Consider the following 223,609-nt stretch of genomic DNA (forward strand, 5'->3'; position numbering starts at 1 on the left):
GCCCGCGGCCGGCTGGACGCTGTACGCCCCGCTCACGCTGCAGATGGGCCCCTCGATGGACGCCGGCATCTTCGCGATGCACATCATGGGCGCCTCGTCGATCATGGGTTCGATCAACATCATCGTCACCATCCTGAACATGCGCGCCCCCGGCATGACGCTGATGAAGATGCCGATGTTCTGCTGGACCTGGCTCATCACCGCCTACCTGCTGATTGCCGTGATGCCCGTGCTTGCCGGCGCCATCACGATGACGCTGACCGACCGCCACTTCGGCACCAGCTTCTTCAACCCCGCCGGCGGCGGCGACCCGGTGATGTACCAGCACATCTTCTGGTTCTTCGGCCACCCCGAGGTCTACATCATGATCTTGCCGGCCTTCGGCATCATCAGCCAGGTGGTCCCGGCCTTCGCCCGCAAGAAGCTCTTCGGCTACGCCTCGATGGTGTACGCCACCTCGTCGATCGCCATCCTGTCGTTCATCGTGTGGGCCCACCACATGTTCACGACCGGCATGCCGCTCACGGGCCAGCTGTTCTTCATGTACGCGACGATGCTGATCGCCGTGCCCACGGCCGTGAAGATCTTCAACTGGATCGCGACGATGTGGCAGGGCTCGATGACCTTCGAGACGCCCATGCTGTTCGCGGTCGGCTTCATCTTCGTGTTCACGATGGGCGGCTTCACCGGCCTGATCCTCGCGGTCGCACCGATCGACACGCAGCTGCAGGACACCTATTACGTGGTGGCCCACTTCCACTACGTGCTGGTGGCCGGCTCGCTGTTCGCCATGTTCTCGGGCTTCTACTACTGGGCGCCCAAGTGGACCGGCGTGATGTACAACGAAACGCGCGGCAAGGTCCACTTCTGGTGGTCGCTGATCTCGTTCAACGTCACCTTCTTCCCGATGCACTTCCTGGGTCTGGCCGGCATGCCGCGTCGCTATGCCGACTACCCCATGCAGTTCGCCGACTTCAACGCCATCGCCTCGGTGGGTGCGTTCTTCTTCGGCTTCGCGCAGGTCTACTTCTTCCTGTTCATCGTGCTGCCTTCGATGCGCGGCAAGGGTGAAGCTGCAGCCCAGAAGCCCTGGGAAGCGGCCGAAGGCCTCGAGTGGGAAGTGCCGTCGCCGGCCCCGTTCCACACCTTCGAGAACCCGCCCAAGCTCGACGTGACCGCCACCAAGGTGATCGGCTGATCACCCGCGCACGCCGCACAAGCACCACGACCGCACGACGATGACGACGCCCGAACAAAGAAAGAACAACCGACGCATGGGGCTCACGCTGGCCTCCATCGCGGTGATCTTCTTCATCGGCTTCATCGTCCGCATGGTCTGGTTCAGCGGTCGCTGACCGCGCCGCATCGCCCCCCGAACGGAAGCAACAGCATGAGCCTCGGTCAACGCATCCGCCGCGCCAATGTCCGCATGGTCGGCAAGCTGGCCGTCGTGACCTGCGGCATGTTCGCCTTCGGCTATGCGCTGGTGCCGATGTATCGGGCCATCTGCGAGATGACCGGCATCAACATCCTCGCGCTCTCCGAGCTCCAGGTGCCGGGCGGCGCCAGTGGCGCCAAGAACGTGCGCGTGCCCGACAACACGCAGGTCGACATGACCCGCACGATCAAGGTCGAGTTCGACTCCAACGTGCGCGGCGGCCTCTGGGACTTCAAGCCGGCCGAGCGCTTCATCGAAGTGCACCCGGGCCAGCTGAACACGGTGATGTACGAGTTCCAGAACACGCAGAACCGCCGCATGGCCGCGCAGGCCATCCCCAGCTACGCACCGCAGCAGGCGGCGGCGCACTTCAACAAGCTCGAGTGCTTCTGCTTCAACCAGTACACGCTCGATGCGGGCGAGAAGAAGCAGTGGCCGGTCGCTTTCGTGATCGATCCGAAGATCTCGAAGGACGTCAAGACCATCACGCTGTCGTACACCTTCTTCGAGGTGGGCGGCAAGACGCCTCCGGCCCCGGTGGCCGCCGTTTCGCATGCTGTCGCCGATGAGCCGCGCTCGTGACCTCGCCGTTGCCGCCCGAAGCCCCGCGCCGCAAGCCCACGCTGTGGGACACCATGAAGGCGGTGGGCTGGTCGTTCTTCGGGGTGCGTCGCAACAGCGCCTACAAGGAAGACCTGGGCAAGCTCAATCCGCTGCACGTCATCGTGGTGGCGTTTGCCGCGGTGATCGTCTTCGTGGTCGGGCTGGTGCTGCTGGTGCGGCATGTGGTCGCGGCCGCCTGAGCGCTGCCTGCTGAGCCGAAGACAAGAAAACCACGATCTCCAGAATCATTGAATCGAGAGAAGAAAGAAAGCCAGGAGCTGATATGAGTTCAACCACCCACGGCACCACGCCCTACTACTTCGTGCCCGGACCCTCGGCCTACCCGGTCGTGTCCGCGATCGGCTTGTTCTTCGTGATCCTCGGCGCGGGGCAATGGATCAACAGCCACCAGTGGGGCGCTTGGTCGCTGCTGCTGGGCATGGTGATCTGGCTCGGCACGCTCTTCGTGTGGTTCCGCGCCGCCGTCGGCGAGAGCGAGAGCGGCCAGTACGGCCACAAGATCGACCTCTCGTACCGCTGGAGCATGAGCTGGTTCATCTTCTCGGAAGTGATGTTCTTCGGCGCCTTCTTCACGGCGCTGTGGTGGGCCCGCACCCACGCGCTGCCGACGCTCGGCAGCCTGGACAACGCGATCCTCTGGCCCGACTTCAAGGCCGTGTGGCCCAGCGTCGCGGCCGGTGTCACCGGTTCGCCGGCTGGCATCATCGAGCCCTTCCAGACCGTCGGCCCGTTCTGGCTGCCGACCATCAACACCGCGCTGCTGCTGAGCTCGGGCGTGACGCTGACCATCGCCCACCACGCGCTGCGCGCCGACCACCGCGCCCAGTGCATCCGCTTCATGTGGCTCACCGTGCTGCTGGGCGTGATCTTCCTGGGCGTGCAGGGCTACGAGTACTTCCACCTGTACACCGAACTGAACCTCAAGCTCAGCTCGGGCACCTACGGTTCGACCTTCTTCATGCTGACCGGCTTCCACGGCCTGCACGTGTTCATCGGCATGCTGATGCTGCTGTTCATCACGCTGCGCCTGCAGAAGGGCCACTTCACCGCCGAGCGTCACTTCGGCTTCGAAGGCGCCGCCTGGTACTGGCACTTCGTGGACGTGGTCTGGCTGGGCCTGTACGTGCTGGTCTATTGGCTTTGAGCGAAGAACCTCACGGCATTCCAGAAAAAAGGCGCCGTAAGGCGCCTTTTTCATGGTTCTCGTGGAACGAGCACCATCTGCTACTTCCCGAGCGGGAGCCCGGTGGGCTGGATGTAGCCGAGTTTCCAGGCCAGCAGCATGCACAGGAACAAAAAGACCGACAGGCCGATCCGAAAGGTGAGGGCGCGGGCCATGCCGCCGCGCTTGTTCTGCCCGTCGCGACCGTCCTTCAGCATGAAGTAGAGCGCGAAGGCGAGGCTCGCGAAGATGCCCAGAAAGATCAGGGCGACGAAATATTTCATGACCCGCATTATCGGCCGCACGCCCCGTCCGCTCCAGTGACCCCCGAGCCTCCTGAGTCCCTTTCCGCCTCTGCCACGCCGCGCCGCCGCGCGGGCCGGGGCCGTTTCCTGGTCGTGACGCTGGCGGCCGTGCTGGCGCTGGCCGCCACCGTGTCGCTGGGCCGCTGGCAGCTGTCGCGCGCCGCGCAGAAAGAAGCGCTGCAAGCCCGCATCGATGCGCAAAAGCAGAAAGCCCCGCTGTCCCAGGCCGAGTTCCTGGCGCTGGGCGAAGCAGCCGGTGAAATGCACCGGCCGGTGCGCCTGCGCGGCCTGTGGCTCACGGCGCAGACGGTCTACCTGGACAACCGCCAGATGCACGGCACGCCGGGCTTCTACGTGCTGACGCCGTTCGCGCTCGAAGGCAGCGAGCAGGCCGTGATGGTCCAGCGCGGATGGGTGCAGCGCAATTTCGTCGACCGCACGCAGCTCGGCGTGGTCGAGACGCCGCCCGGCATCGTCGAGCTCACGGCGCTGATCGAGCCGCCGCCGAGCCATCTGTTCGAACTCGGCGCGAAGACTGCGGCCGCACCGGCGCCCGCGGCATCGGCCGCCGCACCGGCCCCTTCGGCTGCCGGCGCCAGCGCTCCGGCACCGGGCATTCAGGGGTCTTCCCCCATCCGGCAAAATCTCGACCTGGAGGCATTCCGCGCCGAGACCCAACTGCCGCTGCGCACCGACGTGTCGCTGCAGCAGAGCGGGCCGGCGTCCGAGGGCCTGCAGCGCGACTGGCCGGCCCCGGCGTTGGGCCTCGAGAGGCACTACGGTTACGCATTCCAGTGGTTCGGCCTGTCGGCCCTCGTTGTCATCCTCTATGTCTGGTTCCAATTCATCTCCCCCTTCCGGCGCGCGCGGCGCCGCGCACGCGATGGCCGCAGCCTCTGACGAGCCGCTGGGCCTGACCGTGCACTCGATGCCGTCGCCGGGCCAGGCGCTGGACGAGGCCGAGAACCGTCGCACCGTCCACGGGCGCTGGAAGATGATCGCCGTGCTGCTGATGTGCGCGGCGCCCGTGATCGCCTCGTACTTCACCTACTACGTGATCCGGCCCGAGGGCCGCAGCGTGTACGGCGAGCTGATCGACCCGCAGCGCGAGATGCCCCGTCTCACGGCAACCGACCGCAGCGGCGCGCCGGTCGAGCTGGCCACGCTCAAGGGCCAGTGGCTGCTGGTGGCGGTGGCCGACGCCGCCTGCGACGCGCTGTGCGAGCAGCAGCTGTACCTGCAGCGCCAGCTGCGCGAGAGCCTGGGCCGCGAAAAAGACCGCCTGGACCGCGTCTGGCTCGTGAGCGATGCGGCGCCCGTGCCCGAGCGCCTGACCAACGGCCTGCACGGCGCGACCGTGCTGCGCGTGCCGGCCGACCAACTCGCCCGCTGGCTCGCGCCCGTGCAAGGGCACGCGCTGTCCGAGCACCTCTACGTGGTCGATCCGATGGGCAACTGGATGATGCGTTTCCCGGCCCGCATGGACGCCGCCGGCGCGAGCCGCGCCAAGCGCGACATCGACCGCCTGCTGCGCGCCTCGTCGTCGTGGGACGAAGCGGGCCGCTGAGCCCGCGCGAACCACCACCGCCTCATGGACACGAGCTCCCTCTACGACCTCACGCCGATCGCCTGGATGATGGGCGCCGGCGTGCTGCTCGCGCTCGGACCGCTGGTCTGGGTGTGGCGCCGCAACGCCGGCTCCGGCCCCGCGCGGCGGCTGCATGCGCTGACCGTGCTCACGCTGTTCCTCACCTTCGACCTCACGCTGTTCGGCGCCTTCACGCGGCTCACCGATTCGGGCCTGGGCTGCCCCGATTGGCCTGGCTGCTACGGCAACGCCAGCCCGGCCGGCGCGCGCCACGAGATCGCCATGGCGCAGGCGGCCCAGCCGACCGGCCCGGTGACGCACAGCAAGGCCTGGATCGAGATGGTCCACCGCTACCTCGCGACCGGCGTCGGGGTGCTGATCCTCACGCTGGCCGGCGCCACCTGGATCGTGCGCCGCCGCCAGCGGCGCCAGCCCGCGCCGCCGGTCGACAGCGCGCACCACCACGTCGTGCTCAGCGCCTGGTGGCCCGCGGCCACGCTGGTCTGGGTCTGCCTGCAAGGCGCTTTCGGCGCCATGACCGTCACCTGGAAGCTGTTCCCCGCCATCGTCACGATGCACCTGATGGGCGCCATCGTGCTGCTCGCGCTGCTGTGCATCCAGGCCGTGCGCTACCGCCAGGTGGCGGCGCAGCGCCTGCCCACGGCCGTGTCGCCGGCCCTGCGCAACGGGCTGATCGCCACGGCGGTGCTGCTGGTGCTGCAGATCGCGCTCGGCGGCTGGGTCAGCACCAACTACGCGGTGCTGGCCTGCACGCAGTTCCCGACCTGCCAGGACAGCTGGTGGCCGCCCATGAACTTCGCGCAGGGCTTCGAGATCTGGCGCCACCTCGGCGTGACCGGCGACGGCCAGCCGCTCGACTTTTCCGCCCTCACCGCCATCCACTACGCGCACCGCCTCATGGCGTATGCCGTGTTCGTGGCGCTGGGCCTGCTGGCCTGGCGCCTGCGTCGCCTCGAGGCACTGCGCGCGCAGGCGCACTGGCTGGCCGGCCTGGCGCTGCTGCAGCTGGCCACGGGCCTGGGCAACGTGCTGCTCGGCTGGCCGCTGGCCGCCGCCGTGCTCCACACCGGTGGCGCCGCGGCGCTGGCCGTGGTCCTGACCTGGGCGCTGTGCGAGAGCCGGCGCGAAAGCGCCGCCGCTGCGCCGATTCCGCGCGCCGTCGACAATGCGCGCGGCACCCCCCAACCGAAGAAAGCCACCGCGTGAGCACCCCGATTCCTGTTCAGCACGCCAGCACCGCCAACGTGCTGCGCCAGTTCTACGCGCTCACCAAGCCGCGCGTGGTGCAGCTGATCGTGTTCTGCGCCCTCATCGGCATGGTGCTGGCCGTGCCCGGCCTGCCGTCGTGGGCCGACGTGCAGCGCGGCGTGCTGGCTTGCATCGGCATCTGGCTGGTGGCTGGCGCCGCCGCCGCATTCAACTGCCTGGTCGAGAAGGGCATCGACGCCAAGATGAAGCGCACCGCCTGGCGCCCCACGGCGCGCGGGCAGCTCAGCGACATGCAGGCGCTGGTGTTCTCGGCGCTGTTGTGCGCAGCCGGCTCGGCGCTGCTGTGGTTCACGGTCAATCCGCTCACCATGTGGCTCACCTTCGCCACCTTCGTCGGCTACGCGGTGATCTACACCGTCATCCTGAAGCCGCTGACGCCGCAGAACATCGTGATCGGCGGCGCCTCGGGCGCCATGCCGCCGGTGCTGGGCTGGGCCGCCATGACGGGCGATGTCGGCCCCGAGGCGCTGATCCTGTTCCTGATCATCTTCCTGTGGACCCCGCCGCACTTCTGGGCGCTGGCGCTGTACCGCGTCGAGGACTACCGCAAGGCCGGCCTGCCGATGCTGCCCGTGACGCACGGCAACGAGTTCACGCGGCTGCAGGTGCTGCTGTACACCTTCATCCTGTTCGCCGCCTGCCTGATGCCCTTCATCTACGGCATGAGCGGCTGGCTCTATCTCGTGGTCGCCATCGGCGTGAGCATCGGCTTCACCGGCTATGCCTTCGCGCTGTGGCGCAACTACTCCGACACGCTGGCGCGCAAGACCTTCCGGTTTTCGCTCATCCACCTGAGCGTGCTGTTCGCGGCGCTGCTCGTCGACCATTACCTCCGCTGACCGGACCTGACCTGCCCATGAACAAGCGCAATGCCCTGAAATCGATCGCCGCCACGGCCGGCTGGGTGGCCGCCTCGGCCACGCTGGGCCTGGGCCTTTCGGCCTGCAGCGAGCAGCAACCGAAGCAGAGCTTCCAGGCGGTCGACATCACCGGCGCAGACTACGCCAAAGACTTCTCGCTCACCGACGCTGACGGCAAGGTGCGCACGCTGGCCGACTTCAAGGGCAAGGCGGTCGTGCTGTTCTTCGGCTACGTGCAGTGCCCCGACGTCTGCCCGACCACCATGACCGAGATGGCGCAGGTCAAGCAGCAGCTCGGCGCCGACGGCAGCAAGCTGCAGGTGCTGTTCGTCACCGTCGATCCGGCGCGCGACACGCCCGAGGTGCTCAAGGCCTACATGGGCGCCTTCGACCCGAGCTTCGTGGCGCTCATCCCCACGGCCGAGCAGTTGGCCGCCGTCGCGAAGGACTTCAAGGTCTACTACAAGAAGGTCGACGGCAAGACGCCGACCAGCTACGCCATGGACCACTCGGCCGCCAGCTACATCTACGACCCGCAGGGCCGCCTGCGGCTCTACGCGCGCTACGGCGCGGGCGTGCCCGCGATGGTGTCGGACCTGAAGACGCTGCTCGCGTCCTGAGCCGGGCGCCCCGGGCATGGACGCCGCATCGGTCGCGCACCTGAAGTCGCGCAAGGGCGCGTTCCGCATCGCGCTGATTCCGCCCGAGGTGCTGGGCGCGCTGAACGGCGGGCTGCTCGAGACCGTCAACCTCAACGAATTCCTCGCGCTCGAACTGCCGCTGCTCGCACGCAGCGTGGCGGGTCATGTCGGCCTCGACGCGGCGCACGAACGGCTGGACGACACGCTCGCCATGCTGGCCGCCTTCAAGCCCATGCAGCGCCACAGCCACATCGCGCGGGCGCTGTACGACATGACGGCCGAACACGCCGAACGCGATGCCGTGGCGCACCGGCTGGCCACGCACGCGAGCGACGTGGCGCGCTGCTGGGCGGTGCAGTGGATCACGCTGTCGGGCCTGCCGCTGGCGGCTCAGCTCGACGCCGTGCGCCGCTTTGCCGCCGACCCGCATTTCGGCGTGCGCGAGTTCGCCTGGATGGCGGTGCGCGACAGCGTCATCAACTCGCTCGACGAGGCGCTGGCGCTGCTGCAGCCCTGGGTGGCCGATGCCGATCCGAATGTGCGCCGCTTCGCCAGCGAACTCACGCGCCCGCGCGGCGTGTGGTGCGCGCAGATCGAGACGCTGAAGGCCGAGCCCTGGCTGGCGCTGCCGCTGCTGGAGCCGCTGCGCGCCGACGCGCATCGCTACGTGCAGAACTCGGTCGCCAACTGGCTCAACGATGCCAGCAAGACGCAGCCCGAGTGGGTCGAGACGCTGTGCACGCGCTGGGTGGCCGAATCACCGGTCGCCGAGACCCGCTACATCGCGAAGCGGGCGCTGCGCACGCTGACCAAGTCGACGCCCTGAAGCGCCCCCGAACGAAAAAAAGCCCGGCACTGCCGGGCTTTTTCGTGGAGGAGGGCGGTCGTGACGCTTACGCGTACTCGGCCAGCGCCTTCTTCATCTTCTTCATCGCCGCCACTTCGATCTGGCGGATGCGCTCGGCGCTCACGCCGTACACCGCGGCCAGGTCGTGCAGCGTCATGCCGCCCGAACCGTCGTCGTTCACCTTGAGCCAGCGCTCTTCGACGATGCGGCGGCTGCGGTCGTCCAGCGCCTCCAGGGCGGTGGCAATGCCGTCGCTCGACAGGCGGTCGCGCTGCTGCGATTCGAGCAAAGCGGTCGGTTCCTGCGTGGCGTCGGCCAGGTAGGCGATGGGGCCGAAGCCTTCATCGCCGTCATCGGACGGACCCGGATCGAGCAGCACGTCGCCACCCGACAGGCGGGTTTCCATCTCGAGCACTTCCTCGGGCTTCACGTTCAGGCGCGTGGCCATCTGCGAGACCTCGTCGGGGCTCAGCGTCTCGCGGTGCGTGCCGTTGTCGGCCGCGGCCGAGTCGGCCTTGAAACCCTGCTTCATCGAACGCAGATTGAAGAACAGCTTGCGCTGGGCCTTGGTCGTCGCGACCTTGACCATGCGCCAGTTCTTCAGGATGTACTCGTGGATCTCGGCCTTGATCCAGTGCATGGCGTAGCTCACCAGCCGCACGCCCTGGTCGGGGTCGAAACGCTTCACGGCCTTCATGAGGCCGACGTTGCCTTCCTGGATCAGGTCGCCGTGCGGCAGCCCGTAGCCCAGGTACTGGCGGGAAATGGACACGACCAGGCGCAGGTGCGACAGGATCAGCGCACCGGCAGCTTCGAGGTCGTTCTGGTCGCGCAACTTGCGTGCGAAGCCCTGCTCTTCTTCGAGCGTGAGCAGCGGCAGGCGGTTGGCGGCCGAAATGTAGGCATCCAGGTTGCCCAGCGGGGGGACCATCGACCAGGGGTTGGCGACGGCCAGCTGGTTGGCAGAGACTCCAGACAGCGTTGTCATCAGGGGAAACTCCTTTGTGGCGGTCATATTAGCACTCGGTTAGAGGGAGTGCTAAGCCAAGGGTTCCCTTGGGTTTCTATCGTTGCGATAGCTTTTGCCGCGATTTGTTGGATATTTGTATGCCGTTTGGCGTTTTTCAAGTCCTGGCCGCCTGCCCCAGCAACCAGTCCTGGAGCGCCAGGATGCGCGGGTCCCGGGTGCTGCCTTCCGGGTAGACCAGGTGGTAGGCGTAGCCCGCCGCCATGGGCACGCCGATGTCGAACAGCCGCACCAGCCGGCCCTGAGCGAGGTCGGCGCCGATCATGTCTAGGTCGGCCAGGCCGACCATGCCGCTCTCGGTGACGGCGCGCACCACGTCGCTCGAATCGGCGAAGCCGATGCAGCGGCTGTCGTCGAAGCCCTCGATGCCTGCGGCAGCCATCCACATCGGCCAGTTCGGCCAGACCATGCCGTCTGTCTTCCAGTCGACGTAGCACAGCGTGTGCTGGAGCAGGTCGCGCGGCGTTGCCAGCGGGGGCCCGCTGGCGAGCAGCCTGGGGCTGCAGACCGGCACGATGACGGTGTCGAACAGCCGCTGAGAGCGCGTGCCAGGGTCTTGCCCGTTGCCGAAGCGGATCGCCACGTCGATGTCGTCGGCGTCGAAATCCCGCAGCGCATCGGAAATATCGAAACCCAGTTCCAGCCCCGGGTTGGCGGCGCGGAACTGCGGCAGCCGGGGCAGCAGCCAGTTGGTCGCGAAACGGGCGCTGGTCGACAGTCGCAGCGTCGCCGCCCCGCGCGCCATGCGCCGGGCGCGGCCGGCGGCGCGGCGCAGGGTGTCGAGTGCGTCGGCGGTGGCCTCGAACCACACGGCGCCGGCCGACGTGAGGCGGATGCTGCGGCTGGTGCGCGTGAACAGCACCACGCCGAGCTGCTCCTCGATCTCCTTGATCTGGTGGCTCACGGCCGCCGGCGTCAGCCCGACTTCTTCGGCGGCCCGCGTGAAGTTCAGGTGCCGCCCGGCGGCCTCGAAGGTGCGCAGGGCGCGGGTGCCGGGGAGCAGTCGGGGGTGCATCGATCTTCAAATAGTTCTTGATGATTTTCCAAAAACTATTCGTTTTTCTAGGGGAAGTCAACGCGGGATAGTTCAGGAACTTGATGATCCATCCCCTCTAGGAGCAACGAAACCATGTCCGCCAGCGTCCCTTCCTCTTCCACTTTCGTCGTGCAACGCAACGGCCAACACGCAACTGCCGAGGCCCTGGCGCCGCTCGCCTTCGCCGGCCACGCCCACTTCACGGCCATGCAGGTGCGCGGCGGCCGGGTGCGCGGACTCGACCTCCATCTGGCGCGGCTGCGCTTCGCCTCGCAGACCCTGTTCGGCCAGGCGCTGCTCGACGACACGGTGCGCGCCCACCTGCGGGCGGCGCTCGCGGCCGGCCCAGCCGACCTGTCGTTGACCGCCACCGTCTACTCCCCGGCCGGCGAGTTCACCGCGGCCGACGCGGTGCCCGAGGTACTGATCCGCACCGGCCCGTCTTCCAACGGCCCCGCCGGCCCGCTGACCCTGGCCGCGATCGAGCACGAGCGCTTCCTGCCGGCCGTGAAGCACGTCGGCGAAGGCGCCAAGACGCAGTTGCTGCGCCAGGCCGCTGCGCAGGGCTTCGACGACGCGGCCTTTCTCGACCGGCAGGGCCGGCTCGGCGAAGCGTCGATCTGGAACCTGGCGTTCTGGGACGGCGAGGCGGTGGTGTGGCCCGAGGCCGACATCCTGGCCGGCACCACGATGGGCATCGTGCGCCGGCAGCTCGAGCGCCTCGGTGTCCCGCAGCGCAGCCAGGTGCTGCGGATGGCCGAACTGCCCGCGCTGGCCGGCGCCGTGGTCATGAACTCGTGGACGCCGGGCGTGGCGGTGCACCGCATCGGCGACGTGGTGTTGCCGCCAGCACCGGTTTTCCTGGAACTGCTGCACCGGGCCTATGAGTCCGAGGCGCTCGTGTCGCCCTGAAGGAAGCCTCTCGCGCGCGGAAGCTGCGCGCCAGATCACCCGCCGGCTACCAGCGAATGCCGAGCTTGACGAACAGCTTCGACAGCACGAACAGCGGACCGACCCAGAGGTACTGGATGTCCTCGAAGAACGATGGCTTCTTGCCTTCCATCTTGTGGCCGACGAACTGGAAGATCCACGCCACCACGAAGATCGCCGCCGACACCGGCGCCACCGCGGTGCCCATCGCATGCACCGCCACCAGCGCCAGCACCGTGAGCGCCAGCATCGTGACGAGGAAGGCCGGCGAGCGCAGCAGGGCGTAGTACACGAGGCTGGCCGCCACGAAGGCGTAGGCCACCCACGGATGGATCGCGAACAGCAGCCCGACGATGCTCAGCATGATCGCGGGAATGGCCACGAAGTGGATCAGCTCGTTGGTCGGATGGCGGTGGCTCTCCTCGTAGTGGGCGAGCAGGCGGTCGACCTTGCGCTCGCTGGTGGCGAGCGGGGCGGCGGCAGTGTGGGTCATGGCAGGTCTCCGGGGCGCCGTGCGTTGCGGCAAGACGTCCATGGTGCCCACGGCGCCGCGCCGTGGCAAGTGGCGCCAGCCCGGGTCAGGGCGCCATGACTTAGGGCACTGTCGCGCGGGGCTTGCGCCGCTAAGATCAAATCCGTGGCCTCTTTCGACTCCCCCTCCGCACCCCTGCCGCCCACCACCGACACCGGTGTGCCCGCCGGCGTGTCCGGCGCGATCCTGGTGGTGGACGACCACGACCTGCTGCGCCTGGGCGTGAGTGCGCTGGTGCAGGCCCAGGCCGCCACCTCGGGCGCGCGCATCGCGGTGTTCGAGGCCGGCAACATCGCCGACGCGCTCGCGCTCTACGCGGCGCATGAGGTCGCCATCGGCCTCGTGCTGCTCGACCTCGCGCTGCCCGACACGCACGGGCTCAGTGGCCTGGCCGAGTTCCGCCTGCGTTTTCCGGCGGCGCGCGTCGTGGTGCTCTCGGGCACCGCCAACAGCACGCTGGCGCAGGGCGCGCTCGCACTCGGTGCCAGCGCCTTCCTGCCCAAGTCCGCCGACCTGAAGGAGATGGTGGGCTTCATCCGCGCCTGCGGCCTGTTCGAGGCCGACGGCACGCCGCAGCAGCCGCTGCCGCCCGCGTCGCTGCCCAAGTCGCTGTCGGGGTACGCGGAGTTCGCGCACGCCAGCGCCTGGCAGGAGCTCACGCCGCGCCAGATGCAGGTGCTGCAGTGGGTGCTCGAAGGCAAGGCGAACAAGGAGATCGCGCAACTGGCCAACCTGAGCGAGGGCACGGTGAAGAACCATGTCTCGACCATCCTGCTGCTGTTCGGCATGCGCTCGCGCGCCCAGCTGATCAGCATGCTGCGTTGAGCGGCGCCACGCTGGCGGGCCGCGGCGACGCCGCTGCCGGCCAGCTGCTCGGCCAGCGCGTGCTGCGCGAGCACGTCGGCTCGGTCTACGACACCTACGGCATCTCCACGCTGACCCACCTGGGCTTCGTGATCGTGTTCGGCTGCATCATCTACTCGCAGCTCAGCGATGCGCGCCTGCTGTTCTGGATGGCGGCGCTGGTGGCGGTCGACATCTACGTCTTCTTCACGCCGCGCTGGACGCCCGACAAGCCGGCCTCCGAGAGCCCGTACTGGGCGCGCAAGATCTCGCGCATGGTCACGCTGGTCAGCATGATCACGGCGGTGGTGCCCTGGTTCATCGTGCCGCACGAGAACCTGCCCATGACCTCGCTGCTGATGGCCGTGATCGTCGGCAGCTGCGCGCGCGCCGCGCAGTCGCTGTGGCCGCTCAAGCCCGCGCTGTTCGGCTACACGCTGCCCATGTCGCTGGGCATGATCATCGCGCTGGCCTGGCAGGGCGACGGCCTGCACCTGTTCCTGGCCGCGGCCGGCTCGGCCTACCTGATGCTCACGCTGCACGCCGGCGTGCGCCAGCACCGGCTGCTGACCGACTCGCTCATGCTGCGTTTCGAGAACGAGGCGCTGGCCGCGCGCCTGGGCGAGCAGATCGCCGCCACCGAGCGCGCCAGCGAAGAAAAGACCCGCTTCCTCGGCGCCGCCAGCCACGACCTGCGCCAGCCGCTGCACGCCATCGCGCTGTTCGGCGCCGCGCTCGAGAACGAACTGCGCGGCCGCCCCGAGAGCCGCAACGCCGAACGCCTGATGCGCGCCGTGAACGCGCTGGGCGCCTCGCTCGACACCATGCTCGACGTGTCGCGGCTCGACGCGGGCGTCATCACGCCGTCGCCGCAGTCGGTCGAACTCGATGCGCTGTTCCTGCCGCTCAATCACACCTTCTCGGCGCAGGCTGAGCAGAAGGAGCTGCAGCTGCGCGTGCGCGCCAGCGGCCTGTGGGTGCGCAGCGATCCGCAGCTGCTGCACCGCATGCTGTCCAACCTGATGGACAACGCCCTCAAGTACACCGTGCAGGGCGGCGTGACCGTGACGGCGCGCGACCGTGGCGACACCGTGTGGATCGAGGTGCGCGACACCGGCATCGGCATTGCGCCCGAGCAGTCGCACCGCATCTTCGAAGAGTTCTACCAAATCGATAACCCGGGCCGCGACCGCGCGCGCGGGCTGGGCATCGGCCTGTCGATCGTGCGCCGCCTGTCGCGCCTGCTGGGCCATCCGGTGCAGATGCATTCGCGCCCGGGCCGCGGCACGCACTTCCGTGTCGTGCTGCCGACCGTGCCGCCGCAGGTCAGTGCGCTCGTGGGACCGTTTCCGGCGGGCAGCGCCGAACTGTCCGTGCGCCGCCGCGCCGCCACGCTGCCGGGTCGCGTGCTGCTGATGGACGACGAACTCGAAATCCGCGAGGCCATGACCGGCCTGCTGCGCTCGCACGCGATCGACGCACACGCCGTCGCCGACGAGGCCGCCGCGGCCGATGCGCTGCACCAGGCCCGCGCCGAGGGCCGGCCCTTCGGCCTGCTGATGTGCGACTACCGCCTGGCCGACGGCGTCGACGGCCTGGATGCCGGCCTGCGCCTGAGCCGGCATGCCGGTGCCGAACTGCCGCTGCTGCTCATCACCGGCGAGACCTCGCCCGACCGCCTGCAGCGCGTGCGCGAGTCGGGTGTGCCGGTGCTGTTCAAGCCGGTGGCGCCCGATGCGCTGCTGCAGGCCATGGCGGGGCTCGCAGCGGCGCCGTAGCGTCCCGTATACAGCCTGCGGTCGAAAGTGAATACGTTGTAGTTCATTGCGTGCCGATCGATTCGGATAGGCACACATGCAATGACTTTTGGCACTGCCGGGAACATCGGCCCCGTCGTAATTTCGGGTTTCCACGGCGTCGACGGACAGCGGTCCGCGTCGCCACCGAACAAGAATCGACAAGGGAGTGACCATGAATTTCAAACCTGCTGCAGTGGCCGCCGCGACGGCCGCACTGCTGGCCCTGACGGCGTGCGGAGGTGGGGGCAGCGGCGGCGGTGGTGGTGGCTTCGTGTTGCCGCCGCCGGCCCCGCCGCCCGCACCGGCACCAGCCCCGGCGCCTGCACCCACACCAGCGCCGGCCCCCGCACCCGCGCCGAATCCGGGCGCGACCACTTTCCTGTACGAGGGCCTGTCGGCCGCGACCACCGCGTCGGCCTTCTTCGACAGCCTCGCTGCGCAGGGCGCGCGCGGGTTCCGTTTCCTGAGCGGTTTTTCTTTCATGGCCAGCCCGACCACTGTCGATCAGGTTGATGGTTTCGTGAAGACCATCGATGCGACCTACAGCTACGAGAAGAAGCCGCAGGCCACCTCCAACGCGGACCTACTGAACCAGCTGAACGAAGCTGGTGCGCGGGGCTTCCAATGGGCGGGCGAGTGGATCGTCGGTGGCGAGACCTTCTACTTCTACCGCAAGAGCAGCGCCGACACTGCCACCTACAGCTACCGTGTCGAGCTTGCACCTAAGAGCAAGGCGGACTACCTGACACAGGCGAACACTCAGGGTGCGAGCGGTTTCTTCAACCGGACAGCCGAGTTCGGAACCGGAGATCCGGCGGGCATGGTCACCGTCTATGAGAAAAGCTCGGTCGGCAACGCCACCTTCGCTTATGAAATGGGCGATCCCATCAACGACCACGCTGACTACCTTGCGCAGTTCAACGAGCGCGGCGCCCGTGGCTTCCGCTTTCGGGCGGAGCTGATCTTTGCGGGGGGCAACGGTGTGCTCTACGCCAAGGACCTGTCGCAGTCGACGACCTTCAACTTCTATTCGCTTGCACCAGCCACCAACACCACAGCCCTCATCCAGCAGGCGAACGCCGAAGGGGCCAAGAAGGCAGCGCTGCTCGGCCACCTTGCGCTGAGCACCGGCGAGCAGAAGGCCTACTACTTCACACCGACCGACTGCAACGCCAGCCCGGTGTGCGGTCCGACGTCATTGTTCGGTTTCTGATTCCCGAAGAGGCACACACGCAGGGGGAAATAACAAAGGGAGAAAAAAGAAAGACAGGGAGCTGACGGTCCCCGGCGCGAGTCGGGGACCGTTTTTTTTGACCGAAGCGAACGGCGGCGAAAGCGCCGGTCAGCCCAGCAGCGCCTGCGCGAACTCGCGGGCGTTGAAGGTCTCGAGGTCCTCGAGCTTTTCGCCCACGCCGATGAAGTACACCGGAATCGGCCGCTCGCGCGCGATGGCGCACAGCACGCCGCCCTTGGCGGTGCCGTCGAGCTTGGTGACGATGAGGCCCGTGAGGCCCAGCGTCTCGTCGAAGGCCCTGACTTGCGCCAGCGCGTTCTGGCCGGTGTTGCCGTCGATCACCAGCAGCACTTCGTGCGGCGCGGTGGCGTCGGCCTTGGTGACGACGCGCTTGATCTTCTTGAGCTCGTCCATGAGGTGCAGCTGCGTCGGCAGGCGGCCCGCCGTGTCGACCAGCACCACGTCCTTGCCGCGCGCCTTGCCGGCGTTCACCGCGTCGAAGCTCACGGCCGAAGGGTCGCCGCCTTCGTTGCTGACGATCTCGACGGTGTTGCGGTCGGCCCAGACCAGGAGCTGCTCGCGCGCTGCCGCCCGGAAGGTGTCGGCCGCGGCCAGCAGCACCGAGGCGCCTTCGGTGGCCAGGTGCTTGGTGAGCTTGCCGATGGAGGTGGTCTTGCCCGCGCCGTTGACGCCGGCCACCATGATCACGGTGGGCGTGTACTCGCCGATGACCAGCGGCTTCTCCAGCGGCTTGAGCAGGTCGGTGACGGCGTCGGCCAGCAGGCGCTTGACCTGCGAGGCGTCGGTGGCCATCTGGCGCTTGACGCGCACCTTCAGGTCGTCGAGCAGGAACTCGGTGGCCTTGACGCCGGTGTCGGCCATGAGCAGCGCCGATTCGAGTTCTTCATACAGCGCGTCGTCGATCTGCGCATTGACGAACACGGCCTGGATGCCGGTGCCGGTCTTGCGCAGGCCGGTCTTGAGCTTGTCGAACCAGCTCTTGCGCTCGGTGGCGATGGGGGCCGGTTCGACGACGACGGCGACCGGCGCGGGAGGCGGTGCGGGCACGGGCGCCGGAGGGGGCGGCGGTGGCGCAATGACGGGAGCGGGTGCAGGAACGGGGGCGGGCGCTGGCGCAGGGATCGGCGCTGGTGCAGCGACCGGAGCTGGCGCGGGCACCTGCGCCACCACGGGCGCGGCCGGTGCCGGCTCGGGGGCCGGCGCAGGGGCAGGTGCGGGTGCAGGTGCGGGTGCAGGTGCGGGTGCGGGTGCAGGTGGGGGAACAGGCGCTTCTGCTGCCGGCTTCGACCCGAACCAGCTCGACGGCGAGAACACCGAGCGTGCCGGTGCGGGTTCCGCGGCCGGAGGCGGCGCGGGTTCGGCGGTCGGCGGCGGGGCCGGTGTCACCGGGGCATCGGCAGGTGGTTTTTTCTTGAAGAAACTGAACATCGGGAGCTTTTTACAATCCGACCCATTCTATGAAACACCTCTCGCCACGCCGCGCTGCGTCTGGTGCGGTGCTGGCCCTGGCGCTTTCGGCGCTGTGGACCGTGCCCGCGCAGGCCCAGTCCACCCCCGCTCCCGCCGCGTCGACCCCTGCCGCCGCGGCCCCGGGTCCCCAGCAATTCACCCTCGCCAACGGCATGACCGTGATCGTGCAGACCGACCGGCGCTCGCCGACGGCGGTGCAGATGGTCTGGGTGCGGGTCGGCTCCATGGACGAGGTCGACGGCACCACGGGCGTGGCGCACGTGCTGGAGCACATGCTGTTCAAGGGCACGAAGAGCGTGCCGGCCGGCGAGTTCTCGCGCCGCGTGGCGGCGCTGGGCGGCCAGGAAAACGCCTTCACCATGCGCGACGCCACGGGCTACTACCAGCAGATCCCGGTCGGCAGCCTCGAGCAGGTGATGAAGCTCGAATCGGACCGCTTCGCCAACAACCAGTGGCCCGACGACGAGTTCAAGCGCGAGATCGAGGTGGTCAAGGAAGAGCGCCGCCTGCGCACCGACGACCAGCCGCGCGCCCTGCTCGGCGAGCAGCAGAGCGCGGCCGTCTTCACCGCGTCGCCGTACCGCCGCCCGGTGGTGGGCTGGATGAGCGACCTCGAATCGATGACGCCCGCCGACGCGCGCGCCTTCTTCCAGCGCTGGTACGTGCCGGCCAACGCCGTGCTCGTGGTGGCCGGCGACGTCGACGTGGCGCGCGTGCGCGCGCTGGCAGAGAAGTACTACGGCAGCATCCCCGCACGCGCCGTGCCGGAGCGCAAGCCGCGCACCGAGCCCACGCAGCGCGGCATCCGCCGCCTCGAATTCAAGGCCCCGGCCGAGCAGGCGTACGTGTCGCTCGCCTTCCGCGTGCCGCAGCTCACCAACATCGACGACGCCAACAGCGACGCCTGGGCGCTGGTGGTGCTCTCGGCCGTGCTCGACGGCTACGCCGGCGCGCGGCTCGACCGCGCCCTCACGCAGGGCCCCGGCCGCGTGGCCGATTCGGCCGGCGCGTACGCGGGCTTCATCGGCCGCGGTCCGCAGCTGTTCATGCTCGACGGCGTGCCGGCCGCCGGCAAGACCGCCGAGACCGTCGAGGCCGCGCTGCGCGCCCAGGTGGCGCGCGTGGCGAAAGAGGGCGTCGGCGAAGCCGAGCTGGCCCGCGTCAAGACGCAGTGGGTGGCGAGCGAGACCTACAAGCGCGATTCGGTGATGGCGCAGGCGCGCGAACTCGGCAGCAACTGGATCCAGGGCCTGCCGCTGGACGCCAGCGAGCGCATCGTCGCCAGGCTGCAGGCCGTGACGGCGGCGCAGGTGCAGGCCGTGGCCGCCAAGTATTTCGGCGACGACCAGCTCACGGTCGCCACGCTGCGGCCCCTGCCGCCCGAACCCAAGCGCGGCCGCGGCTTCGCAGCCCCCGTGGGCGAGATGCGCTGAAAGGCACCGGATTCCCCTCATGAAGAACCTCCACAAGATTGCAAGCACCGCCCTCCTGGCGGGCATCACCGCGCTGTTCGGCATGGGCAGCGCGCAGGCCGCGCTGCCCATCCAGCACTGGACGCTGGCCAACGGCGCCAAGGTGTACCTGGTGTCGACCAACGCATTGCCGATCGTCGACGTGCAGATCGACTTCGACGCCGGCAGCCGGCGTGACCCGGCCGCGCAGGCCGGGCTGGCCAGCACCAGCGCGGCGATGGTCGAGAAGGGCGTGCGTGCCGGGCGCAACGGCGAGCCCGCGCTCGACCAGAATGCGCTGGGCGAGGCCTGGGCCGACCTGGGCGCCAGCTTCGACGTGAGCGCCGGCACCGACCGCACCAGCTACACGCTGCGCACGCTGTCCGACCCGGCGCTGCTGACCAAGGCCGTGGCCCTGGCCGCGCGCGAGATCGGCGAGCCCGCGTTCCCCGACGACATCTGGCCGCGCGAGCGCGAGCGCATCAACGCCGCCATCAAGGAAGCGAACACCAAGCCCGCCACCGTCGTCGGCCGCGCCTTCGCGCAGGCCGTGTACGGCACGCACCCCTACGGCCAGGAAGTGACCGAAGCCACGCTGGCGCGCATCGACACCGCCGCCATGCGCCAGCGCTACGAGCAGCTGATCCTGCCGTGCCGCGCCAAGCTCAGCATCGTGGGCGCGGTCACGCGCGCCGAGGCCGAGGCGCTCGCGACCACGCTGCTGTCGCGCCTGCCCAGCCCCGCCGCCTGCGCGCCACTGCCGGCCATCGCGCCGGTGGTGGCGCTCACGGCGCCGAAGGACGAGCGCATTGCGTTCGACTCGGCGCAGGCCCATGTCTTCATCGGCCAGCCCGGCTATCCGCGCCAGGACCCGGACCACTTCGCGCTCACGCTCGGCAACTACGTGCTCGGCGGCGGCGGCTTTGTCTCGCGGCTGACCGAAGAGGTGCGCGAGAAGCGCGGCCTGGCCTACAGCGTCTACAGCGGCTTTGCGCCGGGGCTCGACGCGGGCGCCTTCCGCATCGGCTTCCAGACCCGGCCCGACCAGGCCGAGGCGGCGACGAAGGTCTCGCGCGACGTGCTCGCGAAGTTCGTGGCCGAAGGCCCGACCGAGAAGGAACTGAAGGCCGCCAAGGACAACCTGATCGGCGGTTTCCCGCTGCTCCTGGACAGCAACCGCAAGCTGATCGGCAACGTCGCCAACATCGCCTGGTACGGCCTGCCGCTGGACTACCTCGACACCTGGACCGCGCGCATGAACGCGGTCACGGCCGCCGACATCCAGGCCGCGTTCGCCCGCAAGCTGCAGCCGCAGCGCATGGTGACGGTGGTGGTGGGCGGCAAGCAGGCTGCCGCAGCGCAGTAAGAAAAGCTCAGGCCAGCGCGTGCGGCCCGCTGCGCGCGGCCTCGCGCACCGCGGCGCCGAGCTGCGCCAGCAGGCGCGGCGCCGCGCGGGCGTGCTGCCAGTACAGCGGCACCGGCAGCGTCGCGCCGGGCACCAGTTCGACCAGCGTGCCGTCGCGCAGCGCATCGGCCACCATGCTGGTCGGGTGCATGCCCCAGCCGATGCCGCGGCAGGCCGCCTCGACGAAGGCGGCGGGCGAGGGCACCCAGTGGCGCGGCGTCTCCACGTTGCGGTGGCAGATGCGGCGCACCCAGCGCGCCTGCAGCCGGTCCTTGCGGTCGAACACCAGGTTCGGCGCGGCGGCCAGCGTGCGCGCGCCCACGCCCTTGGCGAAATACCGTTCCACGAAACCGGGGCTCGCGGCGGCCACGTAGTGCACCGTGCCCAGCGCCTCGCTGTTGCAGCCCGTGACCGGCTGGGCCAGCGCGGTCACGGCCGCCAGCACGGCGCCGCTGCGCAGCCGTTCGGCCGTGTGGTCCTGGTCGTCGGCCGTGAGGTCGAGCAGGGCGTCGGGCGCCTGCGCGGCGAAGGCGGCGGCGCCCGCCATGAACCAGGTCGCGAGGCTGTCGGCGTTGACCGCCACCCGCACCGTGACCCGCTCGTGCGCCTCGCCGCTGCCCATGCCCAGCGCTGGCAGGGCCTCGCGCAGTTCGTGCTCCAGCATGCCCACGCGCTCGACGTGCCGGCACAGCTGCAGGCCGGCCTCGGTCGCCACGCAGGGCTGGCCGCGCACCAGCAGCGCGCCGCCGGTGCGCTCCTCGAGCAGCTTCACGCGCTGCGACACCGCCGAGGGCGTGACGTGCAGCGCGCGGGCAGCGCGCTCGAAACTGCCTTCGCGCACCACGGCGGCAAGGGCGTGCAGGGCGGCGTAGTCGAGCATGGTTGTGAATGAAGTAAAACTGAATAGGTGTTAGAAAGTTTAGTTTGATTGAATCGGCTGCGGACGGCAAGCTCGGACCATGACCGCCGTTCACGCCTCCACCGCTTTCCTCAACGGGCTCTTCATGAGCCTGGTGCTCATCGTCGCCATCGGCGCCCAGAACGCGTACGTGCTGCGCCAGGGCTTGCGCCGCGAGCACGTGAGCGCGGTGGTGCTGTTCTGCGCCGTCTGCGACGCGGTGCTGGTCGCCGCCGGCGTGGCCGGCATGGCGCAGGCGCTGAAGGGGCGGCCGATGCTGGCGACGCTGCTCGCGGGCTTCGGCGCGGCCTTTCTCTGCGGCTACGGCCTGCGCGCGCTGTGGCGCTCGCGCCAGCCGGGCGCGCTGCAGACGGTGGCGCAGGGCGCCTCGCGCTCGCGCGCTGCGGTGGTCGCGCAGGCCGCCGGCTTCACGCTGCTGAACCCGCACGTCTACCTGGACACCGTGCTGCTCGTGGGCACGGCCGGGGCGCAGTACCCGGGCATGCTCAAGGCCTGGTTCGTGGTCGGGTCGACGCTGGCCAGCGTGCTGTGGTTCACCGCGCTGGGCTTCGGCGCGCGGCTGCTGGCGCCGGTGTTCGCACGCCCGCGCGCCTGGCAGATGCTCGATGCGCTCATCGGCGGCACGATGCTCGTGCTGGCCGCGCTGCTGGCGCGTCGCGCGTTCATGGGCTACTGAGTGAAGGGGGGCCAGCCGCGGCGTTAAGCTCGCCGCATGCCCCAGAAGCCCCCGAAGAAGAACGCCGCCGCGCCCGTCGCGCGCGCCCCCGCCGCCAAGCGCCCGTCGCGGCCCAGCGAGGTCCGCATCATCGGCGGCGAGTGGAAGCGCACCCGCCTGGCCGTGGCCGACAAGCCCGGCCTGCGCCCCACGCCCGATCGCGTGCGCGAAACGCTGTTCAACTGGCTCGCGAGCCTGGCCGGCGTGGGCGGCGGTGCCTTGCCGGGCTGGCACTGCATCGACGCCTTCGCGGGCACCGGCGCGCTCGGCCTCGAAGCCGCCTCGCGCGGCGCGGCCAACGTCCTGCTGTGCGAGCAGGACGCCGCGCTGGTCGCCCAGCTGCAGGCCGCCAAGGCCAAGCTCTCGGCCGAGGCCGTGCGCGTGGAGCGCGGCAACGGCGTCACCGCGCTCGAGCGCACGGCGGCGGGCAGCCTGCAGGCGGTGTTTCTCGATCCGCCCTTCGACAACCTCGCGCTGTACGAGCCGGCCCTGCGCGCCGCCGCGCGCGCGCTGCATGCCGACGGCGCGATCTACCTGGAGGCGCCGCGCCGCTGGGCCGCCGAGGAGCTCGCCGCGCTGGGCCTGGCCGAATTCCGCTACCTGAAGGCCGGCGCCGTGCATGCCCATCTGCTGCGCCGCGCCGTGTCCGTGCCTGCATAATCCGCCGGACAAGCCGCACCGGCAGCATGAGGAAGAAGCAACCATGGCCAGCAACGTGATCGCGGTTTATCCCGGCACTTTCGACCCCATCACCCTCGGTCACGAGGACGTGGTGCGGCGTGCAACCCAACTCTTCTCCAAGGTGATCGTCGCCGTCGCGGCGGGCCACCACAAGAAGGCGCTGTTCACGCTCTCCGAGCGCATGGACATGGCCCGCGAGGCCGTGAAGCCCTACAGCGACCAGGTCACGGTCGAGAGCTTCTCGGGCCTGCTGCGCGACTTCGTCGTCGCGCGCGGCGGCAAGGCCATGGTGCGCGGCCTGCGCGCCGTGACCGACTTCGACTACGAGTTCCAGCTCGCCGGCATGAACCGCTCGCTGATGCCCGACGTCGAGACCGTGTTCCTGACCCCGAGCGACAAGTACCAGTTCATCTCCAGCACCTTCGTGCGCGAGATCGCCATGCTCGGCGGCGAGGTCAACAAGTTCGTCTCGCCGAACGTCGAGCAGCAGCTCACGGCCAAGGTTCGCAGCCTCGGCCGTGAATAGGCACTCCCCCAGTCTTCGCGCACTTCGTGTCGCTTCGCCAACCCCCTCGCCGGGGGCAACACCAGCGGCCCGGCAAAGCCGGTTCCGCGGTGTTCCGCGAAGAGACTTGCGGCTCGCCGCAGCGAGTGTCGTGAGGTGAACAACACCCCCTTGCCCCGCCTGCATCCGCTGGGCGATGCGGCGCTGGTGTGCGACCTGCCCGCGCCCGCCACGCTGGCGCAGCAGCAGCGCATCTGGGCGCTGGCCGCCGAGGTGCTGGCCTGGCCCGGCGTCGGCGAAGCGCTGCCGGGCATGAACAACCTCACGCTGACCTTCGACCCGACCGCCGTGGCGTTCGAGGAACTCGCGGCGCGCGTGCTCGAGGCCTGGCCGGGGCTCGCGGCCCATGCCGCCGAGGGGCGGCGCATCGAGATTCCCGTGGCCTACGGCGGCGAGCACGGTCCCGACCTGGCCGACGTGGCGGCCCACACCGGGCTGTCGGCGGCCGAGGTGGTGCGACGTCACAGCGGCGGCGACTACGTGGTCTACCTGCTCGGCTTCCTGCCGGGCTTCGCCTTCATGGGCGGGCTGGCGCCCGAACTCGCGACACCGCGCCGCGCCGAACCGCGCACCGCCGTGCCCGCGCGCTCGGTCGGCATCGGCGGCGAGCAGACCGGCATCTATCCGCTGGTGTCGCCGGGCGGCTGGCAGCTCATCGGGCGCACGCCGCTCGAGCTGTTCGACCCGTCGGCCGAGTCGCCCACCTTGCTGCGTCCGGGCGACCGCGTGCGCTTCGTCGTCGAAAGCCTGCAGACATGATCCTCGTGCGCAAACCCGGCGTGCATGCCTCGGTGCAGGACCTCGGGCGGCCCGGCCTGCGCCAGCTCGGCATCTGCCCGGGCGGCGCGCTCGACATGCTCGCGCTCACGCTGGCGAACCGGCTGGCCGGCAATGCCGACGCGGCGGCCGGCATCGAATTCACCATGGGCGGCTGCGAGCTTCAGTTCGAAGTCGACACCCGCATCGCGCTCACCGGCGACGACTTCGGCGCCACGCTCGACGGCGTGCCGCTGTGGCCCTGCTGGAGCGTGCCGGTGCGCGCCGGCCAGACCTTGCGCCTGGCCGGCGCCAACGCGCCCGGCACGGCGAAGGCCGGCCTGCGCAGCTGGCTCGCGGTGGCCGGCGGCATCGACGTGGCGCCCGTGCTGGGCTCGCGCAGCACGGACCTCAAGGCCGGCTTCGGCGGCCACGAGGGCCGCGCGCTGCGCAAGGGCGACCGGCTCGCGCTGGGGGCTTCGCGTCTCGGTGCCGACCAGAACGCGCGCCGTCCCTTCGGCCTGCGCGCGCCCGACTGGGGCACGGCCGAGCCCGACGGCGCCTTCGCGCTGCGCGTGCTGCCCGGCCCCGAGTTCGACCTGTTCACGCCCGACGCGCAGGCGCTGCTGTGGAGCGAGCGCTGGCGCATCACGCCGCAGAGTAACCGCATGGGCAGCCGCCTCGCCGGCGCGGAGCTGCAGCGCAAGGCGGGCGGCGACATGCTGTCGTCGGGCGTGATCCCCGGCACGATCCAGGTACCGCCTTCGGGCCAGCCGATCATCCTCATGGGTGACGCGCAGACCACCGGTGGCTACCCGCGCATCGGCGTGGTGATCCGCGCCGACCTCTGGAAGCTCGCGCAGGCGCCGCTCGGCGGCCGGCTGCGGCTGGTGCGCACCGACCTGTCGCACGCGCTCGCGGCCTGGGCTGCGCAGCAGCGCTACCTGGCGCAGGTGGCGCAGGGGCTCGCCGCTGCGGGCTGGCCCGGCGCGGCCTAGACTGTTGGGGAGCGCAGGTCGTTTTCGCACCTGCCCCACGAGACGGAGAACATCCCATGCAGATCGACCTCAACGCCGACCTCGGCGAAGGCGCCGGCAGCGACGAAGCGCTGCTCGGCCTCGTGAGTTCCGCCAACATCGCCTGCGGCTGGCACGCGGGCGACGCCAGGACCATGCAGCAGTGCGTGCGCTGGGCCATGGCGCACGGCGTGGCGATCGGCGCGCACCCGAGCTTTCCCGACCGCGAGAACTTCGGCCGCAGCACCATGCACCTGCCGCCCGAGGAGATCGTGGCGAACGTGCTCTACCAGGTCGGCGCACTGGCCGCGATCGTCAAGGCCGAGGGCGGCCGGCTCGCGCACGTGAAGCCGCACGGCCAGCTCTACAACCAGGCGGTGAAAGAGCCCGAGCTGGCCGAGGCGCTGTGCGAGGCGGTGCGCCGCTTCGATCCCTCGCTCAAGTTCTTCGGCCTGGCCGGCAGCAACATGATCGACGCGGCCCGCCGCGCCGGCCTGCAGCCTGTGGAAGAAGTGTTCGCCGACCGCGGCTACATGCCCGACGGCAGTCTCGTGCCGCGCAGCCAGCCCGGCGCGCTCATCGAGAGCGAAGAGCAGTCACTCGCGCAGACGCTGTCGCTGGTGCGCGACCACCGCGTGGTCGCCATCGACGGCAGCACCGTGCCCGTCAACGCCCAGAGCGTGTGCCTGCACGGCGACGGCGCACACGCGCTGGCTTTCGCGCGGCGCATCCGCGAACGGCTGCAGCAGGAAGGCATCGACGTTCGCGCGATGGCCTGAACAGGATGCCGGCGAAGCGCGCTTCTCCCAACGTCCTACTGACGGGCTTCGAGCCCTTCGAGCAGGAGCTGCTCAACCCGTCGTGGGAAGCGGTGCGCTCGCTCGACGGCTGGCAGTGCGGCCGCGCCACCGTGCATGCGCGCCTCGTGCCCTGCGTCTTCGGCGAAGCGCTCGCCGCGCTCGATCGCGCGATGGACGAGCTCCAGCCGACGCTGGTGATCTGCATCGGCCAGGCCGGTGGCCGCGCCGAGTTCACGCCGGAGCGCATCGCGATCAACGTCGACGACGCCCGCGTGCCCGACAACCTCGGCCGCCAGCCGATCGACGTGCCGGTGGTGCCCGGCGCGCCGGCGGCCTACTTCTCGAGCCTGCCCGTGAAGGCCATCGTGCGCGAACTGCGCGCGGGCGGCGTGCCGGCCTCGGTGTCGAACAGCGCGGGCACCTTCGTGTGCAACCACCTCTTCTACGGGCTGATGCACCGCATCGCGACGCACGCGGCGGCGAAGGGCGCGCGCGGGGGCTTCATCCACATTCCCTACCTGCCCGCGCAGGCGGCGCGCTTTCCGGGCGCGCCGAGCATGGCGCTGGAGACGCTGGTCGATGCGCTGCGCATCACCGTGAAGACCGCGCTCGCCGTGAAGCAGGACGTCGCGGAAACCGGCGGCCAGTTGCACTGACCGGGGCTCTCAAGCGCTGGGGAAGTGCTTGCCCAGCCAGGCGTTGAGCGCCGTGTTGACGAACGCAGGTTTTTCCATCGTCAGCATGTGGCCGCACTGCGGCACCCACACCACCTCGGCGCGTGGCAGCAGCGCCGCCATCTCGCGCGTGCATTCGGGTGGTGCGAGGCGGTCGTCGTCGCCGCACATCAGCAGCACCGGCGCGCGCAGCAGGGCCAGGTGCGTGCGCGCGTCGGGGCGGCGCATCACGGCGTGGTTCTGGCGGATGAGCTGGGCCGCGCCGGCACCGAGCACGATGTCCAGGTAGCGCTGCACCAGCGCCGGGTTGGCGGCCTGCGCGGGATGGAAGGCGAAGGCGACGTTGGGCTCGATGATCTCGCGCACCTCGCCGCGCTCGAACCATTCGATGGCGCCTTCGCGCAGCGCGAACATGTCGGGCGTCTCGGGCCGCGCGCTGGTGCCCAGCAGCATCAACCCGGCGATGCGCTCGGGCGCCTGGCGCGCCGCTTCCATCGCGACCATGCCGCCCATCGAGGCACCGCACAGCACCAGCGGGCCGTCGTGCTCGCGCAGCACGGCGCTGGCCATGCCCTCGATGGTGTCGTGGCGCGTCTGGACGTCGCTCACGCGGGCGCCGAAGGCGGCGGGAAGTGCGGGCAACTGGGCCTCCCAGAGGCGTTCGTCGCAGGCAAGGCCGGGCAGCAGGACAAGATGGGGCATGCGCCGATTTTGCGCGATCGGACGCGCCCGGCGCACGGCCCGTACGCGGTGGCGACCGTGCAACAGCGGGTTGGCACGAAGCCGCCGTGTCATGCACTCGGGGGACAATGCATGCAATGTCCACCACCATCCCCGACTCCGCCCCCACCGACCTCATCCTGATCCGCCACGGCGAAACCGCCTGGAACCGCGAGCTGCGCTTCCAGGGCCATGCGGACGTCCCGCTCAACGACATCGGCCACGAGCAGGCGCGCCGCCTCGGCCTGCGGCTCGCGGGCGAGACGGCACGGCACCTCATCAGCAGCGACCTCATGCGCGCCCAGCAGACCGCGGCACCCGCGGCGCAGCAGCTCGCGCTGCAGGTGGTCACCTCGGTGGCGCTGCGCGAGCAGCACTTCGGCGTGGTCGAGGGCATGCGGGCCGACGAGATCCAGAGCCAGCATCCGCGCGCCTGGGAAGAGTGGCTGGAGTTCCGCGAAGACCACGCCATGCCGCAGGGCGAGAGCGCGCGCGAGTTCCATGCACGCGTGATCGGCGCGCTCGGCGCTGTCGCCGCTGCACATCGTGGCCAGCGCCTGATCGTCGTCACGCACGGCGGCGTGCTCGACATGGTTTGGCGCACCGCCCGCGGCCTGAGCCTCAGCGGCCCGCGCCAGAGCGAGATCCCGAACGCGGGCTTCAACCGCATCCGCATCGCCGACCCGGCCGCGCCGGACGCCATCGAGATCGTCGAGTGGGCCGACACGCGCCACCTCGCCGACCTGCCGCCGCAGCCGACCTACGACCAGCGGCGGCACCTGAAGAAAGACTGATTCAGGCCGGGCAGCTGCCCGGCTTCGGCGTGCGCAGCAGCGGCACGCCGGCGCCCACGCCCGTGGGCTGGCCGCCGTCCACCGCGAGGCGGCCGTTCACCAGCACCGTGACCACGCCTTCGGACAGCAGCGTCGGCTGCGTGTAGGTGGCCTTGGCCGCGAAGCGCTTCGGATCGAACACCACCACGTCGGCGTGGTAGCCGGGGCGCAGGTGGCCGCGCTGCACGAGGCCCAGCGTGTCGGCCGTGTACGCGCTGCTGCTGCGGATGAACTGCGCCAGCGAGATCGCGCGCTCCTTCACCACGTACTGGTCGTACTTGCGCGCGAAGGTGCCGTAGGCGCGCGGATGGCCCAGCGACGAGTCGGACGAGGTCATGACCCACGGCCGCTTCATGAAGGCGCGCACGTCATCGTCGCTCATGTTGAACGAGGCGATCATCAGGTCGCCGTCGCGCAGCACGGCGATGGCGGCGTCGACCGGGTCGGCGTTGGAGGCCTTGGCCACGTCGGCCAGCGTCTTGCCCACGTACTTCGTGCTGCCGGCCGAGAACAGGATGGCCTCGGGCCCGCCGCGCAGGCGCAGGTTCTCGCGCATGTCCTTGCGCAGGCGCTCCTGCTGCGCCGCGTCGTCGAAGCGCTGCAGCGTCGCCGCGCGGCCGCCTTCGTTGGCCCAGGGCGGCAGCAGCGCGGCCGAGAAGCGCGTGCTCGACGCGGTCCAGGGGTAGTGGTCGGCCGTGATGTCCAGGCCCGCGGCGCGCTCCTTCTCGATGCGCCGGATGATGTCGCCGCTCTGGCCCTGCACCGCCACGCCCAGCGCCTTGATGTGCGCCACGTGCACCGGCAGCTTGGCCTCGTGGCCGATGCGGATCACCTCGTCGATCGAGCCCTTGAGGCCGACGTTGTACATGGCCTCGTCGCGGATGTGGCTGTCGTACAGGCCGCCGTGCGCGGCTGCCACCTTGGCCAATTCGATGACCTCCTCGGTCTTCGAGAAATTCTGCGGCGGGTAGAACAGGCCCGTCGACAGCCCGAGCGCGCCGTCGCACATCGCGCGGCTCAGGTGCTGCTTCATGGTGTCCATCTGCGCGGGCGTGGGGGCGCGGTTGGCCTCGCCGAGCTGGCTGATGCGCAGCGGCCCGAAGCCCGCGTACATCGCGACGTTGGTGCCGACCGGCACGGCGCGCAGTTTCTGCGTCTGCGCGGCGATGTCGTAGCCGCCGAAGCCGTCATTGCCGATCACTGCCGTGGTCACGCCCTGGGTGAGGAAGGGAATGTTCAGGCGCTTGCGTGCATCGCTCGAGAGCAGGTCGGCGTCGGCGTGCGTGTGGGCGTCGATGAAGCCGGGCGCCACCACGAGGCCGGTGGCGTCGATGGTGCGCCGTGCGCTGAACTGCGCCGGCATGGCGCGGCCCGCGAACACGATGCGGTCGCCCGCGATGCCGACGTCGCCGACCACCGGCGTGTCGCTGTCGCCCGTGTAGATGGTGCCGCCGCGCAGCAGCAGGTCGAGCTCGACAGTGGCTTCAGCGGCGGTGGTGTGGAAGGGCGAGGCGAGGGCCGCGAGAACGGCCAGCGTGACGAGGGAGCGCTGCATGGGCGAACGGGAAGAGAGCGGGAGGAGCGGCCAGTTTAGGAGTCGCTCCCGCGCAGCCGTTAATTCCTTTTGCGGCACGCCCCATGACCGGAAGGCATGGGTGGTGCCGTGAGCCGCTCAGCGCGCCGTGATCTGCCCGAGTCCCAGCCGCGCGTAGACCGCGTCGGTCTGCCGCCGCAGCCGCAGCGATTCGGGCTGGCCGTTGAGCTGCTGCTGCAGCAGGCCTTGCGCGCCCGCGAGCGCGGGCTCGGTGCCGGTGCGCACCAGCGCGTCGAGGTACAGCTGCTCGAACAGGTCGCGCTGCGCGTGGCTGCCGCCGATCTCGATCATGCGCGGCAGCGCGACGCCCAGGCCTTCGACCGCGCCCGCCACGTCGCCGCGCGCATGGGCCACGAGGCCGCGCGCGGCCGGCACGCACACGCGTTGCCACGCGGCGCGCGTGGACGTCGGTGCGACGGGCGCGAAGGCCTCGATGTTGTGCAGCAGCACTTCGGCTTCGGGCCGGCCGGCGCGCGCCAGGCCGTAGAGGTACTGCAGGTCGAGAAAGGGCAGCACATGGTCGGCCTGGCGCTGCCGCAGGTGGTCGGCCACGTCGTCCCAGCGCGCGCCGACGTCGATGCCCGCCAGCTCGAGCCGCGCGAGCAGCGACACGGCGCCGATCTGGTCCTGCGAGTAGTCCTTCACCACGCCCCAGGCGTGCTCGTCGTACACCGCGAGCGCCTCGGCGTCGCGGCCCAGGTCGATGAGGAACAGCGCCACGTGCCACCAGTTGTGCGTGACCATGAAGGAGTTGAGCCCGGTCCAGGTGTCGCTCACGCCCTGCATGAACGCCAGCCCCTCGGCCAGCCGGCCTTCGGTCAGCATCACGTGCGCCAGCGCATGGTGCGCCCAGGGCTCCTTGCGGCACAGGCCGATGGCGCGGCGCGCGCTGGCCTCGGCCTCGCGCAGCAGGTGGCACTGCTCGTAGCCGAAGGCCGCCATGCCGTGCACGTAGGGCACCTCGGCCGCGGCCGGCAGCGCCACGAGCGCCAGCCGCAGCATGCCGGGGCAGTCGCCGGTGTTGAAGCAGTGGTACTGGCCCAGCTTCACCGACACCAGGTCGCGCGGATGCTCGCGCGCCTGCTCGGCATGCAGCGCGATGGCGCGCGCGATGTCGCCGTCGGCCCAGGCCTGGACGGCGGCGATGTACCGCTGCTCGCGCGGCGTGGCGCGCGCCGCACCGGCGCGCGCCTTGTCGAGGAAGGGCTGCGCATTCGCTGCGGCCTCGCGCGATTCGGCGAACAGGTGCAGCGTCGCGCAATAGGCTTGCACGATCGGGCTGGCATCGCGTTCGGCCAGCGCCAGCAGGTTCACGGCGCGCGCCTCGGTCGAGAGAAAGCCCATGACGAAGTCGTCGACCAGCGCGAGGCTGGCGGCGTCGTCGAGCGTGAGCGGATTGCCGAGGCTGTCGGCGGCGTGCGGGGTTCCGTGGGAGGGCATGGCGGCATGGTGCCACGCCCCCGGCGTCTTTCAAGTCTTCTCAGACACCCGCTTGCTGGTGCCGGTACTCCTGCGTCTGGCCGCCGTAGCCGTAGGCCGCGGCGCGCGCGTCGATCACGTGGACGTACGAGACTTCGTGCAGGTCGGGCCGCAGCCGGGCCATGGCCGCGTGCACCTCGCGCAGGTAGCGCGCCTTCTCGGCCTTGGTGTTGGTCTCGTCGGTCACGCTGATGTCCAGATGGAAGGCCGACTTGCCGAGCTCGGCCAGCGACTTGCCGCCGATGAACCAGCTGTCGGCGGCGATGTACTGCACCGTGACGGCGATGACCGGCAGCGCCTTGCCCAGCACGCTCTGCGTGAGCTCGGCGACCGTGTCGACGGTCTTGCGGGTGAGGGCGGCGTCAGGCTGGCCGGAGAGGTGGACGACGATGTGGGGCATGGTGGACTCCTTTTGCGTTGAAGAACGGGTTGTCGATGGGGTGATTGTGGGATTTCGCTCGTCATCGGAAAAGCGGGAAGATATGATGGAATCCATCGGATCAGAGAATGGATAGGCAGGCACCATGCAAGGCTTCGACCTCGAACAGTTGCGCACCCTGGTGGCGGTGGCCGACGCCGGCAGCCTCACGGCCGCGGCGCCGCGCGTGTACCTGTCGCAGTCGTCGGTGAGCGAGCAGATCCGCAAGCTCGAGGAGCGCGCCGGCCAGTCGCTGCTGACCCGCAGCAAGGCCGGCGTGGCGCCCACCGAGGCGGGCCTGCGGTTGCTGGGGCATGCGCGTCGCATCCTCGCGCTGAGCGACGAGGCCTTTCGCGACCTGCGCGGCGAAACCCTGCAGGGCGAGTTGCGGCTGGCCGTGACCGACTACTTCCGCCCCGGCGACCTCACCCGCCTGCTGGGCCGGCTCGGCGAGCGCTATCCGCAGGTGCGGCTGCACGTGACCATCCTGAAGAGCGACGCGCTGCGCACCGCCTACGCGCACGGCGATTTCGACGTGGGCCTGGCCATGAACATCGCGGGAGCCAATGCAGTCGCGGCCGGCAGTGGCGCCGTGCTGCGGCGCGAATCGCTGGCGTGGCTTGGCGCGACCGGCCTGCGCGTGGTGCGCGGCGAGCCGGTGCGATTGCTGGCGCTGCCCGACACCTGCTCACTGCACCAGTTCACCGTGTCCCTGCTGCGCCGCCGCCGCGTGCCCTATGTGCTGGCGCATGTCGCGTCGGGGGTGGCGGGCCTGCAGTCGGCCCTGGCCGCAGGCCTGGGCGTGGCCTGCCTCAACGAATCGGCGATCGGGGAAGGCATCGCGCGGCTCGCGCCGCCCCATGGGTTGCCGGCGCTGCCGCGCGTGGCGTTCCAGTGGCTGCCCGCGCGGCGGGGCGAGACCGCGTTCGTGACGCGGGCGCGGGAGATGCTGTCGTTGCAGCTGGCCTGAAGGCCGTGCTCAGAGCTGCGGCCAGGGCCGCTGCACTTCCCGGATCTGCTCGAACGCACGCGCCACGCGCAGCACGCCGAGGTCGTCGAAGCGCTGTCCCGCGATCTGCAGCCCGATCGGCAGGCCGCCGGCCGAGTACCCGCAGTTCACCGACGCCGCCGGTTGCTCCGACATGTTGAACGGCACGGTGAAGCCGATGTGCTCCAGCGGCCGCAGCGGGTCGTTGGTGGGCGAGGGCGCCTCGGCCGCCGCCGGCATGTTGGGCGACACCGGCGAGATCACGTAGTCGAAGCGGGCGCAGGCGTTCACCGTGGTGACGCGCGTGGCGTGGAACTGGCTGAAGCTGCGGAACACGTGCTCGCCGCTGAACTCGGCGGCGCTCTCGGCCCATTCGCGGATGTAGGGCAGCACCTTGGCGCGCTGGTCGGGGCGCAGGGCCTTCAGGTCCACGAGCGAGCGCATGCGCCACAGGTGGTCCATGCCGTCGAGCAGGGCCTGCGACATGAAGGGTTGCATGGGCTCGACCGTGGCGCCGGCCTTTTCGAACAGGCGCGCGGCCTGCTCGACCGCGGCCTGGATCTCGGGTTCGACCGCGAGGCCGCAGCCGGCGTCCAGCAGCAGCCCGATGCGCAGGCCGCGCAGGTGGTCGGGCGCGACATCGAACGCGGCCCAGTCGATGTCCTGCGCGGGCAGGCTCATGCTGTCGCGCGCGTCGGGCCGGGCCAGCGCCTGCATCATGAGCGCGGCGTCGCCGACGGTGCGCGTCATGGGGCCGGCGGCGCGGCCCATGTAGGGCGGATCGATCGGGATGCGTCCCAGACTGGGCTTGAGCGTGAAGATGCCGCACCAACTGGCGGGCAGCCGCAGCGAGCCGCCGATGTCGGTGCCCAGGTGCAGCGGGCCATAGCCTGCCGCCGCGGCGGCACCGGCGCCAGCGCTGGAACCGCCCGGCGTGCGGCTCAGGTCCCAGGGGTTGCGCGCCAGCGTGTGAAAGCTCGACAGCCCCGACGACAACATGCCGTAGTCGGGCATGGTGGTCTTGCTGACGATGACGGCGCCGGCCTCCTTCAGGCGCGCGGCCGGCGGCGCGTCGGCGGCGGCGGGCATGAGGTCGACCGCGGCGGTGCCCGCGGGCAGCGGGTCGCCGCGCGTGGCGATGTTTTCCTTGATCGTGGTCGGCACGCCGTCGAGCGGGCCGCGTGCATCGCCGCGCTGCCAGCGCTGCTCCGAGGCGCGCGCCTGCTCCAGCGCGGCCTCCGGCCGGAACAGCCACGTGGCCTGCAGCCGGGGCTCGCAGTGCTCGATGCGCGCGATGACGGCGCGCGTCACCTCGACCGGCGACAGGCGCTTCTCGCGGTAGGCCGCAGAGAGCTCCTGCGCCGACAGGTCGCTCAACGATGGCAGGGAAGCGTCAGGCACTGCGGGGCTCATCCCCACGACAGGGCCGACAGGTCGTTCACGAAGATCGGGTTCTCTTTCCAGAGGCCCTTGACGTTCTTCTTGGCCACGGTCGGGAACTGCGGCTGGTAGAGGAAGCCGTTGGCCGCGTCGGTGGCCAGCAGCTTCTGCGCCTCGCCCAGCAGCTTGTTGCGCTCGGCCGCGTTGCCGGTGGACTTGATCTTGTCGAACAGCGTGTCGAAGGCCTTCGACTGGTAGCCCCAGTAGTAGTCGGGCTTGGCGTAGTTGCCCAGGTCGAAAGGCTCGACGTGCGAAATGATCGACAGGTCGTAGTCCTTGTTGCCGTAGGTGCCGCTGAGCCACTGCGCCCACTCGACGTTCTGGATCTTCACGTTGATGCCGATCTTGGCGAGCTGGGCCACGATGACTTCGCCGCCCTGGCGCGCGTACGGCGGCGGGGGCAGGGTCATGCGCAGTTCGAGCGGGGTCTTCACGCCGGCTTCGGCGAGCAGCTTCTTGGCCTTCTCGATGTCGAAGGGGTTGATGCCCGTGGTGTCGATGTAGCCCGCGGCGCCCGGCACGTAATGGCTGCCGATCGGCACGCCCAGGCCGTCGGCCGCGCCCTCGATGAAGGCCTTGCGATCGATGGCCGCGAGGATCGCGCGGCGCACGCGCACGTCGTCGAGCGGCTTCTTCTTGTTGTTGATCGAGAGGATGGTCTTGGCGCGCGAACCGGCCAGGATGGTCTGGAACTGCGGGTTGTTGCGGAACTGCGGCACGGCGCGCGTGCCGATGCGCGTGAACACGTCCACGTCGCCCGAGAGCACGGCGGCGGCCTGCGCGGCGGTGTCCGAGATGAAGCGGAAGGTGACCTTGTTGATCTTGGCGACAGCGGGGGCGCGGAAGCCCTCCCACTTGCTCAGCGTGATCGACGAGCCCTTGGCCCAGTTGTCCAGCTTGTAGGGACCGGTGCCGATCGGCTTGGTGGCGTTGCCCTCGGCGCTCTTGGGCTCGACGATGGCGGCCGTGGCCTGGCCCAGCACGAAGGGCAGGTCGGGGTCGATCTCCTTGTTGATGACCACCACCGTGTGCTCGTCGACCACCTGCGTGGCGAGGTTGGCGAAGGTGCGCTTGTCCTTGTTGGTGCTCTTCTCGCCGCCGGCGCGGTCGAACGCGAACTTGACGGTGGACGCGTTGAAGGGCTCGCCGTTCTGGAACTTGACGCCCTTGCGCAGCTTGAAGGTGTAGGTCTTCAGGTCGGGCGAGATTTCCCAGCTCTCGGCCAGGAGCGGCGTGACGCTGCCGTCGACGTTGATCTTGGTCAGCGTTTCCAGGATGTTGTACTGCACGACCTCGGCGATGGCGGCGGCGGCGCCGGTGGTCGGGTCCAGGCCCGGCGGCTCCAGGGCCATGCCGATCACGATGGCGTCCTTGCGGCCCTGCGCCATGCCGGCCAGCGGGGTGGCCAGGGCGACGGTGGCGCCGGCGGTGGTAAGGAGCGTGCGACGGTTCAACATACGGGGTGATCTCCGGAAAACGGTCAGTGTCGAATGACTGCTTCGGCGCGCACCGTGCCCCAGGGGGAAGCGCAGCGCCACGAAAGAAAGACACACAGCACGAAAGATGCCACGTGCAGCGGATCATTCTCTCGCAGCAGGCCCTCCGGTGCGCGCCGGCGCGGGCGGTTTTTCCTCGGGACGTTCCCGGATGGGCGAGCGATCTTGCGCGAAGCCAAGCGCTTGCGCCACCAGATGCTCATGACCGATCTGTCCGAGGCCGCGCCCCGGTGACTTCAGGCGGCGCGCAGCGTGCCGCCGGGCGGTGTGTGCAGCACCGCCGACAGCAGGGTGCGGGTGTACGGATGCTGCGCGTGATGGAACAGCTCGGCCGGCGGCCCCTGCTCCACGATCTGCCCCTTGAACACCACGCACACCTCGTCGCACAGGTGGTTGACCACGGCGAGGTCGTGGCTGATGAGCAGGTAGCTGATGCCGAACTGCTGCTGCAGGTCCTGCATGAGGTTGAGCACCTGGGCCTGCACCGAGACGTCGAGTGCGCTCACGGGCTCGTCGGCCACGATGAGCTTGGGGCGCGTGATGAGCGCGCGTGCGATCGCGATGCGCTGGCGCTGGCCGCCGGAGAACTCGTGCGGGTACTTGTCGAGGTCGGTGGTGCGCAGGCCCACGGCGGCAAGCGCTTCGGCGGCGCGCTCGCGCTGCTCGGTGCGGCGCGTTTCGGCCAGCGCTTCGAGCGGCTCGGCGACGATGCGCGCGACGGTCTGGCGCGGGTCGAGCGAGCCGTACGGGTCTTGGAACACCATCTGGAAGTCGCGCCGCGCGGTGCGCAGCTCGGCCTTCGACAGCGTGTGCAGGTTGCGGCCTTCGAGCGCGACGCTGCCCGAGGTCGGCGTGTCCAATGCCATCACAAGGCGCGCGATAGTCGACTTGCCCGAGCCCGATTCGCCGACGATGCCCACGCTCTTGCCGGCCTGCACCTCGAAGCTCACGCCGTTGAGCGCCTTCACGGTGGGCGGCGGGCCGAAGAGCTTTTCGCGCGGCAGGGCGTAGTGCCGCACGAGGTCGGTCACCTGCAGCAACGGGGTCGATGGATTCATGGCGCAACAGCCTGCGCGGCTGCAATTTCTTCAAGACGCATGCAGCGCACCGCGTGGTCCGGTGGCATCACCGTGGCGGACGGCCGCGTGGTGTGGCAGGCGTCGACCGTGTACGCGCAGCGGCCCGCGAACGGGCAGCCCGGTGGCAGGTCGACCAGCTCGGGCACGCTGCCGCGGATGGTCGCCAGGCGCAGGCCGCGCGGCGCGCCGACGGCGGGGCGCGCGGCGAACAGGCCTTGCGTGTAGGGGTGGGCGCGCTTGGCGAACACGGCGTCGGTGGGGCCGCTCTCGACCACGCTGCCGCCGTACATCACGAGCATCTTCGAGACCGTCTGCGAGATCACGCCGAGGTCGTGCGAGATCAGGATGAGCGCCATGCCGCGCTCGGCCACGAGGCCCTGGATGAGCTCGAGGATCTGCTTCTGGATCGTCACGTCGAGCGCGGTGGTGGGCTCGTCGGCAATCAGCAGGTCGGGGCCGCAGGCCAGCGCCATCGCGATACCGATGCGCTGGCGCTGCCCGCCCGAGAACTGGTGCGGATACGCATCGAGGCGCGAGGCCGCGTCGGGAATGCCGACGCGGTCGAGCAGCGCGAGCACTTCCTTGCGCGCCTCGGCCTTCGACAGCCAGCGGTGCAGCCGTAGCGGTTCGCCGACCTGGCGCGCGATGGTGTGCACCGGGTTCAGCGCCGTCATCGGCTCCTGGAAGATCATGCCGATGCGGTTGCCGCGGATCTGGCACATGTCCTTTTCGTCGCGCCCGACCAGCTCGGTGCCGTCGAAGCGGATGCTGCCCGTGACCTTCGCGGTCGCGGGCAGCAGGCCCATGAGCGACATGACGGTGATCGACTTGCCGCAGCCCGACTCGCCGACGATGCCCAGCGTTTCGCCGCGCTCCAGCGAGAAGGAAATGCCGCGCACGGCTTCGGCCGGGCCGCGTTGCGTCTGCAGGCCGATGTGGAGGTCGTTGACTTCGAGAAGCGCCATGGCGTGCTTGTTTACCTCGCGCGCGCCAGGCGCGGATCGAGCAGGTCGCGCAGGCCGTCGCCCATCAGGTTCAGGCCGAGCACCGCCAGGGCGATGGCCATGCCGGGGAACACCGCGAGCAGCGGCTGCTGGAACATGAGGGTCTGGGCTTCGCTGAGCATGCGGCCCCATGAAGGCTGTGGCGGTTGCGTGCCGAGGCCGAGGTACGACAGCGCAGCTTCGGCCAGGATCGCGATGGCGAAGCGGATGGTGATCTGCACGATCAGCACGGCCGAGATGTTGGGCAGCACGTGCTGCATGGTGATCGCGAAGCTGCCCTTGCCGCAGGCGCGTGCGGCGGCGACGTACTCGCGCGACCAGATCGCGTTGGCTGAAGCGCGCGTAATGCGCGCAAACGTCGGGATGTTGTAGATGCCGATCGCGATGATGGCGTTGACGATGCCGGCGCCGAACACGGCCGTCATCATGATGGCCGACAGGATGGCGGGGAAGGCCAGCGTGAAGTCCGACAGGCGCATCACCGCCTCTTCGACCCAGCCGCGTCGGGCCGCGGCGAGCAGTCCCAGCGCCGTGCCGACCACGAGGCCGATGCCCACGGCGATCACGCCGACGAGGATGGAGGCGCGTGCGCCCACCAGCAGCAACGAGGCCACGTCGCGCCCGAAGGCATCGGTGCCGAGCCAGTGCGTCGCCGAAGGGCCCTGCATCTTGTTCGCCATGTCCATCGCGTAGGGCGACCAGGGCGTCCAGACCAAAGAGAGCACAGCAGCGATGAGCAGCAGCAGGCTCAGCACGCCGCCGATCGCGAAGCTGCGGTGGTGCAGGGCGCGGCGCCAGAAGCCCGGCACCTTGAGCGCGACGGCGCTGGGAACGGTGGTCATGCTCATACGTCGCTCGCCTTGATGCGCGGGTCGATCACGGCATAGAGCACGTCGACCACGAAGTTCACGATGACGACCATGGCCGCGAGCAGCATCACGCAATTGCGCACCACGATCAGGTCGCGGTTGCTGATGGCCTGGAAGATCAGCCGGCCCAGCCCGGGCAGGTAGAACACGTTCTCCACCACGATGGTGCCGGCCAGCAGTTCGGAGAACTGCATGCCCATGACGGTGATCACCGGAATCATCGCGTTGCGCAGCACGTGGGTCCACAGCACCATGCGCTGCGACACGCCCTTGGCACGTGCGGTGCGCACGAAGTCTTCGCGCATCACCTCGAGCACGGCCGAGCGCGTGATGCGCGCGAGGATCGCGGCCTGCACCACGGCCAGCGAGAGCGCCGGCAGCAGCAGCGATTTCAATCCCGCGAAGATGCCTTCACCCCAGCCCTCGAAGCCGCCCGCGGAAAACCACTGCAGCTGCACCGAGAACACGAGGATCAGCAGGATCGCGAACCAGAAGTTGGGAATGGCGATGCCGACCTGGGCCATGCCCATGAGGCCGACGTCGCCGAGCTTGTTGTGGCGCGCCGCAGCCGTCACGCCCACGAGCAACGCGATGACGACGGTGAGGGCCATCGCCATCACGGCCAAGGGCACGGTGAGAGCCAAACGTTCGAGGATCAGGTCGATGACCGGCGAGCTGTAGGCGTAGCTGTCGCCGAGGTTGCCGGTGAGCAGGCCGCCGATCCAGTGCCAGTAGCGGGTCCACGCAGGCTGGTCCAGGCCGAGCTTGGTGGCCAGGGCAGCGACGGCGTCGGGCGAGGCGTCGGGGCCCATGAGCATCTGCGCGGCATTGCCGGGCAGGATCTCGAGGACGAGGAAAACGATGACCGAGGCGCCGATCAGGGTGCCGATCAGCGTGGCGATGCGCTTGAATAGAAACAGACTCATGGGGCGGGCCGCAGCATAACTGACTGGTGCAACAACCGTGCCTTGGCTGTGAACTTTGTCGCTCCTCGCCGGACCTCCCTGACGCCGGCGGGGGCTCCGCAGGGTCTGCTGGGAGGCCTTCGCCCGGTCCGCCGATAATCGGGGGATGGCCCTCATGATCACCGACGAATGCATCAACTGCGATGTCTGCGAGCCCGAGTGCCCGAACGATGCGATCTACATGGGCGCCGAGTTCTACGAGATCGACCCGCACAAGTGCACCGAGTGCGTCGGCCACTTCGACGAGCCGCAGTGCGTGCAGATCTGCCCGGTGGCCTGCATCCCGGTGAACCCGGACCATGTGGAGACCCGCGAGACGCTGATGCAGAAGTACGTGCGCCTCACGGCGGACAAGGCGGCGGCGCCGTCTTCGGATGCCGCTTCGCCGTCGTCGTCAGCCGGCGCCCTCTGAGCCGGGTTTCTTCTTCTTTTTCTTCTTGCCTGTGTCCTTCGGCGCCTCGTCGCCGGTCGAAGGACTGTTGAAGCGCGCGCTCGTCGGGCGGGGCTCGGCCGTGTGCTTGCGCTGGCGGGCCTGGGCGGCCTGTTCTGCGGGCGTGAGCGGTTGCTCGCTCGTGGCGAAGCGCCCGGCATCGAAGGTCGTGGGACTGCGCCGGCCGAGCGCCTCCCGCTCCTGCGACTCTCGGTGGCGTGCCAGCCGACCCGCGCTGCGTTCGTTGCGGCGCGTGGCGTCCTCCGACGCCTTGCGGTCCGCATCGTTGCGCCGGTCGTCCACCTTCACGGTTCGCCCGCCTTCGCACGGCTGGTCAGAGTAGGTGTTGCCACATCGCCAGGTCTGGGCTGAGGCGCCCATGCAGGCGGCGGACAGTGCTATTGAAAATATAGCAATTGCCGCTGTGCCTGCTGTCTTCTTGTTCTTCGTCGTCGTTCTTCTTTTTCTCATTTTTTGTTTGCTCTCCCTCCCTGCACTCCCGTGGCCGGCTAGGTGGCGGCAGGCGTCGTGCCTCCGTCGCCGGGCTCCCGCCTCGGCGGCTTGGGCCGCGGCGGTTTGCTCGTGTGAATCATCAGCGTGGCTTTTTCCATCTCGCCGGCCACCAGCGCGGGGGCGGCATGCAAGGTGCGCACGATGGCGTCTTCGATCGCTTCACGTTGTTCCTTGAGCGGCTTCTTGAGCACCCAGTTGACGACCTCCGACTTCACGCCGGGATGGCCGATGCCCAGGCGCAGGCGCCAGTAGTCGCCGGTGCCGAGCTGGGCGTGGATGTCGCGCAGGCCGTTGTGGCCCGCATGGCTGCCGCCGAACTTGAGCTTGGCCTGGCCGGGCACCACGTCGAGCTCGTCGTGCACCACGAGGATTTCCTCGGGCGCGATCTTGAAGAAGCGCGCCAGCGCGGCCACCGACTTGCCCGACAGGTTCATGAAGGTCTGCGGCTCCAGCAGCCAGATGCTCTGGCCGCCGATGTTCGCGCGTGCCGCAAGGCCGTGGTAGCCGCGCTCGGGCACGAGGTTGAGTTTCCAGTCGCGCGCGAGGGCGTCGATCCACCAGAAGCCGGCGTTGTGGCGCGTGGCTTCGTACTCAGGGCCCGGGTTTCCGAGGCCGACAAACAGCTTGATCATGGCGGGAATTATCTCGCCGCCCCCCAAAGCAAAAGGCCCGCACGGGGCGGGCCTTCTGTTCGCGGACGGAAAGAAAGAGGATTACTTCTTCTTGGCCGTCTTGGCGGCGGGCTTGCCAGCGGCAGCAGCAGCGCCTTCGGCAGCAGCGCCTTCGGCGGCCGGTGCGGGCTCTTCCGAGACCAGCGGCGGCACGGCCGACACGATGACCGGGTTGGTCTTGCCGTGGCTCACGAACTTCACGCCCTTGGGCAGCTTGATGTCGTTGACGTGCAGCGTGGCGTTCTTCTTCAGGCCCGAGAGGTCGATCTCGATGAATTCAGGCAGATCGCTGGGCAGGCAGTTGATTTCCAGCTCGGTCATCACGTGGTTCACGAGGTTGTGATCCAGCTTGACGGCGTCGGACTCTTCTTCACCCTTGAAGTGAAGCGGCACCTTCATGTTCATGCGGGTCTTGGCATCGACGCGTTGGAAGTCGATGTGTTGCACCAGCTGGCGGAACGGGTGGTATTGCACGTCGCGCAGCAGCACCTTGGTGACGGCGCCGGCGAGGTCCATTTCGAGGATCGACGAGTGGAAGGCTTCCTTCTTCAGGGCGTGCCACAGCGCGTTGTGATCGATTTCGATCAGTTGCGGCTGGGTGTCACCACCGTAGACGATGCCCGGGGTCTTGCCCGTGATGCGGAGACGGCGGCTCGCACCCGTGCCCTGCTTTGCGCGCTCATAAGCGACGAATTTCATAACTAGCTCCTGTGAGAGTCCACCGCGACCAGTGCGACTCCGGTTCAAAAAGGCCTCCGAAGGAGGCCTGCTTTTTCGCTCTCAGCTCAGAACAGGTTGTCCTGGTCCGAGAACAAACTCATCACCGACTCGCCCTTGGCAATGCGCTGGATCGTTTCGGCGATCAGCGGTGCCACGGAGAGCTGGCGGATCTTTCCGCACGCGACGGCCGCGTCGGAAAGAGGGATGGTGTTGGTGACGACCACTTCGTCCAGGGCCGTGCCCTTGGAGAGGCGCTCGATGGCCGGGCCCGAGAAGATCGGGTGCGTGCAGTAGGCATACACGCTCTTGGCGCCGCGCTCCTTCAGCACTTCGGCCGCTTTGACCAGCGTGCCGGCCGTGTCGATCATGTCGTCCATGATCACGCAGTTGCGGCCGTCGATTTCGCCGATCACGTTCATGACTTCGCTGACGTTGGCCTTCGGGCGGCGCTTGTCGATGATGGCGAGGTCGCAGTTCAGTTGCTTGGCCAGCGCACGGGCGCGCACCACGCCGCCGACGTCGGGCGAGACCACGATCAGGTCTTCGTAGTTCTTCTGGCGCAGGTCGCCCAGCAGCACGGGCGAGGCGTAGATGTTGTCGACCGGAATGTCGAAGAAGCCCTGGATCTGGTCGGCGTGCAGGTCCATGGTGAGCACGCGCTCGACGCCCACGGTTTCCAGCAGGTTGGCGACCACCTTGGCCGAGATCGGCACGCGGCTCGAGCGCGGGCGGCGGTCCTGGCGGGCGTAGCCGAAGTAGGGAATCACGGCGCTGATCCGCTCGGCCGAAGCGCGCTTGAGCGCGTCGACCATGATCAGCAGTTCCATCAGGTTTTCGTTGGTCGGCGCGCAGGTCGACTGCACCACGAACACGTCGCGGGCACGGACGTTCTGGTTGATCTCGACGGTGACTTCGCCGTCGGAGAAGCGACCGACGCGTGCCGCGCCCAGCGAGGTGCCGAGGTTGTGCGCGATTTCTGCAGCAAGGCCGGGATTGGCGTTGCCGGTGAAAACCAAGAAGTCAGGGTGATTGGCCTGCATGAGCGCGTCCGGGCAGTGCAAATGGGCTTGCGGGAAAGCCGCCAAAGGTTTCGAGTCGTGGCGGCCTGTGTGGGCCGCCGATTATTGCAGCCGGTGGACTGCAAAAGAAGCACTGCGGCCATCAGGCCGCAGTTTGAGAGATTTGGCAGGGGAGAAAGGATTCGAACCTTTGCATGCTGGAATCAAAATCCAGTGCCTTAACCAGCTTGGCGACTCCCCTACACAGGTTGATGGTTTGCACCACCCACCGATATATGTCGCATCGAACCGCAGAGCGTTCCGATTATCTCTTCAGGCTGCCCATCCCCAGAGTGGATGAACTGCCAGATTGTCGCATTGTCGAACCTGCCATCCCCGGGGGGCTTCGAGCAGTTCCGCTTCCTGCGGCAATTGCGGCATCTTCGCGAACACCGAACTTCCGGAGCCGGTCATCCGGGCCTTCAATCCTTGCAGTCCGAGCCATTCGATGGCGTCGGTGACTGCGGGGCAAAGCCGTTGGGCAACCGGCTGCAGGTCGTTGTGACCGAAGTCGTAAACCCCGTTGCCGAGGTTTGTGGCTTCTAGCTGTTCGCTATCTGCAGCAAAGCCTGAGATTATAGCAACAGGAGTTGCCCGTTCCAAATCATCCGCAGAAAAAATTAATCGGGTATCGAGTCCCTCGGGTGGTTTGGCCACCACGAAGCGTGCCGGCGGCAAGTTCACGGGGGTGATTTCCTCGCCGATGCCTTCGACCCAGGCGTTGCGTCCGCCGAGGAAGAAAGGCACGTCCGCGCCCAGCTTCAACCCGATCTGCGCCAGGCGCGACAGCGGCAGGTTCAGGTTCCAGAGGCGGTTGAGCGCGAGCAGGCAGGTGGCCGCGTCCGACGATCCGCCGCCCATGCCCGCCTGCGCCGGCACGTGCTTGGCGATGCCGATGTGCGCGCCCTGGCCGGGCGCGGCATGCGCCTGCAGCGCACGGGCGGCGCGCAGCACGAGATCGTCGGCCGGCAGCGGCGTGGTGAGGTCTTCGCGGCTCAGTTGGCCATCGTTGCGCAGCTCGACGTGGAGCGTGTCGCACCAGTCGATCAGCATGAAGACCGACTGCAGCAGGTGGTAGCCGTCGTCGCGCCGCCCGGTGATGTGCAGGAACAGATTCAGCTTGGCCGGCGCGGGAAGGTCGTAGATCGCCTTCATGAGCGTTCGAACACGATGCGCAGGTCTGCCCGGGGCGCCGGGGATTCGCGGGTGGCCTGCAGGCGGCCGTTCGACAGCTGGCCCAGGTCGGCGCGCCAGCCGGGCACGGGGTCGGCGCGGCCGTCGAGCCAGCCGAACAGGGCGCCCACCGGAATGGCGGCGCCGGTGGCGGCTTCGATCAGCGCGTCGACGGAGTCGTAGCGGCGGGTCTCGCTGCCGTTCTTCAGCAGGGCTTCACCCGGCGCCCAGTGCAGTTGCGCCAGCGTGCTGCCGATGGGCGTGGTCAGTGTCAGGTCGCCGGTTTCGGCCGAGCCGCGCAGCTCGAACAGGGCGGCAAAGGTCTGGACCGGTTCGCTGTCGATGCGCAGCGACATGCGCCCGCTCCAGCTGGCCGATCGCCCGGGCGCAGCGGCCGGGCCGCCCGAGAGTTGGGCGCAGCCCGAGAGCCACAGCAGCAGTGCGCCGCCGCCCGTGCCAAGCGCCGCGCGGCGGGTGAAGGACCCATCGCCCCGCGCGGGAGCCGTGTGCGTGATCGATGCCATTCAGGGTTTGACGCGCAGGCGCTTGAGGGTTTCCTGCAGCGTCTCGTTCTCGGCGTCGGTCAGCAGCGATTCTTTCCAGATCGCGACCGCGCGGTCCTTCTGGCCGACCGACCACAGGACTTCGCCGAAATGCGCGCCGATCTCGGGGTCGGGCCGAGTCTTGTAGGCCGCCTCGAGGATGCGGATCGCCTCCGCCGTGTTGCCGAGCCGGAACTCGACCCAGCCCAGGCTGTCGGCAATGAACGGGTCTTCGGGCGCGAGCTGCACTGCCTTCTGGATGAGCGTGCGGGCCTCGTCGAGCCGGATCTTGCGATCGGCAAAGGAGTAGCCCAGCGCGTTGTACGCGTTCTGGCTCTCGGGCTTGAGCGTCATGAGGCGGCGCAGCAGCCGCTCCATGTCGTCCAGGCGATTGAGCTTCTCGGCCATCATGGCCTGGTCGTAGACGAGGTCGCCGTCGTCCGGCGCGGCGGCCGAGGCCTGGGCCAGCAGGTCGTAGGCGGCCTGGTATTGCTTGGCTTCGCGCAGCAGCTGGGTTTCGGCCAGCAGCTTCTGCTTGCGTTCCTCCGCCGTGCGCTCGGGCAGCGCGCGCAGCAGTTCGCGGGCCTGGGGCAGCTTGCCCTGCTTCGCGAGCAGGCTGGCGCGGCGGCCCTGGATGGCGCTCTGGTTGTCCGCGCTGTCGATGCGTGTGATCCAGCGGTCGGCCGCCTGGAAATCCTTGCGCCGCTCGGCCAGCTGCGAGAGCACGAGATACGCCTGCGTCAGCCCGCGCTTGCGGTCGGCGACGTCGCCGGCGTCCTGGCTCTGGCCCGGCGCCGTCATCAGGTCGACGTAGCGCTTGAGCGAGGTTTCGGCCGCCGCTTCCTGGCGGGCCTGCATCTGCAGGCTGCCGAGCAGCAGCCAGGGCTCCGCCAGCTCGGGGCGCGCGGCGGTCAGGGTCTGCAGCTGCGTGCTGGCGTCGCTGAAGCGGCGGTTCTCGACCAGCGTGCGTGCGTACGCGATGCGCAGGTCAGGCGAGGCCTTGGGGTTGTTCGCGAGGTAGCGCGTGACGATCGGCTCGGCCAGCGGCTGGCCCGGGTCGATGAGCTCGAGCGCCAGCGCCGAGGGCGCCTCGGACGACGGGTCGATGGCCTGCCCCTTGCGCGCGGCGTCCAGCGCCCCCGAGGGGTCGCCGGCGTTCAGTCGCAGCCGGCCCACGGTGGCCCAGGCCAGTCCGCCGGTCGTGGGGCTCTTGAGTTCGTCGACCAGCGCCTGTTCGACCACCGAGGCGGCCAGCTTCTTGTCGGCGGCGCGGCCGTAGGTGCGCGCGATCACCGCCATCAGCAGGGGGCGTTCGATCTGCGAGGTGGCGGCCACTTCGGCGCGCAGCGGTTCGACGGTTTCGCTGATGCGGTTCAGCGCGATCAGGATCTGCAGCTCGATGCGCCGGGCATCGCGCGAATTGGGCAAGGCTTCCTGCCAGGCGCGCGCCGCGGAAATGGCGGCGTCGCCGGAACGCGACTGCAGTGCGATTTCGACCGCGCGCTGGAACAGCTTGCCGTCGCGCAGGCGCCGGGCGGCGTCGAGCACCAGCGAATAGCCGGAGCCGGGGTCGCCGGAGCGGGCGGTGATCTCGCCCATGAGGATTTCGTAGAACAGGTCGGCCGTCAGCGCCGACGGCTGCGCGGCTTCGGCGGCCGGCTTGGCGGCAGCAGGGGTCGTCCGGGGGCGCACCGGCGGCTTCGGCGGTGCCGTGCGCTCGACGGCGGGAGGCGGGTTGCCGGCGGCGGTGGGTTCAAGAGACTGTGCGTGCGTTGTGTAGGCAAGCAGCACGAGAGACGCGGCCGCCGCAAGGCGGTGACGGCGGGGCGATGGGTTCATCTGACCATAATAATCCAGCCATTTGAACGAGCGCCGCATGGGGCTTCGTCGCTGCCGGAGTTTTACTTTTCATGCCTGAACTACCCGAAGTCGAAGTCACCCGGCGCGGCTTTGCCGACCGCATCGCCGGCGCGCGCATCGAGTCCGTGCGCATCGGCAAGCCGCTGCGCTGGGCGCTGATGGTGGTGCCGCAGGCGCTGGTCGGGCGCCGCGTGCGCGAGGTGCGCCGCCGCGGCAAGTACCTGCTGATCGACCTGGACCGCGGGCTGCTGTTGCTGCACCTGGGCATGTCGGGCAGCCTGCGTTTCGACATCCACCTGCCGGAGCCCGGCGTGCACGACCACTTCGACCTCGTCACCGAGCTTGGCACCCTGCGGCTGAACGACCCGCGCCGCTTCGGCGCCGTGGTCTACGTGGACGACGAAGAGGCGCCCTGGGCCCTCAAGCTGCTCGGCGGACTGGGCATGGAGCCGCTGGGCGATGCCTTCGACCTCGACGCCTTCCATGCCGGGCTGAAGAAACGCCGCACGGCCATCAAGCAGGTGCTGCTCGCGGGCGACGTGGTGGTGGGCGTGGGCAACATCTACGCGTCGGAGGCGCTGTTCATGGCCGGCATCCGGCCGACCCTGTCGGCGGCGCGCATCAGCCGGCCGCGCGCGGCGAAGCTGCATGCGGCGGTGCGCGACATCCTGGCGCGGGCGGTGGAGAAGGGCGGCAGCACATTGCGCGACTTCTCGAACGTGGATGGGCAGAGCGGCTATTTCCAGCTCGAAGCGACCGTCTACGGCCGCGCGGGCGAGCCGTGCCGGGTGTGCGGCACGCCGATCCGGCTGTTGAAACAGGGGCAGCGCTCTACTTATTACTGCCCCCATTGCCAGAAATCCTAGGGAAGGCACGCCCCGTGGCGGCTGCTTCGGGGCAAACTCCTGCCGGTACCCCGTTCGCCATGTGGCGATGTTATATTTGTAAATTCTTACTTACATCTTCCCCTTGAGCCGCTCTTTCAACCAACAGCTCGATCAGCACGGCGCCTGGCGGAGCAACTTCGCCCGCCGCCTTCAGTGGCTGTCCCGTTGGCTGACCGACAACGAGCTGCTCGACCAGGCCGTGGCCGAACGGCTGCGCGCCCTCGAAGACCAGATCCGCACCAGCAAGGTCATGGTGGCCTTCGTGGCCGAGTTCTCGCGCGGCAAGTCGGAGCTGATCAACGCGATCTTCTTTGCCGGCTACGGCCGGCGGATCATGCCGGCCAGCGCCGGGCGCACCACGATGTGCCCGACCGAGCTGGGCTACGACGCCGCCCTGGCGCCCAAGCTGCGCCTGCTGCCCATCGAAACCCGCCTGGAGCCGCACTCGCTCGCCCACTGGCGCGAGCGGCCCACGCGCTGGACCGAGCTGCCCATCGAGGTGGGCGACGCCGAGCAACTGGCCCGCGCCATGGGCAAGGTGGCCGAAGTCCGCTGGGTGAGCAAGGACGAGGCCCGCGCGCTCGGTTTCTGGAACCCCGAGACGCCCGACGACAACCCCGTGCAGGACGCCGAAGGCCGCGTCGAAATTCCGCGCTGGCGCCATGCGGTGCTGAACATGCCGCACCCGCTGCTCGAGCAGGGGCTGGTGATCCTCGACACGCCCGGCCTGAACGCGATCGGTGCCGAGCCCGAACTCACCGTGAGCCTGATCCCGCAGGCGCATGCCGTGGTCTTCATCCTGGGCGCCGAAACCGGCGTGACCCGCTCCGACCTGTCGATCTGGCGCGAGCACCTGATCACCGGCGACGACAGCCACGACACGCGCTTCGTGGTGCTCAACAAGATCGACACGCTGTGGGACACGCTGAGCACCCCGGCGCAGATCGCGCAACAGATCGAACGCCAGCGCGAAGGCGCGGCCCGGCTGCTCGAGGTGCCGCTGGCGCAGGTGCTGCCGGTGTCGGCGCAGAAGGGGCTGCAGGCCAAGATCGGTCACGACGCGGCCCTGCTCGACGCCAGCCGGCTGCCGGCGCTCGAGGCGCTGCTCGGCGAAGGCGTGCTCGGCAAGCGAGAGACCATGCTGCGGCTCGCGGTCGACGCCGGCATGACCGCGCTGCGCACCGAGGCCGAGCGCCTACTGAAGGTGCGCCAGCGCGACCTGTCGGAGCAGGCGCTCGAGCTGCAGGGCCTGCGCGGCAAGAACGTGTCGGTGATCCGCCACATGCGTGCGCGCATCGACCAGGAACACGCTGAATTCGAGGGCAGCAACACCCGCATCCTGGCGCTGCGCTCGGTACAGGGCAAGCTGCTGCGCGAGGTGTACGCGGTGCTCGGGCGCACGGCGCTCAAGGCCGACATGGTCAAGCTGGCCGCGGCGCTCAAGCGCCCCGGCGTCAAGTTCAACGTGCGCAAGGTGTACGGCGAAACCTTCGATGCGCTGCGCAACAACCTGCGCGAAGTGCAGGCGACCACGGCCGAGATCCAGTCGATGCTGCACGCCACATTCCGCCAGCTCAACGCCGAGCAGGGCTTCACGCTGCAGGCGCCGGCCGAACCCGACCTGAGCGGCTTCGAGCAGGAGCTGGGCCAGATCGAGCGCAGCCACATCCACTACCTGGGCGTGGGCAACCTGATCAAGCTCGCGCAGGCCGACTTCTGCGACAAGCTGGTGCGTGCGCTGGCCAGCCGGCTGCGGCTCGTCAACGAAGCCGCCATGACCGAGGTCGAGCGCTGGAGCAAGGGCGCGAGCGCGCAGATCGATGCGCAACTCAAGGAACGCCGCCGCAATTTCAGCAAGCGCATCGAGGCGATCGAACGCATCCAGAACGCCGCGGGCAGCCTCGACGACCGGCTGGCCGAGATCGCCGCACAAGAAAGCCACCTGGCCGCGCTGCAGGAGCGGCTGCACGAGTTCACCTCGCTGATCGCGCAGCACGGCAGCCAGCCGGCTGCCGCGGCCGCCGCCATCGCGGGCGAGCAACTGCGTGCGGCCTGAGCGCAACGCCGCGCGGGCGGCCGTCTCCCCACCTCCGCCGCTGCCTCCCGATTTCGCCGCACAGATCGTGCGCTGGCAGCGCAGCCACGGACGCAGTGAACTGCCGTGGCAGAACACGCGCGATCCGTACCGCGTCTGGCTCTCGGAGGTGATGCTCCAGCAGACGCAGGTCACGACCGTGCTGGGCTACTTCGCACGCTTTCTCGAACGTTTTCCCGACGTGGCGGCGCTGGCCGCCGGCACCGAGGACGAGGTGTTCGGCCTGTGGAGCGGCCTGGGCTACTACAGCCGCGCGCGCAACATGCACCGCTGCGCGCAGGAGGTGGTTGCGCGCTTCGGCGGCGCCTTTCCGCACACCGCCGCCGAACTCGTGACCCTGCCCGGCATCGGTCGTTCGACGGCGGCCGCCATTGCGGCCTTCTGTTTCGGCGAGCGCGTGGCCATCCTCGACGGCAACGTGAAGCGCGTGCTGACGCGCGTGCTCGGCTTCGACGGCGACATGTCGTCGTCGGCGCAGGAGCGCGCGCTGTGGGACCTCGCCACGCAGCTGCTGCCGCCGGACGGCCAGCGCGAGGCGGTGGCGCACTACACGCAGGGCCTGATGGACCTGGGCGCCACGGTCTGCCTGCCGCGCAAGCCCAGCTGCATGATCTGCCCGGTGAACGCGAGCTGCGTGGGCCTGCGCCAGGGCGCGCCCGAGCGCTACCCGGTGAAGACGCGCAAGCTCAAGCGCAGCGCCCAGTCGCTGTGGGTGCTGCTGGCGCGCGACGCGCAAGGGCGCGTGTGGCTGGAGAAGCGGCCGGCCAAGGGCATCTGGGCGGGGCTGCATTGCCTGCCCGTGTTCGACAGCCATGAGGCGCTGCTCGCGGCTTTGCCATCGGGTGCCGCGCACGAGGTGCAAGACCTGCCGCCCTTCGTGCACGTGCTGACCCACAAGGACCTGCACCTGCACCCCGTGCTGCTCCAGGGCGTCCAGCCGCAAGGCGAGGGCGCGCGCTGGGTCGAGACGCAGGAGTGGAGCCGGCTGGGGCTGCCTGCCCCGATGCGCAAGCTGCTGGAAACCGCCGAGGCCTGAACGGCCCCCGGCGGTAGGCCGGCTTCGCCGCCGTCAGGCGTCGAGTTCGCGGTGGCGCTTGAGCGCGCCCCAGCGCGCACCGAAGGCGCGTGCCAGTTGCTCGACCAGGAACACCGACCGGTGCTGCCCGCCCGTGCAGCCGATGGCCACCGTCACGTAGCTGCGGTGGTCGCGCGCCAGCGCGTCGAGCCAGTGCGTCAGGAACTGCTCGATGTCGTCGAACATGCGCGCCACGTCGTCGTGCTCGCGCAGCCATTCGATCACCGGCTCGTCGCGCCCTGTCAGCGCGCGCAGCGCTGGCACGTAGTGCGGATTGGGCAGCATGCGCACGTCGAACACGTAGTCGGCATCGAGCGGCACGCCGCGCTTGAAGGCGAACGATTCGAACACCAGCGTCAGCGCGTTCTGCGGCGCCGAGATCAGCCCCTTGATGTAGCTCTGCAGCTGCGCGGGGCGGATGAGGCTGGTGTCGATCACGTCGGCGCCATCGCGCAGGTCGGCCAGCAGCTCGCGTTCGAGTTCGATGGCCTGCACCAGCACGCGGTGCTGCTCGGGCACGTCGGTGCGGCTTTCCTGGCGCGAGAGCGGGTGGCGCCGGCGTGTTTCCGAGTAGCGGCGCAACAGCGCATCGGTGGTCGCGTCGAGGAACAGCGAGCGCAGCGAGACGCCATCGGCGCGCAGTGCTTCGAGCTGCTGCGGCACGATCGGCAGCGACACGCCGCTGCGCACGTCCATCGCAATTGCCACGCGCGTGGCCTGCTGCTCGTGCTGCAGCGCGATGAAGGCCGTGAGCAGCTCAGGCGGCAGGTTGTCGACGCAGTAGTAGCCGGCGTCTTCCAGCGCGTGCAGCGCCACCGACTTGCCGGAGCCCGACATGCCGGTGATGAGGACGAGGTCGAGGTTCATGTTCATGGGGCGGTCGCCGGCGTCTTGTGGCCCAGCATTTCGCGCGCATGGGCCAGCGAGGTGGCCGACACCTTTTCGCCGCCCAGCATGCGGGCGATTTCGCGGGCGCGGTCGTCGGCGGCGAGGCGCGACACGCCGCTTTCGGTGCGCGGGCCGTCCGTGCCGGCCGCCGTCGTCTGGCGCTTGGCGACCACGAGGTGGTGGTCGGCGCAGGCCGCCACTTGGGGCAGGTGGGTCACGGCGAGCACTTGGCGGTCCCGGCCGAGCTGTTTCATGAGGCGGCCCACGGTCTCGGCGACGGCGCCGCCCACGCCTGCATCGACCTCGTCGAAGATCAGCGTCTGCGCGGCGCCCAGTTCGCTGGTCGTCACGGCGATGGCCAGCGCGATGCGCGAGAGCTCACCGCCCGAGGCCACCTTGCCGATGGCGCGCGGCGTGCTGCCGGCGTGGCCGGCCACCAGGAACGAAATTTCTTCGAGGCCGGCGCGACCGGGCTGTGCCAGCGGCTGCAGTTCGACGTCGAAGCGCCCGCCCTGCATGCCCAGGCCCTGCATCGCCTGCGTGACGGCCTGGGCCAGGCGCGGCGCGGCCTGCTTGCGGATTTTGCCGAGGGCCTTGGCTTCCTTCATGTAGGCCTGCTGGGTGTTCTGCTCGGCGCGTTCCAGGCCTTCGAGGTCGCTTTGCGCGTCGAGCGCCTGCAGCTCCGCCTGCCAGCCGGCCAGCAGCGCGGGCAGCTCGGCGGGCGTGCGCTTGTAGCGGCGCGCGAGCGACATCCACAGGCCCATGCGCTCGTCGAGTTCGGCGAGGGTCTTGGGATCGGTGTCGGTGTCGCGCAGGTAGCCGTGCAGCGAGTGGGCCGCGTCCGAGGCCTGCGCCACGCAGGACGCCAGCACCTCGCCCAGCGTGCGGAATTCGGGCTCGATGTGTTCGCAGTTCTGCAGCAGCGTCGCGGCGCGCGTGAGGGCGGCGAGGGCGCCGTTGTCGTCGTCTTCGAGCGCCTGGCTCGCGCCCTGGGCGGCGTCGATGAGCGCCTGCGCGTTCGAGATGCGCGAGTGGTGGGCCGAGAGTTCGTCCCACTCGTCGGCGCCTGGCGCCAGCTTGGCGACTTCGGAAATCTGCCATTGCAGCCGCTCACGCTCGCGTTGCAGCGAGTCTTGCGCCGAGCGTGCGTGCTCGAGCGCCGAGAGCGCCTGGCGCCAGCTCTGCCAGGCGGCGTCGAGCGCGTCGGTGCGCGCGCCGGCGTAGGCGTCGAGCAGGCCGCGCACGGCCTCGGGGCGGGTCAGGCTCTGCCAGGCGTGCTGGCCGTGGATGTCGAGCAGGCGGTCGCCGAGTTCGCGCAGTTGCGTGGCGGTGGCGGGGCTGCCGTTGATCCAGCCGCGGCTGCGTCCCTGCAGGTCGACCGTGCGGCGCAGCAGCAGGCCATCGCCCGCCTCGAAGCCGCCTTCGTCGAGCCAGCCGGCCAGGGCCGGGTCGGCGTCGAACTCGGCGCTCACGTCGAGCCGCTCGGCGCCTTCGCGCACGGCGCCAGCGTCGGCGCGGTTGCCCAGCGCCAGCTGCAGCGCGTCGATCAGGATGGACTTGCCGGCGCCGGTTTCCCCGGTCAGCACCGTGAAGCCGGCGGACAGGTCGAGTTCAAGGGACCGCACGATCACGAAGTCGCGCAGTGCGATGCGTCGCAAAGCCATCTCAGTTCGTCCTCAAGCTGGGGGCGTGGTCCTTCATTCAGGAGCCCCCTTCGTTCCAATGGAGTTTCTTGCGCAGCGTGTCGAAATAGCTCCAGCCGCGCGGGTGCAGGAAGCGCACCCGGAAGTCGGAGCGGCGCACCACCACGCGGTCGCCGATGGCGAGCGAGGCGAGCGACTGCATGTCGAAATTGGCGCTGGCGTCACGCCCGCTCACCAGCTCGATCACGATCTCGTCGGCGTCGGGCAGCAGCACGGGGCGGTTCGACAGCGTGTGCGGCGCGATCGGCACCATCACCCAGCCCGGCACCGCCGGATGCAGCAGCGGCCCGCCGGCCGACAGCGCGTAGGCCGTCGAGCCCGTGGGCGACGCGATGATCAGCCCGTCGGCGCGCTGGTTGGCCACGAAATGGCGGCCCACCGACACGCGCATCTCGACCATGCCCGAGGTGGCGCCGCGGTTGACCACCACGTCGTTCATCGCGAGCGCGTCGAACACCACGGACTCGTCGCGGAGCACCTGCGCGTGCATCAGGCTGCGGTGGTCTTCTTCGTATTCGCCGGCCAGCATCGGGATCAGCGTGGCCTGGTAGTTGTCCAGCGGGATGTCGGTGATGAAGCCCAGCCGGCCGCGGTTGATGCCGATGAGCGGGATGCCGTAGCACGCGAGCTGCCGGCCGATGCCGAGCATGGTGCCGTCACCGCCGACCACGAGGCCGAGGTCGCAGCGCTGGCCGATTTCCTCGACCGACAGCGCCTGGTAGCGCGGGTGCGGCGGGGCGTCGGTGTCCTCGCAGGACGAACGCTCCACGAACACCGTGCATCCCTGCGATTCGAGGAAGGCGCCAATGCCCTCCATCACGCCGTCGCGCGCATCGGCTTGCGCCCGGGCGCCGGAAGCCTGGTATTTGCCGATCAGGGCGACGTGACGAAAGCGTGAGGTCATAGCTCACAAATTACAACACTAAAATCTTGCAATGCTGGACGACCGTGCCAAGTTGCTGTTGAAGACGCTGGTCGAGCGTTACATCGCCGATGGGCAACCCGTCGGATCGCGCACGCTCTCGCGTTCGGCAGGGCTGGATCTCTCCCCCGCGACCATCCGCAACGTCATGTCCGACCTCGAGGCGCTGGGGCTCATTGCCAGCCCCCACACCTCGGCCGGACGCGTGCCGACCACGCGCGGCTACCGGCTCTTCGTCGACACCATGCTGACCGCGCAGCGCGAGCAGATGAGCACGCCTAGCCTGGCGGCCGACCAGCCGCAGAAGGTGATCGCCAACGCCGCGCACCTGCTGTCGAACCTGTCGCAGTTCGTGGGCGTCGTGATGGCGCCGCGGCGCGTCTCGGTGTTCAAGCAGATCGAATTCTTGCGCCTGTCGGAGCGGCGGCTGCTGGTGATCATCGTGTCGCCCGACGGCGACGTGCAGAACCGCGTGATCTTCCCGGAATCCGACTATTCGCAGTCGCAACTGGTGGAAGCCTCGAACTACATCAACGCGCACTTCGCGGGCCTGACGATCGAGCAGGTGCGCGACCGCCTGCAGTCCGAGGTCGAGAAGCTGCGCGGAGAAATCGCGGCGCTGATGCAGGCCGCGGTGCAGGTCAGCTCCGAAGTGCTCACCGATGCGCAGGCCGATGACGTCGTGATCTCCGGCGAGCGCAACCTGCTGTCGGTGACCGATTTCTCCAGCGACATGGGGCAGCTGCGGCGAGCCTTCGATCTTTTCGAGGAGAAGGCGCAGCTGATGCGGCTGCTCGACGTGTCGAGCAAGGCCGAGGGCGTGCGCATCTTCATCGGCGGCGAAAGCCAGGTCGTGCCCTTCGAAGAGCTGTCCATCGTCAGCGCCAACTACGAGGTCGATGGCCAGGTGGTCGGCACGCTGGGCGTGATCGGCCCGACCCGCATGCCGTACGACCGCATGATCCAGATCGTCGACATCACGTCGCGGCTGGTGAGCAACGCGCTGAGCCACCGCAAGTAAGCGGCCGCGCGCGGCGCATAGAATCGGGCCCGCGTGGGCCGTTAGCTCAGTTGGTTAGAGCAGCGGACTCATAATCCGTTGGTCGAGTGTTCAAGCCACTCACGGCCTACCACCACACATTCCCCCCCTCTGTAGACACCCCGACGAAGGCCGCATTGCGCGGCCTTTTTCCTTGCGGTTGCGAGGGCGCGAGCGAGGTCTGCGGCCGCCGCCGATTTCACCTACGGCAAACACAGGATTCCTTCAGGTTGCAATGCAACATCGAAGGCAGAATGCACCATTTGAGTGCAAATGTAACGAGCCGGGTGATCCCTGCGCGCGCCGCACTGCGATTCCCGATGGCCATGACCCCGCTTTTCAAGCTCCTGCTTCCGATGTCCCTGCTCGCGCTCGCTGCATGCGGCGCCAAGCAGGCTTCCACCACCGATGACGCGCCGCCCGAAGTCGGCGTGGTGGCGCTGCACGCCAGCGACGTGGCTGTGCACACCGAGCTCGCGGGCCGCACGGCCGCCTACCGCGTCTCCGAGGTGCGGCCGCAGGTCAACGGCATTGTGCGCAAGCGGCTGTTCGAAGAGGGCGGCATGGTCCGCGCGGGCCAGGTGCTGTACGAGATCGAGCCTGGCCCGTTCGAGGCCGCGCACGAGCAGGCGCAGGCCACGCTGGCCACGTCGCAGGCCACCATCGCCAGCCTGCGCGGCAAGGCCGATCGCTTCGGCGAACTGGTCAAGGCCAATGCCGTGAGCAGGCAGGAACACGAAGAGGCGCAGGCGGCGCTGGTGCAGGCGCAAGCCGGCGTGAAGGCCGCGCAGGCGGCCGTGAAGGCGGCGCGCATCAACCTCGACTTCACGCGCATCACCGCGCCCATCGCGGGACGCATCGGCCGCTCCGCCGTGACCGAAGGCGCGCTCGTGGCGCCGGGCCAGGCGATGGCGCTGGCCACGATCCAGCGGCTCGATCCGATCTACGTCGACGTCGTGCAGTCGAGCCTGGCGTTGACGAAGCTCAAGCGCCGCTTCATCTCGGGCGACATGGCGCCGGCCAGCACCCAGGTCCGCCTGCGCATGGAAGACGGCCTGCCTTACCCGCATGCCGGCACGCTGAAGTTCTCCGAAGTGGCCGTCGACGAGGCCACCGGCTCGGTCACGTTGCGCGCGGAATTCCCGAACCCGCAAGGGCTGCTGCTGCCGGGCATGTACGTGCGCGCGCAGGTCGAGTCTGGCGTGGAGCGCCAGGCCATCCTGGCGCCGCAGCGCGGCGTGGCCCGCAACGAGAAGGGCGAGCCGACCGCGCTGGTGGTGACGACCGACAACAAGGTCGAGCTGCGCGCGCTCGAAGTGCGCAGCACCGAGGGCGAGCACTGGGTCGTGACCCGGGGCCTGCGCGAGGGCGACCGCCTGGTGGTCGATGGCCTGCAGCGCGCACGCCCGGGCGAAAAAGTGAAGCCGGTGCCGGTGTCCACGGCGGGTGCATCGTCCGCCGCCGCGCCTTCCCCGGCCGATTGACGAAAAACCGCAACCTCCCGTGATCGCTCATTTCTTCATCCAGCGGCCCGTCTTCGCCTGGGTCATTGCCATCCTCATCATGCTGGCCGGCGGCGTGGCCATTCGCACGCTGCCGGTGTCGCAGTACCCGGACATCGCGCCGCCGACCGTGGTCGTGTCGGCCAACTACCCCGGCGCCTCGGCGCAGGCGGTGGAAAACAGCGTCACGCAGGTGCTCGAGCAGCAGCTCAAGGGCATCGACGGCCTGATGTACTTCAAGTCGACCAGCAGCGCCGCCGGCTGGGCCGAGATCAACGTCACCTTCCGCCAGGGCATCGACCCCGACACCGCGCAGGTGCAGGTGCAGAACAAGGTCAGCCAGGCCACCAGCCGGCTGCCGCAGGCGGTGCAGCAGCAGGGCGTGACGGTCGCCAAATCGCAGAACAACTTCCTGCTGATCGTGGCGCTCTACGACGAGACCGGCCAGCGCACCGACACCGACATCGCCGACTGGATGGCCAGCAACCTGCGCGACCCGATCAGCCGCGTCGACGGCGTGGGTTCGGTGCAGGCCTTCGGCGCGGCGTACGCCATGCGCATCTGGCTCGACCCGCACCGGCTGGCCAGCTACCAGCTGATGCCGTCCGACGTCACGGCCGCCATCACCGCGCAGAACACGCAGGTGTCGGTGGGCGAGATCGGCGCGCGGCCGTCGGCGCCGACGCAGCACCTGAACGCCACTGTCACCGCGATGTCGCGGCTGCAGACGTCCGACCAGTTCAAGGCCATCGTGCTCAAGACGCAGGCCGACGGCGCCGTGGTGCGGTTGGGCGACGTGGCGCGGGTGGAAATCGGCAGCGAGTCGTATGCCGAAACCACGCGCCTGAACGGCCACCCGGCCGCAGGCTCGGCCGTGATGCTGGCCCCCGGCGCCAACGCGCTCACCACCGCCCGCGCGGTGAAGGCGCGCATCGCCGAACTCGAACGCTCGCTGCCTGCCGGCTTGCGCGTGGCCTACGCGGAAGACACCACGCGCTTCGTCAAGATCTCGATCCAGTCGGTCATCCGCACGCTGCTGGAGGCCATCGCGCTGGTGGTGGTCGTGATGTTCCTCTTCCTGCAGAACTGGCGCGCCACGGTGATCCCCGCGATCACCGTGCCAGTGGTGCTGCTGGGCACCTTCGGCGTGCTGGCGGCCTTCGGCTATTCGATCAATGTGCTCACGCTGTTCGGCATGGTGCTGGCCATCGGCCTGCTGGTGGACGACGCGATCGTGGTGGTGGAGAACGTCGAGCGCGTCATGCACGAAGAGGGGCTCGATGCGAAGGCCGCCACGATCAAATCGATGAAGGAGATCACCGGCGCGCTGGTCGGCATCGCGGTGGTGGTGTCGGCGGTGTTCCTGCCCATGGCCTTCTTCGGCGGCTCGGTGGGCGTGATCTACCGGCAGTTCTCGGTGACCATCATCGCGTCGATGGTGCTGTCGGTGGTGGTGGCCATCGTGCTCATCCCGGCGCTGTGCGCGCGCTTCCTGAAGGCCGGCGTGCCGCCGCGCACGCGCGGCTTCCTGGGCGCCTTCAACCGCCGCTTCGACGCCGCGCAGGGTCGCTACGTGGGCGTGCTGGGCCGCATCCTGCGCAAGCCGCTGCGCTTCACGGCGGTGTATGTCGCCATCGTGGCCGGCATGGGCCTGCTGTACCTGAGCCTGCCCGGCGGCTTCCTGCCGGAAGAGGACCAGGGCAGCGTGATGGTGATCGCGACGCTGCCGGCCGGCGCCACCTCGGGCCGCACCGACGAAGTGAACCGCGCCATCGAAAAGCACTTTCTCGAGACCGAGAAGGACACGACCGACACCATCTTCACGCTCACCGGCTGGAGCTACAGCGGCTCCGGGCAGAACATGGGCATGGCGTTTGTCTCGCTGAAGGATTGGTCCGAACGCGCCAGTGCGGACAAGCGTGCGCACGCCATCGTCGAGCGTGTCGGCAAGGCGCTGGCCAAGCAGCAGCGCGACGCCGAGGTCTTCGGCATGGTGCCGCCGCCCATCGAAGGGCTGGGCGAATCGAACGGCTTCGAGTTCTGGTTGCAGGACACCTCGGGCATGGGCGCCGAGCGGCTGTTGCAGGCGCGCGAGAAGCTGGTGCGCGAGGCCAACAAGGACAAGCGCCTGCAGTCGGTGCGTGCCAACAGCGTGGCCGGCACGCCGCAGCTGCAGGTCGACATCGACCAGCTGAAGGCCTCGGCGCTGCGGCTGTCGCTGGACGACGTGAACACCACGCTGGGCATTGCCTGGGGCGGCAGCTACGTCAACGACTTCATCGACCGCGGCCGCGTGAAGCGCGTGTACGTGCAGGCCGATGCGCCGTATCGCTCGGCACCGGACGACATCGGCCAGTGGTTCGTGCGCGGCAGCACGGGCGCGATGACGCCGTTCTCGGCCTTTGCCACCACGCGCTGGTCGCAGGGCGCCTCGCAGCTGGAGCGCTACAACGGCCTGCCCGCGGTGCAGATCCAGGGCGCGGCCGCGCAAGGCACCAGCTCGGGCACGGCCATGGCGGCCATCGAGACCCTCGCGAAGAAGCAGAGCGGCACGGGCCAGGCCTGGAGCGGCCTGTCGTACCAGGAGCGGCTGTCGGGCGGGCAGGCGCCGCTGCTGTTCGCGCTGTCGATCCTCGTGGTCTTCCTGTGCCTGGCGGCGCTGTACGAGAGCTGGTCGGTGCCGGTGTCGGTGATGCTGGTGATTCCGCTGGGCGTGCTCGGCGCGGTGATCGCGGCGGCGCTGCGCGGGTTGTCGAACGACATCTACTTCCAGGTCGGCCTGCTCGCGACCATCGGCCTGTCGGCCAAGAACGCGATCCTGATCATCGAGTTCGCGGAGGCCGCGCTGCGCCGTGGCGTGCCGCTGCTCGAGGCGGTGGCCGAAGGCGCGCGCCTGCGGCTGCGGCCGATCCTGATGACCTCGCTGGCCTTCCTGGCGGGCGTGGTCCCGCTGGCGGTGGCCACCGGCGCGGGCTCGGGCAGCCAGGTCGCGATCGGCACCGGTGTGTTCGGCGGCGTGCTCGCGGCAACGGCACTGGGCATCTTCTTCGTGCCGCTGTTCTACCTGCTGGTGAAGCGCGTGGCCGCACGGCTGTTGGGGCGCAAGGCACAGGAGGGCGGCGAACAGGTGGCCTGAGGCCATCGCATCGCAAGGCCGTGAAGCTTTTTTGAAGGCCTCGCCGGAACAGCGCTTTCGGCGGGGTAGAATTCAAGGCTGCGCGGCTGTAGCTCAGTTGGATAGAGTACTTGGCTACGAACCAAGGGGTCGTGGGTTCAATTCCTGCCAGCCGCACCATCTCTCGAATAGCCTGGAAGAGTTTCTCTTCCAGGCTATTTTCGTTTAGGGCCCTCGCACAGAGGGTTTCGCTGCCCGCACTCGCTGCGCGGCAGGCGCCCACAAAAAAAGCCGCCCGAGGGCGGCTTTTTGACGTCGATACGGACAACTGCCAGGCCGGGCCTGTGCAGCGTCGCACCATGCGTCTTACTTCTTCTTGGCGACGGCCTTCTTGGCGGGAGCCTTGGCGACGACTGCCTTCGTGACAGCAGCCTTCTTGGGAGCGGCGGCCTTCTTGGCAGCAGGTGCAGCAGCGGCCTTTTCAGCCTTGCGCTTGGCGGCCTTGGGGTCGATGGCGGCCTTGAAGGCAGCGCCGGCGACGAACTTCGGCACCTTGGTGGCGGCGATCTTGATCTTGGTGCCGGCCTGGGGGTTGAAGCCCGAGCGTGCAGCGCGTGCGACTTGCTTGAAAGTACCGAAGCCGACCAGCTGGACCGAATCGCCCTTCTTCACGGCAGCGACGACGCTGCTGGTGATCGTTTCGAGGACGCGTGCGGCCTCGGCCTTGCTCAGGTTGTGGGTGGTGGCGATCTTCTCGACCAGTTCGATGCGGTTCATTCAGTATTCCTTGGATGGTATGGCGCCGTGTTGCCTACGGCGGCCCAGGCTTATTCCGGGCGGGGCGGAGTGTACCGGGTCGGAAGGGCCTCTTTGGAACGGCATGGGTCGGATGCGTTGCAACAAGCCCCATTGCGGGTGGCCGTCGTCCGTATTTTCAGCTTTCGATCACAAAGGTTGGGGCGGGCGAAAAAACACGCTATAATCGAAAGCTGTGCGGCTGTAGCTCAGTTGGATAGAGTACTTGGCTACGAACCAAGGGGTCGTGGGTTCAATTCCTGCCAGCCGCACCACTCTTCAAGGGTTAGCTCGTTTTTCGAGCTAACCCTTTTTCTTTGGCCGGTCATTGCACCGTGCCCGCATCAGGGACGCGGCGGTCGTGCGTCCTTCCAGAGGCCGGCCCGCTTGGCCTTCGCTTCTTCCTCCGCAAATTCGTACTGCCCGCGCTCCTGGGGCGACAGGCGCTGCGCCTGCGCGGGCTGCCAGCGTGCCAATCCGACGGTCAGCAGTGCCAAGCCTGCGTCGAGCGTCCTCGGGCCATTGGGGGCTGAATCCGGCGTCACCGTCACGCGGCAGACGCGTTCGCGAGCGTGGGATGTGGGATCGTCGCAGTCGACGTCTGCCGGTTTCAGGCGAACCATGTCGTGCATCTTCTGCTGAGCTTGCTCTGCGAAGGGCTGCCCGGACTTTGGCGCCTCGATGCCCTGCAGGCGCACGCGGCGCCACGCACTGGCGCTGGCTGCGTCGCCGCAGCGGGCGGTGAGGGTGTCGCCGCTGTGGATGCTCACGACGAAGCAGGTCTGCGTCCTGGCGTGGGTGTCGAAAGGAAGAAAGCCCAGTACGGCAGCAAGGGCCGTGAGAGCGTACAAATGAAGCCCCGCCGAGGCATGGCGACGGCAGGGGAAATGTCCGGTGGCGATCACGGGGGCTCCTGTCTCCTGGGCATGGCGGTTGCGGCAAACTCACCGGCTTGTAGGGCGCGGCAAGGGCGCCCAGTATTTCCGATTTGAAGGGCTCTGCATTGAACAAGGCATTCACCAAGGAGTCGGACGCCGATGCGGACGACGACGATGACGGCGCAGGTGGCGTCGCGCCCCCGCTGCCGGCCGGCAGCAAGAACTACATCACGCCCGAGGGCTACGCGCGGCTGCGCGACGAACTGCTGCAGCTGATGGACGAGGAGCGCCCCAAGGTCGTCGAGGCCGTGCACTGGGCCGCGAAGAACGGCGACCGTTCCGAGAACGGCGACTACCTCTACGGCAAGAAGCGCCTGCGCGAGATCGACCGGCGCATCCGTTTCCTCGGCAAGCGGCTCGAGATCGCGGAGATCACCGACCCGTCGGTGCACCATGGCCGCGACCAGGTCTTCTTTGGCGCCACCGTCCGCTATGTCGACGAGACCGGCGAGGAGCGCAGCGTCACCATCCTCGGCATCGACGAGGCCGAGAGCGCCAAGTCGGAGGTCAGCTGGATTTCCCCGATCGCGCGTGCGCTGCTCAAGGCGCGCGAAGGCGACGTGGTGAAGCTCGTGACGCCTGGCGGGGCGCACGAGGTGGAGATCCTGTCGGTGAGCTACCCGGCGCCGCGCACGCCGGCGAACTGACGAAGAAGGTCAGGGCGCCGGAATCGTCCGCGCCGCGGTCAGCACCGACGCGGTCCGGCGCGCGGCGCGCAGCACGGCGTCGAGGTGCGTGCGGTCGCGCACCGCGATCACGAAGCGCAGGTCGGTCGAGTCCTGCGGGGTCTCGTCGGCCATTTCCACGTGCGTGATGTCGGCCTCGGCATCGGCCAGGGTGGCCGCCACGCGGGCCAGCACGCCCTTGTCGTTGCGCACGGTGATGACCACGCCGGTCTCGAAGGCACGCGTGGGCTCATCGGCCCATTCGACCGCGAAGAAGCGCTCGCTGTCCTTGTTGCGCAGGCGCTGGCCCACGCCGCAATCGTCGGTGTGCACCACCAGCCCTTCGCCGTGCCCGAGGTAGCCGACGATCTGGTCACCGGGAATGGGCCGGCAGCACTGGGCGAAGCGCACGGAAGAGTTCTCGCTGCCATCGAGCGTGACGGCGCCTTGAGACACGGCCTCGTGTGAGGTGAAGCGCTCGCGGCTCAGGAGGAGGGCGTCGGGGCGCTCGCCGATCTCGGCCAGCAGCGCCATGAGCCGCTTGGCGACGATGCTCGCGATGCGCTTGCCCAGGCCGATGTCGGTCAGCAGTTCGGCGCGGGTGCGGTTGCCGGTGAAGCGCAGCAGCTTCTCCCACAGCGCCTGGTGTTCGTCGTCTTCCTCGGGCAGCTTGCCCAGGCCTTCGGCGCGCAGCGCCTGCGCCAGCAGCTTCTCGCCCAGACCCTCGGACTCGGCATGCGCCAGCGTCTTCAGGTAGTGGCGGATCTTGGAGCGTGCCCGGCCGGTGCGCACGAAGCCCAGCCACGCGGGGTTGGGCGTGGACACCGGCGCGGTGATCACTTCGACCACGTCGCCGTTCTTCAGCTCGGTGCGCAGCGGCACCTGGTCGCCGTTGATGCGCGCGGCCGAGGTGTGGTCGCCGATGTTGCTGTGGATGGCGTACGCGAAGTCGACCACCGTGGCGCCACGCGGCAGCGCCATGATCTGGCTCTTGGGCGTGAAGACGTAGACAGCGTCGGGGAACAGGTCGACCTTGACGTGGTCCCAGAACTCGGCGGCGTCGCGTGTCTCGTCCTGGATGTCGAGCAGCGACTGCAGCCACTTGGTGCCCAGCCGGTCGTTGCTCGCGGCATTCGGCTCGGCAGCCTTGTAGAGCCAGTGCGCGGCGACGCCCGATTCGGCCACGACGTGCATGGCCTCGGTGCGCAGCTGGAACTCCACGCTCACGCCGGCAGGGCCCACCAGCGTGGTGTGCAGCGACTGGTAGCCGTTGAGCTTGGCGATCGCGATGTGGTCCTTGAACTTGCCCGGCAGCGGCTTGTACATCTGGTGCAGGATGCCCAGGCCGGTGTAGCAGGCGATCACGTTCGGCACGATGAGCCGGAAGCCGTAGATGTCGGTGACCTGCGCGAAGCTCAGGTGTTTTTCTTCCATCTTGCGGTAGATGGAATAGAGCGTTTTCTCGCGGCCCGCGATGCGCAGCGTCATGCCGGCGGCGGAGAAGGCCGTCTCGACTTCTTTCTGCACCTTCTGGATCAGGTCGCGTCGTCGTCCGCGGGCCTTGGCGACAGCCTTGGCCAGCGTGGCGTAGCGCCAGGGCTTGAGGTGGCGGAACGACAGGTCCTGCAGTTCGCGGTAGGTCTGGTTCAGGCCCAGCCGGTGCGCGATGGGGGCGTAGATCTCGAGCGTTTCACGCGAGATGCGGGCCCACTTTTCGCGCGGCGCATCGGCCAGCGTGCGCATGTTGTGCGTGCGGTCGGCCAGCTTGACCAGGATGACGCGCACATCGCGCGCCATGGCCAGCAGCATCTTGCGAAAGGACTCGGCCTGGTTCTCTTCGCGCGTGTTGAACTGCAGCTTGTCGAGCTTGGTGAGCCCGTCGACCAGCTCGGCAACCGGGGCGCCGAAGCGCTCGATGAGTTCCGGCTTGGTGACCCCGCAGTCCTCGATGGCATCGTGCAGCAGCGCGGCCATGAGCGCCTGGGCGTCGAGCTTCCATTCGGCGCACTGCGCCGCCACGGCGATGGGGTGGGTGATGTACGGCTCGCCGCTGTTGCGCAGCTGCCCGAGGTGGGCTTCGTCGGCGAAGCGGTAGGCCCGGCGCACCAGCTCGGTGTCTTCGGGGCTCAGGTAGTCGAGGCGGGCCGTCAGCGCGGCAAAACTCGCGGCGGCCGCGTTCAGCGCCGCCGGACTCGGTTTCGGCGTGGGGGACGGAGGTTTGGCGACCGCGCTCATGGCTACCACTTTAGCGTGACCGCTCTGTGGACGCGTCCAGACGTAAAAAAAGCACCGCAATGCGGTGCCTTTTCGTTGCGGGGCTGCGTCAGATCAGCCTGGCACTTTCTTGAGCATCTCGATGCCGATCTTGCCTTCGGCGATTTCGCGCAGGGCCGTGACGGCGGGCTTGTTCTTGCTCTCGATCTTGGGCGCGTGGCCTTGGCTCAGCATGCGCGCACGGTACGTGGCGGCGAGAACGAGCTGGAAACGGTTCGGGATCTGAACGAGACAATCTTCGACGGTGATGCGGGCCATGATGAATTCTTTCGGTCGGTGAGCGGGGATTTCAAGGGATGTTCAGTGCGGCGAACGTATCGGCACGGGCTCTGCGCTGTGCGGAATACCGCAGCCGCTGCGCGTGGACGATCGCCTTGAGATCGAAAAGCGCGCGCTCAAATAACTCGTTGATTATAACGAAATCGAATTTTCCGGCCTGGGCCATCTCTTCGGCCGCGTTCTTCAGGCGCAGTTCGATCACCGCCGCGCTGTCTTCGCCGCGCCGCTCCAGCCGGGAGCGCAGCTCTTCCCAGCTGGGCGGGAGGATGAAGATCATGACCGCGTTGGCAAAGGTCTTGCGGATCTGCAGCGCGCCCTGGAAGTCGATTTCGAGGATCACGTCGGTGCCCAGGGCCACCCGCTCCTCGACCGCCTTCTTCGACGTGCCGTAGCGGTGGCCGTGCACATGGGCCCACTCGACGAAGCCGTCGGCCGCGATGAGGGCGTCGAACTCGCTCGGGGAGGCGAAAAAGTACTCCCGGCCGTGCTTTTCCTGCCCGCGCGGGGGGCGTGTGGTGTGGGAGACCGAGGGCTGAACGGCCGAGTCGAGCTCCATGAGCGCCTTGACCAGGCTCGATTTGCCAGCGCCGCTGGGCGCAGCGACCACGAAGATATTGCCGGGGTAGTCCATGGGGAGGCTCGTCGTCATTCGATGTTCTGCACCTGCTCGCGCATCTGCTCGATGAGGACCTTCATGTCCACGCCGATGCGCGTGAGTTCCAAGGCCGCCGACTTGGAGCCCAGGGTGTTGGCTTCGCGGTGCAGTTCCTGGATCAGGAAATCCAGCCGCTTGCCGATGTCGCCGCCCTTCTTGAGCAGCCGCTCGATCTCGTCGAGGTGCGAATTCAGCCGCGTGAGCTCTTCCGCCACGTCGATGCGGATCGCGAAGGCGGTCGCTTCGGTCAGGGCGCGGTCCTGGGCGGCTTCGGGCAGCGTGCCGCCCGTGCCGGCGGTCAGGCCCATGGCCTCCTGCCAGCGCTCCAGGAAGCGGTTGCGTTGCTGTTCGACCAGCTGTGGCACCAGCGGGCCGGCCTGCTGCACCAGGGTGCGCAGCTGGGCGAGATGGGCCTCGAGCATCTTGGCCAGCCGGGCGCCTTCGCGCTGGCGGGCGGACATCAGCGCCTCCAGCGCCTTGCCTGCCACGTCGAGCAGGTCGGGGCCCCAGTCGCCGCGCGTGGCGCCGTCGCCGCCGGCCAGCCGCAGCACGTCGGCCACGCTGAGCTCGCGGGCGCCGGGCAGCCAGGCACGGATGCCGTCCTGCACGCCGTTCAGCCGCTGAAGCAGCTTGACGGAGGGCTCGACCACGCCCGCCTGGGAGGTGTTCTCGATGGCCGCGCGCACCTCGACCTTGCCGCGCTTGAGCTTGGCCGTGAGCAGCTCGCGCAGCGCGGTCTCATGCTGGCGCAACTCCTCGGGGAGCTTGAAGGTGAGGTCGAGAAAGCGGCTGTTGACCGAGCGGATTTCGACCCCGAGCCGGCCCGCGGCGGAGGGCCGTGCATCGGCTTCGGAGTGGCTGCCTGCGGGGCCGTTCTGGCCGCTGGCATAGCCGGTCATGCTGTAAACTGGCATTGCGCCTCACTGTGGTTTTGCTTGCAAGCACCGAGGCGTCGGTACAGCGTTCGCTTGCCGCACCATCGCCTTCGGGCGAAACTCCCGGATTATGTCAAAGGTCAAGCCTACGCCCCTGTTGCCCGATACGGTCATTGGCGGATATCGCGTTGTTCGCCGGCTTTCCGCGGGCGGTTTCGGCGTGGTCTACCTCGCGATCGACCCGAACGGCCAGCAGGTCGCCGTCAAGGAATACCTGCCTTCGTCGCTCGCCACCCGGGGGCCCGGCGAGCTGGCGCCGCAGGTGCCGCCCGAGAAGCTGTCGCTGTACCGCCTGGGGCTCAAGAGCTTCTTCGAAGAAGGCCGCTCGCTCGCGCAGATCTCGCATGCGTCGGTGGTCAGCGTGCTCAATTTCTTCCGCGAAAACGAGACCGTCTACATGGTCATGAACTACCTGGAGGGCGCGACCCTGCAGGATTTCGTGGTCACGGCGCGCGATCTGAAGCGGCAGAAGGTGTTCCGCGAATCGACCATCCGTTCGCTGTTCGACGAAATCCTGCGCGGCCTGCGCATCGTCCACCAGTACAAGATGCTGCACCTGGACATCAAGCCCGCCAACATCTTCGTCACCGACGACGACCGCGCCGTGCTGATCGATTTTGGCGCCGCCCGCGAAGTGCTCAGCAAGGAGGGCATCTTCATCCGCCCCATGTACACCCCCGGCTTCGCCGCCCCCGAGATGTACCGGCGCGACTCGTCGATGGGCCCCTGGACCGACATCTATGCCATCGGCGCCTGCATCTACGCCTGCATGCAGGGCTATCCGCCCAACGACGCACCCCGGCGCATCGAGAAAGACCGCCTGAGCCTGTCGCTCTCGCGCTTGCGCGGCGTGTACTCCGACAACCTCATCGAGGTGGTCGAGTGGTGCATGTCGCTCGATCCGCTCTCGCGTCCGCAGTCGGTGTTTGCGCTGCAAAAGGAACTCAGCCGCGAAGGCGAGCGCCGCTACACCAAGCTCACGGTCGGCGAAAAGGTGCGCCTGTCGATCGACAACATCCGCTCCTTCGACAAGAAGAGCCTGCCGCGCGCCGCCGCGCCCACCACCCGACCGGCCTGAGCGACATGAAGTTCTCCGTGTTCCAGGTCAGCCGCAAGGGCGGCCGTCTCAAGAACGAAGACCGCATGGGCTACTGCTACACGCGGGAGTCGGGCCTGTTCGTGCTCGCCGACGGCATGGGCGGCCATCCTGAAGGCGAAGTGGCGGCCCAGCTGGCGCTGCAGACCATCGCCGCGCTCTACCAGCGCGAGGCCCGCCCCACCGTGAAGGACGTGAAGGCCTTCCTGGCCGAATCGGCCATGTCGGCGCACCAGCAGATCATGCGGTACGCCAGCCACAAGGCGATGCTCGACACGCCCCGCACCACCGTCGTCGCGGCCGTGCTGCAGAACGCCACCGCCACCTGGCTGCATTGCGGCGACTCGCGTCTGTACGTCGTGCGCGACGGCCGCCTGCTGACCCGCACGCGCGATCACTCGCATGCCGAGCGCCCCAAGCCCCACGGCGCCACCGACGCGCCCGTCAACCGCAACCTGCTGCTGACCTGCCTGGGCTCGCCCACCACGCCGCTGTTCGACGTGTCGGCGCCGCTGCCGCTGCAGCGCGGCGACCGCCTCATGCTGTGCTCCGACGGCGTCTGGGGCGTGCTCGACGACGCCGTGATCGTGCACACCCTGTCGTCCGGCAAGCCCGTGTCCGACGCCGCGCCCGACCTCGCCGAAATGGCGCTGCGCAAGGGCGGTGCCCACAGCGACAACGTGACGCTGATCGCGCTCGAATGGGAAATGCCCGAGACGCCCGGCGACGACCGCGGCGTGTCCACCGAAACCATCGACGACGGCGTGTTCGCCTCGACCATCCAGGCCGGCATGCCGTCCGACAGCGAGATCGACGACCTCGACGAAGACGCCATCGAGCGCTCCATCGCCGAGATCAACGAAGCCATCCGCCGCTCAGCCGCCCGCAAGACCTGATCTCCTGATCGGGTCTCGCGGTTTTTCTTTTTCTTTTTCGGTTTCCTCCAGACACATGACTGCTTTCACACGAAGCGGCGGCCGCGCCGCCGACCAGCTGCGCCCCGTGCGCATCACCCGCGGTTTCACCATCCACGCCGAGGGCTCCGTGCTCATCGAGTTCGGCCAGACCCGCGTGCTGTGCACCGCCTCGGTCGAAGAAAAAGTGCCGCCGCACAAGAAGGGCAGTGGCGAAGGTTGGGTGACGGCCGAATACGGCATGCTGCCGCGCGCCACCCACACCCGCAGCAGCCGCGAGGCCGCCAAGGGCAAGCAGACCGGCCGCACGCAGGAAATCCAGCGCCTCATCGGCCGCTCGATGCGCGCCGTGTTCGACCTCGCCGCCCTGGGCGAACGCACCATCCACCTCGACTGCGACGTGCTGCAGGCCGACGGCGGCACGCGCACCGCGGCCATCACCGGCGCCTTCGTGGCCGCACAGGACGCCGTCGACAAGCTGCTGGCCTCCGGCGCGCTCAAGACCTCGCCCATCAAGGGCCAGGTGGCCGCCATCTCGGTGGGCATCGTCGACGGCACGCCGCTGCTCGACCTCGAATACACCGAAGACTCGGCCTGCGACACCGACATGAACGTCGTCATGACCGGCGCCGGCCACTTCGTCGAAGTGCAGGGCACGGCCGAAGGCGTGGCCTTCACGCGCGAAGAAATGAACCTCCTGCTCGGCCTGGCCGAGAAGGGCATCGGCGAACTCGTGAGCCTGCAGCAGCAGGCCCTGCTTTCGAACTGAACGAACGACGACCCCAACCCACAGCCACTGGCGCCCATTCGCTGGGCATCACAGCCATCTTTGATTTTCCATGAAACTGGTTCTGGCTTCCAACAACGCGGGCAAGCTCGCCGAACTCCAGCAGCTGTTTGCCGAGCTGTCCGTCACCCTGGTGCCGCAGTCGGCACTGGGCGTGGGCGAGGCTGAAGAACCCTTCCGCACCTTCGTCGAGAACGCGCTCACCAAGGCGCGCCACGCCAGCGCCGCCACCGGCCTGCCGGCCATTGCCGACGACGCGGGCCTGTGCGTCGATGCCTTCGGCGGCCTGCCGGGCGTCGACACCGCCTATTACGCCACGCAGTTCGGCTACGCCAAGGGCGACGCGAACAACGTGAAGGCGCTGCTCGAACAGCTCGATGGCGTGGTCAACCGCCGCGCCGCGCTCGTCAGCACGCTGGTCGCGCTGCGTAGCCACGACGACCCCGAGCCGCTCATTGCCGTCGGCCGCGTGGTCGGCGAGATCGCGCCCGCGCCCATCGGCGACAACGGCTTCGGCTTCGACCCCGTCATGTACCTGCCGACTTTCGGCAAGACCTTCGCCCAGCTACCGCCCGACGTGAAGAACGCCAACAGCCACCGCGGCCGCGCCGCGCAGGCCATGCTCGCCCTGATGCGCGAGCGCTGGTTCTGACCCATGGCCACCGTCTTCCCGATCCAGCCCGCCCAAGCCGGCGGCGCCCCCCAGGCCAATGACGTGCTGCACTGGATGCGCCCCGGCCCGCTGCAACTCGCCGCGCTGCCGCCGCTGTCGCTGTACATCCACCTGCCGTGGTGCCTGCGCAAGTGCCCGTACTGCGACTTCAACTCGCACGAGTGGCGCGCCACGAGCGAGGCCGACATCGACGGCCTCCCCGAAGCCGCCTACATCGACGCGCTGATCGCCGACCTCGACGCCGCGTTGCCGTTGATCTGGAGCCGCACCGTCCACACCATCTTCATCGGCGGCGGCACGCCCAGCCTGTTCTCGCCGCAAGCCATCGACCGGTTGCTGGGCGACGTGCGCGCGCGCCTGAAGCTCGCGCCCGAGTGCGAGATCACGCTCGAGGCCAACCCCGGCACCTTCGAGCGCAACCGCTTCCGCGCCTACCGCGCGGCCGGCGTCACGCGCCTGTCGGTGGGCGTGCAGAGCTTCAACGACGAACACCTGACGGCGCTGGGCCGCGTGCACGATCGTGCCCAGGCCATCGCCGCGGTGGAAGAGGCCGCGAGCGCCTTCGATACCTTCAATTTGGACCTGATGTACGCCCTGCCGGGCCAGACCATGGAAGGCCTCGACGCCGACCTGACCCAGGCTTTGGCGCTTGCGCCGCCGCACATTTCGATCTACCACCTCACCATCGAGCCCAACACCTGGTTCGCCAAGTTCCCGCCCACGCTGCCCGAGGACGACATCGCCTACGCGATGCTCGACCGCATCACCGAGCGCACGGGCGCGAACGGCATGTCGCGCTACGAGGTTTCGGCCTATGCGCGCGACGGGCACCAGTGCGCGCACAACCTCAACTACTGGCAGTTCGGCGACTACCTCGGCATCGGCGCCGGCGCGCACAGCAAGCTGAGCTTCGCGCACCGCATCGTGCGGCAGGTGCGTTATCGCGAACCGCGCCTGTACATGGAGAACGCGCGCGCCGGCATGGCCGTGTCGCAGAGCGACGAAGTGGCGCTGGCCGACCTGCCGTTCGAGTTCATGCTCAACGCGCTGCGGCTGAAGCAGGGCTTCACGCTGCCCCAGTTCAGCGAACGCACGGGCCTGGCGATGACGTCGATCCAGCGCGGCCTGGAAGAGGCCGAGCGCAAGGGGCTCGTCGCGCGCGACCTGTTCCGCGTGTGGCCCACCGAGCGAGGGCTCGACTTCCTGAGCGACCTGCAGACGCTGTTCCTGCCCGATGACGAGTAAGGCCGCGCTGTCGGCTTAAAATCGACGGTTCCGGAGAGTTGGGTGAGTGGTTTAAACCAGCAGTCTTGAAAACTGCCGACGTGAAAGCGTCCGTGAGTTCGAATCTCACACTCTCCGCATTTTGAGCGTTCCGTAACGGTCCGCTTAGTCCCAAAAATCCCCGTCTTCCCTCTGAGAAGCCCGAAAAATAGTTCCGGGAGGTTTTGCTTCGTCTCGCACAATCTTCTTGTTTTTAGCGGCAAGGATGGTGAAAAGGCTGATATGCCAAAAAAAGCGGCAGAACTCGGCGCCCTTCAGGTCAGCCGACTGAGCGAGCTAGGCGCGCATGCTGTCGGCGGCGTCGCCGGCCTCAAACTGAAGATCAACGACGCCGGGGCTCGGTCATGGGTGCTGCGCGTAACCGTGGCCGGCAAGATCCGTGACATGAGGCTCGGAGGCTTTCCCGATGTGACCCTCACGCGGGCACGGGAGCGGGCCAGGGCTGTGCGCGAAAAGATCTAGCAGGGGAAGACCCTATCCAGGCCCGACAGACGGCCCGTAGCGCCGTCGCGGCAGCCACAGCCAAGGCTCGGACCTTCGAGTAGTGCGCCGACGCCTACCTTAAGGCCAAATCCAGCGATTGGCAGAACGCCAAGGATCGCGCCCAATGGAGCAGCACGCTCGACCTGTACGCCAAGCCGACGATCGGCAAGATGCTGGTGCAGGACATGCAGCTCTTGCAGGCCCTACCCCGCGTCGACGACTCGGAACTCGTTTTTCCGGGCTGCAAGCCACTCCGGCCACTCAGCGATATGTCTCTGAGTGCTTGCATGTGTCTCATGGGCTACAAGGACCCGAAGGGCAAGGGCTGCGTACCCCACGGCTGCCGCAGCACGTTCCGGGACTGGGCATTGGAGAAGACCACTTTCTCCGGCGACATGGCCGAGATGGCGCTCGCGCACACCATCGATTCAGCTGTGGAGGCCGCCTATCGTCGGGGCGACATGCTGGCCAAGCGCCTGAAGATGATGCAGTCGTGGGCTGATTTCTGCGATGCTGTCTCGCCAACTAAATGAGAGGAGAGGTTGATGGACGACGAGAGAAGCGGAGAGCCGAGTAAAGACTGGCTAGTCTTGATGATGATTGCGGTCATCGCCGCATGGGCGCTAAGTGCAGTGCTGATATGGCCATTTTTTTCCACTGGTGCGGATCGCGGAACCTTTGGGGATATGTTCGGCGCAGTGAACGCGCTGTTTAGCGGATTCGCATTTGTAGGGCTCATTTACACGATCCTGCTTCAAAAACGCGAACTGTCATTGCAGCGAAAAGAACTGGAACTCACTCGCGGTGAGATGTCCGGTCAGCGAGCACAAATGGAGTCGCAGGCCTCAACGCTCAAATTGCAGCAGTTCGAAAGCACGTTCTTTCAACTGCTGCGCGTTCATGGAGACATCGTTAATGCGATCGATCTCCAAGGAGCGAAAGGCGTGACTAGGGGGCGCGACTGCTTCAAAACATTCTGCCGGCGGCTTGAGGGCGAGATACTCAATTTGCGAGCTGGAGCTAGCACAGAGGCTGAGCACATCCGCGTGTCGTATAAGGCGTTCTATGCGAATCATGAAAGTGAAATTGGGCACTATTTTCGCCACCTCTATCACATCATTAAGTTCGTCGACTTAAGTGCTGTTGATGACAAGCGACGCTACACGTCATTTGTCCGCGCCCAGCTTTCCTCTTATGAGCTTCAGTTGTTGTTCTACAACTGCGTGAGCGAATACGGCAACCTGTATTTCAAGCCATTAGTTGAAAAATATGGGCTGCTAAAACATCTTTCTGAAAACGCTGTAAAGCCTCACAGGCGAAACTACTACCGGCCTGAGGCATTCCAATCGGCAGAGCTTAAAGTCTCCTAGCCCACTTGCCCATGTGCGCCAGCCAAATCCCGAGCAACGCGAGCGCGCCGAGCAAGATCCACCCACTGACGGTTTCAGGAATCATCATCCTCAACCACAGGGGAAGTCCCGCCAGGAAGTCTGGCGGAGTGATGCCAGCGCGAGCCGAAATGCGCTCGACTCTCGCTCCGAGCCGCTCAAGACGTAGGCCTAAGACTGCGAGCACACCTGCCAGGGAGAACAATGCTCGGCCTATCCAATTGAATAGGGCAGGGTAGGACAGCAGCAGACCAAAGAACCATTCGCGCATCACGTCTCCCACATTGATGTTCAAGCATCGGTGCAAGTGCTTCGAGGCGCCAGCTAAGTGTGCCGGTTCGATTCCGGCCCCGGCAACCTCAGACTGTGCGCAGTGCGGGCTTGGCGTCGGCCACGTAGTTGATGACCACGGGGCGGTATTTCAGGAGTAGTGCGGCGTGCTCTTCAGCGAGGTAGCGAATCAGCGCTTCCATACTGTCGATCATGTACACGTAGTCCCAGCTTTGGTATGGCAGAACGGATGTGCTGGCGTAGTGCCACCCCCACTGAGTGCCTGGTGCTCGCCAGCACGAGTACGCCCACTCTTGAAGCGCCTCGATGCTCATGTAGTGGGGCCACTTGTCCGACTTGTGTTTTCTGCTGCTTTCAAACCGCGAGAAAAGTGAGCCGGAAATTAGAACGGCCGCCACCTTGTCGGGCTCATCTTTGACGGCCCAGAGATGAGCCAGCGTATCGGTCTCTCCTCGCCGCATACCCGACTCCGGATGCACCGGCCCAACTGTTCCTGGCCAGCGCTCGAAGTGCTGGTGGATGTTGGCGCGCAACATATCAAAGTCTTTGTTCGGCCACCACGAAAGGGCGGGCTTCCGTTCGCCAGCGGGGTCATAGACCGAGACCTCGCGGAAGATTTGGGTGACGTCAACCTCAAAGTCATTGAGCCGATCGCGCCAGTCGCGCAATACGCGTTCCCAGTTCCAGCCGTGCGAGAACTCGCCAGCTTCTCTGAGCAGTTGCTCCCGCAACGATTCGGGTTTTGAGGTTCGCATGATCACTTGCCTGAAGGATCCTGGGATCCTAGCTGAGCCCTTTTCCGTGCCCGCCGCGACCCCGGCGTGACAGGCAGGTATTCGCTGCGGGGATCGTTCCACGCGAAACGTCACCCTCGACGCGAGGTGCTTGGCGGCAGCAGAAGATCAGACTTGCGCAGCAGTTCGGAGGGCGTGTATTCGGCCATGCCCCTTATTTTCGTTGCCGCGCTGAGATGAACGAAGGGGCTCGTGATCGGGGTAGATCATTTGCCCCTCACGCAACCTACCTCCCCGACCCATACCGCCGCACCAAAATGCGCGTCCCTGCCGCAGCCTCAAACTGCTGCCAAGCCAGCACCGCATTCCCCACTTCATTCATCGCCAGGTCCGGCGAAGTCGCAATCTCGTCCGTGCCCTCCTGGGCCACAGGCGTCCCCCAGCCATCCGCCAGCGTGTGCCGGGCCGCATAGAGATCGCTGGTCCCCACCCCATTGCCCTGCGCCCACGCCACCAACGCATTGGTCGCGTCGTCCACGCCCAATGCAGGCAAGCTCGCCAACGCCTGCGAAGCCGCCGCCCGCACCACACGGTCCGCGCCGAACGCCGCGCCCGGTGCCGCCGTCGCTGCCATGAGCGCGTTGTCCAGCCGCCCCCAGCTCACGACCGCCGCACCCGCCGCATTCATGCGCAGCACGGGCGTGCTCAACAACGCCTGCGTGGCGACGAACGGTGCGCCCACCCGTGCGGTGCCGCTCTGCCACGCGCCCGCCGAGAAGCGCTTGAACCACACGGCGCTCTCCCACTGGTTGCTGCCGCCGGGCAGGTCGGCCTGGCCCCAGGCGAGCAGGGCGTTGCCGGCGGCGTCGATGGCCAGGTCGTGGGCACCGATCGAGTGGCCGGTGCCGGTGTCGGGCACGAGTTCGGTGGCCGTGGTCCAGGTGCCGCTTGCGTTGGCGCGGTTGGTCCAGAGCGAGGCGCTGCTGCCGTCGGAGCGTTTCCATACGGCGACCGATTCGCCAGACCCCGCGACCACCACAGCCGGGTCGCCGTCGACGCTGCCCACGACCTCGTTGGTCTCGATGAGCGCGGCGGTGCCCCAGCCGCCGGCCGGGGTGTAGCGGTTGGCGTAGATGCTGAAGCGCGTGGCCGGGCCGATCTGCGACCACACGGCGACGGCGTTGCCATTCGCGTCGATGCCCACGCTGGCGTTGCCGACGATGCCGGTGCCGGTCTCCAGCAGTGCGGGGCTGCCCCAGCCGCTCGCGGGGTCGACGGGCAGCGCCCACAGGTCGTAGCCGGTCACGGAGCTCAGCTGGGTCCACAGCACGACGGCACGGCCGCTGGGCTTGTCGATGGCGACGCGGATGTCGCGCACGCCGCCGGCGTTGGCCTCGAGGCGCTGCGGTGCGGTCCAGCCGCTGCCTGGCAGGTAGCGGCTGCCCCACAGCCGATCCACCTGGGGGTTGCCTTCGATCTGGCGCCACACGACCAGCGCGCGCCCCTGCGCGTCGATCGCGGTCTTCGGCAGGCTGGCGCCGCCGGCCGACAGCGCCGACGCATCGCCCCAGCCGATCACCGGCGGTGCGGCCACGAAGGTGGCCGTCACGCCGAGCGCGGCGTCCATCCGCACGGTGCAGGTGCCGGCGTTGCCGCTGCAGGCGCCGCCCCAATTGCCGAGCACCTGCCCCGCCGCTGGCGTGGCCGCGAGGACGACCTCGGTGCCCGCGCTGAAATCGGCACTGCAGCGGTCGGTGCAGTCGATGCCCGCGGGCTGCGATCCGACGTGGCCGTTGCCGGTGATGCCGACCTCCAGGCGATGCGTCACTGCCGCCGGCGGGGGCGCGGGCGGGAAGATGCCCAGGGGCGGCAACGCGCCGCCGCCCGATCCGCCGCCACCGCCGCCACAGGCCGCCAGCAGGGCCAGCGCGCCTGCGCACACCATCCACCGTCCGTAGTTGCTCGTCTTCGTCATGTCCGTGTTCCTCCTCGTCCGCTGGCGCCGGGGCCCGGCGCCTTCTGTGCTTGCTTGTTCGTTCAAGAGGGGCGGATCGTAGGGACGGCTGCGCGTGCGGCCCATAGCACCTTCGGGCACCTGCCCGAAGGTGCTATGGGCTGGCGCAAGGTGTCCCGATAGGCTCGCTGCATGACCTCTTCACGAACGCGCCTGTGCTCGCCCTTGCTTCTCATCGCTGCCGCTCTGGCAGGCGGATGCGCTTCGCATGCCGTGACCGACGACGCCATCGTCACGAACACCTCGCGGGCGCTGGGCCTCCCGCCGCAGGCGTTCACCATCTCGAACCGGGCCGACAGCGGCGTGCAGACGACCTTCCAGGCGCGCACCGACGGCGGGCGGGTCTACAGCTGCTACGTGGAGGGTTCGGTGTCGGTCGTGGGCCGGGTGGTCAGCGACGCCATCTGCCAGGAGATGCGCCAGAGCGATGCCCCCGCGTCCGCACGCCGCTCCGCCACGCGGCCGACGACCAGCCCCGCACCGGCCTGCAACGCGCTGCTGCGCGCGGCCGGCCGTTGCAACTGAGGCTTCGCGAAGGCCGGCGCGGCACCGATGCGCCGGTGTAGACAACAATGGCGCCCTACGAGGAGAGGGCGCGGGCCGGGCCCGCACCTGAGGATCACGGCACCATGAAACTCCTGCTTGTCGACGATCACCCGCTGTTCGGTGTCGGCTTTGCGCACGCGCTGACGCACGCTCGCCCCGACTTCGAAGTGCAGACCGCGCTCTCGCTGGCCGAGGGCGTAGCGCGGGCCTCGCAATGTGCGCCCGACATCGTGCTGATCGACTACCGCCTGGGCGGTGAAGACGGCCTCGAAGGCCTGCGTCTCTTCGGTGCCCGGCATCCGCTTGTGTCGCGCCTGATGATCTCGGGCGACGAAGAGCCGGCACTCGCCGCACGCGCACGCGCCGCGGGTGCGGCCGGCTTCATCGGCAAGTCGCGTTCGGTGGCGCACATCGCAGCGGCGCTGGACGAGGTGGCCGCGGGTGGCGAGTCTTTCGACGTGCTGGTCTCGCGCACCGGCCTGCCGGTCGCGAGCCTCACGCCGCGCCAGCTCGAAGTGCTGCTGCTGGTGGCGCAAGGTCGTCAGAACAAGCAGATCGCCGCCGAGCTGGCGATCGCGGAGCGCACGGTCAAGCTCCACATCACGGCGCTGCTCGACACGATGGACGCGCGCAACCGCACCCACCTGCTGGTCCAGGCGCGGCGCGCGGGGCTGCTGCTGGAGCCGCGATGAAGCCTTCGGTGCCTGCCGCTCTCGCACCTCCGCTGAAAGCGCCGCGCGTTGCCGGTGTGCGTGGCCTCATCGCCGTGTGCCTGCGCTTCTCGGACCTCCAGCTCCAGCAGGTCGAGCAGATGATCCGCACCACGCCGTGGGCGTGGATGCTGGCCGCGCTCGGCGGGTACCTGTGCTACCGCGAATACGCGACGGGCGCGGACGGCGCGCGGGTGCAGGCGTGGTTCACCGTCTACTGCGTTCTCGTGGCCGTGCGGGGCGGCATCTGGGTGGCATGGGCGCTGCGGCCGGGCCTTCGGTCGAACCTCGCGGCGATGGCGTTGCCCCTCATGGCCAGCAGCCAGAGCCTGGCCCTGTCGTGGGGCGTCTTGTGCGTCCTGCTGCAGAACGACGGACCGGCGCAGGCCGAGGCCATCCTTCACATCACGATGGTCACCGTCTCGCTCGGCGGCGCGATCCGGCTCTCGACGATGGAGCGGTCGGCCATCGTCTATGTGGGCCTCATCCTCGGCCCGCTGGTGCTGCGCGACATCTGGTTCGGCGGCAGCTACCACCTGGCCATGGCAATGATCGTGACGCTCATCGGCGTCTACACGCTGCTGAGTTCCCGTGAGCTCTCGCGCGCGCTGCACGAGATCCAGGCGCAGCGTCGGCGCAATGCCGAACTGGTGACCGCGCTGAGCGCCGAAAACGAGCGCAGCCGCTCGGCCCGCCAGACCGCCGAAGAAGCCGTCGCCGCGCGCATGCGTTTCTTCGCCTCGGCCAACCACGACCTGCGCCAGCCGCTCAACGCGATGGCGCTGCTGGCGCAGACCCTGCACACGGTCAGCACGCAGCCGCAGGTGCAGGCGCTCTCCGAGCAGCTGGTGGCCTGCGCCGACGGCATGACCGACGTGGTGGACGACCTGCTCGACATCACGCGCGCCGATGCCGGATCGATCAGCCCGCAATGGTCGCTCTTCGCCATCGACGAGTTGCTGCGCGACTGCTGCCGGCCGCACCAGGCCGTGGCCGCGGCCAAGGGGCTGACGTTCGAGCTGGCCATCGACCCCGCCACCGTCCGCAGCGACCGCGCCTTGCTCACGCGCGTCGTCACCAACCTGCTGGCGAACGCCATCCGCTACACGCACAAGGGCACGGTGCGGATCGGCGGCCGGGTCGAGAACGGCCGGCTGCGGCTGGCCATCGAAGACACGGGCATCGGCATCGCGCCCGAGCACCTGCCGCACGTCTTCGACGAGTTCTATCAAATCGATAACCCGGCGCGCGACCGCCGCCTGGGCTACGGCCTGGGCCTTGCGACGGTCAAGCGATTGAGCGAGCTGCTCGACCTGCGCGTGACCGTGCGCTCGCAGCCGGGGCTGGGCAGCGTGTTCGACGTGCAGGTGCCGTTGGCCGATGCGGCCGAGAGCGGCCGGACGGAGGACGTCGAGCGGCTCGCCGCGTCATCGACGGCCGCATTGGCCGCGCGCGTGCTCGTGCTCGATGACGACCAGAGTTCGTTGCTGGCGCTGCAAGGGCTGCTGGCTTCCTGGGGCGCGGAGGTCCGCGCCGCGAGCGACATGGCGAGCGCACTGGCGTGCCTGCAGGCGGGCTTCCGGCCCGATGCGCTGGTGGTGGACCTGCGGCTCGGCCTGCAGGCGAGTGGCCTCCAGGCCATCGCGGACCTGCGCCTTGCGTTGAACGAAGCCGACCTGCCTGCGTTGATCGTGACCGGCGACGTCGGCGGCGATTCGCTGGCGGCGGCACGCGAGGCCGGCCTGCCGGTGCTCGTCAAGCCGGTGCGGCCTTCGCAGCTTCGCGCCTTCCTGGGCCATGCGCAGGCCTGGAGACGGACTGGCGTCTCGAGCGAGTAGCTGCAAGCCCCGGGCGATTCACTTCGCGCGGGGTCTCATCCTCCCCATCCATTGCCCAGCCCGGTCAAGGCACGGCATGTGCGATGGCGCGGGAAAACACCGAGAGCGCGTTCGTTGACTGGCCCACCCGCAATCCCTAAAGTTCATCCATCTGATCAATTGAGCAGTTGAAGATCAAATGTTCGCAAAATACACGACATGGACCCCGAACTGAGTCTTTCCATCCGCGCCGCATGGCTGGCCTATGTGGGCGGCCACACGCAGGAGCAGATCGCCGAGCGGCTCGGCGTGTCGCGCGTCAAGGTGCAGCGGCTGATCGCCTCGGCCATGCAGAGCGGGCTGATCAAGTTCTTCGTGGAAGGCGTGCCTGCCGAGTGCATGGCACTCGAAGACAAGCTGGTGGAAGCCTTCGGCCTGAAGCGCTGCGTGGTCGTCCCGACCACCCAGGCCGACCTGGACGATGCGACCGATGCGATCCCCGCGCTGGCAGTGGCAGCCGCACGCCAGCTGACCCGTGTGCTCGACGCCGGCGAGGTGCGCACCATCGGTGTGGGCCACGGTCGCACGCTGGCTGCGATGGTCGAGCGGATGCCCGCGGCGAATCGCAAGGACACGCGCTTCATTTCGCTCCTGGGCAGCCTGACGCGCCGCTCCGCCGCCAACCCGTTCGACCTGATTGCCAAGCTGGCCGAGCGCACGGGCGGCGAGTGCTACTTCATGCCGGTGCCGTTCCTGGCCGACAGCCGGGCCGACGCTCAGGTGCTGCGCGCCCAGCGTGGCGTGCAGCACGTGCTTGAGCTCGTGCGCGAGTGCCAGCTCTGCGTCGTCGGTGTCGGTGACCTGGGCCCGGACACCCATCTGCTGCGCACCCAGTCGGTCACGGCCAAGGAGCTGGCGGCGCTGCGCAAGGCGGGGGCGGTGGGCGAGCTCGCCGGCTGTTTCGTGGCGTCGAACGGCGAACCGGTGAAGTGCGAGATGAACGAACGCGCGGTCGGTGCGTCGCTGGACGACCTGCGCGGGCGCGACGTGCTCGCGGTGGCCGGTGGCACGTACAAGGCCGAGGCGATCTGCGCGGTGCTCAACACCGGCCTGATCACCGAGCTGATCGTCGACGAGGCGACCGCGCAGCTGTGCCTGCGCCATCAGGCCGGTCAGCGCGGCTGACCGAGCCGCCATCTTCCGGCCGTCGGAGTCGGTGCCCCTAGAGCGCCAACGTCGACCGGAACACACAGGTTCAAGAGGATCAACAGGGAGGAGGTTCGCATGGGCGCCCAGCTCGAAATTTCCGCGCGCAGACCGTTCCGTCTGCGGACGTCGGCCTGCGTGTGGACCGCGGTGCTCCTGCTGCTGTTCGTGGCGATGGCGCTGGACACCAAGGCGGTCCGTATCGGCTCCTCCGAGGACGCACGGGTCGACGCGTTCTCGGCCGAGGCCTACGGCAAGAAGGCATTCGCACCCATTCGGGCCCTGATCGAAAAGGCGGCCGTCGACGCCCCGGTGCTGGCGCAGGCCCTCGCGGCGGACAAGGCGGCCGCGGGCGAGACCTACGGCAAGCCCGGGAGCGTCGGGCCGATCTTCCCGGTCCGGTTCACCGGGACGGTCGGCGAGGGCCGTGCGGGCATCTTCACTGTGGCGGTCGACGGCCTGCCGCAAGGGTTGCAGCTTCGCGTGCAAACCGGGCCGGCCCTCAACGGCACCGAGGTGCGGGACGCCACGGGCACCGTGGCCTTCGGCCAGTTCACCAACCAGATCGACTACCAGGACGCGGGCTCGGCACTGAACAACGAGGTCAAGGCGCAGGTGCTCGGCACGCTCGACCGCGACACGCTCACCGGCAGGAAGGTCGACGTCGTCGGTGTGTTCCAGCTCATCAATCCGTCGAGCTGGCTCGTCACGCCCGTGCGGCTGGGCGTGCAATGAGCGCCGCTGGCATCGCCCGTCATCCCGACAGCGCGATCGTGCTGTCGGCACAAAGCATCGCCAAGTCGTACGGCAGCGTGCAGGCGCTCAAGGGCGTGAACTTCGACATCCACCGCGGACAGGTCACGACGCTGTTCGGTGAAAACGGCGCCGGCAAGTCCACGCTGATGAAGATCCTCTCGGGCGTGGTCACGCCCACGTCGGGCGACATCGTGCTCGACGGCGTGCCGGTGGTCCTGGCGTCGGCCGCCGACGCACGCGAACGCGGCATCTCGATCATCCACCAGGAGCTGAGCCTGGCACCGAACCTCTCGGTGCGCGATAACGTCTTCATGGGCCGCGAGCTGCGCAGCGCCACCGGCGTCGACTTTGCCGAAGAGGCGCGGCGCACGCGGGCGCTGATGGCAGAGCTCGAGGAAGCGATCGATCCGTTGACCTTGGTCGAAGACCTGCGCCTCGGGCAGCAGCAGATCGTCGAGATCGCGCGTGCGCTGTCGGTCAACAGCCGCATCCTGATCATGGACGAGCCCACGTCGGCGCTCTCGGCGACGGAGGTGGAGGCACTGTTCAAGGTGATCCGCGACCTCACGGCGCGAGGGGTGTCCATCGTCTACATCTCGCACCACCTGGAGGAGGCGCTGCAGATCACCGACCATGCGGTGGTGCTGCGCGACGGTGCCATGACCGCCAAGGCGCCGCGCGCCGAGATCGATCTCGAATGGATCGTGCGCCACATGGTCGGCGAGAACTTCGATCTGGGCAGCCCGCCCGGCGGCTACGACTTCGGCCCGGTCGCGCTGGCCATCGAGGACGCCGTCCTCACCGAAAGCTCCGGCGCCGACGTCGTCGACCATGTGTCGCTCGACGTGCGGTCGGGCGAAATCGTCTGCATCTACGGGTTGATGGGCGCGGGGCGCACCGAGTTGCTGGAGGCCGTGGCCGGCCGTTGCGCACTCGACGGCGGGCGCGTGCTGCTCGAAGGGCAGGACGTGTCGAAGCTGAGCATCGCGCAGCGCATCGCCAAGGGCCTGGCGCTGGTGCCCGAAGACCGCCAGCGCGACGGCCTCGTGCAGACGATGAGCGTCGGCCAGAACCTCTCGCTGGCCAGCATCGGCGCCTTCGTTCGCGGGTGCTTCACATCGCCGGCCCGGGAACGTGCATGCGTCGACGAGTCGATCCGGCGCGTCACCGTCAAGACCAGCGGTGGCCAGGCGGCCATCGGATCGCTGTCGGGCGGGAACCAGCAGAAGGTGGTCATCGGGAAGATGCTGGCCACTCACCCGAAGGTCTTGCTGCTCGATGAGCCGAGTCGAGGCATCGACGTCGGCGCCAAGGCCGAGGTGTTCCGCCTGCTCGCCGAGCGCGCGCGGCAGGGCCTCGCGGTCGTGTTCTCGACCTCGGAGGTGAGCGAATGCCTGGGTGTCGCGCACCGGATCGTCGTCATGCGACGGGGGCGGATCTCGGCCCAGTTCGGCGCCGACGCCACCAAAGAAATGATCATGGCCGCCTCGGGCGAAGCCATGGTTGCCTGAATGAAGCCCTTCGAGTGGACATCACCATGAGCGAAGCCCCATCCCCAGCCCTGCCTTCCGGTCCTGCCAACGGCGGAGGCGGCGGCATCGACATCGTCCGCCTCCTGCTCGAAGGGCGCGCCTTCTTCGCGCTCATCGCGATCGTGGCCGTGTTCTCGTTGCTGTCGCCCGTGTACTTCTCGACCGGCAACTTCCTCATCATGTCGTCGCACGTCGCCATCTTCGGGCTGCTGGCCATCGGCATGCTGATCGTGATCCTCACCGGTGGCATCGACCTGTCGGTCGGATCGACCCTCGGCCTGTGCGGGGTCGTCGCCGGCTACCTGATGCAGGGCGTGACGATCGACGCGCTCGGCCTGGTGCTCTACCCGCCGGTCTGGGTCGTGGTGGTGCTGACCTGCGCACTGGGTGCCTTCGTCGGGGCCGTCAACGGCGTGCTGATCGCTTTCTTCAAGGTGCCGGCTTTCGTGGCCACGCTGGGCGTGCTGTACGTCGCGCGCGGCGTGGCGCTGCTGATCACCAACGGGCTGACCTTCAACAACCTCGGCGGCCTGCCCGAGTTGGGCAACACGGGCTTCAACTGGCTCGGCTTCGACCAGGTCCTGGGCATGCCGGTCGGCGTGCTGGTGCTTGCCATGGTCGCGGTGGTGGCGGCCGTGCTGCTGAACCGCACGGCCTTCGGGCGCTGGGTGTATGCGAGCGGCGGCAACGCGCGGGCGGCCGAGTTGTCGGGCGTGCCCGTGCGATTCACGACCGTCACCGTCTACGTGCTGTCCGGTGTCTGCGCCGCCATTGCAGGCCTGGTCCTGTCGTCGCAACTGACCTCGGCCGGCCCGACGGCGGGCAGCACTTACGAACTCACCGCGATCGCCGCCGTCGTGGTGGGCGGCGCAGCGCTCACCGGCGGGCGCGGCAACGTGCGCGGCACGCTGCTCGGCGCCTTCGTCATCGGCTTCCTGTCCGATGGGCTCGTGATCATCGGCGTGTCCTCCTACTGGCAGACCGTCTTCACCGGCGCCGTGATCGTGCTCGCGGTGCTGCTGAACGCCATCCGGTACGGCCGTCGGCCCGCGCGTGCCGCGACCCCGGCCGTACCCGCCCAGCCACGGCCCACGGCCTGAAAGATTCCCGTCCGCCGCAGCCGCGGCATCTGTCCAGAAGAAACCACCAAGGAGACGAAGTCATGTTGAACACCACCCGCCGCACGCTGCTTGCTGCACTCTCGCTCACGCCCCTGATGGCCAGCCCGGCATGGGCCCAAGGCAAGGGCAAGGGGCTGATCACGATCATCGTGAACGACCCCGCCAACCCCTACTGGTTCACCGAAGGCGAAGTGGCCAAGGCCACGGCGCAGAAACTGGGCTACACCGCGGTCGTCGCCGCGCACACCGGCGACACCAACACCGAGAGCCGGCTGATCGACACGGCCATCACCAACAAGTCGGTCGCCATCATCCTCGACCCCGCGAACGCGAGCGGCTCGGTGGGCGCGGTGCAGAAGGCGGTGGCCGCGAAGATCCCCGTGATCCTCGTCAATGCCGAGATCAACAAGGAGGGCCTGGCGCAGGCGCAGCTCGTGTCGAACAACGCCCAGGGCGCCGCGCTCGGGGCCCAGCACTGGGCCGAGCTGATGGGCAACAAGGGCAAGTACGTCGAGCTCGTCGGCGCTCCTTCCGACAACAACGCCGCGACCCGGTCGAACGGCTTCAAGACCGTGCTGAGCCAGTACCCGGACCTGGCCAAGGCCGGCTCGGAAGTCGCCAACTGGAACCGGACGCAAGGGCACAACAAGATGCAGTCGCTGATGCAGGCGCACCCCGACATCAAGGGCGTCATCAGCGGCAACGACGAGATGGCCCTCGGCGCGATCGCCGCGCTCAAGAAGGCAGGCAAGTTCAACGGGGTCGTCGTCGGCGGGTTCGACGGTTCGCCGGACTCGGTGGCCTCGGTCAAGGCCGGCGAGCTGGCCTACACGGTGCTCCAGCCCGTCGCGGTGTTCGCCGCCGCTGCCGTGCAGCAGGCCGACTCGTTCATCCGAACCGGCAAGACCGGTGCCAAGACCGAGAAGCAGCTGTTCGACTGCCTGCTGATCACCAAGGGTAATGCCGCCAAGTACTCCTCGCCGTTCGTCCTGGACAAGTAAGCCCGCGGAACGTCACGCCACCCCGGTACCGCAAAGTTCCGGCGGCGCTCGCCACGCGACGCCGCCGGTTGCACGGCCGGTTCGAAGAAATGGAAAGCACATGAAGATCGCCATTGCCGCGGACACCGCGGGCGCGCCCCTTGCCGAGGTTCTTGCCAGGCACTTCACTGGCCGTGAGGGCCTCGAGGTGACCCACATCGGCCTGCCCGAGGAGGACGCCGACTTCTTCTATGCCGACCTCTCCGACCGGGTCTGCCAGGGCATCCTCAGCGGCCTCTACGACCGCGCGATCCTCGTGTGCGGAACCGGCATCGGTGTCTGCCTCTCGGCCAACAAGGTGCCCGGCATCCGCGCGGCGCAGACGCACGACACCTACTCGGCAGAGCGCGCCGCGCTCTCCAACAACGCGCAGGTCATCACCATGGGGGCGCGGGTGATCGGGGCCGAACTGGCCAAGGCGGTGGCGCAGGCCTACCTGTCCTCGCACTTCGACCCCCACGGCACGTCGGCGCGCAACGTCCGCGCCATCGATGCGCTGGACGAGAAGTACCACGCGAAACACCGATGAGCGCAACCCGTTCGTTCGACGGCCGGCACTGACGCGCATGGCACGCGACCTCATCATCGGCGTGGACGCCGGAACCTCGGTCATCAAGGCCGTGGCCTTCGACCTGCAGGGCCGGCAGGTGGCGGTGGCCAGCACGCCGAACCGCGTGCTGCTCGGCCCCGACGGCGCGGCCGAGCAGGACCTCGACGGAACCTGGACCGACACCGCAGCCACGCTGCGCGCGCTGGCCGGGCGCGTTCCCGGCCTCGCCGCGCGCGTGGTGGCCCTGGCGGCCACCGGCCAGGGCGACGGGACCTGGCTCGTCGATGCCGACGGCCGCCCGGTCGGGCCCGCGATGCTGTGGCTCGACGCGCGCGCCGGCCGTCACGTGCAGGCGCTGCGGGAGACGCCGGCCTCGCGGCTCGTCGCCGCGCGCACCGGCAACGCGCTCAACCCGTCGATGCAAAGCGGCCAGCTGCTGTGGCTGCAGGCGCACCAGCCCGAGCGCCTGGCACGGGCCGCATCGGCCATGCATTGCAAGGACTGGCTCTTCTTCAAGGCCACGGGCGTGCGTGCGACCAGCCCCTGCGAAGGCGTCTACACCTTCGGCAACTTCCGAAGCCTGGCCTACGACGACGAGACCCTGGCACTGCTCGGCCTGGAGGCCATCAAGCACCTCCTGCCGTCGATTGTCGACGGCACCCGCAGCCATGCGCCGCTGACCCGCAGCGCCGCCGCCGAAACAGGATTGCCCGAAGGCCTGCCGGTGGTGCTGCCGCTCATGGACGTGCCGCTGTGCGTGCTCGGCGCCGGCGGCATGGCGTTCGATGCGCAGGGCGGGCTGCGGTACGTCGGCTGCTCGGTGCTTGGCAGCACCGGGATGCACGGCTGGGTCACCGACAACACGGCGGCCATCGAACCGAGCGCCGAAGCCGGCTACACCATCGCGATGCCCGCGCCGGGCCTGCGGGTCCGCCTGGTCTCGCACATGGCGGCGACGCTGAACATCGACTGGCTGCTCCGGCTGCTCGGCAGCGCGGCCGAACTGGCCGGCGGCGCGGCGTTGCCGCACGCGCAGATGCTGGAGCGGCTCGATGCGCTGGTGCTGTCCACGGCACCCGCACAGGCGGTCTACCACCCCTACATCGCGCAAAGCGGCGAGCGCGGCCCCTTTGTCGATGCGAGCGCCCGTGCGCAGCTCAGCGGCTTCAGCGCCACGCTGGGCGTGGCCGGCCTGTCGCGGGCGGTCTTCGAAGGCATCGCGATGGCCACGCGCGACTGCTACACCGCGCTCGGCACGCTGCCCGAGGAGATCCGCCTGTCCGGCGGCGCCGCACGCAGCCTGGCGCTGCGACAGATGATCGCGTCGGTCACCGGGCGCCCGGTGCGCGTGTCGAACCGCGAGGAGTGCGGCGCCGCAGGCGCGGCCATCACCGCCGCGCTGTCGATCGACAGCCACGCCAGCATTCACCAGATGCTGCCCCAGTGGGTCGATGCCTACCTCGACGAGGCGGTCACCTTGCCGGACCCGGGCCAGACCGCGCTCTACGACCAGATCTACGGGCAGTACTGCGAGACCGCACAGCGGGCGAGGGCGCCCTGGCAGGCCCTGGCCGACATCCGGCGTGCCCACCTCGATGCCGCCGTGCAGGAGATCCGATGAACGACTTCGTCCCGCCCGCCGTGCTGGCGCGGGCCTTCGAGCCGGCCGACGCGACCTGGCTCCATCCCGCGCAGCGGCGGCGCGACCTGGCCGAAGCCTCGCGCAGCGTGGCCGACGTGCTCGTGATCGGCGCGGGCGTGACCGGCGCGGGCGCCGCGCTCGATGCCGTCGCGCGCGGACTCTCGGTGGTGCTGGTCGAGGCGGGCGACATTGCCACCGGCACCTCGTCGCGTTCGGGCAAGACCTTTCACGGCGGCCTGCGCTACCTCGAGCAGCTCAACTTCAAGTTGGTGGCGCACGCGATCGAAGAGCGCGACCTGATGGTCAAGGTCCTGTGCCCGCACATTGCCCGCCCGGAGTCTTTTCTCTATCCGCTCACCCGCGCCTGGTGGGAGCGGCCCTATGTCGCGGCCGGCGTGCTGCTCTACGACCTCTTCGGCCTGAAGGGCGGCGCTGTCCCGCGCCAGCGCCATTTCGGCCGGGCGGCGCTCAAGCGGCACGTCCCCTCGATCGATGCGCAGCGCGTGGTCGGCGGTGTCCAGTTCCATGACGCGCTGATGGACGACGCGCGCCACACGCTCGCGGTCGTGCGCACGGCGGCCGGTCGCGGCGCCCGGGTCATCACGCGGGCGCCCATGGTCGAGTTCATCAAGGACGGCGAGCGCGTCGCGGGCGTCGTGGTGCAAGACACCCTCACCGGCGAACGCCATCGCCTGGCTGCCCGCGCGGTGATCAGCGCCACCGGCATCTGGGCCGACGACATCCAGCAGCGCGCGGGCGCCAACAGCTTCCGGGTGCAACCCGCGAAGGGCGTGCACATCCTGCTACGGCCGGAAGCGCTGCAGTCCGACACCGGCATCCTCGCCCGCGCCACCGATTCCGTCATCATCGCGCGCCGCTGGTACGGCTACTGGCTCGTCGGCACCACCGACACGCCGTGGCACGGCGACAAGTCGCAGCCGGTCGCCGAAGCGGCCGATGTCGACTACCTGCTCGACAACCTCAACGCCTACCTCGAACGCAAGGTCGGCCGCGCCGACGTGCTCGGCACCTTCGCCGGCCTGCGTCCGCTGCTGAAGTCGGTCGGTGCCACCGATTCGACATCGGCACTGCTGCGCGACCACGCGGTGATCGACGGGCCGCCCGGCCTCACCACCGTCGTCGGCGGCAAGTACACGACCTACCGCCGCATGGCGGCCGACGCGGTCGATGCCGCGGTGCGGCCCCTGGGGGTGGGCACGCCATCGTCCACGGCCTCGCTGCCGCTGGTCGGGGCCGGCGACTGGGCCGCGGTGCGCGACAGCGCCGGCGACCTGGCGCGGCACTTCGGCATGGGCATCGGCGATGCGGGTCGCCTGCTGCAGCGGCACGGCGACCGGGTGCGCGACCTGCGGGCGCTCGCGCGGGCCAGGCCCGCACTGCGCGCGACGCTGCCCGGTGCCCCGCACTACCTGGTCGCCGAACTCGTGCATGCCGTCGTCGCCGAGGGCGCGCACACGCTGACCGACGTGATGACGCGCCGCACCCACCTGTCGATCGAACTCGCCGATGGCGGGCTGGCCCTGGCCCCCTTCGTGGCCGGGTGCATCGCGCCGTACCTGGGCTGGTCGACCGACGACACCCGCCGGCAGCTAGCGGCTTACCGCGAACTCATCGCGGCGGAGCGTGCGGCGCTGGGCCCCGGCGTTGCCGTGCCGCCGGCCGCGTCGCCTGCCGCTGCCCCTGTCCCGCTCGCCGCGGCCCTGTAGAGCCATCCCTTCGCGCACACCCCGCGGGCCGCGTCCGGCCCCGCCCTTACCCAGGAGACCTGCTTTATGTCCATGAACCGTGTCGTCAACCACCCCGATCGCGTCGTCGAGGACATGCTCGGGGGCTGGCTGCTGGCCCACGGCGACAGCGTCGAGGCACTGCCCGCCAACCCGCGTGTCGTCAAGCGCGCCCGGGCGCCCGAGCGCGGCAAGGTCGGTGTCGTGACCGGCGGCGGGTCGGGGCACGAGCCGGCGTTCCTCGGCTACGTGGGAGACGGCATGGTCGATGCCGTGGCCGTCGGAGAGATTTTTTCCTCGCCCACGGCCAAGAGCTTCCTGGACGCGATCCGCATCGCCGACGGCGGCGCGGGCGTGGCCTGCCTCTACGGCAACTACGCCGGCGACAACATGAACGTCGGCATGGCCCGCCAGATGGCCGAGCGCGAGGGCATCGTGGTCAGGACCGTGGTCGCGAACGACGACGTGCCCTCGGCCGCCAAGGGCGACGAGGCACGGCGCCGCGGTGTCGCGGGAGAGATCTTCATGTGGAAGGTCGGTGCCGCCAAGGCCGCGCTCGGCGCCTCCCTCGACGAGGTGATCGCCGCGGCGCAGAAGGCCATCGCGAACACGCGCAGCATCGGCGTGGGCCTGTCCGCCTGCGTGATCCCCGCAGTCGGCAAGGCCAACTTCCACATCGAGCCGGGCACGATGGAAGTCGGCATCGGCCACCACGGCGAACCCGGCATCGACGTGCGGGCGACGGCGAGCGCCGCCGAGATGGCGCAGCTCATGCTCGACGTCGTGCTGCCCGACCTGCCGTTCAGCGCCGGCGACCGGGTCGCGGTGCTGATCTCGGGGCTCGGCGCCACGCCGGTGATGGAGCAGTACATCCTCTACGGAGAGATCGCGCAGCGTCTGCTGGCCCGGGGCATCACGGTGGCGTTCAACCAGGTCGGCAACCTCTTCACCTCGCTCGAGATGATGGGTGTGACGCTGACCCTCATGAAGCTCGACGACGAACTCGAGGCCTGCCTGAAGCACCCCTGCCGCAGCGTCGGGCTGAGCGTGCCCGGCGACGCCGCGCAGGGCCGCACCTACAGCGGGAGCGCCCGCATGAACCCTGCCGTGGCCACGGCGCCCGCGTCTTCGGGCGCCGGCGCGCGCGCACGCACGGTGAGCGGGGCCACGCTGGCCCTCGCGGAAGCGGGCCCCGTCGTGCGCGACCTCATCGACGCCATCGTCGCGAACCGGCAGCACCTGAGCGAGATCGACGGACTGATCGGCGACGGCGACCACGGCATCAACATGGCCAAGGGCTTCACCGGCTGCGGCACGCGCCTGGACGCGCTCGGCCCGCGCGCCGCGTCGCTGCCCGCTGCGCTCGAGCAGCTGTCGCAGGCGCTGATGGACGACATCGGCGGCTCGATGGGGCCGCTCTATGGCCGCTTCTTTCTCGGCTTCGTCGACACCCTCGCGCCGCATGAACAACTCGACGCGGCGCTGTTCGGCGAGGCGCTGGCCGTGGCGGTTGCCAACGTGCAGGCAATGGGCAATGCCCAGGTCGGCGACAAGACGCTGATCGACACGCTCGTGCCGGCGCGCGATGCCTACGCCGCCGCACTAGCCGCCGGCGCAGGCTTCGCTGCCTGCCTGCAGGCCATGAGTGCTGCCGCGCAGCAGGGGCGCGACGCCACCAAGGACCTGCAGGCCCGCATCGGCCGTTCGGCGCGGCTGGGTGCGCGCTCGATCGGCGTGCTCGACGCCGGCGCCACCTCGTGCTGCCTGATCCTGCAGACGCTGGTGGCTTCGCTGCAGCGCCGGCTGGCCCCCTGAATTCGACTGTCACACGCAAGGAAAGCCTTTTTCATGACCACCATTCAAGCCGTCGTCTTCGACATGGACGGCATCCTGATCGATTCGGAAGTGCTCTGGCGCCAGGCCCGCGAGGAGTTCGCCGCAGACCACGGCATGACCTGGAGCGCCGAGGACCAGGAAGCCACCATGGGCTGCAACACCCGCATGTGGTCGCGCCTCATGGTCGAGCGGCTCGACCTGCGCGCCAGGCTCGGCATGGACGAGGCCGCGATCGCCCGCGAGATCAAGGCGCGCCTGCTGGCGAAGTACGAGGTGCACCTGCCCGAGCGCGAAGGCGCCATCGCTGCGGTGCGCCTGGCGGCGACCCGCTACAAGGTCGCGCTGGCCTCCGGCTCACCGAACGAATTGGCGGCGCACGTGATGAAGGTGACGGGCCTCGACAAGGTCTTCCTGGCCACCACGTATGGCGACGACGTCGCGCACGGCAAGCCCGCGCCCGACATCTACCTCGACGTGCTGCAGAAGATCGGCGTGAAGCCCGAGCACGCCGTCGGCGTCGAGGACTCCGGCAACGGCATCCGCTCGCTGCGTGCGGCCGGCATGGGCATCATCGCGGTGCCCGGGCCGGAGTTCCCGCTCGGTCCCGACGTGCTTGCCCTGGCCGACGTGCGCATCGCCGAGCTGACGGCGTTCGACCTCGACCTCGTCGAGCGCGCCGGCGCGGCGCACCGGGCGCGGATGCGCTGACGGGCCGGGCAGCCCGAGGCCCGAAAGAAATCAGCGGCTCTCGACCGCGTGCCCCGCAATCGCATCGATCACCGGCGCCCACGTCACCTTCGGCAGCGCGTGCCCCATGCCCTCGATGGTCACCATCCGCGCGCCGGGCACGTGGCGCGCCACGTCCTTCCCGCATTCGATCGGCACCAGCGGATCGACATCGCCGTGGATCACCAGCGTCGGCGCCTTCAGCGACGCCAGACGCTCCCTGCGGCTGCCTGACGCGATGATGGCCGCGAGCTGGCGCGCGTAGCCGGCGGGGTGCAGGCCGCGTTCGAAACTGCGTTCCGCGCGCGCGGCGTCGAGCGCCTCTTCGTCCGGATGCGAACCGGCGCGCAGCACCTTCATCACCTGCTGCTGACGCGCGATGTAGCCGTCGCGGTCCAGCGGCGTGGGCGTGAGCAGCACCTGCAGCGCCTGCGGTTGAGGCGGCGGCAGGTCGGGCGCGCCGCTGGTGGCCATGATCGACACCAGCGTGCGCACGCGCGCCGGATGGCGCAGCGCGATCTCCTGGCCGATGGCGCCGCCCATCGACGCGCCGACGATGTGGGCGCTGCTGATGCCCAGCGCATCGAGCAGGCCGACCGCATCGTCGGCCATATGGGCCAGCGTGTACGGCACCTGGCTCGCGCTCACCGGCACGCCGGCCAGTGCCTGCCCGAGCAGCTTGGCCACGTCGGGAATACCCGCGGCGCTCAGGCGCGTGGACTGTCCGATGTCGCGGTTGTCGAAACGGATGACGCGGTAGCCGCGACCGGCCAGGCGCTCGCAGAAGGCTTCGTCCCACGCAATCATCTGCGTGCCCAGACCCATGATGAGCAGCAGCGGTGGCGCCGCCGGATCGCCGAAGCAGTCGTAGGCCAGCTCGATGCCGTTGGACGAAGCGAACGAAGGGGAGGAGGGGTCGCGTTGCATGGGGCGTGGCGGTGAAAAGGAAGGGGAGAGAAAGCAAGAGAAGCGAAAGGCAACCGTCGCGCGTTGCGCTTTGTGCCCTGCGGCCGGGACGGTGTTTCGTGGACGATCTTTCCGTGGGGCCCCGCAGCGAGAAAGGTTCGTTCAGACCAACCGGGAGTGACTTCGGGACAATTTGGCGCTATCGGGAAACTCCGAGTCTGCGCGTGCAGAACGCTTCGATATCCTGCGACGACCTTGGAGTGCGAGGCCAGTGGCGGCCCGCCATCGAAGGCATGTGTTCTGAAGGGATTGAATCGTCGTGCATCGTTCGCCACCCGACTTCGCGTCACGCGTCTACGGACCCCAGCGCGTCGCAGCCATCGTCACCACCCTGGTCGAAGAAGGCATCGCACCGGAACAAACCCTGAGCGGAAGTGGCCTGACGGAAGACCAGCTGCGCGCACCGGCGACGCGGATTTCCTACGAGCAGGCGGCCGTGGTCTTCCGCAACGCGGTGCGTCTGGCGCCCGGTCCCAGCATCGCCTTTCGCGCGGGCATCCGCATGCACCTCACGGCCTACGGCATGTACGGCTACGGGCTGCTGAGCAGCCCCACGCATGCCGACCTGATGGACTTCACCATCAAGTACAACCGCGTCATGGGCCCCGTGGCCGGGCCGGTGTCGTACACCTGCAGCGGCGGCACGGCGGTGCTGCCCTACGAGGTGCTGCTGTCGTCCGACCCGCAAGACCCGCTGTACCGCTTCGCGCTCGAGTTCGCCTTCGCGGTGCACCTGCGGTTGGGGCGCGATCTCTTCGGTCCGTCGTTCGGTCTTTCCGCACTGCACGTGCGCTTCGCCGAGCCCGAAGATTTGAGCGCCTACCGCACGCTGTTCTGCTGCCCCGTGGCGTTCGGCCAGCCGCGCGATGAACTGCATGTGGGATCGCCGTGGGTGGGCCATCCCTCGCGGCTGCCCGACTCGGTCACGCATGCGATGGTGAGCGAGATGTGCCAACAGGTGCTGGCCGACCTGCCGCGCTCGGGCGGTGTCTCGTCGGTGGTGCGGCGCACGCTGATCGACCACATGCCGTGGCGCTTTCCGACCATCGAGCCGATGGCTTCGGAGCTGTCGATCCATCCGCGCACCTTGCGCCGACGCCTCGAGACCGAAGGCACGACCTACCGCGGCATCCTGGCCGACGTGCGCCGCGTGCTGGCCATCGAGTACCTGCGCACCACGCGCATGACCACCGAGGAAATCGCCGAGCGGTTGGGCTACAGCGACGCCTCGAACTTCCGCCACGCCTTCGTGCGCTGGACCGGTCGCAGCCCGCAGGACTACCGCGCGGCGAAGGCCTGAGCCACGCCTGCGCGATGCCGCATCGGGCATCGTGAACCACAGCTGATTCGCACGCGCGCGCCTGCGTGCAGCGTTCGCGTGGCCGTCGATCCGCACATCTGTTCGCAGTTGTGAGTCGCGCCTGCGCGGCGTTCGAACACGCGTCCCGAAATCACCGCGAAGTGGTCGCATCGCACCTTTCCTTGTCGACGTCGCCGCGAAAAGATGGCGCCCAGAGCAACGACAACAAAGTGCCCGATCCGAGCCTCGCTGAAGGCCCGGACGAGGCCGACAGGAGACAACAACATGGATGCACCTCGCGCGTGCCGGCATGCCCGGCACGGACTGGACGTACGCGGCGGGTTCACACCATGCATGCGTGCCGCCGCACAGGCCGGGCGCCGCCGTTGCGCGGCGCCGTCAACCCTTTTCCCCGACCTCGATCCTCTCTCGAACGACCGCCCGACCGGGTAGCCGTGTGCATCGCGTCTGCACGTCGGGCTTTTTCTTCGCCTCTCTTTTTTTTCTTTTCCCTTTCCCTCCACTCCCGAGATGACCATGACCGAATCTTCTTCGATGGCCCCGCCGTCCCGCCGCCTGCTGATGCTCGAGTGGCGCGCCGTGGCGGAGCTGTCCGCGTTCTTCACCATGGCCCCGATGCTGCGCATGGCGCCCGCGGGCGACGGGCATCCCGTGCTCGTGCTGCCCGGCCTCTCGGCGAGCGATGCCTCGACGCAGCCGCTGCGCGCCTTCCTGCGCGACCGCGGCTACCGCGCGCACGGATGGAAGCTCGGTCCCAACTTCGGCCCGCGCCCCGGCGTGGAAGACCAGATGCAGGAGCGCCTGGCCGAGCTGCACGAACGCTACCAGCGCAAGGTGAGCATCGTCGGCTGGAGCCTGGGCGGCGTGTTCGCACGCGAGCTGGCGCGGCGCGCGCCTTCGCAGGTGCGCAGCGTCATCACGCTCGGCAGCCCCTTTGCGGGTGAGCCGCGCGCGAGCAACGCGTGGCGGCTGTACGAGATGGTGAGCGAGCGCAAGGTCGAAGACTGGCCCGAGCGCGAACGCATGCGCACGCCGCCGCCCGTGCCGGCCAGCGCCATCTACAGCCGCAGCGACGGCATCGTGGCCTGGCAGGGCTGCCGCGAACGCGAGACCGCGACCTCGGAAAACATCGAGGTCGAGGGCAGCCACTGCGGCCTCGGCCACAACCCGGTGGTGCTCTATGCCATCGCCGACCGGCTCGCGCAGCCCGAGGGCCAGTGGAAGCCGTTCCGCCGAGAAGGCCTGCGCCGCCTGCTGTACCTCGATCCGCACCGCGACGTGCGCAAGGCCGCCTGACGCGTCGCATCACCAACTCACTCACTCACTTCCTGGAGACGCACATGAACAGCAAGCCCTGGCTGGCTTCCTACCCCGAAGGCGTGGCGTGGGACCACGCGATCACGCCCACCTCGGTCCAGCAGATCCTGACCGACGCCGTGGCCGGTTTTCCCGACCGGCCGGCCATCGACTTCATGGGCAAGCGCCTGAACTACCGCGAGCTCGGTGCGCTGGTCGACCGCGCCGCCAAGGGGCTGCAGGCCCTGGGCGTGCGCCCCGGCGTGCACGTGGGCCTGTTCCTGCCCAACACGCCGCACTACCTGGTCGCGCTGTTCGGCGTGCTGCAGGCGGGCGGCACGGTGGTGAACTACTCGCCGCTCGATGCGGCGAAGGTGCTCGAGCACAAGATCGAGGACAGCCAGACCGACTTCCTCATCACGCTCGACCTGGCCGCGCTGTACCCGCAGATGGCCGCCATGCTCGGCAAGACACGGCTGAAGAAGCTCATCGTCGGCAACCTCGCCGAGATGACGGGCGCGCCCGAGCAGGTGGCCGCGCAGATGAAGGCGAAGAACGAGACGGTCGAGATTTCCGGCGACGAGCACCACCTGCGTTTTTCCGACCTGCTCGACAACGACGGCCGCTACACGCCGCACCCCATCGGCGATCCGCGCGAGGCGCTGGCCATCCTGCAGTACACGGGCGGCACCACCGGCCTGCCCAAGGGCGCGATGCTCACGCACGCCAACCTGTCGTCGGCCTGCGAGCAGGTGGTGATCACGCAGTCGGGCACGCCGCCCGTGCTGCAGATGGGCACCGAGCGGCTGCTCGCGGTGCTGCCGCCGTTTCACATCTACGCGCTCACGGTCAACCTGCTGCTGGGCGTGCGCCTGGCGGCCGAGATCGTGCAGCACCTGCGCTTCGACCCCAAGGCCGCGCTGCGCGACATCGCCGAGAAGAAGCTCACCACCTTCTGCGGCGTGCCCACCATGTTCACCGCAGTGATCGGCGACCCCGACACGCCGCAGTACGACCTGCACTCGCTCAAGCTGTGCAACTCGGGCGGCGCGCCGCTGCCGATGGAGGTCGGCGAGCGCTTCCGCGCCATCACCGGCACCTGGCTGGCCGAGGGCTGGGGCATGACCGAAACATCGCCCACCGGCACCTTCTCGCCCGCGCACGGCCAGCGCAAGGCGGGCTCGTGCGGCATTCCGCACCCGGGCGTGGTCATCAAGATGCTCGACCTCGAGGACCCCACGCGCTACGTGCCGCTGGGCGAGAAGGGCGAGATGTGCATCCAGGGCCCCAACGTGATGAAGGGCTACTGGAACAAGCCCGAGGCCACGGCCGACAGCACCACCTTCGACGGCTTCTTCCGCACCGGCGACGTGGGCTACATGGACGAGGACGGCTTCGTCTTCATCGTCGACCGCTGCAAGGACATGCTGCTGTGCAGCGGCTACAACGTCTATCCGCGCGTGCTCGAAGAGGCCATCTACCAGCACCCGGCCGTGCACGAGGTGGCGGTGATCGGCGTGCCCGACGAATACCGCGGCCAGTCGCCCAAGGCCTTCATCACGCTCAAACCCGGCGCCGAGGCCTTCGACATCAAGGCCCTGCAGAGCTTTCTTAAGGAGCGCGTGGGCAAGCACGAGATGGTGCAGGCCCTGGAGATCCGCGCCACGCTGCCCAAGACGGCGGTGGGCAAGCTCTCCAAGAAAGACCTCGTGGACGAAGAGCTGCGCAAGCAGGCCGTCGCGGCGGCCACCGCCTGAGCGCGCATTCCCCAATTCCCACCGATCCCACCGACGAAAGAGGCCACGCCATGGACCACCTGAGCAGCATGGACGCGTCGTTCCTGCACCTTGAAACCCCCGAGACGCCGATGCACGTCGGCAGCCTCATGCTCCTGGACCTGCCCGAGGGCTACCGGGGCGACTACTACGAAGACGTGAAGGGCATGCTGGGCAAGCGGCTGCACCTGGCGTCGGTGCTCACGCGCAAGCTCGCGCAGATGCCCTTCGAGCTGGCCGAGCCGGTGTGGATCGACGACGACGACATCGACCTGGACTACCACGTGCGCAGCCTCACGCTGCGCCGCCCCGGCACCATGGAGCAGCTGCATCACCTCGTGGCGCGCCTGCATTCCAGCCTGCTCGACCGCAGCCGTCCGCTGTGGGAGATGTACGTCATCGAAGGCCTGGAGAACGGCCAGGTGGCCTTCTACACCAAGGCCCACCACAGCGGCGTCGACGGCAAGGCCGGCACCGAGCTGGCCAAGGTGCTCTACGACACCACGGCGCAGATGCGCGAGGTGCCGCCCGCGCGCCGCAAGCGCGGCAGCGGCAGCCACTACCAGCTCGGCGTGGCCGAGCTGCTGCAGGCGGCGGTGTCGAACTCGGCGCGCCAGTACCGCAAGCTCGCCGAGCTGCTGCCGGCGGCCGCGCGCGCCCTCACGGCGGCCGGCAGCGTGCTGGCGAGCCAGCAGACCGGCAAGGGCGAGCGCCGCCTGAGCCTGGGCATGGCGCCCAAGAGCATGTTCAACGACGCCATCACCAACCAGCGCTCGTACAGCACGATGTCGCTGCCCTTCGACGAACTCAAGGCGCTGGGCAAGCGCGTGGGCGGCACCGTCAACACCATCGTGATGGCGATGTGCAGCGAAGCGCTGGCCCGCTTCCTGAAGGAGCGCAACCTGCTGCCGAAAGAAGCGCTGATCGCCGGCGTGCCCGTGAGCCTGCGCGCGGAGGGCGACGACTCGATGAACAACCAGGTGTCGATGGTGCGCGTCGACCTGGCGACCGACATCGGCGACGCGGCCGAGCGCTTCAAGGCGATCCATGCCTCGTCGGAGGCGGCCAAGGCCGTGGTGCGCGAGCTCAAGCCCGTGCTCGGCGTGGACATGCCGATCACCGGCTCGCCATGGCTCATGACCAGCCTGGCGTCGCTCTACGGCCGCTCCAACCTGGCGCGCCGCGTGCCGCCCGCGGCCAACGTGCTGATCTCGAACGTGCCGGGGCCGGGTGCCACGCTCTACGTGGCGGGCGCGCGGATGATGCACTTCTACCCGGTGTCGATCCCGTACCACGGCAGTGCGCTGAACATCACGGTGCAGAGCTACGCGGGCTCGCTCGACTTCGGCCTCACGGCCTGCCGCCGCATCCTGTCGCAGGAAGAGTCGTACGAGCTGATCGGCCACCTGCGCGCGGCGCTGCGGCAGATCGAGCGGCTGCCCAGCGTCGAGGGCGCGGCCAAGCCGGCAGTCGCGAAAGAGGCGCAGGCCGAGGCCGTGCCCGCCAAGGCCCCGCGCCGCGCGAAGGCGCCGGCCGCCGCCAAGCCGCGTGCGGCTGCCACTGCTGCCGCACCCGCCAGCAAGAAGCCCCGCGCGCCGCGCAAGCCGGCCGCTCCTGCCAAGGGCAAGCGCGCCGCCGCCGCGGCCTAGCCTTCCCGCCGATTCCTTCACCGACCGACCCTCAAAGGAAAGCAAGACCATGACCCCCACTTCTGCGCAGGCCCCCGCCCGCGCGCCGTACAACGCGGCGGACGAGGCTTTGTTTTCGAAGGTCAGCTGGCACCTGCTGCCGCTGTTGATCCTCTGCTACATCGTCGCCTTCATCGACCGCATCAACATCGGCTTCGCGCAACTGCAGATGAAGCAGACGCTGGCCTTCAGCAACGAGGCCTATGCGCTGGGCGCGGGCATCTTCTTCATCGGCTACTTCCTCTTCGAGGTGCCCAGCAACCTCATGCTCGAGAAGATCGGCGCGCGCAAGACGCTGCTGCGCATCATGTTCTGCTGGGGGCTCGTGGCCTCGGCCATGATGTTCGTGGAGACCACCACGCAGTTCTACGTGCTGCGCTTCCTGCTGGGCGCGTTCGAGGCGGGCTTCTTCCCGGGGATCATCCTGTACCTCACCTACTGGTACCCCTCGGCGCGGCGCTGCAAGGTGATCTCGATCTTCATGACGGCCACGGCCATCGGCTACCTGCTGGCCGGCCCGCTGTCGGGCTGGATCATGAAGTACATGAACGGCCTGGGCGGCCACCACGGCTGGCAGTGGCTGTTCGTGGTGCAGGGCCTGCCGGCCTCGGTGCTGGGCATCGTCGCGTTCTTCTACCTGAAGGACAAGCCCGAGCAGGCCGGCTGGCTCACGCCTTCGGAGAAGGTCGCGCTGCGCCACCACCTGGACAACGAGCCGCATGCCGTGGAAACCGCCTCGCACGGTTCGTTCTGGGCGCTGCTGCGCGACCCCAAGGTGTTCACGATGGCCTTCGTGTACTTCCTGTTCCTGGGCGCCAACTACACGCTGGTGTTCCTGGTGCCCACGCTCATCAAGAACTGGGGCGTGGGCGACGTGTTCATGGTCGGCCTGCTGTCGGCCATTCCGGCGGTCTTCGGCGCCGTGGGCATGGTGTTCGTGGGCCGCAGCTCCGACAAGCACCTGGAGCGGCGCAAGCATTTCTTCTTCTGCGTGGCGCTGGCCTCGGCGGGCCTGCTGGTGGCCGTCTTCAGCGGCGGCAACCTGGTGTTGGCGCTGGCGGGCCTCGCGGTCATGAGCATCGGCCAGTCGGCCAACACGCCGATCTTCTTCGCGGCCATCAGCGAGTACCTGCCGCGCAAGTCGGCGGCCGGCGGCATCGCGCTGATCAGCAGCCTGGGCAACCTCGGGCCCGCCGTGATGCCGGTGATCACCGCATGGATCACTACCGCCTCGGGCAGCTCGGACAACAGCATGTTCCTTGCGATCGGGCTGTGGCTGTCGTCCGGCGTGGTCCTGCTGCTCGTCATGCGGCCCGCCGCCGCGCGCCGCTCGCAGCTCGCGACGGCCTGATTTTTTCGTTACCTGCTATTTCACTCACCAAGGAGATTCAATTCATGGCAACCAGCAAGACCGCAGCCAACGCCAACCCGCTCTTTCCGACGGCGCTGCCGTCGATGGAAGATTTCAGCAAGCTGATCGAGCAGCTCAAGCTGCCCGGCGTGGACGTCGGCGCGCTCGTGGAGTGGCAGCGCAAGGACATGGAGGCGCTGGCCGAGGCCAACCGGCAGGCCTACGAGGGCATCCAGTCGCTGGCGCAGCGGCGCGGCGAGATCCTGCGCGACACGCTGGCCCAGTGGCAGGACGCACTGAAGGACGCCACCGGCAAGGACGCCATCTCCAAACAGGCCGAGGTCGCGCAGCGCGGCGTGCAGCAGGCGGTCGACAACTTCCGCGAACTGGCGCAGCTGGAAGCGCAGGCGCGCAGCAACAGCTGGAAGGTGGTGCAGGACCGCCTGAACGAGAACATGGCGAATCTGCAGCAGCTGCTGCAGCCGAAGAAATAGGGGCGCTCCCGCGGACGCAATGTCCGCACAACGACTGCTGGTAGCCTTGCCGGATTGTTCAGGCGCGCCTCGCCCCGCGAGGTCGCGCGATCCGGATGAATCAGAAAGGACTCAGCGCGTGGTTGTGACAGGTAGAAGATGGGGCGCGTGCGCCGCGTTGACGGCGGCATTGCTGGTGGGCGCATGCTCCACCACGCCCAGCACGCCGGTGGCGGGCCCCGGCGAGTACGTCGTGCAGACGGGCGACACGCTCTACCGCATCGCGCAGCGGCACGGCCGGACGACGGCCGAGATTGCCCGCTGGAACCAGATCAAGGACCCCGACCAGCTCGAAGCCGGGCAGGTGCTGCGCGTGGTGCCGCCGGGCGGCGCCGCGACGGGCGCTGCCACGCCCCCGCCGCGCAGCAGCGGCAGCGGCGGCAGTGCAGAAAAAGCCAAGCCCGCGCCCGCACCCCGCGAGCGCGACCCCGTGGTGCCGCCCGCCTCGCGGCGCAGCGACTGGGGCTGGCCGACGCAGGGCCCGGTCATCGCCGGCTTCAACGGCAACAGCAACAAGGGCCTGGACATCGGCGGCAGCAGCGGCGAGCCCGTGCACGCGATCGGCGCCGGCTCGGTGGCCGCGACGGAGACGATGCGGGGCTACGGCAGCGTCATCATGGTCGACCACGGCGGCTCCTACATGTCGATCTACACCAACGTGGGCACCATGGGCGTGAAGCAGGGCCAGCGCGTGCAGCGCGGCCAGAAGATCGCCGAGATCGGCCCGGCGGAAGGCGGCCGTGCCAAGCTGCACTTCGAGATCCGCTACCGCGGCAAGGCGGTCGATCCGCGCCTGTACCTGCCGGCGAAGTAAGCGGAACGGGCCCTCAGCCTTGCGGCCGGGTGAGCAGGTCGAGCTCGGCCCGCAGGCGGCGCACCGCCACTTCATGGCGCCGCGTCTGCGGCCCGCGCCCGTGCGTGCCGGCCTTCAGGATGAGCCGCAGCTGCTCGCGCTGCAGCTGTGCCTTCAGGCGCCGGGCGCGCTTGCCGAATTCCTTGCCCATGTCGCGGCGCACGCGGTAGCGCAGCAGCGGCGCGCCCAGGCGCACCCATTCGTCGTCGCGGATCAGTTCGCGCTCGGGCACGAAGTAGGCTGCCAGCGCATGCAGGTAGGTGCCGTTCTCGCGCGCGGCGGCGCGCCAGACGAAGGCTGCGGCGATCACCACCGGGATGCCCTTGACGATCAGCAGCAGCGCGATGCCGACAAAGCCGTCGTCGAAGCGGTCTTCGAGCAGCGGCGAGTTCCAGATGAAATGCATGGCCCACGCCAGCGCGAAGTAGAAGAGGGCGCAGCCGATGCGCGCCGCCATCGAGCGCTGCGGGTTCAGCAGGAACCACGCCACGCCGAACGAGGCGATGGTCGTGTAGGCCGCGTGGCTCCACAGCCCGCTGAGCAGCCCGCGCATCAGCAGGTGGTAGAGCACCGGGTACACCTGGTTCTCGAGCGGGAAGTTCACGGCGCTGTTCACCGTGTAGCTCAGGTTCTCGATCACCTGGAAGCCCAGCCCGGCCATGGCGCCGACGATCAGCACCGACAGATACGTTTCGAACTGGTTGCGCGCGATCAGCACCAGCAGGATCACGCCCGCGAGCTTCAGGAATTCTTCGGTGATCGGCCCCGCGATGGCCGGCCCCCACGCCGCCACGAACTCCGGCGACACCAGCTTGGCGCACAGGCTCTGGATGGCGATGTTGGCCGGCGCCGCGAAGTACACCGCGCCCAGCCCGCCCCACGCAAAGGCCAGCACGTAGGCTTCGGGCGGGTGCTGCTCCAGCAGGTCGAGCGTGCGGAAAAACAGCACGAAGGCCGCCGTGTAGCCGCCCCACACCAGCAGGCCCAGCAGCGCGGTGACGGGCACCACGCGAAAGCCCAGCGAGAACATCGACACCGTGTAGAACAGGCCGTTGAGGATCAGCGCCGCCAGCAGCCAGAAGGCGGCGCGCTGCGGCTGGAAGAACGAGTCGGTGCCGATGGGCCAGTCGGCGTCTTCCTGCGTGGCAACGGCGGCTTCGGTGGTCGTGCTCACAGCGGTGCCTCCAGGTCCATCGAGTCCAGCATCCTGCGGGCGTCGGCCAGCGCTTCGTTGAAGCCGTCGGTGGGGCCGTACACGTCGATCTGCACCAGCGAGCGGCGCGGCGTGTCGACCACCTGCCAGAAACGGCCGGCGAGCTTGGCGCCGTAGTAGGCAAAAGTCTTGCCCTGCAGGCCCCAGCCGGTGACGAAGTCGGACACGTCGCCTTCGACGGTCAGGCCCTGGCCGCGCTCCATGAGCCGCTGCTGGCGCACCATGGGGCCGTCGGGTCCGCCCATCCACAGGCGCGTGGTCACGAGGAACTTGTGGCCGCCCTTGAAGAGCATGAGCGACTGGCCGGCCTTGGAGCGCGACACGTCCATCTGCCAGCCCGGTGCGGGCTCGAAGCGCGCGTGGGCGACCGACACCGTCTCGCCCGCGGGCAGCGGCCGGCTGCCGGGCGTGTGGTTGTTCCAGAAGGTCAGGCCGCCGACGTACGCGGCAATGGCTAGGAGGATCGCGAGCGCGCCCGGCCAGGTGCGGTACGGGATGCGGCGGGACGGTTGAAGCATCCGTGGATCGTGCCACACCGAGGCGACGGCGCGGGGGCGCCGCCGCTGTTGTCAGGCGCTCAGAACGCCATGCGAATGCCAACGTCGTAGCCCAGCGCGCGGTGCGGCTGCATGCCGTTGGTGGTCGCGTAGGCCGGCTGCGGGAAGATCGCCGGCAGGCTCAGCACCAGCGGCGTCACGCCCATCACCGTCGGGTTGTTGCGGCCGTTGGCGATGTGGATGCGCGCCACCGAGGCATACAGCGCCGTGCGCTTGGAGAGGTTGTGCACGTAGCCCAGCGCCAGCTTGTTCACCGACGAATTGCCGTCGGGCAGGCCCAGCCCGTTGACGAAGCGCACGCGCGCATACGAGGCGCGCACCACGCCCGCGCCCAGCGGCACGTTCACGCCGGCCATGAGGCCGTCGTAGCGGTCGCTCAGATGCAGCGCGCTGTTGGCGAAGGGCGTGGCGCTGTGGCGAACGTCACGCACACGCGACCATTCGCCGAACACCTTCACCACGCCGAAGTCGTACGAGGCGCCGAGGTTCAGGCTCTTGATCTTCTCGCTCTGCGCGGCGGCACTGGCCAGCGTGCTCTCGCCGTAGCCCAGCGCCACGTCGGCCGGGCCGCTGGCCCAGCCGATGCGCCCGCCCACGTAGCGCCCGCGCTGCGAAGGGCTGTCGGGCGTGTTGCTGACCTTGGTGTTCTCGTGCAGCGCGTACTGCACCTGGCCGTAGAAGCCGCCCAGGTTCGGCGGCAGGAAGTAGCTGATGGCGTTGCTGGTGCGCAGGTAGCTGTCGGTGCCGGCCGAGAGCCCTCCGCCCAGCAGGCCTCCCGTGGCCAGCGCGCGCGAGGCCGCGATGTTGCTGTTGACCACGGCGATCAGGTTGGTGCCCACGCCGTTGACGCTGAAGGGGTCGAACACCGCGTCGTTCCAGAACGAGGCCGTGTAGTCGCGGCCCAGGCGCACTTCGCCGAAGGGCCCGCTGAGGCTGAGTGTGGAGCGGCGTCCGAAGTTGGTGATGCCGCTGCCCGTGTCGTTGCTCAGCGGCGCCTCCAGCCAGAAGCTCGCGGCCAGCCCGCCGCCCAGGTCCTCGGTGCCGCGAAAGCCGATGCGGCTGGACGCATTGCCCGAGGGCGACAGCACGGTCTGGCTCTGGCGCAGCTCGGCCGGGCGCAGCGGGTTGTACGAACTGCTGGTGGTGCGGTAGTGGCTCACGCCCGCGTCCATCACGCCGAACAGCGTGAGCGAGGACTGGGCGAGGGAAGCGCCGGCAGCGAGGGTCGCGGCCGCGGCGGCGATGAGGGTCTTCTTCTTCATGGTCTTGTCTCCTGGTTGTTGTGTGTGTTGTCGTCTCTGTCGTCGTGGGGGCTGCGTGTCAGGGCGCCCAGCGCAGCAGCGCGAGCACCAGCGCGGCGATGAAGACGGTCTCGCCGACCATCAGCACCACCGGCTTGAGGCCCACGTCGACCAGCTCGCGCAGCTGCGTCTTCATGCCGATGCCGGCCATGGCCGCCACCAGGAACCAGCGCGACAGGTCGCTGCCCGCGGTGGCGAGGGAGGACGGCAGCCAGCCCGTGCTGTTGAGCGCCACCAGCGCGGCGAAGGCCACCGCGAACCACGGCAACAGCGGCGGACGCTGGCCGCCCACGGCCTTGCCGGTGGCGCGCGTGAACATCACGGCGAACAGGATCACCGGCAGCAGCGCCGCCACGCGCATCAGCTTGACCAGCGTGGCCGTGTCGCCCGTGGCCTGCGACATGCCATAGCCCGCGCCCACCACCTGCGCCACGTCGTGGATGGTGGCGCCCAGGAACACGCCGGCCGTGTGCGCGTCCATGCCCAGGGCGCGCGCGATCAGGGGGTAGGCGATCATCGTGAGCGTCGACAGCGCCGACACGCCCACCACCGTGAACAGCGTGGCGCGTTCCTTCAGCGGATGCGGCGGCAGCGCCGCGGCCAGCGCCAGCGCGGCCGAGGCGCCGCAGATCGCGGTGGCGCCGCCACTGAGCAGGCCGAACAGCACGTTGAAGCCCATCAGCCGTGCCACGACCATCGACACGCCGATGGTCAGCACCAGCGACACCGCCACCAGCAGCACCGGGTGCCAGCCCAGCGCCACCACCTGCGCGGCCGTGATGCGCAACCCCAGCAGCGCCACGCCCCAGCGCAGCACGTGGCGCGCGGTGAACTCGATGCCGGGCTTGCACGGGCCCTCGGCCGAAAGAAAGTTCATCGCCATGCCGAGGATGAGCGCGAACAGCATCACGGGCGCACCGTAGTGCTGCGACAGGAAGGTGGACGCGGCGGCGACCACCGCGCAGGCGAGCACGCCGGGAAAGAGCAGGCGGCCGCGCGCCGGCCATGCGGCGACAGACAGAGCGGTCATGAAAACCTCAGGGCACGAGCACGGTGGCGCCGGTGGTCTTGCGGCCTTCGAGGGCGCGGTGCGCCTCGGCGGCGTCGGCCAGTGCGAAGCTCTGCTGGGGCTCGCTCACGATGCGGCCGGCCAGCACGTGGCTGAACAGCTCGTCGGCCATCGACAGCATGTGCGGGCGCGGATGGATGTAGTGAACCATCGCGGGCCGCGTGAGCCAGATCGAACCCTTGGCGGCCAGCACCTGCGAATCGACGACCACGGCGCCCGACGACGTGCCGTTGCTCACCAGCGTGCCGCGCGGCTGCAGGCAATCGAGCGAAGCCTCGAGCGTGTCTTTCCCCACCGAGTCGTACACGACCGGCACGCCCTTGCCCTCGGTGATCTCGCGCACACGCTGGGCGATGTTCTCGCGCGAAGTCACGATGGTGTGCGTGCAGCCGTTGGCTTTTGCGACCGCAGCCTTCTCGTCGGTGCTGACAGTGCCGATCATGGTGACGCCCATCGCGCGCGCCCACTGGCAGGCGATGAGGCCCACGCCGCCGGCGGCTGCGTGATACAGGATCGTCTCGCCACCCTTGAGCGGATAGACCTGGCGGAACAGGTACTGCGCCGTCATGCCCTTCATCATCAATGTGGCGGCCGTGCGATCGGAGATGCCATCGGGCAGCGGAATGAGCACATCAGCGGGCATCACGCGTACTTGCGAGTACGCCCCCTGCGGCCCGATGAGGTAGCCCACACGATCACCCACGCGGATGTCGGTCACGCCCGGCCCCACGGCCTCGACCACGCCCACGGCGTCGGAACCGAGGCCATTGGGCAGTGCGAGCGGATAGCGCCCGGTGCGGAAGTAGATGTCGATGAAGTTGACGGCGATGAGGCTGTGGCGCACGCGCGCCTGGCCCGGGCCGGGTTCACCGACTTCGACGTGTTCGAGTTGGAGCACGTCGGCGCTGCCGGTCTCGTGAAAGCGGATGGCTTGGACCATGGGAATTTCTTTCGGTAGGAAGGGCAGGCGGGCAGAAAGGGCTCAGTCCGCCGAGAGTTCGTCGATGAAGGCCTGCGCGCCCGGCCATTCGCCGTAGCCCGAGGCGGGGTTGAGGTGGCCGACCTCGCCGAGGTCGACCAGGCGGCTGCCCCAGCCCTGCGCCATCTGCACCACGCGATCGAAGGGCGCCAGCGGGTCGTTGCGGCTCGCCGCCACGATGCTCGGGAACGGCAGCGGCCCGCCGGGCACCGGCAGCCAGCCGCCGGCGCGCAGGGCTGCGACGCTGGGGTAGCCCTCGGGCATCGGCCGTTCGAAGTCGGGCGGCGTGGCCAGCAGGGCGCCGCGCACTGGCCGGCGCGTGCGCTGCGCCCAGTGCGCCAGCATCACCACGCCGCCGCTGTGCGCCACGATGACCAGCGGCCCCTCGACCGCCTGCGCCTCGCGCTCGATGGCTGCCACGCGCGCGGCGCAGTCGAGGTCGTCGCGGCCCATGGGCGGCACGGCGCGCACGCGCGGCAGGCGTGCGGCGAGCAGGGTCTGCCAGTGGCTGGCGACGGCGTCGCGCAAGCCCGGAACGATGAGGACGGTGGGAGCAGTCATGTCGGCCCGCGCCCTCACTGGTTGAGTTGGATGTTGTAGGTCTTGACGATCCGCGCGTTGCGCTCGTACTCGTCATGCGTGATCTTCGCGAGCTGCTCGGGGCTCTCGCTGGTCATCGGCACGAAGTTCTGCGCGATGAGCCGCTCCCGCACCTTCGGCGAGGAGGCGGCCTTCGTGAGGACCGCATTGATCCGCTTGACGAGGTCGTCGGGCATCTTGGCCGACACGATGGCGCCGGCCCAGTTCGAGAAGTCGATCTCGTCGAAGCCCTGCTCGGCCATCGTGGGCACATCCGGCAGCTGGGCCAGCCGGGTCTTGGCCCCGACCCCGAAGACCTTCACCTTGCCGGCCTTGATCAGCGGCAGCGAGGTGACGATGCCGTCGAACAGGATGTCGACCTGGCTGCCCATCAGGTTCTGCAGTGCCGGCGGCGAGCCCGGGAACGGCACGTGCTGCAGGTCCAGCCCCGCCTTGCGGGCAAAGATGGCGCCGGCGTAGTGCGAGCTGGTGCCCGCGGAGTACGAGGCGTAGCTGCCCGGGCTGCCCTTGCCGGTCTTCAGGTAGGCGATGAGTCCCTTCAGGTCGTTGGCCGGCACCGACGGCGCACTCACCAGCACCATCGCCGAGCGCGCCACCATGGTCACCGGCTTCACGTCCTTGACCGGGTCGAAGCTGGTCTTCATCACCAGGGGAATCTCGGTCAGGATGTTGCTGACCATGAACATGATGGTCTGCCCGTCGGGCGGCGCGCTGTTGAGCGCCTGCACCCCGATGGCGCCACCGGCGCCCGGCTTGTTGTCGACGATCACCGGTTGCCCGATCTCGGCCGAGATCGCGTCGGACAACACGCGGGCCACGACGTCCATGGTGCCGCCCGCGGGCGCCGGCACCACGATCCGCACCGGCTTGGTGGTCCAGGCATGGGCGAGCAGGGGCGCGGCGGCCAGGGCGGCTGCCCAGGGCTTCAGGCGGCGAAGGATGTTGTGGGTTTTTTTCATCGCGATGTCTCCAGGGGTTCTGGTGCCGGTGGTGCCAGTGGTGGGGGGGCTCAGGCCGCCTTGCGCAGGAAGCCCTGCTGCGCGCCGTTGCGGTTCGGCGCGAAGCCGTTGGCCGCCAGCGATTCCTCGACGGTGTCGTAGAACACGCCGATCTTGGAAATCTCGCGCGCCTGCTTCGCGGTGGCGATGGGGCGGCCGAACTGGCGCGAGATGGCGACCAGCTGCTCGACCTGCGCCACCGTGCCCATCTTGGCGGAGCGCGACTGGTTCCAGAGGTTGTCCTCGATGCCGCAGCGCACGTGCAGGCCCATGGCGATGCCCATCATGTTCACGGGCAGCACGTTGCGCATGGAGCTCTCCACCGTGAGCACGGCGCCGTCGGGCACGGCGCGCACGAAGTTGGCCAGGCTGTAGATGTTGGGCACGTCCATGCCGCCGCCGATGGCCACCCAGTTCATGACCAGCGGGCCCTTGTAGACGCCACGGCGCATCAGCCGCTCGACCGAGTCGAAGCTGTTGATGTTGTAGCACTGGAAGGCGCTCTGGATGCCGGCCTTGGTGAGGCGGCGGATGTGTTCTTCGGCCCAGCCCGGTTGCGCGGGCACGGTCATTTCCTTGTAGGCGCGGTAGACCTCGGGGTCTTCCATCGAGGTGCCCCGGGTGTCGGCGTCGTCCCAGTGCTCGACCACGTTCATCTGCGAGGTGTTGATGGTCACCGTCACCTGGTCGGGCGTGGGCTCCAGCTCGGCCAGCATGTGGCGTGTGTCGTCGCTGAGCCACTTGGCTGCGGCGCCTTCGCTCTCGGGCGCGAAGCTGATCGAGCCGCCCACCTGGATGATCATTTCGGGCACGGCCTTGCGCACGCCGGCGATCAGCTCGTTGAACTTCGACAGCCGCTTGCTGCCCTTGCCGTCGAGCTCGCGCACATGCAGGTGCAGCACCGTGGCGCCGGCGTTGTAGCAGTCGACCGCCTTCTGGATCTGCTGCGCCATCGTGACGGGGATGTCTTCCGGAAAGTCGGCGGGCACCCACGACGGTGCGTAGGGCGCGGCGGTGATGACCAGCGGCTGCTGGTTTTCGGGGAACAGATGGCCGTCGAGAAAGTTCATGGCAGGACCTCGGGAGAAAGGAAGAAGGAAGGGAGAGGGCGCAGGACGTGCCCGCTCAGAAGACCGCGTCGCCGACGATGCCGGCGCGTTCCATCTTTCGATGGCAGGGCGGGTAGTCCATGACCGCGTAGTGCTGGGTCGAACGGTTGTCCCACATGGCCACGTCGCCCGGCTGCCAGCGCCAGCGCACCTGGTACTCGGGGATCTGCACCTGGCTCACGAGGTAGGCCAGCAGCAGGGCGGCGCCGGGCTGGTAGTCCTGCCCGTAGCGCACGTTGGCCGGCGTGTGGAAGTTGGTGAAGTGGGTCGTGAAGCCGTTGACGAACAAAATCTTCTCGCCCGTGTCGGGGTGCGTGCGCACCACCGGGTGCTCGGCGTCGGGAAACTGGGCCTTCAGCGCCAGGCGCTTCTCGATCGGCATCGCGGCACCGAAGGTGGCCTCGATGCTGTGGCGCGCGCGCAGCCCCGCAATCTGTTGCTGGATGTGCGCGGGCAGCTTCTCGAAGGCCAGCGCCATGTTGGCCCACATGGTGTCGCCGCCCACCGGCGGGCATTCGACGCAACGCAGCACGCAGCCGAAGGGCGGCTTCTCGCGCCAGGTGGCGTCGGTGTGCCAGCTGTTCTCGTAGCGGTCGACCGGCGTCTCGGGGTTCTTGTAGATGCGCACCAGGCCCGGGTGCTCGGGGTCGCTGCCGACCACGGGGTGGTCTTCCAGCTCGCCGAAGTGGCGGGCGAAGGCGACGTGCTCGGCGCGCGTGAGCTCCTGCTGGCGGAAGAACAGCACCTTGTGCTGCACCAGCAGTGCGCGGATCTCGGCCGCCAGGCCGGCGTCGCGCGAGGCTTCGGCCAGCGACACGTGGCGCAGCTCGGCGCCGATGGCGCAGGTCACGGGGTGGACCTGGATGCCGCGCGTGTGCACGGCGGGGGCCCCGTTCGAGAGGCCTGGCTGGATCGTGGAACCCATTGTCTTGTCTCCTGTGCCGGTCGAGGAGGGCCGCTGTGCGGCGGTGACCGTGCTGGAAGCAAGAATAGGTCGGGGCCCCTGCGCGCGCCCCCTCCTTGCAGGAGGGGGAGGCGGCCCTGGAGGGGAGGGAGAAACCCTCAGTGCCTGGCGGCGAGCCCTCAGTGCCCCGCGGCGAGCAGCCCCAGGATGCGCGCGCGCTGCACCACCTGCGTGCGCGTGCCGGCGTCGAGCTTGGCGAACAGGTTCTTCACGTGCCACTTGACGGTGGTTTCGCCCACCTGCATGGCGCGCCCGATTTCCTTGTTCGACAGGTTGCGCGCCAGCAGCACCAGCACCTCGCCCTCCTTGGGCGTGAGCACGGTGCCGGGCGATGCGGGTGCCGCAGGCGCGGGCGCAGGCGGCACGGCGGGCGCGAGCGGCGCCACCGCGATCTCGGCCTGCGCGCCCTCGGCCGCGAGCGTGCCGACCCAGGCGCCCAGCTCGGGGTGCGCGTCGGAGAACACGCGCTGCAGCCCGTAGGCGCGCGCCAGGTCCATGGCCTCGCGCAGCAGCGCCTGCGCCGGCTGGCCGCAGCGCTCCAGCGCCAGTGCGCGCAGGCCCAGCAGCTCGATGTGCAGGCCGCCCTGCTTGCGCTGGCGCGCCTGTTCGTCGGCCCGCGCCAGCTTCGCGAGGGCGTCGGGCCAGTCGCGCGCGGCGATGGCTGCGTGGGCGCGCGCCACGTCGCGCAGCGCTTCCACGCTGCGCCGCCACAGCGGGCCCTGCGGCAGCGTGGGGTCGGCCAGCTGCGCGTCGATGCGCTCGCACAGTTCGCGGCAGGTCTGGGCGCGGTGGCGCTGCGCGTGCAGGCGCACCTGCTCGGCCAGGCTGGCGATGCGCAGCCGCGGCAGGCGCCGCGCGGCACCGGCCGCGTCCAGCGCGTCCAGCAGTTCCAGCGCGCGGTGCTCGGCGCCTTCGGCCGCCGCGATGCGCGCCGCCGTGCGGTAGGCCTGCAGCAGCGATTCGGGCAGGCCGCTGTGCTCCAGCACGTCGAGGCGGTCGGCCAGCAGCGTGGCGGCGTCGCCCGGCAGGTCGCGCTCCCAGGCCACCGATGCGAGCAGCGCGGCCAGGTTGCAACTGAAGCGGTGGCGCCGGCCCATCTCGGCCTCGGCGCCGGCCACGGCGGGCCGCAGCAGCTGTTCGGCCAGCAGCACCTGGCCTTCCCACGCATAGCTCAGGCCGATGACCAGTTCGCTCCAGCGCCGGATGTAGTCGACGCCGTGGCCCGGGTGCCCGCGCAGGGCCTGCTGCTGGCGCAGGCGCGCGAGCGCGGGCTCGCCCTCGAGCAGCGCGCGGTAGGCCATGCGGTTGGCGTGCGACTGCAGCAGCAGCGGGTCGGTCAGCGGCACGGCCTCGGTCCAGGGCGCGTGCAGTTCGACGAAGCGGTCGGGGTCGTCCGCGAACACGGCGGCGCCGCCGAGGATCAGCGCGCATTCGCAGCGCAGCGCATCGCTCACATCGGGCTGCGCCAGGATGCGCGCCACGAAGCGGCCGGCTTCTTCGTGCCGCTCGCTCGATGCGAGCGTCCATGCCGCGGCCAGCAGCAGGCGCGGGCGGCGGTCGAGTTCGTCGGCCGGCATCTGCGCCATCCATTCGAGCACCGTGGCCTGCCGGCCGCGCCGCATGAGCGATTCGTACAGACTGCGCTCCGCGAGCTCGTAGGCGGTCTGGTGCTGGCCCGCGCTGAGCGCGTGGTGGGCGGCCTCGTCGAGCAGTTCGTGCGCGGCCAGCCACTGCGCCGCGCGCGCATGCGCCGCCACCTGCTCGGCGGCGTCGAGCGCGGCAAAACGCTGGCGCAGCACGTCGCGCGCCAGCGCATGCATGCGCAGCCACTCGCCCCCTTCGGCGGCGGCGAACACCGGCGTGTCGTTGCTCAGCCGCGCCAGCCGCGCCGCGGCGTCGTCGACGCCGGAGACCGCGCGGCACAGCTCGGGGTGCAGCAGGTCGAGCACGGCGATGCGGGCCAGGAAGTCGCGATCCTGGGGGTCGAGGTTGACCAGCAGCAGCCGCACCAGCTCGCCCTGCAGCTCGCCGGCGGCGGCCGTCATGTCGCCCAGCACCGTGTGCGCGGCGTGCGCGTCGGCCCCGCGCGCGATGATGGTCGTGGCCAGCTGCAGGCCCAGCGGCCAGCCTTCGGTCAGCTCGTGCAGCCGGGCGGCGGTGTTGCGGTCGACGCGCGCGCCGAAGCGCGCCTGCACCAGCTGCAGCGTCTCGTCGAGGCTGAACTTCAGCAGTGCCGGGCCGATCTCCACGCACTGCCCGTAGGCCACGAGGTCCTCGATGTCGAGCCGGCCGTCGGGGCGCGTGGCAATCAGCGTGCGCACGTTGGGCGGCGCGTTGCGCAGCAGGTAGGCCAGCGCCTCGCGCGAGGCGGGCGGCAGGCGGTCGGCCTCGTCGATGACCAGCACCACGTTCAAGGCCGCCTGCGCCAGCTCGGCCAGCAGCGCGGTGACGCTGCCGAGCGTGCCGGGCCGGTCGTCCTGGAACAGGCTGCGCCCGAACGCGGGGCGGCCCATGGCGACGCGCAGCGCCAGCGCCAGGCTCTGCACCAGCCGGCCCGGGTCGTCCTGGTTCTGCGCCGAGACCCAGCCGACCGGCACGCCCAGGCCCAGGTACTCCAGCCGCCACTGCGCCAGCAGCGAGGTCTTGCCGAAGCCCGAGGGCGCCTGCACCACGCACACGGCGTGGTCGCGCAGCGCGTCGGCGCTCGACAGGAGCCGCGCGCGCGAAACGAGGTGACGCGGGACACGGGGCGGCGTCACCTTGAGCAGCAGGTCGCGCGGGGCGCCGCTCGCATCGGGGGGCGGGAAAGTGGCCAAGGCTCGTTCGTGCTCGTGAGAAGAAGAACGGGCCCGATTCTCCACGTCAATCGCGCGAGGCCGAAGCGCGGCGCGGCGCCCCCCGCCGCGCGCGGCTGGCCTTCGCGCTGCGGCCGTACTGCGCATGGAACCAGCGCGACAGTCCGCTGGGCGCGCAGAAGCCGAGCAGGCCCGCGACCTCGGCCAGCGGGCGGTCGCCCTCCAGCACATGGCGCACGGCGAGTTCCTTGCGCACGTCGTTGACGATGGCCGAGAAGCTCTGCCCGTCGTGCGCGAGCCGGCGCTGGATCGTGCGGCATTCCACGCCCACGTGCGCCGACACCTGCGCGATGCTGCAGCGCCCGCTGGGCAGGAGCAGCAGCACCGCGCGCCGCACGTCGCCCGGCAGCGCGTCGCCGGGCGCAGGCGCTGCCGCGTCGAGCAGCTGCCGCGCATAGCGCGCCATGGCCGGGTCGGCCGAGGGGTTGGGCGCGTCCAGGTCGTGGCGCGCGCAGACGATGCCGTGGAAGTCCTGGTCGAAGGCGACGGCCGCGCCCAGCACGCGGTGGTGCGTGCGCAGGTCGCGCGGCGCGGGGTGCGCCAGGCACACGCGCCGGGGCTGCCAGTCGGCGCCGAGAAACTGTCGCAGCAGGCGCAGCATCACGCCCAGCGCGAGTTCGATGCGCTGGCGCGTGGCGCGGTGCGCCTTGCCGGGCTGCACTTCCTCGCGGATGACCACCACCTGGCCGAAGGCCTCGACCATCAGCGACAGCGAGCCGTTGAGCAGCGGCTGGTAGCGCATCAGCACGTCGAGCGAATCGCGCAGCGTCGGCTGTTCGCGCACCAGCAGGCCGACGGCCCCGAGGTTCGACAGCCGCCGCCCCTCGGCCATGCACAGCCCGAAGCTGTCGTTGCCCGAACGCTCGGCCGAGGCCTGCAGCAGCGCGGCGACACGGTCGACCGGGATCATCAGGTCGGGCTCGTCCAGCACGCGAGGGCTCAGGCCGGCGTCCAGGAGCATGCGCGCCGGGTCGAGGCCGCTGGCGCGGGCGACCTCGCGGTAGTGGGTGAGGCTTGCCGCGCGGACCAGGGAGGACATCGCAAGTCCGCACGTGGCAGATCTCAGGGGACGAGCACGGTGGCGCCGGTGGTCTTGCGGCCTTCGAGCGCGCGGTGCGCTTCGGCGGCATCGGCCAGTGCGAAGCTCTGCTGGGGCTCGCTCACGATGCGGCCGGCCAGCACGTGGTCGAAGAGTTCGTCGGCCATCGACAGCATGTGCGGGCGCGGGTGGATGTAGTGAACCATCGCGGGCCGTGTGAGCCAGATCGAGCCCTTCGCCGCCAGCAGCTTGGTGTCGAGGACCACGGCGCCAGAAGACGTGCCATTGCTCACCAGCGTGCCGCGCGGCTGCAGGCAATCGAGCGAGGCTTCCAGCGTGTCCTTGCCCACCGAGTCGTACACGACGGGCACGCCCTTGCCCTCGGTGATCTCGCGCACGCGCTGGGCGATGTTCTCGCGCGAGGTCACGATGGTGTGGGTGCAGCCGTTGGCCTTGGCAACCGCAGCCTTCTCGTCGGTGCTCACGGTGCCGATCATCGTGACGCCCATCGCACGCGCCCACTGGCAGGCGATGAGGCCCACGCCGCCAGCGGCTGCGTGGTACAGGATCGTCTCGCCGCCCTTGAGCGGATAGACCTGCCGGAACAGGTACTGCGCCGTCATGCCCTTCATCATCAATGTGGCAGCGGTGCGGTCCGAGATGCCATCGGGCAGCGGAATGAGCACATCGGCGGGCATCACACGCACCTGCGAGTACGCACCCTGCGGCCCGATGAGGTAGCCCACGCGATCACCCACGCGGATGTCGGTCACGCCCGACCCCACGGCCTCGACCACGCCCACGGCATCGGAACCGAGGCCATTGGGCAGCGCAAGCGGATAGCGTCCCGTACGGAAATAGATGTCGATGAAGTTGACGGCAATGAGGCTGTGGCGCACGCGCGCCTGCCCCGGGCCGGGCTCGCCGACCTCGACGTGTTCGAGCTTGAGCACGTCGGCGCTGCCGGTCTCGTGAAAGCGGATGGCCTGGTTCATGGTGCGTCTCCTGGGGTGTGTGGGGGCTGGATGGAACGGATTCTTGCGGCGCGTGGCGGCGGCGGGAAGCGTGGTCTTGGCGATGTCCCAAATTGGCAAATCGATGCCCCAATAAAGCAAGAAATGCGGGCGGGGTGCGCCGGATACTGGCGGCATCGGCCCACCGAGGCCTGCAAGACAACAACCGGAGACACCCCATGAAACTGCTGCAATTTGCACGCGCCGCCGCTGTGGCGCTGGTCGGATGCTCGATGGCCCTCGGGGCCTGGGCGCTGGGCGACAAGCCCGTCAAGCTCATCGTTCCCGCGCCGCCGGGCGGCACGATGGACATCGTGGCCCGCGTCGTCGGGCAGCAGATGGCGCTGGACATCGGCCGTCCCGTGATCGTCGAGAACCGCCCCGGCGCGGGCGGCTCCATCGGCCTGCAGGCCATGCTGCAGGCGCCGGCCGACGGCAACACCATCGTGATGGCCGCCAGCAACGTGCTGGCCGAGACGCCGCAGGTCGTGAAGATGCCCTTCGATCCGCTGAAGGACGTGGTGCCCATCGGCTCGGTGGCGCGCTCGGGCGTGGTGCTCGTCACGGCCGCGAACTTCCCGGCCAAGGACTTCCAGGGCCTCGTCGCCGAACTGAAGACGCGCAAGGGCAAGGCCAGCTTCGCCAGCTACAGCCCCGGCACGGTGTCGCAGTACGCGGGCCTCATCCTCAGTGACCGCGCCGGGCTCGACCTGCAGCACATCGGCTACCCCGGCTCGCCGCCGGCGCTGCAGGACCTGCTGGGCGGCCAGGTCGACCTGATGTTCGACGGCATGCTCACCTCGATGCCGCTCATCAAGGCCGGCAAGCTGCGCCCCTATGCCTTCACCGGCAAGACCCGCTCGCGCTTCCTGCCCGACTTGCCCACCACCACCGAGCTGGGCTACCCCGACCTGCAGTTCCGCGGCTGGGTCGGCTTCATCGGTTCCGCCAAGCTGCCGGCCGACGTGATGGCCAGGCTGCATGCCGCGATCGAGAAGGCCGGCCAGGCGCCCGCCGTGCAGCAGAAGCTGCTCGACGTGGGTCTGGAGCCCGAGCTCAGCGTCGACACGCCCGCGCTCATCGCCGAGACGAAGGCGCTGTCCGAGCGAAATGCGGCCATCGTCAAGAAGTACCGCATCCAGGCGAACTGAGCGTCGCTCGCCATTCCATCGGAGACCTCTCATGAAGATCAGACCCATCACGCCGTCCATCGGCGCCGAAATCTCGGACGTCCATTTGGGCGAGGCCTCGCGCGACCCCGAGTGCTTCGCGTCGATCCGCGCCGCGCTGCTCAAGCACAAGGTGCTTTTCTTTCGCGGCCAGGACATCGAGCGCGCCGAGCACGTCGCCTTCGCACGCTGCTTCGGCGAACTGGAAGACCACCCCGTGGTCGGCAGCGACCCCGAGCACCCGGGCCTCGTGCGCATCTACCGCAGCGACAACAAGCACAGCTACGAGAACACCTACCACTGCGACGGCCTGTGGCGCCAGAGCCCCGCCATGGGCGCGGTGCTGCGCTGCATCGAATGCCCCGAGGTCGGCGGCGACACCATCTGGGTGAACATGGTGCAGGCGCACGACGAGCTGCCCGACGAGATCAAGCAGAAGATCGGCAAGCTGCGCGCCAAGGCCAGCATCGAGCATTCGTTCGGCGCCGTGATGCCGATGGAAGCGCGCCTCAAGCTGGGCCAGGACCATCCGCCCGTGGAGCACCCCGTGGTGCGCACGCACCCCGAGACCGGCGAGAAGGTGCTCTACGTGGGCAGCTTCACCACGCACTTCGTGAACTACAGCACCCCCGAGAACGTGCGCCACGGCATCGACAAGACACCGGGCGCGGCGCTGCTGCTGAACTACCTGCTCAGTCGCGCCACCATCCCCGAGTACCAGGTGCGCTGGTCGTGGCAGCCGGGCGACGTGGTCGTCTGGGACAACCGCAGCACGCAGCACTACGCGCTGAACGACTACTGGCCCGCGCCACGAAAGATGGAACGCGCCGGCATCGTCGGCGACGTGCCGTACTGAACACCGCCGCCGCATCCGCCCCCCGCCTCGCCACCTGACAGACGCACGCCATGAACTTCCTCGACGGCCACCTCTTTCCCGAAAACCAGCAACCGCTGATCATCACCGCCGCGCCCTATGCACCGGGCTGGCTTCCTTCCGACTTCCCGGGCGAGATCCCGGTCACGATGGAAGAGCAGATCCAGAAGGCGGTCGATTGCTACAACGCCGGTGCCACGGTGCTGCACCTGCATGTGCGCGAGCTCGACGGCAAGGGCAGCAAGCGGCTGTCCAAGTTCAACGAGCTGATCGCCGGCGTGCGTGCGCGCGTGCCCGAAATGATCATCCAGGTGGGCGGCTCGATCAGCTTCGCACCCGAGAGTGAAGGCGCGGCCGCCAAGTGGCTGAGCGACGACACGCGCCACATGCTGGCCGAGCTGGAGCCCACGCCCGACCAGGTGACGGTGACGGTCAACACCTCGCAGATGAACGTCACGGAGCACGCCGAGCTGGCCGACTTCAAGGGCACCTCGCGCGAGATCCCGGCCATCTTCGAGGCCTACAAGGAGATGACGGTGCCGGCGCAGCCGGGCTGGGTCGAGGAGCACATCCGCCGCCTCACGAAGGCGGGCATCCAGAGCGCCTTCCAGTGCTACAACATCAACAGCTTCGAGTCGGTCGAACGGCTCATGCGGCGCGGTGTCTACAAGGGCCCGCTGGTGATGAACTGGGTGGCCATCAGCGGCGGCATGGACGCGCCGAACATCTACAACCTGGCCAACTTCGTGCGCGCCGTGCCCGACGGCGCCGTGCTCACGGTGGAAAGCTCGGTGCGCAACGTGCTGCCCGTGAACATGATGGGCATCGCGATGGGCCTGCACGTGCGCTGCGGCACCGAGGACGTGCTGTGGAACCAGACGCGCACCGCCAAGATCGGCACCGTGGCGCAGATCGAGCAGCTGGTGGCCATCTCGCGCCAGTTCGGCCGCCCCATCGCCACGGCGCAGCAGGCGCGCGAGATCTCGAAGATCGGCGTGTTCTACGAGACGGCCGAAGAATCGCTCGCGGCCAACGGCTTCGCGCCGAACCGCAACGGAGGCAACCAGGGCTTCCTGCGCAAGGCGGCCTGAGAAGAAGGACGATGGCGATGACGAGGCGTTTCACGCATGCCGCCTGGCGCCTGCTGGAGGGCATCGCGCATGCCCTGCGCCACGAAGACCTGGTTCAGAACGCGCGCACCGCACCCTGAGCCACCGCGCCGGCCGTCTGCTTGCTCCACTGCGAGGCGCTGCAGCCGAAGTGGTGGCGGAACCAGTGGCTGAAGCTGCTGGGCCCCGAAAACCCCAGCAGCTCGGCCACCTCGCTCAGCGGCAGGTCGCTGTCGCGCAGGTGGCGCTTCACGAGGTCGGAGCGCACGTCGTCGAGCAGGCGGCTGAAGGTGAGGCCTTCGGCCTCGAGCCGGCGGTGCAGCGTGCGGCGGTCCACGCGCAGGTGCCGCGCCACTTCCTGCGCCGTGCAGCCGCCGCCGGGCATGAGCGCCAGGATGAGTTCGCGGCAGGCTTCGCGCGTGCTCTCGCCACGGTCTTTCAGCGCGGCTTCGAGGTACTCGCGCGCGAAACGTGCCACGCCCTGGTCGCCCGATTCGCGTGGCTTGCGCAGGTCGGCCGCCAGGCACACGAGGCCGTTGAAATCCTGGTTGAACTTGACGTTGCGACCGAAGAAGGCGCGGTGCGCCGCCATGTCCGCCGGCGGGCGGTGCGTGAAGCACACCTGCTGCGGGCGCCACTGCGGATCGATGAGCTCGCCGAGGATGCGGAACATGATGCCCACGGCCAACTCCATCGACTGGCGCATCGGCAGCCCGGGGCTGGGCAGCAGGTCTTCCTGGATGATGACCATGTCGCCCGTGTCCTCCAGGCGAAAGCTCAGCGAGGCGTTCACCAGCTTCAGGTAGCGGCCCAGCGTGTCGAGCGCGTCGCGCGGCGTGGGCTCTTCTTTGAGCACGACGCTGATGGGGCCGAGGGCCGACAGCTTGCGCTGCGCCGCCAGCCGCAGCGCGAAATCTTCGGTGCGCGTGGCGCGCGCGGTGATCTCGAGCAGTTCGCGCACGGCGTCGCCGGGGATCAGCGTCTCGGGGTGCTCGAGCAGCTGTGCCTTCAGCCCCACGGTGCGCATGAAGGCATGCGGGTCGCGGCCGAGCGACTGCACCAGCTCCACGTAGCCGCTGAGGCTCGCGCTGCGCATCAGTCGACCGAGGTGCTTCATGGTGGCTGTGGGAAGGGCCCCGCGTTCACTCGGGGCTGATCTTGAGTTGCAGTTTCTCGATGATGGCCCGATTGTGGGCGGTCGTGGCGTCCAGCGTCTGGCGCAGCTGCACCAGCGTCGCCTCGCGCGGCGGATCGTAATTCTGCGCGAGCAGCGCCTCGCGGAACTTCGGCGCCTGCACGGCCCGGGCCACCTCGGCGCGGATTTTCTCCTGCAGCGCCGGCGGCATGCTGCTGAGCACGAACACGCCCACGCTCGCGTCGGGCATCACGAAGTCGGGCAGGCCCAGCTCGCCGAAGGTGGGCACGTCGGGCAGGAAGCGCGAGCGCTTCGACGACGCCACGGCCAGCGCCTTGATCTTGCCGCTGCGGATCAGCGAAGTGACGTTGCTCACCACCTCGAAGGTCAGCTGCACCTGGTTGCCCATGAGGTCGACCAGCGCCGGCGCCGAGCCCTTGTACGGCACCACGAGGATGTCGTTGCCGCTGCGCGCGCGCAGCATCTCGCCCAGCAGGTTGGAGCGCGTGCCCGTGCTCAGGTTGGCCACGCTGACCGAGCGCGGATGTTGTTTGGCATGCGCCAGCAGGTCGTTCACCGTGTTCGGCGGGAAGCCGGCGTTGGCCACCAGCACATGGAACATGCCCGTCACCTCGCTGACGTAGGTGAAGGTCTTGAGCGGGTCGAAGGGCGTCTTCACCGTGAGCGGAATGTCGGACAGCACGCTCGACGGCCCGACCATCAGCGTGTAGCCGTCGGCGGGCGCGGCCATCAGCGCGCGCTCGGCGATGACGGCGGAGCCGCCCGGCTTGTTGTCCACCAGCACGGTCTGGCCGAGGTTCGTGCGCAGCTGTTCGGCGAGCAGCCGCGCCGCCGCGTCGGAGATGCCGCCCGGCGGCGCGGGAACGATCAGCCGAATGGGCTTGTCGGGCCAGGCCTGAGCCGAGGCCGTGCCGCAGCACAGCGCAGCCAGGAAGAGAAGGGAGGCTCGCAGCAGATGCACACACATGGTTCGTCCTCAGGTGGAAGAGACAAGAAGGGCGTGCGGATTCTGTGGCGCCACCTCTGCTGAATGCTTGGCGCCACGCGTCGGCCACTTACCGGATCGCGACAGCGACACCCGTCTTTGCACGCGCCGTTCCAATGCCCCAAAAAGGCAAAACCGCGCCCCCGATGAGCAAGAAGTTTTCGCAGCTGCGCCAGAAACTTTGGCTGCAAGCGCAACCTTTTTCACCGGAGACAACCCCATGAACTTCCTCGACGGCCACCTGTATCCCGAGAACCAGCAGCCCCTGATCATCACGGCCGCGCCCTATGCGCCGGGCTGGATTCCCGCGGACTTTCCGGAAGACATTCCGGTCACGATGGAAGAGCAGATCCAGAAGGCGGTCGACTGCTACGAGGCCGGCGCCACCGTGCTGCACCTGCATGTGCGCGAGGCCAACGGCAAGGGCAGCAAGCGCCTGTCGATGTTCAACGAGCTGATCGCCGGCGTGCGTGCGCGCGTGCCCGAGATGGTCATCCAGGTGGGCGGCTCGATCAGCTTCGCGCCCGAGGACGACGGCGCCGCCGCCAAGTGGCTCAGCGACGACACGCGCCACATGCTGGCCGAGCTCACGCCCAGGCCCGACCAGGTCACGGTGACCGTCAACACCACGCAGATGAACGTGACCGAGCACGCGGGGCTGGACGACTTCAAGGGCCTGTCGCGCGGCGACCCGCGGCTGTACTCGACCTACAGGGACATGATCGTGCCCTCGAACCCCAGCTGGGTGGAAGAGCACATCCGCCGCCTCACGGCTGCGGGCATCCAGAGCGAGTTCCAGTGCTACAACATCAACAGCTTCGAGACCATCGAACGCATGATCCGCCGCGGCGTCTACAAGGGCCCGCTGGTGATGAACTGGGTGGCGATCAGCGGCGGCATGGACCAGGCGAACATCTACAACCTGGCCAACTTCCTGCGCGCCGCACCCGACGGCGCGGTGGTCACGGTCGAGAGCTCGGTGCTCAACGTGCTGCCCGTGAACATGATCGGCATCGCCCTGGGCCTGCACGTGCGCTGCGGCATCGAGGACGTGCTGTGGAACCAGACCCGCACCGGCAAGATGAGCTCGGTCGAGCAGATCAAACAGCTCGTGCGCATCGCGACCGAGTTCGGCCGCCCCATTGCCACCGCGCAGCAGGCGCGCGAGATCATGCAGATCGGCGTGTTCTACGAGACCACCGAAGAGACGCTGCAGGCCAACGGCTTCGCGCCCAACCGCAATGGGGCGCAGCAGGGCTTCCTGCGCAAGCCGGCCTGATACCACCGCCGTCTCGGGGGCGGTTGACGTACCGACTGGTCAGTCGGTAGACTGGGCCGATCGCGCAGCTCACCGGGCTGCATCGCATCGCACAGAAAGCCCCCGATGAGCGAGAACTTCGCAGCCGAACTCCATCGCCGAGCGACCACCGCCCTGCAGGCCGGGCGCGCCGACGCGCAAGGGGAGGGCGACCGCGTGCCGGTCGGTCAGTACACCGACGAGGCCATCGCACGCGAAGAGCGGCGGCTGCTGCAGCGGCATCCGCAGCCGGTGGCCGCCAGCGCGTCGCTCGCCTCGCCGGGCGCGTGGCTGTCGCTCACGCACACCGGCGTGCCGCTGCTGCTGGTGCGCCAGGAGAGCGGGCAGGTGCAGGCTTTTCTCAACGTGTGTCGCCACCGCGGCGCGCGCGTGGTGCCCGAGGGCAGCGGCAGCGAGGCGCGTGCCTTCGTCTGCCCGTACCACGCGTGGACCTACAAGCCCGATGGCGCCTTGCGCGGCGTGCCCGAATCCTTCGGCTTTCCCTGCCTGAAGCAGGACGAGTCGGGCCTGCGCCGGCTGGCCACGGTCGAGCGCGCGGGCGTGGTCTGGGTCGTGTGCGATCCGTCGCGGGCGGACAGCGACCCCGGCGCGCACCTGGGCGTGCTCATGGACAACCTCGAGTCGCTGGCCGGGCTGCGCACGCCCGTGGCCTATGCGCCGCGCACGTACGAGGTCGAAGCCAACTGGAAGCTGCTGGTCGACGGTTCCTTCGAGGCCTATCACTTCAAGGTGGCGCACCGCGAGACCATCGCCCACATGTTCCTGCACAACCTGCAGGTCATCGACGAGTTCGACCTGAACCGGCGCCTGTACCTGCTCAAGTCGAAGTTCCAGGAACACCGGCCCGAGGTTGCCGGTTTCGACCCGCGCCGCTACGGCAACCTGACCTACTTCTTCTTTCCCAACACGACCATCCTGGTGCAGCCCGACCACGCGCAGCTCAGCATGCTGGAGCCGCTGGGCGCCACGCGCACGCGCGTGCACGAGCTCACGCTGATTCCCGAGGCACCGGCGTCGGAGAAGGCCACGGCGCACTGGGACGCGAACGTGGCGTTGTACCGGCGCACGCTCGCGGAAGACTATGCGCTGGCCGAATCGATCCAGGCCGGGCTGGCGTCGGGCGCGAACGATGCACTCAGCTTCGGCACCTTCGAGTACAGCGCGCCGCGCTTCCATGCGCAACTCGCGCAGCAGGTGGCGGCCATGCCGGCCGCACGCTGACGCGCGAGGGTGTCGCGCGTGCAACAACCAGACCCCAAGACACAAGAAAGAATGGCGCGCGTCGCGTCTGATCGCCGGTCGCGTCTTCGCGGCATGCGCTCTTGCGCGTGACGCCTTCCAGAACCGCCCGATGGCCACCCTTGCCCCTTCCCGTAAAGAAACGATCCTCGCGCGCGCCGAGCAGCACTTTGCCGACCACGGCTTCCAGGGCGCGTCGCTGTCGGCCATCGCGCGCGACTGCGAGGTCGGCAACCCGGGGCTGCTGCACCACTTCCCGAGCAAGGAGGTGCTGTACCGCGCCGTGCTCGAGAAGCAGGCCGAGGACCTGACGGCACGCATCTGCAAGCGCGTCGAGGCGGCCCCCGACCTGCCTGCGCGGCTGCAGGCGTTCGTCGCGCTGCAGGTCGAGTGGATGCACGCGCGGCCCACGGGCTTCAAGCTCGTCACGCGCGAACTGCTCGACAACGCCGAGCGCATCCAGCATGCGCAGACCCGGCCGCTCGAAGGCTTCCTGCAGGCCAGCCTGGGTCTGGTGGCCGCGGCGCAGGCGGCCGGCCTCGTGCGCGACGACCTGTCGGCCGTGGTGGTGCTCACGCTCATCTTCGGCACGCTCAACTACGCCAAGATGGCACGGCCCACCTTTGCCAAGACCTTCGCAGAGCCCGCGCTGAAGAGCGACACGGCCTGGATGAAGGCGATGGCGCGCGATGTGCTGCGCGTCATCTCGCCGCCCTGATTTTTTCTTTCTCTCCCAGCAACCCCGACCAAAGGACGTTCTCTTGAAAACCCGCATCACCGAACTCTTCGGCATCCGCCACCCCATCATCCAGGGCGGCATGCACTACGTCGGCTTCGCCGAGCTGGCCGCGGCCGTCTCCAACGCCGGCGGCCTGGGGATCATCACGGGCCTCACGCAGAAGACGCCCGAGCTGCTGGCCCGCGAGATCGCGCGCTGCCACGAGATGACCGACAAGCCCTTCGGCGTGAACCTCACCTTCCTGCCGACCTTTGCGTCGCCGCCGTACCCCGAGTACATCGCGGCCATCGTCGAAGGCGGCATCAAGGCCGTGGAAACCGCGGGCCGCAGCCCCGAGGCCTACATGCCGGCGCTGAAGGCCGCGGGCATCAAGGTGATCCACAAGTGCACCTCGGTGCGCCACGCGCTCAAGGCCGAGCGCATCGGCTGCGACGCCGTGAGCGTCGACGGCTTCGAGTGCGGCGGCCACCCCGGCGAGGACGACGTGCCCAACATGATCCTGCTGCCGCGCGCGGCCGAAGAACTGAAGATCCCGTTCGTCGCCTCGGGCGGCATGGCCGACGGCCGCAGCCTCGTGGCCGCGCTCGCGCTGGGCGCCGAGGGCATGAACATGGGCACGCGCTTCATCGCCACCAAGGAAGCGCCGGTGCACGCCAACGTGAAGCAGGCCATCGTCAACGCCTCCGAACTCGACACGCGCCTGATCATGCGTTCGCTGCGCAACACCGAGCGCGTGATCAACAACGCGGGCGTGGAGCGCCTCATGGAGATCGAGCGCATCAAGGGCGACGCGCTGAAGATCGACGACATCATGGACCAGGTCGCGGGCATCTACCCGAAGGTGATGACCGAGGGCCACATGGACGCCGGCGCCTGGAGCTGCGGCATGGTGGCCGGGCTGATCCACGACGTGCCCAGCTGCGCGGAGCTCATCGACCGCATCATGGCGCAGGCCGATGAACTCATCGCCAAGCGCCTGGCGGGCATGCTGAAGGGCTGAGCTTTCAGTACGTCACCGTCACCGTGATGGTGCTGCTGTAGGCGCCTGGCGCCACGTACTGAGCGGCCGGAATGCGGCCGTAGACGGTGTGGGGGCGCAGCGTGGTGACGCCACCGAGGGTTGCCAGCGCGCTGTAGCTGTCGCTGACGCTGTTGAGGCCCCAGACGGTGCTGCGCGCGTTGGTGGTGTAGAGGTTGTAGCCCAGCGGCGTGGCACCGACCGGGCCCACCATCTGCCGGCTGGCGATGTTGCCGGCCGAGCCCGCGTCCAGGCTGATCGTGAACGACAGCGTCACCAGGATGCCCAGGCCCGTGACCGTGCCGGCGACGGTGACGGTCGAGGTGTTGTCCTTGGGCGTCGCGGCGGCCGGGTCGTAGTTGCCGAAGGCCAGCGCTGTCGCGCTGACGGTGGCGCTGCAGCTGAACACGCCCACGCCCGAGCACGCAGCCATCGACGTGCCCGGGGCCAGCAGCCCCGCCAGCGCCAGCACGGCGGTCAGCGCGGGGACGACGGCACGGGTTCGCATCGGTAAGGTCCCATCGAAGGCAGTGCGCCGGCGGCGCGGTCGGGTTCGCCCAGCGTGAAGCGGCAATGGCCGCGCTTCCATTGCGCCTCGAAGCGCTCGTTCGGCTGCGGGTCGTCGACCGACACGAGGCCATGAAAGCCCGACAGCAGCGAGGTGCCGCGCGCCGGTCGCATCACGTCGATGCCCGGCGGCAGCGGGCTGCCGTCAGGCAACAGCACGGTGACGTTCGCGATCGCGTCGCGCGCGATGTCGAAGCTGGCCTGCGCCACGCCCTTGTAGCGCGGCACCACGCGCAGCACGTCGCTGCGCACCTGTGCCTCGATCGGCAGGTCGCCGTTGTCGATGCTGATGTGGTTGGGCTCGTAGGCGCGCAGGCCCGAGACGACGGCGCGGCCTTCGCTGTCGGTGGTGGTCCAGGGCTGGTTCTCGCGGTAGACCTTCACGCCGGCGGCGCCGGGCACGGTCACGAGCGCGAAGGCGTCGTCCGACTGGCGGGTGGCAAAGCCCACGCCGCCCGCGAATCCCACGGCGCCGCTGGCGCGCAGGCGCACGGCGGTCTGGCCCTGGGCGCGCGCGGCTTCGGCCGTCAGCATGCCGTAGCGACCGCGCCAATCGACCGCAGCCTCGCTGCGCGCGTTCTCGCCGTCGGCGGCGCGCAGCCGGTAGCCCCAGCCGGTGTCGTTGGGCGGCTGCTGCACCCACTCGGCCACGGCCGAGTGGCCGCCCGGCTTCTGATGCTGCACCGAGAGTGTGGCGTGCTGGCGATCGCCGAGCGTGAAGCTGAGGCTGACGTTCACCGAGGTGATGGAACGCTTGCCGTCCTGGCGCGTGTGGGCCACCGAGGTGCCGAGCCAGGCGTTGCCGCCCAGGCCGATCGACCAGCTGGCGGTGGTCACGCCGATGTGCTCGCCGGTGTTGTAGCGCAGCCGCGTGTGGCTCGCGCCCAGCGTGCCGTAGCGGCCCAGCGAGCGGCCTGCGAAGAGTTGGGTCTGTGCGTCGATGTGCACGGGGCTGTCGTGCCAGGCGATCTGCGTGAAGCCGCGGCTGGCCACCTGGCGGCTCACCGAGAAATTCCATTCGTCGCTGGTGCGCGTGTAGGCGGCGCGCCAGAGGCGGCCGCTGTCGCCGTCCTTGCTGCGGCTCGCGGCGCCGTGCAGCGAGAGTTCGCCGAGCGTGCCCCAGACCCAGGTCACGCCGGCGCCCGCGGTCTGGCTGCGCGCACTGGCTTCGCCGCGCGCCTCGACGGTCACGCCGTCGTTCACGCCGTACCGCCACGTGCCGGCGACGAAGGGCGGGCCGTAGTCGAAGCTGCGCTCGCCGTAGCGCAGGCGCGTCCAGCCGGCTTCGAGCGAGTAGTCGGACAGGCCGGCGCGCAGCAGGTTCGAGCTCACGTAGTAGGGCGTGGTCACGGTGCGCTGCACGCCCAGCGCGTCGGTGACGGCGAAGCGCATCTCGCCCGCGCCGGTGAGCACGGGCACGTCGCTGAGCGCGAAGGGGCCGGCGTCCACACGCCGTTGATAGCGCAGCGTGTCGTTCACATACACCTCCACCGCCGACGGCACGGCCGCACCGCCGCGCAGGGTTGGCATCGGGTAGCTGATGAAGCCGGGCTGCAAGCCGAAGCGGGTGCCGAACTGCACGCCGCCGAAGCGAAAGGGCGTGGACCATGCGGCGGCCTGCGTGATCGTGTCGCCCACCGTGAGGCGCGTGAGCCGCGCGGGGTCGTCGCGGCGGAAGTAGCTGTCGAGCCGCGTCGTGCCGCGTCCGCCGAATGCGGACTGCCCCGCGACGACGCTCGTGCCCACCAGGCCCCAGTCACCCGAGGCCGCCGCATCGAAGTAGCCCGAGGCGCGCGTGCCCTCGCGGTCGTGCTGCAAGGCCAGGTCGTAGTTGAGAAAGGCCCCGAAGGCCGAGGCCGACAGCGGCGGGCGGTCGCCGGCGTGCGCATGCACGGTGCCCAGCGTGAACGCCTCGGCGGGCACGCTCAGGTCCACGCTCTGCGCGCCTTCGTCGAGTTGCAGCTGCGCGCCCGGCAGTGCGCGCAGGTCGTAGTAGTCGGTGCCGTCGCGCTGCAACGCCGCGGTGGCGGGCCGCACCAGGCGCCAGGCCGCGAAGTCGGGCGCCGACGCCAGCAGCTGCGCGCCGCGCCGCAAGAGCGGCCGTGGCGCGGGCTGGCTCAGGCCGTTGATGCGCACGTCGAGGATCGCGGGCTGCACCTCGCCCGCCATGTCAGCGGGTGACGTCTGTGCGCAGGCCACGCGCAGGCCCAGCCAGCCGCAGCAGACCCACAAGCTAGCGTGGCGTGGCGGGCGCACGGGGCACGCGCACGGTGGCGCTGGACGACGCCTCGGGGGCATCGGTGGCGGCCTCGACCTGCAGCCGGGTGTCGGGCGGCAGGGCGGGCAGTTCGATGTCGATGCCGGCCGACTGCCCGGCCAGCGCGTACTGCGACAGGCTCTTGCGCAGCAGCTCGGTGCCGTCCTCGCGGCGCACCACGAGCTGCGTGACCTGGATGTGCTCGCTGCCCTGGTTGTCGAACACCAGGCGCCAGGCGGTGCCTGCCGTGCCGGTGGCGCGCCCCGAAGGCTGCAGCGACCATTGCAGCGCGCGGCGCAGCTGCAGCGGCGGCACGAAGATCGGCACGCCGATGCGCAGCAGCGTCTGCACCTTCGCGCCCTCGGTGCCGTCCGCCGGCAGGGCCTGGTCGCGCGGCAGCTGGCGCAGGAAGATGCGGTAGCTGCGCTCGCCGGCGTCGGCCGGCACCTGCAGCCCGAGGCGCACGATCTGCCGCCCGCCCGGCGGCAGGCGGAAGATGGCCGGATTGACCAGCACGTCGCGCGTGGGTTCGTAGGCATCGCGTCCGTCCTGCTGCGACCACGCCACCACCTCGGCCTGCACGGCGACCTCGGTGTCCTCGGCGTTGCCCATGGTGAGCGAAGCGACCGGGCGCTGCGGCGTGAGCACGATGCGCAGCGGCGCCACGCTGAGGCTGGTGGCCGCGGCGGGGGCGGGGGCAAGGGCGGCCAGCAGCAGGCCGGCCCCCCATGCGACTGGCAGCAGGGCGCGACGCATGCCGTGGCGGCCTGCGGTGAAGGCGGTCAACGGCGCCCTCAATAGGTCAGCGAGACCGTGATCGTGTCCGTGTAGTCGATGGCCGGCGCCGCGGTGTACTGCCCCGTGGGAATCAGGCCGTAGATCGTCTGCGTCTGGGGCGTCCCGTTGCCGACGTAGCCGGTGCCGGCGACGCTGTTGTCCCAGTTGGTCTGGTGCGCGCTGTCCTTGAAGAGGCCGTAGCCCAGCGTGTTGTTGCCGGCGGCCGCCGTGGGGCTGGTCATCAGGCGGTTCGTGATCGTCGCGCCCGAACCGCCGCCCGCGCTCAGGCCGAGCGAGTAGGGCGTGCCGAAGGTGCAGGTCACGTTGAGGCTGGTGGTGCCGGCCAGCGCGGTGGCTGACGCCGGGTCGTACGGCCCGAACGCCAGCGTGGCCGGCGTGGTCATCAGGCAGGCCTTGAGCACCGTGGCCGTGACCTGGAAGGTCGTGGTCGTCGTGACCGCCTGCGCGGGCAGCAATGTCAACAAGGCACCGACGGGCAGCACGGTACGGGCCAGTGTGCGAAGGAGGGAGCGAGGCTGGTGGCGCATCGGACGGGACCTTTCATCGGTGACTGGAAACCCAGGAACGACAGTGAAAACCCACCCACCGTTTCCAGTAGTGGGCGCCCCCTTTCTAACCAATCTCTCCCCGATGGGACATAGGACGCAGCCCTGTCGTCGACAGCTTGCTACAGATTTTTCCGAGGCCGGGAGGGCTCATGAGTGATTTCGGTCTACAGCCCGGGCCGGGCCTAGGTCGGATGTCTTCATGGGGCGCGACCTCTTGTCGGAGGGGGGTGGTGCGTGCGGTGTATAGAACCGTTTACATTTACGCTCTTGGGAGTCGCCATCCAACGCCATTGCAACCTTGCCCGCGAGGTCCATCCAACGTGATCGCCGAAATACATGCTGATGCCGCGCCTGCTGGCCTCGCCTCGGGGTTCACCATGGCGTTCCAGCCCATCGTGGACCTGGGCCGGCACGAGATCTATGCGCACGAGGCGCTGGTGCGCGGCCTGTCGGGCGAAGGCGCCGCCGAGGTGCTGGGGCGCGTCGATCCGGTCGACCGCTTCGCCTTCCACGAAGCCTGCCGCGTCAAGGCCATCGAGATCGCCTCGCGCCTGGGCATGAAGTCGCGCCTGAGCCTCAACGTCATGCCCAACGACGTCGCGGGGCAGGCCGAGTGCTTCCGCACCGCCATGGCCGCCGCCAAGCGCTGCAAGTTCCCCGTGCGCCAGCTGATGTTCGAGATCACCGAAGGCGAGCGCGTGCGCGACCTGCACGGCCTGGCCGACACCTTCCGCGCCTTCAAGCGCCACGGCTTCACCTCGGCCATCGACGATTTCGGCGCGGCCTACGCGGGCTTCGAGCTGCTGGCCGCGTTCCAGCCCGACGTGGTGAAGATCGACCTGAGCCTGATCCGTGGCATCCATGCCGACCCGGTGCGGCTGACCATCGTGCGGGGCTTCGTCGCCACCTGCGACGAGCTGCGCATCCGCGTGATCGCCGAAGGCGTGGAGGCGCCCGAAGAGGTGCGCGCCTTGCGCGAGATCGGCGTGGAACTGTTCCAGGGCTACCTGTTCGCGCGGCCGGCCATCGCCACGCTGCCGGCGGTGGCGTGGGACGCCGCCGCCTGAGCCTGCCCTGACCTGACCTCGGACGTTGTGCGTCAGACGTTGCTGGTCGCGCGCACTTCCTCGAGCGTGGTCCGGCCCGCCAGCACCTTCTCGATGCCGTCCTGACGCAGCGTGCGCATGCCCTCGCGCATCGCGGCGTCCTGCAGTTCCTCGGCGCGCGCGCCGCCCTGCACCAGCCGGCGCAGTTCCCTCGACATCACCATGAGTTCGTGGATGCCCACGCGGCCCCGGAAGCCGGTGTCGTTGCAGTGCTTGCAGCCGGTGCTCGTGTAGGTCTGCAGCTGGCCGTCGCGCCCGTGGCGCTGCACCCACTCGGCGCGCACGGCGTCGCGCGCGGCCGGCGTGTCCTGCGCGCCGAAGGCATGCATGTAATCGGCCAGCAGTTCCTCGACCGCCTCGCGCGTGGCCGGGCGGCTTTGCACGCACTGCGGGCACAGGCAGCGCACCAGCCGCTGCGCCAGCACGGCCAGCAGCGAGTCGGCGAAGTTGAACGGGTCCATGCCCATGTCGAGCAGGCGCGTCACGGTTTCGGGCGCGCTGTTGGTGTGCAGCGTCGACAGCACGAGGTGACCGGTGAGCGAGGCCTCGATGGCGGTCCTGGCGGTCTCGGCGTCGCGGATCTCGCCGACCATGATCACGTCGGGGTCGGCGCGCACGAAGGCGCGCAGCGCCTTGGCAAAGGTCCAGTCGATGCGCGGGTTGACCTGCACCTGGCGCAGGCCAGGCTGGGTGATCTCGATCGGGTCTTCGGCGGTCCAGATCTTGCGCTCGGGCGTGTTGATGCGCATGAGCGCCGAGTGCAGCGTGGTGGTCTTGCCCGAGCCGGTGGGGCCCACGCACAGCACCATGCCGTAGGGCCGGTCGACCGCCTGCGAAAACTGCGCCAGGTTGCGCTCGGACAGGCCCAGCGCATCGAGCGCGATGGGCTTGGCCGAGGCCAGGATGCGCATCACCACGTCTTCCAGGCCGTTGTTGGTCGGGATGGTGGCCACGCGCAGCTCGATGCGGTGCTGCGGCGAGTACTTCGAGAAGTTGATCTTGCCGTCCTGCGGCTTGCGCTTTTCGCTGATGTCCAGGTCGCACATGATCTTCACGCGCGCCACCACCGCGTTGCGGTAGCTGGGCGGCAGCTCCAGGTAGGTGTAGAGCCGGCCGTCGCGGCGAAAGCGGATGCGCGTCTTTTCCTGCCCGGGGTCGCTCTCGATGTGGATGTCGGAGGCGCCCTCGCGGTGCGCTTCGAGGATCATGCTGTTGATCATGCGCACCAGCGAGTTGTCCGACTGCTCCACGGGCGGCTCGCCAGCCGCGGGCGCGGCGGCCGATTCTTCCTTCTCGAGCGTCTTCAGCAGCGTGCTGGTGCCCGTCATGTCGAACTCGAGCGGACGCATCGGGTCGTTCATGTCGATCACCGGGCGCTCGGCCGCCACCTGGCCGACCTTCTCGTAGGCCTTGTGCAACACGCCGTCCAGGTCCAGGCACTGGCCCAGCACGGGAATGATCTTCGTCTGCGCGATGAACTCCACCTCGTCGATCACCGCGTGCCGGTTGACCGGGTCGTCGAGCGCCACCACCAGGCGCCCGCCGTGCAGCATGAGCGGCATCACCTGCAGGCGCCGCGCGGCTTCGTGGCCCACCTTGCGCAGCGCGTCGGCCGCGGCTGGAAACACATGCAGGTTCACCAGCGGGTAGCCCATCTTGCGCACCAGCGCGGTCTGCAGCTGGCCGCGGCTCACGACGCCCATGCGCACCAGCGTCTCGCCCAGCGGCACCGTGGGCTCGCGCTGCTGCTGCTGGAGCGCCGCGTCGAGTTGCGCCTGCGTGATCATGCCCAGCGACATCAGCGCCTGGCCGATGCGCGCGATCGGCATGCGGCTTTGCAGGTCGAGCTCCTGCACGAGCTGTTCGGGCATGACGACTTCGGTGGCTGCCATGGATCGATCTCCTGGTGGTTGTGGGGGTGCGGCGGGTGTGCCGACGCTAACGGTAAAACGCGAAACGGTTGCGGCCCTGCGACTTGGCCGCGTAGAGCGCCGTGTCCGCCCGCGCGAGCAGTTCGCCGGCACCGACGGTGGCATCGACCGTCTCGACGAACACGATGCCGATGCTGGTCGTGACGTCCAGCCGCCGGCCTTCCACGGGGAACGCCGGCGCCGCGATCTGCGAGACGATCTTGTGCGCCACGCCCGCCACCGCGTCCTGCGAGTGCACGTTCTCCAGCACGATCACGAACTCGTCGCCGGCCAGGCGCACCACGGTGTCGGTCTCGCGCACGCTGGCGCGCAGGCGGCGCGCGTACTCGGCCAGCACGCCGTCGCCGGTGGAGTGGCCGAGCGTGTCGTTGATGGCCTTGAAGTGGTCGATGTCCAGGAACATCAGCGCCATGCCGCCTTCGGCGCGGCGCACGCGCGACATCGCCGCGGGCAGCTGCTCGTTGAAGGCCAGGCGGTTCGGCAGGCCGGTCAGCACGTCCATGCGCGCCAGCTCGATGAGCTTGCGCTCGGCCTCCTTCAGCGCCGTGACGTTGAAGGTCATGAGGTAGAAGCCCGCCGTGTGGCCCGCCAGGTCCTTGTCGGGAATCAGGTTCACCTGGAAGTGCGCCTCCCGGTCATCGATCGGCACCTGCACCGGGTACTGCGTCGCCCTGCCGGCGAGCACCGTGGGCAGGTGGGGCGTGTGCTGCACGTACACCGCCTCGCCCACGGCCGAGCGCAGCGTCACGCCGTCCAGCGGCGCGCGCTCGTCCAGGCCCGCCATGCGCCGCGCGCGGCTGTTGCCGTACAGGCAGTTCTCGTCGCGGTCGAAGTAGGCGACCAGCGCGGGGATGTTGTCGGTCACGTCGCGCAGGCGCTTTTCCTGCTGCGTGAGGGCGCGGCGGATGTTCACTTCGTCGGTGATGTCGAAGGTCATCGCGAACACGCCGTGCACCATGCCCTCGGCGTCCTGGTCGGGGATGTAGTGGGCCTTGAAGGTGCGGTCGCCGATGCCCAGCGCCGCGTCGCCGGCCTTCTCGACGATCACCGTCTCGCCCGCCAGCGCGCGCTCCATGTGGGGCCGCACCACCGCAAAATCGGCCGCGCCCCGCACGGCCGGCATCCACTGGCCCACCAGCGGCTGGCCGTGGTGCAGCGTGCGCACCTTGGCATTGACGAAGGTGTAGTACAGCGCGGCGTCGACGTGCGAGACCAGCGCGGGAATGTTGTCGGCGATGGTGCGGATCTGCGCCTCGCTGTGCGCCAGCTCGAGCTCGATGTGCTTGCGCTGCGTGATGTCGAAGGTCATCGCGTAGTAGCCGCAGACCCGCCCCTGCGCGTCGAGCTCGGGGATGAAGTCGGTCTGGAAGAAGTGCTCTTCCTCGTCGCGGTGCGCGGCGCCGCGCCGCTCGAAGGACACGGCCTCGCCGGCCAGCACGCGCCGCAGGTTGTGCTCGAGCGTCGGGTCGTCGTGCAGGCCGCTCATGCTCTGCACGGGCTGGCCCACCAGCTCCTCGGCGCTGTAGCCCAGCTCCTCGCACAGCCGCGCATTCACGAAGGTGTAGCGGCCCTGCGCGTCGGCGTGCGAGATCATGGCCGGCAGGTTGTCGGTGATGTCGCGCAGGAACTTCTCGCTGGCCTGGTGCTGCTGCATGAGCCGGTCGAAGGTGCGCGAGAGGTCGCCGATCTCGTCGTCCGGGTAGGTGCGCGCCACGGCCGCCTGCGCGGGCGCCGCGTGGGCGTCGAGCATGTGGCGGTGCAGCCCGGTGAGCGGGCGCAGCTGCTGGCGCACCACGGCCAGCGCCAGCGCGCCGGCCAGCAGCGCCAGCACGATGGCGCCGATCCACGCGGTGCGCTCGATGGCTTCGATGCGGGCAAAGGCCTCGTGACGCGGGTACATCGAGCCCATGATCCAGTCGGCCTGGCGGATGCGCTTGAAGGCGTACAGGCCGGGCACGCCCGCATGGTTCACGCCTTCGATGGTGCCTTCGAAGCCGCCGATCGCGCGGTCCAGGTCGGGCGCGTCGTCGGCCATGGCCATGTTGGCCTGCTTGAGCACGCGGTCGGCCAGCGGGTGGTCGATCACGATGCCGTCGGCGGTGGTGATGAACACGTAGCCCGTCTGGCCGAAGCGCACGTCGGCCAGCTCGCCCAGGATGTTGCGGTCCTTCAGGTTGATGGAGCCCGAGATCACGAACAGCACCCGGCCGGCCGCATCGAGCACCGGCTCGGTGATGGCGACCTGCGCCAGGCCGTTGAGCCGGTTGCGGTAAGGCTCGGAGATCACGCCCGTGCGCGCGGCGACCGTGTCCTTGAAGTACGCGCGGTCCTTCACGTTCACCTTGCCGATCTGTCGCGCGCCGTTCAGGTTGGCGACCAGCTCGCCATCCGTGTCCAGGAAGGCGACGTTGTCGAACGCCGCCCGCAGGGACTGGTGCTTTTCCAGAAAGGCCTGCAGCGGCGCGGCGTTCGTGATGCCGTGCGAGCCCACGCTCTCGGCGATCGTCTTCAGCAGGATGCGCCGGCTGGCGAACTTCTGCTCTACCGCGCTCGCGATGGCCGACAGCCGCGCGAACTCCTCGTTGGCGATCGAGGCCTGCATGCGGCTCTTGACCAGGTGCAGCGCCACCGTGGCGATGATGAAGGTGGTGGCCAGCACGACGGCCGCAACGCCGACGCTGAGGCGCGTGTTCAGGCTGATGCGGCGTTTCGCGGTCGCGAAGAGTTTCATGGGCGTCGTGCAGGCGGTGCAGCGAAGCGGCGGGGACCACCGGCCGGGCCGGCCATGGGGGCACGGCACACACCCTTCGCGCGTTGCGCAGCTAGTGTGTCAGAAAGTGCGAGAAATGCGCGCCATTGCGGTGCATCTCGCGGGGTTCCCGGGGGCCGGACTGTTGCGCAGGTGCGCGAGAGAAACCAATCGTATTACTCGACGCGCGGCGGCGGCTCCGATCGGGCGGCCGCGGGCGAGCGGGCCGGCGCGATGAGCACCATCGCGCCGTCCTGCCCGCGCCGCACGCGCAGGCGCGTGCCGTCGAGCAGGCGCTCCAGCGCCGCGTCGGCGGCGATCTTTCCCCTGATGCCCCGGGTCGAGAGGTCCTTGACGTCTTCCATCTTGTAGATGAGCTGCACGCCCGACTGCGCGATGTAGGCGTCGAGCGCGGGCCGCAGCTCGCCGCCCTTCACGTCGAACTCCCGCGCGTGGGCGAGGGCCAGCCCCGTCGCCAGCAGGCCGGCGGCGGCCACGAGGGCAAGGCGGGGGCGGGTGAGCAAGAGGGCAAGGAAGGTGGGGGGCTGCCTCCGGATTCGAATCATGTCGGTCTGTTTTCCGCGAATTGGTTTTTCTTCTGCCCCCGGTGAGACGAGTTCGAGCGCACTTTCCGGTAACGGGGCAAGGGGGAAAAGCCCTCGGGCCCGGCCTTCTAGAATTTCCGGGTCCGCCGCCGGGCATGGGAATTCAAGGAAATTTCGCCGGCGGGCCTTCGCGCGTTACCGGAAATCTTCGGGCCGTTCGTCTCACTGTCTGTCGCCAATCCCGGCGACCTGCCGCTTTGTGTGTCGGCCCTTCAATTTCCAGGAGCGCTTCGTGGTTCTCAGTGACTTGGATGCCTGGTTCGTCAGCGAGGTGCTGCCGATGGAAGCCGCGCTCACGCGCTTCCTTCGCCGCAACTGGCGCGACGACGCCGAAGTGCCCGACCTGCGGCAGGACGTCTACGTGCGCATTTACGAGTCCGCCTCCAGATCCATGCCCGACCAGGTCAAGCCTTTCGTTTTTGCCACCGCGCGCAACCTGCTGATCGACCGCGCCCGGCGCGCGCAGATCGTGTCCATCGAGATCATTGCCGACCTCGACGCGCTCGATTTCTCCGCCGACGAGCTCACGCCCGAACGCCATGCCGCCGGCCGCGGCGAGCTGCGGCTGCTGCAGACGGCGCTCGACGCGCTGCCCTCCAAGTGCCGCCGCGTGGTCGAGATGCGCAAGATCGACGGGCTCTCGCAGCGCGAGGTCGCCACGCAGCTGGGCATCACCGAGGACACGGTCGAGCGCCAGGTCTCGCGCGGCGTGCGCGCCCTGGCCGACGCCCTGCTGTCGGGCGGCGTGCAGCTGGACACCAAGGCCTTCGGGCGAGCGCAGAACGAGCGGAGGCTCTCACCATGAGCGAATCGCAGCGCATCGAATCGTTGGCCGCCGACTGGCTGGCCCGCCGCGACAGCGGCGACTGGACCGACACCGACCAGCAGCAGCTGGACGCCTGGATCGCCGCCTCCATCGCCCACCGCGTGGCGTGGCTGCGGCTGTCCAGCGCGTGGGAGCGCGGCGACCGGCTGGGCGCGCTGCGCACGCCGGCGATCCCGATCCCCGCGCCGACGCCTGCACCACAGCCGCAGACGGCGCGTCCGCCTCAACGCCTGTCGCGCTTCTCGCTGCAACGCATCGCCGCCGGCGTGCTCGTGGCCGCCGCGGGCACCGCCTGGCTCGGCTGGCAGTACACGCAGGAAGAACGCGGCCAGCACTACGCCACGGCCGTGGGTGCGCGCCAGTCGGTCGCGCTGTCCGACGGCTCGAAGCTCACGCTGAACACCGCCACGCAGGTGCGCACGGCCGTGAACGACAGCGGGCGCAAGGTGTGGCTGGACGCGGGCGAGGCCTACTTCGACATCGCGCACGACAAGAACCATCCCTTCGTCGTGATCGCCGGCGACCGCCGCATCACCGTGCTGGGCACGCGCTTTCTCGTGCGGCGCCAGGGCGAGCAGGTGAACGTGACGGTGGAGGAAGGGCGCGTACAGATCGCCGCGGCCAAGCCCGATGCCCGAAGCGCCGAGCCCACCGTGCTCACGCGCAACCAGGCGGCGGTCACGCATGCCGACAACGTGCTCGTGATGTCGAAGGCACCCAAGCAGGTCGACGACGAACTCAGCTGGCGCGAAGGCAAGCTCGTGTTCGACCAGACCACGCTGGGCGACGCGGCTGCGCAGTTCAACCGCTACAACCTGCGCAAGCTGGTGATCGCCGACCCGGTCATCGCGCAGGTGCGCATCGGCGGCAGCTTCGATGCGAACAACATGAGCGGCTTCGTGGGGCTTCTGAAGCAGGGCTTCGGCCTTGCCGCGCATGAGAGCGGCAACGAAATCAGAATTTCGAATCCGTAAATTACCGGAATGTGACGGGGCATTCGTCTCAGTGGGTACCCAAACAAATAACCACGCTGGAGACACACACAATGAATCGCACCGCGCCCCGCACCGGCCTGCCGCCCCAGAAGAAGCGAACGTACGGCGCACTGCGCCCGTGGGTCATCGGCGGCGCGTGGGCGCTGGCCAGCGGCATGGCCGCGCACGCGCAGACGCAGACCCCGCCGCAGGGCTTCGACGTGAGCGGCGGCGATCTCAAGACCGCGCTCGACGCCTACATCGCGCAGGGTGGCGTGCAGCTGCTCTACAAGGTCGACGACGTGAAGGGCGTGGCCACGCGCGGCGTGAAGGGCGCGCTCTCGCCGCAGGACGCGCTGGCGCGGCTGCTCGAAGGCACGCCGCTGCAGACGCGCCGCGGTGACGACGGCGCCATCGTGATCTACACGGCCGCCGCAGCCAAGCCGCAGGCCGACGAGGCGCCGCAGTCGCTCGACAGCGTCACCATCACCGCCACGCGCCGCCGCGAGCCGGTGCGCGAGATCCCGATGCAGGTCAACGTGATGAAGGCCCAGGCGCTGGAGCGCGCGGGCGCCAAGAACCTGGCCGACTACGTGGCCGAGCAGCCGGGCGTGAACCTCACCAGCAGCGGCAGCGTCGGCGGCACGCTCACCATGCGCGGGCTGACCACCGGCCCGGTGCAGGGCATCGCGACCGTGGGCGTGTACGTGGACGACGTGGCCACCGGCATGAGCTCGGCCGGCGCGAGCGGCGGTAACACGCCGCTGGACATGGGCATGCTCGACCTGAGCCACATCGAGGTGCTGCGCGGCCCGCAGGGCACGCTGTACGGCGCCGGCGCCATGAGCGGCGTGCTCAAGTACGTGACCAACCAGCCCGACACCATGGAGTTCGCGGGCTCGGTGAAGCTGGGCACCTCGTGGACGCAGGGCGGCGGCCCGGGCTTCACGACCGGCGCGGTGCTCAACGTGCCGCTCAAGGAAGACGTGGCGGCCGTGCGCTTCGCTGCCTTCACCGACCAGTTCGGCGGCAGCTACGACGCCACGGGCCTGGCGCGCGGGCGCAACATCGACCGCGGCCACACCGATGGCGGCCGCGTCTCGCTGCTGCTCACACCCACGCGCGAACTCACGGTGCGCCTCACGGGCACCGTGCAGGACGTGCATCGCAAGGGCCTGGGCTTCGAGGACATGGACCAGCGCACGCTGCGCCCCTGGACGCGGGAGCGCACGCGCCAGCTGTCGGCCAACGAGTCGTACAGCAACCTCACGCAGCTGTTCGGGTTGGACGTGGAATACGACTTCGGCTGGGCCCGCCTGAACTCGATCACCTCCGCGCAGGACGTGAAGATCAACAACACCGTCGACGTCACCGGCCGCTACGGGCCGATGCTGAGCGCGCTGCGCCTGCCGGTGGCCTCGGTGCCGGTGAACAGCGCCGTGGAGCAGCACCGCATCAGCCAGGAGTTCCGCCTGACCTCGCGCTCGGGCACCACCATCGAGTGGCTGGCGGGCCTGTACCTGAACCGTGAGCGCGGCAGCAACAACGGCGTCATGGACGCCAACCTGATCGGGGGCCGCAGCCTCGGCCTGCTGACGTCGACGCAGTCCTCGCGCTACCGCGAAGAGGCGGCCTACGGCGACGTCACCTGGAACGTGACGCCCAGGTTCTCGCTCACCGGCGGCGTGCGCCTGGCGCGCAACAACCAGAAGTACGCCAGCCGCCAGACCGGCCAGCTCGTCGGGTCGGTCGCCGCCAGTGCCGCCGGCACCTCGTCGGAAAGCCCGACCACCTACCTGGCTGCGGCCAAGTACACGCTGTCGGACACGAGCACCATGTACTTCCGCGCGGCCAGCGGCTACCGCCCCGGCGGTCCCAACGTGCTCAAGGCCGACACCGACCGCAACGTGGTGCAGCCGATGTACAACTCCGACTCGCTGTGGAGCTACGAGCTGGGCTACAAGGCCGACCTGCTGGACCGCACGCTGTCGCTGGAGGCGGCGCTGTACGACATCGAGTGGACCGGCGTGCAGCAGCCCACGCGCAGCGGCGCCTTCGTGTTCGTCACCAACGCGGGCGCGGCCCGCATCAAGGGCAGCGAGATCACGCTCAACTGGAAGCCCAGCAAGGAATGGCGCTTCACCGCCAATGCCGCGGCCGTCGATGCGCGCCTGACCGAGGATGCCAAGGGCCTGGGCGCCAAGGCCGGCGCGCGCCTGCCGCACACGCCGCGCTTTGCCGCCACGCTGGGCGTGACGCGCAACTTCAGCCTCGCCGACCACCCGGCCTACGTCGGCATCAGCGCGCGCTACACCGGCAAGCGCGATGCGGGCTACCGCGGCAGCACGGCCATTCCGAGCATCAACATGCCGGCCTACACGCTGGTCGACCTGCAGGCGGGCATCGACTTCAAGCGCTTCAGCGTCTCGGCCTACGTGCGCAACCTGACGAACAAGCGCGGCATCGTGTCGATCGAAACCGGACTCAACGCGAACCCGAACCTGGTGACCGCGGCGCTCGTGCCCGCGCGCACCATCGGCGTGAACGTCAACGTTCCGTTCTGACATGTCGGGCCTCCCACCGTTCGCGGCACCGATGCCGCTGGATGCGGCCGCCCCTGCGGCCCTGGAAACGACCCGCAAGGCGCCCACCAGCGCCTGGTATGCGCTGGCGGTGCTCATCATCGCGACGGTGCTGGGCTCGATCGACAAGGTCATCCTCACGCTGCTGACGGAGCCGATCCGCCAGACGCTGTCGCTCTCCGACACGCAGCTCGGGCTGCTGCAGGGCGCGGGCATCGTGCTGTTCACCGGCATCGCCACCTTGCCTCTGGGCTGGCTCAGCGACCGCTACGACCGGCGCGTGGTGCTCGCGGCCTGCGTGGTGCTGTGGAGCGCCGCCACGGCCATGCGCGGCACGGCCATGGACTACGGCGTGCTGTTCGTCGCCTCCGTCGGCCTGGGCGTGGGCGAGGCGGGCCTCACGCCCATCACCAACAGCATGATCCCCGACCTGTTCCCGCGGGCGCAGCGGGTGCTGGCGAATGCGGTGTTCGCGCTGTCGGCCATCTTCGGCAGTGCGCTGGGCGCGCTGCTGGGCGGCACCATCGTGCACCTCACCGACGACCTGCGGCCCTGGCTGCCGGTCGCGATGCAGCAGCTCGAAGCCTGGCGCCTGACCTTCTTCGTGCTGGCCAGCGCCGGCATTCCGGTGACGCTGCTGGTGCTGTCGATCCGGCGCACGCCGCGCGGCGGCGTACAGGAAGTCAAAGCAACGCCGGGTGCACCGGCCGCCGACGCACCGGGCGCCACGACCCTGCGCCAGCACCTGCGCCTGCACTGGCGCACCTTCGCGGGCCTGGTGGTCGGCGTGGGCCTGACCAGCGTGGGCCTGAGCTCGCTGGGCACCTGGCTGCCGATCCTCACGGCGCGCACCTACGGCGTCACGCCGGTGCAGATGGGGCAGGGCATGGGCCTGGCCTTCCTGTGCGGCACGGTGGCCGGCGGCCTGCTGGGCGTGCTGTCGATGCGCTACGTGCAGCCGCGCATGGGGCCGGCCGCGGCGCTGCGCCTGATCATGCTGGGCAATCTCTCGGCGGCGCTGATGTCGACGCTGCTGCTGTTCACGAGTTCGGCCAACCACAACTTCGCGCTGCTGGGCCTGCTGGTGGTGCCGCTCATCGGCAGCGCGGTGCTGCTGCCCAACGTGCTGCAGGACGCGGCGCCGCCGCACCTGCGCGCCCGCACCATCGCCATGCTCACGCTGGCCAGCCTGCCCTTCGGCGTGGTGGGGCCGCTGGTGGTCGGCATGTTGTCGGACGCCCTCAAGTCGATGCCCAACGGGCTGGCGGTGTCCATCGTCGTGACCACGCTGGTCGGCGGCAGCCTGGGCGCCATGGTGCTGCGCGCCGCCGAAGGCCCGTTCGTTCGCCTGATGCGCGAGGCGAAGCCGAACTGAGCCGGCTTCGTCGAGATTCCGCTCCCCCCTTTCATCGTTCGTTGTTCCTCCATGTCACAACCACACCCTTCAGCCTCTCTTCCCGACACCGCCTCCGCGCTGGCCGCCATCGACGCGCTGGTGGCGCCCCTGAACCGCAGCGACGCGCCTGGCCTGGTGCTGGCCGTCGCGCAGCATGGCCGCCTGCTGTACCGCCGCGCCGTCGGCATGGCCAGCCTGGAGATGGGCGTGGCGCTCACGCCGACCACGCGCATGCGCATCGCCTCCACCAGCAAGCACTTCACCGCCATGGCCGTGCTGCTGCTGGCCGAAGACGGCCTGCTCGACGTGGAAGACCCGGTGCAGAAATACCTGCCCGAGCTGCCGCAACTGAGCGCCAACGGCCCCACGCTGCGCCACCTGCTCACGCACACCAGCGGCTGGCGCGGCCACGACGAGCTGTGGGCCATTGCGCACGGCCTCACGTTCACGCTGCCCGGCCCGGGCCTGCCGGCCATGGCGCGCCAGAGCGAGCTGAACTTCGAGCCCGGCACGCACATGGTCTACAGCAACGGCGGCTACTTCCTGCTGGCGAAGATCGTCGAGCGCGTGAGCGGCCGCAGCTTCAACGACTTCCTGAAGGCGCGCCTGTTCGACCCGCTGGGCATGGCCGACACCTCGTCGGTGGTGACCGACCTGGACGTGGTCCCCGGCATGGCCGGCCTGTACATGCCCGCGCCCGGCGGCGGCTGGCGCCGCGGCCTGTACCCGTGCGAACTCGACGGCGGCGGCTCGCTGGTGTCGACGGCGGACGACATGCTGCGCTGGCTCGCCCACATGCACGGCAGCGAGAAGATCGTGGGCAGCGCGAAGAGCTGGGCGCTGCTGTCGGCGCCCACCACGCTGTCGTCGGGCTCCCAGGTGAACTACGGCTTCGGCCTCGCGCGCCACCCGTACCGCGGCGTCGAGATCGTCCACCACGCGGGCGCCGTGCTCGGCGCGCAGTCGCAGATGATCAGCGTGCCCAGCCACGGGCTGGACATCATCGCCATGGTGAACGGGGCGCCCGTGTCGCCGTCGGCGTTGGCCCTCAAGGTGATCGAGCTGCTGCTGGGCGACGCGCTCGCGCCGCCCGAGGTGCGCCCGCTGGCCAGCGCCTTCCCCGCGCTGCCCGGCCAGCGCTACCACGCCCCCTCCACCGGCGGCCTGCTGGGCTTTGCGGACGTGGCCGGCAAGCTGGCGCTGTCGTGGCAGGCCGGCGAGGCCAGGCCTCTGAACCAGGGCGACGGCAAGCTGTGGCTGGGCCTGCAGGACCTGCCGACGAACGACCTCGTGATCGACACCGCCGACATCGACCCGCAACGCGCACCCGATGCCTTCGTGCTGCACGAAGGCGGCCAGCCGCGCCGCTTCGAGCGCCTGCCCGAGACCGCGCCCGATGCCGCGTCGCTTGCCGACGAACTGTGCGGCGACTACACCAGCCCCGACCTCGACGCCACCGCGCGGATGGTGCTGGTGGACGGCAGGTTGCAGCTCACGGTGCAGGGCCGCCACGGCCAGCACGCGTGCGTGCTGACGCCGCTGTCGGCCGACGTGGCGACGCTCGCCTCGGTCGACCCGGTGCTGTCCCAGCTGGGCAAATCGGTTCTCAACGTGGAGCGCAAGGGCGGCCGGGTCGTGGGACTGCTGTTCGCCACCACGCGCTCGCGAAACATCCACCTTGCCCGCCAGGAGCCCCGCGCATGAAGTTCTTCACCACCCTGTTCGCCACCGAAACCAACACCTTCGTCTCGGCCCCCACCGGCCTGGGCAGCTACGAGGAATACGGCATCTTCCGCGGCGACGCCAGCACGCGCGACGCCACCGGCTACGGCCTGTACGCGGTGGAAGTGCGCCGGCAGCTGGCCGCCGAAGGCCATGAAACCGTCGAGAGCCTGCTGGCCTTCGCGCAGCCGCTGGGGCGCACCGTGCGCAGCGTGTACGAGCGCCTGCGCGACGAGATCCTGGACGACCTGCGCAAGGCCGGCCCGGTCGACGGTGTGATCCTCGTGCTGCACGGCGCGATGGTGGCCGACGGCTACGACGACTGCGAAGGCGACGTGATCTCGCGCGTGCGCGAGATCGTCGGGCCGAACGTGCCCATCGGCGTGTCGCTCGACCTGCACTGCCACTTCACGCAGAAGATGGTGAACACGGCCGACGCGATCATTTGCTACAAGGAATATCCGCACACCGACGCCTTCGAGCGCCTGACCGAGCTGATCCGCATCGTGGTCGACACCGCGCAGGGCCGCGTGAAGCCCGTGACGGCCGTGCACGACTGCCGCATGGTCGGCAAGTGGCACACCACGCGCGAACCGATGGCCGGTTTCGTGCGCCGCATGCAGGACGCCGAGAAGCTGCCGGGCGTGCTCTCGGTGTCGCTGGGCCATGGCTTCCCCTGGGCCGACGTGCCCGAGTCGGGCGCCAAGCTGTGGGTAGTGACCGACAACGACCCCGCGCTGGCCGCGAAGCTCGCCGAAGAACTCGGCCGCGGCTTCTGGGACCTGCGCCACGAGACCGGCGTGCCCTCGCTCTCGATCGAGGAGACGCTGGCCAAAGCCATGGCCGTGCAGGGCGGCCCCGTGGTCATTGCCGACACCGCCGACAACCCCGGCGGCGGCGCCACCAGCGACAGCACCTTCATGCTGCGCGCCGTGGTCGAGCGCGGCATCGGCGACGTGGCCTTCGGCGGCGTGTGGGACCTGGGCGCGGTGCAGCTGTGCCGCGACGCGGGCGTGGGCGCGAGCTTCGAGCTGCGCCTGGGCGGCAAGTGCGGCCCGGCCTCGGGCGACCCGATCGACCTGCACGTGACCGTGATGAACGTGGTGGAGGCGCATTCGCAGGGCGGCCTCTCGGGCGTGCGCACGCCCATGGGCCCGTGCGTGTGGGTGCAGGCGGCCGACGGCGTGGACATCGTGCTCATCAGCAAGCGCAACCAGGTCATCGGCGCCGATCTCTTTACGGGCCTGGGCATCGACCTGGCGGGCAAGAAGCTGGTCATCGTGAAGTCGGCGCAGCACTTCCACGCGGAGTTCGGGCCCCTCGCCAAGTCGGTGCTGTACGTGTCGACGCCGGCCTCGCTGAGCACCGACTTCGCCAACCTGCCGTACCGCGTGCGCGACCTGGACTACTGGCCGCGCGTGGAACAGCCCGGTCGCCCGTACCACATGGCCGCGCCCGGCGAGCTCTACACCATCGACGGCCGCGCGATGCATCTGCAGCGCAGCGGTCCCGTGCCCGCCAGCCCGATGCAGCCCACGCTCGTGATCGAAGCCGGCGGCGGCTGTGCCTCGCCGACCTACGCGCGCCTGCAGCAGGCGCTGGCGGCGAAGCACCCGGTGATCAGCTACGACCGCGCCGGCATGGGTTGGAGCGAAGCCGACGACGCGCCCTTCGACGGCGAGCGCACCGCGCACCGCCTGCACGCGCTGCTCGCAGCCGCCGGCGTGACGGGCCCGATCGTGCTCGTCGGCCATTCGCTCGGCGGCCTGCTGAACCGCATCTACGCGGGCCTGTACCCGCAGCAGGTGGCCGGCGTGGTGATGCTCGACGCCAGCCACCCCGACCAGTTCGCGATGTACGAGCACCCGCCCGAATCGCAGTTCGCGGCCGAGCGCGTCAAGCGCGCGGACTTCCAGGCCGGCGGCCCGCCGCCGCCGGAGCAGGCGCCCATCGAGGCCCTGTTCGCCGACATGCCGCAGGTGCTGCGGCAGATGAAGGCGACCTACACGCCCGAAGCGCTCGACACCATGGTGGCCGAGGTGCGCGGCCTGCCGCACGTCGCGCGCCAGGCGGCCGCGTCGCCCGACTTCGGCTCGCGTCCGCTGGCCGTGCTGTGGGCCAGGCAGCAGCCGCTGCCGGCCGGCGCCGACCCGGCCATTGCCGCGGTGCAGCAGCGCTGGCCCGAGTTCCAGGAAGCGCATGCGACGCTGTCGACGCAACGTCGCCTGGCGTGCATCGAAGGCGCCGCGCACATGACGCTGGTGCTGCTGCCGCCGCTGGTGCAGCGCGTGGCCGAGGAAATCGACGGCGTGATGGCGCAGATCGCCTCCGGAACCGGCCGATGACGCCCCTGGCCGAACTCACCACGCCCGCGCTGCTGCTCGACGTCGGCGTGCTCGAACGCAACTGCGAGGCGATGGCGCAGCGCGCGGCGCGCCACGGCGTGGCGCTGCGTCCGCACCTGAAGACCGCCAAGTCGGCGGAGGTGGCGCGGCGCGCCACGCGCGGGCAGGCCGGTGGGCTCACGGTGTCGACCGTGGCCGAGGCCGCCTACTTCGCGCGCCACGGCTTCACCGACCTGACCTACGCCGTCGGCATCGACGCGAACAAGATCGAGGCGCTGCACGACATCCAGCGCGCGCACGGCGCGCGCGTGACGCTGCTGGCCGATTCGGTCGAGGCCGTGCAGGCGGCCGGCACCCGCGCGCGGGCGTTGGGCGCGAGCTTCCGTGTGCTGCTGGAGATCGACACGGGTGGCGGCCGCGGCGGCGTCGGTCCGCGCGACGACGGCCTGCTGTCGCTCGCGCGCGAGGTGCAGCGCAGCGAATCGCTGGCGCTGGCCGGCGTGCTCACGCATGCGGGCCACAGCTACCACGTGCAGGGCGGCACGGCGATCCGCGCCATCGCCGAGGCCGAGCGCGCCGGCGCCGTGCATGCGGCCGAGCGGCTGCGCGCGGTCGGCATCCCGGTCGAGGTGGTGAGCGTGGGCTCCACGCCCACGGCCGTGTGCGCGCAGACGCTCGAGGGCGTCACCGAGATGCGCCCCGGCGTCTACACCTTCTTCGACCTGGACCAGGCGGCGCGCGGCATCTGCGGCGTGGACGAGATCGCGCTGTCGGTGCTGGCCACGGTGATCGGCCACAACCCGCGCTCGCGCCGCGTGCTGATCGACGCCGGCGCGCTCGCGCTGTCGAAAGACCAGTCGGCGGCCGAGTTCCGCGCCGGCCTGGGCTTCGGGCTGGTGTGCCGGGCCGACGGCACGGTGCCGCTGCCCGGCCTGTGCGTGGCCGAGCTGCACCAGGAGCACGGGCTGATCGCCTGCGAAGGCGATGACGACGCACAGGCCATGTTCCGCGCGCTGCCCCTGGGCGCCCGCGTGCGCGTGCTGCCGCACCACGCCTGCATGACGGCCGCGCCCTACGACCGCTACCACGTGGTGGACGGCGCGGGCAGCGGCGTGCAGGCGGTCTGGGACAAGGCGCACGGCTGGCAGGCCGGCGCCTGAAGCCAATCAATTTTTCTGGAGAAGACAACGATGACGAAGACATTCCTTGCACGGCTGACGGCCGTGGCCGCGCCCTTTGTTCTGGCCCTCGGCCTGGGCAGCGCGCCGCAACTCGCAGGCGCCCAGACGCCGGCCGCACCGCAGGCCGCAGCCAGCGCGGCTGCTGCCGCGCCGGCGCCCGTGGCGGTGCCCGAAAAACCCGCAGCCCCGGTTGCCGCGCCGGCCGCCACGGCCAAGGTCGACAACCCCTACGGCGTGGGCGCGCTCTGGTCGCAGAGCGATGCCGTCGCCAAGGCCGTGCTCGCCATCCTGGCGATCATGTCGATGGGCAGCTGGTACGTGATCGTCACCAAGCTGCTCGAGCAGATGCGCATGGGCCGCCAGGCCCGCGCGGTCGACAACGAGTTCTGGAACGCGGGCACCGTGCAGGCCGGCACCGCGCGGCTGGCCGAGGGCAGCCCGTTCCGCTTCATCGCCGACGCCGGCATGCAGGCCACGCAGAAGCACGACGGCCTGCGCGGCAAGGTCGACTTCGCCGACTTCGTCGACCTGTGCATCCACCGCGCCACCGAGCGCGTGCAGCGGCGCCTGGGCAACGGCATGTCGCTGCTGGCCACCGTGGGCTCGACCGCGCCCTTCGTCGGCCTGTTCGGCACCGTCTGGGGCATCTACCACGCGCTCACCGCCATCGGCGTGGCGGGCCAGGCCTCGATCGACAAGGTGGCCGGCCCGGTGGGCGAGGCGCTCATCATGACCGCCATCGGCCTGGCCGTGGCCGTGCCCGCGGTGCTGGGCTACAACTGGCTCCTGCGCCGCAACATCACCGTGATGGACGACGTGCGCGAGTTCAGTGGCGAGCTGCACTCCGTGATCCTGGCCGGCAGCGCCGCGGCCTGACGCGCGCGCACGCACGCAAGCGGATCGCGCCATGGCGATGAACATCCCGGCCTCCGGGGGAGACGAGGAACAGGCCATCGCGGCCATCAACACCACGCCGCTGGTCGACGTGATGCTGGTGCTGCTGATCATCTTCCTCATCACCATCCCGGTGGTCAATTACTCGGTGCCCGTCGCGGTGCCGAAGGAGCGCAACGAGGTGCGCGAGAGCAAGCCCGAGACCGTCGTGATCTCGGTGGACGCCGCCGGCCGCACCTACTGGTACGACACGCCGGTGCAGGGCACGCCCGCGCTGGTGGCGCGGCTCACCAAGGTGGCGGCCCTGAGCCCGCAGCCCGAGGTGCACATCCGCGGCGACTGGCATTCCGACTACGAGCCGGTGGGCCGGATCATCTACGCCTGCCAGGCGGCCGGGATCGCCAAGGTGGGCTTCATCACCGAGCCGCCCGCGCGCAACTGAGACGAGCAGACAGCGAGACAAGCAAGCCATGCCAAGAAAACAGAAGCAGGGGCGGCGCAGCAGCACGCCTTCCGACGAGCCGATGATGGACATCAACACCACGCCGCTCATCGACGTGATGCTGGTGCTGCTGATCATGCTGATCATCACCATCCCGATCCAGCTGCATTCGGTGAACCTGAACATGCCCACGGGCAACCCGCCGCCCAGCGAACTCAAGCCCGAGGTGCTGCGCATCGACATCGACGCGCTCAGCGTCGTGCAGTGGAACGGCGAACCGCTGGCCGACCGCAGCGAGATGGAACGGCGCTTCGAGCAGGTCGCCGCGCAGGCGGTGCAGCCCGAGGTGCACCTGCGGCCCGACCGCCGCGCGAAGTACGAGGTGGTGGCCGGCGTGATGGCCTCGGCGCAGCGCACGGGCGTGAGCAAGCTGGGCATCGTGGGCGCGGAGCAGTTCATCCCATGAAGCGCTCCCGCAAGGACTTCAACCCGAAATCACGCTTCGGGCCCGTGGGCATCGCCGTGATGGTGCTGTTCCACGTCGGCGTGGGCTACGCGCTCGTGTCGGGGCTCGCGCGCCAGACGGTCGAGCTGATCAAGAAGCCGATGGACGCGACCATCATTAGCGAGATCAAGCCGCCGCCGCCTCCACCCCCGCCGCCCCCGCCGCCGAAGAAGATCGTGCGCCAGGAAACGCCCAAGGCCCCGCCGCCGCCGCGCCCGGCCTACGTGCCGCCGCCGGCCGTGACACCGCCGGCCACGTCGGCGCCCGCGATCACCGCCGTGCAGAACACCGAGCCCGTGCCGCCGCCGCCGGCCGCACCGCCGGCGCCCCCCGCGCCGCCGGCCCCGCCGAAGGCGACCACCACCGACATCGCGGTGGCCTGCCCGCGGCAGGTCAAGCCCGAGATGCCGCGCAAGGCGATGGACGAAGGCATCGGCGGCGTGGTCAAGGCCGAGGTGCGCATCAAGGGCGGCCATGTGCAGGAAGTGCGCTTCCTGTCGGGGCCGCGCGTGTACCACTCGGCCGTGCGCGCCGCGGTGATGCGCTACGAATGCCAGACCACGGGCGATGCCGAGGTGCTGGCGACGCAGGAGTTCGTCTTCCGCATCGAGTAGGGGGAAGGAGCCGATCTGTCTTCTTCAGACAGATCGGCCCATGGCGAGCGCGCGCATCACGGCGGCCGTGCGCGTCTCCACGCCCAGCTTCACGTAGACATGCTCCAGGTGCTTGTGCACGGTGCGGGGGCTGATCGTCAGCAGGGCGGCGATTTCGGCGTCGGTCTTGCCTTGCGAGAGCCAGTGCATGACATCGCCCTCGCGCGGCGTGAGGCCGGCAGGCTGCGCATCCGGCAACGGCATCGGGGCGCGGCAGGCCAGCCGGTACAGGAAGGCCACCGCCATCGCATGCTCCAGCCCCACGCGCCGGCAGTAGTCGGCCTGCTGGGCGGCGCGGCGCAATTCGCGCCGGCCCGGCGCCTTGGCGATGCGGCGGGTGGTGCGCGTGGGATGCGCGTCGGCGCTGCGATGCCGCACGGGCACATGGCCGGACTCCAGTTTGTCCAGCAGGCGAAGTGCGCTCGCCCAATCGTTGCGCGACAGGTGCGTCATGGCATGCCCTTTCACGGTGCATACGCATTGCTGCGTATGGCGCCCGCACGCATCGAGAGACAGGATGCTCGCAGGCCCTTTGCCTCGAATTCAGTATAGGCAGGCAGCGGGCGCGCCAGTCGCTTGTCGACGAAGGGGATACACATGGCCATCGACGAAACACGGCTTAACGCGTTCATGGGTAACTTCGTCCACGACATCGGGGCCGTGATGCATGCGGCCACCATCGTCGTGGGCGACCAGCTCGGCCTGTACAAGGCGCTGGCCGAAGGCCCCGCCACCGCGGAGCAGCTGGCCCGCCGCACCGAGACCGACCCGCGCTACCTGCGCGAATGGCTCTCGGCCCAGGCCGCCAGCGGCTATGTCGAGTACGACCCGAAGGGCGAGCTGTTCTCGCTGACCGAGGAACAGGCCTTCGCGCTGGCCGAGGAAGGCAGCCCGGCCTTCGTGCCCGGCGCGTTCCAGATCGCCGTGGCGCAGTTCAAGATCATTCCCAAGATGGTCCAGGCCATGCGCACGGGCCTGGGCATCGGCTGGCACGAGCACGACGCGGCCCTGTTCCATGGCACCGAGCGCTTCTTCCGGCCCGGCTACGCGGCCAACCTGGTGAGCCAGTGGATTCCGGCGCTCGAAGGCATCGAGCCGCTGCTGAAAAGCGGCGCGCGCGTGGCCGACGTGGGCTGCGGGCACGGCGCCTCGACGCTGCTGATGGCGCAGGCCTATCCCCAATCCAGCTTCGTCGGCTTCGACTACCACGCGCCGTCGATCGAGCGTGCGCGCGAAACCGCGCGCAAGGCCGGCGTCGACGATGAAAAGCGTCTGCGCTTCGAGGTCGCGAGCGCCAAGGATTTCCCCGGCGAAGACTACGACCTGGTCGCCGTCTTCGACTGCCTGCACGACATGGGCGATCCCGTCGGCGCGGCCGCGCACGTGCGGCGCACCCTCAAGCCGCAGGGCACGTGGATGATCGTCGAGCCCTTTGCCAACGACCGGCTGGAAGACAACATCAACCCGGTGGGGCGCGTGTTCTATTCGGCCTCCAGCTTCATCTGCACGCCGGCCTCGCGTTCGCAGGAAGTGGGCCTGTGCCTGGGGGCGCAGGCCGGCGAAGCGCGCCTGCGCGACGTCGTCTCGCAGGGCGGCTTCTCGCACTTCCGCCGCGCCAGCGAGACGCCTTTCAACCTGATCTTCGAAGCACGTCCGTAAGGACAAAGGAGGCGCCATGTCCCGCCAATACATCGACTGCCGCGAGTACCCGAGCACGATGAACTGCAGTGTCGCGCTCTGCGCCGATTCCGAAGGCGAACTGCTCGATGCCGCCGTCCAGCACGCCGTGGCCGTTCACGGCCACACCGACACGCCCGAACTGCGCAAGCAGCTGGCGAGCATGTTCAAGGCCGGCACGCCGCCGGTGGAGCTCGCGAAGACGCCCGCTTGACTGGCTGACTGACGGTCCTGCGCGGCCCCGGCCGCCGCGACGAACCTTGATGCAGATCAAACGCTTGCATCGGCCCGGCATTTAGCCTGCCCCGATGCAAGCTTCCGCCGCGCTCGCGCCGTTTCCGTCCGTTCCGTCGTCTGCGGGGGCCGACGCCCGCGCCGACGCCTGGCAGCTGCTCGACGACCCCGCCGAGTGGGCCGCGTTCGGCCGCCCGCTGGAGGCAGGCACGGGCCGCTGGGAATCGCAGGTGGCGGTCGAAGGCATGCACTGCGCGGGCTGCGCCTTCACCGTCGAGGCCGCGCTGGCGCAGGTGCCCGGCGTGGCCGAGGTGCAGGTGAATGCCGCGAGCCGGCGCGCGCGCGTCGTGTGGTCGGCCACGGCCACGCGGCCTTCGCGCTGGTTCGAGGCCAGCGCGCGCGCGGGCTACCCCTTGCTGCCGGCCGGCAGCCGCAGCGCCCGCGAGACGCGCACGCGCGAGTTGCGCATGGCGCTGTGGCGCTGGCTGGTCGCGGGCTTTTGCATGATGCAGGTGATGATGTACGCCTACCCGGCCTACGTCGCGCGCCCCGGCGACATGACGGCCGATGCGGCGCAGCTGCTGCGCTGGGCCTCGTGGGTGCTCAGCCTGCCCGTGGTGCTGTTCTCGTGCGGGCCCTTCTTTCGCAGCGCCTGGCGCGACCTGCGCATCGGGCGCGTGGGCATGGACCTGCCCGTGACCTTCGGCGTGCTCATCACCTTCGTGGTGAGCACGGCCGCCACCTTCGACCCCACCGGGCCGCTGGGGCACGAGGTCTACTTCGACTCGCTGACGATGTTCGTCTTCTTCCTGCTCACCGGCCGCTGGCTCGAGGCACGGCTGCGCGACCGCACGGCCGGCGCGCTCGAGGCGCTGATGCACCGGCTGCCCGACAGCGTCGAACGCCTCGGGCCCGACGGCGCATGGACGCGCGTGGCGGTGCGCCGGCTCGGCGCGGGCGACGTGGTGCGCGTGCGCCCCGGCGAGGCCTTTCCGGCCGACGGCACGGTGATCGACGGCGACACCACCGCCGACGAGGCGCTGCTCACCGGCGAGTCGCGCCCCGTGCCGCGCCCCTGCGGCGACCGCGTGCTCGCGGGCAGCCACAACCTCTCGGCCGTGGTGCAGGTGCGCATCGCCTCGGTGGGCGAGGGCACGCGCTTCGCGCAGATCGTGCGGCTCATGGAAAACGCCGCGCTCGACAAACCGCGCCTGGCCCGGCTCGCCGACCGCGTGGCGCGGCCCTTTCTCATCGCGGTGCTGGCCTGCGCGATCGGCGCGGGCGCGTTGTGGTGGGCGGTCGATCCCGGCAAGGCGCTGATGGTCGCGGTGGCGGTGCTGATCGTCACCTGCCCGTGCGCGTTGTCGCTGGCCACGCCGGCCGCGATGCTCGCGAGCGCGGGTGCGCTGGCGCGCGGCGGCGTGCTCACCTCGAACCTGCAGGCGCTCGAAGCGCTGGCCGGCGTCGACACCGTGGTGTTCGACAAGACCGGCACGCTCACGGGCGACACGCCGCGCCTGGAGCGCGTGTACTGCCGCCAGGGCCTGCGCCCGGGCGACGCGCTGGAGATCGGCGCGGCGCTCGCCGCGCTGTCGCTGCACCCGGCGGCGCGCGCGCTCGTCAACGCCTGGCAGGCGCAGTTCCGCGCGCCGCCGGCCTGGTCGGCGACGCAGCTGCGCGAGACGGTGGGGCAGGGCGTGGCGGCCTCGCTGCACCGGCGCGATGCCGTGGACGACCACGGCGCGCGCCCCGTGCGATTGGGCTCGGCGGCCTTCTGCGAGGTGCCGCCGCTGCAGGTCGATGCGGCGCAGATCCACCTGAGCGACGACGAAGGCTGGCTCGCCAGCTTCGTGCTCGCCGAGGAGCTGCGTCCCGACGCCACGCAGGCCGTGGCGGCACTGCAGGCGCAGGGCTTGTCGGTGCGCCTGCTGTCGGGCGACCGCGAGAACGCGGCGCGTGCCATCGGCGCGCAGGCCGGCATCGCGGCGGTGCAGGGCGACTGCGCACCCGAAGACAAGCTCGAGGTGCTGTGGCAATTGCAGGCGGCCGGGCGCGAGGTGGCGATGGTCGGCGACGGCCTCAACGACGGCCCGAGCCTGGCGCGCGCCAACGCCTCCTTCGCTTTCGGCCGGGCTGTGCCGCTGTCGCGCGCACGTTCGGACTTCGTGGTGCTGGGTGACGCACTGCAGGCCATTCCCGCCGCCGTGGCGCAGGCGCGCCGCACGCTGCGCGTGGTGCGCCAGAACCTGTTCTGGGCCGCAGCCTACAACGCCGTGTGCGTGCCGCTGGCCGTGGCCGGCTGGCTGCCGCCCTGGCTCGCGGGGCTGGGCATGGCGGCGAGTTCGCTGCTGGTGGTGCTCAACGCGGCGCGCCTGGCTGCGCCGGGCAAGGCGGCGGTGGCCTGAGATGGACGTGCTGTTCCTGCTCGTGCCGCTGTCGGTGGTGCTGGTGCTCGCGATTTTGGGCGGGCTCTGGTGGGCCATCGAGTGCGGCCAGTTCGAGGACATCGAGGTCGAAGGCGACCGCATTCTGAACAACGACTGACACAGCGATTGATGGCTTGATCTGCATCAAGCCTGCCCGGACGGCGCGGGCAGACACTGCCCGCAAATCACATTCACGGGCACCACGATGCAGCAGACCACGCACCCTCCCGCGGCCATCTACGACGACACCGTCGTGCGGCAGTTCGCACTCATGTCGGTGGTCTGGGGGGTGGTCGGCATGCTGGTCGGCGTGATCATCGCGTCGCAGCTGACCTGGCCCGAACTCAACCTCGGCATTCCCTGGCTCAGCTACGGCCGCCTGCGCCCGCTGCACACCAACGCGGTGATCTTCGCCTTCGGCGGCTGCGCGCTCATGGCCACGAGCTTCCATGTGGTGCAGCGCACCTGCCAGGTGCGGCTGTTCGCACCGGCACTGGCCTCGTTCGTGTTCTGGGGCTGGCAGCTGGTGATCGTCGCCGCGGCCATCAGCCTGCCGCTGGGCTACACCAGCGGCAAGGAATACGCCGAGCTCGAATGGCCCATCGACATCCTGATCGCCGTGGTCTGGGTGGCCTACGCCATCGTGTTCTTCGGCACCATCGGCCTGCGCAAGGTGCGCCACATCTACGTGGCCAACTGGTTCTACGGCGCCTTCATCATCGCGGTGGCGCTGCTGCACATCGTCAATAGCGCGGCCATTCCGGCCGGCTGGATGAAGAGCTACTCGGCCTACGCCGGCGTGCAGGACGCGATGGTGCAGTGGTGGTACGGCCACAACGCCGTGGGCTTCTTCCTCACGGCCGGCTTCCTGGGAATGATGTACTACTACATCCCCAAGCAGGCGGGGCGCCCGGTGTACTCGTACCGGCTGTCGATCGTGCACTTCTGGGCGCTGATCTTCACCTACATGTGGGCCGGCCCGCACCACCTGCACTACACCGCGCTGCCCGACTGGACGCAGTCGCTGGGCATGGTGTTCTCTCTGATCCTTCTCGCGCCCAGCTGGGGCGGCATGATCAACGGCGTGATGACGCTCTCGGGCGCCTGGCACAAGCTGCGCACCGACCCGATCCTGCGCTTCTTGATCGTCGCGCTGTCGTTCTACGGCATGTCGACCTTCGAGGGCCCGATGATGTCCATCAAGACCGTCAACGCCCTGAGCCACTACACCGACTGGACCGTCGGCCACGTGCACTCCGGCGCGCTGGGCTGGGTGGGCTTCATCACCATGGGCTCGCTGTACTACCTGATCCCGCGCATGTACGGCCGCCTCGCCATGTACAGCGTGCGCGCCATCGACGTGCACTTCTGGATGGCCACCATCGGCATCGTGCTGTACATCGCCGCGATGTGGATCGCCGGCGTGATGCAGGGCCTCATGTGGCGCGAGATCAATGCCGACGGCACGCTGACCTACACCTTCGTCGAAAGCGTGAAGGCCACTTTCCCCTACTACCTGGTGCGCGTGATCGGCGGCGTGCTTTACCTGGGCGGCATGCTGGTCATGGCCTGGAACGTCTGGATGACCGTGATCACCGGGCGCTCGGTGCGCGCCGAGATCCCGGCCGTTGCCGCCGCCCACGCCTGAAGCCACTGAGGACGCACGATGAACGCACCAGACAACAAGAACTCCGCGCCCGCCGCCACCGGCTTCACGCACGAGAAGGTCGAGACCAACAACCTGCTGATGATCGTGCTGATCCTGCTGGTGGTGGCCATCGGCGGCCTCGTGGAGATCGTGCCGCTGTTCTTCCAGAAGTCGACCACCGAGGCCGTGGAGGGCGTGAAGCCGCTCACGCCGCTGCAGCTCGCGGGCCGCGACGTGTACCTGCGCGAGGGTTGCTACAACTGCCACTCGCAGATGATCCGCCCCTTCCGCTCGGAGACGCTGCGCTACGGCCACTACTCGGTGGCCGGCGAGTTCGTGTACGACCACCCCTTCCAGTGGGGCAGCAAGCGCACCGGCCCCGACCTGCACCGCGTGGGCGGCAAGTACAGCGACGAGTGGCACCGCATCCACCTGAACAACCCGCGCGACCTCGTGCCCGAGTCGAACATGCCGGCCTACCCGTGGCTGGAGAAGGGGCTGGTCGACGCCGGCAGCATCGCCACCCGCATGCGCGCGCTGCGCACGGTGGGCGTGCCCTACACCGACGAAGAGATTGCCAAGGCCGCCGACGAGGTCGCCGGCAAGACCGACATGGACGCCACCGTGGCCTACCTGCAGTCGCTGGGCCTGGCGCTCAAGTAAGAAGAAAGAACAGGCAACGCCCCATGACCGACATCACCACCCTGCGCATCGCCGCCACCATCGCCTGCTTCGTCGTCTTCATCGGCATCGTGGCCTGGGCCTGTTCGCGCCGCAACACGCAGCGCTTCGCCGAAGCGGCCCGGTTGCCGTTCGAGCAGGACTGAAGGGACACACACGATGAGCGACTTCATTAGTAACTTCTGGTCCAGCTACGTGGCCGTGGCCTCGCTGCTGAGCATCCTGGGCTGCGTGCTGCTCTTGTGGCTCACGGCGCGCAAGCGCGTGCCTTCCGACGCCGACAACACCACCGGCCATGTGTGGGACGAAGACCTGCGCGAAGCCAACAACCCGCTGCCGCTGTGGTGGGTGGGCCTGTTCGTGCTGACCATCGTCTTCTCGCTCGGCTACCTGGCCGTGTTCCCGGGCCTGGGCAGCTTCCGCGGCACGAACGACTGGAGCTCGCGCGCCGAGTACCAGCAGGACGTGGCCAAGGCCACGCAGGCGCTGGAACCTGTGTACGCGCGCTACGCGCCCATGCCCATCGAAGAAGCCGCGCGCGACCCGCAGGCCCGCGCCATCGGCGAGCGCCTGTTCATGAACAACTGCGCGCAGTGCCACGGCTCCGACGCGCGCGGCAGCAAGGGCTTTCCCAACCTCACCGACGCCGACTGGCTGCACGGCGGCACGCCCGACAAGATCGTCGAATCGATCACCAAGGGCCGCATCGGCACCATGCCGCCGGCCGCCGCGATGGTCGGCACGCCCGACGACGTGAAGAACGTCGCCAACTATGTACTGAGCCTGTCGGGGGAGCCGCACGACTCGCTGCGCGCGGGCCTGGGCAAGCCCAAGTTCGCCGCCTGCGCGGCCTGCCACGGCATCGGTGGCGTGGGCAACCCGGCGCTGGGCGCCCCGCGCCTGAACGACCGCATCTGGCTGCACGGCTACGGCGAGGCCGCCATCGTGCAGATCATCAACGAGGGCAAGCACAGCGCCATGCCCGCGCAGGAAGGCCGCCTGACCGAGGCGCAGATCAAGCTGCTGGCCTCCTACGTGTGGGGCATGTCCAACCCTGCGACCGGGACGCCATGACGCGAAAGACGGTCATTCCGATCGCGAGCGCGCCGCCCGCCGCCGCACCGGAGGTCGGCCTGTACGAGGCGACGAAGAAGATCTACCCGCGCAGCGTGCAGGGCCTGTTCGCGCGCTGGCGCTGGGCCATGGTCTTTCTCACCCAGCTGGTGTTCTACGGCATGCCCTGGGTGGAGTGGGGCGAGCGGCAGATGGTGCTGTTCGACCTGGCCGCGCGGCGCTTCTACATCTTCGGCTTGGTGCTGTACCCGCAGGACCTGATCTACCTGTCGGGCCTGCTGGTGATCAGCGCGCTCTCCCTCTTTCTCTTCACGGCCGTGGCCGGCCGCCTGTGGTGCGGCTACGCCTGCCCGCAGACCGTCTACACCGAGATGTTCCTGTGGGTGGAGCAGCGCATCGAAGGCAACCGCAGCGCGCGCATCCGGCTCGACGCCGGCGCGTTCTCGCTCGAGAAGCTGGTGAAGAAGGCCTTCAAGCACCTCGTCTGGATCGGCATCGCGCTGTGGACCGGCTTCACCTTCGTGGGCTACTTCACGCCCATCCGCGAGTTGGGCATGGCCTTCCTGCAGACGCAGATGGGCTCGTGGGAGGTGTTCTGGGTGTTCTTCTACGGCTTTGCCACCTACGGCAACGCCGGTTTCATGCGCGAGCAGGTGTGCAAGTACATGTGCCCCTATGCGCGCTTCCAGAGCGCGATGTTCGACCGCGACACGCTCATCGTCAGCTACGACCCGCGGCGCGGCGAGCCGCGCGCACCGCGCCGCAAGAACGTCGACCCGCGCAGCGCCGCCTTGGGCGACTGCATCGACTGCAGCCTGTGCGTGCAGGTGTGCCCCACCGGCATCGACATCCGCCAGGGCCTGCAGTACGAGTGCATCGGCTGCGGCCTGTGCGTGGACGCCTGCGACAGCGTGATGGACAAGATGGGCTACGCGCCGCGCCTCATCCGCTACGACACGCAGAACGGCATGGAGGCCGGCTGGTCGCGCCGCCAGCTGTGGCGCCGCGTGCTGCGCCCGCGCGTGCTGGTCTACACCGCATTGCTCGCGCTGCTGGTGGCGGGCCTGCTCGCCAGCCTGGTCGCGCGCACGCCGCTGAAGGTCGACGTGGTGCGCGACCGCGCCTCGCTGGCGCGCATCGTCGAAGGCGGGCGGCTGGAGAACGTCTACCGGCTGCAGATCATGAATGCGACCGAGCGCACGCAGCACTACCGCGTCGCCGCGCGCGGCATCGACGGGTTGAGCGTGGCCTCGCCCGACGAGGCCATCGAGGTCGAGCCCGCGCAGGCGCGCTGGGTGGCGGTGCGGCTGCAGGTGCCCTACGGCGCCGCGCCGGCCGGTTCGCACACGGTGCACTTCGACATCCGGCAGGCGGATGGCGCGGCGCAGGTTTCCGAAAAAGCGGTCTTCCTGGTGCCGCGCTGAAAGGTCTTCCCATGAACGATGCCCTGCCGATGAACGCCCCCGCGACCTCCGGCCCCTGGTGGCGCTACCCGCTGGTCTGGCTGGTGATCGCGGGGCCCGCGGCCGTGGTGCTGGCGAGCATCGCGACCGTGTGGCTGGCGCTGCGCACCCCCGAGGTGCTGGTGTCGGAGGACTACTACCGCGAAGGCATCGAGATCAACCGCACGCTGGCCGACAAGAAGCGCATGCCGGCGCAGGCCGGGCGCAACCACGCGGCCACGCCCGAGGACGATGTGCCGGTGCCCAAGAGGGCGGCCCCATGAGTGCCATGCGCCGCATCGCCGGCATCCTCTGGCCGTCGTTCCTCGTGGCCTGCGGCATGGAAGTGCTGGTGTTCGCGATGATCGATCCGATCCATTCGTACTGCGGCGCCGATGCGCTGCGCATGTCGCGCCAGGGCATCTACACCGTGTCCTTCTTCGTGTTCTGGCTGATGGCGGCGGCCTCGAGCGCGTGCACCACGCTGCTGGCGCTGCCGTCCGAGAAAGAGACTGCGTCATGAGCCTGCCCCTGGCCTGCGTTCCCGAGACCCCGTCCGTGCTGCCCGTCGAGCTGCTGCGCCGCTTCGACGTGCCCGGCCCGCGCTACACCTCGTACCCCACGGCCGACCGCTTCGTCGAGACCTTCGGCGCCGACGACTACGCGCAGGCGCTGCACCTGCGGCGCGATGCGGACACGGCCGGCGAGCCGCTGTCGTTGTACGTGCACATCCCGTTCTGCGAATCGCTGTGCTACTACTGCGCCTGCAACAAGGTCGTGACGAAGCACCGCGAGCGCGGGCGGCAGTACCTCGACTACCTCGCACGCGAAGTGGCGCTGCAGGTCGCGCAGCTCGGGTCCGGTGCGCCGGTCGGCCAGCTGCACCTGGGCGGCGGCACGCCGACCTTCCTGGACGACGAAGAGCTGGGCGAACTGGTGGCCCTGCTGCGCCGCGCGTTCGCCTTCGTGCCGGGCGGCGAGCAGTCGATCGAGATCGATCCGCGCACCGTCGATGCACAGCGGCTCGCGGCGCTGGCCGCGCTCGGCTTCAACCGCCTGAGCTTCGGCGTGCAGGACTTCGACCCCGCCGTGCAAGAGGCCGTGCACCGCATCCAGCCGGCGGCGCAGGTCTTCGCGCTCATGGACGCGGCGCGCACGCTGGGTTTCAAATCGATCAACGTCGATCTGATCTACGGTCTGCCGCGCCAGAACGATGCTTCGTTCGAGCGCACGCTCGCGCAGATCCGCGAACTGCGGCCCGACCGCATCGCGCTGTATGCCTACGCCCACCTGCCAGAGCGCTTCAAGCCGCAGCGGCGCATCGCGGCCGACGAGCTGCCCGACGCGCCCACGCGCGTGCGCATGCTCGGGCGCGCGATTGCGGCGCTCAGCGAGGCCGGCTACGTCTACATCGGCATGGACCACTTCGCGCTGCCCGACGACCCGCTGGCCGTGGCCAAGCGCGAAGGCCGGCTGCACCGCGACTTCCAGGGCTACAGCACGCAGCCCGACGGCGACCTCGTCGCGCTCGGCGTGTCGGCCATCGGCCGCGTGGGCGCGACCTACAGCCAGAACGCGAAGACGCTGGAGGACTACTACGCGCTGCTCGACCAGGGCCGCCTGCCCGTGGTCAAGGGGCTCGCGCTGTCGGACGACGACGTGCTGCGTCGCGACGTGATCATGGCGCTGATGTGCCGGGGCCGCGTGGACTTCGACGCCGTCGAGGCGGTGCACGGCATCGCCTTTGCGGACTATTTCGCCCCCGAGCGTGCCGCGCTGCTGCCGATGGCCGAACAAGGGCTGGTGCGCCTGTCACCGCGCGCCATCGAGGTCACCGAGGCCGGCTGGTTCCTCGTGCGTGCGGTGGCGATGGTGTTCGACCGCTACTGCGCCGCGACGCGCACGCGCTTCTCGCGCGTGGTCTAGGAAGGCATGAGTTCCCCCGCACTCGCCGGCGCCGCATTGCTGATGGGGCTCGCGGGCGGGCCGCACTGCGTGGCGATGTGCGGCGCGGTGTCGTCCGCGGTGATCCGCATCGTGCCGGCGGGCGGGCCCTCGCAGCCCGTGCATCCCATGGCACCGGTCGCCTTCCATCTCGGCCGCATGGCGAGCTACGCAGCCGCCGGTGCCATCGCCGCCGCGAGCCTGCATGGCCTGGGCGCAGCGAGTGCGCAGGTCGCGGCCTGGCGCCCGCTGTGGGTCATGCTGCATGTGTTCGTGCTCGCCTGGGGCGTGGTGCTCGCCGTCGCGGGCCGCCAGCCGTTGTGGGCGCAGCGCGCCGGGCGTGCGCTCGAAGCGCGCCTGCGGCCGATGGCCGGCGGCTCGCTGCTGGGCGTGCTGGCCACGGGCACGCTGTGGGTCGCGATGCCCTGCGGCCTGCTCTATTCGGCGCTCATGCTGGCCGCGCTGGGCAATGGTCCGCTCCAAGGTGCCTCGACGATGGCGCTGTTCGCGCTGGGCAGCAGCGTGTCGCTGCTCGCCGCGCCGTGGCTGTGGCAGCGCCTGCGCGGGTGGGGCGACAGCGGCACGCGCCAGGCCTGGGGCGCGCGGCTGGCGGGGGTGGTGCTGGCGGCGGTGGCGCTGCAGGCGCTGTGGATGGACCTGAGCCACCGCATCGCCGACTGGTGCGGCTGAGGCGCTGCCGCGCTAACTCGTCAGGCGATGCTCTCGATCAGCAACGCCTGCAGCACGAACCGCCGGTTGTCTGCCGCCGCCGTGCGCTCGCCGAGCAGGCCCGCGAGCGCGGCCGTGGGGTGGCTGTCGGCTGCGGCGCCGTCGTGCACCGGAATGCCCGCGTGCTGGCCGATCTGGCGCACCAGCGCGGCATCGATGCCCTCGCAGGCGACCGCGTCGTAGAGCCGTCCGAGCATGCGCGCCGTGTGCTGCAGCTCCTGCACCGGCGTGTCGGTCGACAGGCTGGAGCGCATGGTCGCGACCTGCGCGCCCAGTTCCTCGGCGGCCTGGCGCAGCAGGGCGAGCGCGGCGCTGTCGCCGGTCTCGCTGAGCAGGCCGAGGTTCTTGCCGCGCAGCAGCCGCGGCGGTGCGGTGCCGTCGAGCGCGGCGCGCTGGAGCAGCCGGGCGCGGCCCAGCAGGCTGGCCTCTCTCTGGGGCGACAGCGCAGCGGTGGAAGGGTGCATGGCAAGGTTCGACATGTGTCTCGCGGAGGCTAGCCACCCACGCCGCGCCGGCCTTGACGCACATCAAGGAGCGCCCCGCTGTTACACGCCGGACACAGAGCATTCACCCGACGTTACGCACCGATGCGGGCCGTTGTCACTGCGGGGCCTCGCGCTTCCTAGCATCGAGACATCGCCTGATCGCAGGCGAAAAAGCTACACAAGACAGAACGCCGAGGAATCCCCATGCTCACGAGTGCCCGCCCCAACCCCATCCTCCCGCTTCGGCCGCTGCCGGCAGCGGTGCACAAGGAAGACGCGGGCCGCCGCACGGCCGAGCGCCTGCGCCTGCTGGCCGAGCAGCTGCAACCGCAGCGCCGCATGGTGCACACGGGCGACGTGATCTACCAGGCCGGCGAACGCTTCGGCAACCTCTACATCCTGAACTCGGGCTTCTTCAAGATCGTGAACCTCTCGGCCGACGGCCGCGAGCAGGTGGTGGGCCTCAAGTTCCGCGGCGACTGGCTGGGCTTCGACGGCATCGCGGGCCAGCGCTACGTGTGCGACGCGGTGGCGATGGACACCGGCGAGGTCTGGGTCGTGCCCTACGAGTCGCTGCTGGCCGCCTGCGCCACGCACCCCGCGCTGCTGCAGATGCTGCACGCCGCGATGAGCCGCGAGATCGCGCACGACCGCGATTCGCTGATGTCGGTGTGCACGCTGCCGGCCGACGCGCGCGTGGCTGACTTCCTGCGCTACTGGGCCGAGTCGCTGGCCGACCGCGGCATGCGCACCGACGAGATCACGCTGCGCATGACGCGCGCCGAGATCGGCAACTACCTGGGCATGACGCTCGAAAGCGTGAGCCGCGCACTCTCGCGGCTGGCGCGCGACAAGGTCATCGGCTTTGCCACCAAGGGCCGGCGCGAGGTGCAGATTCCCGACGTGGGCGCGCTCTCGGCCTTCGTGCAGCGCTGCCTGGCGCCGGCGCCCGCGATGCTTCAGTAAGAAGCGACGTCGTTCACTCGCGCGCAGCCAACAGCGCCCGCGCCATCGCCCGCGCGAGTTCGCTGCGCGAATACGGTTTGCGCAGCAGCTCCCAGCCCGGGGGCGCTTCGCGGTCGGCGTCGAGCAGCTCGGCCGAGAACCCCGACATCAGCAGCACCGCCAGCCGCGGTTGGCGTTGCACCGCCTCGGCGGCCAGCCGCGTGCCGCGCATGCCGGGGCCGAGCGCGATGTCGCTCAGCAGCAGGTCGAAGGGCGTGGCCTCGGCCGCCATGGCGGGCAGGGCTTGCTCCGCATTGGCGGCGGTCGCGACCTCGCAGCCCAGCGTGGTCAGGAAGGTGTGGACCACCTGGCGCACCTCGGCGTCGTCTTCAACGAGCATCACGCGCAGGCCCGGTGCCAGCGTGGCTTCGGCTTCGATCTCCATGGGCTCTTCGTCGGCAGGTGCCGCAGTGCTCGCCGCGTCGGCCTCGACCTGCGGCAGGTAGAGCGTCACGGTGGTGCCGGCGTTGAGCTTGCTGTCGATGGCGATGGCGCCGCGCGACTGCTTCACGAAACCGTACACCGTGCTCAGGCCCAGGCCGGTGCCGCGCCCGGCTTCCTTGGTGGTGAAGAAGGGCTCGAAGAGGTGCTCCATGACCGCGTCGGTCATGCCGGTGCCGCTGTCGGCGATGGAGAGCGCGACGAAGCGGCGGCCGGCGTCGGCGTCGCTCAGTTCCTGGCGCACGGTGGCGGGCAGGGCGTCGCAGGCCTCGGCGCGGAAGTGCAGGCGGCCGCCCTCGGGCATGGCGTCGCGCGCGTTGATGGCGATGTTCAGCAGCGCCGATTCGAGCTGGCCCGGGTCGGCACGCACGGCGGGGCAGGGGTCGTCGGCGTCGATCTCGATCTGGATGCGCTGGTCGAGCGTGCGGCGCAGCATGTCGGTGAGCGAGTGCAGCATCTGCCGCACGTCGACCGCGTCGGGCTGCAGCATCTGGCGCCGCGAGAAGGCCAGCAGCTTGCCCGTGAGTTCGGCGCCGCGCCGGCTGGCGCGCGCGGCGGCGGCCACGAGCTGCTGCGCGTAGCCGTCGGCCGCGAGCTGCGGCAGCTCTTCGAGCACCTGCAGGTTGCCCTGGATGATGGTGAGCAGGTTGTTGAAGTCGTGCGCGATGCCGCCGGTGAGCTGGCCCACGCTCTCCAGGCGCTGCGCGTGGTTCAGCGCTTCTTCGGTCTGCACGCGCTGCAGGCTGGTGGCGAGCAGGCTGGCCACCGATTCGAGAAAGCGGATTTCCTCGTCGCCGAAACGCCGCGCGGCCGTGGCGCGCACCGACAGCATGCCGGTCACGCGGCCCCGGTCGGACAGCGGCACGGCCAGCGCGCTGATCAGCCCGGCCTCGAGGTAGGCGGGCGGCACGGTGAAGCGGCGTTCTTCGCGGTAGTCGGTGACCACGACCGGGCAGCCTTGCGAGAGCACGTAGCCGGGTTGCGTGTCGGGCCGGTTGGCGATGCGCAGGCCCACGCTCTCGTCGGCGACCAGGCCCACGCCGCTGGCCAGGCGGAACTCGCGCTGGCTGCCGTCGAGCAGCCACACCATCGCGACCTCGACCTGCAATGCGGTCGCGACGATCTCGGGCACCTGCGCCAGCACCACCTGCAGGTCGCGCGTGTCGACCGCCAGCCGGCCCAACTGCGCGAGGTGTTCGCTGTAGCGCGCGCGCTGCAGCGCCTGTTTCACGCGCGGGTAGGCGCCGATGTCGCGGATCGCGGCCACCACGAAGGGCAGGCCCTGGTTCTGCAGCGGGCTCAGCGCGATCTCGACCATCACCTCGCTGCCGTCCTTGCGCTTGGCGACCAGCTCCATGTCGGTGCCCATCGGGCGCGGGCGCGGCGCGCGGCCGTAGGCTTCGCGGAACGCCGCGTGGCGCGGGCGGATGCTGTCGGGCACCAGCGCTTCCACGCTCAGGCCCACGAGCTCGTCGGCCGCGTAGCCGAGCATGGCGGCGGCCGAGGGGTTGGCCAGCACGATGCGGCCCGACTGGTCGACCACCAGCAGCGAATCGGGGTAGGCGGCGAACAGCGAGCGGAACACACTGCCTTCCTCGACGCCCGAGGGCAGGCCGGGAATCGAGGGTGCGTTGCCGTCAGCCATGGGTGACCGGCGGCACCAGGATGTAGCCCGCGCCGCGCACCGACTTGATGAGCTGCGGATCGTCGGCGTTGGCCTCGATCTTCTTGCGCAGCCGGCCGACCTGCACGTCGATCGTGCGGTCGAAGGGCGCGGCCTCGCGACCGCGCGTCTGCTCGAGCAGGAAGTCGCGCGAGAGCACGCGGCCCGGGTGCCGCGCGAAGGCGCACAGCAGGTCGAACTCGCCGGTGGTCAGCGCCACGGCCTCGCCTTGCGCGTTGCTGAGGCTGCGCGCGGCGGTGTCCAGGTGCCAGCCGGCGAAGCGCAGGCGCTCGGGCGGCGTGGGCGCGGCGGCCGCTGCCGACGCGTCGGGCGTGAGGCGCCGCAGCACGGCCTTGACGCGCGCCGCCAGCTCGCGCAGGTCGAAGGGCTTGGTCACGTAGTCGTCGGCGCCCACTTCGAGGCCCACCACCTTGTCCACCGGGTCGCCGCGGCCGGTGACGATCACGAGGCCGCAGCGCCAGTTCTCGCGCATGTGGCGGGCGATGGAAAAGCCGTCTTCGCCGGGCAGGCCGAGGTCCAGCAGCACGAGGTCGGCCGGGTCGGCGGCCATGAGCGAGCGCAGCGCCGCGCCGTCGTGGATCTGGGTGACGCGATAGCCGTGGCCCTGGAGGTAGTTGGCCAGCAGCAGCGTGATGTCGACCTCGTCGTCGAGCACCGCGATGTGGGGGGCAGAAGTCATGCGGGGGCTGGGAGAAAAAACGCCGGCGCCACGGGGAAGGGCGCAGGGGGCCGGGAAGCGTAGCACGCAAGGCGCGGCTGTGGCAGCCGCAGCACCCGCCGTTGATCTGGCGCAAGGCGCGCGGGCGGGGCGCTTCCGAGAATCGCGCCCGTTGTCCACAGGGTCCAGAAGGTACGAACGAATGGCATCTTTTCTTTTCTCGGGCGCGCTCGATCTTCCGTGGTGGGGCGTGCTGCTGGCCGCGCTGGCGCTGACGCACGTCACCATCGCCTCGGTCACCATCTTCCTGCACCGCCACCAGGCGCACCGCGCGCTCGACCTGCACCCCATTGCCAGCCACTTCTTCCGCTTCTGGCTCTGGATGACCACGGGCATGGTCACGAAGCAATGGGCCGCGGTGCACCGCAAGCACCACGCCAAGTGCGACACGCCCGACGACCCGCACAGCCCGCAGGTGGTGGGCCTGAAGCGCGTGCTGTGGGGCGGCGTGCTGCTGTACGTGGCCGAGGCGCGCAACCCCGAGACGCTCAGCCGCTACGGCCACGGCACGCCCGACGACTGGCTCGAGCGCCGGCTGTACACGCGCTACCAGACGCTGGGCATCACCTGCATGGGCCTGATCGACATGACGCTGTTCGGCGTGCTGCCGGGCGCGCTGGTGCTGCTCGTGCAGATCGCGTGGATTCCGTTCTGGGCCGCCGGCGTGGTCAACGGCATCGGCCACTTCTGGGGCTACCGCAACTGGCCCGCGTCGGACGCGAGCACGAACATCTTTCCCATCGGCCTTTTGATCGGCGGCGAGGAGCTGCACAACAACCACCACGCGTTCCCGACCTCGGCCAAGCTGTCGAACAAGTGGTTCGAGTTCGACATCGGCTGGGTCTACATCCGCGCGCTGCAGGCGCTGGGGCTGGCGAAGGTGAAGCACCTGGCGCCGAAGCCGCGCCTCACCACGCCGCGCGCCACCGTCGACCTGCTCACGGTGCAGGCGGTGATCCGGCACCACTACGACGTGCTGTCGAACTACTCGCGCTCGCTGAAGCAGGCCTGCACCGAGGAGCTGGCGCGGGTGCATGCGCTTGCGCCGAACAAGGCCCGCGCACTGCGCGCCGCGCGGCCCTGGCTCGGCAAGGAAGAGAAGGCGCTCGACGCCACGCGCCATGCGCAGCTCACGCAAGCGCTGGTGGCTTCGCAGGCACTGGAAACGATGTACGCCATGCGGCGCGAGCTGACGGCGCTGTGGAGCCGCTCGGGCGCCACCGGCGAACAGCTCGTGAAGCGGCTGCAGGACTGGTGCGAGCGCGCCGAAGCCAGCGGCATTGCGCCGCTGGCGGCCTTTGCCGTGCGGCTGCGTTCCTACGCCTGAGGACGGCCTTCGCGGGTGCCGTCAGGGCTGCCCGACCTGCACCGCCACATCGAGCGGCACGGCCCGGCGCAGCGCGCTGCCCACCGGGGAGTGGGCCTCGGCCCAGTGCACGAGGTCGCGCAGTTCCTGCTCCGGCACGCCGTCCGCGGCGATCCGCACCGCGACGTGCATGCGGCTGGGGCCGGCGGGCACGGAGGCCGGCTCGCCGAGCAGGCCGCGGCTGTCCGACTGGCTGCCGACGACCACTTCGAGGGTCGTCAACGCGATGCCGAGCTGCGCGGCCCGCATGGCGATCACGGTTGTTTCGCAACTCGCCAGGGCGGCGCGCATGAACCAGCCGGGCGACGGCGCTTCAGCCTTGCCTCCGATGGCCTTCGGCATGTCGGTCGCGATGGATTCCCCCGTGGGCCCGGTCACGCGAAAGTGCAGGCCCGACACCAGCGTGGCCGTGGCCGGCTTGTCCTGGGTCAGTGCGTCCTGGGGATGCGTCGCGAAGTGGCTCGCGAGGGTGTCCATGGACTGCCGGATGTGCTGGGGTGAGCTCATGGCGCTGCTCCTTGAAACGGGGAACGGGCGGGCGGTTCTTGCGCGAAAGAAGCCGCGAGCGGAGCAGGCCATTCTGGGCGCGGTGCCGGGCCCCGTCAAACCGGCGGCGGGCGGGCGGCCTACTGGTTCGCGACCTGCCCGTCCGGCAGGCTGAAGCGCTCGGACTCCACCTTGGCCGCGGCTTCGGGCGCGCGGATCAGCAGCACCGGCACGGGCGCCACCCGCAGGATGTGTTCCGCGCTGCTGCCCATGGCCCAGCGGCTCAGGCCGCGCCGGCCGTGCGTGCCGAGCACGATCAGGTCGGCCTTCGAATCGACGGCTTCGGTCACCACCTGGTCGTGGACCGCGCCGGCCTTGAAGCCGTCGCGCAGCACGACCTCGGCCTCGACGCCCGCGTCCTGCGCCTGGGCGCGGGCCTTCTCGAGCAGCGTCACGGCGTTGGCGCGCAGCGCCCCGAGCCAGTCGCCCGAATGGCCGACGTAGACGTCCATGCCGAGCGCGAACGAGAGCTCGTCCAGGATGTGGACGATGCGCAGGCGGCCACCGGTGAGCTTTGCCAGGCGGATGGCTTCGGCCAGGCCTTCGGCGGAGGTGGAACTGCCGTCGACGGGAACCAGGATGCGTTGGTACATGGTGTGGAACCTCCAGGGTGCGTTGAAGAAAAAGACAGGAGATGCCGTGCCAGTCTGTGCCTGGCTGCATGCACGGGCCTTGATCTGGAACAAGCCTGGGCCGCCTCGGGCTTGCGACCCTTGGGGCCTTCGAAAGAAGGAGACCCTCATGACCCATGCCGCCGTCCGGATCATTCGCCAGGAGCACGCCGCGCTGGCGGCCATGCTGCGTTCCATCGTGATGCTGCTCGACCAGCACCGCCGCAAGGGCACGATGCCCGACTTCGCGACGCTGCGCGCCATGCTGTTCTACGTGGACGAGTTTCCCGAGAAGCGCCACCACCCGAAAGAGACCGAGCTGCTCTTTCCCCGGCTGCGCGCCTGCACGCCGATCTCGCGCGACCTGATGGACAAGCTCGACAACGACCACGCCTGGGGCGAGCGCAAGATCCGTCACGTCGAGCACGCGCTGCTCGCCTTCGAGATGCTCGGCGAGCCGCGCCGCCTGGCCTTCGAGCAGGCGATGAACGAGTACGTGAGCTTCTACCTGGAGCACATGGCGCACGAGGAACGCGAGATCCTGCCGCTGGCCGAGCGCGTGCTCAGCGCCGACGACTGGCGCGAGCTCGACGCGGCCTTCGGCGAAAACCGCGACCTGTTCTCCAACCACCCCGCGCCCGACGAGGTGTATGCGTCGCTCTTCACGCGCATCGTCAACGCGGTGCCCGCGCCGATCGGGCTGGGGTCGGCGCTGTAACGACGGCCTGCGTCCGGATCGCGTAGGCTCGGCCTGACACCCTTCAGGACGAACGAGACGGCGAGATGGACATCGATCAGATCAGGGGAAGGCTGGACTTCCTTCGCGAGGCCGAGCGCCTCAAGAGCGTGCTGCGCAGCGCGCACACCGCCTCGGGCCGCACCGAGAGCACGGCAGAGCACAGCTGGCGCCTGTGCCTGATGGCCATGGCCTTCGAGGACGAGCTGGCCGACCTGGACCTGCTCAAGGTGCTGAAGATGTGCGTGGTGCACGACCTGGGCGAGGCGATCCACGGCGACATCCCCGCCATCGTGCAGGCCGCGCACCCCGACAAGAGCGCGCAGGAGCGCGAGGACCTGCAGGTGCTCACGCGCACGCTCGACGCACCGCTGCGCGCGGGCATCCTGGCGCTGTGGGACGAGTACGAAAAGGCCGAGACGCCCGAGGCCCGCGCGGTGAAGGCGCTGGACAAGCTCGAGACGCTGCTGCAGCACAACCAGGGCGCGAACCCGCCCGACTTCGACTACGAATTCAACCTCGGCTACGGCCAGAAGCACACCGGCAGCCGGCCGCTGTTTCGCGCCATGCGGGCGCTGGTGGATGCTGACACGCAGAAGAAGGTGGAGGCCGCGCGGCGGGCGCAGGCGGGGCCGGTGGTTCGCCCCGAGCAACCGGGCGACGAGGCCGCGATCCGGCAACTGACGGTGGCGGCCTTTGCCGGCGCGGCGCATGCCGACGGGACCGAGCACCTCATCGTCGACGCCCTGCGTGCCGCCGGCCAGCTCACGCTGTCGCTCGTGGCCGAAGACGGCGGCGAGATCGTCGGCCACGTCGCGGTGTCGCCGGTGGCAGTTTCCGACGGCACGGCCGGCTGGCACGGGCTGGGGCCGATCTCGGTGGCGCCCGCGCGCCAGGGGCAGGGCATCGGCCGGCTGCTCATGGAGGCCGCGCTGGCGGGCCTGCGCGCGGCCGGCGCGCAAGGCTGCGTGCTGCTGGGCGATCCGGCCTTCTACGGCCGCTTCGGCTTCGCGGTGCGGCCCGGCCTGGTGCTGCCGGGCGTGCCGCCGGAATATTTCCAGGCCGTGTCGTTCCACGGCGCATGGCCGGCGGGCGAGGTGCGCTACGACCCGGCGTTCGGCGTGGGAAGCTGAGGCGCGGGCCGTTCATAATCGCCCCCGTCATGCCTGCCCGCCACCTGCCTTCGGACACTGCCCATGCGCCGCGCGTGAAGCGCGCGCAGACCTCGGTGTCCGCGCGTTCCGCGACCCCCGAACCACCCCGCCGCCGCATCCATGACGGTGGTGCGTCCCGCAGCCTTGCGGGCTTCACCGCGATGGAGAGCAGCGCACCGGCCCGCGCGCCGTCTGCGGCGCGACCGCGCAACTGGCGCACGACCCTGCTGGGTGTGGCGCTTGGGTTGGTCATTGCGATGCTGTTGCTCATGAAGTGGCTGCTCGACTACCAGGTCGATGCCGCGCAGGCGCGCCACGCGCAGGAAGCCCAGGCGCGCACGCAGGCCGCGCGCTGCTTCGGCCGCGATGCCGGGCCGTCGTGCCCGCCGGCCGGTCGCACGGTCGTCGAGACCGTCGAGTCCGCCGCGACGAGATAACCCCGCGCACCGCGTGCGCGGTGCCTTATTCGTTCAGTTCAGCGCAGCACCAGCACCGGAATGTGCGAATGCGTCAGCACGTGCAGCGTCTCGCTGCCCAGCAGCAGCCGTGCGAGGCTGCGGCGCCCGTGCGAGGCCATCACGATCAGGTCGCAGTCCTGATTCTTGGCGGCGTGGATGATGGCTTCGGCCACCTGGTTCGACTTCATGACCACCGCGTCGGCGCGGCGCACGCCCTTGGCCAGGGCGGTGTCGCGCACCGCATCGGCCACGCGCTGGGCCGCCTGCTCGACGTGTTTCTGGTTGGCTTCGAAGTCCGTCTGGTTCAGCAGCATCGAGCCTTCGAAATAGCCATAGGGCTGGATGTGCGCGACGTTGACGCTCACCAGCTCGGCGCCGGTGAGCAACGCGAGGTCGATGGCCGCGGCCACCGCCTTGTCCGACAGCGAAGAGCCGTCGGTGGCGACGAGAACACGCTTGTACATGGCAGGCTCCTTGGCCCCCGGCACCGCGGGTGCCCTCACTGCCCAGTCTAGGTCGCGCGGCCCGGTCTTTCAAGGCGCGGCGCAGCGGCCGCGCCGATCGCCGTCAGCTGCTCGTGCTGTGGCGCCGGCCCAGTGCGAACACCGAGTTCGGCGCGTCGACCACGAAGGGCTTGCGCACCGGCGAGCCGACGACGGCCGTGGTGCGGCGGGCGGCCGCGCTGGTGGCGGGCTGCACACCCTTGGCCTTCTGTTCGTCGACCAGGCTCTGCAGCGAGATCGAGCGCAGGAACTCGACGGCGCGCAGGTTCACGGAGGCCCAGAGGTCGTCGATCTCGCAGCGGCCGGGTTCGTCGGCCGAGCCGGCGGCGCGCGGGCGGATCTTGCTGGCGCCCAGGTCTTCGATGGTGAGCACGATGTCGGCCACCGTGATCTCCGCGGCCTTGCGGCTGAGCGAGTAGCCGCCGCCGGGGCCGCGGGTGGATTCGACCAGCCCGTTGCGGCGCAGCTTGGCGAACAGCAGTTCCAGGTACGAGAGCGAGACCTGCTGGCGCAGGCTGATCGAGGCCAGCGTGACGGGGCCCGAGCGGCCGTGCAGGGCGATGTCGATCATCGCGGTGACCGCGAAGCGGCCCTTGGTGGTGAGGCGCATGGTGTTTCCTTCCTTCCTTGCTTGTCGTTCTGTGTGCGCTTACTCGTCGCGGCCGCCGGCGATGCCCAGCAGGGCCAGCAGCGACTGGAACACGTTGTAGAGGCTCAGGTACACGCCCAGCGTGGCCGAGATGTAGTTGGTCTCGAGGCCGTCCTTCACGCGCTTCAGGTCGTGCAGGATGAAGGCCGAGAAGATGCCGATGGCGGCGACCGACAGCGTCATCATCAGCGCGCTCGACTGGATGAAGACGTTGGCGATGCCCACCACCAGCAGGCCGATGGCGCCCACGAAGAGCCACTTGCCCATGGCCGAGATGTCGCGCTTGATGACCGTCGAGAGCATGGCCATGCCCAGGAAGATGCCGCCGGTGCCGGCGAAGGCGGTCATCACCAGGCTGGCGCCGTTGGACAGGCCGAGCACGCTGCCGACCAGGCGCGACAGCATCAGACCCATGAAGAAGGTGAAGGCCAGCAGCACGGGCACGCCGGCGGCGGAGTTCTTGGTCTTCTCGATGGCGTACATGAAACCGAAGGCGCCGCCGAGGAACACCATGATGCCGATGCCCGGCGACATGGCGCGTGTGAGGCCGGTGGCCACGCCGAGCCAGGCGCCCAGCACGGTGGGCACCATCGACAGCGCGAGCAGCCAGTAGGTGTTGCGCAGAACGCGGTTGCGTTCCTGGACCGAGGCCAACGGTGCGCCGAAGCTGGAGGGGTAGGCCGATTGGCTGGAGTTCATCGAAAAATCCTGAAAAAAGAGAGAGGGCCGGACGGGTCGCATGACACGTGCGGCGGGGCCGTCGAACGGCTGAAAAGAAGGGGCAGGGGCGTCGCGCTAAACAGGCGACGGGCCGGATCGGATGAGCGCAAACGCCCGGACTGTTTCAGTCCTCAGGCGTTCGCTCGCCGCCGCGCGGCCTCAGGCGGCGAGGAGGGCGTGGGGCCGGGGTGGCCGCTTGGGCCGGTCGAGCAGCGGCGAGAGCACCGAGGTGGAGCCCAGCCGCGGCGGTTGCGCGGAGAGCACCAGCAGATTGCGTGCGTGGGGACGCGCATCGACCAGTTCGGCGTGCTCGGAGCCCGCTTCGTCCATGGCGGACGGGTCTTCGGACGAGGTCTTGCCGATGTCCTTGTCGCCGCCATCGGCCAGCGAGGCGGCGAGCGTCGCGACGGTCTGGCGTTCGCCGGACGACGACGTCACATGGTGGCCGCCGACCAGCCCGTGCGCGAGCACGGCGAAGCCGTAGCAGGACAGCATGAAAGCGAGGACGGTAGCGGCAAACCAGCGGGACATGTAGGGGTATTTTACCCGCCGCCACGGATCGGCTCCGGCGGGCGCGAATTCATCCGACCACGGCGCACGGGTGTTGCCATCGTCCATCGGGTGGAACGCTGCAGGCAAATTTCGCCGACTACCGGACTTTCGGGCGCGCTTTTACGCTGACGGACATGCATCGGGGCCCCTTTTTTCCCCGGCATTCAACCTCACAAAGGAAGCCTCCCATGTCCAAGCCTTACACCCGTCTCGACAAGAACGATGTCGCCGTGCTGCTGGTCGACCACCAGACCGGCCTGCTCTCGCTGGTGCGCGACATCGACCCCGACAAGTTCAAGAACAACGTGCTGGCCCTGGCCGACATCGCCAGCTACTTCAAGCTGCCCACGGTGCTGACCACCAGCTTCGAGAACGGCCCCAACGGCCCGCTGGTGCCCGAGCTGAAGGCCCAGTTCCTCGACGCGCCCTACATTCCCCGCCCCGGCCAGATCAACGCCTGGGACAACGAGGACTTCGTCAAGGCCGTGAAGGCCACGGGCAAGAAGCAACTGCTGATCGCCGGCGTCGTCACCGAGGTCTGCGTGGCCTTCCCGGCGCTGTCGGCGCTGGCCGAGGGCTTCGACGTGTTCGTGGTCACCGATGCCTCGGGCACCTTCAACGACGTGACGCGCCAGGCCGCGTGGGACCGCATGTCGGCCGCCGGCGCGCAGCTGATGTCGTGGTTCGGCGTGGCCTGCGAGCTGCACCGCGACTGGCGCAACGACATCGAGGGCCTGGGGACGCTGTTCTCCAACCACATCCCCGACTACCGCAACCTGATCACCAGCTACACGCAGCTGACCCAAGGAAAGTGAGCACGCCATGACCATCCCCAACAACGTTGCCAACTTCAACGGCGCCAAGCCCGTCATCGACCCCGACGACGCCGTGATGCTGCTCATCGACCACCAGAGCGGCCTGTTCCAGACCGTGAAGGACATGCCGATGACCGAGCTGCGCTCCAACGTCACCACGCTGGCCAAGGTCGCGACGCTGGCGAAGATCCCGGTCATCACCACCGCCTCGGTGCCGCAGGGTCCGAACGGGCCGCTGATTCCCGAAGTGCACAAGTACGCGCCGCATGCGCAGTACGTGGCGCGCAAGGGCGAGATCAACGCCTGGGACAACCCCGAGTTCGTGGCCGCCGTGAAGGCCACCGGGCGCGGCACGCTGATCATCGCGGGCACCATCACCAGCGTGTGCATGGCCTTCCCGAGCATCGCGGCGGTGCATGAGGGCTACCGCGTGTTTGCGGTGATCGACGCCTCGGGCACCTACTCGAAGATGGCGCAGGAGATCACGCTGGCGCGCGTGGTGCAGGCCGGCGTGGTGCCGATCGACACCGCGGGCGTGTGCTCCGAAGTGCAGAAGACCTGGCACCGCGACGACGCCGCGCAATGGGCCGAGGCCTACAGCGCCGTGTTCCCGCCCTACCAGCTGCTGATCGAGAGCTACATGAAGGCGCAGGAGGTCGTGACGAACAGCGAGCAGCTGGATTCGCAGCGCGCCTGATCATCCCGATGCGACACTGAAGAACGCCGCGCCGCACGCGAAACGTGCGGCGCGGCTTTCCTTCTTCTTTCAACGCACGGCAAGGAGCCCCGCATGGACAGTCCCCGCATCCTGATCATTCCCGGCAGCGCCCGCGACGGCTCGCTCAACCGCCGGCTGGCGGCCGTGGCCGCGGCCACCGCGCGCGCGGCGGGCCTGCAGGTGACGGAGATGGACCTGCGCGCGCTGGCGCTGCCCGTGTACGACGGCGACCTCGAGGCCGCCTCGGGCGTGCCGGCCGGCGCGCACGAACTGCGCAGCGCCATCGCGGCGAGCGACGGCGTGCTGATCGTCACGCCCGAGTACAACGGCTTTCCCACGCCGCTGGTCATCAACGCCTTCAGCTGGCTCTCGCGCATTCCGCCGGGCGACGGCCACGCGGGCGGGCTGGCCGCCACGGCCAACAAGCCGGCCGCACTGCTGTCGGCCTCGCCCGGGCCGCTGGGCGCGCTGCGCTCGATGAACTTCCTGCGCCAGTACCTGCAGATGGCCTTCGCCATGCTGGTGGCGCCGCAGCAGTTCGCGCTCGGGCGCGCGAACGAGGCCTTCGAGGCCGACGGCACGCTGAAGGACGCGCGCGCCGCGCAGTCGGTGCAGAAGGTGGTGGCGGCGCTGGCCGCGCTCGCGACCGCGCTGCCCACGCCACGCTGACCCGCCCAGGGCGGCGTTCGTGCTGTCGCGCGAACGACCGTCCCGATCCGCATCGCGACGTATCTTCGACCGCACATTGGAAGAAGGACGAGACGACATGCAATTCGAATTCACGCCCCGGGTGCTCGCGCTGCGCGCCGAGCTGCTCAAGTTCATGGACGAGCACGTCTATCCGAACGAGAAGCGCCGCGAGGAAGAGCTGGCCGCCAACGCCCGCGCCGGCCGCCCGTATGCCGAGCTGCCGATGATGGCCGGCCTGAAGGCCAAGGCGCGCGAGCGCGGCCTGTGGAACCTGTTCCTGCCCGAGTCGGAGCACGGCCCGGGCCTGAGCAATGTCGAGTACGCGCCGCTGTGCGAGATCATGGGTCGGCGCTACTGGTGCGCCGAGATCTTCAACTGCTCCGCGCCCGACACCGGCAACATGGAAGTGCTGGCGCGCTACGGCACCAAGGCACAGCAGGAACGCTGGCTCACGCCGCTGCTGGCCGGCGAGATCCGCTCGTCGTTCGCCATGACCGAGCCCGAGGTGGCCTCCAGCGACGCCACCAACATCCGCTGCAGCATCCGCCGCGAGGGTGACGAGTACGTCATCAACGGGCGCAAGTGGTACATCACCGGCGCCATGAACGAGCGCTGCGAGATCTTCGTGCTGATGGGCAAGACCGACCCCGACAACGCCGATCGCCACAAGCAGCAGTCGATGGTGCTCGTGCCCAAGAACACGCCCGGCATCACCATCGTGCGCGACATGCAGCTGCTGGGCATGTACGACCCGCCCTTCGGCCACCCCGAGATCGTGTTCGACAACGTGCGCGTGCCGGTCGAGAACATCCTGCTGGGCGAGGGCCGCGGCTTCGAGATCGCGCAGGGCCGCCTCGGCCCGGGCCGCATCCACCACTGCATGCGCGCCATCGGCATGGCCGAGGCCGCGCTGGAGATGATGTGCCAGCGCCTCGTGTCGCGCGTGGCCTTCCACAAGCCACTGTCGGAGCAGGGCGTGTGGCGCGAGCGCATTGCCGAGTCGCGCATGCTCATCGAGCAGTCGCGCTGGATGGTGCTGAATGCGGCCTACCGCATGGACACCGTGGGCAACAAGGTGGCGGCCAAGGAGATCGCCATGATCAAGGTGCTCACGCCCAACAACTGCGTGAAGGTGATCGACTGGGCCATGCAGGCCTTCGGCGCGATGGGCCTGAGCCAGGACACGCTGCTCACGCACTTCTACGCCTACGAGCGCCACCTGCGCGTGGCCGACGGTCCCGACGAGGTGCACCGCAACGCGATCGCGAAGCAGGAGCTGGCGGCGTACCAGTAACGGCAGCGCCGCCGCGAGCGCGTCAGTCGACGCGCTTCGCGCGCTCCAGCATGGCGTGCAGCAAGACGTTGCAGCCGGCCGTCAGATGGTCGGGCTGCGCGTCCTCGATCTCGTTGTGGCTGATGCCGTCCTTGCAGGGCACGAAGATCATGCCGGCCGGTGCGAGCCGCGCGGCATAGATCGCGTCGTGGCCCGCGCCCGACACCACGTCCATGGTCGAGTAGCCGAGCCGTTCGGTCGCGCGGCGCACCGTATCCACGCAATCGGGGTGAAACGGGCAGGGTGGAAAGTACGACACGCGCTCGATCGTCACGCCCAACCCGGTCTCGCGCCCCGTGCGTTCGACGAAGGCGAGGATCTCGCCGTGCATGCGGTCGAGCAGTTCGCCGCTCACGTTGCGCAGGTCGATCGAGAACTTCACCTCGCCCGGAATCACGTTGCGGCTGTTCGGGTGCACCTGCACCATGCCGACCGTGCCGCGCCCGTAGGGCGGGTAGCGCAGCCCGATGGCCACCACCTCCTGCATGATCCGCGTCGCCACCTGCAGCGCATCGCGGCGCAGATGCATCGGCGTGGGGCCCGCATGCGCCTCCATGCCGGTGACGACGCAGTCGTACCAGGAGAGGCCGAGCACCGCCGGCACCACGCCGATGACCTTGTCCGCATCTTCCAGCACCGGCCCCTGCTCGATGTGCGCCTCGAAGTAGGCGCCGATGGGGTGGTCGCCCGGCGTCTGGTCGCCGATGTAGCCGATGCGCTCCAGCTCTTCGCGCACCGTCTTGCCCTCGGTGTCTTTCGCGGCGTAGGCGTGCTCGAGGCTGAAGGCGCCGCAGAAGACGCCCGAGCCCATCATCACCGGCACGAAGCGCGAGCCTTCCTCGTTGGTCCAGAACGCGACCTCGATGGGCGCTTCGGTGCGAATGCCCTGGTCGTTCAGTGTGCGCACCACCTCCAGCGCCGACAGCACGCCGTAGTTGCCGTCGAACTTGCCGCCGGTGGGTTGCGTGTCGATGTGGCTGCCCGACACGATGGGCGGCAGCGCGGGGTTGGTGCCTTCGCGGCGCATGAAGACGTTGCCGATCTTGTCGACGGTGATGCTCAGGCCGGCCTCCTTGCCCCACGACACCACGAGGTCGCGGCCCTGCTTGTCGAGGTCGGTCAGCGCCAGGCGCTTGACGCCGCCCTTGGGGGTGGCGCCGATGCGTGCCAGTTCCATCAGCGAGTTCCACAGGCGCTCGCCGTTGATCGTCAGCACCTGCGTGTCCACTGCTGCATTCATGTATGACTCCTTGGGGGTTCAGCGCGCCACGGCCGTGGGCGCGTGCTGCTGCTTGAAGCGTTCGAGTGCGGTGAACATCGGCGCGAAGGGCGGGCGCTTGAGGTAGCGGCCGGTGCCGGGCTCGGCGCGCAGGTCGCCGTTGCGGTAGACCCAGCGGCCGGCGCTCACCGTGTGCCTGGGCACACCCGTCACTTCGCGGCCTTCGAAGATGTTGAAGTCGCTCTTCGAATGCTGCGTCTTCACCGACAGCGTCTTGGTGGCCTTCGGGTCCCACACCACGATGTCGGCGTCGGCCCCGGGCTGGATCACGCCCTTGCGCGGGTACAGGTTGAACAGCTGCGCCGCGTTGGTCGAGGTGACGCGCACGAACTCCGACGGCGTGAGCCGGCCGGCGTTGACGCCCGCATCCCACAGCACGGCCATGCGCTCTTCGACGCCGCCGCAGCCGTTGGGAATCTTCGTGAAGTCGTCGTGGCCGGCCGCCTTCTGCTCGGCGCAGAAGGTGCAATGGTCGGTGGCCGTGGTGTGCAGGTTGCCGCCCTGCAGACCGCGCCACAGCATGGCCTGGTTCTCGCGCGAGCGGAAGGGCGGGCTCATCACGTGGGCGGCAGCACGCGCAAAGTCGGGGTCGCGGTAGGCGCTCTCGTCGACCACGAGGTGACCGGCCAGCACCTCGCCGTACACGCGCTGGCCGCGCGCGCGGGCGCGGGTGATGGCGTCGAGCGCTTCGCCGCACGACACGTGCACCACGTAGATCGGCACGCCCAGCACGTCCGCGATGGCGATGGCGCGGTTGGCCGCCTCGGCCTCGACCATCGGTGGGCGCGACAGCGGATGGCCCTCGGGTCCGCGAATGCCCTGCGCCAGCAGCTGCTGCTGCAGCATCGCGACCAGCTCGCCGTTCTCCGCATGCACCGTGGGCATGGCGCCGAGTTCCAACGAGCGCTGGAAGCTCTTCACCAGGATCTCGTCGTCGGCCATGATCGCGTTCTTGTAGGCCATGAAGTGCTTGAAGCTGTTCACGCCGTGCTCGTGCACCAGCGTGCCCATGTCCTTGTGCACGCTGTCGTTCCACCAGGTCACGGCCACGTGAAAGCTGTAGTCGCCTGCGGATTTCTCGGCCCAGCCGCGCCACATGCGAAAGGCGTCCATCAGCGACTGCTGCGGATCGGGAATCACGAAGTCGATGATGCTGGTGGTGCCACCGGCCAGGCCGGCCGCCGTGCCGCTGAAGAAGTCGTCGGCCGCCACGGTGCCCATGAAGGGAAGCTGCATGTGGGTGTGCGGGTCGATGCCGCCGGGCATGACGTAGGCGCCGCCGGCGTCGACGACTTCGGCGCCCGCCGGCACCTGCAGGTCGGTGCCGACCTGGAGGATCTTGTCCCCCTGGCAGAGCACGTCGGCACGGTGCTCGGCATCGGCGTTGACCACCGTGCCACCGCGAATGAGAACGGTCATGGCGTGGGTTCCTTTTCTGTTTTGTCTCAGCTGGGGTTTTTGAGGGGCGGGGTCATGCCCTGAAGCTGTGGCGCGCGCGCCTTCATCAGCCCCATGTAGACCACGGCCGACAGCACCACGCCGACGAACCAGGCGTAGGTGTAGATCGTCTTGAAGAACTCGGGCATCGACGGCACGGCCGACGGAAAGGCGGCGTTGAGGAAGCCGGGGATGTTCGGCAGCACGCCGACGATGAAAGCGACGATGGCCGCCATGTTCCAGCCGTTGCCGTAGCTGTAGGCGCCGGTCTCGCGGTAGAGCGCGTCGACGTCCAACTCCTTGCGGCGAATCAGGTAGTAGTCGGCAATCAGGATGCCGGCCACCGGCCCCAGCAGCGCCGAGTAGCCGATGAGCCAGGTGAAGATGTAGCCCTGCGTGGTCTCCAACACCTTCCACGGCATCATCACGATGGCGATGCCGGCCGTGATGTAGCCGCCCGTGCGGTACGAGATCTTCTTCGGGTTGAGGGCAGAGAAGTCGTAGGCCGGGCCCACGAGGTTGGCCGCCAGGTTCACGCTCACGGTGTCGATCAGCAGGATGATGAGCGCGAGCAGCACCGCGGCGCCGGTCATGCGGCTGGCCAGGTCCACCGGGTCCCACAGCGCCTTGCCGTAGATGACCACCGTGGCCGAGGTGACCATCACGGCCATCATCGCGAGCAGGCCCATGGGTGCGGGCAGGCCGATGACCTGGCCCACCACCTGGTCGCGCTGCGAACGCGAGAAGCGCGTGAAGTCGGGGATGTTCAGCGCCAGCGTGGCCCAGAAGCCGACCATGGCCGTGAGCGACGGCCAGAACACCGCCCAGAACATGCCGGCCTTCTTGCCGCCGGCCTCGAACTGCGACGGTTGGTCGAAGATCGGGCCCAGGCCGCCCGCGCGCTGCACGGCCCAGTAGAGCAGGGCGATGCACACGATGATCTTGAGCGGCGCGGTGTAGGTTTCGAGACGGCGGATCGACTCGATGCCGTGCACCACGAAGTACAGCTGGATGGCCCAGAAGATCAGGAAGCACACCAGCTGCGCGCCATTGATGCCGAGCATCGGCAGCTTGTCGCCGCCCAGCGGCTGGCCCATGAGCACGCCGACGAGCGTGTAGATCATCTGGCCGCCGAACCAGGTCTGGATGCCGTACCAGCCGCAGGCCACGACGGCGCGCAGCAGCGCCGGCAGCCGCGCCCCGCGCGTGCCGAACGAGGCGCGCGCCATCACCGCATACGGAATGCCGTACTTCGCGCCCGCGTGGCCGATGAGCAGCATCGGCACCAGCACGATGGCGTTGCCGAGGAACACGGTCAGCACCGCCTGCCCCCACGACATGCCGCCCTCGATCAGGCTGGCCGCCAGCATGTAGGCGGGGATGCACATCACCATGCCCACCCAGAGCGCGGCGAAGTGGTACCAGCGCCACGTTCGCTGCGCCAGCGTGGTGGGCGCCAGGTCCTCGTTCCAGAGGTTTGCGGCGGGTGCGCCGCCGTGCTGTGGGGTCGTCATGTGGGTTTTCTCCTGCACGTGTGTCGTGCTTCTGGCCGTGTGGTCGTTCCCCTCCCGCCGCCGCCCGGTCTGCGCCGGGCTTGGTCATTCACTTACTCACTCACTCGCTTGTTCGATATCCCGTTCAGGCGGGGCTGCCGGTGCGCATCGGGTTGTTGGGATGCGTGGTCCAGTTGGCGTAGTGCCCGACCACCGGGTGGCCGGTGCGCGCGTCCGTCTCGCCGGCCTTCAGCGTGCGCATCGACAGCGCGCCGGGCACCGGGCAGATCGACACGCACAGGTTGCAGCCCACGCACTCTTCTTCCTTCACCTCGAAGAAGCGCATGCCGTCCTTGGTGGCGCTGATGGCCTGGTGCGAGGTGTCTTCGCACACCACGTGACAGCGGCCGCACTGGATGCACAGGTCCTGGTGGATCACGGCCTTGTCGACGTGGTTCAGGTTGAGCTGCTGCCAGTCGGTGATGCTGCCGACCGCACGGCCGCGCAGCTGTTCCAGGTTGGCGTAGCCCTTCTGGTCCATGAAGTTGGAGAGGCCGTCGCACAGGTCCTGCACGATCTTGAAGCCGTAGACCATGGCAGCAGTGCACACCTGCACCGAGCCGCTGCCCAGCGCGATGAACTCGGCCGCATCGCGCCAGGTCGAGACGCCGCCGATGCCCGAGATCGGCAGGCCGGCGGTCTGCGGGTCGCGCGCGATCTCGGCCACCATGTGCAGCGCAATGGGCTTGGCGCCGGGGCCGCAGTAGCCGCCGTGCGAGCCCTTGCCGTCGGTGTGCGGAAACATCGCCATCGCGTCCAGGTCGACGCCCATGATCGAGTTGATGGTGTTGATGAGGCTCACCGCGTCGGCGCCGCCCTTCTTGGCCGCGCGAGCGGCGGGCCGGATGTCGGCCACGTTGGGCGTGAGCTTCACGATCACCGGCAGCTTCGAGTAGTGCTTGCACCACTCGGCCACCATCTGGATGTACTCGGGCACCTGGCCCACGGCTGCGCCCATGCCGCGTTCGCTCATGCCGTGCGGGCAGCCGAAGTTCAGCTCGATGCCGTCGCAGCCGGTGTCTTCCACCATCGGCAGGATGTTCTTCCAGGCCTCTTCGGTGCAGGGCACCATGATCGAGGCCACCAGCGCGCGGTCGGGCCAGTTGCGCTTGACACGCGTCATCTCTTCGAGGTTGGTGCGCAGCGGGCGGTCGGAGATCAGCTCGATGTTGTTGAAGCCCGTCACGCGGCGGTCGGCCGCATACGACACGGCATAGCGCGGCCCGTGCACGTTGACCACGTTCGGGTCTTCGCCCACGGTCTTCCAGACCACGCCGCCCCAGCCGGCCTCGAAGGCGCGGACCACGTTGATCTCCTTGTCGGTCGGTGGCGCCGAGGCCAGCCAGAAAGGGTTGGGGCTGCGGATGCCCACGAAGTCGATGCTCAGGTCTGCCATGTGAATTGCTCCTGTCGCGCCGCGGCGCGCTCGGATGAGAGGTGAGAAAGGAAGAGAGGGCGCTGTCGCGTCAGGCCGCGCGCAGGTGGCGGTCGATGGACAGCGCGGCCTGCTTGCCGTCTTCCACCGCCTCGACCGTGAGGTCGCGCCCGCCGAAGCGCGCGTCGCCGCCGGCCCAGACCTTGGGGAGCGAGCTGCGGCATTCCGCATCGGTGCTGATGCGCCCGCCCTGCAGCTGCACGCCGCTGTCTTCCAGCGCGGTCGCGACAAAGCTCTGGCCGATGGCGCACAGCACCATGTCGGCCTGCAGTGCGAGCGCTTCGCCGGTCTCGACCAGCTTGCCGTCGACCAGCGCGGTGCGTGCGAAGTCGATGCCGCGCAGCACGCCGCCCTTGGCGCGCAGGGCCTTGGGCGCGGCCCAGTGGATGATGCGCACGCCGTTCTCCTTGGCCCAGCTCTGCTCGTCGGCCGAGGCCCCCATGGCGTCCGCGCCGCGCCGGTAGACGATGCTCACGTCTTCCGCGCCGAGCTTGCGCGACTGCACGGCCGCATCCACGGCCGTCATGCCGCCGCCGATCACTACCATGTGGCGGCCGATGGCCACATCGGCCGGCGAGGCCGCCTGGCGCAGCTCGGCGATGAAGTCCACCGCGTCGCGCACGCCGCTCTGCTCGCCCAGGCCCAGCGTGTTCACGCCGGCCAGGCCGAGGCCGAGGAACACCGCGTCGTAGTCGGTGGCGAGCGCGTCCAGGTGCAGCTCGCGGCCCAGCGCCTGGTTGTTGCGCACCTCGATGCCGCCGACCGACAGCAGCCACTCGATCTCGCGTTGCGCGAAGTCGTTCACCGTCTTGTAGCTGGCCAGGCCGTATTCGTTCAGGCCGCCCAGCTTGGGGCGCGCGTCGAACAGCGTCACCTGGTGGCCCAGCACCGCCAGGCGGTGCGCGCAGGCCAGGCCGGCCGGGCCCGCGCCGACGACGGCAATGCGCTGGCCCGTGTCGGCGGCGCGCACGAACAGCGGTGCACCGGGTGCGTCGAAGAAGGCGTCGGTCGCATGGCGCTGCAGCAGGCCGATTTCGACAGGCTTGCTCTCGTTGCTGTTGCGCACGCAGGCCTGCTCGCACAGCACCTCGGTCGGGCACACGCGGGCGCACATGCCGCCCAGCGGGTTCTCTTCGAGGATGGTGCGCGCGGCGCCGCGCAGGTTGCCGTCGGCGATGCGGCGGATGAAGGTCGGGATGTCGATGCCCGTGGGGCAGGCCGTCTGGCAGGGCGCGTCGAAGCAGTAGTAGCAACGCTCGGCTTCGATGTTGGCCTGCACCACGTTCAGCGGCGGGTGGGCGTCGCAGAAGTTCTTGGCGTACTGCGCGGGGTCGAGACGGCCGGCGCGCACATCGGAGGCAATGTGCGCGCTGGGCGCGACGGGGTTCATCGTGCTGCTCATGGGCTTTCAAGCTCCAGGTCGTGGTGGGGTAACCGTGTGCGACATGAGAGATCGAGCCCTCATGAAGTTTGACCAAGTGGTCGAATGTCGCGATGATTCAGCAAACGAGGGGTGCCGCCCATACACAGTTGGCGCGGCGAACGAGAAAGTGTTTGCCGCTGCCGACCATGCTGTTTGGTGCACTCCCCAGCACAGTTGCCCAGGGCAAACCCTGTCCAGACAGGCCGCATGCGTTTCTCAAGGAGACCCGGTGATGCAGAGTTCAAGCAACGCGTCGGCGCTGCGCCAGCCGGCGCCCGCCGGTGCCGGTTGGATGCAGGGCCTGATGGGCGACATGGACGAAGCCGCGCCCGGCCTCGGGCTGGCGCAGCGCCTCGTGGTGGGGGTCGAGTTGCGCGTCATCGACGGGCGCTTGGCGCCCGGCACCAAGATGCCTTCGGTGCGCGCGCTGGCCGGCAAGCTGGGCATCAGCACCTTCACCGTCACCGAGTCGTACAGCGCCTTGCGCGCGCGCTCGGTGCTGGCCTCGCGGCCGGGCAGCGGCTACTACGTGCTGCATCGGCCTTCGCGCTTGGCACCCGACGACGCCGATGCGGTGCCGCGCATGACCGACACCGCCACGGCCCACGACCGCCCGCCACCCCCCGAATACCGGGGCGATGACCTGGTGCGCGAAGCCATGCGCCGCGTGGCGCGCTCGGCCCCCGAATGGGACAGCGGCACGCGCCAGGGTTTCGGCCTGCCGCGCCTGCGCGAACTGATCGCCGCGCGCCATCGCGCCGAGCTGCCCGCGCTGGGCCCGCAGCAGGTCATGACGGCTGCCGGCAGCCTCGGCGCCACGATGTGCCTGCTGCAGGCCTGGACCGAGCCCGGCGACGCGGTGCTGGTCGAGTCGCCCGCACCGCGCCAGCTGCGCAGCCTGATCCGCACGCTGGGCCGTCGCATGCTCGAAGTGCCACGGCGCGGCGGCTGCCTCGACATCGCCGCGCTCGACAGCCATGCCGTGCTGTTGCCTGCGGCAAGCCGCCAGCGCCTGCTGTTCCTGTCGACGGCAGTTTCCAATCCGCTGGGCGTGTGCATGAGCCCGCAGGGCGCGCACCAGGCGCTGCAGGCGGCCGAGCGGCACGACCTGCGCGTGATCGAGCTCGACACCTGGCGCGGGCTCTCGCCGTTGCAGGCGCCCAGCCTTGCCGCGATGGACGGGCTGCAGCGCGTGGCGCAGGTCGGTGGCGTGTCGACCACGCTCTCGGCCAAGTTGCGGCTTGCACATGTGCTGCTGCCGCAGCACTGGGTCGACGATGCGGCCTTGCGCTGTCTGCACACCACGCTCGGGCCGAGCGAGTTCGAAGAGCGTGTGGCCTGCGAGGTGCTGGCCGATGCCGGCTATCCGCGCTTCCTGCAGAAGCTCAACACCGCGCTGAAGATCGCCGGCGAGCGCACGCTGTCGCTGCTGACCGGCGCGGGCCTGCAGGCGCTGTGCGTGCCCGATGGCGGCCCCTTTCTCTGCGCAGGCTGGCCGCCCGGCTGTGAGCCTCGTCCATCGAGCGATGCGGTGCTGCAGGAGGCGCGCAAGCAGGGCTTGCCGCTCGCGGCCGCGACCGATTTCGGCGACATGCCGCAGCCCTTTGCCTGGTATCGCTTCAACGTCGCGCACTGCGGCGACGAGCGACTGGTGCGCTTCCTGGCGCGGATGAAGAACCCATGAGTGCTGCGCCACCCCTGCGAACTGCGGCGCGTCCTCCCGCCGTGAAGCGCCAGGCCCGCCGCCAGAACCTCGAGAGCGCCATCCTCGCGGTGGCGCAGGAACGCTTCGCGCTGCACGGCTACGGCGGCGTGTCGGTCGACGACATCGCGGCCGACGCGGGCATCTCCAAGCAGAGCCTGCTGTACTACTTCCCCTCGAAGAAGGCGCTGTACAGCCGCGTGTTCAACGACGTGCTCGACTCGTGGCTGTCGAACCTCAACAGCCTGGCCGATGCCGACCTCGACCCGCATGCCGCGCTGGAGCGCTACGTCACGCAGAAGCTGCAGTTCTCGTACGACCACCCTTCGGGCTCGCGGCTGTTCGCGCAGGAAATCATTTCGCAGGCGCCGCAATGCGCCGACGACATCGAGGCCAAGCTGGTGCCCGCCTTCCGCGCCGAAGCCGCCGTGCTGAACCGCTGGATGGCGAATGGCGACGTGGCACCGCTGCCGGTGCCGCACCTGCTGTTCACGCTGTGGGCCATGACGCAGACCTACGCCGACTTCGCCTGGCAGATGCGCATGCTGCTGGGCAAGCAGGCGCTGGAGCCGGCCGACTTCGACCTGGCCCGCGAGACCATCCTGCGGATGCTCGAAGGCGCGCTGGGGCTGAGGCGGCCCGCCACCTCGGCGGTGGTGACGAGCGGGCACGCTGCGCTGCCTCCCGTGGAAAAAGCCGGGAAGGAGCGGGCCTAGTCGCGCGTCTCGAGCACCATCGACACCTCGACCACGCCGCCGCGAGGCAACGACGCGACGCCCACGGTGGTGCGAACCGGCAGGGGGGTCTCGGGGAAGATCCGTTGCAGGGCCGCCGAGGCTGCGTCCATCACCTGGGCGTGGTCCTTGAAGTCGCCGCAAGCCTGGAGGTAGCCGTTCAGTGCCACGACGCGAACGACGCGCGAGAGGCTGCCGAGCTCGTCCTGTGCCGCGCGCAGCAGGGCGCCGACAGCCGCCACTGCGGCCCGCTGGCCGCGCGGCACATCGTCGAGGCCTTCGAGCCGGCCTGTGATCACCTGGCCGTTCTCGCGCGCCACCACGCCGCTCGTGTGCAGCAGACTGCCGGCCCTCGCGAATGTGGCGTAAGTACCCGATGGCTTGGCCCGCGCCACTTCAGGTGGGCACAGCTGGTCGAGCAAGAAATCTTCGGGTTGCGCATCGCAGGCCTCGCCGCCGACCCAGCAGCCTTCCTGCGTGTTCGCATCCCATGGCAATCCCACGTGGATCGCGGAGGGCGAACCCATTGCTTCTCCTTGCCGCACGGTCACCGACAGCGCCTCGTGGCCGACCAGCCCCAGGTGGCGCAGGCCCCAGGCCAGCGCGGCGGCGGCGATGCCCGTGGCGGCGTCTTCCGGGTAGCCGGAAGATTTGGGAAATTGCCGTGCGCTGACCGTGTCGGTTTCGTCCCGTGACATGGCATAGGGATACAGCCCGGTGGACCCGAGACGTTCGCACAGCGATTCGACGCGTGCGAAGTCGACGCGCAAGGCGTGCAGCTGCGCGGTGTCGGCCAGGCGAACCAGCGTCTTGACCCGGCTGGTGGCGGCGTTGAGCACCGGCCCCACGATCTGCCCGACCTCGATGCCCAGGCACTGCGCGATGTCTTCGACCAGCCGCTGTTGCGTCACCTCTTCCACCGTGGCGCGCGGCTGGCTGATCTGCACCGTGCCATCGACCCGCCGGCCCGTGACGGTGCCGCTGAGCGTTTCGATCGCGACGGGCGCACCGTCCCATTCGCCGCGCCGGTGCAGCAGCCACAGCGCGCCGACCGTGGCGTGGCCGCACATTTCCATCTCGTGCTTCGGCACGAAGTAGCGCATGCGCAGCCGGTGCGCCGGTGTGGTCGGCTTCAGCACGAAGACGGACTCATGGCCGCTGAGCCGGGTGTGCTCCTGCATCTGTGCGGTGGAGAGCGCGTCGGCATCGAGCCAGACCGGCGCGGGGTTGCCGCCGGCGGCCTTGTCGGGGCCGACGAACACGCGGATGTTCCGGCAACCGGGCGCAGAAAAAATCGCAGCCATCGTCAATCAGCCCTCGCGTTGACCGAGCGCGCGATGCCGCCCCAGAGCTTGATGTCGCCGCGGATCTGTTCCTCGAACACCTCGGGTCGCACGCTCCACGGCGTCACGCCCTTGGCCAGCATGTCGGTGCGCAGGGCCGGGTCTTTCATCGCGGTGTCGAGTGCGGCACGCAGGCGCTGCACCACCGGCTGCGGCGTGGCGGCCGGTGCCATCAGGCCATACCAGAGTTGCGGCTTGAAGTCCTTGATGCCGGCTGCCTCGAAAGTCGGCAGGTCGGCGAAACCCGCCGACGGTTCACTGATGGCCAGCGCCCGCATGCGGCCGCCGCGCACCTGCGCCAGCAGCGCGGGCGGGTTGTCGAACAGTGCCTGGATCTGGCCTGCCATCAGGTCGGCCTGCGCGGGCGCGGCGCCGCGGTAGGGCACGTGTGTCATCTCGATGCCGGTGCGCTGCTTGAAGAGTTCGCCCGCCAGGTGGCTCAGGCTGCCGTTGCCGATGCTGCCGTAGTTGAGCGCCTGCGGGTTGGCCTTGGCGTAGCCGACGAAGTCCTTCACGGTGCGCGCCGCCAGCGCGGGCGTGACCACCAGCACGAAGGGCGTGGTGCCGATGGTGCCGATCGGCACCAGGTCCTTGAGCGGGTCGTACGGGAGCTTGGGGTACACCGCATCGGCCGAGGCGATGGTGGTCGTGGTGCTGGCCACCAGCGTGTAGCCGTCGGGGTTCGCCTTCGCGCCGAAGCCCGTGCCGACGGTGCCGCCCGCGCCCGAGCGGTTGTCGATGATGACCGACACGCCGAGCGCGGCCTGCAGCCGCAGCTGCACCGAACGGAAGATCACGTCCGTTCCGCCGCCTGCGGGGAAGGGTACGATGATGGTGATCGGCTTCACCGGGTAGGCCGGATCGGAGGCCGACCACGAGGCGGTCGGCCCGTACAGGGCACCGGCGACAGCCAGGCCCAGGAGCGCGCGGCGCAGAGGTTGAGTAGTCATGGGGTCTTCTTGCAGGAGTGGTCCTTCCGATTCTGTGGAGCGCGCGCCAACGCGTGCGCCCGATTGCGACATGCGCGGCTTCGAATGCGACAAGGAACGGCCATGCCACTGACTTCCAGCCACCCGCCGCCCCGCCAATCGCTGTTCGTCGAACGGCTGTCTCACCAGGCGACGATGGTCGCCAACACCCGCGACCACTACGCCACCGACGCGCACGTGCACGATTGCGACATGCTGTTCGTGCCCATCGCAGGCCGCTTCAGCGTGGGCGATGCGCAGGGCGAGGCGCAGCGCCTCGGGCCCGGCCACTTCGTCTGGTTCGCCGCGGGCAGCGCGCATTCGACGACCACGCTCACCGCCGGCCAGCGCCATGTCGCGGTCTACGTCGATCCGGCGCTGTGGGCCACGGCCTTGCAGGCGCAGGGCGTCGTGCGGCCCCCGCAAGGCATGCGCGCGGGCAGCACCGCGCTGGGCGCCCTGTCGCAGCGGATGTTCGAATCGACCCGTGCCGGCGACAGCGAGAACTACGTGCTGTGCGGCGCGCTCGTGATGGAGGCCGCGCGCCTGAGCGCCAACCCGTTGTCGGAGGGCGACGCCTCGCCGGCGTTGTGGGTGGCCGAGCTGCTGGCCGAAACGATGCTGCGCGATCTGGCGCAGCCCCTGTCGCTCGACGCCTTTGCCCAGCAGCACCGGCTGTCGCGCCGGCAGGTGGAGCGGATCTTCCGCGCGAAGCACGGCATCTCGCCGCTGGAGTTCTTGCAGCGCCAGCGCATCGAACGGGCCGTGTACCTGTTGCAGACCACGCGGGACTCGGTGCTGTCCATCGCGCTGCAGGTCGGCTGGGAGTCGGCGTCCTATCTTTCCCGGATGCTGGAGAAGACCTGGGCGAAGACGGCGACGCAAATTCGCGCGGCAGCCCCTCGACAAAACTAGCCTGGCCGCTCAGGCCGGCGGCGGCGCTTCCCATGCGAAGCCGACGCCATACACCGACCGAATCCAGTCGTGCGCGGGCGTCACCGCGCCGAGCTTGCGGCGCAGGTTCTTCACGTGGCTGTCGATGGCGCGTTCGGTCACGTCCACAGTGTCGTCGTAGGCCAGCTCCAGCAGCCGGGCGCGCGAGAAGATGCGGCCCGGGTGCCGCGACAGCACCTGCAGCAGCCCGAACTCGCGGCGCGTGAGGTTCAGCGGCGTGCCGTCGAGCGAGGCGCGCCAGTGCACGTCGTCGAGCACGAGGCCGGGCGCATCGTCCGGCGCGCCCTGTGCGGCCACGGCCGGCGCGGTGCGGCGCAGCACGGCGCGCACGCGTGCCACCAGCTCGCGCGGCGAGAAGGGCTTGCACACGTAGTCGTCGGCGCCCAGCTCCAGACCGAGCAGGCGGTCGACCTCCTCGATGCGCGCGGTGAGCATGATGATCGGGTGTGCCGTGTGCTCGCGCGCGCGGCGCAGCACCTCGATGCCATCGAGGCGCGGCAGCATGATGTCGAGCAGCGTGAGGTCGGGCGGTGCGGTGACGATGCGTTCGAGTGCGCTCTGCCCGTCGGCGAAATGTTCGGTGTCGTAGCCGGCGTGGCGCAGGTAGTCCTGCACCACGGAGGCGATGTCGAGTTCGTCCTCGACGATCACGATGCGTGTCATGCGGAAGCTGCCAGCGGCAGGGTGAGGGTCATGCGCAGCCCGCCCAGCGGCGAGGGCGCCGCCTCGATGCTGCCGCCGTGCGCCTCGAGGGTCGCGCGGCAGATCGACAGGCCCAGGCCCGAGCCGCCCAGCGCGCGGCTGCGCGAGGTCTCGCCGCGGAACAGGCGGTCGAAGAGGCGCGGAATCTCTTCTTCGGGCACGCCCGGTGCGCTGTCGTCGAACACCAGCGTGAGGCAATTGCCGGTCCATGCGCCTTCGACGCTCACGCCGATGCGCAGCTGGCCGCCGGCGTCGGTATAGGCCAGCGTGTTCTCCAGCAGGTTCATGAAGACCTGGTGCAGCCGGTGCGCGTCGCCGTCGATCACCGGCTGGGCCGAGGCGGCGATGCGGTCGAGGGCGTCGCGGTCGAGCGCGATGCCGCGCTGCGCGAAGCGGTCGCGCGTGTGGTCGAGCGCCTCCTTCAGCAGCGACAGCGGATACACCGGCGCCTTCAGCAGGTCGCTCTGGGGCTCGCGCATGCTGCTGCGCAGGTCGTCGACCAGCTGGCCGAGGCGGATCACCTGCCGGTGCATGCGCAGCGCGGTGCGTTCGTCGAAGCTGCGCACGCCGTCCTGCAGCGCTTCGATCTCCGCGCGCATGGCGGCCAGCGGCGTGCGCAGTTCGTGCGCCGCATCGGCCAGCCAGGCGCGGCGCGAGGCCTCGGCCGTGTCCAGGCGCTGCGCCATGTCGTTGAAGGTCTTGCCCAGCAGCGCGAGTTCGTCCGAGCCGTGGACTGCGACGCGCGTCGAGAGCCGCCCGCGCGCCACGTCCTGCGCGGCCTGCGTGAGCGCATCGATCGGCTGGAACCAGCGCCGCGCCAGCAGCCACGACAGCACCAGCGCAAAGGCCAGGCCGCACAGCCCGGTGAGCGCGATCACGCCGGACTGCCGCGCGAGAAAGGCGCGGTCGGCCTCGCTCTCCAGGCCCTGCATCGGCGCGAGCGCGAGGTAGCCGACGACGGTGCGCCCGTGGCGGATCGGCCGGCGCGCGGCGTTCTCCGGGTCGATGGTCGCGCCGACCACGAGCGCGCCGTGGGCATCGAGCACGGCGAGGCGGCGAAAGATCGAGTCGGGCGGGCCGGCCAGGCCGGGGAAGAAGCCCGGGGGCGGCATCAGGAAGCGGCGGGGCAGCAGGTCGAGCTGCGGCGGCGGGGGCGAGGCGGTGGGCGAGAGCCCGCTGGACGGTTCTGCCGGCGGCGCGCCGTCGCCCTGTGTGCCGGGCGCACGGCGCTCGTACCAGGGCGGCAGCCGCCGGTCGTCGGGCGTGGCGGCGCCGTCGATCACCATCGCCGACTGGCCCAGCTGCAGGCGGTGCCAGGCGTCGTCGTTGTCGCGCAGTTTCTTCCAGTCGCCGTTGGCGGTGTAGTGCTTCAGCAGGAGCTGCGAGAGCCAGTCCATGCGGCGGATCTCGATCTCGGCCACGTAGGCGCCCAGGCCCCGCTGCAGCGCGACGATCGAGAAGCCCACGAAGCTCAGCAGCAGCACGATCAGCAGGGCGGCCAGGGCCAGGAAGATCTTGCGGGAGAGGGTCAGGCGCGGCATGGGCTCGGCGGCGGGGGCATGGCCGCATTCTGCGGCATGCGTTTCGGGGGCGGGGATGGCATGGGCAAGCCGCCGATCATGGCGCCCGATTGGGGAGGAATCTGGGAGACGCGTCCTTGCGTGCCTCTCCCACATTTCTCCCGATTCGGATCGCACGATGCCCGCCATGACACCGGACACGCACCGCGCCCCTTCCACCTCCGCCTTTCGCGCACTGGCCGTCGCCGCGCTCGCCTGGGGCCCGCCGGGGCACGCGGCGCCGCCGTCCACGCCCCCGGGCGACACCGACATCGACCTGCTGCTGTTCCTGCTGGCGGCGCTGTTCTGGGGCGTCGCGCATGTGTGGACGCTGCTCGTGGTCTGGGCCGAGGCCCGGGCCTCCGGCGTGCAGGCACCGGCCAAGACGGGGGAGGTGGCCCATGGCCGGTGAAGCGATCGGGCGCCGGGGCCTGCTGGCTGCGATGGGCGCGGCCGGGCTGGCCGCGTCCGCCCCCGAGGCCGCCGCAGCGCAGAAGCTCCCGCTGACCGCCCAGACCACCGAGGGCCCGTACTACCTGGACCTCGCGAACTTCCGCACCGATCTGACCGACGGCCGCGAGGGCGTGCCGCTCGATGTGCGCCTGCGGGTGCTCGATGCCGCCGGGCGACCGCTGCGCGGCCTGCGCACCGACCTGTGGCACTGCGACGCGCAGGGCAACTACTCGGGCTTCGGCGGGCAGGGCGACGACCGCACGCGCGGCTTCGAGGGCCAGGCCTTCCTGCGCGGCAGCCAGCGCACCGACCTCGACGGGCAAGCCACGTTCGCCACGCTCTACCCGGGCTGGTATGCGGGGCGCACCACGCACATCCACGTCAAGGTGCACCACCGCGAGCGCGCCGTGCTCACGACGCAGTTCTTTTTGCCCGATGCGCTCAGCGAGTTCCTCTACACGCAGGTCTCCAGCTACCAGCGCGCGCGGCTGCGCGACACGCTCAACAGCGCCGACGGCATCGCGCTGCGGGCCGGCGACACGGTGCTGGGTGCGGTGCGCGAGGAGGGCCGGCGCTACGTCGCGCTGCTCACACTGGTGGTCGACCCCGCCGCGCGCCCGGTGACCGAGCGCCCGCCGCAGCCCCGCACAGGGCCGGCACCAGTGGGCGGCGTGCGGCCGATGCGGCCGCGCACGCCCGAGGGCCTCGCCCGCATCCGCGCGCTGGTGCCGCCGCGCACGGAAGGCTGAGCGGTGTTGCGCATGCCGCTCCCGCCCGCCGCGTCCGCTGCGCCTGCCGATTGGCGGATGACGCCGCGCGCCGCGGCGCGCGCGCTGGCTCACGCCTGCGCGGGCGGCCTGGCCTTGTGCAGCCTGGCGCTGGGCATCGGCGTCGCCGCACGCGGCGCCTGCGCGGAGGTACGGCAGGCCGAGGTGCGCAACTCCCGCCTGGCGACGCTCGCGCCGATCATGCAAAGGGGCAGCGAAGGCCGCACGCCGCGCGACCACGGCGCATGCAAGGCCAGGCCGGCCCTCAGCCCGGCCGCTGCGCGAAGCTGAACCCCACGCCGTAGACCGAACGGATCCAGCCGTGCGAGGGCGACACGGCCGCGAGCTTGCGCCGCAGGTTCTTGATGTGCCCGTCGACCGCGCGCTCGTTCACGTCCAGCGCCTCGGGGAAGGCCGCTTCGAGCAGCCTGGCGCGCGTGAACACACGCCCCGGTTCGCGCGACAGCGCACGCAGCAACAGCAGCTCGCGGCGCGTGAGCGCCAGGGCCCGGCCCTCCAGCCAGGCATGGCCCATCGCGCTGTCGAAGGCCACGGCCGGCGAGGCCATGCCCACGTCCGGGTCGGGCGGCGCGCGCCGGCGCAGCACCGTGTGCACGCGCGCCACCACCTCGCGCGGCGAGAAGGGCTTGCAGACATAGTCGTCGGCGCCCAGGTCGAAGCCGCGCAGCCGGTCGGCCTCGTGCGCGCGCGCCGTCAGCACGATGATCGGGTGGTCGCTGCGCGCGCGCACCTGCGCGATCACCTGCAGCCCGTCGATGCGCGGCAGCACCACGTCGAGCAGCGTGAGCGCGGGCGGCGCATGCAGGATGCGATCGAGCGCGGCGGCGCCATCGCCGAGCTGCTCCACCTCGTGGCCCGCGCGCTGCAGCGGGCCCAGCAGCAGCGACGCGATCTCGCGTCCGTCTTCCACCAGCAGGATGCGGCTCATGGCGCGTGCGGGCCGGTTCAGAAGGACGTGCCGATCTGGAACTGGAAGCGCTGCGTGCGGTCGGCCGCGATGCCATTGGCCGTGTCTTCCTTCTGATAGACGATCGGTACCGCATACGCCAGGCGCAGCGGGCCCAGCGGTGAGATCCAGCTGATGCCCAGGCCGGCTGAGGCGCGCAGGCGGTTCTGCGCCTTCCACTGCGCGTCGGTCATGCTCGCCGTGCGTTCGGCGAACACGTTGCCCGCGTCGAAGAAGGTGTACAGGCGCAGCGACTTGTCGTTGCCCGCGCCGGGGAAGGGCGTGGTCAGCTCCATGTTGAAGATCGCCTTGCGCGTGCCGCCCAGCGAGCCGCCGGTGACCGCGTCGGTCGGGCCCAGCGAGTTCTGCTCGAAGCCGCGGATCGAGCCGAGTCCGCCCGCATAGAAGTTCTTGAAGATCGGGAAGCTGCTGCCGCCCAGCGCCTTCGCATAGCCGAGCTGGCCGTTGAAGGCCAGCGTGTACTGCTTGGACAGCGGCACGTACTGCTGGTACTGGTAGTTGGTCTTCAGGTAGCGCAGTTCGCTGCCCACGCCCAGCTCGAGGTTGGCGCTCTGCAGGCGCCCGCGCGTGGGCACCAGCGCGCTGTCGCGGTCGTCGCGCGACCAGCCGACGGTGGCCGGGATGCCCACCACGTTCCTGCCCGCGCACACCACGCTCGGCGCCGTGCCGGTGCACTGGAAGTAGTCGAGGTAGGCCTGTGGCGTGGCCGTGTAGACATACGAGCCGTTGACCAGCGTGTACGAACCGTTGGTGCCCGGCGTGAACGAGTAACGTTCGACGCCGATGCCCAGGTACACCGTGTCCAGCTCGTTCACCGGCAGCCCGAAGCGCACCGAGCCGCCGTCGCTCGCGAGCTTGTAGTTGCCGTCGGCCTCGTAGTAGGGCCGCGTGGTGGTGTGGAACAGGTTGAAGGTGCGCGAGATGCCGTCCTTCGTGAAGTACGGGTCGGTGGCCGTGAGCGACACCGAGCGGTTGTACGAGCTGGTGTTGACCTGCAACCCCAGGTAGTTGCCCGAGCCGAACACGTTCTCCTGCGTGATGCCGAAGCTCAGCGAGATCTTGTCGGTCGACGAGTAGCCCGCGCCGAGTTGCAGCGAGCCGGTGGGCTTCTCGGCCACGGTGACGTTCAGGTCGACCTGGTCGTTGCTGCCCGGCACTTCGGCGGTCTCGACGTTCACCTCGGTGAAGAAGCCCAGGCGGTCCACACGGTCGCGCGACAGCTTGATCTTCGTGCCGTCGTACCAGGCGCCTTCGTACTGGCGGAACTCGCGCCGGATCACCTCGTCGCGCGTGCGCGCATTGCCACCGATGTTCAGCCGCCGCACATAGGCGCGCCGCCCGGGCTCGGCGTTCAGCACCATCACGACGCGGCGTTGGGCCCGGTCGATCTCGGGCTCGGCTTTCACGCGCGCGAAGGCGTAGCCGAAGGTGCCGAAGTGGTCGGCGAAGGCCTTGGTGGTGGCCGCCACGTCCTCGCCGTTGTAGGGCGCGCCGGGGCGCACGGTGACGAGCGACTTGAACTCGTCCTCGCGCCCCAGGTAGTTGCCCGCCAGCTTCACGCCGGCCACCGCGAACTTCTCGCCCTCGCTGATGTTGACGGTGAGTTCGAGTGTCTGCCGGTCGGGCGAGATCGCGACCTGCGTCGACTCGATGCGGAACTCGAGGTACCCGCGCGTCAGGTAGAACGCGCGCAGCGTTTCCAGGTCGGCGTCGAACTTGGCGCGCGCGTACTGGTTCGACTTCGTGTACCAGGCCAGCCAGCCGCCGCTGTCCTGGTCGAACAGGTCGAGCAGCGTGCGTTCGTCGAAAGCCTGCTGCCCGACCACGCGCACCCGCGTGATGCGCGCCGGCTCGCCCTCGGTCACGCTGAACGTGAGGTTGACGCGGTTGCGCTCCAGCGGCGTGACGGTGGTGACCACCTGTGCGTTGTAGAGGCTGCGGCCGATGTACTGGCGCTTGAGCTCCTGCTCCGCGCGGTCGGCCAGCGCCTTGTCGTAAGGCCGGCCTTCGGCCAGCCCGATGTCGCGCAGCGCCTTCTGCAGCGCCGCCTTGTCGAACTCCTTGGTGCCCGCGAAGTCGACATCGGCCACCGTGGGGCGCTCTTCGACGATGACGACGAGCACCCGGCCGTTCACGTCGATGCGCACGTCCTTGAACAGTCCGAGGTCGAACAGCGCGCGGATCGCCGCGCTGCCGCGGTCGTCGCTGTACATGTCGCCGGCCTTCAGGCCGAGGGTTGCGAACACCGTGCCCGCTTCGACGCGCTGCAGGCCTTCGAGGCGGATGTCCTGCACGGTGAACGGGTCGGCGGCCTGTGCCGGGCAGGCCACCATCGCGAGGCACAGCGCGGCAAGGGCCGCGAGGGACTTGGGAGGAATCATCATCACCGCATGGTCTTCACCAATGTCGGAGGAATGTGGGACGCCCTCCCGCGCGCAGGGCCGGTTGGTGAGCAGTCGTTACTGCAACCCCATCGCGTTCACTGCCGGCCAGGCCACCGCAGGCCGTTCGATGCGTTCGCGGCAGTTCTGCGCATGCGTTTCCAGCGACAGATCGCCCTGGATCTCCAGCAGCCGCTGCACCGTGCGATCGACCGCCTGCGCGTCGAGCAGCGGATACGTGCGCGCCGTGCGTCCGTTGTTGCGCACCAGGCGTGCGATGTACGGCAGGTCCTGCTGCGTGATCACCGCAGCCGGCATCACGCCCTCCAGTTCCACGCCTTCGCACGGCAGCAGCACGAAGTACTGCAGCCGCAGGTCGTCCGGCAGCAGGCTGCGCAACTGCGTCGTCTTGCGCCCGCCCTGCCAGGCCGGGTCTTTCACTTCACGCGCCTGCGTGCAGCCATGCAGCCGCAGGAACCAGCGCGGCGGCGCCTCGTCGGATTTCTTGCGGTAGACGAACGCATTGCGCCACGCCTTGATCTCGAACAGGTAGACACCCGTCTCGCACACGATCACCGCATCGATGCGCGCCGTGGGCACCGCGCAACCGGAGGGCATCGGGATGATGAGGTTGCGAAGAATGCGCAGGTGCGAAAACGCCGGACTGAACGCGGTGGCGAGCTGCTGCACCCCGAGCGACGCGGCGACCGCGCTTTGCTGAAGAACAATGGTCATGTCGAACTCCTTCGGAGCCCCGAGCATTGCCGGGCTTTTAGGAGATTTCTGGTAAGCGCGCCGCCCCCGCCCCCAGGCCGAGCGAAGCAAAGGCCTGTGAGGTTCCCCACCCCTTCTGTATGCGCCGAGGAGCGGAGCGTTTCGCGGATCAGGGCTCGCCCTTGTTTGAGCGAAGCGAGTTTGGGCGAGACCCCGCGAAACGTGAGCACCGCAGGTTGCCCGCAGCGAAGCGGAGGGACGCAGACAGCAGGGTCGCCTTTCTTTGCTTACTTTCTTTGGCGAAGCAAAGAAAGTGAGTCGCCCGCCGGGGCGAGACCCGGCCTCAGCCCCCCAAACGACTAACCCTCGATCTTCCCCAACCGAGACTCCCGAAGCCGGCTAGGCGCCAAAGCCCCCGCAGACTCAAGAATCGGATAAGCAATAGAACAGATATGCGAATTGATCCGCTTCAAATCGCTGATCAGATCGATGTGCAGCGAACTCGTCTCGATGCTCAAAGTAGTCCGATCCGACAACCGATCCAGATGGGTAGTGGCGTAGGCCCGCTCCAGATCCCGAAACCGCGCCTTCTCTTCCAGCAGCTTCTGCGCGTCACGAACATTGCCATTCAAGAACACGCTCATGCTCAACCGCAGATTGGCAACCAGCCGCTGGTGCAACTCGACGATCTCCGCCATCCCCGCTTCCGAGAAGTTGCGCTGCGGCTTGATCTTCTTGTCCTCGATATCAATGATCACCCGCTCGATGATGTCCCCGATCTGCTCCATGTTGATCGTGAAGCTGATGATGTCCGTCCAGCGCCGGCTTTCCTCTTCGCCCAGCGCCTCGCGCGAGATGCGCGTCATGTAGTACTTGATCGCCGAGTACAGCTCGTCCACCGTGTCGTCCAGCTGCCGCAGCTCCTGCGCCAGCCGCAGGTCGTTGTTGCGGATCACATCGAGCGTGCCGATCAGCATCGTCTCCACGATGTCCGCCTGGTGCAGCGCCTCGCGCGCCGCGTTAGAAATAGCGAGAGAAGGCGTCGACAGCGCCGAAGGATCGAGGTGGTGCGGCCGGCTCGTGCCCACCGGCTGCGGCGGCACGGGCAGCATGCGCGTCACCAGCTTGGCGACCCACTGCGTGAGGCCGATGAAGCCGACGCTGATCACGATGTTGAACGCCAGGTGGAACAGCACCACGCCATGCGTCTGGTTCGGCAGCTGGGGCTGCACGTAGCGCACCCACAGCCCCACGAACGGCGTGACCAGCGCCACGCCCAGCGCCTTGAACAGCAGGTTGCCCACCGTCACCTGCCGCACCGACACCGCCGAGCGCGCCGTGGTCAGCACCGCCAGCAGGCCGCTGCCCAGGTTGGCGCCGAGCACCAGGCCCAGCGCCACGTCGAGCGGCACCACGTTCGAGCTCGCCATGGCCGCCACCAGCAGCACCACCGCCAGGCTCGAATAGGCCACGATGGCAAGTGCGGCACCGAGGGTGATCTCCAGCAGCACATCGCTGGTGATGGACGCCAGCAGCGCCCGCACGGCCGGCGACGAGAACAGCGGCTCGGTGGCCGCCACCACCAGCTGCAGCGCCAGCAGCATCAGCCCCAGCCCGATCAGCACCCGCCCTACGCGCCCCGCCACGGTGGCCGAGCGCGTGATGAACAGCACCACCCCCACGAAGATGAACATCGGCGAGAGCCAAGAGAGGTCGGCCGAGAACAGCACCGAGATCAGCGCCGTGCCCACGTCGGCGCCCCGCATCACCGCCAGCGCCGCCGGCAGCGTGACCAGGCCCTGCCCCACGAACGAGGAGGTCATGAGCGAGGTGGCCGTGCTCGACTGCACGAGCGCCGTGACGCCGATGCCCGAGAGCGCGGCCGTGAAGCGGTTGCGCATGCTCTGCACGAGGATCTTGCGCAGGTTGGCGCCGAAGACGCGCAGCACGCCGGTGCGCACGAGGTGCGTGCCCCACACCAGCAGGGCGACGGCCGCAAGCAGATTCAGAAGGTGCTTCATGGAGGGCGGGGTCTGACCTTTCTCTTGTTTTCGTTTTGATTCGTTTCAGCCCCATTTTCCACAAGTAGACGCTTCAGTCGATCAGGGCTCCGTTGTCGTGGAAAGGATAAGGCCCTTCGAAGCTGCCGGAGGCCGCCAGGTGGGTGACGAGCCGGCGCCCGGCTGCGGACCAGGCGTGCACCCGGAACGAGGGCGGCTCCAGCGTCCAGGCCGAGGCGGCGTCGGGTGCCAGGTCGAGGCAGACCTGGTGCGCCTGCGCCGGCGAGGTCGAGGCGATGGTGCCGCCGAAGCGCACGTCGATGGCGCGGTGCAGGTGGCCGCAGATCACGCGCTCGACGTTCGTGTAGCGGCGCAGCAGGGCTTCGAGCGCGTCGGCGCCTTCGAGCAGGCCGATCTCGTCCATGTGGCCGATCAGCGTCTCGAAGGGCGGGTGGTGCATGGCGACCACCACGGGCTCGTGGCGGCAGACGTCGAGCTGGGCTTCGAGCCAGGCCAGGCGCCGCTCGCACAGCGTGCCGTGGCTGGCGCCGGGCACGCAGGTGTCGAGCGTGAGCAGCCGCAGCGCGCCCACGCGCACCGAGTACTGCACGAAGCCGTGCGTGTCGGCGCCCGTGCCCAGGTAGGCGTGGCCGGGGAAGCTGCGGCGCAGCTGGTCGCGGTCGTCGTGGTTGCCGGGCAGCAGGTAGACGGGCATCGTCAGCGGCGCGAGCAGGGCGGCCAGGTGTTCGTACTCGGCGGCGCGGCCGAAGTCGGTCAGGTCGCCGGTGATCACCACCGCATCGGGCGGCTGGCGCAGCGCGAGCACCGACTGCACGGCGCGCGCGAGGTACGGCGCCGTGTCGATGCGGCCATAGGCCAGCCGGCCGGGCTCGCGGATGTGCAGGTCGGTCAGCTGGACCAGGAAGGTGTTGGGGGTCGTCGTCGTGGTCGTGGTCATGCGCGGGTTTCCTGCGAGGTCATCAGGCGGTCGGCCGGGATGCGCAGGCCTACCGCATCGCCCGGTCCGAAGGGGTTGTCGCGCCCCACGTCGGCCACCAGCACGGGCTGGTCCTGCAGGCGCAGGTGCAGCTGCACGCGGTCGCCGAGGAAGGTGCGGCGTTCGACCGTGGCGCGGCCCCAGCCGGGCGCCTCGCCGGGCGGGGGCGCGCCGACCTCGATGTCTTCGGGCCGCACCAGCAGCGTCGCATGCTGCTGCCAGGGCGCGGGGCAGGGCAGCGACGACCCTCCGAGTCGGACAACGCCCTGCGCGATGGCGTCGGGCGCGCGCTCCAGCCGGTTGACCCGGCCCAGGAACTCGGCCACGAAGGGGTGCGCGGGCGCGCGGTACAGGTCTTCGCCGCGCCCGACCTGCACGATGCGCCCGGCGCGCATCACCGCGAGCCGGTCGGCGATGGCCAGCGCTTCCTGCTGGTCGTGCGTGACGTGGATGGCCGTGATGTGCAGGCGGCGCAGCAGCTCGGCCAGTTCGTCGCGCAGCGATTCCTTGAGCTTGGCGTCGAGCGCGGCCAGCGGCTCGTCGAGCAGCAGCACGCGCGGGCGCACGGCCACGGCGCGCGCCAGGGCCACGCGCTGGCGCTGGCCGCCCGAGAGTTCGGCGGGGCGCTTGTTCTCCAGGCCGCCCAGGCGCACGAGGTCGACCAGTTCGCCCACGGCACGTTTCTCTTCCTCGGGCGACACACCGCGGATGCGCAGGCCGTAGCCGATGTTGGCTGCCACCGTCATCTGCGGAAAGAGCGCGTAGCTCTGGAACACCATGCCCACGCCGCGGTGCTCGACCGGGCGCTGCGTGACGTCCTGATCGCCGAAGACGATGCGGCTGCCGTCGTCGGGTGCTTCGAGTCCGGCGATGAGGCGCAGCAGCGTGGTCTTGCCGCAGCCCGAGGGGCCGAGCAGCGCCAGCACTTCGCCGGCCTCGACCTTGAGGTTGGTGGGCTGCAGGCCGCGCGTGCCGTCGGCATACGTTTTCGCGCAGTTCGAGATGTCGACGGGGATGCGTTCAAGTTCCATGGCGTTTCTGCATCAGGTTGGCAAGGTACTGCAGGCCCCACAGCACCGGAAGAATGACGGCGAAAAAGACCAGCGTGTAGGCCGATCCGATCTCGATGCGCATCGAGGCGTAGCTGTCGGCCAGGCCCACGGGCAGCGTGCGCGTGAGCGGCGTGTGCAGCATCCAGGTGAGGTTGAACTCGCCCACCGACAGCGTGAACACCATCAGGCTGCCGGCCACGATGGCGGGGAACACGGCCGGCACGAGGATGCCCATGAAGCGCTGGCGGAAGTTCGCGCCCAGCGAGCGCGCGGCCTCTTCCAGCGCGAGCAGGTCGTCGCGCTGGAAGGCCGAGCTCACGGTGCGCACCATGAAGGGCAGCGTGAAGACGATGTGGCCCACGAGGATGAAGGCGAAGCTCTGGCGGAAGGCCGTGAGCTGGCCGTAGGCGAGGATGAGCGCGAGCGCCGTCGCCAGGCCCGGCACCGCGACGGGCAAGGTCAGCAGCTCCTCGAAGATGCGCGCCGCGCGCGAGCGGCTGCGCGCCAGCGTGTAGGCGCAGGGCACGCCGATCAGCACGGTGCACACGACGCAGGCCACGGCCAGCGCGAGCGACCAGCCGACGGTGCCGCCGTAGTTCTCCCACACCTCGCCGAGCCAGCGCAGCGTGAGGCCACTCTTCAGGCCGGTGCTGTAGTTGTTGACGAGGCCGGCCATCACCGACAGCAGCATCGGCGCGATCATGAAGAGGCTCACGATCACCGTGATGGCGAGCAGGAAAGGGGCGCGGGGTTGCGAAGGGGTCTTCATCATCGGGCGACCGGGTTGGCGCCGAAGCGGCGCGCCACGAAGAGCACCAGCCAGGTCACGACGCCCAGCGAGATCGACAGCGACGCGGCGAGCGCGAAGTTGGCGTAGTTGGTGAACTCGTTGTAGATGGTGATGGGGATCACCTCGAACTTGCTGGCCAGCGTGAAGGCCGTGCCGAAGGCGCCCATCGAGGTGGCGAACAGGATGGCGCCGCAGGCCAGCGTGGTGGGCGCGAGCTCGGGCATCCACACGTCGCGCGCCACGCGCAGCTTCGAGGCGCCGAGCGAACGCGCCGCTTCCTCGAGCTGCGTGTTCATCGATTCGGCCGCCGCGGCGTAGGTGGCGATGGCGCGCGGCAGCGAGAAATACAGGTACGCCAAAAAGAGGCCGAGCAGGCCGTAGGCGAAGGTGATGCGCTCGCCGACCAGCGCGTCGCTCAGGTCGGCCACCACGCCCTGGCGCCCGCCGAGCAGGATCACGAAGAAGCCGATGATCACGCCCGGGAACGACAGCGGCAGCGTGAGCAGCGACAGCAGCATGCGCTTGCCCGGGAAGGCATGGCGCGCGAGGTAGATGCCCACCGCCGCGCCCAGCACCAGCGTGGCCAGCGTCACCGCCACCGACAGCGCGACGGTGTTGGCCATGCTGTGCAGGTAGCGCGCATCGGTCAGCACCGCGAAGTAGGTGGCGGCGCCCTTGTCGGCCGGCAGCGCGAGCAGGCGCACCACCGGCAGCAGCCAGAAGGCCGCGAAGAAGACGGCCGCCGGCGCGACGCAGGCCAGCAGTCGCCAGCGCGGGTTCCAGGCGTTGGAGGAGGTGGTGGTGCTGCGTGTCATCGCGCGCGGCGCCGGGTCAGCGCACTTCCTTCAGGTACTGGTCGGAGAAGCCACGCTGCGCGTCGGCCATGCGGGCGTAGTCGACGGTCTTGGCACGGGCGTAGTCGCTGGCGGGCAGGAACTGCGCCTCGATCTCCTTGGGCATGGCGCTGGCGCGCACCGGGCGCAGGTAAGCCTTGGCCCAGATCGCCTGGCCTTCGTCGGACAGCGTGAAGTCGAGCACCTTCTTGGCGTCGGCCGCGTGCGGCGCCTTGGCCACCAGGCTCATCACGTAGGGCACGGCCAGCGTGCCTTCGCTCGGGATGACGAAGGCGACGTTGGCCTTGTCCTTGTACTTGGCGCGGTAGGCGTTGAAGTCGTAGTCGAGCAGGATCGCGATCTCGCCCGACAGCACGCGCGCGTACGAGGTCTGCTTGGGCACGATGGGCTCGTTCTTCTGCAGCGCCTTGAAGTAGTCGATGGCCGGCTTGAAGTTGTCGAGCGTGCCGCCGCGCGCCTGGTTCACCGCCACGGCGCCCACGTAGCCCACGAAGGCCGAGGCGGGGTCGAGATAACCGATGAGGCCCTTGTATTCGGGCTTGAGCAGGTCGGCCCACGACTTGGGCACCGGCTTGCCCTTGAGCGCGTCGACGTTGACCATGAAGCCGAGCGTGCCCGAGTGGATGGTGAACCAGTTGCCTGCGGGGTCCTTCAGGCCGTCGGGAATGTCTTTCCAGGCGGCCGGCTTGTAGGGCTCGACCACGCCGTCTTTCGCGGCCTGCACCGCGAAGGTCACGCCGAGGTAGGTCACGTCGGCCACCGGGCTGGCCTTTTCGGCGACCAGCTGCGCGAGCGACTGGCCCGAGTTCTTGTTGTCGGCCGGCACGGTGATACCCGTCTTGGCCTTGATGGCCTTGAGCTGGGTGCCCCAGTCGGCCCATTCGGTCGGGCAGTTGTAGCAGATGGCGGTCTGGGCCATGGCGCCGCCGGCGGCGACGAGGGCGGCGGCCAGCACGCCGAGGCGGGCGAGGCGGTGAAAGCGCAGGGACATGGAAAAACTCCTGGGAGGGGTGGTGAGGTCAGGACAGTGCGGCGTCGTTGTCTTCGCGCGCATTCGCGCACGACTCGCCGTCTCGGAAGGCATGGGGCAGCAGCAGGCTCGCGTCGGCCTGCAGCGCGCGGCCGCCGGCGATCGCCTGCGCCAGCAGCTCGACGCTGTGGCGGCCGATGTCGCTGTTGGGCTGTGCGATGGTGGTGAGCGCGGGCGTGAGGTCTTCGCCCAGCGCGATGCCGTCGAAGCCGACCACGCTGAGGTCGTCGGGCACCGCCAGGCCGCTCAAATGCGCGGCGCGGATGCTGCGGATGGCGAGCAGGTCGTTCGAGCAGACCAGCGCCGTGGGGCGGCTGCGCGGGCGCAGCTCGGCGCACAGCGCATCGACGGCGGTCTCGACGAAGGGCACTTCGACCAGCGGCGGCGCGGCAAGGCCTGCTTCGGCCATGCCGCGCTGGTAGCCGCGGTAGCGCTGCTGCGCGCGGTCCGACGCGGCCAGCGTGCCGCTGACCATCGCGATCCGCCGGTGGCCCAGCAGCACGAGGCGCGTGACCGCGTCGGCCACCGCGCCTTCGCTGTCGACCGACACGCAGGGATGGTCGGCGTGCCGGTTGTAGGCCAGCACGTAGGGCACGCCGGCGGCCTGCAGGCGCTGCAGCGCGGCCGAGGTGGACGGGTTCGACACCACGAGGATCAGCCCGTCGACGTTGCCCGCCAGCAGCAGCTGGACGGCGCGTTCTTCCTCGTCGAGCCGGTAGCCCGTGGTGACCGGCAGGATCGCGTAGCCCCCCGCGACGGCCGCGCGCGCAATGCCCTGCAGGCATTCGGCGAAGGTCGGGTTCAGCAGCGTGGGCAGCACCACGCCGAGCGTGCGGCTGCGCTGGGTGCGCAGGGTGCGGGCGCTGGCGTTGGGCAGGTAGTTGAGTTCGCGCGCCACGCGCTCGACCAGTTCGCGCGTGGTCGGCGTCACCTTGTCGGGGAAATTGAAGGCGCGCGAGACCGTGGCCACGGAAACCCCGGCCTGGGCGGCTACTGCGTGGATGCTCATCGTGCGGGGTCTGTGGTGGGGGTCATGTAATCGATTACATTGGACCGGCGCAGTATGACTTCGCGATGACAGGGCAGGGAAGTGGGGAGAACCCCGGGGCCGCCGGCGCAGAAGGCGGCCCAAAGAAAAAGGGGCCCGTGGGCCCCTTTGGTCGAGAACTTGGCTTACTTGCCCCGGCGCACCCGCCGGATCTCGTCGACGATCAGGCAGATCGCCCCGAGCGTGATCGCGCTGTCCGCTGCGTTGAACGCCGGGAAGTACCAGTTGCCCCAGTGGAAGCTCAGGAAGTCGACCACGTAGCCGTGCATCATGCGGTCGACCACGTTGCCGATGGCGCCGCCCAGGATGCAGGCCATGGCGAACGAGAAGAGCTTCTGGCCCGCGTGCGACCGCAGCATCCAGACGATGAAGATCGCCGCTGCCACGCCGATCGCCGTGAAGAACCAGCGCTGCCAGCCCGAGTGGTCGGCCAGGAACGAGAAGGCGGCGCCCGTGTTGTGCGCGCGCACGACGTTGAAGAAGCTCGTCACGTAGGTCGCGTCGCCGAGCTTGTAGTAGCCCAGGATCAGCGTCTTGGTGAACTGGTCGATGATCACGATGATCGTCGCCAGCCCGAGCCAGGGCCAGATGCTGGCCCCGCGCGAGCGCGAGGCCGACGAGGCGGAGCGTGCGGTCGCCATCAGGCCACGCTGCGCGATTCGCCCGCGCCGAACAGGTTGCTCGTGCAGCGGCCGCAGATGGTCGGGTGCGCCGGGTCGTGGCCCACGTCCTCGCGGTAGTGCCAGCAGCGTTCGCACTTTTGCGCGGTGCTCGGCGTGACCACGGTCGACAGCGTGTCGCCCGCCGCCAGTGCCACCGCCGATGCGATGAACACGAACTTCAGGTCGTCGCCCAGCGAACCCAGCAACGCGAGGTCGTCGGCCGGTGCGTTCAGCTGCAGGTTGGCCTGCAGCGACGAGCCGACCTTGCCTTCGGCGCGCACCGCCTCGATGTCCTTGTTGACGCCGTCGCGGATCTCGCGGATGCGGCCCCACTTGGCGAGCAGCGCCTCGTCGGGTGCGGCGAACTGGCTGTAGGTCTGCGTGAAGATCGACTCGCCGGCCTTGCCGGTGCCCACGATCTTCCAGGCCTCTTCGGCCGTGAAGCTCAGGAACGGCGCCATCCAGCGCAGCATGGCTTGCGAGATGTGCCACAGCGCCGTCTGTGCACTGCGGCGCGCGAGTGAGCCCGGGGCCGTCGTGTAGAGGCGGTCCTTCAGGATGTCGAGGTAGAAGCCGCCCAGGTCTTCCGAGCAGTAGATCTGCAGCTTGGCCACCACCGGATGGAACTCGTACACCTGGTAGTGCGCAAGGATCTCGGCCTGGAACTGCGCCGCGCGCGACATCGCGTAGCGGTCGATCTCGAACAGCTGGTCGAGCGGCACCGCGTCTTTCGCGATGTCGAAGTCGCTGGTGTTCGCGAGCAGGAAGCGCAGCGTGTTGCGGATGCGGCGGTAGGCATCGACGACGCGCGCGAGGATCTTGTCGTCGCCCGCGATGTCGCCCGAGTAGTCGCTCGCGGCCACCCACAGGCGGATGATTTCCGAGCCCAGCTTGTTGCTGATTTCCTGCGGGTCGATGCCGTTCTTGAGCGACTTGCTCATCTTGATGCCCTTGGCATCCACCGTGAAGCCGTGCGTGAGCAGGCCCTTGTACGGTGCGCGGTCTTCCAGCATACAGGCGATCAGCAGCGACGAGTGGAACCAGCCGCGGTGCTGGTCGTGGCCTTCGAGGTACAGGTCGGCCTCGGGGCCGGTCTCGTGGTGCACGTTGGGGTGCGTGCCGCGCAGCACGTGCGAGAAGGTCGAGCCCGAGTCGAACCACACCTCGAGGATGTCGGTGCTCTTGGTGTAGCTCGGTGCGTCTTCGGCGCCGAGGATGTCTTCGACCGTGACGCGGCTCCAGGCCTCGATGCCGCCCTTCTCGACGATGTCGGCGGCCTGGTCGAGGATCTCCATGGTGCGCGGGTGCAGCTCGCCCGAATCCTTGTGCAGGAAGAACGGGATCGGCACGCCCCAGCTGCGCTGGCGGCTGATGCACCAGTCGGGCCGGCCGGCGATCATGTCGTGCAGGCGGGCCTTGCCGTTCTCGGGGTAGAAGCTGGTCTGTTCGATCGCGTCGAGCGCGGTCTGGCGCAGCGTCTTGGGCGCCTTGTCCTTCGTGAACACGCCTTCGCCCTCGTCCATGCGAACGAACCACTGCGCGGCCGCGCGGTAGATCACCGGCGTCTTGTGGCGCCAGCAGTGCGGGTAGCTGTGGGTGATGGTCTCGGTGGTCAGCAGGCGGTTGGCGTCGCGCAGCGCGGCGATGATGACCGGCACGGCCTTCCAGATGTTCTGGCCGCCGAACAGCGGGAAGTCGGGCGCGTAGCTGCCGTTGCCCTGCACCGGGTTCAGGATGTCGTCGTACGCCACGCCGTGGGCGATGCAGGAGTTGAAGTCGTCCACGCCGTAGGCAGGCGAGGAGTGCACGAGGCCGGTGCCGTCGGTGGCGGTGGCGTAGTCGGCCAGGTAGATGGGCGACAGGCGCTGGTAGCCCGCATCGACGTCGTACAGCGGGTGCTCGAACTCGAGCCCGCCGAGCGCCTCGCCCTTGACCGTGGCCAGCACTTTGCCGTCGAGTGCGTAGCGCGTCATGCACATCTCGACCAGCGAGTTGGCCAGGATCAGCAGGCCGCGCTCGGTGTCGACCAGCGAGTACTCGAGCTCGGGGTTGAGGTTGATCGCCTGGTTGGCGGGGATCGTCCACGCGGTGGTGGTCCAGATCACGGCGAAGATGTCGCCCAGGATCGTGTGGTCGGTGCCGAAGGCCTTGAGCACCTTCTCGCGCTCGTGCGCCTTGAAGGCCACGTCGATGGTCTGGCTCTTCTTGTCGGCGTATTCGATCTCGAACTCGGCCAGCGAGGAGCCGCAGTCGAAGCACCAGTACACGGGCTTGAGGCCCCGGTACACGAAGCCGCGCTCGATCACGCGCTTGAACGCGCGCAGCTCGCCGGCTTCATTGGCGAAGTCCATCGTCTTGTAGGGATGGTCCCATTCGCCCAGCACGCCCAGGCGCTGGAAGTCGACCATCTGCTGGGCGATCTGCTCCGTGGCGTAGGCGCGACTCTTGGCCTGCATCTCGTCGCGGCTGAGGTTGCGGCCGAACTGCTTTTCGATGGCGTTCTCGATCGGCAGGCCGTGGCAGTCCCAGCCGGGCACGTACAGCGCGTCGAAGCCTTCGAGCTGGCGCGCCTTGGTGATCATGTCCTTGAGGATCTTGTTCACCGCGTGGCCCATGTGGATCTGGCCGTTGGCGTACGGCGGGCCGTCGTGCAGGATGAACTTGGGCGCGCCGTGGCGGGCGTCGCGCAGGCGGTGGTAGCGGCCTTCGTCGTTCCATTCCTTCACCCAGCCCGGCTCGCGCTTGGGCAGGTCGCCGCGCATCGGGAAGGGGGTGTCGGGCAGGTTCAGCGTGGAACGGTAATCTTTGGGGGAAGCAGCGTCAGACATGTTGGGGTGCGGCGAAACAGAGGGGCTTCGACAGGCTCAGCCCGAACTGCATTGAGCGGTCGGTGCGGAAGATATAGCCGTTCGCCCTGAGCTTGTCGAAGGGCGGCAGCACGGGGCGTGCAGGGCTAAATTCGGTCGCGCGTGGTCTGGCGGTGGGTCTCGGCGTGGGTCGATGCGAAGAACGCGCGTGCGTCGCGGCCATCCTTCGCGATGCCCGCAGTGAGGGCTTCGAGGCTGGTGTAGCGCAATTCGTCGTGCAGTTTGTGCAGGAGTTCCACGCGCACGATTTTACCGTAGGCCCCTTCGGCCCCCAGATGCGAGGGCCACTCCAGGCAATGCGTCTCGAGCAGCACGCGCCCCGCGTTGACGTCGTTGGCGTCCAGCGAGGGCCGCACGCCGAGGTTGGCCACGCCGGGCAGCGGCTGGTCGGCCAGGCCGTGCACCAGCACCGCGAAGATGCCGCTGGCGGCCGGTTTCCAGTGCTTGAAGCGCAGGTTGAGGGTGCGAAAACCGTCGTCCTTGCCCGGTGACGACGCGCCCAGCGCCCGGCCCAGCTTGCGGCCGTGGACCACGTGGCCCGAGATGGTGTACGGGCGGCCCAGCAGCGTGTGGGCGTCGGCCATGCGGCCTTCGGCCAGCGCCTCGCGCACGGCCGAGCTGGACACGCGCAGGCCGTGCACCTCGTAGCTGTTCATGCGCGCGACGTCGAAACCCTGCGCTTCGCCGGCGGCATCGAGCATGGCGTAGTCGCCCGCGCGTTTGGCGCCGAAGCGGAAGTCGTCGCCCACCAGCACGTAGCGCGCGCCCAGGCCGTCGATCAGCACGTTCTGGATGAACGCCTCGGGCGACTGGGACGCCAGCCGGCCGTCGAAAGGCAGCACGATGGTCTGGTCGACGCCGCAGGCCGCCAGCTCGGTCAGCTTGTCGCGCAGCGTGCCGATGCGGGCCGGAGCCAGGTCGGGTTTCTTGGTGACGGCGGCGAAGTAGTCGCGCGGGTGCGGCTCGAAGGTCAGCACGCAGCTGGGCAGCCCGCGATGGCGGGCCTCGGTCTGCAACAGCGCCAGCATGGCCTGGTGGCCGCGGTGGACGCCGTCGAAATTGCCGATCGTGAGGGCGCAGGCCGGAGCTACGCCCGGGTGTCGGAAGCCGCGGAAAACCTGCATGGGAGAGTATCTTTTTGATAGCGCCTGATGCCCGTCGTATGGGCAAATCAGGCCGATTTGTCACAAAGCCGGTATATTGTGACGCAGTGGGTGGGTTGGCGTGAGTCGCCAACGCATTCCGAGTCTCTGGTCTCTGCGTGTTTTTCTCGTTTCGAGGAGGCGTGTGTGAAGGTCTTGAAGCTGTCGGCCCAAGGGCTGCCCCAGTCATGGATATCGCTGGAACAGGCGGTGATCCACTACGCGGCGGACGAAGTCCGCTGGGAAGTGGGCGCGCAGGTGGCCGTGTTCCGTGGCGGCCACAACGCGATCACGGGTGAGCAGTCGCAGATCGCGATCAACAGCATCATCGGCACCAAGGGCGTGCCGCGCATCAACCCCTTCGCGCAGCGCCCGGGCCTGACCAACAGCAAGCTGTTCTCGCGCGACCGCAACATCTGCGCCTACTGCGGCGGCCATTTCCACGAAGACGAACTCACGCGCGAGCACATCATTCCGTTCGCGCAGCGCGGCATCGACACCTGGATGAACGTGGTCACGGCCTGCAAGCCCTGCAACCACCGCAAGAGCAGCCGCACGCCCGAGCAGGCGAACATGCCGCTGCTGTACGCGCCCTATGTGCCCAGCCTGTGGGAAGACTTCATCCTGCGCAACCGCCGCATCCTGGCGGACCAGATGGAGTTTTTGATGGCGCACCTGCCGCAGTCGTCCCGGTTGCACGACATCTGACACCCGACACGCAAGAAAAAAGGAGGCCTCGGCCTCCTTTGTCATTTCAGCCCTTCCAGGCCGGCGGCCGTTTCTCGATGAAGGCCTGCACGCCTTCCAGCGCGCTCTCGTCCATCATGTTGCAGGCCATGGTCCGGCTGGCGTCGGCCAGTGCGGCCTCGATGCCGGTCTCGAGCTGGCGATAGAACAGCGTCTTGCCCAGCGCGAGCGCCGTGCGGGGCTTGGCGACGATGCTGGCGACCAGTGCCTCGACGGCGGCATCGAGCCCTTCGGGCGGCGCGACCCGGTTGACCAGGCCTTTCTCGCGCGCTTCCTCGGCGCTGATGAATTCACCCGTCACCAGCATCTCGAAGGCTTCCTTGCGACCCAGGTTGCGCGACAGCGTGACGCCAGGCGTGGCGCAAAAGAGGCCGACGTTGACGCCGCTGACCGCAAAGCGCGCGTCGCTGGCGGCCACCGCGAGGTCGCACACCGCCACCAGCTGGCAGCCTGCCGCGGTCGCGATGCCGTGCACGCGCGCGATCACCGGCACGGGCAGCCGCTGGATCGACAGCATCATCGCGCCGCACCGGTCGAACAGCTGCTGGTAGTAGCCGAGCGAAGGGTCGGCGCGCATCTCCTTCAGGTCGTGGCCCGCGCAGAAGGCCTTGCCCGCCGCGGCGATGACGACGGCGCGCACCGTGTCATCGGCGGCGATGGCGGCGAGCGCCTGCTCGAGCGCGCCGAGCATGCCCTCGGACAACGCGTTGAAGGCGGCGGGGCGGTTCAGCGTGAGCGTGACCACGCCGCGCGCGTCGCGGGCCGTCAGGACGAAGGGGGCCGTGTCGTTCATGACCGTTCAGTACGTCAGCTCGAGCACCGTCGTGTGCCCTTGCGCGGCGGGCCAGCTCTGGCCGGTGAGGCGCTCGCCGTTGAACTCGGCGCTGACCGTGCGCTGCGGCGCGCCGGCCGCGATGCGCAGCCGCGAGCTCGACTGCCCCGCGCCCTGGGCCGGCACGCCGGGCGGCGGGCTCTGGCCGTCGAAGTTCATCGTGTCGCGCTGCGCATCGAAGTAGCCGCGCGGGCGCGTGAAGACGACCACCGCACCCGCGCCGCTCTCGGCCGGCGCCAGGCGCTCGGTCCGCAGGTTGACGACGCCGCTGCTGCGCACGAACGGGCTGCGGTAGATGTGCGTGGTGCCCTGGCCGGGCACGTCGAGCACGAACTCGTAGCGCGCGGTGGGCTGCGCGCTGAACGGGCCCCAGCGACCGTCGGCGCCGACCGTCTGCTGGTGCGCCGCCTCGCCGCGCCGTGCACCCGAGGCCGGGTCGACGGCAAAGACCGTGACGCGCGCGCCGGCCAGCGCCAGGTTGTCCGCGCCGGTCGCGCGGCCGTCGAGCACCACCTTCGATTCCGGCGCCACCGCCGTGCCGGCCGGCGCCTGGCCGGTCAGGAAGCGCCAGGTCGCCGCGAAGGCAGAGGGCGAGAACGAGGTCTCGCGGTGGTCCACGCGCGGCAGCACGAGGTTGGTGGCGCCCTTGAGCGCCGGTCCGTCGAAGCCGATGTTCGTCGGCTGGCCCGGCGCGCCGATCCACAGGCCGTCGGGCTGGGCGTACTTGTCGTTGGTGTCCGAGCGCAGCGTGAGCCACTGCACGCCGGGCGTGACCTCGTCGCCGTTCGGTCCCTTGGGCGCATTGAGCTGCTGCATGAAGGCCGAGAGTCCCGAGAACTCGTTGTTCTCGCGCAGGCCCTTCACCTTCCAGATGCCGTGCGCCGGATTGCCGCCGAGCACCACATGGCTCACCACGGCCGCGCCGCCGCCGTTCTGCACGTAGTTGCGGATGGTGTTGCCGCCGCGCGAATTGCCGATGAGCACCACCTTGGGCGCGCCCGTGGCCTTCAGCACCTTCTCGACCTCGGCGCGCAGGAACGCCGCCGACTCGGCGGTGGAACTGCGCCCCGGCTGGGCCACGGCGTCGTCGTCGCGGGCCAGGGGATTCGGCTGGTCGAGTGCAAACAGCCGCTCGCGCGGCCAGCCGTTCGATTCGAAGCGCCAGATCGTGGTCTGCCACAGCGCGGCCGAGTCGCCGTTGCCGTGCATGAAGACGATGGGCGGACGCTCGGTGGAAGAGGGCGCGGAGGTGGCGCAGCCGGTCAGCAAGGTGACGGCGCTGCTTCCGGCAAGGGCCAAGGCAAGCAGGGTGCGGCGGGAAGGCATGTCTGTCTCTCTCCTGGCAGGGGGCTGGGGCCCCGCAAGTGAAAACGCCCGCCGGCGCAAGGCGGGCGGGCGTTGGATGCTATCGACAAACAGCCGTCAGGCGAAGACGCCGGCCGTGTCCTGCATGCGTGTCGACACTTCACCCAGGTGGTGCAAGGTGTCGCCGAAGGTCAGCTCGAGCTGCGTGAGCTTGCGGAAGTAGTGGCTGCCGATGTATTCGTCGGTCACGCCGATGCCGCCGTGCAGCTGCACCGAGTTCGCGGCCACGTAGCGCATCGACGTGCCCAGCTGGTACTTGGCGCGGGCCAGCGCCTGGCGGCGCTCGTCGGCCGGGGCGTTGAGCTTGAGCGTCGCGTAGTAGCTCATCGAACGTGCCAGCTCCAGCTGCATCTTCATGTCGGCGACGCGGTGGCGCAGCGCCTGGAAGCTGGAGATGACCACGCCGAACTGCTTGCGCTGGTTCATGTAGTCGATGGTGACGTCGAGCGTCTTGTCGAGCACGCCGACCGCTTCGGCGCAGGTGGCGGCAATGCCGACATCGACCGCGTACTCGAGCGCGGCCAGGCCGTCGGCCGTGAGCAGCGTGGCGTCGGCCTTGTCGAACACCACTTCGGCCGCGCGGCCGCCGTCCTGCGTGCCGTAGCCGCGGGCTTCGACGCCGCTGGCGCTGCGCTCGACCAGGAAGAGGGCGATCTTGCCGTCGACCTTGGCGGGCACGATGAAGGCATCGGCCTCGTCGCCCACGGGCACCACGCTCTTGGCGCCGGTCAGCGAGTAGCCGTTGCCCGACTTGACGGCCGTGGCCTCGCACACGTCGAGGCGATAGCGCGCCTTGCGCTCCTGGTAGGCCAGCACCACGAGGGCCTGGCCGCCGGCGATGCGCGGCAGCCAGTTTTCCTTGGTGGCCGCGTCGGCGTAGCCACCGAGCACGGCGCCGGCGATCAGCGTCTGGGCGAAGGGCTCCAGCACGATGCCGCGGCCCAGTTCTTCCATCACGACCATGCCGGCCACCGGGCCCATGCCCAGGCCGCCGTCGTCTTCGCTGATGTACAGGCCGCCCAGGCCGAGCCCGGCCAGTTCGTCCCACGCCTCGCGCGAGAAGCCGCCCTTGGCCTCGATGCCGCGACGGCGCTCGAAGTCATAGCCCTTGTCGACCCACTTGCGAACGGCGTCGCGCAGCTGGTCCTGGTCTTCCGAAAAATTGAAATCCATGTTGGTGTCTCCTCAGCCCAGGACGGTTTGCGCCACGATATTGCGCTGGACTTCGTTCGAGCCGCCGTAGATCGTGGTCTTGCGCATGTTGAAGAAGGTCGATGCCAGCGGTGCCAGCGCCGGGTTGCCGCCGGGGAAGTTGCCTTGCCAGCCGGCTTCCATGGCTTCGCGGATCAGCGGCAGCGAATAGGGGCCGCCGGCCAGCAGCATCAGCTCGGCGTAGCGCTGCTGGATCTCGCTGCCGCGGATCTTGAGCAGGCCGGCCACGTCCAGCGAGTTCTTGCCCGAGGTGGCGGCGGAGAGCACGCGCAGCACCATCATCTCGAGGGCGACGATGTCGACTTCGAGCTTGGCGATCTCGTCGCGGAAGCGCAGGTCGTCGTACACGCCTTCGCTCTTGGCGATGCGCTTGAGGCGCTCAAGTTCGCGCTTGGCGCGGTTCACGTCGGCGATGTTGGTGCGCTCGTGCGAGAGCAGGTGCTTGGCGTAGGTCCAGCCCTTGTTCTCTTCGCCGATCAGGTTTTCGGCAGGCACTTCGACGTTGTCGAAGAACACCTCGTTCACCTCGACGCCGCCGTCGATCAGTTTGATCGGGCGCACGGTGACGCCGGGCGACTTCATGTCCAGCAGCAGGAAGCTGATGCCGGTCTGGGGCTTGCCTTCGTTGCTGGTGCGCACGAGGTTGAACATCCAGTCGCCGTGCTGGCCGAGCGTGGTCCAGGTCTTCTGGCCGTTGACGATGTACTTGTCACCCTTGCGCTCGGCCTTGGTCTTGACCGAGGCCAGGTCGGAACCCGAGCCGGGTTCGCTGTAGCCCTGGCTCCACCAGACTTCGCCGCTGGCGATGCCGGGCAGGAAGCGCTTTTGCTGCTCGGCGTTGCCGAAGGCCATGATCACCGGGGCCACCATGACGGGACCGAAGGGGATGATGCGCGGCGCGCCGGCCAGGGCGGTTTCTTCCTCGAACAGGTGGCGCTGCACGGCGGTCCAGCCGGGGCCGCCGAATTCCTTGGGCCAGCCGTAGCCCAGCCAGCCCTTCTTGCCGAGGATCTTGGCCCAGCCTTGCAGATCGTCGCGCGTCAGTTCGAGCGCGTTGTGCACCTTGTGCGAAATCTCCTGGGGGAGGTTGTCCTTGACCCATGCGCGAACTTCTTCGCGGAACTTCTGTTCTTCGGGTGTGAAGCTCAAATCCATGCGTGCCTCGCTGTGTTGATCGGTCCACCGCAGACGCGGGGTGTCTCCGGAACTGCGAGTTTTAGCACGGTCGTGCTGCGATCCGGTGTCCGCGTCGCGACAAGCACGCCAGCGTGCGGGTTGACGGGAGGCGTCGGCGGGGCACGGATAATCCCGGCCTCCCATGAAGAACATCGTGATCCTGATCTCCGGCGGCGGCTCGAACATGGCGGCCATCGTGCGCGCCGCCGAGCGCGACCGCTGGGCCGAGCGCTTCGGCGCGCGCATTGCCGCCGTCATCAGCAACAAGGCAGAGGCTGGCGGGCTGGCGCTGGCCGCGTCGCACGGCATCGCGACCGCCGTGGTGCCGCACCAGGCCTTCGACAGCCGGGAGGCCTTCGACGCGGCGCTGGCCGAGGCGGTCGACGCCCACGCGCCGGCGCTGGTGGTGCTGGCGGGCTTCATGCGCATCCTGACGCCCGGCTTCGTGGCCCGCTACGCCGGGCGGCTGGTGAACATCCACCCCTCGCTGCTGCCGGCCTTTCCGGGGTTGCACACGCACCAGCGCGCCATCGAGGCGGGCTGCAAGGTGGCCGGGGTGACGGTGCACCAGGTCACGGCCGAACTCGACCACGGGCCGATCCTGGCGCAGGCCGTGGTGCCGGTGCTGCCGGACGACACGGCCGCCACGCTGGCCGCCCGGGTGTTGTCCCAGGAGCACCTGCTGTACCCGCGCGCCATCGCTGGATGGCTGTTGGATACATTGAGTCACAAAGCTTAAAGTTGTTTATATTGTTGGGTTTTCGGGAGCACAGAACTTTGAAAACCCAATCGCTACTGTTGACGTTGGCCACCGCGGCCCTGCTGGCCGCCTGCGCCGCTCCGGCCCCCGCGCCGGCACCGAGTGCCGCTGCGCCTGCGCCCGCCGCGCCGGCCGAGCCCGTCTTCCAGTGCAACGCCGAAGGCGCCCGCTTTGCCGTGGGCCAGCAGGTGACGCCCCAGCTCGAAGCCGCCGCGCGCGCACGTGCCGGCGCCGGCACGGCACGGGTGCTCAAGCCCAACCAGGCGGTCACGATGGAACTCAACCCCGGACGGCTCAACATCAGCGTCGACGCGCGTGGCCGCGTCAAGGACGTTCACTGTGGCTGAGCGTCGATCAGGGTAAACCGGCGCTGCGGGCGGCCGTCGATCTCGATGGTTTCCTCGAACATCGCGGCCGGCCGGACCCACAGGCCGCGGGCACCGTAGAGGGCGCGGTACAGCGTCATCGGCTCCAGCGTCTCGCTGTGGCGGACGGTGCCGATCACGTCGTATTCACCGCCCTTGTAGTGGCGGTAGCGGCCAGGGGGCGTTTCGATCAGGGGAGGGAGGTCTTCGTCGTTCAACGGGGGCTTCTTTCTTCGGTAACAACTGTCGGATGAGTCTTTGACGGGAGTCGGATGGACCGTGCGGATTTTGTTCACCTGGTTCGCCTGAGCGAGCACGCGAGTGCGGACGACAGCGCGCGCTACCGGCGTGGCGTCGCGGCGTTCGCCGCGCTCGGCTACCTCTGGGTGCTGGCCTGCCTCGGGCTGGCGGTGGGCATTGTGGCCTGGGTGGTCGTCTCGGTGGCCGACGGGCGTTTCAACCTCACCCGCGGCTGGCTGCTCGTGTTCGCGCTGGGCCTGTTCTGGGCGACCCTGCGCGCGCTCTGGGTGCATTTCGACGAGCCCGACGGCGAGCCGCTCACGCGCGTCGACGCGCCCGGGCTGTTCGAGGCGCTGGACCGCATCCGCGAGCGCATCAAGGGGCCGCCGGTGCACCGCGTCTACCTCGACGACAACTTCAACGCCAGCATCAGCCAGGTGCCGCGCTTCGGCCTGTTCGGCGGTGCGCTCAACTCGCTGAGCATCGGCCTGCCGCTGCTGATGATGCTGGACCGCCAGCGCCTGCTGTCGGTGCTGGCCCACGAATACGGGCACTTGCGCGGCAACCATGGCCGGCTGAGCGCCTGGATCTACCGCACGCGGCTGTCGTGGCTGCGGCTCGATGCCAGCCTGCAGCGCGACGAGGGCGTGATGGCGTTGGTGTCGCAGGCCTTCTTCCGCTGGTACTTTCCGCGCTTCGCCGCCAAGACCTTCGCGCTGGCCCGCCAGGACGAGTACGAGGCCGACCGCATCTCGGGCCGGCTGCTCGGCACCGCGGTGGCCGCAGCCGCGCTCACCGAAGTGGCCATCAAGGGCAACTGGTACGCCAGCGAGTTCTGGCCCTGGCATTGGGCGCGCGCCGAGCGCGAGCCGCTGCCGCCCGGCCCGTTCGCCGCCCTGCGGCAGCGCGCCCGCACGCCGCCGAGCGAGGAGTTCGCGCGCCAGGCGCTGCGCGAGGCGATGCGGCGCGTGAGCGACCTGGACGACACCCATCCCGTGCTGCGCGACCGGCTGGAAGCGCTGAACCAGAAGGCGGCGCTGCCGGCCTGGTCGCAGCGGCCCGCGCTCGACATGCTGGCCGACAAGCACAAGTGGATCTCGCATTTCGACAACGTCTGGCGCCGCGCCCACGCCGCCGACTGGAAGCAGCACCACGCGCACCGCTCGCGCATCCGTGAGCGCATCGCGGTGCTGGCGGCCCGCGGCGAGCGCAACACGCCCGACGAGATGGTCGAGTGGGCCGACGCCGAGCGCCGGCTCGACCCGGCGGCGCCGGTGCGCGCGCGCTACGAAAGCGCGCTGCGGATCGCGCCGGACCATCCGGGCGCGCTGCGCGGGCTGGCCCAGATGCTGCCCGCGCGCGAGCGCGCCGAGCGCCTGGCGGTGCTCGAACGGCTGCACCAGTCGGGCGTGGCCAGCCGATGGTGGGCGGCCAAGAACGCCGTCGCCTCGCTCGAAGATCCCGAAGCCGGGCCGCACGACGAGCAGGGGCTCAAGCTGTGGCGCGCGCGGCTCAAGGAGGCGGAGGAGGCCGAGGCGCGCGCCTGGGAAGAGATCACCGACACGCCGTTCTTCAGCCAGATTTCGCGCCACGACCTGAACGACCACGAGCTGGGCGAGCTGCGTGCCGACATCGCACGCTGCCTGCCCGTGTCGCGGCTGTGGGTGGTGCGCAAGAACCTGCGCGAGTTCGCCTGGCGGCGGGCGTACATCGTGTTCGTCGAGGTGCCGGGGCTCGACGACGAGGACCGCTGGCACCTGTGCCGCGAACTAGAGCAGACCCTGACCTTGCCGGGCGCGGCGCTCGTGCTCTGGGCGGGGCACTCGCCCACGCTGGAAGACATCGAGCGGCAGGCCTTCGGGACCGTCTGGGTGCGCGGCGCCTGAGGCGTTTCGGCCGCGAGGCCGGCCGGCTGAGACAATCGGGGCTATGCATCCCAAAGCCCTGTTGGAGGCCACCGCCGATCTGGTCGGTCTGGTCCTGAAATTCGATCACCCGGCCGATCAGGTCGTTTCGCGCTTTTTCCGCGACCACCGCGAGTTCGGTCCGCGCGAGCGCGCGACGCTCGCCGAAACCGTCTACACCGTGCTTCGCAAGAAGCTGCTGTTCGATCACCTGTCGCCTTCGGGCAGCGGTTCGAAGGAGCGCCGCATGGCGATCCTGGGCTTTCACGGCCCGCGCGACTTCCTGAAGAGCGCGCTCAACGACACCGAGAAGCGCTGGCTCGACAACTGCGACGCCGTCAAGCCCGACGACCTGCTCGAACGCCATCGCCACAACCTGCCCGAATGGCTGGTCGCGCCGCTCAAGGCGCAGCTGGGCGACGGCTTCTGGCCGATGGTCGAAAGCCTGCAGCAGCCGGCGCCGCTCGACCTGCGCGTCAATGCATTCACCGACAAGCGGGCCGAAGTGAAGGCGGAGCTTGCGAAGGCTGCTATCAAATCGGAAGTGACGCCGTTCTCGCCCTGGGGCTTGCGCATCGACGGCAAGCCCGCGCTGACCAAGCTCGACGCGTTCGTGCGCGGCGCCATCGAGGTGCAGGACGAAGGCTCGCAACTGCTCGCGCTGCTGCTGGACGCCAAGCGCGGCGAGATGGTGGTCGATTTCTGCGCCGGCGCCGGCGGCAAGACCCTGGCCATCGGCGCGACCATGCGCAACACCGGCCGGCTCTACGCCTTCGACACATCGGCCCACCGCCTGGACGCGCTCAAGCCGCGGCTGGCGCGCAGCAAGCTCTCGAACGTGCACCCGGCCGCGATCGCCCACGAGCGCGACGACCGGATCAAGCGCCTGGCCGGCAAGATCGACCGCGTGCTGGTCGACGCGCCCTGTTCGGGGCTTGGCACGCTGCGCCGCAACCCGGACCTCAAATGGCGGCAATCGGCCAAGTCGGTGGCCGAACTGACGGCCAAACAGACCGCCATCCTGCAAAGCGCGGCGCGGCTCGTGAAGTCGGGCGGCCGGCTGGTGTACGCCACCTGCAGCGTGCTGCCGGAGGAAAACGAGGCCATCGCCGAGGCGTTTGCCGCCGCGAACCCCGATTTCGTGCCCATGGATGCCGCGGAATTGCTCCAGGCGCTCAAGATGGAGGGCGCCGAGACCCTTTGCGCGGGCGGGGAGGACGGCCGGCGCTACCTACGTCTGTGGCCGCATCGCCACGCCACCGACGGCTTTTTTGCCGCCGTGTGGAACCGGAAATAGGCGCGGGGCTCCAAACTAGGGTAAATCTGCGGTGTGACAGAAGGACAAAAGGCCTCGTTTTGGCCCTGACATCCTAAAATCGCGGGTTACCTGAAGGCTGCACCTTCGTGTGGCCATGGAGTACCTGACTCAATGATGCTTCCTGACTCCGCCGTTCTGAACGCGGTCATCCAATGGCTCGGACACGGCCTGTGGGACATTGCCTGGTGGCAAGTCGTGCTGTACACGCTCGTCACCACGCACATCACCATCGCAGCGGTCACGATCTTTCTGCACCGCACGCAGACGCACAAGGCGATGGACCTCGGTCCGATCCCCTCGCACTTCTTCCGTTTCTGGCTCTGGCTCGGCACCGGCATGGTGACGAAGGAATGGGTCGCCATCCACCGCAAGCACCACGCGAAGTGCGAAACCGCCGACGACCCGCACAGTCCGCAGGTCAAGGGCATCGACGAAGTCTTCTGGCGCGGCGCCGAGCTGTACCGCAAGGAATCGAAGAACAAGGAAACGATGGAGCGCTACGGTCACGGCACGCCCGATGACTGGATCGAGCGCAACCTGTACACGCGCTACAGCTGGCAAGGCGTGGGCCTGATGCTGGTGATCAACCTGGCGCTGTTCGGCGCGCTCGGCCTGACCGTGTGGGCGGTCCAGATGCTCTGGATCCCGATTACCGCCGCCGGCATCATCAACGGCATCGGCCACTACTGGGGCTATCGCAACTTCGAGGCGTCCGACGCCAGCCGCAACATCATGCCCTGGGGCCTGATCATCGGCGGCGAAGAGCTGCACAACAACCACCACACCTACCCCACCTCGGCCAAGTTCTCGGTCAAGAAGTACGAGTTCGACATTGGCTGGGTCTACATCCAGGTGTTCCAGAAGCTCGGCTGGGCCAAGGTCAAGAAGGTGCCGCCGAAGATGCAGATGGGCGACATCCAGCCCGTGGCCAACGAGAAGACGCTCGAGGCCGTCATTGCCAACCGCTACGAAGTGATGGCCGGCTACGCCCGCGAAATGCGCCGTGCGACCAGCGAGGAAATCGCGGTGCTGAAGGCCAAGGGCGCCGACCTGTCGGTGCTCAAGGCGGCCAAGCGCTGGCTGCATCGCGACGACGACAAGGTGCCCGCCTCGGCGCGCACCCATCTGGTGCAGGCCCGTGCCGCCCACCCGGTGCTCGACAAGATGGTCACGATGCGCGAAGAGCTGCGCCAGCTCTGGCTGAACACCTCGCAATCGCGCGAGCAGCTCGCAGCCGACCTGGCGGCCTGGTGCCACCGTGCGGAAGCCAGCGGCATTGCCGGCCTGCGCGAGTTCTCGACCCGCCTGCGCGCTGCGCGCGCTTGACGAAGCAAAGGGTCGGCGCCTCCCGCGCTGTTGCCCTCGCTCAATGAAGAAGCCGACCTGCGGGTCGGCTTTTTTGTGCCCGCCTTTTTCTGCTTTTGCAAAAACGACAAGCAATAAAAAACCCGCTGGGTGAGCAGCGGGTTTTTTGGGGGAGAACAGGCCGAATTACTTCAGCTTGATTTCCTTGTATTCGACGTGCTTGCGCGCCTTGGGGTCGAACTTCATGATCGACATCTTTTCAGGCATTGTCTTCTTGTTCTTGCTCGTCGTGTAGAAGTGGCCGGTACCCGCGGTGGATTCCAGCTTGATCTTTTCGCGTCCGCCTTTGCTCGTTGCCATGATTCAGCTCCTTAAGCTTGGCCGCGGGCACGCAGGTCTGCGAGCACGGCATCGATACCGTTCTTGTCGATCAGGCGCAGTGCAGCGCTCGAAACGCGCAGGCGAACCCAACGGTTTTCGGTCTCGACCCAGAAACGGCGGTATTGCAGGTTCGGCAGGAACCGGCGCTTGGTTTTGTTGTTGGCGTGGGAAACGTTGTTTCCGACCATCGGGCCTTTGCCCGTTACGTCGCATACGCGTGCCATGTGGACACTCTTTCTTGAACAGCTGGCACCGGCGCAATCGTGGCGATTGCAGGGTGTTTTGCAGCTTGACCTCGCCAGAAACGGGTGGCGGTACCCCGGATTTGCCGCAACCCGACTCCCGGTGGGAGGTAGGCCCTGTTTCGGCAAAGCCTCGGATTATAGCCCTTTCGGGCTCAGCGAGGCCGGGGGCCGCCGCAGATACGGGAAATCCGGCCGCGCTGGGTGGCCGGTGCCCGTGGGGATAGGCCTCAGTGCTCTTCGAGGAAGCGCTGCGCGTCGAGGGCGGCCATGCAACCCGTGCCGGCGCTGGTGATGGCCTGGCGGTAGATGTTGTCCTGCACGTCGCCGGCCGCGAACACGCCGGGCACGCTGGTCATCGTCGCGAAGCCCTTGAGGCCCGAGCGGGTCAGGATGTAGTTGTCCTTCATTTCCAGCTGGCCCTGGAAGATGTCGGTGTTCGGGTGGTGGCCGATCGCGATGAAACAGCCCTTGAGCGTGATCTCTTCGGTCGCGCCGGTCTGCGTGTTCTTGATGCGGATGCCCGTCACGCCCGTGCCGTCACCGAGCACCTCGTCGAGCTGGTTGTGCAGCTTCAGCACGATCTTGCCTTCGGCTACTTTTTCCATGACCTTGTCGATCAGGATCGGCTCGGCGCGGAACTTGTCGCGGCGATGCACGAGTGTGACTTTGTTTGCAATGTTGGAGAGGTACAGCGCTTCCTCGACGGCCGTGTTGCCGCCGCCGATCACGCAGACCTCTTGCTCGCGGTAGAAGAAGCCGTCGCAGGTCGCGCAGGCGGAGACGCCGCGGCCCATGAACTTCTCTTCGGAATCCAGGCCCAGGTACTTGGCCGATGCGCCCGTGGCGATGATCAGCGAGTCGCAGGTGTAGGTGCCGCTGTCGCCCGTGAGCGTGAACGGGCGCTTGCTCAGGTCGACCTTGTTGATGTGGTCGAACACGATCTGCGTCTTGAAGCGTTCGGCGTGTTCGAGAAAGCGCTGCATCAGCTCGGGGCCTTGCACGCCGTGCACGTCGGCCGGCCAGTTGTCGACCTCGGTGGTGGTCATGAGTTGACCGCCTTGCGCGATGCCCGTGATGAGCAAAGGCTGGAGGTTGGCGCGTGCGGCGTAGACGGCGGCGGTGTAGCCGGCCGGGCCGGAGCCCAGAATGAGAACCTTGGCGTGTTGGGGTGCGGACATGAGTAGAAAACCTAGGATGGACGCTGCGGCAGCGTGTACATTTTCAGGGTGGTAGCGATACGTGGGGAGTATCACCGCCCGGTTCAACACCGGGTGCACGGTGTTTTCAATGCGCGCGATTGTAGTAATCCATGGGCTCAGCATCAGGATCACATCGCGCGCTGTTTCAGGGATTGATTAATGTCGATGCTGTCCAACCTTGAATTGCTTCGGCGCGTTCCATTGTTCGCGTCGTTGACGGCCTCGCAGTCCGCAAGCATTGCGGATGCGATCATCAAGAAGCGCTTCAAACGCGCCGAGGTCGTCGTGGAGCAGGGCAAGAAATCCGATGCGCTGTACATCATCCTGACCGGCCGCGCCCGCGTCACGAGCGCCGACAGCCGTGGCCGCGAGGTGATCCTGGCCACGCTGCACCCCGGCGACTACCTCGGCGAGATGAGCCTGATCGACGACGAGCCGCATTCGGCCACCGTGCGCACCGAAATCCAGTGCGACGTGCTCATGCTGGGCCGCGACGCCTTCGCGCGCTGCCTGCCCGAGAACTCCTCGATGGCCTACAACATCATGCGCGGCCTGGTGCAGCGCCTGCGCCACGCCGACCGCAAGATCGAGTCGCTGGCGCTGATGGACGTGTACGGCCGTGTCGCCCGCGCGCTGCTCGAGTTCGCCAGCCAGGACGGCATGGGCAACCTCAAGGTCCGCGACAAGATCTCCCGCCAGGACCTGGCCAAGATGGTCGGCGCGTCGCGCGAAATGGTGAGCCGCGTCATGAAGGACCTGGAAGAGCGCGGTTTCGTGCAGTCCCAGGAAGACGGCTCGGTGATCATCAAGGACCGGCTCCTGACGCTGACCTGAGCCCATAGGCCGGGCGCTTTCGGCGTCCACGGCCTTTTGTTGTAGTGTTCGGGGCGGCCGGCCTGCGTTTTTTCGGGCCGGGCGCCGTGCTTTTCATGACCTATTCGCTCCATACGCTTCAATCGTCCTCCTCTTCTTCCGCTGCCGAAGGGCAACCCGTGCGCCTGCGCGCCCTGCGCTTCGCCCACGAAATCACCTTGATCGCCGGGTTCGCAGCCCTCCTGTTCTGGCTGCTGGCGATGCTGAGCTTCACCCCCTCCGATGCCGCCTGGTCGACCTCGGGCACGGGCGGTGAGATCAAGAACTGGGGCGGCCGCATCGGCGCCTGGCTGGCCGATGGCAGCTACTTCCTTGCCGGCTATTCCGTCTGGTGGTGCCTCGCGGCCGGTTTGCGCGCGTGGCTCTCGTCGCTGGCCGGCTGGCTGCGCGGCGGCGAACCGACGCCGGCGGTCGAGCAACCCCCGCGCGGCCGCTTCAACCGCAGCCGCCTCGCTTTCTGGTTCGGCTTGGTCCTGCTGCTGTGCGCGAGCGCGGTGCTCGAATGGTCGCGCCTGTACCGCCTCGAATCGCACCTGCCGGGTTCGGGCGGCGGCGCCCTGGGCTACCTCGTGGGGCCGGCGAGCGTGCGCTGGCTGGGCTTCACGGGCTCGGCACTGGTCGCCATCGCCGGCGGCGTGATCGGCTCGGCGCTGGTGTTCCGTTTCTCCTGGAGCCTGATCGCCGAGCGCATCGGTGCCCGTGCGTACTCGCTGTTCGAGTCGCGCCGTGAAAAGCGCGAAATGGCCGCCGACATCGCCATGGGCAAGCAGGCCGCGCGCGAACGCGCCGGCGACGAGGAAGAGCTGGCGCCCGCGCCGCGCGCCAAGAAAATGCGCCCCAGCAAGGAGGCAGCGTTCGGCGACGCCGGCCCTCTCGAGCCGAGCTTCGACGACGAAGAGGAAGAAGTCGCGCCCAAGCGCCGCCCCGCATCGCCGCCCGTGCAGATCGAGCCCGCGATGACCGAGGTCCCCCGCAGCGACCGCGTCGTCAAGGAGCGCCAGAAGCCGCTCTTCAAGGAACTGCCCGACAGCAAGCTGCCGCAGGTCGACCTGCTCGACGCCGCGCTGGTGCGCCAGGAAACGGTGTCCTCCGACACGCTCGAGATGACCTCGCGCATGATCGAGAAGAAGCTCAAGGACTTCGGCGTCGAGGTGCGCGTGGTGCTCGCTTCGCCGGGCCCCGTCATCACGCGCTACGAGATCGAGCCCGCCACCGGCGTCAAGGGCTCGCAGATCCTCGGCCTCGCCAAGGACCTGGCGCGTTCGCTCTCGCTGGTGTCGATCCGCGTGGTCGAGACCATCCCGGGCAAGAACTACATGGCGCTCGAACTGCCGAACGCCAAGCGGCAGTCGATCAAGCTCAGTGAAATCCTGGGCTCGCAGGTCTACAACGAGGGCAAGTCGATGCTCACGATGGGCCTGGGCAAGGACATCATCGGCAACCCCGTGGTGGCCGACCTCGCGAAGATGCCGCACGTGCTGGTGGCCGGTACCACCGGTTCGGGCAA

General features: G+C 69.2%; 213 protein-coding genes and 5 tRNA genes (2 of these 218 only partly in view). 121 read left to right on the forward strand and 97 right to left on the reverse strand.

From position 1 onward, the window contains the following. From ctaD to AC1RLW_RS11325, 5 genes are all read left to right on the forward strand, one after another. On the forward strand, positions 1–1,198 hold the 3' portion of the coding sequence (ctaD, locus tag AC1RLW_RS11305) for a cytochrome c oxidase subunit I (protein ID WP_062481356.1). 440 nt of this gene lie to the left of the window's left edge; 1,198 of the gene's 1,638 nt are visible here — the last part of the coding sequence; its start codon lies beyond the left edge, outside the window; it ends in the stop codon at positions 1,196–1,198. Between the two features lie 40 nt (positions 1,199–1,238). Next, a complete protein-coding gene (locus AC1RLW_RS11310) occupies positions 1,239–1,355 on the forward strand; it encodes a cytochrome oxidase small assembly protein (RefSeq protein ID WP_217493469.1) in 117 nt (38 codons plus the stop codon). Positions 1,356–1,390: 35 nt separating this feature from the next. After that, positions 1,391–2,020 carry a cytochrome c oxidase assembly protein gene (locus AC1RLW_RS11315; RefSeq protein WP_056577955.1) on the forward strand — a complete coding sequence of 210 codons (630 nt, stop codon included), beginning with the start codon at positions 1,391–1,393 and terminating at the stop codon, positions 2,018–2,020. Between the two features lie 53 nt (positions 2,021–2,073). Continuing rightward, positions 2,074–2,241: a DUF2970 domain-containing protein gene (locus AC1RLW_RS11320; RefSeq protein WP_082818316.1), complete on the forward strand. Its 168-nt coding sequence runs from the start codon at positions 2,074–2,076 to the stop codon at positions 2,239–2,241. An 83-nt stretch (positions 2,242–2,324) separates the two neighbouring features. Beyond that, entirely contained in the window at positions 2,325–3,206 is an 882-nt protein-coding gene (locus tag AC1RLW_RS11325) for a cytochrome c oxidase subunit 3 (RefSeq protein ID WP_062481365.1), read from the forward strand. Positions 3,207–3,286: 80 nt separating this feature from the next. On the opposite strand, the gene AC1RLW_RS11330 is transcribed toward AC1RLW_RS11325, so the two are convergent. Next, a complete protein-coding gene (locus AC1RLW_RS11330) occupies positions 3,287–3,517 on the reverse strand; it encodes a twin transmembrane helix small protein (protein WP_062481367.1) in 231 nt (76 codons plus the stop codon). A gap of 27 nt (positions 3,518–3,544) precedes the next feature. Here AC1RLW_RS11330 and AC1RLW_RS11335 point away from each other — a divergent pair, with 27 nt between their 5' ends. Genes AC1RLW_RS11335 through AC1RLW_RS11360 form a run of 6 tightly spaced genes read left to right on the forward strand, consistent with a single transcriptional unit; the run spans position 3,545 to position 8,734 of the window. Then, entirely contained in the window at positions 3,545–4,429 is an 885-nt protein-coding gene (locus tag AC1RLW_RS11335; protein ID WP_493193110.1) for an SURF1 family protein, read from the forward strand. Continuing rightward, entirely contained in the window at positions 4,413–5,096 is a 684-nt protein-coding gene (locus AC1RLW_RS11340; protein WP_062481371.1) for a redox-active disulfide-containing membrane protein, read from the forward strand. Before AC1RLW_RS11335 ends, AC1RLW_RS11340 begins: the two co-directional genes overlap by 17 nt. Positions 5,097–5,120: 24 nt before the next feature. Beyond that, positions 5,121–6,344: a COX15/CtaA family protein gene (locus AC1RLW_RS11345; protein WP_307695015.1), complete on the forward strand. Its 1,224-nt coding sequence runs from the start codon at positions 5,121–5,123 to the stop codon at positions 6,342–6,344. Next, complete coding sequence (gene cyoE / locus AC1RLW_RS11350) at positions 6,341–7,246, forward strand: heme o synthase (RefSeq protein WP_159272988.1); 906 nt, start codon at positions 6,341–6,343, stop codon at positions 7,244–7,246. Before AC1RLW_RS11345 ends, cyoE begins: the two co-directional genes overlap by 4 nt. 17 nt (positions 7,247–7,263) lie before the next feature. Then, positions 7,264–7,887 carry an SCO family protein gene (locus AC1RLW_RS11355; protein ID WP_493193111.1) on the forward strand — a complete coding sequence of 208 codons (624 nt, stop codon included), beginning with the start codon at positions 7,264–7,266 and terminating at the stop codon, positions 7,885–7,887. A 16-nt stretch (positions 7,888–7,903) separates the two neighbouring features. After that, positions 7,904–8,734 carry a DNA alkylation repair protein gene (locus AC1RLW_RS11360; protein ID WP_493193112.1) on the forward strand — a complete coding sequence of 277 codons (831 nt, stop codon included), beginning with the start codon at positions 7,904–7,906 and terminating at the stop codon, positions 8,732–8,734. Positions 8,735–8,801: 67 nt separating this feature from the next. Here AC1RLW_RS11360 and rpoH read toward each other — a convergent pair whose 3' ends face one another. Continuing rightward, positions 8,802–9,743, reverse strand: coding sequence for an RNA polymerase sigma factor RpoH (rpoH, locus tag AC1RLW_RS11365; RefSeq protein ID WP_056577975.1), 942 nt, complete (start codon positions 9,741–9,743; stop codon positions 8,802–8,804). A gap of 136 nt (positions 9,744–9,879) precedes the next feature. Then, positions 9,880–10,797 carry a LysR substrate-binding domain-containing protein gene (locus tag AC1RLW_RS11370; RefSeq protein WP_493193113.1) on the reverse strand — a complete coding sequence of 306 codons (918 nt, stop codon included), beginning with the start codon at positions 10,795–10,797 and terminating at the stop codon, positions 9,880–9,882. Positions 10,798–10,911: 114 nt separating this feature from the next. On the opposite strand from AC1RLW_RS11370, the gene AC1RLW_RS11375 reads away from it, so the two are divergent. After that, entirely contained in the window at positions 10,912–11,730 is an 819-nt protein-coding gene (locus AC1RLW_RS11375; protein WP_493193114.1) for an aminotransferase class IV family protein, read from the forward strand. A 46-nt stretch (positions 11,731–11,776) separates the two neighbouring features. Here the strand turns inward: AC1RLW_RS11375 and AC1RLW_RS11380 are convergent, their stop codons facing one another. Further along, the gene (locus AC1RLW_RS11380) at positions 11,777–12,241 is read right to left on the reverse strand and encodes an Mpo1 family 2-hydroxy fatty acid dioxygenase (protein WP_095746687.1); all 465 of its coding nucleotides are present in this window, start codon (positions 12,239–12,241) and stop codon (positions 11,777–11,779) included. Positions 12,242–12,385: 144 nt separating this feature from the next. Here AC1RLW_RS11380 and AC1RLW_RS11385 point away from each other — a divergent pair, with 144 nt between their 5' ends. The 3 genes from AC1RLW_RS11385 to AC1RLW_RS11395 all read left to right on the forward strand — a co-directional run bounded on the left by AC1RLW_RS11385 (position 12,386) and on the right by AC1RLW_RS11395 (position 16,135). After that, positions 12,386–13,105 carry a response regulator transcription factor gene (locus AC1RLW_RS11385; RefSeq protein WP_493193115.1) on the forward strand — a complete coding sequence of 240 codons (720 nt, stop codon included), beginning with the start codon at positions 12,386–12,388 and terminating at the stop codon, positions 13,103–13,105. Next, on the forward strand, positions 13,102–14,901 hold the full coding sequence (locus tag AC1RLW_RS11390; RefSeq protein WP_493193116.1) for a hybrid sensor histidine kinase/response regulator: 1,800 nt from the start codon (positions 13,102–13,104) through the stop codon (positions 14,899–14,901). Before AC1RLW_RS11385 ends, AC1RLW_RS11390 begins: the two co-directional genes overlap by 4 nt. Positions 14,902–15,094: 193 nt before the next feature. Continuing rightward, positions 15,095–16,135 (forward strand): hypothetical protein, encoded by a 1,041-nt coding sequence (locus tag AC1RLW_RS11395; RefSeq protein ID WP_493193117.1) that lies wholly within the window; start codon positions 15,095–15,097, stop codon positions 16,133–16,135. Positions 16,136–16,264: 129 nt separating this feature from the next. Here AC1RLW_RS11395 and ftsY read toward each other — a convergent pair whose 3' ends face one another. Next, the gene (gene ftsY / locus AC1RLW_RS11400; RefSeq protein WP_493193118.1) at positions 16,265–17,605 is read right to left on the reverse strand and encodes a signal recognition particle-docking protein FtsY; all 1,341 of its coding nucleotides are present in this window, start codon (positions 17,603–17,605) and stop codon (positions 16,265–16,267) included. A 29-nt stretch (positions 17,606–17,634) separates the two neighbouring features. On the opposite strand from ftsY, the gene AC1RLW_RS11405 reads away from it, so the two are divergent. Then, complete coding sequence (locus AC1RLW_RS11405; protein WP_159272995.1) at positions 17,635–19,080, forward strand: M16 family metallopeptidase; 1,446 nt, start codon at positions 17,635–17,637, stop codon at positions 19,078–19,080. 19 nt (positions 19,081–19,099) lie between these two features. Beyond that, on the forward strand, positions 19,100–20,464 hold the full coding sequence (locus AC1RLW_RS11410) for a M16 family metallopeptidase (RefSeq protein ID WP_493193119.1): 1,365 nt from the start codon (positions 19,100–19,102) through the stop codon (positions 20,462–20,464). 7 nt (positions 20,465–20,471) lie between these two features. On the opposite strand, the gene AC1RLW_RS11415 is transcribed toward AC1RLW_RS11410, so the two are convergent. Then, a complete protein-coding gene (locus AC1RLW_RS11415; protein ID WP_070061978.1) occupies positions 20,472–21,383 on the reverse strand; it encodes a LysR family transcriptional regulator ArgP in 912 nt (303 codons plus the stop codon). A 79-nt stretch (positions 21,384–21,462) separates the two neighbouring features. Between AC1RLW_RS11415 and AC1RLW_RS11420 the strand changes: the two genes are divergently transcribed. The 7 genes from AC1RLW_RS11420 (at position 21,463) to pcp (ending at position 26,611) form a co-directional block, all read left to right on the forward strand. Next, entirely contained in the window at positions 21,463–22,098 is a 636-nt protein-coding gene (locus tag AC1RLW_RS11420; protein WP_493193120.1) for a LysE/ArgO family amino acid transporter, read from the forward strand. Between the two features lie 36 nt (positions 22,099–22,134). Further along, complete coding sequence (locus tag AC1RLW_RS11425) at positions 22,135–22,797, forward strand: RsmD family RNA methyltransferase (RefSeq protein WP_493193121.1); 663 nt, start codon at positions 22,135–22,137, stop codon at positions 22,795–22,797. A 43-nt stretch (positions 22,798–22,840) separates the two neighbouring features. Beyond that, complete coding sequence (coaD, locus tag AC1RLW_RS11430; RefSeq protein ID WP_062481439.1) at positions 22,841–23,344, forward strand: pantetheine-phosphate adenylyltransferase; 504 nt, start codon at positions 22,841–22,843, stop codon at positions 23,342–23,344. 150 nt (positions 23,345–23,494) lie between these two features. After that, a complete protein-coding gene (gene pxpB / locus AC1RLW_RS11435; RefSeq protein ID WP_493193947.1) occupies positions 23,495–24,142 on the forward strand; it encodes a 5-oxoprolinase subunit PxpB in 648 nt (215 codons plus the stop codon). After that, positions 24,139–25,137, forward strand: coding sequence for a 5-oxoprolinase subunit C family protein (locus tag AC1RLW_RS11440; protein WP_493193122.1), 999 nt, complete (start codon positions 24,139–24,141; stop codon positions 25,135–25,137). Before pxpB ends, AC1RLW_RS11440 begins: the two co-directional genes overlap by 4 nt. Before the next feature lie 56 nt (positions 25,138–25,193). Continuing rightward, positions 25,194–25,934, forward strand: coding sequence for a 5-oxoprolinase subunit PxpA (pxpA, locus tag AC1RLW_RS11445; protein WP_070061982.1), 741 nt, complete (start codon positions 25,194–25,196; stop codon positions 25,932–25,934). Positions 25,935–25,939: 5 nt separating this feature from the next. Beyond that, positions 25,940–26,611, forward strand: coding sequence for a pyroglutamyl-peptidase I (gene pcp, locus AC1RLW_RS11450; protein WP_493193123.1), 672 nt, complete (start codon positions 25,940–25,942; stop codon positions 26,609–26,611). Positions 26,612–26,620: 9 nt separating this feature from the next. Here the strand turns inward: pcp and AC1RLW_RS11455 are convergent, their stop codons facing one another. Then, positions 26,621–27,331 carry an alpha/beta fold hydrolase gene (locus AC1RLW_RS11455; RefSeq protein ID WP_174543705.1) on the reverse strand — a complete coding sequence of 237 codons (711 nt, stop codon included), beginning with the start codon at positions 27,329–27,331 and terminating at the stop codon, positions 26,621–26,623. A 116-nt stretch (positions 27,332–27,447) separates the two neighbouring features. Between AC1RLW_RS11455 and AC1RLW_RS11460 the strand changes: the two genes are divergently transcribed. After that, on the forward strand, positions 27,448–28,143 hold the full coding sequence (locus AC1RLW_RS11460) for a histidine phosphatase family protein (protein ID WP_493193124.1): 696 nt from the start codon (positions 27,448–27,450) through the stop codon (positions 28,141–28,143). A 1-nt stretch (position 28,144) separates the two neighbouring features. Here AC1RLW_RS11460 and AC1RLW_RS11465 read toward each other — a convergent pair whose 3' ends face one another. The 3 genes from AC1RLW_RS11465 to AC1RLW_RS11475 all read right to left on the reverse strand — a co-directional run bounded on the left by AC1RLW_RS11465 (position 28,145) and on the right by AC1RLW_RS11475 (position 31,655). After that, a complete protein-coding gene (locus AC1RLW_RS11465) occupies positions 28,145–29,737 on the reverse strand; it encodes an N-acyl-D-amino-acid deacylase family protein (protein WP_493193125.1) in 1,593 nt (530 codons plus the stop codon). A 117-nt stretch (positions 29,738–29,854) separates the two neighbouring features. Continuing rightward, positions 29,855–31,216: a tetratricopeptide repeat protein gene (locus AC1RLW_RS11470; RefSeq protein ID WP_493193126.1), complete on the reverse strand. Its 1,362-nt coding sequence runs from the start codon at positions 31,214–31,216 to the stop codon at positions 29,855–29,857. 40 nt (positions 31,217–31,256) lie between these two features. Further along, positions 31,257–31,655, reverse strand: coding sequence for a tautomerase family protein (locus AC1RLW_RS11475; RefSeq protein WP_095949164.1), 399 nt, complete (start codon positions 31,653–31,655; stop codon positions 31,257–31,259). A gap of 124 nt (positions 31,656–31,779) precedes the next feature. Here AC1RLW_RS11475 and AC1RLW_RS11480 point away from each other — a divergent pair, with 124 nt between their 5' ends. After that, positions 31,780–32,643 (forward strand): LysR family transcriptional regulator, encoded by an 864-nt coding sequence (locus tag AC1RLW_RS11480; RefSeq protein WP_493193127.1) that lies wholly within the window; start codon positions 31,780–31,782, stop codon positions 32,641–32,643. A 9-nt stretch (positions 32,644–32,652) separates the two neighbouring features. Here AC1RLW_RS11480 and AC1RLW_RS11485 read toward each other — a convergent pair whose 3' ends face one another. The 6 genes from AC1RLW_RS11485 to AC1RLW_RS11510 form a co-directional block, all read right to left on the reverse strand. After that, positions 32,653–34,062 (reverse strand): amidase, encoded by a 1,410-nt coding sequence (locus AC1RLW_RS11485; RefSeq protein ID WP_253252484.1) that lies wholly within the window; start codon positions 34,060–34,062, stop codon positions 32,653–32,655. Between the two features lie 8 nt (positions 34,063–34,070). Further along, complete coding sequence (locus AC1RLW_RS11490; protein WP_159275445.1) at positions 34,071–35,558, reverse strand: ABC transporter substrate-binding protein; 1,488 nt, start codon at positions 35,556–35,558, stop codon at positions 34,071–34,073. Positions 35,559–35,833: 275 nt separating this feature from the next. Beyond that, positions 35,834–36,655, reverse strand: a complete 822-nt coding sequence (locus AC1RLW_RS11495) for an ATP-binding cassette domain-containing protein (RefSeq protein ID WP_493193128.1) — start codon at positions 36,653–36,655, stop codon at positions 35,834–35,836. After that, entirely contained in the window at positions 36,652–37,641 is a 990-nt protein-coding gene (locus tag AC1RLW_RS11500; protein ID WP_493193129.1) for an ABC transporter ATP-binding protein, read from the reverse strand. Before AC1RLW_RS11500 ends, AC1RLW_RS11495 begins: the two co-directional genes overlap by 4 nt. An 11-nt stretch (positions 37,642–37,652) precedes the next feature. Continuing rightward, on the reverse strand, positions 37,653–38,528 hold the full coding sequence (locus AC1RLW_RS11505) for an ABC transporter permease (protein ID WP_493193130.1): 876 nt from the start codon (positions 38,526–38,528) through the stop codon (positions 37,653–37,655). Further along, complete coding sequence (locus tag AC1RLW_RS11510; protein WP_095746670.1) at positions 38,525–39,475, reverse strand: ABC transporter permease; 951 nt, start codon at positions 39,473–39,475, stop codon at positions 38,525–38,527. Before AC1RLW_RS11510 ends, AC1RLW_RS11505 begins: the two co-directional genes overlap by 4 nt. Before the next feature lie 145 nt (positions 39,476–39,620). Here AC1RLW_RS11510 and AC1RLW_RS11515 point away from each other — a divergent pair, with 145 nt between their 5' ends. Then, the gene (locus tag AC1RLW_RS11515) at positions 39,621–39,926 is read left to right on the forward strand and encodes a YfhL family 4Fe-4S dicluster ferredoxin (protein WP_493193131.1); all 306 of its coding nucleotides are present in this window, start codon (positions 39,621–39,623) and stop codon (positions 39,924–39,926) included. On the opposite strand, the gene AC1RLW_RS11520 is transcribed toward AC1RLW_RS11515, so the two are convergent. From AC1RLW_RS11520 to AC1RLW_RS11555, 8 genes are all read right to left on the reverse strand, one after another. Further along, positions 39,909–40,253, reverse strand: a complete 345-nt coding sequence (locus AC1RLW_RS11520; protein WP_493193132.1) for a hypothetical protein — start codon at positions 40,251–40,253, stop codon at positions 39,909–39,911. The genes AC1RLW_RS11515 and AC1RLW_RS11520 overlap by 18 nt on opposite strands. A 200-nt stretch (positions 40,254–40,453) precedes the next feature. Continuing rightward, entirely contained in the window at positions 40,454–41,089 is a 636-nt protein-coding gene (gene pth / locus AC1RLW_RS11525) for an aminoacyl-tRNA hydrolase (RefSeq protein ID WP_056573407.1), read from the reverse strand. An 81-nt stretch (positions 41,090–41,170) separates the two neighbouring features. Then, positions 41,171–41,827 (reverse strand): 50S ribosomal protein L25/general stress protein Ctc, encoded by a 657-nt coding sequence (locus AC1RLW_RS11530; RefSeq protein ID WP_062476274.1) that lies wholly within the window; start codon positions 41,825–41,827, stop codon positions 41,171–41,173. Positions 41,828–41,913: 86 nt separating this feature from the next. Beyond that, positions 41,914–42,888, reverse strand: coding sequence for a ribose-phosphate pyrophosphokinase (locus AC1RLW_RS11535; RefSeq protein WP_062476346.1), 975 nt, complete (start codon positions 42,886–42,888; stop codon positions 41,914–41,916). A 143-nt stretch (positions 42,889–43,031) separates the two neighbouring features. Continuing rightward, positions 43,032–43,108, reverse strand: a tRNA-Gln gene (locus tag AC1RLW_RS11540). A gap of 71 nt (positions 43,109–43,179) precedes the next feature. Beyond that, complete coding sequence (ispE, locus tag AC1RLW_RS11545; RefSeq protein WP_070061996.1) at positions 43,180–44,061, reverse strand: 4-(cytidine 5'-diphospho)-2-C-methyl-D-erythritol kinase; 882 nt, start codon at positions 44,059–44,061, stop codon at positions 43,180–43,182. Continuing rightward, positions 44,058–44,603, reverse strand: coding sequence for a lipoprotein insertase outer membrane protein LolB (locus tag AC1RLW_RS11550; protein ID WP_493193133.1), 546 nt, complete (start codon positions 44,601–44,603; stop codon positions 44,058–44,060). Before AC1RLW_RS11550 ends, ispE begins: the two co-directional genes overlap by 4 nt. Further along, entirely contained in the window at positions 44,604–46,460 is a 1,857-nt protein-coding gene (locus tag AC1RLW_RS11555) for a tetratricopeptide repeat protein (protein ID WP_493193134.1), read from the reverse strand. Positions 46,461–46,531: 71 nt separating this feature from the next. Between AC1RLW_RS11555 and mutM the strand changes: the two genes are divergently transcribed. From mutM to mutY, 3 genes are all read left to right on the forward strand, one after another. Further along, positions 46,532–47,347 carry a bifunctional DNA-formamidopyrimidine glycosylase/DNA-(apurinic or apyrimidinic site) lyase gene (mutM, locus tag AC1RLW_RS11560; RefSeq protein WP_354342281.1) on the forward strand — a complete coding sequence of 272 codons (816 nt, stop codon included), beginning with the start codon at positions 46,532–46,534 and terminating at the stop codon, positions 47,345–47,347. 103 nt (positions 47,348–47,450) lie between these two features. Then, positions 47,451–49,424 carry a dynamin family protein gene (locus AC1RLW_RS11565; RefSeq protein ID WP_493193135.1) on the forward strand — a complete coding sequence of 658 codons (1,974 nt, stop codon included), beginning with the start codon at positions 47,451–47,453 and terminating at the stop codon, positions 49,422–49,424. 40 nt (positions 49,425–49,464) lie between these two features. Then, positions 49,465–50,499, forward strand: a complete 1,035-nt coding sequence (gene mutY / locus AC1RLW_RS11570; RefSeq protein ID WP_493193949.1) for an A/G-specific adenine glycosylase — start codon at positions 49,465–49,467, stop codon at positions 50,497–50,499. A gap of 33 nt (positions 50,500–50,532) precedes the next feature. On the opposite strand, the gene rapZ is transcribed toward mutY, so the two are convergent. The 3 genes from rapZ to AC1RLW_RS11585 are packed head-to-tail and all read right to left on the reverse strand — an operon-like array spanning position 50,533 to position 54,033. Next, on the reverse strand, positions 50,533–51,405 hold the full coding sequence (rapZ, locus tag AC1RLW_RS11575) for an RNase adapter RapZ (RefSeq protein WP_062476353.1): 873 nt from the start codon (positions 51,403–51,405) through the stop codon (positions 50,533–50,535). Positions 51,406–51,407: 2 nt separating this feature from the next. Next, positions 51,408–53,090, reverse strand: a complete 1,683-nt coding sequence (recN, locus tag AC1RLW_RS11580; RefSeq protein WP_139702595.1) for a DNA repair protein RecN — start codon at positions 53,088–53,090, stop codon at positions 51,408–51,410. Positions 53,091–53,127: 37 nt separating this feature from the next. Further along, positions 53,128–54,033: an NAD kinase gene (locus AC1RLW_RS11585; RefSeq protein WP_493193136.1), complete on the reverse strand. Its 906-nt coding sequence runs from the start codon at positions 54,031–54,033 to the stop codon at positions 53,128–53,130. A 31-nt stretch (positions 54,034–54,064) separates the two neighbouring features. Between AC1RLW_RS11585 and hrcA the strand changes: the two genes are divergently transcribed. The 5 genes from hrcA to AC1RLW_RS11610 all read left to right on the forward strand — a co-directional run bounded on the left by hrcA (position 54,065) and on the right by AC1RLW_RS11610 (position 59,887). Then, positions 54,065–55,072 (forward strand): heat-inducible transcriptional repressor HrcA, encoded by a 1,008-nt coding sequence (hrcA, locus tag AC1RLW_RS11590; RefSeq protein ID WP_062476292.1) that lies wholly within the window; start codon positions 54,065–54,067, stop codon positions 55,070–55,072. Positions 55,073–55,107: 35 nt separating this feature from the next. Then, positions 55,108–55,184 (forward strand) — tRNA-Ile (locus tag AC1RLW_RS11595). A 232-nt stretch (positions 55,185–55,416) separates the two neighbouring features. Continuing rightward, complete coding sequence (locus AC1RLW_RS11600) at positions 55,417–56,574, forward strand: efflux RND transporter periplasmic adaptor subunit (RefSeq protein WP_493193137.1); 1,158 nt, start codon at positions 55,417–55,419, stop codon at positions 56,572–56,574. A gap of 19 nt (positions 56,575–56,593) precedes the next feature. Continuing rightward, positions 56,594–59,728, forward strand: a complete 3,135-nt coding sequence (locus AC1RLW_RS11605; protein WP_493193138.1) for an efflux RND transporter permease subunit — start codon at positions 56,594–56,596, stop codon at positions 59,726–59,728. A gap of 82 nt (positions 59,729–59,810) precedes the next feature. Next, a tRNA-Arg gene (locus tag AC1RLW_RS11610) sits at positions 59,811–59,887 on the forward strand. Between the two features lie 186 nt (positions 59,888–60,073). On the opposite strand, the gene AC1RLW_RS11615 is transcribed toward AC1RLW_RS11610, so the two are convergent. Beyond that, entirely contained in the window at positions 60,074–60,484 is a 411-nt protein-coding gene (locus AC1RLW_RS11615) for an HU family DNA-binding protein (RefSeq protein WP_070062003.1), read from the reverse strand. Between the two features lie 216 nt (positions 60,485–60,700). Here AC1RLW_RS11615 and AC1RLW_RS11620 point away from each other — a divergent pair. Then, a tRNA-Arg gene (locus tag AC1RLW_RS11620) sits at positions 60,701–60,777 on the forward strand. A 69-nt stretch (positions 60,778–60,846) separates the two neighbouring features. Here AC1RLW_RS11620 and AC1RLW_RS11625 read toward each other — a convergent pair. After that, the gene (locus tag AC1RLW_RS11625) at positions 60,847–61,407 is read right to left on the reverse strand and encodes a thermonuclease family protein (RefSeq protein WP_493193139.1); all 561 of its coding nucleotides are present in this window, start codon (positions 61,405–61,407) and stop codon (positions 60,847–60,849) included. 98 nt (positions 61,408–61,505) lie between these two features. Here AC1RLW_RS11625 and greB point away from each other — a divergent pair, with 98 nt between their 5' ends. Further along, positions 61,506–62,087, forward strand: a complete 582-nt coding sequence (gene greB / locus AC1RLW_RS11630) for a transcription elongation factor GreB (protein ID WP_492697487.1) — start codon at positions 61,506–61,508, stop codon at positions 62,085–62,087. Positions 62,088–62,096: 9 nt separating this feature from the next. On the opposite strand, the gene AC1RLW_RS11635 is transcribed toward greB, so the two are convergent. The 4 genes from AC1RLW_RS11635 to AC1RLW_RS11650 all read right to left on the reverse strand — a co-directional run bounded on the left by AC1RLW_RS11635 (position 62,097) and on the right by AC1RLW_RS11650 (position 66,227). After that, positions 62,097–64,340: a RelA/SpoT family protein gene (locus tag AC1RLW_RS11635; protein ID WP_095746649.1), complete on the reverse strand. Its 2,244-nt coding sequence runs from the start codon at positions 64,338–64,340 to the stop codon at positions 62,097–62,099. 93 nt (positions 64,341–64,433) lie between these two features. Further along, positions 64,434–64,637 (reverse strand): DNA-directed RNA polymerase subunit omega, encoded by a 204-nt coding sequence (rpoZ, locus tag AC1RLW_RS11640; RefSeq protein ID WP_013543330.1) that lies wholly within the window; start codon positions 64,635–64,637, stop codon positions 64,434–64,436. Between the two features lie 31 nt (positions 64,638–64,668). Continuing rightward, complete coding sequence (gmk, locus tag AC1RLW_RS11645) at positions 64,669–65,289, reverse strand: guanylate kinase (protein ID WP_062476362.1); 621 nt, start codon at positions 65,287–65,289, stop codon at positions 64,669–64,671. Positions 65,290–65,303: 14 nt separating this feature from the next. Beyond that, a complete protein-coding gene (locus AC1RLW_RS11650; RefSeq protein ID WP_056573333.1) occupies positions 65,304–66,227 on the reverse strand; it encodes a YicC/YloC family endoribonuclease in 924 nt (307 codons plus the stop codon). Between the two features lie 91 nt (positions 66,228–66,318). Here AC1RLW_RS11650 and AC1RLW_RS11655 point away from each other — a divergent pair, with 91 nt between their 5' ends. The 9 genes from AC1RLW_RS11655 (at position 66,319) to AC1RLW_RS11695 (ending at position 72,855) form a co-directional block, all read left to right on the forward strand. After that, positions 66,319–67,326 carry a serine/threonine protein kinase gene (locus AC1RLW_RS11655; protein WP_056573330.1) on the forward strand — a complete coding sequence of 336 codons (1,008 nt, stop codon included), beginning with the start codon at positions 66,319–66,321 and terminating at the stop codon, positions 67,324–67,326. A gap of 5 nt (positions 67,327–67,331) precedes the next feature. Next, complete coding sequence (locus tag AC1RLW_RS11660) at positions 67,332–68,240, forward strand: PP2C family protein-serine/threonine phosphatase (protein ID WP_062476311.1); 909 nt, start codon at positions 67,332–67,334, stop codon at positions 68,238–68,240. Between the two features lie 55 nt (positions 68,241–68,295). Then, entirely contained in the window at positions 68,296–69,027 is a 732-nt protein-coding gene (gene rph / locus AC1RLW_RS11665) for a ribonuclease PH (RefSeq protein ID WP_095948810.1), read from the forward strand. 70 nt (positions 69,028–69,097) lie between these two features. Then, positions 69,098–69,697, forward strand: a complete 600-nt coding sequence (locus tag AC1RLW_RS11670) for a non-canonical purine NTP pyrophosphatase (protein WP_062476318.1) — start codon at positions 69,098–69,100, stop codon at positions 69,695–69,697. Positions 69,698–69,700: 3 nt separating this feature from the next. After that, positions 69,701–70,963 carry a radical SAM family heme chaperone HemW gene (hemW, locus tag AC1RLW_RS11675; protein ID WP_493193140.1) on the forward strand — a complete coding sequence of 421 codons (1,263 nt, stop codon included), beginning with the start codon at positions 69,701–69,703 and terminating at the stop codon, positions 70,961–70,963. Between the two features lie 32 nt (positions 70,964–70,995). After that, a tRNA-Ser gene (locus AC1RLW_RS11680) sits at positions 70,996–71,080 on the forward strand. 144 nt (positions 71,081–71,224) lie between these two features. Next, on the forward strand, positions 71,225–71,464 hold the full coding sequence (locus AC1RLW_RS11685; RefSeq protein WP_493193141.1) for an Arm DNA-binding domain-containing protein: 240 nt from the start codon (positions 71,225–71,227) through the stop codon (positions 71,462–71,464). Between the two features lie 191 nt (positions 71,465–71,655). Beyond that, on the forward strand, positions 71,656–72,018 hold the full coding sequence (locus AC1RLW_RS11690) for a tyrosine-type recombinase/integrase (RefSeq protein ID WP_493193142.1): 363 nt from the start codon (positions 71,656–71,658) through the stop codon (positions 72,016–72,018). A 12-nt stretch (positions 72,019–72,030) separates the two neighbouring features. After that, on the forward strand, positions 72,031–72,855 hold the full coding sequence (locus AC1RLW_RS11695; RefSeq protein WP_493193143.1) for a putative phage abortive infection protein: 825 nt from the start codon (positions 72,031–72,033) through the stop codon (positions 72,853–72,855). A 377-nt stretch (positions 72,856–73,232) separates the two neighbouring features. Here the strand turns inward: AC1RLW_RS11695 and AC1RLW_RS11700 are convergent, their stop codons facing one another. Then, positions 73,233–73,925: a hypothetical protein gene (locus AC1RLW_RS11700; protein WP_493193144.1), complete on the reverse strand. Its 693-nt coding sequence runs from the start codon at positions 73,923–73,925 to the stop codon at positions 73,233–73,235. Between the two features lie 259 nt (positions 73,926–74,184). After that, on the reverse strand, positions 74,185–75,873 hold the full coding sequence (locus AC1RLW_RS11705) for an InlB B-repeat-containing protein (RefSeq protein ID WP_493193145.1): 1,689 nt from the start codon (positions 75,871–75,873) through the stop codon (positions 74,185–74,187). A gap of 171 nt (positions 75,874–76,044) precedes the next feature. Between AC1RLW_RS11705 and AC1RLW_RS11710 the strand changes: the two genes are divergently transcribed. From AC1RLW_RS11710 to AC1RLW_RS11770, 13 genes are all read left to right on the forward strand, one after another. Next, positions 76,045–76,437, forward strand: a complete 393-nt coding sequence (locus AC1RLW_RS11710) for a hypothetical protein (RefSeq protein WP_493193146.1) — start codon at positions 76,045–76,047, stop codon at positions 76,435–76,437. 104 nt (positions 76,438–76,541) lie between these two features. Continuing rightward, complete coding sequence (locus tag AC1RLW_RS11715; protein ID WP_447746830.1) at positions 76,542–77,150, forward strand: response regulator transcription factor; 609 nt, start codon at positions 76,542–76,544, stop codon at positions 77,148–77,150. 8 nt (positions 77,151–77,158) lie between these two features. Next, positions 77,159–79,006, forward strand: coding sequence for a sensor histidine kinase (locus AC1RLW_RS11720; RefSeq protein WP_493193147.1), 1,848 nt, complete (start codon positions 77,159–77,161; stop codon positions 79,004–79,006). Between the two features lie 198 nt (positions 79,007–79,204). Further along, on the forward strand, positions 79,205–80,170 hold the full coding sequence (locus tag AC1RLW_RS11725) for a sugar-binding transcriptional regulator (protein WP_492697469.1): 966 nt from the start codon (positions 79,205–79,207) through the stop codon (positions 80,168–80,170). Between the two features lie 99 nt (positions 80,171–80,269). After that, a complete protein-coding gene (locus AC1RLW_RS11730) occupies positions 80,270–80,926 on the forward strand; it encodes a DUF2291 family protein (RefSeq protein WP_493193148.1) in 657 nt (218 codons plus the stop codon). Beyond that, on the forward strand, positions 80,923–82,458 hold the full coding sequence (locus AC1RLW_RS11735) for a sugar ABC transporter ATP-binding protein (protein WP_493193149.1): 1,536 nt from the start codon (positions 80,923–80,925) through the stop codon (positions 82,456–82,458). Before AC1RLW_RS11730 ends, AC1RLW_RS11735 begins: the two co-directional genes overlap by 4 nt. A gap of 26 nt (positions 82,459–82,484) precedes the next feature. Beyond that, positions 82,485–83,579 (forward strand): ABC transporter permease, encoded by a 1,095-nt coding sequence (locus tag AC1RLW_RS11740; RefSeq protein WP_493193150.1) that lies wholly within the window; start codon positions 82,485–82,487, stop codon positions 83,577–83,579. A gap of 62 nt (positions 83,580–83,641) precedes the next feature. Further along, positions 83,642–84,601 carry a D-ribose ABC transporter substrate-binding protein gene (locus AC1RLW_RS11745; protein WP_070062044.1) on the forward strand — a complete coding sequence of 320 codons (960 nt, stop codon included), beginning with the start codon at positions 83,642–83,644 and terminating at the stop codon, positions 84,599–84,601. Between the two features lie 100 nt (positions 84,602–84,701). After that, a complete protein-coding gene (derI, locus tag AC1RLW_RS11750) occupies positions 84,702–85,169 on the forward strand; it encodes a D-erythrulose-4-phosphate isomerase (protein ID WP_492731129.1) in 468 nt (155 codons plus the stop codon). Positions 85,170–85,206: 37 nt separating this feature from the next. Beyond that, positions 85,207–86,811 carry an FGGY family carbohydrate kinase gene (locus AC1RLW_RS11755; RefSeq protein ID WP_493193151.1) on the forward strand — a complete coding sequence of 535 codons (1,605 nt, stop codon included), beginning with the start codon at positions 85,207–85,209 and terminating at the stop codon, positions 86,809–86,811. After that, a complete protein-coding gene (locus tag AC1RLW_RS11760; protein WP_493193152.1) occupies positions 86,808–88,559 on the forward strand; it encodes a glycerol-3-phosphate dehydrogenase/oxidase in 1,752 nt (583 codons plus the stop codon). The genes AC1RLW_RS11755 and AC1RLW_RS11760 overlap by 4 nt, the downstream gene beginning before the upstream one ends. A 66-nt stretch (positions 88,560–88,625) precedes the next feature. After that, a complete protein-coding gene (gene dhaL, locus AC1RLW_RS11765; RefSeq protein ID WP_493193153.1) occupies positions 88,626–90,392 on the forward strand; it encodes a dihydroxyacetone kinase subunit DhaL in 1,767 nt (588 codons plus the stop codon). Between the two features lie 33 nt (positions 90,393–90,425). Then, positions 90,426–91,121, forward strand: coding sequence for an HAD family hydrolase (locus AC1RLW_RS11770; RefSeq protein WP_493193154.1), 696 nt, complete (start codon positions 90,426–90,428; stop codon positions 91,119–91,121). Between the two features lie 30 nt (positions 91,122–91,151). Here AC1RLW_RS11770 and AC1RLW_RS11775 read toward each other — a convergent pair whose 3' ends face one another. After that, positions 91,152–92,066, reverse strand: coding sequence for an alpha/beta fold hydrolase (locus AC1RLW_RS11775; RefSeq protein ID WP_493193155.1), 915 nt, complete (start codon positions 92,064–92,066; stop codon positions 91,152–91,154). A 298-nt stretch (positions 92,067–92,364) separates the two neighbouring features. Between AC1RLW_RS11775 and AC1RLW_RS11780 the strand changes: the two genes are divergently transcribed. The 7 genes from AC1RLW_RS11780 (at position 92,365) to AC1RLW_RS11810 (ending at position 100,883) form a co-directional block, all read left to right on the forward strand. Next, the gene (locus AC1RLW_RS11780; RefSeq protein ID WP_493193156.1) at positions 92,365–93,405 is read left to right on the forward strand and encodes an AraC family transcriptional regulator; all 1,041 of its coding nucleotides are present in this window, start codon (positions 92,365–92,367) and stop codon (positions 93,403–93,405) included. Positions 93,406–93,942: 537 nt separating this feature from the next. After that, positions 93,943–94,722, forward strand: coding sequence for an esterase/lipase family protein (locus AC1RLW_RS11785; protein WP_095948796.1), 780 nt, complete (start codon positions 93,943–93,945; stop codon positions 94,720–94,722). A gap of 44 nt (positions 94,723–94,766) precedes the next feature. Next, a complete protein-coding gene (locus tag AC1RLW_RS11790; protein ID WP_493193157.1) occupies positions 94,767–96,479 on the forward strand; it encodes a long-chain-fatty-acid--CoA ligase in 1,713 nt (570 codons plus the stop codon). A 50-nt stretch (positions 96,480–96,529) separates the two neighbouring features. Beyond that, positions 96,530–98,146, forward strand: a complete 1,617-nt coding sequence (locus AC1RLW_RS11795) for a wax ester/triacylglycerol synthase family O-acyltransferase (RefSeq protein WP_493193158.1) — start codon at positions 96,530–96,532, stop codon at positions 98,144–98,146. A 49-nt stretch (positions 98,147–98,195) separates the two neighbouring features. Then, positions 98,196–99,536, forward strand: a complete 1,341-nt coding sequence (locus AC1RLW_RS11800; protein WP_307587205.1) for an MFS transporter — start codon at positions 98,196–98,198, stop codon at positions 99,534–99,536. 44 nt (positions 99,537–99,580) lie between these two features. After that, on the forward strand, positions 99,581–100,030 hold the full coding sequence (gene phaP, locus AC1RLW_RS11805) for a TIGR01841 family phasin (protein WP_493193159.1): 450 nt from the start codon (positions 99,581–99,583) through the stop codon (positions 100,028–100,030). A 175-nt stretch (positions 100,031–100,205) separates the two neighbouring features. Further along, positions 100,206–100,883, forward strand: a complete 678-nt coding sequence (locus AC1RLW_RS11810; RefSeq protein ID WP_493193160.1) for a peptidoglycan DD-metalloendopeptidase family protein — start codon at positions 100,206–100,208, stop codon at positions 100,881–100,883. A 13-nt stretch (positions 100,884–100,896) separates the two neighbouring features. Here AC1RLW_RS11810 and AC1RLW_RS11815 read toward each other — a convergent pair whose 3' ends face one another. From AC1RLW_RS11815 to AC1RLW_RS11870, 12 genes are all read right to left on the reverse strand, one after another. Beyond that, positions 100,897–102,096: a PrsW family intramembrane metalloprotease gene (locus AC1RLW_RS11815; RefSeq protein WP_493193161.1), complete on the reverse strand. Its 1,200-nt coding sequence runs from the start codon at positions 102,094–102,096 to the stop codon at positions 100,897–100,899. Continuing rightward, positions 102,093–102,653 carry a hypothetical protein gene (locus tag AC1RLW_RS11820; protein WP_062482400.1) on the reverse strand — a complete coding sequence of 187 codons (561 nt, stop codon included), beginning with the start codon at positions 102,651–102,653 and terminating at the stop codon, positions 102,093–102,095. The genes AC1RLW_RS11815 and AC1RLW_RS11820 overlap by 4 nt, the downstream gene beginning before the upstream one ends. Positions 102,654–102,712: 59 nt before the next feature. Beyond that, positions 102,713–103,954, reverse strand: a complete 1,242-nt coding sequence (locus tag AC1RLW_RS11825; RefSeq protein WP_493193162.1) for a porin — start codon at positions 103,952–103,954, stop codon at positions 102,713–102,715. Positions 103,955–104,012: 58 nt separating this feature from the next. After that, on the reverse strand, positions 104,013–105,023 hold the full coding sequence (locus AC1RLW_RS11830; protein ID WP_493193163.1) for a YeiH family protein: 1,011 nt from the start codon (positions 105,021–105,023) through the stop codon (positions 104,013–104,015). A 7-nt stretch (positions 105,024–105,030) separates the two neighbouring features. Further along, a complete protein-coding gene (locus AC1RLW_RS11835; RefSeq protein WP_493193164.1) occupies positions 105,031–106,002 on the reverse strand; it encodes a quinone oxidoreductase family protein in 972 nt (323 codons plus the stop codon). A 42-nt stretch (positions 106,003–106,044) separates the two neighbouring features. Then, positions 106,045–106,602 carry an RBBP9/YdeN family alpha/beta hydrolase gene (locus AC1RLW_RS11840; RefSeq protein WP_493193165.1) on the reverse strand — a complete coding sequence of 186 codons (558 nt, stop codon included), beginning with the start codon at positions 106,600–106,602 and terminating at the stop codon, positions 106,045–106,047. 14 nt (positions 106,603–106,616) lie between these two features. Beyond that, positions 106,617–107,600, reverse strand: a complete 984-nt coding sequence (locus AC1RLW_RS11845) for a tripartite tricarboxylate transporter substrate binding protein (protein ID WP_070062061.1) — start codon at positions 107,598–107,600, stop codon at positions 106,617–106,619. A 50-nt stretch (positions 107,601–107,650) separates the two neighbouring features. Continuing rightward, a complete protein-coding gene (locus tag AC1RLW_RS11850; RefSeq protein ID WP_095948786.1) occupies positions 107,651–108,709 on the reverse strand; it encodes a beta-keto acid cleavage family enzyme in 1,059 nt (352 codons plus the stop codon). Positions 108,710–108,764: 55 nt separating this feature from the next. After that, positions 108,765–109,613 (reverse strand): TauD/TfdA dioxygenase family protein, encoded by an 849-nt coding sequence (locus AC1RLW_RS11855; RefSeq protein WP_159278246.1) that lies wholly within the window; start codon positions 109,611–109,613, stop codon positions 108,765–108,767. A 218-nt stretch (positions 109,614–109,831) separates the two neighbouring features. Beyond that, entirely contained in the window at positions 109,832–112,528 is a 2,697-nt protein-coding gene (locus AC1RLW_RS11860) for a helix-turn-helix transcriptional regulator (protein WP_493193166.1), read from the reverse strand. A gap of 46 nt (positions 112,529–112,574) precedes the next feature. Then, positions 112,575–113,606, reverse strand: coding sequence for an AraC family transcriptional regulator (locus AC1RLW_RS11865; protein ID WP_493193167.1), 1,032 nt, complete (start codon positions 113,604–113,606; stop codon positions 112,575–112,577). Between the two features lie 23 nt (positions 113,607–113,629). Beyond that, positions 113,630–114,601, reverse strand: coding sequence for a quinone oxidoreductase family protein (locus AC1RLW_RS11870; protein ID WP_493193168.1), 972 nt, complete (start codon positions 114,599–114,601; stop codon positions 113,630–113,632). 197 nt (positions 114,602–114,798) lie between these two features. Between AC1RLW_RS11870 and AC1RLW_RS11875 the strand changes: the two genes are divergently transcribed. The 3 genes from AC1RLW_RS11875 to AC1RLW_RS11885 are packed head-to-tail and all read left to right on the forward strand — an operon-like array spanning position 114,799 to position 117,753. Then, positions 114,799–115,770, forward strand: coding sequence for a Bug family tripartite tricarboxylate transporter substrate binding protein (locus tag AC1RLW_RS11875; protein ID WP_493193169.1), 972 nt, complete (start codon positions 114,799–114,801; stop codon positions 115,768–115,770). Positions 115,771–115,801: 31 nt separating this feature from the next. Next, complete coding sequence (locus AC1RLW_RS11880) at positions 115,802–116,644, forward strand: TauD/TfdA dioxygenase family protein (RefSeq protein ID WP_493193170.1); 843 nt, start codon at positions 115,802–115,804, stop codon at positions 116,642–116,644. A 50-nt stretch (positions 116,645–116,694) separates the two neighbouring features. Further along, the gene (locus AC1RLW_RS11885) at positions 116,695–117,753 is read left to right on the forward strand and encodes a beta-keto acid cleavage family enzyme (protein ID WP_070062068.1); all 1,059 of its coding nucleotides are present in this window, start codon (positions 116,695–116,697) and stop codon (positions 117,751–117,753) included. Between the two features lie 94 nt (positions 117,754–117,847). On the opposite strand, the gene AC1RLW_RS11890 is transcribed toward AC1RLW_RS11885, so the two are convergent. Both AC1RLW_RS11890 and AC1RLW_RS11895 read right to left on the reverse strand, forming a co-directional pair. Then, on the reverse strand, positions 117,848–118,888 hold the full coding sequence (locus AC1RLW_RS11890) for an AraC family transcriptional regulator (protein ID WP_062477242.1): 1,041 nt from the start codon (positions 118,886–118,888) through the stop codon (positions 117,848–117,850). Positions 118,889–118,913: 25 nt separating this feature from the next. Next, positions 118,914–119,894: a Bug family tripartite tricarboxylate transporter substrate binding protein gene (locus AC1RLW_RS11895; RefSeq protein WP_493193171.1), complete on the reverse strand. Its 981-nt coding sequence runs from the start codon at positions 119,892–119,894 to the stop codon at positions 118,914–118,916. 238 nt (positions 119,895–120,132) lie between these two features. On the opposite strand from AC1RLW_RS11895, the gene AC1RLW_RS11900 reads away from it, so the two are divergent. The 4 genes from AC1RLW_RS11900 to AC1RLW_RS11915 all read left to right on the forward strand — a co-directional run bounded on the left by AC1RLW_RS11900 (position 120,133) and on the right by AC1RLW_RS11915 (position 124,208). Continuing rightward, positions 120,133–121,191, forward strand: a complete 1,059-nt coding sequence (locus tag AC1RLW_RS11900) for a beta-keto acid cleavage family enzyme (RefSeq protein ID WP_070062069.1) — start codon at positions 120,133–120,135, stop codon at positions 121,189–121,191. A gap of 105 nt (positions 121,192–121,296) precedes the next feature. Then, complete coding sequence (locus AC1RLW_RS11905; RefSeq protein WP_493193172.1) at positions 121,297–122,451, forward strand: aromatic ring-hydroxylating oxygenase subunit alpha; 1,155 nt, start codon at positions 121,297–121,299, stop codon at positions 122,449–122,451. A gap of 130 nt (positions 122,452–122,581) precedes the next feature. After that, a complete protein-coding gene (locus AC1RLW_RS11910; protein ID WP_095948777.1) occupies positions 122,582–123,187 on the forward strand; it encodes a TetR/AcrR family transcriptional regulator in 606 nt (201 codons plus the stop codon). 43 nt (positions 123,188–123,230) lie between these two features. Then, the gene (locus AC1RLW_RS11915) at positions 123,231–124,208 is read left to right on the forward strand and encodes an NAD(P)H-dependent flavin oxidoreductase (RefSeq protein WP_493193173.1); all 978 of its coding nucleotides are present in this window, start codon (positions 123,231–123,233) and stop codon (positions 124,206–124,208) included. Positions 124,209–124,212: 4 nt separating this feature from the next. Here AC1RLW_RS11915 and AC1RLW_RS11920 read toward each other — a convergent pair whose 3' ends face one another. The 4 genes from AC1RLW_RS11920 to AC1RLW_RS11935 are packed head-to-tail and all read right to left on the reverse strand — an operon-like array spanning position 124,213 to position 128,375. Beyond that, positions 124,213–124,734, reverse strand: coding sequence for a Csu type fimbrial protein (locus AC1RLW_RS11920; RefSeq protein ID WP_493193174.1), 522 nt, complete (start codon positions 124,732–124,734; stop codon positions 124,213–124,215). Beyond that, positions 124,704–127,025 (reverse strand): fimbria/pilus outer membrane usher protein, encoded by a 2,322-nt coding sequence (locus tag AC1RLW_RS11925; protein ID WP_493193175.1) that lies wholly within the window; start codon positions 127,023–127,025, stop codon positions 124,704–124,706. The genes AC1RLW_RS11920 and AC1RLW_RS11925 overlap by 31 nt, the downstream gene beginning before the upstream one ends. Before the next feature lies 1 nt (position 127,026). Continuing rightward, on the reverse strand, positions 127,027–127,836 hold the full coding sequence (locus AC1RLW_RS11930) for a fimbrial biogenesis chaperone (protein ID WP_492684748.1): 810 nt from the start codon (positions 127,834–127,836) through the stop codon (positions 127,027–127,029). An 8-nt stretch (positions 127,837–127,844) separates the two neighbouring features. Beyond that, entirely contained in the window at positions 127,845–128,375 is a 531-nt protein-coding gene (locus AC1RLW_RS11935) for a Csu type fimbrial protein (RefSeq protein ID WP_070062075.1), read from the reverse strand. Positions 128,376–128,773: 398 nt separating this feature from the next. Here AC1RLW_RS11935 and AC1RLW_RS11940 point away from each other — a divergent pair, with 398 nt between their 5' ends. Further along, the gene (locus AC1RLW_RS11940; protein WP_062477265.1) at positions 128,774–129,463 is read left to right on the forward strand and encodes an EAL domain-containing protein; all 690 of its coding nucleotides are present in this window, start codon (positions 128,774–128,776) and stop codon (positions 129,461–129,463) included. A 32-nt stretch (positions 129,464–129,495) separates the two neighbouring features. Here AC1RLW_RS11940 and AC1RLW_RS11945 read toward each other — a convergent pair whose 3' ends face one another. The 3 genes from AC1RLW_RS11945 to AC1RLW_RS11955 form a co-directional block, all read right to left on the reverse strand. Further along, a complete protein-coding gene (locus AC1RLW_RS11945; RefSeq protein ID WP_095746605.1) occupies positions 129,496–131,394 on the reverse strand; it encodes a GspE/PulE family protein in 1,899 nt (632 codons plus the stop codon). 46 nt (positions 131,395–131,440) lie between these two features. Further along, positions 131,441–134,164 (reverse strand): sensor domain-containing diguanylate cyclase, encoded by a 2,724-nt coding sequence (locus tag AC1RLW_RS11950; protein WP_095746604.1) that lies wholly within the window; start codon positions 134,162–134,164, stop codon positions 131,441–131,443. 194 nt (positions 134,165–134,358) lie between these two features. Beyond that, a complete protein-coding gene (locus tag AC1RLW_RS11955; RefSeq protein ID WP_493193176.1) occupies positions 134,359–134,706 on the reverse strand; it encodes an STN domain-containing protein in 348 nt (115 codons plus the stop codon). A 313-nt stretch (positions 134,707–135,019) separates the two neighbouring features. On the opposite strand from AC1RLW_RS11955, the gene AC1RLW_RS11960 reads away from it, so the two are divergent. The 11 genes from AC1RLW_RS11960 (at position 135,020) to AC1RLW_RS12010 (ending at position 148,268) form a co-directional block, all read left to right on the forward strand. Next, complete coding sequence (locus tag AC1RLW_RS11960) at positions 135,020–135,592, forward strand: RNA polymerase sigma factor (RefSeq protein WP_223301388.1); 573 nt, start codon at positions 135,020–135,022, stop codon at positions 135,590–135,592. Beyond that, positions 135,589–136,587: a FecR family protein gene (locus tag AC1RLW_RS11965; RefSeq protein WP_447746770.1), complete on the forward strand. Its 999-nt coding sequence runs from the start codon at positions 135,589–135,591 to the stop codon at positions 136,585–136,587. Before AC1RLW_RS11960 ends, AC1RLW_RS11965 begins: the two co-directional genes overlap by 4 nt. Positions 136,588–136,658: 71 nt before the next feature. Continuing rightward, on the forward strand, positions 136,659–139,151 hold the full coding sequence (locus AC1RLW_RS11970) for a TonB-dependent receptor (protein ID WP_493193177.1): 2,493 nt from the start codon (positions 136,659–136,661) through the stop codon (positions 139,149–139,151). 1 nt (position 139,152) lies between these two features. Beyond that, entirely contained in the window at positions 139,153–140,544 is a 1,392-nt protein-coding gene (locus AC1RLW_RS11975; RefSeq protein ID WP_095948768.1) for an MFS transporter, read from the forward strand. A 51-nt stretch (positions 140,545–140,595) separates the two neighbouring features. Beyond that, positions 140,596–142,269 carry a serine hydrolase domain-containing protein gene (locus tag AC1RLW_RS11980; protein ID WP_493193178.1) on the forward strand — a complete coding sequence of 558 codons (1,674 nt, stop codon included), beginning with the start codon at positions 140,596–140,598 and terminating at the stop codon, positions 142,267–142,269. Next, positions 142,266–144,632 carry an alpha/beta fold hydrolase gene (locus AC1RLW_RS11985; protein WP_493193179.1) on the forward strand — a complete coding sequence of 789 codons (2,367 nt, stop codon included), beginning with the start codon at positions 142,266–142,268 and terminating at the stop codon, positions 144,630–144,632. Before AC1RLW_RS11980 ends, AC1RLW_RS11985 begins: the two co-directional genes overlap by 4 nt. Next, the gene (locus AC1RLW_RS11990; protein ID WP_493193180.1) at positions 144,629–145,792 is read left to right on the forward strand and encodes an alanine racemase; all 1,164 of its coding nucleotides are present in this window, start codon (positions 144,629–144,631) and stop codon (positions 145,790–145,792) included. The genes AC1RLW_RS11985 and AC1RLW_RS11990 overlap by 4 nt, the downstream gene beginning before the upstream one ends. Positions 145,793–145,822: 30 nt before the next feature. Then, the gene (locus AC1RLW_RS11995; protein WP_493193181.1) at positions 145,823–146,689 is read left to right on the forward strand and encodes a MotA/TolQ/ExbB proton channel family protein; all 867 of its coding nucleotides are present in this window, start codon (positions 145,823–145,825) and stop codon (positions 146,687–146,689) included. A gap of 31 nt (positions 146,690–146,720) precedes the next feature. Further along, complete coding sequence (locus AC1RLW_RS12000) at positions 146,721–147,149, forward strand: ExbD/TolR family protein (protein WP_493193182.1); 429 nt, start codon at positions 146,721–146,723, stop codon at positions 147,147–147,149. Positions 147,150–147,177: 28 nt separating this feature from the next. Beyond that, the gene (locus tag AC1RLW_RS12005) at positions 147,178–147,615 is read left to right on the forward strand and encodes an ExbD/TolR family protein (RefSeq protein WP_095948762.1); all 438 of its coding nucleotides are present in this window, start codon (positions 147,178–147,180) and stop codon (positions 147,613–147,615) included. Next, positions 147,612–148,268 carry an energy transducer TonB gene (locus tag AC1RLW_RS12010; protein ID WP_070062086.1) on the forward strand — a complete coding sequence of 219 codons (657 nt, stop codon included), beginning with the start codon at positions 147,612–147,614 and terminating at the stop codon, positions 148,266–148,268. The genes AC1RLW_RS12005 and AC1RLW_RS12010 overlap by 4 nt, the downstream gene beginning before the upstream one ends. A gap of 24 nt (positions 148,269–148,292) precedes the next feature. On the opposite strand, the gene AC1RLW_RS12015 is transcribed toward AC1RLW_RS12010, so the two are convergent. Next, on the reverse strand, positions 148,293–148,760 hold the full coding sequence (locus AC1RLW_RS12015; RefSeq protein ID WP_493193183.1) for a helix-turn-helix transcriptional regulator: 468 nt from the start codon (positions 148,758–148,760) through the stop codon (positions 148,293–148,295). 144 nt (positions 148,761–148,904) lie between these two features. Here AC1RLW_RS12015 and AC1RLW_RS12020 point away from each other — a divergent pair, with 144 nt between their 5' ends. The 13 genes from AC1RLW_RS12020 (at position 148,905) to AC1RLW_RS12080 (ending at position 160,123) form a co-directional block, all read left to right on the forward strand. Then, complete coding sequence (locus tag AC1RLW_RS12020) at positions 148,905–149,966, forward strand: class I SAM-dependent methyltransferase (protein ID WP_493193184.1); 1,062 nt, start codon at positions 148,905–148,907, stop codon at positions 149,964–149,966. 16 nt (positions 149,967–149,982) lie between these two features. Continuing rightward, the gene (locus tag AC1RLW_RS12025) at positions 149,983–150,198 is read left to right on the forward strand and encodes a DUF1059 domain-containing protein (protein WP_070062088.1); all 216 of its coding nucleotides are present in this window, start codon (positions 149,983–149,985) and stop codon (positions 150,196–150,198) included. Positions 150,199–150,292: 94 nt separating this feature from the next. Next, positions 150,293–152,623, forward strand: coding sequence for a heavy metal translocating P-type ATPase (locus AC1RLW_RS12030; protein ID WP_493193185.1), 2,331 nt, complete (start codon positions 150,293–150,295; stop codon positions 152,621–152,623). Between the two features lies 1 nt (position 152,624). Continuing rightward, positions 152,625–152,762, forward strand: coding sequence for a cbb3-type cytochrome oxidase assembly protein CcoS (gene ccoS / locus AC1RLW_RS12035; protein ID WP_493193186.1), 138 nt, complete (start codon positions 152,625–152,627; stop codon positions 152,760–152,762). Positions 152,763–152,849: 87 nt separating this feature from the next. Beyond that, entirely contained in the window at positions 152,850–154,292 is a 1,443-nt protein-coding gene (ccoN, locus tag AC1RLW_RS12040) for a cytochrome-c oxidase, cbb3-type subunit I (RefSeq protein WP_095746592.1), read from the forward strand. A gap of 18 nt (positions 154,293–154,310) precedes the next feature. Beyond that, entirely contained in the window at positions 154,311–154,955 is a 645-nt protein-coding gene (gene ccoO / locus AC1RLW_RS12045; protein ID WP_070062091.1) for a cytochrome-c oxidase, cbb3-type subunit II, read from the forward strand. Positions 154,956–154,978: 23 nt separating this feature from the next. Next, positions 154,979–155,119 (forward strand): cbb3-type cytochrome oxidase subunit 3, encoded by a 141-nt coding sequence (locus AC1RLW_RS12050; RefSeq protein ID WP_062481697.1) that lies wholly within the window; start codon positions 154,979–154,981, stop codon positions 155,117–155,119. Between the two features lie 13 nt (positions 155,120–155,132). Then, a complete protein-coding gene (ccoP, locus tag AC1RLW_RS12055) occupies positions 155,133–156,047 on the forward strand; it encodes a cytochrome-c oxidase, cbb3-type subunit III (RefSeq protein ID WP_493193187.1) in 915 nt (304 codons plus the stop codon). Continuing rightward, positions 156,044–157,471 (forward strand): cytochrome c oxidase accessory protein CcoG, encoded by a 1,428-nt coding sequence (gene ccoG, locus AC1RLW_RS12060; RefSeq protein ID WP_493193188.1) that lies wholly within the window; start codon positions 156,044–156,046, stop codon positions 157,469–157,471. Before ccoP ends, ccoG begins: the two co-directional genes overlap by 4 nt. Positions 157,472–157,482: 11 nt before the next feature. Then, complete coding sequence (locus tag AC1RLW_RS12065) at positions 157,483–157,773, forward strand: FixH family protein (RefSeq protein ID WP_159273073.1); 291 nt, start codon at positions 157,483–157,485, stop codon at positions 157,771–157,773. Continuing rightward, the gene (locus tag AC1RLW_RS12070) at positions 157,770–158,012 is read left to right on the forward strand and encodes a hypothetical protein (protein ID WP_062481687.1); all 243 of its coding nucleotides are present in this window, start codon (positions 157,770–157,772) and stop codon (positions 158,010–158,012) included. Before AC1RLW_RS12065 ends, AC1RLW_RS12070 begins: the two co-directional genes overlap by 4 nt. Beyond that, positions 158,009–159,415, forward strand: a complete 1,407-nt coding sequence (gene hemN, locus AC1RLW_RS12075) for an oxygen-independent coproporphyrinogen III oxidase (protein ID WP_493193189.1) — start codon at positions 158,009–158,011, stop codon at positions 159,413–159,415. Before AC1RLW_RS12070 ends, hemN begins: the two co-directional genes overlap by 4 nt. Positions 159,416–159,421: 6 nt before the next feature. After that, entirely contained in the window at positions 159,422–160,123 is a 702-nt protein-coding gene (locus tag AC1RLW_RS12080) for a sulfite exporter TauE/SafE family protein (protein ID WP_493193190.1), read from the forward strand. 20 nt (positions 160,124–160,143) lie between these two features. Here AC1RLW_RS12080 and AC1RLW_RS12085 read toward each other — a convergent pair whose 3' ends face one another. Then, a complete protein-coding gene (locus AC1RLW_RS12085) occupies positions 160,144–160,626 on the reverse strand; it encodes a Rossmann-fold NAD(P)-binding domain-containing protein (RefSeq protein WP_235926376.1) in 483 nt (160 codons plus the stop codon). 225 nt (positions 160,627–160,851) lie between these two features. Between AC1RLW_RS12085 and AC1RLW_RS12090 the strand changes: the two genes are divergently transcribed. After that, a complete protein-coding gene (locus AC1RLW_RS12090) occupies positions 160,852–161,613 on the forward strand; it encodes a Crp/Fnr family transcriptional regulator (protein WP_369629916.1) in 762 nt (253 codons plus the stop codon). A gap of 13 nt (positions 161,614–161,626) precedes the next feature. Here the strand turns inward: AC1RLW_RS12090 and AC1RLW_RS12095 are convergent, their stop codons facing one another. Both AC1RLW_RS12095 and AC1RLW_RS12100 read right to left on the reverse strand, forming a co-directional pair. Beyond that, positions 161,627–163,738 (reverse strand): PAS domain S-box protein, encoded by a 2,112-nt coding sequence (locus AC1RLW_RS12095; RefSeq protein ID WP_493193191.1) that lies wholly within the window; start codon positions 163,736–163,738, stop codon positions 161,627–161,629. Continuing rightward, positions 163,731–164,456, reverse strand: a complete 726-nt coding sequence (locus AC1RLW_RS12100; RefSeq protein WP_492738025.1) for a winged helix-turn-helix domain-containing protein — start codon at positions 164,454–164,456, stop codon at positions 163,731–163,733. The genes AC1RLW_RS12095 and AC1RLW_RS12100 overlap by 8 nt, the downstream gene beginning before the upstream one ends. A gap of 181 nt (positions 164,457–164,637) precedes the next feature. On the opposite strand from AC1RLW_RS12100, the gene AC1RLW_RS12105 reads away from it, so the two are divergent. After that, complete coding sequence (locus AC1RLW_RS12105; protein WP_493193192.1) at positions 164,638–165,822, forward strand: DesA family fatty acid desaturase; 1,185 nt, start codon at positions 164,638–164,640, stop codon at positions 165,820–165,822. Positions 165,823–165,843: 21 nt separating this feature from the next. Here the strand turns inward: AC1RLW_RS12105 and AC1RLW_RS12110 are convergent, their stop codons facing one another. Together AC1RLW_RS12110 and AC1RLW_RS12115 are read right to left on the reverse strand one after the other, a co-directional pair. After that, the gene (locus AC1RLW_RS12110) at positions 165,844–166,368 is read right to left on the reverse strand and encodes an OsmC family protein (RefSeq protein WP_493193193.1); all 525 of its coding nucleotides are present in this window, start codon (positions 166,366–166,368) and stop codon (positions 165,844–165,846) included. A gap of 119 nt (positions 166,369–166,487) precedes the next feature. Next, positions 166,488–167,000 (reverse strand): universal stress protein, encoded by a 513-nt coding sequence (locus tag AC1RLW_RS12115; protein ID WP_390349499.1) that lies wholly within the window; start codon positions 166,998–167,000, stop codon positions 166,488–166,490. A 148-nt stretch (positions 167,001–167,148) separates the two neighbouring features. Here AC1RLW_RS12115 and AC1RLW_RS12120 point away from each other — a divergent pair, with 148 nt between their 5' ends. The 3 genes from AC1RLW_RS12120 (at position 167,149) to AC1RLW_RS12130 (ending at position 169,345) form a co-directional block, all read left to right on the forward strand. Continuing rightward, entirely contained in the window at positions 167,149–167,736 is a 588-nt protein-coding gene (locus tag AC1RLW_RS12120) for a hemerythrin domain-containing protein (RefSeq protein WP_493193194.1), read from the forward strand. 65 nt (positions 167,737–167,801) lie between these two features. Then, positions 167,802–168,887, forward strand: a complete 1,086-nt coding sequence (locus AC1RLW_RS12125; RefSeq protein ID WP_493193195.1) for a bifunctional HD family hydrolase/N-acetyltransferase — start codon at positions 167,802–167,804, stop codon at positions 168,885–168,887. 29 nt (positions 168,888–168,916) lie between these two features. Beyond that, entirely contained in the window at positions 168,917–169,345 is a 429-nt protein-coding gene (locus tag AC1RLW_RS12130; RefSeq protein ID WP_062479965.1) for a hypothetical protein, read from the forward strand. Positions 169,346–169,383: 38 nt separating this feature from the next. Here AC1RLW_RS12130 and AC1RLW_RS12135 read toward each other — a convergent pair whose 3' ends face one another. The 4 genes from AC1RLW_RS12135 to AC1RLW_RS12150 form a co-directional block, all read right to left on the reverse strand. Next, entirely contained in the window at positions 169,384–169,830 is a 447-nt protein-coding gene (locus AC1RLW_RS12135; RefSeq protein ID WP_062479963.1) for a universal stress protein, read from the reverse strand. Positions 169,831–169,933: 103 nt separating this feature from the next. Next, positions 169,934–170,479: an Rrf2 family transcriptional regulator gene (locus tag AC1RLW_RS12140; protein ID WP_062479961.1), complete on the reverse strand. Its 546-nt coding sequence runs from the start codon at positions 170,477–170,479 to the stop codon at positions 169,934–169,936. Between the two features lie 39 nt (positions 170,480–170,518). After that, positions 170,519–171,217, reverse strand: a complete 699-nt coding sequence (locus tag AC1RLW_RS12145; RefSeq protein WP_062479959.1) for a Bax inhibitor-1/YccA family protein — start codon at positions 171,215–171,217, stop codon at positions 170,519–170,521. A gap of 180 nt (positions 171,218–171,397) precedes the next feature. Continuing rightward, positions 171,398–171,733 (reverse strand): hypothetical protein, encoded by a 336-nt coding sequence (locus AC1RLW_RS12150; protein ID WP_062479977.1) that lies wholly within the window; start codon positions 171,731–171,733, stop codon positions 171,398–171,400. Between the two features lie 245 nt (positions 171,734–171,978). Here AC1RLW_RS12150 and ycaC point away from each other — a divergent pair, with 245 nt between their 5' ends. The 4 genes from ycaC (at position 171,979) to AC1RLW_RS12170 (ending at position 175,307) form a co-directional block, all read left to right on the forward strand. After that, positions 171,979–172,605: an isochorismate family cysteine hydrolase YcaC gene (ycaC, locus tag AC1RLW_RS12155; RefSeq protein WP_493193196.1), complete on the forward strand. Its 627-nt coding sequence runs from the start codon at positions 171,979–171,981 to the stop codon at positions 172,603–172,605. Between the two features lie 7 nt (positions 172,606–172,612). Further along, entirely contained in the window at positions 172,613–173,302 is a 690-nt protein-coding gene (locus tag AC1RLW_RS12160; RefSeq protein WP_492681788.1) for an isochorismatase family protein, read from the forward strand. Positions 173,303–173,395: 93 nt separating this feature from the next. Further along, positions 173,396–173,992, forward strand: coding sequence for an NADPH-dependent FMN reductase (locus AC1RLW_RS12165; protein ID WP_493193197.1), 597 nt, complete (start codon positions 173,396–173,398; stop codon positions 173,990–173,992). Positions 173,993–174,089: 97 nt separating this feature from the next. Further along, the gene (locus AC1RLW_RS12170) at positions 174,090–175,307 is read left to right on the forward strand and encodes an acyl-CoA dehydrogenase family protein (RefSeq protein WP_070062107.1); all 1,218 of its coding nucleotides are present in this window, start codon (positions 174,090–174,092) and stop codon (positions 175,305–175,307) included. A 22-nt stretch (positions 175,308–175,329) separates the two neighbouring features. On the opposite strand, the gene AC1RLW_RS12175 is transcribed toward AC1RLW_RS12170, so the two are convergent. The 5 genes from AC1RLW_RS12175 to AC1RLW_RS12195 form a co-directional block, all read right to left on the reverse strand. Then, positions 175,330–176,586 carry a Zn-dependent hydrolase gene (locus AC1RLW_RS12175; protein ID WP_493193198.1) on the reverse strand — a complete coding sequence of 419 codons (1,257 nt, stop codon included), beginning with the start codon at positions 176,584–176,586 and terminating at the stop codon, positions 175,330–175,332. A gap of 18 nt (positions 176,587–176,604) precedes the next feature. After that, the gene (hydA, locus tag AC1RLW_RS12180) at positions 176,605–178,044 is read right to left on the reverse strand and encodes a dihydropyrimidinase (protein ID WP_493193199.1); all 1,440 of its coding nucleotides are present in this window, start codon (positions 178,042–178,044) and stop codon (positions 176,605–176,607) included. Positions 178,045–178,070: 26 nt separating this feature from the next. Beyond that, the gene (locus AC1RLW_RS12185) at positions 178,071–179,576 is read right to left on the reverse strand and encodes an NCS1 family nucleobase:cation symporter-1 (RefSeq protein WP_493193200.1); all 1,506 of its coding nucleotides are present in this window, start codon (positions 179,574–179,576) and stop codon (positions 178,071–178,073) included. Between the two features lie 124 nt (positions 179,577–179,700). After that, complete coding sequence (gene preA, locus AC1RLW_RS12190) at positions 179,701–181,011, reverse strand: NAD-dependent dihydropyrimidine dehydrogenase subunit PreA (RefSeq protein WP_062479945.1); 1,311 nt, start codon at positions 181,009–181,011, stop codon at positions 179,701–179,703. A 70-nt stretch (positions 181,012–181,081) separates the two neighbouring features. Next, positions 181,082–182,452, reverse strand: a complete 1,371-nt coding sequence (locus AC1RLW_RS12195) for an NAD(P)-dependent oxidoreductase (protein ID WP_493193202.1) — start codon at positions 182,450–182,452, stop codon at positions 181,082–181,084. 253 nt (positions 182,453–182,705) lie between these two features. Here AC1RLW_RS12195 and AC1RLW_RS12200 point away from each other — a divergent pair, with 253 nt between their 5' ends. Further along, positions 182,706–184,157, forward strand: a complete 1,452-nt coding sequence (locus AC1RLW_RS12200; RefSeq protein ID WP_493193203.1) for an aminotransferase-like domain-containing protein — start codon at positions 182,706–182,708, stop codon at positions 184,155–184,157. After that, positions 184,154–184,891 carry a TetR family transcriptional regulator C-terminal domain-containing protein gene (locus AC1RLW_RS12205; RefSeq protein ID WP_493193204.1) on the forward strand — a complete coding sequence of 246 codons (738 nt, stop codon included), beginning with the start codon at positions 184,154–184,156 and terminating at the stop codon, positions 184,889–184,891. Before AC1RLW_RS12200 ends, AC1RLW_RS12205 begins: the two co-directional genes overlap by 4 nt. Here the strand turns inward: AC1RLW_RS12205 and AC1RLW_RS12210 are convergent. Then, the gene (locus AC1RLW_RS12210) at positions 184,888–186,213 is read right to left on the reverse strand and encodes a PhzF family phenazine biosynthesis isomerase (protein ID WP_493193205.1); all 1,326 of its coding nucleotides are present in this window, start codon (positions 186,211–186,213) and stop codon (positions 184,888–184,890) included. The two genes, AC1RLW_RS12205 and AC1RLW_RS12210, sit on opposite strands and share 4 nt — an antisense overlap. A gap of 2 nt (positions 186,214–186,215) precedes the next feature. Continuing rightward, on the reverse strand, positions 186,216–187,202 hold the full coding sequence (locus AC1RLW_RS12215) for a Bug family tripartite tricarboxylate transporter substrate binding protein (protein ID WP_493193207.1): 987 nt from the start codon (positions 187,200–187,202) through the stop codon (positions 186,216–186,218). Between the two features lie 102 nt (positions 187,203–187,304). Between AC1RLW_RS12215 and AC1RLW_RS12220 the strand changes: the two genes are divergently transcribed. Then, positions 187,305–188,135 (forward strand): helix-turn-helix domain-containing protein, encoded by an 831-nt coding sequence (locus tag AC1RLW_RS12220; RefSeq protein ID WP_493193208.1) that lies wholly within the window; start codon positions 187,305–187,307, stop codon positions 188,133–188,135. A gap of 9 nt (positions 188,136–188,144) precedes the next feature. Here the strand turns inward: AC1RLW_RS12220 and AC1RLW_RS12225 are convergent, their stop codons facing one another. Then, entirely contained in the window at positions 188,145–188,837 is a 693-nt protein-coding gene (locus tag AC1RLW_RS12225) for a response regulator (protein ID WP_493193210.1), read from the reverse strand. Beyond that, positions 188,834–190,417: an ATP-binding protein gene (locus tag AC1RLW_RS12230; protein ID WP_493193211.1), complete on the reverse strand. Its 1,584-nt coding sequence runs from the start codon at positions 190,415–190,417 to the stop codon at positions 188,834–188,836. Before AC1RLW_RS12230 ends, AC1RLW_RS12225 begins: the two co-directional genes overlap by 4 nt. Before the next feature lie 157 nt (positions 190,418–190,574). Here AC1RLW_RS12230 and AC1RLW_RS12235 point away from each other — a divergent pair, with 157 nt between their 5' ends. Genes AC1RLW_RS12235 through AC1RLW_RS12245 form a run of 3 tightly spaced genes read left to right on the forward strand, consistent with a single transcriptional unit; the run spans position 190,575 to position 191,946 of the window. Then, a complete protein-coding gene (locus tag AC1RLW_RS12235; RefSeq protein ID WP_493193213.1) occupies positions 190,575–190,847 on the forward strand; it encodes a hypothetical protein in 273 nt (90 codons plus the stop codon). Then, positions 190,837–191,637, forward strand: a complete 801-nt coding sequence (locus AC1RLW_RS12240) for a dioxygenase family protein (protein WP_493193214.1) — start codon at positions 190,837–190,839, stop codon at positions 191,635–191,637. Before AC1RLW_RS12235 ends, AC1RLW_RS12240 begins: the two co-directional genes overlap by 11 nt. Positions 191,638–191,640: 3 nt before the next feature. Beyond that, positions 191,641–191,946 (forward strand): hypothetical protein, encoded by a 306-nt coding sequence (locus AC1RLW_RS12245; protein ID WP_493193215.1) that lies wholly within the window; start codon positions 191,641–191,643, stop codon positions 191,944–191,946. On the opposite strand, the gene AC1RLW_RS12250 is transcribed toward AC1RLW_RS12245, so the two are convergent. From AC1RLW_RS12250 to AC1RLW_RS12310, 13 genes are all read right to left on the reverse strand, one after another. After that, the gene (locus tag AC1RLW_RS12250; RefSeq protein ID WP_493193217.1) at positions 191,921–192,604 is read right to left on the reverse strand and encodes a response regulator; all 684 of its coding nucleotides are present in this window, start codon (positions 192,602–192,604) and stop codon (positions 191,921–191,923) included. The genes AC1RLW_RS12245 and AC1RLW_RS12250 overlap by 26 nt on opposite strands. 17 nt (positions 192,605–192,621) lie before the next feature. Then, the gene (bamA, locus tag AC1RLW_RS12255; RefSeq protein ID WP_493193951.1) at positions 192,622–195,024 is read right to left on the reverse strand and encodes an outer membrane protein assembly factor BamA; all 2,403 of its coding nucleotides are present in this window, start codon (positions 195,022–195,024) and stop codon (positions 192,622–192,624) included. A 78-nt stretch (positions 195,025–195,102) separates the two neighbouring features. Beyond that, positions 195,103–195,759 carry a nuclease-related domain-containing protein gene (locus AC1RLW_RS12260; protein ID WP_493193219.1) on the reverse strand — a complete coding sequence of 219 codons (657 nt, stop codon included), beginning with the start codon at positions 195,757–195,759 and terminating at the stop codon, positions 195,103–195,105. Between the two features lie 338 nt (positions 195,760–196,097). Then, a complete protein-coding gene (locus AC1RLW_RS12265) occupies positions 196,098–197,759 on the reverse strand; it encodes a Na/Pi cotransporter family protein (protein WP_062480901.1) in 1,662 nt (553 codons plus the stop codon). 73 nt (positions 197,760–197,832) lie between these two features. Beyond that, positions 197,833–198,696, reverse strand: a complete 864-nt coding sequence (locus AC1RLW_RS12270; RefSeq protein WP_493193221.1) for a phosphodiesterase — start codon at positions 198,694–198,696, stop codon at positions 197,833–197,835. Beyond that, entirely contained in the window at positions 198,693–199,766 is a 1,074-nt protein-coding gene (locus AC1RLW_RS12275; RefSeq protein ID WP_139703304.1) for an ABC transporter ATP-binding protein, read from the reverse strand. The genes AC1RLW_RS12270 and AC1RLW_RS12275 overlap by 4 nt, the downstream gene beginning before the upstream one ends. Further along, positions 199,756–200,556 (reverse strand): ABC transporter permease, encoded by an 801-nt coding sequence (locus AC1RLW_RS12280; RefSeq protein ID WP_159273407.1) that lies wholly within the window; start codon positions 200,554–200,556, stop codon positions 199,756–199,758. Before AC1RLW_RS12280 ends, AC1RLW_RS12275 begins: the two co-directional genes overlap by 11 nt. Beyond that, the gene (locus tag AC1RLW_RS12285) at positions 200,556–201,392 is read right to left on the reverse strand and encodes an ABC transporter permease (protein ID WP_159273102.1); all 837 of its coding nucleotides are present in this window, start codon (positions 201,390–201,392) and stop codon (positions 200,556–200,558) included. Before AC1RLW_RS12285 ends, AC1RLW_RS12280 begins: the two co-directional genes overlap by 1 nt. A gap of 16 nt (positions 201,393–201,408) precedes the next feature. Then, positions 201,409–202,422: an ABC transporter substrate-binding protein gene (locus tag AC1RLW_RS12290; RefSeq protein ID WP_062480910.1), complete on the reverse strand. Its 1,014-nt coding sequence runs from the start codon at positions 202,420–202,422 to the stop codon at positions 201,409–201,411. 28 nt (positions 202,423–202,450) lie between these two features. After that, entirely contained in the window at positions 202,451–203,470 is a 1,020-nt protein-coding gene (locus AC1RLW_RS12295) for a LacI family DNA-binding transcriptional regulator (RefSeq protein ID WP_493193223.1), read from the reverse strand. A gap of 164 nt (positions 203,471–203,634) precedes the next feature. Continuing rightward, the gene (lspA, locus tag AC1RLW_RS12300; RefSeq protein ID WP_062480914.1) at positions 203,635–204,150 is read right to left on the reverse strand and encodes a signal peptidase II; all 516 of its coding nucleotides are present in this window, start codon (positions 204,148–204,150) and stop codon (positions 203,635–203,637) included. Continuing rightward, positions 204,150–206,999, reverse strand: coding sequence for an isoleucine--tRNA ligase (gene ileS / locus AC1RLW_RS12305; protein ID WP_354342480.1), 2,850 nt, complete (start codon positions 206,997–206,999; stop codon positions 204,150–204,152). Before ileS ends, lspA begins: the two co-directional genes overlap by 1 nt. Before the next feature lie 125 nt (positions 207,000–207,124). Continuing rightward, complete coding sequence (locus AC1RLW_RS12310; RefSeq protein WP_095948725.1) at positions 207,125–208,162, reverse strand: bifunctional riboflavin kinase/FAD synthetase; 1,038 nt, start codon at positions 208,160–208,162, stop codon at positions 207,125–207,127. 165 nt (positions 208,163–208,327) lie between these two features. Between AC1RLW_RS12310 and AC1RLW_RS12315 the strand changes: the two genes are divergently transcribed. Beyond that, positions 208,328–208,888, forward strand: coding sequence for an HNH endonuclease (locus AC1RLW_RS12315; protein ID WP_062480919.1), 561 nt, complete (start codon positions 208,328–208,330; stop codon positions 208,886–208,888). Between the two features lie 46 nt (positions 208,889–208,934). Here the strand turns inward: AC1RLW_RS12315 and AC1RLW_RS12320 are convergent, their stop codons facing one another. From AC1RLW_RS12320 to AC1RLW_RS12335, 4 genes are all read right to left on the reverse strand, one after another. Continuing rightward, positions 208,935–209,720 carry an enoyl-CoA hydratase gene (locus AC1RLW_RS12320; protein ID WP_493193226.1) on the reverse strand — a complete coding sequence of 262 codons (786 nt, stop codon included), beginning with the start codon at positions 209,718–209,720 and terminating at the stop codon, positions 208,935–208,937. A gap of 6 nt (positions 209,721–209,726) precedes the next feature. Then, a complete protein-coding gene (locus AC1RLW_RS12325; protein ID WP_493193228.1) occupies positions 209,727–211,085 on the reverse strand; it encodes an alpha/beta fold hydrolase in 1,359 nt (452 codons plus the stop codon). Between the two features lie 96 nt (positions 211,086–211,181). Next, entirely contained in the window at positions 211,182–212,297 is a 1,116-nt protein-coding gene (locus tag AC1RLW_RS12330) for an acyl-CoA dehydrogenase family protein (protein ID WP_493193230.1), read from the reverse strand. Between the two features lie 12 nt (positions 212,298–212,309). Next, positions 212,310–213,491, reverse strand: coding sequence for an acyl-CoA dehydrogenase family protein (locus AC1RLW_RS12335; RefSeq protein ID WP_493193232.1), 1,182 nt, complete (start codon positions 213,489–213,491; stop codon positions 212,310–212,312). A 163-nt stretch (positions 213,492–213,654) separates the two neighbouring features. Between AC1RLW_RS12335 and purN the strand changes: the two genes are divergently transcribed. Together purN and AC1RLW_RS12345 are read left to right on the forward strand one after the other, a co-directional pair. Further along, the gene (gene purN, locus AC1RLW_RS12340; protein ID WP_070062139.1) at positions 213,655–214,251 is read left to right on the forward strand and encodes a phosphoribosylglycinamide formyltransferase; all 597 of its coding nucleotides are present in this window, start codon (positions 213,655–213,657) and stop codon (positions 214,249–214,251) included. 38 nt (positions 214,252–214,289) lie between these two features. Continuing rightward, positions 214,290–214,619 carry an I78 family peptidase inhibitor gene (locus AC1RLW_RS12345; protein WP_493193234.1) on the forward strand — a complete coding sequence of 110 codons (330 nt, stop codon included), beginning with the start codon at positions 214,290–214,292 and terminating at the stop codon, positions 214,617–214,619. Here AC1RLW_RS12345 and AC1RLW_RS12350 read toward each other — a convergent pair. After that, positions 214,607–214,855 carry a DUF1653 domain-containing protein gene (locus tag AC1RLW_RS12350; protein ID WP_095948719.1) on the reverse strand — a complete coding sequence of 83 codons (249 nt, stop codon included), beginning with the start codon at positions 214,853–214,855 and terminating at the stop codon, positions 214,607–214,609. The two genes, AC1RLW_RS12345 and AC1RLW_RS12350, sit on opposite strands and share 13 nt — an antisense overlap. A gap of 54 nt (positions 214,856–214,909) precedes the next feature. On the opposite strand from AC1RLW_RS12350, the gene AC1RLW_RS12355 reads away from it, so the two are divergent. The 3 genes from AC1RLW_RS12355 (at position 214,910) to AC1RLW_RS12365 (ending at position 219,425) form a co-directional block, all read left to right on the forward strand. After that, positions 214,910–216,763 carry a M48 family metalloprotease gene (locus tag AC1RLW_RS12355; RefSeq protein ID WP_493193236.1) on the forward strand — a complete coding sequence of 618 codons (1,854 nt, stop codon included), beginning with the start codon at positions 214,910–214,912 and terminating at the stop codon, positions 216,761–216,763. 43 nt (positions 216,764–216,806) lie between these two features. Next, complete coding sequence (locus AC1RLW_RS12360) at positions 216,807–218,078, forward strand: RsmB/NOP family class I SAM-dependent RNA methyltransferase (protein ID WP_492697334.1); 1,272 nt, start codon at positions 216,807–216,809, stop codon at positions 218,076–218,078. Positions 218,079–218,210: 132 nt separating this feature from the next. Beyond that, the gene (locus AC1RLW_RS12365) at positions 218,211–219,425 is read left to right on the forward strand and encodes a DesA family fatty acid desaturase (RefSeq protein ID WP_493193237.1); all 1,215 of its coding nucleotides are present in this window, start codon (positions 218,211–218,213) and stop codon (positions 219,423–219,425) included. A 165-nt stretch (positions 219,426–219,590) separates the two neighbouring features. Here the strand turns inward: AC1RLW_RS12365 and rpmG are convergent, their stop codons facing one another. The 3 genes from rpmG to trxB form a co-directional block, all read right to left on the reverse strand. Next, positions 219,591–219,764 carry a 50S ribosomal protein L33 gene (gene rpmG, locus AC1RLW_RS12370; protein WP_007830291.1) on the reverse strand — a complete coding sequence of 58 codons (174 nt, stop codon included), beginning with the start codon at positions 219,762–219,764 and terminating at the stop codon, positions 219,591–219,593. Between the two features lie 11 nt (positions 219,765–219,775). Next, on the reverse strand, positions 219,776–220,009 hold the full coding sequence (gene rpmB, locus AC1RLW_RS12375) for a 50S ribosomal protein L28 (protein WP_007830293.1): 234 nt from the start codon (positions 220,007–220,009) through the stop codon (positions 219,776–219,778). Positions 220,010–220,257: 248 nt separating this feature from the next. Further along, on the reverse strand, positions 220,258–221,208 hold the full coding sequence (trxB, locus tag AC1RLW_RS12380) for a thioredoxin-disulfide reductase (protein ID WP_062481027.1): 951 nt from the start codon (positions 221,206–221,208) through the stop codon (positions 220,258–220,260). A 180-nt stretch (positions 221,209–221,388) separates the two neighbouring features. On the opposite strand from trxB, the gene AC1RLW_RS12385 reads away from it, so the two are divergent. Further along, complete coding sequence (locus AC1RLW_RS12385; protein WP_062481025.1) at positions 221,389–222,063, forward strand: Crp/Fnr family transcriptional regulator; 675 nt, start codon at positions 221,389–221,391, stop codon at positions 222,061–222,063. A gap of 95 nt (positions 222,064–222,158) precedes the next feature. After that, positions 222,159–223,609, forward strand: the 5' portion of a protein-coding gene (locus AC1RLW_RS12390) for a DNA translocase FtsK (RefSeq protein WP_062481035.1). It continues 1,000 nt past the right edge of the window; the window shows 1,451 of its 2,451 coding nt (coding positions 1–1,451); its start codon is at positions 222,159–222,161; its stop codon lies off the right edge, out of view.

It is taken from the genome of Variovorax sp. GW822-FHT04A09 (assembly GCF_058801005.1).

Coding starts and splice junctions, on each gene's coding strand:
- AC1RLW_RS11310 (WP_217493469.1), top strand. CDS start 1,239: ATGACGACGCCCGAACAAAGAAAGAACAACCGACGCATGGGGCTCACG.
- AC1RLW_RS11315 (WP_056577955.1), top strand. CDS start 1,391: ATGAGCCTCGGTCAACGCATCCGCCGCGCCAATGTCCGCATGGTCGGC.
- AC1RLW_RS11320 (WP_082818316.1), top strand. CDS start 2,074: ATGAAGGCGGTGGGCTGGTCGTTCTTCGGGGTGCGTCGCAACAGCGCC.
- AC1RLW_RS11325 (WP_062481365.1), top strand. CDS start 2,325: ATGAGTTCAACCACCCACGGCACCACGCCCTACTACTTCGTGCCCGGA.
- AC1RLW_RS11330 (WP_062481367.1), bottom strand. CDS start 3,517: ATGCGGGTCATGAAATATTTCGTCGCCCTGATCTTTCTGGGCATCTTC.
- AC1RLW_RS11340 (WP_062481371.1), top strand. CDS start 4,413: ATGGCCGCAGCCTCTGACGAGCCGCTGGGCCTGACCGTGCACTCGATG.
- AC1RLW_RS11345 (WP_307695015.1), top strand. CDS start 5,121: ATGGACACGAGCTCCCTCTACGACCTCACGCCGATCGCCTGGATGATG.
- AC1RLW_RS11355 (WP_493193111.1), top strand. CDS start 7,264: ATGAACAAGCGCAATGCCCTGAAATCGATCGCCGCCACGGCCGGCTGG.
- AC1RLW_RS11360 (WP_493193112.1), top strand. CDS start 7,904: ATGGACGCCGCATCGGTCGCGCACCTGAAGTCGCGCAAGGGCGCGTTC.
- rpoH (WP_056577975.1), bottom strand. CDS start 9,743: ATGACAACGCTGTCTGGAGTCTCTGCCAACCAGCTGGCCGTCGCCAAC.
- AC1RLW_RS11370 (WP_493193113.1), bottom strand. CDS start 10,797: ATGCACCCCCGACTGCTCCCCGGCACCCGCGCCCTGCGCACCTTCGAG.
- AC1RLW_RS11375 (WP_493193114.1), top strand. CDS start 10,912: ATGTCCGCCAGCGTCCCTTCCTCTTCCACTTTCGTCGTGCAACGCAAC.
- AC1RLW_RS11380 (WP_095746687.1), bottom strand. CDS start 12,241: ATGACCCACACTGCCGCCGCCCCGCTCGCCACCAGCGAGCGCAAGGTC.
- AC1RLW_RS11395 (WP_493193117.1), top strand. CDS start 15,095: ATGAATTTCAAACCTGCTGCAGTGGCCGCCGCGACGGCCGCACTGCTG.
- ftsY (WP_493193118.1), bottom strand. CDS start 17,605: ATGTTCAGTTTCTTCAAGAAAAAACCACCTGCCGATGCCCCGGTGACA.
- AC1RLW_RS11405 (WP_159272995.1), top strand. CDS start 17,635: ATGAAACACCTCTCGCCACGCCGCGCTGCGTCTGGTGCGGTGCTGGCC.
- AC1RLW_RS11410 (WP_493193119.1), top strand. CDS start 19,100: ATGAAGAACCTCCACAAGATTGCAAGCACCGCCCTCCTGGCGGGCATC.
- AC1RLW_RS11415 (WP_070061978.1), bottom strand. CDS start 21,383: ATGCTCGACTACGCCGCCCTGCACGCCCTTGCCGCCGTGGTGCGCGAA.
- AC1RLW_RS11420 (WP_493193120.1), top strand. CDS start 21,463: ATGACCGCCGTTCACGCCTCCACCGCTTTCCTCAACGGGCTCTTCATG.
- AC1RLW_RS11425 (WP_493193121.1), top strand. CDS start 22,135: ATGCCCCAGAAGCCCCCGAAGAAGAACGCCGCCGCGCCCGTCGCGCGC.
- coaD (WP_062481439.1), top strand. CDS start 22,841: ATGGCCAGCAACGTGATCGCGGTTTATCCCGGCACTTTCGACCCCATC.
- AC1RLW_RS11440 (WP_493193122.1), top strand. CDS start 24,139: ATGATCCTCGTGCGCAAACCCGGCGTGCATGCCTCGGTGCAGGACCTC.
- pxpA (WP_070061982.1), top strand. CDS start 25,194: ATGCAGATCGACCTCAACGCCGACCTCGGCGAAGGCGCCGGCAGCGAC.
- pcp (WP_493193123.1), top strand. CDS start 25,940: ATGCCGGCGAAGCGCGCTTCTCCCAACGTCCTACTGACGGGCTTCGAG.
- AC1RLW_RS11455 (WP_174543705.1), bottom strand. CDS start 27,331: ATGCCCCATCTTGTCCTGCTGCCCGGCCTTGCCTGCGACGAACGCCTC.
- AC1RLW_RS11460 (WP_493193124.1), top strand. CDS start 27,448: ATGTCCACCACCATCCCCGACTCCGCCCCCACCGACCTCATCCTGATC.
- AC1RLW_RS11465 (WP_493193125.1), bottom strand. CDS start 29,737: ATGCAGCGCTCCCTCGTCACGCTGGCCGTTCTCGCGGCCCTCGCCTCG.
- AC1RLW_RS11470 (WP_493193126.1), bottom strand. CDS start 31,216: ATGCCCTCCCACGGAACCCCGCACGCCGCCGACAGCCTCGGCAATCCG.
- AC1RLW_RS11475 (WP_095949164.1), bottom strand. CDS start 31,655: ATGCCCCACATCGTCGTCCACCTCTCCGGCCAGCCTGACGCCGCCCTC.
- AC1RLW_RS11480 (WP_493193127.1), top strand. CDS start 31,780: ATGCAAGGCTTCGACCTCGAACAGTTGCGCACCCTGGTGGCGGTGGCC.
- AC1RLW_RS11490 (WP_159275445.1), bottom strand. CDS start 35,558: ATGTTGAACCGTCGCACGCTCCTTACCACCGCCGGCGCCACCGTCGCC.
- AC1RLW_RS11495 (WP_493193128.1), bottom strand. CDS start 36,655: ATGAATCCATCGACCCCGTTGCTGCAGGTGACCGACCTCGTGCGGCAC.
- AC1RLW_RS11500 (WP_493193129.1), bottom strand. CDS start 37,641: ATGGCGCTTCTCGAAGTCAACGACCTCCACATCGGCCTGCAGACGCAA.
- AC1RLW_RS11505 (WP_493193130.1), bottom strand. CDS start 38,528: ATGAGCATGACCACCGTTCCCAGCGCCGTCGCGCTCAAGGTGCCGGGC.
- AC1RLW_RS11510 (WP_095746670.1), bottom strand. CDS start 39,475: ATGAGTCTGTTTCTATTCAAGCGCATCGCCACGCTGATCGGCACCCTG.
- AC1RLW_RS11515 (WP_493193131.1), top strand. CDS start 39,621: ATGGCCCTCATGATCACCGACGAATGCATCAACTGCGATGTCTGCGAG.
- pth (WP_056573407.1), bottom strand. CDS start 41,089: ATGATCAAGCTGTTTGTCGGCCTCGGAAACCCGGGCCCTGAGTACGAA.
- AC1RLW_RS11530 (WP_062476274.1), bottom strand. CDS start 41,827: ATGAAATTCGTCGCTTATGAGCGCGCAAAGCAGGGCACGGGTGCGAGC.
- AC1RLW_RS11535 (WP_062476346.1), bottom strand. CDS start 42,888: ATGCAGGCCAATCACCCTGACTTCTTGGTTTTCACCGGCAACGCCAAT.
- ispE (WP_070061996.1), bottom strand. CDS start 44,061: ATGAAGGCGATCTACGACCTTCCCGCGCCGGCCAAGCTGAATCTGTTC.
- AC1RLW_RS11550 (WP_493193133.1), bottom strand. CDS start 44,603: ATGGCATCGATCACGCACACGGCTCCCGCGCGGGGCGATGGGTCCTTC.
- AC1RLW_RS11555 (WP_493193134.1), bottom strand. CDS start 46,460: ATGAACCCATCGCCCCGCCGTCACCGCCTTGCGGCGGCCGCGTCTCTC.
- mutM (WP_354342281.1), top strand. CDS start 46,532: ATGCCTGAACTACCCGAAGTCGAAGTCACCCGGCGCGGCTTTGCCGAC.
- rapZ (WP_062476353.1), bottom strand. CDS start 51,405: ATGAACCTCGACCTCGTCCTCATCACCGGCATGTCGGGCTCCGGCAAG.
- recN (WP_139702595.1), bottom strand. CDS start 53,090: ATGGCTTTGCGACGCATCGCACTGCGCGACTTCGTGATCGTGCGGTCC.
- AC1RLW_RS11585 (WP_493193136.1), bottom strand. CDS start 54,033: ATGACCTCACGCTTTCGTCACGTCGCCCTGATCGGCAAATACCAGGCT.
- hrcA (WP_062476292.1), top strand. CDS start 54,065: ATGCTGGACGACCGTGCCAAGTTGCTGTTGAAGACGCTGGTCGAGCGT.
- AC1RLW_RS11600 (WP_493193137.1), top strand. CDS start 55,417: ATGACCCCGCTTTTCAAGCTCCTGCTTCCGATGTCCCTGCTCGCGCTC.
- AC1RLW_RS11615 (WP_070062003.1), bottom strand. CDS start 60,484: ATGAACCGCATCGAACTGGTCGAGAAGATCGCCACCACCCACAACCTG.
- AC1RLW_RS11635 (WP_095746649.1), bottom strand. CDS start 64,340: ATGAGCGCGGTCGCCAAACCTCCGTCCCCCACGCCGAAACCGAGTCCG.
- rpoZ (WP_013543330.1), bottom strand. CDS start 64,637: ATGGCCCGCATCACCGTCGAAGATTGTCTCGTTCAGATCCCGAACCGT.
- gmk (WP_062476362.1), bottom strand. CDS start 65,289: ATGGACTACCCCGGCAATATCTTCGTGGTCGCTGCGCCCAGCGGCGCT.
- AC1RLW_RS11650 (WP_056573333.1), bottom strand. CDS start 66,227: ATGCCAGTTTACAGCATGACCGGCTATGCCAGCGGCCAGAACGGCCCC.
- AC1RLW_RS11655 (WP_056573330.1), top strand. CDS start 66,319: ATGTCAAAGGTCAAGCCTACGCCCCTGTTGCCCGATACGGTCATTGGC.
- AC1RLW_RS11660 (WP_062476311.1), top strand. CDS start 67,332: ATGAAGTTCTCCGTGTTCCAGGTCAGCCGCAAGGGCGGCCGTCTCAAG.
- rph (WP_095948810.1), top strand. CDS start 68,296: ATGACTGCTTTCACACGAAGCGGCGGCCGCGCCGCCGACCAGCTGCGC.
- AC1RLW_RS11670 (WP_062476318.1), top strand. CDS start 69,098: ATGAAACTGGTTCTGGCTTCCAACAACGCGGGCAAGCTCGCCGAACTC.
- hemW (WP_493193140.1), top strand. CDS start 69,701: ATGGCCACCGTCTTCCCGATCCAGCCCGCCCAAGCCGGCGGCGCCCCC.
- AC1RLW_RS11685 (WP_493193141.1), top strand. CDS start 71,225: ATGCCAAAAAAAGCGGCAGAACTCGGCGCCCTTCAGGTCAGCCGACTG.
- AC1RLW_RS11690 (WP_493193142.1), top strand. CDS start 71,656: ATGCTGGTGCAGGACATGCAGCTCTTGCAGGCCCTACCCCGCGTCGAC.
- AC1RLW_RS11695 (WP_493193143.1), top strand. CDS start 72,031: ATGGACGACGAGAGAAGCGGAGAGCCGAGTAAAGACTGGCTAGTCTTG.
- AC1RLW_RS11705 (WP_493193145.1), bottom strand. CDS start 75,873: ATGACGAAGACGAGCAACTACGGACGGTGGATGGTGTGCGCAGGCGCG.
- AC1RLW_RS11710 (WP_493193146.1), top strand. CDS start 76,045: ATGACCTCTTCACGAACGCGCCTGTGCTCGCCCTTGCTTCTCATCGCT.
- AC1RLW_RS11715 (WP_447746830.1), top strand. CDS start 76,542: ATGAAACTCCTGCTTGTCGACGATCACCCGCTGTTCGGTGTCGGCTTT.
- AC1RLW_RS11725 (WP_492697469.1), top strand. CDS start 79,205: ATGGACCCCGAACTGAGTCTTTCCATCCGCGCCGCATGGCTGGCCTAT.
- AC1RLW_RS11730 (WP_493193148.1), top strand. CDS start 80,270: ATGGGCGCCCAGCTCGAAATTTCCGCGCGCAGACCGTTCCGTCTGCGG.
- AC1RLW_RS11735 (WP_493193149.1), top strand. CDS start 80,923: ATGAGCGCCGCTGGCATCGCCCGTCATCCCGACAGCGCGATCGTGCTG.
- AC1RLW_RS11740 (WP_493193150.1), top strand. CDS start 82,485: ATGAGCGAAGCCCCATCCCCAGCCCTGCCTTCCGGTCCTGCCAACGGC.
- AC1RLW_RS11745 (WP_070062044.1), top strand. CDS start 83,642: ATGTTGAACACCACCCGCCGCACGCTGCTTGCTGCACTCTCGCTCACG.
- derI (WP_492731129.1), top strand. CDS start 84,702: ATGAAGATCGCCATTGCCGCGGACACCGCGGGCGCGCCCCTTGCCGAG.
- AC1RLW_RS11755 (WP_493193151.1), top strand. CDS start 85,207: ATGGCACGCGACCTCATCATCGGCGTGGACGCCGGAACCTCGGTCATC.
- AC1RLW_RS11760 (WP_493193152.1), top strand. CDS start 86,808: ATGAACGACTTCGTCCCGCCCGCCGTGCTGGCGCGGGCCTTCGAGCCG.
- dhaL (WP_493193153.1), top strand. CDS start 88,626: ATGTCCATGAACCGTGTCGTCAACCACCCCGATCGCGTCGTCGAGGAC.
- AC1RLW_RS11770 (WP_493193154.1), top strand. CDS start 90,426: ATGACCACCATTCAAGCCGTCGTCTTCGACATGGACGGCATCCTGATC.
- AC1RLW_RS11775 (WP_493193155.1), bottom strand. CDS start 92,066: ATGCAACGCGACCCCTCCTCCCCTTCGTTCGCTTCGTCCAACGGCATC.
- AC1RLW_RS11785 (WP_095948796.1), top strand. CDS start 93,943: ATGACCGAATCTTCTTCGATGGCCCCGCCGTCCCGCCGCCTGCTGATG.
- AC1RLW_RS11790 (WP_493193157.1), top strand. CDS start 94,767: ATGAACAGCAAGCCCTGGCTGGCTTCCTACCCCGAAGGCGTGGCGTGG.
- AC1RLW_RS11795 (WP_493193158.1), top strand. CDS start 96,530: ATGGACCACCTGAGCAGCATGGACGCGTCGTTCCTGCACCTTGAAACC.
- AC1RLW_RS11800 (WP_307587205.1), top strand. CDS start 98,196: ATGACCCCCACTTCTGCGCAGGCCCCCGCCCGCGCGCCGTACAACGCG.
- phaP (WP_493193159.1), top strand. CDS start 99,581: ATGGCAACCAGCAAGACCGCAGCCAACGCCAACCCGCTCTTTCCGACG.
- AC1RLW_RS11820 (WP_062482400.1), bottom strand. CDS start 102,653: ATGCTTCAACCGTCCCGCCGCATCCCGTACCGCACCTGGCCGGGCGCG.
- AC1RLW_RS11825 (WP_493193162.1), bottom strand. CDS start 103,954: ATGAAGAAGAAGACCCTCATCGCCGCCGCGGCCGCGACCCTCGCTGCC.
- AC1RLW_RS11830 (WP_493193163.1), bottom strand. CDS start 105,023: ATGACCGCTCTGTCTGTCGCCGCATGGCCGGCGCGCGGCCGCCTGCTC.
- AC1RLW_RS11835 (WP_493193164.1), bottom strand. CDS start 106,002: ATGGTCCAAGCCATCCGCTTTCACGAGACCGGCAGCGCCGACGTGCTC.
- AC1RLW_RS11840 (WP_493193165.1), bottom strand. CDS start 106,602: ATGACTGCTCCCACCGTCCTCATCGTTCCGGGCTTGCGCGACGCCGTC.
- AC1RLW_RS11845 (WP_070062061.1), bottom strand. CDS start 107,600: ATGAAAAAAACCCACAACATCCTTCGCCGCCTGAAGCCCTGGGCAGCC.
- AC1RLW_RS11850 (WP_095948786.1), bottom strand. CDS start 108,709: ATGAACTTTCTCGACGGCCATCTGTTCCCCGAAAACCAGCAGCCGCTG.
- AC1RLW_RS11865 (WP_493193167.1), bottom strand. CDS start 113,606: ATGTCCTCCCTGGTCCGCGCGGCAAGCCTCACCCACTACCGCGAGGTC.
- AC1RLW_RS11870 (WP_493193168.1), bottom strand. CDS start 114,601: ATGAACCAGGCCATCCGCTTTCACGAGACCGGCAGCGCCGACGTGCTC.
- AC1RLW_RS11875 (WP_493193169.1), top strand. CDS start 114,799: ATGAAACTGCTGCAATTTGCACGCGCCGCCGCTGTGGCGCTGGTCGGA.
- AC1RLW_RS11880 (WP_493193170.1), top strand. CDS start 115,802: ATGAAGATCAGACCCATCACGCCGTCCATCGGCGCCGAAATCTCGGAC.
- AC1RLW_RS11885 (WP_070062068.1), top strand. CDS start 116,695: ATGAACTTCCTCGACGGCCACCTCTTTCCCGAAAACCAGCAACCGCTG.
- AC1RLW_RS11890 (WP_062477242.1), bottom strand. CDS start 118,888: ATGAAGCACCTCGGTCGACTGATGCGCAGCGCGAGCCTCAGCGGCTAC.
- AC1RLW_RS11895 (WP_493193171.1), bottom strand. CDS start 119,894: ATGTGTGTGCATCTGCTGCGAGCCTCCCTTCTCTTCCTGGCTGCGCTG.
- AC1RLW_RS11900 (WP_070062069.1), top strand. CDS start 120,133: ATGAACTTCCTCGACGGCCACCTGTATCCCGAGAACCAGCAGCCCCTG.
- AC1RLW_RS11905 (WP_493193172.1), top strand. CDS start 121,297: ATGAGCGAGAACTTCGCAGCCGAACTCCATCGCCGAGCGACCACCGCC.
- AC1RLW_RS11910 (WP_095948777.1), top strand. CDS start 122,582: ATGGCCACCCTTGCCCCTTCCCGTAAAGAAACGATCCTCGCGCGCGCC.
- AC1RLW_RS11920 (WP_493193174.1), bottom strand. CDS start 124,734: ATGCGAACCCGTGCCGTCGTCCCCGCGCTGACCGCCGTGCTGGCGCTG.
- AC1RLW_RS11935 (WP_070062075.1), bottom strand. CDS start 128,375: ATGCGCCACCAGCCTCGCTCCCTCCTTCGCACACTGGCCCGTACCGTG.
- AC1RLW_RS11940 (WP_062477265.1), top strand. CDS start 128,774: ATGGCGTTCCAGCCCATCGTGGACCTGGGCCGGCACGAGATCTATGCG.
- AC1RLW_RS11945 (WP_095746605.1), bottom strand. CDS start 131,394: ATGGCAGCCACCGAAGTCGTCATGCCCGAACAGCTCGTGCAGGAGCTC.
- AC1RLW_RS11950 (WP_095746604.1), bottom strand. CDS start 134,164: ATGAAACTCTTCGCGACCGCGAAACGCCGCATCAGCCTGAACACGCGC.
- AC1RLW_RS11965 (WP_447746770.1), top strand. CDS start 135,589: ATGAGCGAATCGCAGCGCATCGAATCGTTGGCCGCCGACTGGCTGGCC.
- AC1RLW_RS11970 (WP_493193177.1), top strand. CDS start 136,659: ATGAATCGCACCGCGCCCCGCACCGGCCTGCCGCCCCAGAAGAAGCGA.
- AC1RLW_RS11975 (WP_095948768.1), top strand. CDS start 139,153: ATGTCGGGCCTCCCACCGTTCGCGGCACCGATGCCGCTGGATGCGGCC.
- AC1RLW_RS11980 (WP_493193178.1), top strand. CDS start 140,596: ATGTCACAACCACACCCTTCAGCCTCTCTTCCCGACACCGCCTCCGCG.
- AC1RLW_RS11985 (WP_493193179.1), top strand. CDS start 142,266: ATGAAGTTCTTCACCACCCTGTTCGCCACCGAAACCAACACCTTCGTC.
- AC1RLW_RS11990 (WP_493193180.1), top strand. CDS start 144,629: ATGACGCCCCTGGCCGAACTCACCACGCCCGCGCTGCTGCTCGACGTC.
- AC1RLW_RS11995 (WP_493193181.1), top strand. CDS start 145,823: ATGACGAAGACATTCCTTGCACGGCTGACGGCCGTGGCCGCGCCCTTT.
- AC1RLW_RS12000 (WP_493193182.1), top strand. CDS start 146,721: ATGGCGATGAACATCCCGGCCTCCGGGGGAGACGAGGAACAGGCCATC.
- AC1RLW_RS12005 (WP_095948762.1), top strand. CDS start 147,178: ATGCCAAGAAAACAGAAGCAGGGGCGGCGCAGCAGCACGCCTTCCGAC.
- AC1RLW_RS12010 (WP_070062086.1), top strand. CDS start 147,612: ATGAAGCGCTCCCGCAAGGACTTCAACCCGAAATCACGCTTCGGGCCC.
- AC1RLW_RS12015 (WP_493193183.1), bottom strand. CDS start 148,760: ATGACGCACCTGTCGCGCAACGATTGGGCGAGCGCACTTCGCCTGCTG.
- AC1RLW_RS12020 (WP_493193184.1), top strand. CDS start 148,905: ATGGCCATCGACGAAACACGGCTTAACGCGTTCATGGGTAACTTCGTC.
- AC1RLW_RS12025 (WP_070062088.1), top strand. CDS start 149,983: ATGTCCCGCCAATACATCGACTGCCGCGAGTACCCGAGCACGATGAAC.
- AC1RLW_RS12030 (WP_493193185.1), top strand. CDS start 150,293: ATGCAAGCTTCCGCCGCGCTCGCGCCGTTTCCGTCCGTTCCGTCGTCT.
- ccoS (WP_493193186.1), top strand. CDS start 152,625: ATGGACGTGCTGTTCCTGCTCGTGCCGCTGTCGGTGGTGCTGGTGCTC.
- ccoN (WP_095746592.1), top strand. CDS start 152,850: ATGCAGCAGACCACGCACCCTCCCGCGGCCATCTACGACGACACCGTC.
- ccoO (WP_070062091.1), top strand. CDS start 154,311: ATGAACGCACCAGACAACAAGAACTCCGCGCCCGCCGCCACCGGCTTC.
- AC1RLW_RS12050 (WP_062481697.1), top strand. CDS start 154,979: ATGACCGACATCACCACCCTGCGCATCGCCGCCACCATCGCCTGCTTC.
- ccoP (WP_493193187.1), top strand. CDS start 155,133: ATGAGCGACTTCATTAGTAACTTCTGGTCCAGCTACGTGGCCGTGGCC.
- ccoG (WP_493193188.1), top strand. CDS start 156,044: ATGACGCGAAAGACGGTCATTCCGATCGCGAGCGCGCCGCCCGCCGCC.
- AC1RLW_RS12065 (WP_159273073.1), top strand. CDS start 157,483: ATGAACGATGCCCTGCCGATGAACGCCCCCGCGACCTCCGGCCCCTGG.
- AC1RLW_RS12070 (WP_062481687.1), top strand. CDS start 157,770: ATGAGTGCCATGCGCCGCATCGCCGGCATCCTCTGGCCGTCGTTCCTC.
- hemN (WP_493193189.1), top strand. CDS start 158,009: ATGAGCCTGCCCCTGGCCTGCGTTCCCGAGACCCCGTCCGTGCTGCCC.
- AC1RLW_RS12080 (WP_493193190.1), top strand. CDS start 159,422: ATGAGTTCCCCCGCACTCGCCGGCGCCGCATTGCTGATGGGGCTCGCG.
- AC1RLW_RS12085 (WP_235926376.1), bottom strand. CDS start 160,626: ATGCACCCTTCCACCGCTGCGCTGTCGCCCCAGAGAGAGGCCAGCCTG.
- AC1RLW_RS12090 (WP_369629916.1), top strand. CDS start 160,852: ATGCTCACGAGTGCCCGCCCCAACCCCATCCTCCCGCTTCGGCCGCTG.
- AC1RLW_RS12095 (WP_493193191.1), bottom strand. CDS start 163,738: ATGGCTGACGGCAACGCACCCTCGATTCCCGGCCTGCCCTCGGGCGTC.
- AC1RLW_RS12100 (WP_492738025.1), bottom strand. CDS start 164,456: ATGACTTCTGCCCCCCACATCGCGGTGCTCGACGACGAGGTCGACATC.
- AC1RLW_RS12105 (WP_493193192.1), top strand. CDS start 164,638: ATGGCATCTTTTCTTTTCTCGGGCGCGCTCGATCTTCCGTGGTGGGGC.
- AC1RLW_RS12110 (WP_493193193.1), bottom strand. CDS start 166,368: ATGAGCTCACCCCAGCACATCCGGCAGTCCATGGACACCCTCGCGAGC.
- AC1RLW_RS12115 (WP_390349499.1), bottom strand. CDS start 167,000: ATGTACCAACGCATCCTGGTTCCCGTCGACGGCAGTTCCACCTCCGCC.
- AC1RLW_RS12120 (WP_493193194.1), top strand. CDS start 167,149: ATGACCCATGCCGCCGTCCGGATCATTCGCCAGGAGCACGCCGCGCTG.
- AC1RLW_RS12125 (WP_493193195.1), top strand. CDS start 167,802: ATGGACATCGATCAGATCAGGGGAAGGCTGGACTTCCTTCGCGAGGCC.
- AC1RLW_RS12130 (WP_062479965.1), top strand. CDS start 168,917: ATGCCTGCCCGCCACCTGCCTTCGGACACTGCCCATGCGCCGCGCGTG.
- AC1RLW_RS12135 (WP_062479963.1), bottom strand. CDS start 169,830: ATGTACAAGCGTGTTCTCGTCGCCACCGACGGCTCTTCGCTGTCGGAC.
- AC1RLW_RS12140 (WP_062479961.1), bottom strand. CDS start 170,479: ATGCGCCTCACCACCAAGGGCCGCTTCGCGGTCACCGCGATGATCGAC.
- AC1RLW_RS12145 (WP_062479959.1), bottom strand. CDS start 171,217: ATGAACTCCAGCCAATCGGCCTACCCCTCCAGCTTCGGCGCACCGTTG.
- AC1RLW_RS12150 (WP_062479977.1), bottom strand. CDS start 171,733: ATGCTGTCCTGCTACGGCTTCGCCGTGCTCGCGCACGGGCTGGTCGGC.
- ycaC (WP_493193196.1), top strand. CDS start 171,979: ATGTCCAAGCCTTACACCCGTCTCGACAAGAACGATGTCGCCGTGCTG.
- AC1RLW_RS12160 (WP_492681788.1), top strand. CDS start 172,613: ATGACCATCCCCAACAACGTTGCCAACTTCAACGGCGCCAAGCCCGTC.
- AC1RLW_RS12165 (WP_493193197.1), top strand. CDS start 173,396: ATGGACAGTCCCCGCATCCTGATCATTCCCGGCAGCGCCCGCGACGGC.
- AC1RLW_RS12170 (WP_070062107.1), top strand. CDS start 174,090: ATGCAATTCGAATTCACGCCCCGGGTGCTCGCGCTGCGCGCCGAGCTG.
- AC1RLW_RS12175 (WP_493193198.1), bottom strand. CDS start 176,586: ATGAATGCAGCAGTGGACACGCAGGTGCTGACGATCAACGGCGAGCGC.
- hydA (WP_493193199.1), bottom strand. CDS start 178,044: ATGACCGTTCTCATTCGCGGTGGCACGGTGGTCAACGCCGATGCCGAG.
- AC1RLW_RS12185 (WP_493193200.1), bottom strand. CDS start 179,576: ATGACGACCCCACAGCACGGCGGCGCACCCGCCGCAAACCTCTGGAAC.
- preA (WP_062479945.1), bottom strand. CDS start 181,011: ATGGCAGACCTGAGCATCGACTTCGTGGGCATCCGCAGCCCCAACCCT.
- AC1RLW_RS12195 (WP_493193202.1), bottom strand. CDS start 182,452: ATGAGCAGCACGATGAACCCCGTCGCGCCCAGCGCGCACATTGCCTCC.
- AC1RLW_RS12200 (WP_493193203.1), top strand. CDS start 182,706: ATGCAGAGTTCAAGCAACGCGTCGGCGCTGCGCCAGCCGGCGCCCGCC.
- AC1RLW_RS12205 (WP_493193204.1), top strand. CDS start 184,154: ATGAGTGCTGCGCCACCCCTGCGAACTGCGGCGCGTCCTCCCGCCGTG.
- AC1RLW_RS12210 (WP_493193205.1), bottom strand. CDS start 186,213: ATGGCTGCGATTTTTTCTGCGCCCGGTTGCCGGAACATCCGCGTGTTC.
- AC1RLW_RS12215 (WP_493193207.1), bottom strand. CDS start 187,202: ATGACTACTCAACCTCTGCGCCGCGCGCTCCTGGGCCTGGCTGTCGCC.
- AC1RLW_RS12220 (WP_493193208.1), top strand. CDS start 187,305: ATGCCACTGACTTCCAGCCACCCGCCGCCCCGCCAATCGCTGTTCGTC.
- AC1RLW_RS12225 (WP_493193210.1), bottom strand. CDS start 188,837: ATGACACGCATCGTGATCGTCGAGGACGAACTCGACATCGCCTCCGTG.
- AC1RLW_RS12230 (WP_493193211.1), bottom strand. CDS start 190,417: ATGCCGCGCCTGACCCTCTCCCGCAAGATCTTCCTGGCCCTGGCCGCC.
- AC1RLW_RS12235 (WP_493193213.1), top strand. CDS start 190,575: ATGCCCGCCATGACACCGGACACGCACCGCGCCCCTTCCACCTCCGCC.
- AC1RLW_RS12240 (WP_493193214.1), top strand. CDS start 190,837: ATGGCCGGTGAAGCGATCGGGCGCCGGGGCCTGCTGGCTGCGATGGGC.
- AC1RLW_RS12250 (WP_493193217.1), bottom strand. CDS start 192,604: ATGAGCCGCATCCTGCTGGTGGAAGACGGACGCGAGATCGCGTCGCTG.
- bamA (WP_493193951.1), bottom strand. CDS start 195,024: ATGATTCCTCCCAAGTCCCTCGCGGCCCTTGCCGCGCTGTGCCTCGCG.
- AC1RLW_RS12260 (WP_493193219.1), bottom strand. CDS start 195,759: ATGACCATTGTTCTTCAGCAAAGCGCGGTCGCCGCGTCGCTCGGGGTG.
- AC1RLW_RS12265 (WP_062480901.1), bottom strand. CDS start 197,759: ATGAAGCACCTTCTGAATCTGCTTGCGGCCGTCGCCCTGCTGGTGTGG.
- AC1RLW_RS12270 (WP_493193221.1), bottom strand. CDS start 198,696: ATGACCACGACCACGACGACGACCCCCAACACCTTCCTGGTCCAGCTG.
- AC1RLW_RS12275 (WP_139703304.1), bottom strand. CDS start 199,766: ATGGAACTTGAACGCATCCCCGTCGACATCTCGAACTGCGCGAAAACG.
- AC1RLW_RS12280 (WP_159273407.1), bottom strand. CDS start 200,556: ATGAAGACCCCTTCGCAACCCCGCGCCCCTTTCCTGCTCGCCATCACG.
- AC1RLW_RS12285 (WP_159273102.1), bottom strand. CDS start 201,392: ATGACACGCAGCACCACCACCTCCTCCAACGCCTGGAACCCGCGCTGG.
- AC1RLW_RS12290 (WP_062480910.1), bottom strand. CDS start 202,422: ATGTCCCTGCGCTTTCACCGCCTCGCCCGCCTCGGCGTGCTGGCCGCC.
- AC1RLW_RS12295 (WP_493193223.1), bottom strand. CDS start 203,470: ATGAGCATCCACGCAGTAGCCGCCCAGGCCGGGGTTTCCGTGGCCACG.
- lspA (WP_062480914.1), bottom strand. CDS start 204,150: ATGGCGACCGCACGCTCCGCCTCGTCGGCCTCGCGCTCGCGCGGGGCC.
- ileS (WP_354342480.1), bottom strand. CDS start 206,999: ATGTCTGACGCTGCTTCCCCCAAAGATTACCGTTCCACGCTGAACCTG.
- AC1RLW_RS12310 (WP_095948725.1), bottom strand. CDS start 208,162: ATGCAGGTTTTCCGCGGCTTCCGACACCCGGGCGTAGCTCCGGCCTGC.
- AC1RLW_RS12320 (WP_493193226.1), bottom strand. CDS start 209,720: ATGAACGACACGGCCCCCTTCGTCCTGACGGCCCGCGACGCGCGCGGC.
- AC1RLW_RS12325 (WP_493193228.1), bottom strand. CDS start 211,085: ATGCCTTCCCGCCGCACCCTGCTTGCCTTGGCCCTTGCCGGAAGCAGC.
- AC1RLW_RS12330 (WP_493193230.1), bottom strand. CDS start 212,297: ATGGATTTCAATTTTTCGGAAGACCAGGACCAGCTGCGCGACGCCGTT.
- AC1RLW_RS12335 (WP_493193232.1), bottom strand. CDS start 213,491: ATGGATTTGAGCTTCACACCCGAAGAACAGAAGTTCCGCGAAGAAGTT.
- purN (WP_070062139.1), top strand. CDS start 213,655: ATGAAGAACATCGTGATCCTGATCTCCGGCGGCGGCTCGAACATGGCG.
- AC1RLW_RS12355 (WP_493193236.1), top strand. CDS start 214,910: ATGGACCGTGCGGATTTTGTTCACCTGGTTCGCCTGAGCGAGCACGCG.
- AC1RLW_RS12360 (WP_492697334.1), top strand. CDS start 216,807: ATGCATCCCAAAGCCCTGTTGGAGGCCACCGCCGATCTGGTCGGTCTG.
- AC1RLW_RS12365 (WP_493193237.1), top strand. CDS start 218,211: ATGATGCTTCCTGACTCCGCCGTTCTGAACGCGGTCATCCAATGGCTC.
- rpmG (WP_007830291.1), bottom strand. CDS start 219,764: ATGGCAACGAGCAAAGGCGGACGCGAAAAGATCAAGCTGGAATCCACC.
- rpmB (WP_007830293.1), bottom strand. CDS start 220,009: ATGGCACGCGTATGCGACGTAACGGGCAAAGGCCCGATGGTCGGAAAC.
- trxB (WP_062481027.1), bottom strand. CDS start 221,208: ATGTCCGCACCCCAACACGCCAAGGTTCTCATTCTGGGCTCCGGCCCG.
- AC1RLW_RS12385 (WP_062481025.1), top strand. CDS start 221,389: ATGTCGATGCTGTCCAACCTTGAATTGCTTCGGCGCGTTCCATTGTTC.